Source organism: Legionella hackeliae (assembly GCF_000953655.1).
GTDB classification, from domain to species: Bacteria; Pseudomonadota; Gammaproteobacteria; order Legionellales; family Legionellaceae; genus Tatlockia; species Tatlockia hackeliae.
In genome coordinates this window covers 2344042-2574727 of the sequence record NZ_LN681225.1, presented here as the reverse complement: position 1 = coordinate 2574727, position 230686 = coordinate 2344042, and the positions used below count along the sequence as shown (strand labels likewise).

Below are 230686 nucleotides of genomic sequence, written 5' to 3'. Positions count from 1 at the left end.
TTGCATTACCCATTACTATGAAAACTTTGCGGGCATTATAATGGATTTTCAATGCAGCATTGGCTTGGGTAGAAGTAATTTTATCGGCAGTTACTTGCCAGAATCCATCTAAAGCCCAGGCATTGCGAAGCAAGTCTTGGGGAAAATGATAGTGATTCGACGCATCACGTACTATATCGGGACTTAGACTTTTATCTGCTCTTGCATAACCTAGATAAGTTTCAGGCGTTTGCCCAAAAACATAACGTTCTTCTTTAAGCAGGGTAGGCATGTCAAAGGAGTCAAGATTAAGCAAATAACGAATATTATTTTCAGTGACATCATAATCTCCCTCACCAAAATACTGATAAACCACTTTACCGTTTTTATTGATCAAATAATGGGCGGGCCAATAGTGATTGTTATAATTACGCCAAGTTGCAAATTGATTATCCAGCGCTACGGGGTAGTGAATTCCATAACGTTTGACTGCATTTTGTACATTTGCCAAATTCTTTTCAAAATCAAATTCGGGAGAATGGATTCCAATAATTACCAAGCCTTGATTTTGATATTTGTTATACCAAGCTTTTAAGTAGGGGATTGTTCGAATGCAATTAATGCAGGAGTAGGTCCAAAAATCGATAAGAACTACCTTACCTTGTAAATCAGACAGTTTTAACGGTGGGGAATTTATCCACGCTTCGATTCCTTCAATCGGCGGGGCTTTATAGGGTAACCACAATCCATTTTGCAACATAGTAGCGGTTTTAATCGTGGTTTGCGCTGTGGAAGTAGATTGTGTTGTCTCCTGATAAATCATATAAGCCACTGCAGCAATAATGATCAAGCCTAATATTTTTCGAAAGAAAGTTGCTTTGGTTTTAAAGAAACGAAATGTTTCTATAATTTTTATGCCATACAACGAAATAATTAACATGGGTATAGCAGCACCCAAAGCAAAGCTCACTAGAATGAAAAAGCTGACTATAGTCGTTTTCTGCAATACAGTTTGTACAATTACAGCGGCTAAAATAGGCCCGGCACAAGGTGTCCAAATAATTGCAATTAAACTCCCTATAAAAATACCACTGACAAAGCCGCCTTGAGGATTGTTATTTATCAAACCAGTTACACCGACCATGCGCTGTAATAGGTTAGTAAATTTTTCACTTAAAAAAGATGACATCATGATAATCCCGAGCAGCAGAAGAATGCCATAAGAAATATGACGAATTAAATCAAGATCGATCCCGGAATATTGAACCAACTGTCGGGAGAAAAAGGCAACAAGACTAAAACTAATTACAAATCCGGTAATAATACCAAAAGGACGTTTTCTACTTCCACTTAAAGAGCCTGCCAATACAATGGGTAAAATGGGAAGAATGCAGGGAGAAATGATAAGGGCAAATCCCTCAAAGAAAGCCAAAATAATATCAAGAAAATTAACTGGCATAGCAATTAACCCTTAAAAGGCAGTGTAATAAACTGCCTTTTTGGAAGTAGTGAAATTAGGATTTCTTTTTAGCAACTATCTTAAAATTAACTTTAACCTCATCTTTGATCTCATTAGTACTTGACCATTCACCCTGACCAACACCAAAGGTATTGCGCTTTAACGTGGTTTCTCCCTCGACTAAAGCCATACCGGGAGATGTTTCATTGGCGGTGAACAGCAATTTTACCGGTGCAGATTTATCACGAATAGTGAGTGTTCCATTGGCTTCATAGGTTTTTTCCCCTGTCTTATTAAAATCAGACGATTTAAATTCAGCTGTGGGGAAAAGTTTGATATTAAACCAGTCAGAGGTAATGAGTGTATCTTTTAAGTCAGAATAGGATGCGGAAAGAGAAGTCATATCCACAATGATTTCAATGCTACTGGCTTTATAGTTTTCTGGATCCACCAAAATTTTGCCAGAAAATTTTTTAAACTCACCTTTTGCAGGGGCATTATTTTGTGTGGCGGTAAAACTTAGCTTACTCTCATTGGGGATAATTTCCCATTCACTGATAGCCGCATTGGCTAAGGCTGAGGACAGAGTAAAAAATAACCCTACTAATGTTTTAAAAGTATTTATTTTCATTAGATCATTCTCCGTAAAATATCATCTTTGTTGATAAAATGATGTTTTAAAGCCGCAGCAACATGTAATGCTATAAAGGCAATTAAGCCATACGCTAGCCACTCATGAATTTCTTCGAAAATAGGTCGTAAATCTTCATTAGGAGCAATTAAATCAGGCAAAGTGATGAGCCCAAAAAAAGAGGCGGGGAGACCCGCTGCAGAGGTAATGAGCCATCCTGTAATTGGCAGAGCAAACATAAAACCATAAAAAATCCAATGAACTGCGCGAGCAGCAAATTTTTCCCAAGCGGGTAATGGCAATTTGGGGGTAATATTAATCCACCGCCATGACACTCTTAAAATCGCAAGACCTAATACGAGAAAACCATATTCTTTATGTAAACCATAAAGTTTGAGTTTCTCTAGACTTATTGGGAGCTTTACCATGTAAAGCCCCAAAATTAAAAGCCCAATCATTAAAACTGCTAGCAGCCAATGAAAGAAAATACTTACAAAGCCGTAAGCATTTTCATTGTTTTTTAGACGCATTATTGGTTCCTTGACTGTCTTCCTTTGTTTTCGATGTATCATCAGCTTTATAGGCTTCTGCTTCGATAGTGATTTTAATGTCATCACCCACTTTAGGAAGAAAAGCATTAATACCAAAATCAGAACGTTTGATAGTGGTGGTAGCGCTAAAGCCTGCTGTCATCCGCTCAGTAACGGGATTTTGTCCGACATTATTTAAGGTAACATCCAAGGTAACTGGTTTGGAAATCCCGTGCAGAGTCAGTGTTCCATAGACTTTTGCAGAATTTTTGGAAAGAACCTCAACTTTATTGCTCACAAAAGTAGCTGTGGGGAAATGTTCGACATCAAAAAAAAGTTTGGCTTTTAAATGCTTGTCTAATTCTGGTATCCCGGTAATTATATCGGCAATTTTTATAGTGACATCTACTTTGCTGTTCTCTGGTTTATCCTTATCTAAAACAAGAGTGCCATTGACATACCATTTACCCGATTGCGTTGAAAATCCTAAATGGCTCACCTGCCAAAGTACATAACTATGTTGATTATCGAGAATCAGTGTTTCAGCTGAGGAGGCAGTGAATGAAGCTGACAATAATAAAATACTCGATAAAAATAAACGCTTAAAATTTCCTATCATAACGAACTCCCTGAGGTTTAATGCATTTAATTGGAAGATTTTGGTTTGTCTTGAGCTGTTAGCTGACCGCCAACAAGTCTCTCACATATTCCTTTAGGAAGAAAAATAAAAGCATCGGCTTGATTGTCTTTGCTGGATGAGCCTGCACAGGAGGCCGTGGCCGTTGCACAATCATTCATGCCTGCTTTGACTATGCCATAGCATTTTTCAGTAGCTTGTGTTGAGGATTGTTGACTGGCCATTACAGCATTGGTGGCCGCTAATGTTAAGAAAGCAGTAATGGCAGAGGCAACGAGTAATTCTTTTTGTTTCATGACGACTCCTGGTCAAGTTTAATTTCCGATAACAACTCTGATTGTATCCAACCTTTTAACAGGGAAGCGGCTTGCATCCCAACTTGTTCCTCATCATGCCATTCGCATAACCCAGCGCAGATTTCCCCAAAATTTGCTCCCTGAATCATTGCGTTAAGCGCCCAACTCTCGTCAGCAGCTAAAGAATAAAAGCGACTCATGTAATTGCTGCGCCATATTACCCAGGATACTGGTTGCAACTTTTTGTTTGGTTCTGGGGGTGTTTGTTGATTAGCAATGGCTTGCCATATAGGAACTATGTTCCAATAAAAACATTCTTGTTGCAAGGATGGATGAGGAAGGAAACGCATGTTGGCCCACGAAGAAGGAGAAACCCGAGTCATTTCTTCCATGGTGACAATTTTTGCATCTGCAGCATCGAATGCTACACTCAGACACCATTCAAATTGAGCTAATTCAGCCAAACAATCCTCAGCCAGCTCCTTTAAAAAAGAACTAAAATTATCACCAAACCAACGAATAGAACGATAAGATGAGGGATTTTTTTCAAGATAAGCATTCCCTATTGTTTGAAATACTTTAAAGCCAATATAAGTTTTTAGTGTTGGGTAATTGCTTGCAAGACACTCTATAAGCCGAATGCGATAAGCATCCCGGTAAATATCAAGACGTTTTGCAGCAGATATTTTCTCTGAATTGACAATATGCTGTTCGATAATTTTAGAATCAGAAAGCAAATAATTTTGAAACATTTCCTGCAGGCTGAATAAAGTATTCATATTGTTAACTCGACAATTGATGCTGCTATTTTTCTAGCATTTTCTAATTCAAGTACAAGCTCTGCTAACGGTGGAATATTGTCATCTCGTTCTATCATTGTGGATACTGGACCAAATCGTTTGATAGCTTGAGCATAGAGTTCCCAAACGGGTTGAATAACAGGGGCATCATGTGTATCTATAATATAGTCCCCAAAATTAGAATGTCCTGCAAGATGAATTTGGACAATCCGGTCAGTAGGAAGATGATTTAAATAATCCAAGGCATTAAATTCATGATTAATGGAGCTAACATAAATATTGTTAACATCACATAAAAGATAACAATCGGCACGTTGAGCGATTTCGGAAACAAATTCCCACTCCGTCATTTCGGAGTCTTTATAACTAAGATAGCTTGATACATTTTCAATGAGTATTTGACGGCCCAGATAATCCTGGACTTGCTGAATGCGTGAAACAATATATCCAATAGCATCCAGTGTATAGGGAATAGGGAGCAGATCGTGCAAATTTAAACCTTGAACTCCTGTCCAACATAAGTGATCTGAAATCCATTTCGGTTCAATGCGAGTCGCTAATTCTTTTAATTGTTTTAGATAATCCCAGTCAAGTGTGTCAGAACTTCCAATTGATAAAGAGACACCATGCATAACAAGAGGGTAACTTTGGCGAATTTTATCCAAAAAATAGAGTGGCTTGCCTCCAGGAATCAAATAATTCTCTGTTATGATTTCAAACCAATCAATTGCAGGAGGATGCTGCAAAATTTCTTCATAGTGTTCAGGTCTTAATCCAAGACCAAAACCAAGGTAGGGCAGCTTTCGTTGTATATTGGAACGCATAAAGTAAAAAGTTATGAGATAAACCAGGGAGGTCTGAGCCTACCCCTGGCTTACGATCAGTATTAATGAGAGGACTTGTCATCAGAGTTATTTGATGAATCAACAACAGTACCACCTGCTTTTTCACACTCATCTTTGGTCATCATAGTAATACCTTGACCTTTGCAAGAGTTCTCGCCTTTGCAAGAATTAGTAGCAGTCTTGCAAGCGCTTTGGCCTTTACAAGAATTGACGCCTTTACATTGAATTTGTGCATCAGAAGCAGTAGTTGCAGAAGAAGCGAATACTGGAGCCATAGAAAACATTGCTGCTGCGCCAACAGCTAACGCTGCACCGGTTAATTTGATTTTGCTCATAACAGTTCCTTCGTTAAATAAAATCGTATAACCATTAATTTTGAATTAATGGAGCCTATCAGCTGAAGTAGTGTAGAGAGTATAATTTAACGCTGTCAAGATTTTTCATGAAAAAATAATTTATTATCAATGGAGTTGAATAAATATTTAATCATTCGTTAACATCACGAAGTGATATTATTCAATAAACTGGATGTCAACAATGACACCCAGTTGTGTTTATTACTCATAAGCTGCAAGCGCTGCTTTAATTTGAGGGCGTTTACTGAGATGTTGATACCATTCCACTAGATGCGGAAATTTGTGCTCATCAAGAGGAGTTTGATAGAAATTTTCATAGCAATATATCCAAGGCCAAATTGCCATGTCCGCAATAGTATAGTCATTACTGCTGATGTATTCATGTTGTACTAACTCTTTATCCATGACCGCCATTAGACGCTGTACTTCCTCGAAATAGCGTTTTTGAGCATAAGGCACTTGTTCTGTTGCATAGCGATGAAAGTGACCATATTGTCCAAACATGGGTCCCACATGTGCTGCCTGGAAAAAGGACCATTTCATCACGTTAAATTTATGCTTAAGTTCCTGGGGTAAAAATTGTTGGTGCTTCTCAGCAAGATACTGAAGGATGGCAACACTTTCAAATAAATAAAAATCTTCTTCAGAGTCATAAATAGCGGGAATCTTATTATTAGGAGAAAAACGCAAAAATTCAGGTGCAAATTGTTCGCCTTCTTGAATGTTAATTAATTTTATTTCATAAGGTGCGCCTATTTCCTCAAGCATAATTGTAGGTTTAATGCCGTTGGGTGTTTTAAATGAATATAAGGTATACATAACGGTCCCTGTCTTGTTGATGTGTTTTTCGTTTAAAGAGAATGCGGCTGAATCCAACCCATGCTAAATGCTAAAAATAAAAATAAGAATAAAATCAATGATAATCCAATACGCCATGTTAATGCTTTAACTGTACGTTTGGTTTTGCCCTCATCCTTGACCAAGAAGATTAGGCTGCTTCCCAAAGCACCTAAAATAATTAGCATCACAATAAGGATGATAGCTTTAGTGAACATTTGTTATACTCCACGTTTTTGAGTTCAACTGAACGTCATTATTGATAGAAGATAAAAATGCTGAGTTTAACCTGTTTTAATCGGCGTTTCACGCCTAACTGGAAAATGACTGTATTAGCTTGTATTGTGATATTGCTTTTTATCCGTCTGGGGTTATGGCAATTGCATCGTGCTGAGGAAAAAAAACAGATACTTGCGACAGACGCTGAATTTGCCACAAAGTCCATAATTTCCTGGGATTCTGATTTAACATTACCCAAACAATATCAACGCATTAAAGTAAAGGGACAGTTTTTAAAAGAAACAATCCTATTGGATAATCAGCATTATCAACATCAGTTTGGCTATGATGTACTTAGCCCATTATTATTACCATCTGGGAAAGTAGTGTTGATTGATAGAGGTTGGATTGCGGGAGAACTATCGAGACAACAATTTCCCACTCCCAAAATACCCAATGAGGTTTTGGAAATGATGGGGAGTGTTTATTATCCTTCAGAGAAGAGCTGGGTTTTAGGACCTGCTCTTGAAAAAAAGGAGAAGGTAACCTTGGTAGAGCGGGTTGATACTGAATTAATCAGCCAATTTTTGCATAAACCGGTCTATCCGTTTATCATTCGCCTGGACAAAACTGAACATCATGGTTATGTGCGAGAGTGGGCTATCGTTGCAATGCCACCTGCGCGCCATTATGGCTATGCATTGCAATGGTTTTCTATGGCTTTGGTAATCTTGATTTTATTTATTTCACTAAATTTTAAGAAATTGAATCACAATGGCAACACGTAAATCACTTGTTTTAATAGTATTGATGATGGTATTTGCAGCACCGGGCCTGGTTGCTTATCTTTTTTTTACGCATCCACAGTGGCTTGGAGCCGCAACAACCAATCGAGGAGTGCTCCTAAACCCCTCTATTCGATTTGTCAAAATTAATGACAAAGAGAAGTGGCGTCTTATACTTTGGAATCCAGGAGCTTGTGATAAGAACTGTCTTGAGCAACTTGATAAGCTGGCGCGAATTCGCCTCGCTCTGGGACGACATTTGTATGAAGTAGATCAGTGGCTAATTACCGATGAAACTGTAGAATTACCTGCTTCTTTGCTTCATTTATTCAAGGAGGAGGATATTCAAGTTCGTCGTTTGTCTCAGGAAGAGCATAGTCAGTTCAAAATTCTAAATGCAAAATCCCAGGTGTTTATTGCTAATCCTGATGATTATCTCATCCTGACCTATGCTCAGGATGCGAAACCTGATGCAATATTTCATGACATTAAACACTTATTAAGTGTGGATAAAAAGAATGGCTGAGCAAAAACAATTTAAATTGATACGTAGGGCAGCGACTATTGCTGTAATTTTGGCATTATTTGTCGTCATGTTGGGGGCTTATACCCGTTTAACCGATGCTGGATTAGGTTGTCCTGATTGGCCAGGATGCTATGGCCATATAGTTTTGCCAAATAGCCAACCAGCCCTTGAGTCGGCACAAAATCAGTACCCACAAATGCCTATAGAATCCAGAAAAGCCTGGACTGAGATGGCGCATCGTTATGCAGCAGGGACTTTGGGGATTTTGATTTTTTTCATAGGCACTGCGGTGCTGTTAAGACGTATTCAAGGGGCAAAATTACCTTGGCAATTGCCTTTAATTCTGGTGATTTTGGTTTTATTTCAGGCTGCTTTAGGCATGTGGACTGTGACATTAAAATTATTACCAGTCGTTGTCATGGGGCATTTGCTTGGTGGAATAGCTATTTTTTCTTGTTTAAGTCGCTTTCGCCTGCAACTAAGCCCCGTGGTTCCAGCCAAGTTACCCCAATGGCATTTTTGGGTGGGGCTTGGCGCTGTTATCGTGTTTCTGCAAATCGCCCTAGGGGGCTGGGTTAGCTCAAATTATGCCGGGATTGCTTGTATTGGTTTCCCACAATGCAATGGTCAATGGTTCCCTACACTACATTTTGCTGAAGGGTTTAATTTGTTTTCTCAAGTGGGTGAAAATTATCAGGGTGGTCTTCTTGATAATGATGTCAGAATGACAATTCAATATACTCACCGATTAGGGGCGATAATTACAGCGCTTTATGTCCTTGTATTGTCATTGCTTTGTCTGACAAAAACCTCAGAAAAAAGTCTTCGTCTCTGTGCGGTATTCGCCATTTTGCTGATAATCGTGCAATTTACCCTTGGTATTGTCAACGTCGTTTATTTGCTGCCTTTATGGGTTGCTGTAGCGCACAATGGTGTTGCTGCCATTTTACTGGCAACGATGCTGGTGATGCTTTATCTGACGGAGGGGAGATTGGCCAATGCGAGCTAAAGTGAATCCTGGATTAAGTGTAAATTGGCGTGATTATATAGAGCTTTGTAAGCCACGCGTGGTCGCACTAATGCTCCTTACTGTCATTGTAGGAATGTATTTAGCTTCTCCAGGCTGGGTATCTTTGTCTACCCTGCTAACCTCACTTTTGGGGATAGCTTGTTGTGCAGGTAGTGCTGCAGCGATTAACCATTTGGTGGATAAGCGAATTGATTCAATTATGACTCGTACAAGCAAAAGACCAGTTGCTCAAGGTCGTGTCTCGGTTAAACAAGCGATGTATTTTGCCTTTTTGCTAGGTATGTTCGGACTTGTGATTTTAGCCCTATTTGTTAATAGTCTGACAGCAATACTGACGTTTATTACACTAATTGGTTATGCTGGTATCTATACGGGTTATTTAAAACGAGCAACACCACAAAATATTGTCATTGGTGGCTTGGCTGGGGCTGCTCCCCCCTTATTAGGATGGACAGCGGTTACTAATCATTTAGATCCTCAGGCCTTGCTATTAGTTTTAATTATTTTTACCTGGACGCCCCCACACTTTTGGGCCCTGGCAATTTATCGTTTTGAAGAGTATAAAAATGCAGAAATCCCTATGCTCCCTGTGACTCATGGTGTTGCATTTACTAAATTAAACGTCCTTTTGTATACTATTTTATTACTGGTTGTTAGCATATTGCCCTTTATAGTAGGCATGAGTGGTTGGTTATACCTCACGGGTGCTGTTTTATTAGGTCTGCGGTTTTTGTATTGGTCTATTGTTTTATTCCGTAGCGAAAAACCGGTTATAGCTATGCGTACCTTTCGCTTTTCAATTGTTTATTTAATGATGTTGTTTGTTTTTTTATTAATTGATCATTATATCTAAGGGGATAAGATGTCTGCCAATATTAATCCTAAGACCTTGATAGGGGTGATTGCGCTTGCCTTGGTCGCTATTCTAGGTGGTGTATTAGTTGCCCAGCATGTAAACGCAGGAAAGAAAATTGATCCGGAACAATTTAATGGCACTTTCCTTGAAACACCGCGAGAGATTAATCAATTTGCATTAACTGGAATTGATAACCAACCGTTTAATAATCAAAGCTTAAAGGGTCAATGGACAATGGTCTTTTTTGGTTTTACCAATTGCGGCTATTTGTGCCCAACGACTATGTCAGAGTTGGCTAAGATGTACCGAACTCTTGAAGAGGAAGGCATTCAACCCTTGCCCAGGGTGGTTATGATCTCTATTGATCCAGAAAGAGATAATTTGGAGAAGCTGGACCATTATGTAAAAGCCTTTAATCCCCATTTTTATGGTGCCAGGGGAACGGATGAAATTGTTAAACAAATGACGCATGAGATGGGTGTGGCCTATGCCAAAATAGCAATACCAAATTCTAATGATCCTAATAATTATGATGTACAACATAGCGGGGCAGTGATGTTATTTAATCCCCAGGGTGAGCTTAACGCGTTCTTTACCACTCCTCATCAAGCCAATCTTTTAGCAAAAGATTATCAACTATTAGTGTCATAACTCGTTATTAAATTTTAATTGAATAGGTTATACCCGAAACACTGTTCGGGTATAACAACCCATATTGAGAAAAAAGTATAAAAAACTCTTGGGTTTACATGCCAAGGTTCAAAATTTGAGCTAGGCTTTTCTTATCACCACAAAAAATAATAATTTAAGGAAGTTTTGATCCATGAAAATTGCGATTTTATCTACTAATCCTCAGCTTTATTCACACCGGCGACTAAAGGAAGCTGGCGAGGAGGCAGGTCATGAGATCAGTATAATTAATCCCCTTTATTGCTACATGAATGTCGCCACTTCAAATCCTCAGGTTCACTATCGTGGAGGCGAGGCTTTGCCAAAATATGATGCGGTTATACCTAGGATAGGAGCTTCACTCACGTTTTATGGCACTGCCTTATTACGGCATATGGAAACCATGGGAATGTATACTTTGAATGAATCGATTGCTATTTCACGTTCGCGAGACAAATTTCGAGCATTGCAACTTTTAGCCCGAAAGGGTATTCCAATGCCTCGTACAACCTTTGCGCTATCTCCAGATGATACCGATGATTTGATTGATATGGTTGGTGGAGCCCCAGTAGTCATTAAACTATTAGAAGGAACACAAGGCAAAGGGGTTATCCTTGCTGATAGTCATCAATCAGCCGTAAGTATCATTAATGCCTTTAAGGAAATGTCGACTAATATCCTTATTCAGGAATTTATTGTGGAGTCCAGAGGGACTGATATTCGTTGTTTTGTTATAGGCGATAAAGTTGTGGCAGCGATAAAGCGCCAAGCCAAAGAAGGGGAGTTTCGCGCAAATGTTCACCAGGGTGGCAAAGCATTAAAAATAAAACTTTCGCCTCAAGAACGTGCTATTGCTGTTGCTGCAGCCAAGACAATGGGATTAAAAGTAGCGGGTGTTGATTTAATTCGTTCAAATCATGGGCCTTTGGTCCTGGAAATAAATTCATCTCCGGGGCTGGAGGGGATTGAAAAGGCGACGCACGTCAATATCGCTGGCAAAATTATTCAGTATATTGAGAAAAATGCGAAGCCTAAGAGCATCAATCAAAGGTTCCAAGGATGAAAAAAAGAGCGTCTATCGTCATTGCCAATGAAACCATCAAGGCAGGACAATCACGATGCGTTAAACTCTCACTGGCGATGTTATACACGTCAACTCCAATTGAAATTCCCGTGTATGTCTTTCACGGGAAAAAAGAAGGTCCTGTGTTGTTTGTGACCGCGGCTATCCATGGTGACGAAATCAATGGCGTTGAGATTATTCGACGCGTTCATCATGCGCCACAACTTAAACGTTTGCGCGGTACATTGATTACTATTCCTATCGTAAATGTTTACGGTTTCTTTCTTCATTCACGTTATTTACCCGATAGACGTGATTTAAATCGTCAATTCCCTGGACGAGAGAAAGGTTCAATGGCCTCGAAACTTGCTAATCTGATAATGACTGAGATTGTTGAACACTCTACGCATGGTATAGATTTGCATACAGGAGCCATCCATCGTTCCAATTACCCACAAACGCGTTTTAGTCACCAATGCGAGCAATCTGCTGTCTTGGCGGAAGCGTTTGGTGCTCCTATTATGGTTGCTGCGAATATGCGCGATGGATCTCTACGAGAGGCTACCGATAATATGGATATTCCCATGATTATCTATGAAGGAGGAGAGGCGCTACGTTTTGATGAGTTAGCGATTAGAATAGGTGTCAGAGGGGTATTAAATGTAATGACCTTTCTCCAAATGTTTTCTCCTTCACAAAGTAAAATGAGAAAACGAAGGAAGAGGAAGGATGAAATTTCTACAATTGCGGAATCAACATTTTGGGTCAGAGCCTCAGAGAGTGGTGTTTTGATCAATTGTAAATCTCTTGGTGAGAAGGTATCCAAGGGAGAGTTGCTTTGCACGATTGTTGATCCATTGGGGGATAATGAGATTAAAGTCAAAAGCCCCTGTGCTGGAGTTATTATTGGTAAAACAAATATTCCTTTAGTGAACGAGGGTGATGCTATTTTTCATATTGCATTATTTGAGGATTTGCGCAATCTTCAGTTACCTGATGACGATCTTGACGATTGGGATTGAGTTCTTTTGTTACGCGCGGGTTTTCTTCTGTTTCTGGTCACTTTTGCCAATTAGCCATTCTGCATTGACCTCTAATTCCTCTGCGATACTATTTAAAAGCTTTTGATCAGGAATAACGACTCCATTTAAGAACGCCTCTGCCTTAAATTTGGGAATTTTTACCAGTTTGGCGAAAGCTTCTATCCTCTCTTCACTGCGGGGTGGAACGCCAATAGTATCAAGTTCTTTGTTAAGACGCTCTGCAAATTGTCTGTAGTGCATAGATAACCTCGAATTGAAGAGATCGATAGTGATTATGTAACTCTATAGCATAAAAAAAGGCTTTTGCAACTATTTTCAAAATCAATTACTTAACCATTCTGACAGAGAAGCAACCCAAAGATCACTGTCATTAATACAAGGAATTACTGTGAAATGCTCTCCGCCTAACTCTTGCCATTGCTCTTTCGCACGAATTCCAATTTCTTCAAGAGTTTCAAGACAATCGGCGACAAAAGAAGGGCATGCGACAGCAAGACGCTTTATGCCCTTTTGGGCTAATTCAGGCAGTATATTATCGGTATAGGGTTGTATCCATGGTGTTTTCCCTAACCGCGATTGAAATGCTGTGGTGTATCGTTCATTGCTTAATCCCAACTGTTTAGCTAACTCATAACTGGTTGCATAGCATTGTGCTTTGTAGCAGGTTCGGTTAGTTTCATTGATTTTTGGACAGGGAGTATCACAAACAGACTTGCAATGGCCTTGTGTGAGGTGACGCTCGGGTATCCCATGATAGCTGAATAAAATAAAATCATGAGTTTCCAGGTGAGGTTGAATAAGGGCTGCTTGTGATTTAATGAATGCAGGATGTTTGTAGAAATCTCGAATGATTGTTAATGATGGGAAAACTTTATTAGGACTCAATAATTGTAGAACTTTTTCAATAGAAGAACCCGATGCGGCAGAAGAAAATTGTGGGTATAAGGGTAAAACCGTAATATGGTCACAATTGCTTAACTCTTTAAGAGCGCTTTCTAAGGAAGGATTCCCATAGCGCATACCTAAAGCAACTGTCCATTGTTCACCAAGATGTTGTTGTAATTTGCTTTGCAAATTGCGGCTGTGAATCAGTAAAGGAGAGCCATCCTTTGTCCAAATCGCTTGATAAGCGTGTGCAGATTGCTTCGGCCTAAATGGTAAGATAATCAGGTAGAGTATTAAATATCGAAGTGGTGCCGGTAAATCAATAACACGTTTGTCGGCAAGAAATTCGCGTAAATAGCGCCTTACAGCTAAAGGCTCAGGATTATCAGGGGTACCTAGATTAATGAGTAGCAGACCATTTTTTGTCATAAAGCATCAGCAAAACAGAATTAAATAAATTTAACACAGCAGCAAATGCTGCTGTATTTCTTAAGAAAACTTAAGCGCTAGTTTCTTCGGCGACTAGAGCTATTACATTAGAAGCATGTAAACCACGTTCTCCTTTTTCAAGATCATAGCTTACTTGTTGTCCTGGAACTAGTGTTTTATAACCAGTACCATGAATTGCAGAGAAATGTACAAATACGTCTTCACCACCACCTTCCGGTACAATAAAACCCCATCCTTTGGCATTATTGAACCACTTGACTTCGCCTGTAGCCATAAATCCTCCTTTTGCTAAAGCTATCAATCGTCAACAGTATAAGCAGTTGAGCAATTGCATTCATCCTTAAATGACAATTGTTATGAAGCCCATCTTTACGTGGGTTATCTCACCATAGCTTAAAATAGGACTAAGTCTCAATAGTTTTTAAAAAAAATTGAGTAATTTACACTATAAACGGGTAATTACTTACCAAGTATGGCTATATAATAACCAATTGCATACCAAAATAGGCATTTACGTGACGGGCCTCATTGAGAATGTAGTGAAGCAACCTATACTGGCTAACTAAAGATTGTATTGGATTGCTTCGGGTTGCTGGTAAAGACGGAACTGAGTAATCATTCACTTCATCTAGATAAGAGTTGTTTTCTCCTAGCGATCAAAAAAAATGTGTTTCTCGTAATGTCGCTATAAATCGCTGAGCATCATCGCTGAGTTTATGTGCTTTACGATAAATAATAAAATAATGAACATTAAAGGCGTCATGCTCGTAAATAGTGACTAAGTCTTTGTCAACAATGTTTTTAGGAAGAAAACACCAACCTAAACCTAATTTAGCCAACTTCAATAAAGCAAAAATAGGCTCTGCTTCATGTTGAGCCTCTAATACCAAATTTTTCCTAAATAAATATTCCTCCAAAATCTGCCGCGGGGGCGCATATTTAGGCATCACTATCCCAGGATATTCCAAAATTTTACGCAGGTTTAAATTTTTTTCTTGATATAACGCATGATATCGAGAAACTTTAATGACATAGGGCAAGGAGAATATGGGGATTAACTCAAATTCATGGGAAATTTTGCTGCTAATACAATTAAGACAAATTTCTATTTCCCGGTTTCGCAAAGCCCTGAAACTCATCAAGGGAGAAAGGTAGCTCACAGAAAAATCTAAATTCGCATGTTCTCTGTCAAAATAGGCCAATAAATCTGGAAGCATAAAACTTCCTATCAAAAAATCCACCCCGATTCTTAGTGGTTTTTTTTCTTTATCAAGAAACTGACGAACGGCAGATATCCCTGATTGAATAGTTTGTAACGCTTCAATTACATGGGGAAGAAAAATTTTTCCGGCCTCAGTTAATATCAAACGATTATGTTCTCTAATAAATAATGGTGTTTTAATTTCAGCTTCTAATGTAGCAATTCGCTTACTAATCGCTGATTGAGTAATGTAAAGATAATCTGCAGCAAGTGTGAAGGATTGAAAATCAGCTGCAGCAATGAATGCCCTTATTTGATTAATATCCATTTTTTAAGAGAAAAGGGTGAGAGTACTTTAAGTATATGCAAGCTTTTTCAAGAAAGGGTAGGACGAGTGAATAGGCTATAATTTATCCATCAATACATACTATGGATAGGTTATGTATAAATTGACAAGTCAACATCGCATCACAATTTATAATATTCCCGGTAGAGATATCACTGTCGTTCAAGGGAATAGCGGAATTGTTTATCCATTTTACAAATCAACAGGTCACAATAGCCAAAGTCAAGAGACATGGTTTCCCTGGATGGGGTATTTTGCACCACACCCATTAGGACAGACTCTAGTGCAGTTTAAAAATGAAATTTACATGGTTAAACCCGGACCGTGTTCTGTGTCAGAAAAAGTCCAGGAAATAATAAAAAAACATTTAGGCAATAAAGCAAACAGCTTTATTCATCGTTTTGGAAATGATGAAGCATTGGCAATTTCTTGCTCTTTTGGAGGTGGAGAATGGGAAAAAAATCCTGGTTTGAAAGATGAAATTATCAATTCCTCACCGCTGAATAAATATGTGAAAAAACTGAAGATAGAAGCTGTTAACCAAGTGCAAGTGCAAATACCACAAAAAAGAAAACTCATTCGATTCGTCGGAAAAAATTGTTCATGCACGGCGTATAATATCCAGGCTATTGTGGCTGAAAAGATGGAAACTATTACCGCTGAAGAATCCAAAAAGTATGTTTCGGAGTTTTTAGTACAGGATAGACAAAATTTTCCTTCTGCAGATGACTTATTTAGTATCGAATGTTCTTCTCACGCAAGACGAATCAGATTTAATTATTTAGATAAGCTTGGTCATAAAAGTCCCGCGAGGGAAAACACTCATGAATTGAATAGTATTACTCCGCCCAAAGATCCCTAGAGATAAAATTAGATAATGTAGCTTTGTCTTTTCTATGTGAAAATACGTTGAGTTATTAGTCCATTTGTAGAGGGCATAATGAGTTTTGAAGTTGATAGTCGAATAAAGATGAGTTCATTCTGGTTAGGCGACTGGCCATTATCATCTGTTTATTTAAAAAATGAGGTTCATTTCCCTTGGGCAATCTTAGTTCCACGAGAACAAGACGCACAAGAAATTTATCAATTATCGCCAAACAATCGCACGCAACTAATGCATGAAATTTCTGCCTTGTCACAAGTTATGAATGATTGTTTTAAACCTGATAAATTAAATATTGGTGCTTTAGGAAATATTGTGCCGCAACTTCATATCCATGTAGTGGCACGATTTCACAATGATAAACATTGGCCTCATAGCATTTGGCAACCCAATTCATCGACCTCTACTTATAGTTCTGAACATGCCGCTGAGTTAGTTCAAACACTACGTAAGCAACTAGCGGATATTTTCATATTCAGGTAGTGGTTTTTGATTAGGAAATATTTCCTCCAGAGACACTGAAAAACCATCCTCTCTAACTATTCGTGCATGCTTGCGTTGTAATTGTCTTGGCTCCTCAACGCCGCAGGAATGACAGAGAATGGCAACTTCATGAGCCATGTTGTTAGCATAATGGTATACGCGCTCTGCTTTATCGGTCACGACAAGTCCGCGCTGTAAACGAGTATTATGGGTAGTAATTCCTGTGGGGCATGTATTTTTGTGACATTGCATTGCTTGTATACAGCCTAAAGCAAACATGAAACCGCGAGCTGAGTTTACAAAATCAGCACCAGCACAAAGAGCCCAGGTAACACTGGAAGGCGTTATAAGTTTACCACTAGCGATAACTTTTATGCGCTCACGTAAATTATAAAGAATGAGAATATCTACTAATCGTGGTAAAGATTCCTGAATTGGAATACCCATGTAATCCATTAAACCCTGAGGTGATGCGCCAGTACCACCATCAGCACTGTCAAGGGTAATAAAATCGGGAGCGAATTTGATGCCTCTCTTGTGAATGGTTTTACATAAGTCGTGCACCCATTCGTAACTACCTAACACAAATTTGCAGCCAACAGGTTTGCCTGTTACCTCGCGCACATGCTCTATGTTATCCAACAATTCATCAACACTGCTAATATCAATGTGACGGTTTGGACTAATGGAATCCACATAGGGTAATATTCCTCGAATTTGAGCAACTTCTTCAGTCACTTTCACAGCAGGAAGAATTCCACCTTTGCCTGGTTTGGCACCTTGGCTAAGTTTAATTTCAAACATCTTAATGCAATCAATTGCTGCAAGTTCTTTCAAGCGTTGATCAGATAAATTTCCGTCTGCATCCCGGACACCATACTTGGCTGTTCCTATTTGTGCAACCACATCGCAACCAGACTCCAAATGATAAGGAGAAACGCCGCCTTCGCCTGTGTTGAGCCAGCAGCCAGCCTTCTTAGCGCCTTTAGCCAATGCCTGAATAGCTGGTTTTGAAATAGAGCCATAACTCATCGCAGAAATATTAAAAATATGATTGGAGGTGTAAGGCTGTCGACAATAAGGTCCGATAGTTAATGGTCGAATCGTTGCCATATCCGTTGCAAGGGGAGGGAATGGTGCGCTAACAAAATAAACTGTGCCCGTATTATGTAAAGGTCTTGTTGAGCCAAAACCAATAGTTGTATCCACATTTTTTGCTGCACGATATACCCAGGAACGTTCGGCGCGATTAAATGGCATTTCTTCTCTGTCGTTCGCAAAAAAATATTGGCGGAAAAATTCCCCCAGAAACTCAAAAAAATAACGGAAATGGCCAAGCACAGGATAGTTACGTAAAATCGCATGATGTTTCTGACGCCTATCCCATAGGTAAACAAAAATGAGTACAGTAATTAAGCCCACTACAAGTAAAAGTAGAATTAACTCATTTAATTCCAAGGCACGCAGGAAAAAAACATCTTTCTTTTTAAGTTGAAGAGTTTCCACGATCAATACTTCCTTACTAACTTCTCTACAATAACCTCATAGCCAAAGTTTCATTTAAAACTTAATTACTCTAAGTGGTAATGCGATGATAGTCTATATAAAAATTTTAAAGATCTGTCTTGTTAATTTTTAGTACATAATGGAAAAATAGTAAAATTTATTCCCCATCCTTTCAAAGTGAATTTATTTATTTAGTGTATACTTATAGTAATTCAATTGGGATTCGGGGGTGTGCCATGAAAATTAATTCTTCATTGGCTAATCACCTGCTGATTGCCATGCCTGCGTTGACGGATCCTAATTTTGAACATGCAGTAATTTACATTTGCGAACACCACGTACAAGGTACGGTAGGGCTAATTATTAATCGACCTATGCAATATCCACTAGGCATGGTTTTTGAGCAAATGCAAATTGAGCCTGCTAAAGGCGAACATACTCAGAAGCCCTTGTTATTCGGTGGACCAGTGCAACCTGAACGAGGTTTTGTTATTCATCGTCCTATTGGTGGATGGCGTTCAAGTTTGTCATTACGCGATGACGTGACCGTCACTACTTCGAATGATATTATTCGTGCTATTGCTGAAAACAAAGGTCCAAAAGATGCGCTGGTCACTTTAGGGTACTCTGGCTGGGGGGGAAACCAGCTTGAAGCTGAAGTGATGAATAATACCTGGTTAGTATGTCCCTTTGCACCAGAACTTCTTTATGAAGTCCCCTTTTCTGAGCGTTGGGAATATGCAGGAGCGCTTATTGGTGTCAAAATGAATCAGTTAACTTCAATTGTTGGTCATGCATAATCGTTTAATAAATTTTGTTGGAGTGCTTAATGCCTGCAGGTGTTTTTTTGGGGTTTGATTTTGGCTATAAGCGAATTGGTGTGGCTGTTGGACAACAAGTTACTTCCACTGCTCGGCCACTGACAACCTTGGATGCAAAATTGGGTGTTCCTAATTGGGATGCTGTGCAAAAAATTGTTGTGGAATGGCGCCCTGAAGCCTTAATTGTGGGATTACCCACCCGCATTGACGACAGCGAACAATATACAACTGCAGCAGCTCGTAATTTTGCGCAAGAATTGCAACAGCGATTTTCCTTACCCGTTCATTTAGTTGATGAACGACTTTCTACGGTAGAAGCTCGTGCACAGTTGTTTGCTGAGGGGGGATACCGTAAAATTAAACAATCCAAAGTCGATAGCTTTGCTGCATGTATTATTCTTCAGCAATGGCTACAGTTTCCCAAATAAAGAAGATGAAACATTTTTTAGAGATCAGTCAATTATCACGCCAGGAAATTGAGGCATTACTAGCACGTGCAATTTCTTTTAAAAACGATCACGCATACCCGAATTACCCGCAGCATACAATGGCGACTCTGTTTTATGAAAACAGTACTCGCACTCGAGTAAGTTTTGAATTAGCAGCAAAAAAACTGGGTATGACTGTCGTTAATTTAAACCTTGAAACTTCTTCGGAAGCGAAAGGGGAGATCATTGAAGATACTATAACGACCCTGGCTGCCATGGGTATTGATTTATTTGTAATTCGACATAGTCAAAATGGTTTGCAACAAGCGTTGGCCAACATCCTAAAAGGCCATGTTAAAATTATTAATGCGGGTGATGGCCAGCATGCTCATCCAAGTCAGGCTTTGTTGGATCTGATGACTATTTATGAGAACAAACCTAATCTACACGAACTTAAGATTGCAATCGTAGGCAACATACGTCATTCGCGTGTCGCTAATTCCTTACAATGTCTTTGTGCAACGTTAGGGATTAAAGAGTTAGCACTGGTAGCCCCTGACATTTGGCAACCGCAACATGTTCATTTTGGCTATGTGACTACTTCGTTAGCTGAAGGACTGAACAATGCTGATGTTGTAATTTGTTTACGGGTACAAAATGAACGGTTGCAAGACAATGAACATATGGATTTTAAAGCCTTTCGCCAAAATTTTGCCCTAACTACGGATACACTAAATTATGCAAAGCCCAATGCAATGATTATGCATCCAGGTCCTATAAATCGGGGTGTCGAAATTGACAGTGATGTTGCAGATGGTCCTCAATCATTTATTCTGCAACAAGTCACCAACGGTGTTTTTATGCGCATGGCTATTTTGGAGTCTCTGGTTAAGCAAAAAACCTAATTTAGATTCAAAAAAGGACTAATTCATGAAAAAAGAAACGAGTTCTAAAAAAGGTCTTATAGTGATTACTGGTGCGAGTGCGGGCATTGGGCGGGCACTGGCTAAGAAATTTGCTGAAGCGAATCATCCTTGTTTATTAATCAGTCGGCATATGGGAACGTTACCTGAATTAAAAGGACATGAGGTGCTTTATGCGCAATTGGATGTGACTGATTATGAGCGGTTCGAAGTGGAAGTTCGTAAAGCGGAACAACAATATGGGAAAACCGAGTGTCTCATTAACAACGCAGGTCTTGTTACAGTGGGAGAATTCAGAGATCTTCCCCTTGATAAAATTAATTATGAATTTGAAGTGTTGATAAATGGTGTTGTAAATGGCATTAAAATTGTTCTCTCCGATATGTCTGCCAGAAAATCAGGCACCATTATAAATATAAGCTCTATTGGCGATCGCAAACCCTATCCTTCAGCTGTGGCTTATCATGCCAGTAAACACGCTGTCCGCTGTATTAGCGAAAGTTTGCAAATGGCGGAAGCAAAAAATAATGTGAGAATCATGAACGTTGCTCCTGGGCTAATTAAAACAAACATTCACGCGAATATGGGCGTTAGTTTTGAAACCTACTGCGATATGCTTGGGAATCCCACATTCATTGAAGCTGATGAATTAGCAGAAATCATTATGTTTTGCTGGCGATTACCTCAAAGAATATGCATTAGAGATCTCGTCGTGATGCCTACAGATTGTGCTATTTGATTAACAATGAGTTTATTCTAGTACGGGGGATGAGATTTCTTGTTCCTCAATTTCTTCTCTATAGGTTGTTTTGTTTTTAAACGGTGCAAAAGTTGTTTTGATTAGTTCAAAGGCACTAGGAGCACTTAATCGCTCTAATTGTGGTGCCAGATTAGCGTCAAAATTTAGTGTGATTGTTTGAGTTAAAATTTTTCGCAGTGGTGATGCAGCATCTGGAGCATTATCAAAAAATTCACAGGGCCTAGCTAATGTTTCCCGATAGAACGCGGTTAAATCATGCAGTTCTACTTTAAATTTATTAACTTCATCGATCATTTGTGTCATTTCCGTTTTAAAAACGGGTAATAAGCTGGCCAATAAATTACATAGTTTGACCCAAAGGGTATTATGTTCAGCGATGAATGCATCAATGCTCTTATTTAAACCAATTACGGTGTTAATTTCGGGTTGTTTTTTTTGTACGAGCTGTACTAACTGTCGATATTCAATAACAGCATTTTTAATGACATCAATGACATTACACACTTCATTGAGTTCTTTCTCTGATGCTCTTGAAATCAGTGTTTTTAGCTGATTCTGTTCAGCTGCAAGAACATCCTTGGCTATATTTAGAGTTTCTGTGGCAGAGTTTAGGGTTTCAGTTAAATGGACAAGATAATTCTTCGCTGAGATTTTAAGTAAATTTTTACACTCGCTATCACGGGTTGCAAATAAAGTGACAATATTCTCTTGTACATTTTTAGGTGTCATTAATCGGTAAAGAGCTGTAGTAGCACTGGTTGCCCAGCTTATACCGTATTGGATAGCGTCGTATAGTTGCTCCCATTCATTGGGATTACTTAATGAATTTGCTTTTTGTAATAATTCTTTACCTTGGGGGGAGGCTACCAAAAAATCATATCCGGATTTTTGTAAGGCAATTAATTCTAGAAAATATTTCTGACCAGTGATTTGCTGCTCATTGGCAATGGCCGCATCTAATAATTTTTTAACAGCCGTTTCCTTCTCTTCAAGATCACGTTTTGCTTTTTTTGCCTGGAGAAGATTAGTCGTATCAGTTTTGACTTGTTCTAATTTAAGTTCTAAAGCAGCCAATTTATTCTCTAAGGGCTCGGTCGAGGAGAGAATACTTAAAAACTCTCTATTAAAATACTCAGTAACATTTTTTGGTGCTGAAGAATCACTAGGAGGAACAAGAACTTGATCTATTTCCTGGTTTACCTTCTCTGTTTTAACAAGAAGAGAGTGAATTTTGATTTTACAGCTATCAATATTAACTTTATGGCAGTTTGCAAAGAATGTTGCTGCGCCTGGAAGGCCCTCAAGAGCGATTGCCACTGTTTTGAGTACTATATACAACGAAGGAAGTAATGTTTTTGCTCTTTGCGGATTTCGCATTGCATAATTATCTAGCCATGACTCCATATTCGTGGTTAAAAGGTTAAAATTTTCAGCTGTCGCTTGTGTTGGGGCAGTATAAAGATTACTTAAAGCCGTCATTACAGTAGAGAGTAATTCCCTTTCCTGTCTCTCTTCTTCAGAGTCTAATGTTCCCAGATAGGATTGAACTGCAAGCCTACCGTACAATGCAACGCCAAATGATCGTCCCTTGTAGGTATCAAAATTTTTAAAAAGGTTTGAATTACTGTCTACTAAATCGGTTTTAATAGTATCAATACTATTAACCCTCTCGATGTAACTAAGGATTAAAAGAGCGGTAAATAGATATTTTTGTTCTGTTGGAGCCTCTTTGCGCCATTCAGTAAAAAATTGTTTAAATTGTTCTTCTTTCATTTTGAAGAAATTATAATCTATAGAGACAGAACATCTCGGAATTATACTAATAAAATCTTAAGGTTTTATTAGTTAAAGTTATAATATATCAACAGCTAAACTACCTGTCGCAATTAAATTTTATTACGTGAAACAGTAGTAATTATTTAGGCAAGTGCAACATTTGTCTAAAGGACAGCGCTTGCTGCAATGCGATTAAGTCTACCTTATTGCACGCCTTCATGTCAGCAATTGTTCTTGCTACTTTTAGAAGTCGATGATAGGCGCGTGCTGATAATTTAAGGCGGTTCATCGCTTCACTCAAAAAATTCTGCTCACTATGTCCTAATTGACAAATGTCTTCACAATCTCTAGCGCTCAGTTGAGCGTTCATACACTGTTGCCGTTGTAATTGCAGGGATCTTACTTGTATTACTATTTGTCTGATACGGCTACTTTCGTTGGGCGTTGTTGAATTAGGTTTAATCAATTCTTCTTGAGTTAGGGCTTGCACGGTTATTTGCATGTCAATTCGGTCAAGTAGCGGAGCTGATAACTTTGCCAGATAGCGAGTAATGCGATCTGGGCTGCATAAACAATTTGCCTGAGGATTTCCCCATTGTCCACAAGGACAAGGGTTCATTGCGGCAAGCAGTTGGAACTGTGCTGGAAATTCAATTTGAGTAGCTGCACGAGAAATCCAGATATTGCCGGTTTCTAAGGGTTCACGCAATGTCTCTAAAACTTGTTTATGAAATTCAGGTAGTTCATCAAGAAATAAAACACCATGATGGGCTAATGAAATTTCTCCCGGTTTAGGCGGATTACCACCACCCACCAACGCAACTTGAGACGCTGTATGATGGGGCGAGCGAAAAGGAGGAGAGCGCCAGTCATTAAAATCAGGAAAGCGTCCTCGCACAGAGTTTATTGCGGCACACTCGAGTGCTTGTGTTTCAGTAAGTTCGGGTAAAAGAGTACTGAATCGTTTCGCAAGCATGGTTTTACCACTACCAGGAGGGCCGCTTAATAAAATACTGTGGCCGCCACAAGCAGCAATTTCCATTGCTCGTTTCGCATGGACTTGACCTTTAACATCAGACCAGTCAATTTTAGAATGCGCATTACTTGTTTCTGGTCGATTGGGAAGAGACTTAAGTGGTGTATCTTGGCACAAAAAGCTGCAGACTTCGCGTAAACTTGTTGCACTCAGAACGTCACTATACCCTGCCAATGACGCTTCTTCTGCGTTGGCTGTCGCAATAATTAATCGTTGATTATCTCGCCGGACAGCCAGGACGGCTGGAATAATTGCTGATATACCACGTAGTTGACCACTTAAAGCCAATTCACCGATGAATTCATAAGATGCTAGTTTTTCTACTGGCAGTTGACCTGAGGCAGCAAGAATGCCTAAGGCAATAGGTAAATCAAAACCACTTCCTGATTTAGGTAAATTTGCTGGAGCCAGATTAACGGTGATTTTGCGACATGGAAATTCAAATTGACTATTGATGATCGCGCTGCGCACTCTGTCTTTACTTTCTTTAATGGCTGTTTCGGCAAGTCCAACGATGGTGAAGCCGGGTAAGCCATTTGATAAATGGACTTCGACAGAAACGGGTTGCGCGATAATACCCACGGTACTACGCGTTTTGCTGAAAGCGAGATTCATTTTTTATCTTCCTGATTTTAAAGCTGGACGTGCTAACGCGCTAATTCTATCTCGTTCTTGCTTCAGTTGGCGAGAAAAATTTTATTGTTCAATCTTTTTGTCACTAGCGATTAACGTTTCAATTTGTTGTTGTAAATCATCAAGCTTTTCTCGCGTTCTTGCTAGCACTTTGGTTTGAATATCAAATTCTTCTCTTGTTACTAAATCCAGGCGTGCAAAAGTCGCTTGCAAGACATCTTTGAATTTTTGTTGAATATCTTTTTCAAAGTTTTGTAGACTTGTGGGTAAGGTGGCAAAAAGTTTTTTTGATAAATCATCAAGATTTTTTGAGTCAAACATGCAAATCTCCTGCGTGTTTATTTTTATTGACGACAGTCTAACAAAACTTAGGGCTGTCAGTCATGTATTTATCGATGTTGTCATAAGGAATGATTATGAAAATGCTTACCGCAATTATCAAACCGTTTAAACTTGATGATGTGCATGAAGCCTTAATGGAAATTGGTGTGCCAGGTATAACCATTTCTGAAACAAGAGGCTTTGGTCGACAGAAAGGACATACTGAACTTTATAGAGGTGCAGAGTATGTCGTTGATTTCTTGCCAAAGATTAAAATCGAATTAGCACTACCAGATGAGATGGTTGAGCCGGCCATTGATGCTATCTGCAAAGCAGCCTATACAGGTAAAATTGGTGATGGAAAAATTTTCGTTTATGAGTTGCAGCAAGTTGTACGTATTCGTACAGGCGAAGTAGGCAATGATGCACTCTAGTGTAATGATAGCTGTATTGTTGATCGTTTAGTGGGAGAAACATTGAAAATTAATTAGACAGAGTCCCAACTTATCAGCACTCCCTAATTGTTCAAGTTTTCAAATTTTCAACAATAAAATTCCATTCTTCTTTCTGTACTGGTAGAACGGATAACCGATTTCCTTTGCGAAGTAGAAGCATTTTTTCAAGTTCTGGGTATTGTCGTAAACTATCTAGAGCAATAAGTTGCTTAAATTTTTCTTTAAAACGGATGTCAACCATATACCATCGTGGATTATCCGGCGTACTCTTAGGATCTGGATGTTCGCTTTCCGGATCAAGGGCAGTATGATCGGGATAGGCTTTACTAGTCACTTCGGCAATACCTATAATGCCGGGCGGATTGCAATTTGAATGATAGAAAAAAACTTTATCTCCGATAGACATATCATTCCGCATAAAATTACGTGCTTGATAGTTGCGCACTCCATCCCAATGTGTAGTTTGATTCGGGGCATTACTTAAATCATCAATACTAAAACAATCAGGCTCTGATTTCATTAACCAGTAACGAGTCATCGTTTACTCCAATAAATTGAACGAGGTGTGACTATTGCCGCTAAGGGAATGTCCCAGGAATGCGCTTCAATATGGATTTGACGTTGAAACTCATAGGCTACACCTATCAGTAAAGGGTATATTTCATTCGCAAATGTGCGATCATAATAACCCGCTCCCATACCTAAGCGGGTTCCTTTCTCATCGAAAGCGACCAAAGGCATAAAAATAATATCTAATTCTCGCGGTAAGATAGCCGTTTTTCTGTCAACATCAGGTTCAAGAATACCGTATTGGTTCTCAACAAAGGAAGTGGCAGGTGTTGCTGGTAAAAAAGAAAGTGTTTTATCATTGTTTAGAGCCGGATAATAACAGAATTTTCCTTGTAGAGGGGCTGAGTCCCACAATGCTTTTAAACTGATTTCCCCATTGACAGGTTTATAAAGAGCAATTCGTTTTGCGTAGCGATAGCGTTCAATTGTCCGAATACGCGCGCAAACCTGATTGGAGGCAGCTTCCTGGTAGGAGGCGGATAAACTTTCACGAATTTCTCGACAGCTGCGTCTTAAGGCAAGTTTAAAGCGATCGGCCATGTATAGATGTCTCTTTATATTTTATCGCGCAAAATGACTATACTATTCCAAGTTTAAGGCTTAATGAAGAAAAATTTTAAAAAAACTCTAGGCATGGTTAAAAAAATAAGGTATATAGCTGTCAAATTTACTGGTGCTAGTAAGAAGATACTATGCAAATAACGAGTAAACTTTGAGAGAGTGGCATGAGTGATATATTTGAAGATGACGATTTAGAGGAAGTTGAGTCTTTCGAAAATCCTGAAGAAGAACTAATTGATATCGACGCACCTAAAACCCCAACTTTGGATGCCCGTAGACGTTTGGAAAATATGCTTGAAGAAAAACGCCTGCGTGATGAACTTGATGATTTCGTTGATTATTAGTTATCAATGTCTACGCTCATTTTTATAAACAAAAATGGGCAAAACGCCCCATTTCCTACGGATGATCGACTATTTTTGGGCGAGGGACTTTTCGAAACACTACGCGTGGTCCACGGGAAACCATGCTATGCAAAACTTCATTGGCAACGCCTTCAATATGCAGCGGCATCGCTTGGTATCCCTTTCGATATTTCTTTTGAACTGTGGCTAAAAACATTGCTACAGTGCATTCAAATGACTTCAATTCAAAATGGCGGTATCAAAGTTACGCTTGGTGGGGGAAGTGCCCCCAGAGGACTAACAAAAAAGGCGTCTCAGTCACGTTTAATTTTTGATGCATTCAGTTACATCAAAACTTCCCAAGCACTCAAGCTGATTAGCGCATCCTGGGTACGAGCTAGTAATAACCCCATTTATCAGCTGAAATCCATCAGCTACCTTGAGGCGATTATTGCTCGGCGTCAGGCTGAGGATGTAGGTGCAGATGATGTGTTGTTTTTTAATGAAAAACATCACGCTACAGAAACCTCCATTGCTAATGTTTTTATCATTAAAAATAATGAATTATTTACTCCGAGCTTAAATAGTGGGATTTTGGCAGGAATTATCCGCCAACGCTTGATAGCATTAAGTAGAGCAAATGCTATCGCTTGTTTTGAGCACGAGCTTGAGAAAAAGATGCTTGTAGATGCTGATGCAATGTTTGTATGCAATGCTTTGCAAGGAATACGTCCAGTCTCAACCTTGGATGCTATTCCGTTTTCAATCAATCATCCCTTGATGAACTTGCTACAAGATCTGTTGGCGAGAGACAGTTATCTCTAACACGTTGTCTGTAACGTTGATAGTATCTGACAGCTTTTATCGAAATAAATAATAGTCCTAAAATAACTAACAAAAAGACACTGGAGTTTTTGTAAAAGGGGGCCTGTTGAGTTAAGACGCCCATGCCAGCATAGCCGCAGTAAGTGTAAACAATTTCAGCCGGCATTAGAAAAATAAAAGTAGTGATTACATAATGACTGAATTTAATTTGCGTAAGCCCTAAACCATAGTTAACAAGGCTAAAAGGTATGATAGGAACTAAACGAAGTAACGCAACAAACTGCCAACCACTCTTTTCTACTCCTGTAATCAATTTATGAATACGAGGACTTCTTTTTTTAGCAAGCCAGTCGATAGCCCAATACCTACTTATATAGAAAGCACAAGCAGCTCCTAATGTGGCGGCCAGAAGATTAAGCAGAGTACCAAACAGAGGGCCAAACAATGCCCCACCAGCAAGGGTGAGTACCATTGTCGGCAGCAGTAATACTGTAGCAATACAATAGATCAACAAAAACAAAACAGGGGCAAGCCAACCTAAGTTTTTGATGCTATGAAGGATAATTGGCGCATTCTGCTGGAAAAAATAGGCACTCGCAATAAACGCCATTAATGCCAATACTGTGCAGAATACTCTCATTCGTAATTATATCTATACCGCATAGTAGTCACTTTATTACAGAGTTCTTGTTTGAGCAAGTTTAGTTTAGCTTGGCAAATTGCTAACTACTTAGGATTTCAGAGAGCTTCCTTGAAGCTTCGGTGAGTTATCAATGTGTTGATTTGGAGTTGAATTGAAGAAAGCAATTGGAGTTTTTTCCATGTGAGGATTCTCAACATCTAATAATTTTTTATACCATGAAGAATATAATTCTTCGGATAAATAGGGTTGGAGTTCCGTTTTTAAAAGGTCCATTATCTGTTCTGCATTTTCTTTGGTTATCGTATCCATTAGTGCTGCAAAATTGTTCGCAGCCAGGCGAGTATAGTTTCTAGTAGCTAAAGAAAAATTAATGGGTTCTTCGTTACATGTTGCACGCACGTACTCACAAAGGGTTTTAATACGCATAAAAGGAGATTTTTCAGTTAAAATATTAGCTATACTAAGATCTTCTTTGCGTAATTCTTCGAGTTCAGGTTCTGTAATAGCAATTTCATTCTCGCTCACGCGCAGAAGCTCATTCCGACGGTCTTTAATTTTTTCTTTCCAATGCTGAAATAGTGTTTCGCTAATACAATAGTTGTGGAAGTTATTTAGCAGGAATTCATTGTAGATGAGGTTGAGTTGTTGTGTGTTCAGGGGGCAATCATTGAGTAATTTATTTATCGCGCATAATGCGGTTTCATTAAAGGAATTTTCAGACTTAATACCAGCATTTTTTCGTGCTGTAAGCGCTGAGGCAATGTCATCGATAAGATCGTCAGTTTGTATTTTGGTTGGAATTTTGGTCAAGTGTTGACTTTCAAAAAAAACTACATCTTGTAAAATGGATTGCAGTTTAGGTATCAAATCAGGATATATAGCTCCAACACGACCTAGAATCCACTCTACTTCCATCCGTTCCAGCTTGTATCTACAGCAAATTTTTCGCATTGTTGTCAGTGCTAAATCTTCAAATATAAAAGCATGGAGAAGAATATCAACAGTAAATTTTTCAGCACGACGATAGTTAGCCTCGACTCCAGAACCATACATGTAAGGATTTAATAAATCACTATTCTTTTCAAAATCGCCTAGTTCATAGGTAGCTGGCCAAGAGTTCAAAATTTGCTTAGCAAAGAATTTTAAGGTCTGGTAATTTTGATTGGGATATAACCATTCCTTTTTAGTTTCTTCTGATGCAGTGTAGGTGGCTTGAATAAACATCTCACAGAGCATTCGGGTCACTACAACCAGAAGAGGGTGAGATTTCGGTTTGGCGTATTCGTAAAGGTCTTCGACAACTTTTATTTGAGTATTATAATCAGTCCATTTGAACCTGTGGGATTCGATACGTTCAGCCAATAGGGCTAAAATTTTTTCTTTTACCTCAAGATAAACAGTCTCTCGTTTCTCATAACAACTATTTTCTTGTTTATTAAGGCCAATGGAAAAAAGTAATTTTTCCATTGGTTTAACGTTAAAGTCTGATGCGCTTAAAATAATGATCAGTTCCTGAGCCGCAAAGATATAAGGATGTGTTGTTTCCTTTGCGGTAATGACTTTATTAGGTGACACAAAGTATTTAATTAATGCGTCAGCAATTAAATAATATTCAATAAATTCATGCTGAGTGGGTGAGTCGTTTTTATTATAAAGAGTATAATAAAAAGTAAGGCACTCTGGAGATGCTAGCGCAAAAAGTTTTTTTAAATAGGAATGATAGACTTGTGACGGTAACCGAAGTTTAATAGCCTCCAAGCGTGTAATGACATCGATTTTTTGCTCTGAACTTGAATCAATTTTTAATTCTTGAACTCGAAATTGAACATCTTGAAATGCCTGGCTGGGATTGGAAAAAAGAGCCTCTTCAAATTCTTTTTCATTCAAAGAGAGGGAAGATGCCGTTTCTTCAAATTGAGTGAGCACTTGAGTATCTGGTTTTGGGGTATCAAATAATGCCTCACGTAATCTAGAACCGGTCTGAAGGTTGGTTTTAAATAGTCCAAAGGATACGACGAAAAGAAAATTCCATAACCAATTAAAATTGGCTGTCCAATTCCATCCTTGCTGGTGATTTTCACCTAATAATTCCCTTCTTCTTGTTTGAAATTCTGTTAGGCGAAGATTTGCACTGGTATCTTTTGCGAGTATCTCCAGTAACTCAATTTTTAAATGTTTTCTATTGGTTTCAGTCTCCTTAAGCTTTTTTTGCCAGGCAAAAATTAAGGCTTCTTCGGAGTTATATTTACGCATGGTTAATACATTTAGGTTGGAATTTATACTTATATAATACCGCAAATAGTCATTGAGAAATGTTAAGTTATTGTAAGTTTTTGCATCAATTCTTAATTCCTTTTAATTTTATAATAGCCTAGTTATTGAAATTTTCTCTTGTCATTCTGCATTAATTCGGGCAAGTTATAAGAAGAGGTTATAAATTTTGCCATTCTGTTAGCTTTAAAGCATTCTGGTAAAAAGATTAAATGACTTAATAAAGCCTTAATCTTCGTTTGTTATGATGATATCATGAATTTTCACGGAGGCTGTGATGGCTAATAGCACAAACTTTATGTTGAGTAAGATGCCCAAGGCAACAACAGCATCTGCTAAACCCGAAACTTTGGAAAAGGATACTCCGTCATCCTCAAAAGAAACTTCAATGCAAAAATTAGTGCAAGAGTGTTTGATTAAAAAAGATCAATACAGTAATACCCCTAATTCCTAATTCAATTTTTATTTCTAACTTTGCTGCAATTGTGTTTACTGCTTGAATTCTCGTTAACGAACGATATACTGTTAATATATAAGTCAAGTAGTAAGAGGTTTATATGGCGGCTGGCGGTTTTGCTGAAACAGCCCATTGGCGTGACTCAGCACGAAGTACTCGTTTCTTCATGGTAGATGCAAGAGCGGCATTTCCAATTTTTCTCTTTTTAATGCATATCCGAATTTGGACTGGTGTTTTAGTGCTGGTATCTGCTATTTTTTTCGGAATTATTGAGCATTATGGGTTTACTGTTCCTGTATTCTTACGTTGGTTAAGACAAGTTTTGGCAGGCTCGGTTAAAAGTTCACAACCATGGTGGCGCCACTAAATGGAAGCAGATATAAAAAAAAGTATGGCATTAATTGCCGGAAGCATGAACGCCAAATTTTATCTTAATGATCGTTTTGTAAGTTTTGAGGAAGTTTTCTCTGAAACTGGGTTACTCCCGGCCATCGCACGAAGGGCAGATCAATTGTGTTCTCTTTGTTTAGGATATGGCTTAGGCGTTACGTTTGATGAAGCAGAGAATGCATTGCTGGGCATACGGGTTGTTTTTGACGAAGTGACTCCGAATGCGCTACGTTTGCTTTGCATGACTGATGTTTTGAATGAGTTAATTCAGGGAGGTCCAAGCAGAGATTACACTCCCTTAGATGAATTAATGTATGATTAAAGTCAAGAAAAAAATTATTTGTAAAAAAAGTGAAAGTTTAGAAACTCTTAAGTTTACCTTAAGGAATTTAGTGATAATCTAAACTTATTCAAGCAGTAGGAGTAATTAATATGGCAAATGAAAGCAGCAACAAGACAGTAGTGGAAGCACTAAGAAGCCACAGTTTTCTTGCAAGGCCTGCTACGCCACAATCTTCTATTGAAAAGACTATTGAAATTGACCTGCAGGGCGTACTTACAGGTCCATTACGTCAAAAAGCTGAAACTCCACTTAATACTGTGACCGCTATTAAATCTGATGAAAAAAATGACCGGGCTAAAGATATGGTGAGTGACTTAATGAAAGCGATAAGAGCAATTGTCCTCACTCCCTCTGCTACAATCAATGAGAAGAGAGCAGTGGAACCTGAGGTCGAAGAACTCAATTCTTCAACGTACCGTCCCTCTTAAATTGACACAATAGTATGCAGCGTTTTTGCAGAATGCTGTTATACTGTTCATATCCCTTTAAATCACCAGCAGCACTAGCCGCTATAATTATTTTTTCATGAAAGATAAATTAACATCAGAACAAGCTCAAGCTATTTTACAAGCATTAGATGACACAATTGAAAAAGGTCCTTGGGAGGAATCTAATTTTTTACGTGTAATCGGCAAAAATCTACGTGAAATACGCCAGAATTTTGCAAATAGCATTGGAAATGCTACCGAGGCACCTAAAAGTAAAGTCTCTGGTTCTGCAGAGCGCTCTGCTTTATCTGGTCAACAGGAAGTTTTTATTGGGCTCTACTCTACTGAAGGTAATAACATACAGGCTTGGGAGCGTATTCTTGCTAACTTGCCCCGTCAAATGATCTCAAGACCCATTTATATAAACGAGCAAGATGTTAAAAATCTAATTAAATCTAAAGAAAATAAAATTAATGAAGCTTATGTAGCAGCTTATATCAATCAAAGTGATATTCTGCAAGTAGCTCCTGACAAAGCTCCCATGGATCGATTCGGAAGACCATTACTAGCTCTAAAGGATCGCTCCCTAAGCCTGGATAATGTGCTGCGGTTTGTCCATTTATCCGGGGTTTATCGATATACAAAAGGGCGGTTAGTAAAAAATTCCTCTCAGGAATAGACCGGATGGTCGCACCGCAGTTAAAGAGAGTATATACTTTCTTTTAATTAACATTTTTATTTGAAAAGCGGATGGCTCAACAACCACAGCAACAAGGCGGCGGCGACAATTCGATGGCACCAGTGTGGGTTATGGTACTGGTGTTTTTCTCTCTCTTTTTTGTTTGGAAATTAGGGCATCAACATATTGTTGCCTTCGTTTTCTACCTCAATATCTTGCAAGCAAAATTGGTTAGCTTTTTTGTGAGTAATGCTCAACTCGAGAATGATATTTACTTAATGCAAACCATTGATCCCGCCACAGTGGGTTGGGAACAATTTGTTGATTTAACAAAAAGTGTCGGTGATTATATTCGCTATCCCGTGGTAGCTATGCTTGTTATCTTGGCTATTTTTCTCTACAAATCTGATATCACGTTAAAATTCCGCAGAGCACATAATATGAAAACACTGCGGGCACAGGAGCAGCATAATTGGATGGCAATTATGCCAGTAGTTAAGGAAGACCTCGCCAGTGTCGATATTAATAAAGGGCCTTGGTCAATGGCTCTTACCCCCATGGAATTTGCCCGAAAATATAAGCTATTAAAAAAAGATGATGCGCTTTTGGATAATCCAGTTCCTGGGCAGGAAATGACTGCCGGAGTTCGTAAAGGAGACGCCAAGCGGGTATTTACACTACAATTGGGACCTTATTGGGATGGCTTTGATCGTTGTCCTCCTCAAGTTTGGGCTTTGGCTGCAGTGTTCATGGCACGTATGAATAGAGACAGGAATTCTGCGAGTGCTATATTAGAATCGATAGATAAATCGTATTCTACCGGTAAAATTGATTTTTCTGTGGCAAAAACAATTTTAAAGAAATATCAGGGCGCTCCAAACGTTCAGGAGATTTTAGCAAGGCATGCCTATATGCTCACAGTGATGGCTTCCTTATTAGAAGCCGCTCGAGAGGATGGAGTAGTACCAAGTTCGGAATTTTTGTGGCTAAAACCCATTGATCGTCGATTATGGTATATGCTTAATTGTGTAGGGCGACAAACACCTTTTGCAGAAGTGGCTGGAGCTTTTGCTCATTGGCGTGCTGAAAAAGTAATGGGGCGACGTTCGCTTGTACCAATGATTGATGAGGCTATTAAAGCGTTGGAAATTGCAGTGAAAGAAGTTAAATTAACACCAAAAGAGTTGCAGGAGTTAGAGCCATGATGCGAGGTATTGATTCACGTCATGAAATAGACCCAACTCAGCTATTGCGTGATACCCGCACTCTTGGACAGCGAATTGGTGATTTTTTCTCAGATCCCACGAATGTATCAATTGTCCTGGTGTGCTTAGGTGCGGTTGCTTATTATATCTCGCAAGTTTCTAGTCTGATGCTTCTTATTGGAGTTGGCTTTTTCTTATTTGCCTTTTCTCGCAAGCAAATACTACCCTTTCGCTTACCTAAAATTGCAAGAGTAAAAGATTACAATGATTTGAAACCGGGTATTGGCACTCCAAATATTGCAAGAGGTATTGCTTTTTTTGGCAATGATCGCAAGACCAAAGAAGAATTATGGTTTGCAAACGATGACCTAAGAACGCATGCCCTTATTTTTGGCTCTACCGGTAGTGGTAAAACCGAAACCTTGGTTTCCCTTGCCTATAACGCGTTGGTACAAGCAAGTGGCTTTATCTATGTGGATGGTAAAGGGGATAACTCACTCTATGCAAAGGTTTTCTCGATGGTTCGCAGCATGGGACGAGAAGATGATTTGCTACTAATTAACTTTATGACGGGTGCCCGGGATATTGTCGGACCTCAGGAGCGACGCCTCTCTAATACACTTAACCCGTTTTGCCAAGGTTCTTCAAGTATGTTAACTCAGCTTGTTGTTAGCTTAATGGGTTCTTCAGGTCAATCTTCTGATGGCGATATGTGGAAAGGTCGTGCTATCAGTTTCGTAGAAGCCTTAATGAAACTACTCGTATACATGCGGGATGAAGGCGCATTACTGCTTGATGCCAATACGATTCGTAACTATTTTGACTTGGGACGAATAGAATCTATCGTTCTTGATAAAGTTTTCCCACGTGATGAGCAGGAGAGCATTAGTATTGAGTCTGTGCCTAAATTGATTACCGACCCAATACGAAACTATCTATTTAACTTGCCTGGTTACAATAAAGAGAAAAAAGGGAAACAGGTTTCACAGGTATTGGAACAACACGGTTTTATTACCATGCAGTTAGTTCGTGTGTTTTCTTCATTGGCAGATACCTATGGTCATATTATTAGAACTAACCTGGCAGAGGTAGATTTTAAAGACGTTGTTCTTAATCGACGCATTCTTGTTGTACTGCTTCCTGCTTTGGAGAAATCACCCGATGAATTATCTAACTTGGGTAAAGTCATTGTTTCTTCATTAAAGGCAATGATGGCAGCAGGTTTGGGTGACCAGGTGGAGGGTGATTACCGCGATGTGATTGAAAGAAAACCCACTAATTCGCCTACACCTTATATGTGTATTTTGGATGAGTATGGTTATTATGCCGTTCAAGGATTTGCTGTGGTACCAGCACAGGCTCGTTCACTTGGGTTCTCTGCAATTTTTGCTGGACAAGATTTACCTGCTTTCCAAAAAGCATCTAAAGAAGAGGCGGCGTCCATCGGAGCTAACACAAACATTAAAATTTGTATGAAGCTCGAAGATCCTACTGAAACCTGGGACTTTTTTACAAAAACAGCGGGTGAGGCCTATGTTACTAAAGTAGATTCTTTCCAAACAAAAGAAACAAGCATGGCGAACAGCTATCTTGATACAAAAAGTTCTTCTTTTGAAAAACGAGCCCGTATCGATTTGCTAGATTTGAAAGAGCAAACCGAGGGTGAAGCCCATATCTTCTTTAAATCAAAAATTGTTCGCGCACGTATGTTTTACGCCAATCCTAAGCCAGTAAAACAGTTGAAACTTAATCAGTTCTTAAAAGTTGAGCCGCCTCCTGACGAATATTTAATGAAGCTACAAAAACAGTTGTCTGGCTTTCAAAAAATACTTGAGAGCGGAGACTTAAGTATCAATAAAGTGGTTGAAACTGAAGAGATTACATTAATTACTAAAGCTTTACATGAATCTAATGTCAGCGAACCCATTGAACGTGGAGTAGCCGCATTACTCGCTTTTCATGGCCATAATGAACCTGCTCCAATTGAGGAAATTGTTGAAGAAGAGGAAGACGGAATACTAACAATCTTTAGCAAACTTCGCCGTCAAGCGAATGCCTTACCTCTTCTTGCTAAAGATATCGAACAGTTTTCACAACCTTTGTTGGCAATAAATGAAACAAGAAATTATCTTTCTGTTATTGAGCGTATTAGTGGTGCTAAAGATAAATATGCAGGTACCGTGGCGAATGAGTTAATTAAAGACTTCCAAATGGCTACAAACTATCCTCCTCAAGAGCGAGATGAAATTAGTGCTTCAGACTTGTCACAATTAGTGAACATGCTTTCTGACAAAATTGTTAGTGAACGTGAAAAAGCAAATGCCAAAGCTTCAGAAGAAATCTAAAGACTCCCTTCTTATATCAATATATACAGTGAAGAATGTCCTTTTCTTACTCACTTCCCACTTAATTTTCAACAACTGCTTGTAACGCAATGATTTGTATGTTTTTATTTGATGGAATGGGAAATCTAATAATTAAGAGGGTATGAAGTGAGACGATTGCATGTTGGTTTAAGAAAATTTACAACATGGCATGCCACTTTGCTTGCGTCTCTATTATTATTTGGTTGCCATAGAGGCGGTGTTATGGTTATGGAAGGACCAAAATTACCAAGGAAAGTAGAAGGCACTTCTGATAAAGAAGTGATACGCATGCAAAAAAATCTTGCTAAATGTGGTGTTAAAGTTATAACAATCGGCTCTGATTATTTAATTAGTATTCCTTCGGCAGCTTTATTTGCGGATCAATCTCCGCGACTGACTTGGCAGTCCTACGGTTTACTGAATAATGTGGCAGGCTTTTTAAAACAGTTTCGCAAGGTAGCGATTACGGTTACCAGTTTTAGCAGTAAATATGTTTCTGCTAAACGTGAACATGCCTTAACTTTGGCAAGATCAAGAGCAGTGGCTGATTATTTATGGTCTCAAGGAGTTGATAGCCGGTTACTATTTACAGTGGGAGAGGGGAGTGATAAACCTATTATGGCTTACACTCAAGGTGGTGATAAATCACCCAATTCACGCATTGAAATTACTTTCCGAGATGCAATTATTTAGATGAGGGTAGAATGGGCCGAGAAACGTGGGATACGATAAAGCGTTCCAAAGCATTTTATATTCGTACCTACCGAAAGGCTGGAACATTTGTTATTGTATCGTTGATGTTAAATATAGTATTAAGTCTTTTAATTTATTATATTCATTTTAATCAGCCGGAGCCTGATTTTTATGCAACGAGTGGGATTACGCCGCCTGTGCAATTAAACCCACTAAATACTCCGAATTATTCGGGCACACCTATGCTTGAACCTGATCCTGTTAACGAGGATGAAACGAGGATCATACCGCAGTAATCGAGGATAATATGGCTGAAGATGCTTTAACAACTGTTGCAATGAGAAATGCGTTTTATCGTGACGGCCAACGTAAAATAATGGTCGCCCTTTTAATTTCTATTCTTGTAAATTGTATTTTGGGCTCATTGACGTTCTATTTACTGACGCATCCGCCTGCCCCAAAATATTTTGCAACGAGTATTAATGGGCGAATAACACCTTTATATCCTTTAAGTGAACCTAACCAATCAGATTCCGCTGTTTTACAATGGGCAAACCAGGCAGCTATTGCCGCGTTTACCTACAATTTCGTAAATTACAGGGAAGAACTTCAGGCTTCATCAGGCTTCTTTACGGCAGATGGGTGGACCCAATTTTTAAGTGCATTACAAGAGTCTAATAACTTGGATGCAGTCAAAGCCAAGAAATTGATTGTTTCCGCTGTGGCGACTCGTGCTCCAATTATCCTACAGAAAGGTTTATTAAATGGAAGATATTCCTGGCGTGTACAAATGCCAATTCTCGTCACTTATCAGAGTGCCAGCGAGTTCTCTCAACAAAATAATGTGGTAACTATGTTAATAACAAGAGTATCAACATTAAACTCTCCACGTGGTATTGGTATATCTCAGTTTGTTGTAGGACCTGCTAGTGGTGGAATATCGCAATGAAAAAGAAAAAAGTGATGCGGTATTTCGGTATAGCTACTGTCCTTATCCTTGAGTCAATGCATTTAAGCTATGGATCTGAGTCTGATTCTGCTCAACAAGCTTTACAGCAGCTTCGTCTTTTGCAACAAAAGCTTTCTCAAAGCAGTAACGCTTTGTCACCAATAGTTCAACCAAATCAAGGACAGCAGCAGGCACCAGTGACCACTGCAGCAACACCTGCAGCATCTGCCGCAACAGCACAAACCCCTGCAAATCAGCCACCACCTCCACCGCCACAACAGCAGCAACAACAAGCACAGAATCAAGGTCCAACTGTAGCTGATAATGAGCTCATTGATAGCCAGGCGTTTGATGGGGTTACTCGCCAGTTATTTCCTCTGACACCTGAACAAATTGTCAGATTAAAACAAATCTATAATGCCTCTGAATATGCAAATGCTGCGACAGCAGGTACACCACCAAAGCCAACAGCAACATCACAATTTGTGAATTTATCACCAGGTTCTACACCGCCTGTTATTCGTTTATCTCAGGGATTTGTCTCCTCACTTGTTTTTCTTGATTCGACTGGAGCACCTTGGCCCATTAGTGCATATGATTTAGGAGATCCTGCCTCTTTTAATATCCAATGGGATAAAACGGGTAATACATTGATGATTCAATCAATGAAACTCTATACCTACGGCAATTTGGCTGTGCGTTTGCGAGGGCTGAATACACCCGTTATGCTGACTCTCATTCCAGGGCAAAAGGCAGTGGACTATCGGGTTGATTTACGAGTGCAAGGCATTGGCCCTAATGCAAAGGCAATGCCGATGGAAGAAGGTATCCCGCCTAGCGCTAATGATTTGCTTCTTCATGTTCTGGATGGAGTCCCTCCTCCAGGAAGTCAACGTTTAACAATAAGCGGTGGCGATGCTCGTGGTTGGCTTTTAAATGAAAAAATGTATGTAAGAACCAATCTCACAATCTTGTCTCCTGGTTGGATAGCCAGTATGACTAGTGCAGATGGGATGCACGCTTATGAAATGCAGAAATCTCCTGTATTACTTGTTTCCTGGCACGGAAAAGTCATGCAACTAAAGGTAGAAGGGTTATAATAAATGGCAGGTAAAAAAGAAAATCTAAAAGCACTGTTTACCAACACCCGAACACGAGTAATTATTATTTTCACTGCACTCTTATTGATTATTGCTGTTGCTATCGGAATCATAAGATTAAGGAGTGGTGCTGATATTAACGGGGGCCCATCCACAGTAGCCACTGTACCAGGCATTCAATCAATTCCAGGGGCTCTTGACCCAACTGTTCAATATGCCAAATTACAACAAGAGCAAAATGTTACTCAAGCTGCGCAAGCTATGCAGACCGGTGGTAGCGCTATTCCTACTATTATTCGATCTCAAGCAATGGGGGAGGGCATTCAAGCCATAGGTCCACAGCAGGGAGAGGGTGGGGTTGGATTTGCCACACTTGCCCGTGAAGATGAATCTGGGCCACAACGTAGTTTATGGATTCAATCGCTGCAAAACAGCAGTTGTAGCAAGGCTGCGGTAACCGATGTCGTTAATCAGGGTGCAACACTTACTGATTTAAAAGCAGGGTGTAATTGTACGCAATTAAAAGATATTGGATATCAAATCAAAGATTTACAGCAGGTTTGCCCCTGTAAAGAATTAAGGGCAGCAGGTTTTAATGCCCGGCAATTGAAGGATGCAGGATTTGATGCAGGAAGGCTCCGACTTTGTGGTTTTGATGCTTGCGAATTAAGGAATGCTGGCTTTACTGCCCAGGAAATGAAAGATGGTGGTTTTACGGATGGTGAGTTAAAGGGAGCAGGATTCTCTGATAATGATATTGCAAAAGCGAGCGGTTTACCCAATGGAATGACTGCTGCGGATGTTCGTAGTGCTGGTTGTCAAGTTGATAATTTAAAACGTTTGCGCGCTGCAGGCGTGACTGCTGCAGCCATTCGTCGAATTAGTGGTTGTAGTGCGGCTCAATTAAAAGCAGCAGGTTACACTGCGGCAGATTTAAGAAACGCAGGCTTTAGTGCAGCTGATTTAAAAAATGCAGGATTTACTCCTAGCGAGTTGAGACAAGCTGGATTCGGAGCTAGAGATTTACTGAATGCAGGTTTTACCCCTGATGATTTACGAAATGCCGGCTTTACGCCCGGGGAAATAGCTGCTGCGGAAGCTGAGTTACCTCCCGGTATTACACCTGCAGATATTAAAAGTGCTGGCTGTGATGTTGAAATACTAAGAAAAGAACGCCTTGCCGGGGTGAGTGCCAAACTTATCAGACAATATGCAGGCTGTAGTGCTGATGCGCTAAAAGCAGCAGGTTTTACAGATGCTGATTTAGCCAATGCTGGTTTTACACCTGCGCAAATTGCTGCTGCAGGTACGACCAGTGATGAAGCTATTAAGGCTGCAGGTTGTGATCCAGACAAATTAAGAGTGCTTTTGTCTAAAGGTGTATCTGCTAAAAGAATACGCGCATTAAATGGTTGCAGTGCTTCAGCCCTCAAAGCGGCTGGTTATGGTGCACAAGCATTAAAAGATGCAGGATTTACAGATGCCGACTTAGCCAATGCTGGTTTCACACCGGCTCAAATTGCAGCAGCAAGTCCTGTGAGTGATGCAGCTGTTCGAGCGGCTGGTTGTGATCCAAATAAATTAAGAGCCTTACTGGTCCAAGGAGTCTCTGCTAAAAGAATTCGCGATTTAAATGGTTGTAGCATCGATGCCTTAAAGGCGGCCGGCTTTGATGCCAATGATTTGGCGGCAGCAGGATTTACGCCACAGCAACTAGTGGCAGCGGGTTTTACACCGGATCAAATTCAAGCTGCAACAGGACTTTCTGATGCTACAATTCGTGCAGCAGGTTGTGATCCAGCGAAATTAAAATATTTATTTAGTCAGGGTGTTTCTGCTAAGCGAATTCGTGAGTTAAATGGTTGTAGCGCTGAAGCATTGAAGAATGCTGGATATGACGCTAAAGCTTTGTCGGCAGCAGGTTTTACCCCTGCAGAACTTCTTGCTGCGGGCTTTACACCCGAACAATTACGGCGTGCAGGAGTAGGGACTGCAGCAGCAATTGCTGCTGGAAGAAATGCTGATTGCAGTGTGGCTTCATTACAAGCAGCTAGAGCTGCAGGTGTATCCGCTACTACAATAAGACAAACATTAGGATGTAGTGCTGCAGCGATGAAAGCGGCAGGTTATACTGCAGCAGAACTAAGAGCCGCGGGCTTTACCGCTGCTGAATTAAAAAATGCCGGCTTCAGTGCGGCTGACTTGAAAAATGCAGGCTTCTCTGCCAGAGAATTACGTGCAGCTGGTTTTAGTGCTGCTGAGCTTAAGAATGCTGGTTTTTCTGCAAGTGAATTAAAAGATGCTGGTTTTAGTGCTGCTGATCTTAAAAACGCTGGTTTTTCTGCAAGTCAACTTAAAGCCGCCGGTTATAGTGCGAAAGATTTGAAAGATGCTGGTTTTAGTGCCGCCGATCTTAAGAATGCAGGCTATAGTGCCAAAGATTTGCAGGATGCCGGCTTTACTAATGCAGAGTTACAAGAAGCAGGTTTTCCAGGCTCGGAGGTTGCTGGTTTAACAGCAGTTACTCAAGAGGGGGCACCGTCCACAGTTGCCGGTATTCCAGGTTCAATACCTAGTCTTACTGGAGCTGGGGGGCCTGCTGCGGCTGCACAAGAAGAAGCTAGCAATGCTAAACAATTACAAGCTATTTTAAATAGACAAAATCAACAACTCGCTGATCAACGTTTTCAGCAAAGAATCCAACAACGTATGGCGCAAATGCTGGGTACTGCAAATCAATCGCTCCAGTCTTGGCAGAAAGTGAATGCTCAGGCTTATAACGCGACTTCAGAACCCGAGGCAGCAAAAGAAGCAGCCGCAATAACTACTGCTGGAGCCTCAGGACAAGTTGCCAATCAGGATCAAGCCCAAGTGCCTGGTGGTGGTATAAATACCAATCAAAAAGCCATCATTAAAACAGGGGATATTCTCTTTGCAGTTCTAGATACTTCCGTAAATAGCGATGAACCTGGGCCAATTTTAGCGACTATTGTTTCAGGCAGGTTTAAAGGTGCCAAACTCATAGGAAGCTTCAATTTACCAAGCAATGCAGACAAGATGGTCATCAGTTTTAACACAATGTCTGTTCCCGGGGCTGGACGAACCATCTCCATTAGTGCTTATGCAATTGATCCAAATACAGCAAGAACGGCCATTTCTAGTAAGGTTAACCATCACTATCTTTTACGCTATGGCTCTTTGTTCGCATCCTCATTTATTGAAGGATTCGGTAATGCATTTCAGTCAGCCAATACCACAGTAACAATTGGTGGTACAGGCGGTGGCGACAATATCACCGTGCAGAATGGTATTGGCCGTTCTGCCTTGGAAAATGCCATTATTGGCTTGGCAACTGTGGGTAAAAGTTGGGGACAGGTTGCTCAACAGCAATTTAGTACTCCTACAACAGTGGAAGTTTATTCAGGTACTGGCTTGGGTATATTGTTTACTCAAGATGTAACGTCACTTTAACTTAATGAGTAGGTAAGACATGGTAGATGACGATAAAAATGAATACAGTGATGAGTATCAATTTTCTGATTTGGATGTAATTAGTCCTGATTCAGATGAAGAGAAAGAGACTACTTCAGCGCCTATAGAAAAAAAAGAGTCTAATGCAAATATAAGACGTAATGCTCTTGTCGCAATAGTTGTCATTGTTGTAGCAATGCTTGCTTATAAATTTTTAGGGCCACTTTTTACAAAGAAACCAAAGCCTGCAGACGCTGTTCCAACAATTGCAACCCCTGCACCGGTACAACAGCCAATAACTCCTCCACAGCCGATTGTGACACCGACAGAACCTCCTCCAACTGCGCAGACAATGCCTGTCACCCAACCAACTGTTGATAATTCTGAGGTGATGCAACGGCTATCAGCGCTTGAGGCTAGCCAGCAAAATCTTCGTTCAGATCTGGATTCATTAACTAGCCAAGTTGCCACAATTAATACGAATATTAATGCTCTGGCCACCAAAATAGCTCAGTTGAATCAAACTCTAACTGTTATTGTTTCCAGAGTGGAGCAACAGTCAAAAGAAATCTCTGTTTTAACAGTGCATGTTAAGCCAAAACCGGTGGCTCGAGTAATTATAAAGCGACCACCACCGCCCTCTTATTTTATTCAGGCTATAATACCTGGAAGAGCGTGGTTAATTGCTCAAAATGGGTCTACAATTACCGTAAGAGAGGGAACTCAAGTAGCTGGTTATGGTGTGATTAAGCTGATTGACTCAAGGCAAGGGAGAGTACTCACAAGTTCTGGTAGAGTAATAAGGTTTAGTCAGCAAGATAGTTGAGGCATTCTATGTCTACTGGAAATAATACTGGCAGTTCCGTTATCAATTGGCTGAATAATCAAGCTGATATACTGAATAATATTGCTAATAACTTGCTACCGGTAGAGCGTTTGGTTACTGGTGCTGCCTATTTGTTAGGTCTGGCATTTGCATTTAAAGCAATATATAGTTTAAAAGCTTATGGTGAAGCACGAACAATGATGTCCAGCAATACAAGTATAAAAGAACCCCTTGCGTATTTGCTAGTTGCTGGAATGTTAATTTATTTTCCGACGGGCTTAGCGATTTTACTGCAGACTTCTTTTGGTTCATCCAGTATTCTACAATATGCACCGGTAAACAGTAATAACCAGGCAATATCGGCAGTATTTGGTAGCGGCAGTACAATAGGAAGACCGATAGCAATAATAATTCAGACTCTCGGCGTCATTGCTTTTGTTAGAGGATGGGTTCTTATAGCCCGTTCCGCCTCTCAAGGACAACCACCAGGCGGAACAGGAAAGGGACTAATTCATGTGTTTGGTGGAATGTTAGCAATGAACATTGTAGCGACGTTGCAAATCATTAATAATACGATTTATGGTACGAGTTAATAGTTTTTTACAAAGGAGAAATTAAGTGAAAAAGCCATTAAATTTAAAGCACAACTTAAAACAGCTGCTTATATTTACTGCTTGCGTCGGTTTAATGGTGCTGGCAGGAGAAGCTGTTGCCAGTAGTAAAACTTTGGGTAATATGGCATCCAGTATTACAAGTTCTTTTACTAGCGTAGCTAAGCTGATTACCGCAGGTTCTTATTTGGCGGGTCTTGGTTTCTCTATTGGTGCGATTATGAAGTTTAAACAGCATAAAGATAATCCAACCCAAATCCCAATTGGTACCCCAATCGCTCTAGTGTTTATTGCAGCTGCTTTGCTGTTCCTGCCATCAATCCTAGGTGTTACTGGTCAAACCATGTTTGGTGAAGCTGGTTCTGTAGCTGGTCCTACTGGAACAATCTTCACAGGTTCTGGCGGTTAATATCTATGCAAAAATCAGGAAGGCATTCATTCGCTTCCTGATTTTTTATTATCTTTAATATTGTGAGTATTAAATGGCGGGTACCCAAGAACGTTGTAATTTAAAACTGGTAGCGAGTGCTGGTTCTTGGCGTTTTTATTCAGCCAGGAAAGCTGACGAGCGTTTTAAAGCTTATGAATTAAAAGTTTTCCAACGTGACCGCTACACTTGCCAATTTTGTGGGTTTCAGGCAAAACTTTTTCAAGAAGTAGTTAATCTCGATTATGATTTTACAAATAATCGTTTATCTAATTTGGTGACAGCTTGTTGCTTTTGTGCTCAGTGTTTTTTTATTGAATCTGTTGGAGTTGGTGGATATGGAGGCGGGACTCTGGTTTATCTTCCTGAGCTCAGCCAGCCTGAACTAAATAGTTTATGTCATGTGTTATTTTGTGCAATTACCAATGACACAGGTTATAAGAGCAGTGCCCAAAACATATATCGAAGCTTTAAGTTTCGCTCTCAAGTGGTTGAGGAAAAGTACGGTGAGGGTACGAGTGACCCTGCTATTTTTGGTCAATTAATAATTGACTCAGGAGTTACTGCGGATGTTGCGGATAATCTATTTAAAAATATTCGTTTATTACCGTCGCGTGCCAAATTCCGTAAACAAATTGAGCGATGGGCAGCGAGTGCCTTGGAAGAAATTACTGAAAGCAAATAATCTTCCATATTTTTACAAGTTTTTAATTCTCAATTGAGAATGTGAGTTTAATAAATAGGGAACAACATGGGGAAATGGGCAGAGTCATTTTTTGAGGGTGTTGATACCTTTTTTTCCTGGTTAAGTACATCATTAAAGCAAACAACTGAGTCCTATTGTGATTTGGAGACAGCCGATAGTCCAACTGTTTTAGTGAATCATGATGGCAGCTTGTTATCGATTTTAAAAATTGAAGGTATCACGGCTCTTGCTGGGGCTGAAGAATTTGAGCGTTTAGTAGAAGGTCTAAGCAATGCATTCCAGGCTGCTATGGGGCGCCCTGGCCATGCGTTGCAAGTTTATTTTAGCCATGATAAGCAAAATATCCGCAAAGTCATTCAGGACATCTTCGAACCTGCTGAAGCAACAGCCAAACGTTTAGAATTAAGTTTAGATGATCTATTTACAGAGCGAGTGAGTTTTTTAGCGCAATATTGTGCTGAAGAAAGAGTGTATTTTGTTTTATATACTCGTCCTTATAACTTAGCCCAGGAACAACTAAAGGCAGCAAGCAAGGCTAAGCTAAAAATGCTTAAGGACATGAAAGCACCCCCATTTAAAAATACTCAAACTGTCTATGCGGCAATTCCTGAATTACGTGATACGCATGAGGCTTATGTACGAGCTATTATCAATGATTTAGATGCATTAAATATCTTTGCCCGCTTAATGGATGTTCATGATGCCATCCATGCTATCCGCTTGACTGCTGATCCAGATTTTACGGCGGATGATTGGAAGGCGACTTTGCCTGGCGATAAGATAATGCCGCGAGAGATTAATGGTTTCAATGGTGATCCCTCGGATTTATTATGGCCTTCTTTAGCAAAACAAGTGATTCCTCGCGATGCTGAGAACCTCGATTTGCGTACTGTTAAAGTGGGTAATAAGTTATATTCTTCTGTTTTTATCGATCTTTTTCCAAAAGACATACGTCCTTTTATTAATTTATTTTCTCGGATTTTGCCTGCGCATATCCCTTGGCGAATTTCATTTTTAATTGAAAGTGAAGGATTAAATACTCTTAAGCTCAAAGGATTATTAGCAGCAATTTTAAGCTTTTCTTCAGCACAAAATCGCTTGATTAGTGATTCTGTAAACCTATTAAAATATTTACAATTGAACACAGACGATACTATCGTTCGTTTGCGAGTAGTGGCTACAACCTGGGCGCCAGAAGATCAGGCACCTTTATTAAGGCGACGCAGCTCTGAATTGGTTAAAGCACTTCAGGGATGGGGTTCAACAGATGTATCAGAAATTTGTGGGGATCCATTTGCAGGTTTTGTATCCAGTATGTTAGCGACCACTTTAAAAAGTGCTGCCGTGCCTTCCGTGGCTCCATTGTCCCATGTAATCACCATGTTACCGATTACCCGACCTGCGTCTCCTTGGGAAACGGGTGCTCTGTTATTCCGTACACCTGATGGTAAGCCTTGGCCATTTCAACCGGGTTCTACACAACAAACAACCTGGATTGATTTGGTGTATGCGCGACCTGGTTCTGGTAAATCAGTGTTATCAAACGCGTTAAATTTGGCATTGTGTTTATCCGGCGGATTAACACGATTGCCTCGTATTGCTATTATTGATATTGGTCCTTCCAGTAGTGGATTAATTTCCTTGCTGAAAGAAGCTCTTCCGGCATCACAACGCCACTTGGTTGCTTACCATCGTTTGCGTATGACTCCAGAGTATTCTATCAATCCTTTTGATACCCAGTTAGGCTGTCGTTATCCTACAGCGTTAGAACGCTCTTTCCTCGTCAATTTTTTAACGTTGTTAACCACGCCCTTAGGTGCCGTAAAGCCTTATGACGGTATGGCTGACTTGGCGGGCATGATCGTGGATGAATTGTATAAGAGCCTTGCTGATGAATTTAACCCTACACCTTATGCGCCTGGTGTTGAAGAATTTATTGATAGTATTCTTGAGGAAATTGGATTTGTAAGAGATTCTAAATCAACCTGGTGGGAAGTTACGGATTCATTGTATTCTGCAGGATTTGTTCATGAGGCTATGTTAGCCCAGCGTTATGCAATGCCTTTATTAGCGGATGCGGCATCTATCTGCCGTACCCCTTCTATTGAAGATCTCTACGAAAAGGTAACAGCACCCACAGGTGAATCACTAATTAATGCGTTTGCGCGAATGATTTCTGGTGCTGTACGTGAATATCCAATTTTGTCGAGGGTAACCAGTTTCGATATAGGTGATGCTCGTGTTGTTTCCCTTGACCTTGACGAGGTTGCTAAAAGTGGAGGCGATGCTGCTGATAGACAGACAGCCGTAATGTATATGCTTGCTCGTTATGTACTTGCGCGTCATTACTATTTAACAGAAGAAAGTTTAAATAATATTCCTGAACAATATCAGGAATATCATAAAGAACGAGTGATGGAAATTCGAGAAGATCCTAAGCGAATTGTTTATGACGAATTCCACCGTACCTCAAAATCAGCTGCTGTGCGTGATCAGGTGATTATTGATATGCGGGAAGGGCGTAAATGGAAAGTACAAATTGCGTTATTATCCCAGGCCGTCGAGGATTTTGATCCAATTATGATTGATTTTAGTACAGCAATCTATGTCATGGATGCTGGACCTTCTCAAGCAGTGGAAAAAACAAGTCAAATTTTTGGACTGTCCAATACTGCAAAAACGGCACTGCGCACTCGAGTCCATGGGCCACGTCAAGGCGGGGCAACATTTCTTGTGCAATATGCGACAAAAAGTGGTGTTAACGTGCAATTGTTAACCCTCACGCTAGGTCCTGTGGAGTTATGGGCATTTAGTACCACCGCTGAGGATGCGAGCGTACGTAATCAACTGTACCGTCATTTAGGTCCAGCAGAAGCGAGAAGGTTATTAGCAGCATTATTCCCCAATGGCTCTGTTGCCAGAGAAATTGAAGTGCGTTTGGCTTCCATGAGAGAACAAACAGGACTTATTGAGGAAGACGCCAAAGCCAGTGTGGTTGAGCAACTGGTGTCAGATATTCTTAATGCCTATGCTAAAGATCCGAATGTAAAAAGCTTACCTAAAACTCATTAAGTTCAATGTGCAATGAATATCTCAGTTGCAGGCAACTGGGATATTTCACATAATCTCATTTAATACAATTAATTTAAATTTTGACCAGAAAGAAGTGTAATTGTCAAAATTTGCTAATATTGCCTTCATATTACAGAGTTATACTAGTCGCGCACTGCAATTTTAGAAACCCCGTAACCTTCATCGTAAGGTTTAGAGCAACACTTGGGATGAAAGATACTAGCATGTAAATTACAGCAGAGGAAAAAGCAGAGATGAAAGCGAGAAATGAAACTTCGCAAAAGCAGAAAGAAAAAAAGGTCCAAGATACAAACCAGCATATTCAAGTCCTTTTTAAGAATAAGCAACTAATTGAGGGCCAGGAAGTTCAGGTTCTTGCAGATTTTTCAGATTTTATTACCTCTCACTACAATCCCGCTATTCATAAAATTTATGATGGTTATCAGTGTCAGTTAGAAAATATTGCAAAAATAGAGGATATAAATGCTGACATATGTCTAAGTGTATTGGAATCGAAGGCAAAAGCTCGCATTAGTTTCCTCAAGGCTGCTGAGGATGCGTTAAAGACTTATAAAGATATTCTTACATCGAGTAAGAGTATTTATATTCCCAAAGACAAAATTCCACAAGATAACCTGAAAAAGTATTTAGAAACTGATGCTCGATGGATAGATTCACTCTACAATCAAGTGCAAGATGCAAGTGGTGTTGGTGGTATCACTACCAATTTAGCGAATTATTGGAACCACTATACTGCCCTGTTTGGGCCCAGCAGTTTTGATTTCGATCTCGGTGAACTGGTTAATCAGATTAACCAAAAGCTTCAACAAATTGCAGATGAGCTAAAGATAGAGATTCAAAAGCAAACTGTGGTATCTGAACTACACAAGGACAAAATAGACCTATACGCACTGCATCAAAGATATCAAGAAGTTAAAAGGTTACAGGCTGCTGAAGCAGAGTTAAAGAGCACGAAAGATGACTTTGAACAAAGAAAAGCGGAGGCAATTCTTTGTAGCAGATTAATTTCTATTTTTCATGAGCAAGCTATCCTTGAAGCTAACTTCTCGAATTTTGATTGCAAGCTTCTTGAAATTGAAGAAATGGCAACACAAACGTTGGATGAAATTACTCAGTCGCTAGTGACTATGAACGGTAAAGATGCTTTAGAGTATTTGCAGCTTGAGCAAGATAGACTTGCAAGTATTGATGTCAAAAAATTACTTGAGGTATCCACAGATTACAGAGATCCTAGTGGTGCCCAACTAAAGACAATAAGTACCTATCAATTAGAGGCTATAATAAAAAAGTGGAATGACCTTCCTGGCTTCTTTGCGCCGATTAAAGTTATACCCGAAGTAATAAACAGCCTAAATTTGCAAGCAACTGAACATCTGAACATTATTCAAAAGCAAAATTTAACATTGCGACAAGCAGAGCAAACCCTTATTGATTCTATTGCCGCTCGCAAGACAATTATATTGAGCTTACAAAAATTGGCTGAAATACAATTTAATGTGACGCAGTTACTAAAACGCAGCCCAACGACTCAGGAAGAGAAGAAAGTACTTGTTTTAGAGATAGAACTTACACAAGCTAAAATAACAGATTTAATGGGGCAGCTTGAATCTAACAAAAATGACGCTGTTAAAGCAAAAATTGAGGCGACTGAGCCACTGATTAAAGAACTTGCTCGCGTTAAGACTGCGTTACAAATTGAGCTCTTAACACATACTGAATCAGAGTACTCAAGGTTATTCGCATCAATTGACTTAGAAAATGCTAATCGATCAAGTAGGACTCAAATATCCCAGCAAATGAGAATTTTTGAAAATTATTTAGAGGAAACGATTGAGATTTGTGTTCACACTCAAGATAAAGTTGTTCTCGAAAAACTTATTTTAGCGAACAAAAGACTTGATGCAATTAGACACAAAATGCAAGTCGTCATCCCCCTGCTTGACCAAGTTGACGATATTTCTGAGCGTTATGCAATGTTATTAAATGAGGCAGGCAATCTTCCTCCTGATTCTTTAAAACCCGCGCTTGAACTGTTTAAAAAAGCAGCCATGTTAGAGGCAAGTTCCTCAGAAGTATTAGGAAAGGCCAAACTTCTTTTATCTAAAGAGAAATTAATAAGCATTGAAGAGGCCCAGGTTAATCTAAATGGTTTAAAAGAAAAATATGTAAAACTTTATACGGATAATCCTTTAGTATTGTTAAATGAAGTTGATGTAAACTTCAAATTGCTGGTAGAACGTTTAAAACTCCTTGAGAAGCCACAATATCGGTATCATGAAAAAAGCAAACAACAACTCTATCGTGAAATAGTAGCACTTGAAAAAAGTGAGTTATTTTCTGCATGGCAACGTCTTGATAAGAGTACTTTAGGTGCGATCGAACAAGAAAAATCACAGTCTATTCAAAAACTTCAGGGAAACCTTGCTTTTTTTAAGACACTTCACGAGCCACAATCCCCACTGTCTATTGGGCTCTTCGGACAAGAAAATAGACCGGCAGAACAAAAGGAAAAGTTTTCCCATATACGCCATAGCTTGATGAGTAAATATTTTGGCGCTGATGATCAATTATCAGGCTTTTTCGGTAGTTATTTAAAAGAACGAGCGAAAGAATTCTGGTTTCAAGATCTGATAAGCTCATACATTGCGTTAGGACTTAAATGCTTTCATTGGAAAACTGATGCACAACAAAGACAGGAGTATCTACAAAATTTAAAAACTGCTTTTCAAAATTATAAAAATGATTCATCACACTACGAGCAATTGCTTGAGGTTGTTGATGAAGGAAAAAAATTTATGCCGAGAGGCAGAATTAGAGGAAGTCATGATAAAACTCTGCAATTTCATCTGAACGCCTTTAAAGAAGAAATAAGAACGATTCATGAAGAAAATACCGATGTTTACACTGCTGAGGAAATAAGCGCAGTTAAATAATCGTCTTTTCTTTATCCTTTTTAGGGAAGCTCCTTTAACAAGCTGTAGTAAATTTTTACTATAATGCCAATAAACACTTAATTCTATAACTGGTTTAAATTGCCGCAGCGGAGAGCTATCCATGATGGGGGCAGATAACCAACGACCTGATCCCGACGTTTTATTGGCTCAAGTGCAAAGTCAGGAAAAGCAAGCTTCTAAGGGTAAGCTAAGAATTTATTTCGGAGCCTCAGCAGGGGTCGGAAAAACTTACGCGATGCTGGTTGAGGCTAGAAAGCTTAAGGAAGATGGTTGCGATGTTATCGTTGGTCTTGTTGAAACGCATGGGCGTAAAGAGACTGAAGCACTCCTGTCGGGGCTACCCCTTTTGCCCCGAAAATCGATTCTATACCGCAATAAAGAACTCTATGACTTTGATATTGATGCAGCACTTGAAAAACATCCCCAATTAATTCTTGTTGACGAATTAGCACATTCTAACATTCCGGGTATGCGCCATCCCAAGCGTTGGCAGGATGTTGAAGAATTGCTAGAAGCTGGTATTGATGTTTTTACAACTCTTAATGTTCAGCATTTAGAAAGCTTAAATGATGCGATCGGTGGAATTACTAATATTCATATTGCTGAAACTGTTCCTGACACAATTTTTGATAAGGCCGATGAAGTAGTCATGGTTGATATTACCGCGGATGATTTGCTTCTCCGCTTAAAAGCAGGCAAAGTCTATCAGGGACCTCAAGGCGAATTAGCCGCTCAAAATTTTTTTCGCAAGGGAAACTTGATTGCTCTTCGTGAACTTGCATTAAGACGTACAGCTGAACGTCTTGAAGACGATGTGCAGGCTTACCGTATTGAACAATCTATTGATAAAATTTGGAAAACAGATACTGCTTTATTGGCCTGTGTAGGAGAACGCCCTGGAGCAGAATATGTTATAAGAAATACAGCAAGATTGGCCTGTCAATTAAATGCGGAATGGCATGTCATTTATGTTGAAACCCCTGCATTAATGCGTCTGCCGTTTTCCAAAAAGCAATATGCTTTAAATGCATTAAAATTGGCTGAAGAATTAGGGGCAACCACATCGATTGTTACCGGAGATGATGTAGCATTAGCCATTGCTGATTACGCCCGAAATCAAAATTTTTCAAAAATTGTATTAGGACGAAGACGACCATCGCTACGATTTTGGCATAGCTCAATTTTATCCCGCCTTGCAGCCTATGCTCCAGACTTTGATTTACTTGTCATTGGTGATTTAGATAAAGCGGGTAACTCTCTTGATGTACAAGATATCAGTAAACCGGTGAAGGAGAAGAAGGAGTATGCCCATTATTTAGTAGCAGTAGGGGCTATTTTTTTTACGGTACTAATTTCGAAGATTCTGGAGCCCTATTTTAGTCTTATTAATATAAGTCTTCTTTTATTACTAACCTCACTATTAATTGCGATTCGATTTGGTCGTGGACCTGCGTTGGTTGCCTCATTAATCGCTGCAGGATCCCTGGATTTCTTTTTTATCGAGCCGCGCTACTCTTTTTTAATTGCCGATTGGCAGCAAGGGATTATGATGTGTTTGATAGTTGCTATTGCTCTAATTACTGGGCATTTAACTGCAAATTTACGTTATCAAGTATTTATAAAGGGACAGCGGGAATCGCGAACGCATGTGCTTTATAAATTTGCTTATGAGTTATCGAGTGCACTTTTAACAGAACCTATCTTAGAAACAACAAGAACGTATATACAGCATGCATTTAGTGCACGAGCCTGGCTTTTATTACCCGATGACGATGGACAATTACAGCTTCCAACAGATGAAGAAACGTTTCAAGCTTCAGAGATGCAAAATTTGGATATGGGCATTGCACAATGGGCATTCGATCATAAAGAATCGGCAGGACTCGGTACGGATACACTCCCCGGAAATAGTTTTTTTTATTTACCTCTTGTAGCCCCTATGCGAACGCGAGGTTTGTTGGTTATTCAGCCTAAAATATCTCAGTGGCTTCAGAGACCCGAAGAGCGACAACAGCTTGATACTTTTGCTGCTTTAGCAGCAATAGCATTGGAGCGCGTTCATTTTATCCAGGTGGCTCAAGAGGCGCTCGTGCATATGGAATCTGAACGAATGCGAAATAAAGTGTTAGCAAATCTATCTTATGATTTACAAACTCCGTTAGCATCGCTAATCAATTTGTCAGAGTCTTTGGTGAAGTCTGATTCCTTGTTAACCCCACTACAACAAGAATTAGCCAACTCACTAAAAAATGAAATATTACACATGGACTCATTAATCAAAAACTTGTTTGAAATAGCTCGTATTAAAACTGGTGAGTTGAAATTAAACTTGCAATGGCACCATTTTGATACAATTTTGATAAATGTTAGTCATGCGATGAATGCGAAAATGACGACACACCATATAGAAACCCTGTTAGAGGGAAATCTACCCTTAGTCTATTTAGATAACCTGCTTATCGAACGAGTCCTTATAGCGTTGCTAGATAGCACATGTAAATATACTCCAAAAGGCACAAGTATAATTTTATCAGCAACAAGCCATGATAATAATTTAAAGATTGCTATTTATGATAAAGGCTCCATTCTATCCAGTGGGCGTGCTAAAGCGCTTTGGAAGAAGTTAAAACGGGGCTTTCGTATTGATCTTGAAATTGCTATTTGTGGAGCAATTATCGAAGCTCACGGAGGAAATATTCAACTTGGTCATTCTCCCGAGGGTGGCACCTCTATTATTTGTTCCCTTCCGATTAAACCTGTCCCCGAATTAATCATTGAAGAATAAATGAGTGTATTTTGAGATTTAATTATGGTTGTTGTCTGTACTGATTAATCTTTACACAGGGATGCACTATTGTTATTATGATGCTTATGAAATCAATGACTCGCTTATTTCATTACATCGTTGTCTTTAGCTTGGTTTTATTTGCTATAAAGCCATTGCTGCGCTATGAATCAGCAAAGCAAACCCTTCCTACAACACAATATAGTGCGGTAAGTAAGTGCTCAGGTGGGACTACTACGTCAGTATCGTCTTGCCCAGCGGGAGCTTGTTACACACTTACTGAGGAAAGTAGAGTTGCTCACTTATATGTTCTTATTCTGGCAGGACTACTTTTTTTTATTTATAGACAATTAAGTTCTTCTTCACCTTACTCTAGATTATTCAAACCGCCAATTTTTACCTGCTAATCAATACATTAATTTTGGATATTTTTTAATTAGTCATTGATTAATAGGAATCAATTATGAAGAATTTAAAACGTTATATAAGCGTTTTGACGCTTATGCTTATTTCTCACGCGGTATGGTCTTTTACTCCTGCATTTGAAAGTTCGAACCCCATAACCGTAATGCATTTTATCCAAGACAATAGTGCATTCGTTTATTTAACTATGTTTTTTGGTCTTGGAATTTTGCTTGCCTTTACACCCTGTGTCCTACCCATGGTACCGATATTATCGGGGATTATAGTGGGACAGGGCTCCTTATCCACTGTAAGAGCAGTCAAGCTCTCCTTGAGTTATGTTTTAGGCATGGCAATAACTTATGCCGCTGCAGGTGTTTTAGCTGGGTTTATGGGAAGTACGTTACAAACCTTAATGCAAAGACCATCAGTTATCATTGCCTTCAGTTTAATTTTTGTCCTCATGGCATTGTCTATGTTTGGTCTGTTTGAGTTAAAAATGCCAAGCAAGATCAGCACAAGATTGACTTTATTAAGTCAAAAAGACAGTGGAGCAACGTTTATGTCGGTGGCTCTAATGGGAATCATTTCCACATTGGTTGTCTCTCCTTGTGTGACTGCCCCGTTAATTGGGGTATTAACCTACATTGGTCAGAGTGGACAGGCGTGGATGGGTGGTATCATTCTTTTCTTTATGGCTTTAGGCATGGGGGTTCCTTTAATCCTAGTAGGAGCAGGTCAAGGGGCTTTATTACCGAAGACCGGACCATGGATGTTAAAAATAAAGCAGTTATTTGGTGTGATGATGATGGCAATGGCCATATGGATGTTAGGGCGAATATTACCTGAGGGATGGGTCAAATTATCATGGGCTCTTTTATTAATCATAAGCAGTGTAAGCTTGGGAAGTTTGCGCACACAATCCACTAAATTGGGGAAATTGTTTCAGGGAGTGGGTGTTTTAATTCTCATGATAGGTGGAATTATGATTTACTCCACTGTCTCAACGGTTGCTGCAATGAAGCAGACAAAGGAGGTCTATACCACAAAAGCACCTTTTGTCCATGCAGATAATTTGGCGGCCATTGAAGAGCAGTTAAGCGCCGCTAAAAAAGCACACAAGGCAGTTTTTGTTGAGTTTTATGCATCCTGGTGCAGTGATTGTCAGGAAATGGATAGCAAGGTGTTTAATGAACCTGAAGTTTTCAAAGCAATGGCAGGTCTTGTTAACTTGAAGGTAAATCTAAGTGACAGTGACAGTCCTGAGGTGCTTAAAATTAAGAAGCATTTCGCCATCTATGGTACGCCACAAATGCTATTTTTTAATGCTAATGGTGAACTATTACCGCAACTAAGTGCTGTAGGGACTATTGATAAGCACGCTTTGATTGCTTTGCTCGAGAAAACCCTTAAGGCATAGGTAGAATAAGAGTTGGGTCAAATGAGCCAAATGACCCAACCTGGACTCAACATCTTTCTGGATGCCTCGGACAAGCCGAGGCACGTAGGATAGTTATGTTCTTTGCATTTTTTCTACGTGCCTCGGCTTGTCCGAGGCATCCAGTTAAGGGAATTGATTGACGTATTTGTGTGCATTTCTGAGGAATAGTAGCAACTGTCTATTACTTTCTAGGCGACATCTCTTTTTAAAATAAATCCTGTTAAAATTCCCGGACTGAAGGGATTAATTTGATTTTGGGTTTTTAATAAGTATCTTCCTGAGTTTCCATTGACTTCAAATAGAATCTGTAAACTAGCACTGTCCTCACTATCTACTAATACATTGACTTTTTGCAACATTTTGAAGAATGCCCATGGTCCGATTTCTTCAAGTTCATAATGATTACCTTCAATGGAATCCAGACTTAATTTGGCATCATTTTGTGGCCAACTGAATTGAATGTAAGAGTCACTGCCCTGATTATCGGTTAGCGTTGTTTTACCAATCGTTAACTGCAGATTGGCAACAACAGGATCAAGACTAATTTTTTGCAAGCTAAATTCAATCTTACTAGCTTCAGTATCCGGTGAGAAAAACATATTAGTAATCACATTGGCACGAATTAATTCGTTCGTAATGTCACTTGAAATTGGCATAACATAGCCATTGACTTCTTTGGGTTGCCATTGTGGCGATGATGTATCAAGGAAAGGTTTTAAATAGTTGTTTACAAAGTTATTTAAGGTCCCATGAGGAGAGAAGAAATGATCGAAATCAGTAAGTGATACCTCTTCTTGCCGCGTGGGATCAAGGGGGTAGCGGTTTGCGATGGTCAATTGATATTCATTGAAAACTTGCTGCTCCCACAAACGATTCAGATAGGTCTTACTTTCACTAATAAAAATAAACCAGGTATCGTCAGCAATTTGTTTAGTCCATGTGGCAACGGGTTCGGGCAATTGTCTAGTCTTATTATACAAGTTACTTAACGGATCAGCAGATGCTCCACCTAAAAAACGAGCCTTCGTTAAATCAAACGCAGTGCGGCCGTTATCATTCACTAACGAGAGTGTAGTAAGAAACTTTTCTAATTCATTAATGCTGAGTGTTAAATCATTTATTGCAGAACCACTCATTAGATTCAAGTTTGTAAATTCGTTGGCAATTTTTTGATTAAAAAGAGCGGCATTTTCATTGGGATCGGGAGCGGTTTGTTGTTGTATCAATTTAATCAATTTAGCCAATGCATTATTGCGATATAATGTTTGGGTGAGTTGTCTTGCCTGCTGGTAATCTTGATAATGCAAGGGTTTTGTACGGCGGATAAAGTTCTGCCACCAGGTTACATATTCAAAGCAATAAGCTTGCTCAAGTTGAGCGGGTAAGTTATTTAAATCTTGTCGCTCAAGAACCCAATTTTCATGTTGTAATTGTCCCGAAATTTTAGGCAAGGCAACGATGATTTCCTTGAATCCAGCTTTAGTATAATAATACGGTAATTCTTTATTCGCCAAGTCAAATCCTTCCACTGCAATTGTTTGCGTGGAAGCAGGGAAATTATTTTTTGCTAATGTGTGATAAAGATAAGTGGCTGGTAATGCATTAAGATAATTGCGGACATCACTCACTAGCTGTCTGTTGATGGCAATTGGCTGCAAAGGTTTTCTTAGCGCATGTTGTAATAGAGTTAATTTTTTATGCATTGTGGCTTGCTGGTTCGTCGATTTCCAATAATCGCTAAACCATTTAGTAACCTCGGCTTCGGAATAATGTTCTGGTTCGCCAAGCATTAAATATATTTTTAATGCTTGGTAACGAGCATTTTGCGTCTGAGCTGGATCCAGCATAATTCGTTCTATGCCTGCTAAAAGCTCAGGAAGAAAATCATCATGCAAGCGGTGTTTGGCATTGCTGTGGAGCTGATTTTTTAGCTGTTCAATTGCAGAGACAGGCAGGATATTGGTTGGTATTTGCTGCAGTTTTGCCGCAGCTAATGATAAATGGTAGAGGGCAGAAGTTTTATCATTGGCTTGACCAAGAAAGGTTTCGTAAGTAATCAGCTCTTTACTCGCCTCATCTAACAATCGGGACGTTTTGAAATGTTGTTGTACCACCCAGATTAAAGACAAACTCACGATACTTGTTGCAAGACCAATCAGGCATTTTTGTGTACCACTCATTTGGGCACTATAACGTTTTGTTTGCTCTTGAAATGCTCTAATTGCGCCTTCAATAAAATAAGCGCGGAAGTTATTCGATTGAGGATATTTGTCTTGAACCGTGAGAGCATACTCATGTTGAATTTTTCGATTTAACTTATCAACACTCAAACCACCTTGTTCAGCACTCGTAAAATAGATGGATTGCAAACGAAAAAGTTGTGTCGGCAAATGTTGCATTAAACACTGAAGCGGCATTCGCAAGCTTGCAAGTTGCAATGGAAATTCACGAATTAATGTACGTTTTACACTAGAGCGTGCAGGGTGTAATTTATTAATAATTTGATGACTTAACACCTCAATCATTTGATCAAACTGCAGACGATAGTATTCTAATAAGCTACTACGTTGTTTAATAGCGTTTAATGAAAAACCGAGAGGCTTACTCAATTCATTTGCATGATCGGATTGAAAGAAATCACAAAAACCGGCCAAAGCGTCCAGTTTAGTAAGGATAATTGCTGTATCCACACAATACCCTAATCCATTGCCAAATCGCTCAAGAAGTTGGGTGTGGGCTTTGCATTGTTCCGCAAGTTGTACAGGTTCTGTAAGTAGTAATTCACTACTATCGACACATAAAATAATACCACTTACTCTAACACTGCTATGACAGCGATTTAATTGCTTTAATGTATAAGCGAGCAAATTTTCGCTCTGGTTAAGCCATGATTCACCTAATTCCAGAATGATACCGTATTGGTTATAGAAGAAATTCGCATTACTGTTTGTAGCAACTGGATAATGAGTAAGCCCACTTTGGCGCAGCAAGGTAGTTTTACCCTGATTAGATCTTCCCGTAAGAATTAGAAATGAAATAGCCGTAGTTTGTGGTTTTAAAAAACTTAGAATTTTTTTTAGAGCGTCACAGAGTTCAGTTAATGATTTATCCATCAGTCATCCAGTTTAGCTGCCACGGTATGTCCAAACTGGACAAATTTAGCCTGATTTTCAAGTAAAAAATGACTCGCTAAATAACCACCTATCAATACACTTAGGGCAAGAATCGAGCTGATTATTAGTGGTTTATAATTCTTGGGGAAGTTATCAACAAGTCTTTGTTCCTTAAAAAGTTGATGTGACTTGTTAACGCGATGTTGTTTGATCAATTGATACAGTTCTTCGATTAAATTATCTAAAACCTGTCTTCCATCTGTGCGTCCATGTTGTTCCCCCTCAAAGCCTGTAATTAAACAATAATAAGCAAGTTCAATTAAATCCAGGTATTGATTTGGTCTTTCCTTAATGTAACGCACAATATCGAAAAATCGTTGTTGGGGACCCACATCATCATGAGAAGAGGGGGTGAATGCTTTAAACTCAGCAATTTTTCCATAAAGACGTAAATAATTCTTTCCTAGTAATTCATCGATGGTTGCACATAATAAGTAGTGTGCTATTGCATCAAATTCTTCAGTATAGGTTTTCCCACTCAAACGACTATGAAAAGCACGTAATTCATGTTCAATATTGTCGCGAATGTTATTTATAGGTGGCAGTGTAGGTGTTATGTACAAGCGTTCAAGCAGAGAAAGCAAAGGGCCTGCTGCTGCAACCAACGGGTTGGTCGTAAAAGGCGCAATAAATAATTTAGAGCGATAATAGCCTTGAGGCATTTGTTGGGCGCCAGGTAATGACAGTCGGTTCACAATAGAGGCCGAAAAGCGTTCGGCTGTCATGGCTTTACTCCAAAAATAATCATTTAACGTCACTTGCCAGCGTTAAGAGCACTGACAAAATTGTTCAAATTGATACTTACGCGAATTGTTGAGTTAAAGATAATACGTTATATAGACTCGGTTGACAATTGCTTTCATGCAGGAGAAAAGAGGGGGTAAAAAACTCGTGTCAAATTTCCTGAAGAAGCGCACTAAAATGGCGTTCAATCCATTCTTTGCCAAGTAATTCAAAAGCGTCATTAAGAAAATCAGCAAGCTCTTCAGGGTTAAGTTTATGCTCTAAACCGATAGGCTCGATGTGATGATGAAAATAACTCCCGAAATAATGATTGCAAAAACTGATATAGTCTTCTGTGTGCAAAATAAAAACATGCCAAATTTTATCTAGAGTCAGCAAAGGACCGAATAAATAGGTGGGTTTGTCGTCAATTTTACGAGAGGCGTTTAACCACATCCAGGCCAGGAGATCACTAAACAGCTGTTGGCTTTCTTCATAAGAAAAATCTGGATAATGATGACAAAAATAACGAACTACTTGCTCATTTTGATAAGTAAGTAGTTCGGAAAGTAATAATTTCACCGGCAACACGTTTTTTGCAAAGATTGCTTTGTGATTTGTTGAACAATACGACAGATCATTTCTTCTTTAGACATACAAAGTCTCCACAATAACAGAATAGGATATTTGAACACCAAAATAGTCAGAAATCAATCAAACTAGATCCAACATTCATGTTGGATCTAGTTTTGTATTTAAGCAAAAGAAGGCTGGTTGGTACGAAGCGCTTCTAGTTTTTCATCGATCTGTCTAACAGCGGTGGTTCTACCCCAAGCACCTGTAAAAATTGAATTATTACGATGCTCATTAAATAAAGATAGTCCCCTCGCCTGCTCTAACATAGCGATTTGTACGCTGCGATCACTTTCAGTGCTTACTTCGTCAAACAAGGCTTTCAATGCAGTCTGTCTGAAAGTCTCCAAAGTATTTCGCCATGTTGTTGTATTCTTTATTCCAAAGAAACTATCCAGACGAGGGTTTCGATGTTCATTTAACTCATCAATACCCTGAATCTCTTGATAAAGTGCATGATATTGAATCGTGGATAGAGTTTTTGGTGCGATTTGATCAAGCAGAGCCTTTTGCTTTTCAGCTTTTGTAGTCGCTTTATTAATTAAGATGACAATTTGCGACACGTCAGGATCCAGGGTTGTCTTGGGCACAGCCGTGATTGTTGGTTGTTTCTTTTCATCAGTAGTTGATTCTCCATCAGCTGTAAGTCCTGTAACTTTGGGTGGTATTGAAGTATGAGTAGAGCCATCAAGCGAGACTGGTTTCTCAACTTTTTTATCTTCTTCAACCACAGCTTTGGGCGGTGTGACAACTTTTTCAGAAGTCTCTGTTGATTTTGCATCAGCTTTAAGAACTTCTTCTTTGACGGGTGTTGAAGTATGAGTAGAGCCTTCAATTGTAGCTTGTTTTTCTGTGGTGCTCTGCTCTTCGCTGGCTGTTGTTGGGGGTACAACAGTTTCTTCATGAGTCTTGGTTTCAGCCTTTTGAGTCTTTGCTACCAAGCCTGCTTCAGACACTTCAAAAGGTGTATCAAGAGTGGCAAGAACCTCTTTAACCTTCGCTAATTGTGTCTCCTTATCGGCTAGTAAATTAGTTTTACCAAGCTTATCCAGGAACGTTTGGGTTAAACCTTTTTGCTGTAGGAAGAACAACAGATCGGCAAAATTATTTTTTTGTTCGGCTGAAGCAGCTTGATACCACAGGGGAAGCGCTTGAGTAATGAGAGCTAGATTTTTGACATCAATAACTCCATAAACTGCATTATGCGCCTGTGTATTGAAGGCTTGATGCTCATATAATTTGATGTAGAGATTTAACATCGGTGTCAAGCGCTCAGCAATAACTTGCTTATCAGTTGGATCAATCCCTCCATATTCAGCACCGGCTATTGCGGTTAATAGTAGTTTAGGACCGTACATGACCATAATAGCAGGGTTTTCAAGGTTACCTGCGTTTCTGTTAAGAAGAGCAATCAGTGTATCCTGCGCTGGTTTGGCTAGCTGACCCACAGCTATTTCCATCGCTTCAACAAATAACTGTGTTCTCTTTTCATAAGCGCCTTGCTCGGAAATCACCAGTTGCTTGGTGTCGGGATGAGTTTGAGTTTTGAATAAATGACAACGTAGCATTTGTGCAATACGTGTTTTAGCAAGAATCACGCTCTCTTGTGATTTATCTTGAGGAGTGATTTCTGGAATCGAAATAGCTAATTTTTGACGATAGCGATGATAAGCTTCACTGCTGGCTTTTTCGCCTAACGATTCTTGTGCAACTTGTAAAAGTGTTTCATAAAGCAAATTTATCTTTATATGAATTTCGGGATCTTTACCGGCAGTACTGGTAAACACGTCTGCGCCAGAGGAGCCTAAAATATCATAGCAATGGTGTACAAATATAAGTTCAGCCTTCATTGGGTCTTGCTGATAGGCTTTAAAAAATAAGTCCAACCCTTTTTTAACACCTTCAAAAGGAATTTCCCCTTGAATAATTTGCGCGATGTTTGTTTCATTACACAAGGTAATTAATTCATCGCTGATAGCGATTTTTTCTTTATCTTTAATCTCTGTATTTGGTCCACCCCAAATTAAAAACTCTGTCAGCGAACAGCTTTTTTCATGCGCTCCTGTTATTGCATATACTTCAAGAGCTGCATCATGATCAACATGTGCTGTAGCTTGATCAAACTCTTCTTTGCTTGCTTTTTGAGGCTTACGAGTGTGAAGCTCTAATCGATAAAAATTATTTTCAAGCTCGATGAAGTAAATACCTTCTTCATTCATCCTGACCGCTTTTTTAATAATATCCCCTTTGCCAGCATCGTGTATTATCAAATGGTAAAAAAATGCTTTTCCGTAAGAAGGTTTTTGATTTTTTAAGCTTAGCATGTCCTTATAGGACTCAGTCATACCATGGATACCTACAGGAAATGCAAACGCTAAATTACCATGAAGTGCTGCGCGAGCATGCAACAAACTGTTTCCGGTTCTTTTGAATTCTACAGCTAGCTTGCCATCTTCTTTGAGTAAATCATTCACTCTTTGCGTCATCAGTGCAGCTTGTCTTAAATCGCTAAAGAGAGTGGTTGTTAATGCCGTAAATTTCTTGTCAACAGAAACTTGTTGCAGTGCTTTTTGCAGATTTGAAATTATGGGATCAGTTAAATCAAAATCCATGGCCTGCAAGGCTTCAGCTAAATCTTTAATGAATTTTAGCAAGTCATTATTGAGCAGTGTTTTGTCTTCTAATTGTTCACCCCACGCAATTAATTCCCCAACAAAACGACTGAGAGCTTTAGCCTGATCATTCGTTAATTTTGCTAAGGAATAACCGAAGCTTGCTTTCCCGAGTATGTACTGGACATCTTCGTTTGAGATATGTGCAGCTAGTTGGCTTTGCAATTCTTTTAAACTAATTAGTGTCCAGGTTGCATTGATTTGTTTTTCAATAGATTGTATTTCTGTTGGCTCAATTTTTTCAGCATGCTTTAAGTCAAAACTCTGTGCTTTCAAATTTAAAATGTTCCTATAGCCAGCTTGTAACGAATCAAATTCTTTCTTTTGTTCTGCCGGGAGTGCTTCTATCGCCGTAAAATGAAGAAGGGCGGTAAAGAAAATCGCATCCACTTCTTTTCCAAAAGTAAATGATTGAGCTTCTGTACCAATGCTAATATCATTTTCTTCTATAGCAACGTTGGCATCTATTAATACGCCTGTTTTGCCTACCATACGTAAATTAACAGTTTGACCCTTAACAGTTTCAACGCCGGTAAACAACATTTCTTTTTTGAGTTTAGGTAACTGAAGTTTCTCCCATTGACCCTGCTCAATTAACGCAGCCAGCGAGGCAACAACATCGTGAGGCCAAAATGCGTGGTATTTGGAGTGTTTCATAAACTCGACGATCGCTGATAAGGAAGACTCAGCATAACGTCCAGCATATAAAGGATAAGCACGACCCATGATTTCTGAATAACTGTTTAACCAGCTATTTTGATCATATTTTGGTACGGCACGTGTTGATTCAGAAACAACATGAAAACTATTTAATTTTGTAATATTGCTTATAGCCTGAGAAGCTTTATGTGGATCTGTACTGCGTGCATTATAAGGAAGAGCATTTGGCTTCGTTATTTTTTGTGCATATTCATCTTGTGAATAGGGTTTGTTATAACCCATGGTTGTTAGGCTGAAATTTTGCTGCTTTTCACCTGGAATTGCAGAAATAAAGTCGCTAACCGCATCAAAAGCGGCAATACTTACAAGCGTTGCACCATCTGGGGTTGCTTGTTGCAATTTCTCTATCCATCCAGCATTTAATGCAACAGTCGATTTATCGCTTTCAGTTTTTGCATAATATTCCTGAACTTCTTCAGTTGGATAAAAAGGAACGCTGTCTGTTTCTACATTATAAAATGCTTTCTTTTCAGGATTAAATTGATAATAGGTTGTTTTAGGACCGACTAGTATTATCGGGAATGCCTCGGGCGGTAAAGAGGGTAACTGTTGTTTAAATTTGGTAAGCTGCATATTCAAATAAAGTGCTCGCAAACCATACTGTCCGTCTAGATCTTGTATTCCTTTTTCAGTACTAGGTACCTCATCAGTTGTCACCATATAGATAGGTGTGTCCATTGGAATAACGCCTGCTGATTTTGCCTGTAGAACACTGATTAATGCTGCTAAATCATCACCGTCTTTGCCTGCATCCGTAAAAAAAACAATTGGCTTCACCTATCTTCTCCTAAGTTTTAAAAAATAAAAAAGTGAGCATTTTTACCATATTAAAAATTTTAAATAAACATAAAGTTTTAATAGTTAACAGTTTTTTTAATTGATTTTATCAATCAAAATCATAAATATATTCAATTTTACTTATTAATGTGCGCGGTCTACATTAAAGATGAAACAAATTATTAGGAGGACAATAATGATTACTGTAGGGGATAAATTTCCTGAATTTAACTTAAAAGCAACAGTCAGTAGTGATGTTCATGGGGCGTTTAAAACGATTTCGAACGAAACCTATCAGGGGAAATGGTTGGTTGTCTTCTTCTGGCCAAAAGACTTTACTTTTGTTTGCCCAACGGAAATTGCTGAGTTTGGAAAATTAAATGGTGAATTTAATGATCGTGATACGCAAGTGTTAGGGGTTAGTATAGATAGTGAGTTTGTCCATTTAGCCTGGAGAAAGCAACATCCCGATTTACATGATCTACCATTTCCAATGTTAGCCGATATAAAGCGAAATTTAAGCCAGTCGCTGGGTATTCTTGACCTTGAGGAAGGCGTAGCACAACGAGCTACATTTATTGTTGATCCTCAGGGTATAACTCGTTTCGTAATGGTTACTGATTTAAACGTAGGGCGTAATCCACAAGAGGTATTACGAGTATTGGATGCATTGCAAACCGATGAACTTTGTCCTTGCAATTGGAAAAAAGGGGAAGAAACTATTCATATCGAATAAATTTGATAATTAATCAACAAGCCTTGGCACAATTTTGTCAAGGCAACTAGGTAGGGGGACAAAATTATGCTTGAAAATATTAAAGAGCAATTACCTGAATTTGCTAAAGATGTACGGATCAATTTAGGCAAGGTGCTTGATTTAACTCAGACGGATGGTTTAAGTGAACAACAAATTGTAGGTAGTGCGCTTGCTGTTGCTTACCATTTAGGAAATCAATCGTTAATTCGCGAGTTATTGGCTTTACCTCATGCAGAGAATATCAGCGAGTCGGCCAAACTTGCGGCCAGCTTGATGGCCATGACTAATGTTTATTATCGCTTCATTCATTTAAGTGAACAACCAGAGTTAGCACAAATTCCTGCAGGTCTTCGCATGCAAGGGATGATGAGTCCAGGAGTGGATCGGGTTAGCTTTGAAGTTTTTTCTCTCGCAGTATCGATATTAAACGGATGTGGTGCTTGTATGAGTGCTCATACTCGTCAACTTAAAGAACATGGGCTTTCAGCACAAGCACTTGCGCGTATTGGACGTATTAGTGCTGTTATTCACAGCACTGCTGTTACTCTTGGATTATAAAATGGTATTGCCCATCGTAAGATGGGCAATAGAATTATTTAATGGGGCCACAGGCGATTCGATCGCCGCCACCGCCCAATGGTGGATTATCGCTATAGTTATCTCCGCCAGCATGGATCATCACAGCTAATCCTTTAAGATCATGGGTTTTTAAACGTGGTGCTAACGTGGGTGTTGTGGCACTGCCATCAGCAGCCACATACAGGATGGGCAAATCACCTAAATGTCCTTCCCCATAAGGGCCTTGGTGACTATTTGTATTCTTAGGATCATAATGAGCCCCGGCGTGCTTACCTTTATCCCCGCAATCGGCATGCTGATGTAAATGAAACCCACGTAAGCCGGGTGGGAGTGCAGACAGGCTGGGTACAATTAGCAACCCATAGTCGGTATCGGTAAAAAGAACCTTACCAATTTCTTTATTGTCGCTTGTGGTAGTAATAATTGCTTGAACTTGAGTAGCATAGCTGTATAAGCTAACAAGAGAAAATAACGTTAAAGTGGCTAGTTTATTCATAATGCTTCCTGCAGTAAAATTTTTAAGATAGTAAACAATTAAGAATCTTGGGTAAATATCTTGTTGTTTTAACATGTGCAATAAGTTTGTGTGCGATTGACAAACTCACTGCAAAAAATTACATCCCTAATTGGTCTTGTTCATCAGGTGTAGTAATAAATGGATTAGTAATTTGAGTGAGTTTTAATTCCTGAACTACCTTTTGAAAAATCTCTGTTTGACTCTTGGAAGAGAACATAGGGACAGGAGTTGGTGTTCGTAGTTGAATTAAATCAGCTGCTCTTAGTATATCTGGATGGAGGAGGAGTCCTGACTGATTTTGTCCTAAAAGTGATCTAACAAATTGATTGGCTTCTTTATTGAAATTAAGGAAGCGTAAAAGTCTGGTAATTATATGATTTTCTGGATTCATAGTGATTCTTAAATGGTTAGTTTGGTCACATTTTATAATTTTAGAGGACAAAGTCAATTCAAATAATTATGATTATCTATTATGGACTGGAACAAATCAGTGTATGTGTTACTGGGTCCTCCTCGAGTAAAGAAGGCATTGGCACTAACTCTAACTGGGTATTAAGCAATACAACTGTCTTGGACGCATCCTCTGGTATTAGAAATTCTCCATTGGATTTAAAATGAATAGTTAAACTGGTCTCTGCAAAGTGATCTGCTTTTTTTGCACTAATAAAACGATTGGTTGGTAATGACGTTTGTTGGATGCTTGCTTGAAGGTTGGGATTGTTATCGTGATAATCTGATTTACTCAGGGAGTAACATCGGCTTTTAAAATTCCAAAATACAATTTCTCCTTCGAAGAGAAGGAACTCACCACCAAACTTGGGTTGGTCTTTAATAAAATGACTTAGACGATAATGATGTTTAGGTTCAACAAAAAAATTAAGGCGTTCGATAGTTTTGTGGGGTTGAAGCATTAATGAAATGCCTGAGTGATTGGTTTGATAGTTTATTGCCCGGCGCAATACAAATAGAAATTCCCCAGCATTTTCATAGGCAACAAAAGCAAAGAAGCCACTTAATTCTTTAGAGTTTACTGGAGAAAAATTTTTCGAGTAAAAAAAAGGGTGGTTTTGTTCGTAAGTTAGGTAATAACAAGTTTGAGTCATGTGCTTTACTTATTTTTTAGACAGACAGTTGAGAGTAATATAAAAAGTAGCTAAAAACAAAACCTCCTCAAGAGAAACCATAAGGTGTGCTAATAATCAATAAAAAGCATTATACTTAAAATTTAATTATCTTTATTGTGAGTAACTCAATGGAATTGAAGATTGATAATACCCCTTTTAAAGCCTTATTTCAGCCACTTGATTTAGGATTTACTCAATTAAAAAATCGTCTGCTGATGGGGTCGATGCATACCGGCTTGGAGGAAGATAAAGAAAGCTTGTTGCGTCTTGCCACTTTTTATAAAGAGCGAGCATTAGGCGGCGCTGGTTTAATAGTGACAGGAGGATTTGCGCCAAATCGTGCGGGTCGCTTGGCCCCGTTTGCTGCTAAATTGACCTCAACCAAAGAGCGACAACGCCATGAATTGATTACGCAAACAGTGCAGGATGCTGGGGGTAAGATTGCCTTGCAAATCTTGCATGCAGGACGCTATGGTTATCATCCTTTTGTTGTTGCCCCAAGTAATTTGAAATCGCCAATTAGCCCTTTCAAACCCTGGGTAATGAGTAAGCGTCGTATTGTGAAAACAATACAACATTTTGCTCGCTGTGCGCGCCTTGCGAAAGAAGCCGGTTATGATGGTGTGGAAATTATGGGAAGTGAAGGCTATCTCATCAATCAATTTATTGTTGCCCATACCAATCAGCGTACGGATGAATGGGGTGGAAGTTTTAGCAATCGCATGCGTTTTCCTGTTGAGATCGTGCGCAGCGTTCGTGCCGCCGTGGGCGATAACTTTATTATTATTTATCGTTTATCCATGCTTGATTTAATTAATGAGGGAAGTAGTTGGGAAGAAGTGGTGCAATTGGCAAAAGCAATTGAAGCAGCAGGGGCGACACTGATTAATACAGGGATAGGCTGGCATGAGGCACGCATTCCAACAATTGCGACCATGGTACCTCCTGCGGCATTTACTCAGATTACTAAAAAACTTAAACCCGAAATCACCATCCCAGTGATTACTTCAAACCGCATTAATACGCCAGAACTTGCAAATAGTTTGCTTGAGGAAGGGGTTGCCGATATGGTTTCAATGGCAAGACCTTTCCTGGCAGATGCTCAATTTCCTCAAAAAGCAAAAATGGGTGATACAAAAGCCATTAATGTCTGTATTGCTTGTAATCAGGCATGTCTTGATCGTGTGTTTGTTAATAAAATTGCTTCTTGTATGGTCAATCCGCGTGCTTGTAATGAAACAGAACTGGTTTATGGAAATGTTAATCAACCCAAACGTATTGCTGTAGTGGGGGCAGGGCCTGCCGGTTTGGCATTCGCTGCTGTTGCCGCTGAGCGAGGACATAAAGTGACCTTGTTTGAAAAAAGTGATGCTTTGGGTGGTCAGTTTAACTTGGCTAAGAAAATTCCAGGCAAAGAAGAATTTCAACATACGATTAATTATTTTTCTCATCAGTTAGAAAATTTTCAAGTTGATATCCGTTTGAAAACCCAAGCGAACAAAGACATCTTGAAAGATTTCGATGAAATTGTTCTGGCAACTGGTATTACCCCTCGAATTCCTAATATTGATGGTATTAAACATGAGAAAGTAATGAGTTATATCGAGTTGATCCAGGGACGGAAAGCACCAGGACAACGGGTAGCAGTTATTGGGGCAGGTGGAATTGGCTTTGATGTGGCTGAATTATTAATGCACAATACGAAAGAAGATGAAGAGCAATTTTATAATGAATGGGGTATTGATATTAAAATGGAACATCGTGGTGGACTAAAAACACCAACAAGAGAACCTCATTCTCGTCAGGTTTATTTATTGCAGCGCAAAAAAGAAAAGCATGGCAAAAATCTTGGTAAAACAACGGGATGGATTCATCGATTAAGTTTAAAACATCGCCATGTCAAAATGCTGTCCGGGGTGCAATACGAACGAATAGACGATGAAGGATTACATTTAAATATCGACGATAAGAAGGAATTGCTCCATGTTGACTCTGTCATAATCTGTGCAGGGCAAAAGGAATTGCGTGAGCTTTATGAGCCTTTGAAGGAAGAGGGTAAATCTGTACATTTAATTGGTGGCGCATTTAAAGCCTTGGAATTAGATGCAAGGCACGCTATCAATCAGGCATGTCGTTTGGCAGCAATTTTATAGTAGTTTGGATCTCGCGGACTAGCCGAGAGATGTAGGGATCGGGAAGCGAATATCAAGTGGCAAGTAGCTTGGTTGACACATTAGTGGCAACCGGGATCCACGACATCCGGATGTTTGCTAAAGCAATCATCCAGGCTACTTTCTTCAAGCTCTCAAACTATTAATGGAGTAGATCTAGATTGCTTTTATTGAATAAGGCTTCTTAATCTCTTACTATTTGCGGATTATTTAACTAAACTAGAAAAATGGAATTTTCATGCTGCGCCTCCCACAACTGTCTTTTTTAACGCTTTCCTTGTTAGCTGCCAGCACGAGCAGTTATGCTGAATTTCACCCGAGTTTATTTCCTTTTATGCCGCGTGTAATAGGCGAGGGTTTTTTTGGTGATGAGACTTTAGGCGAAGCGGATGCGCTGGTGCCAATTTATGGCAATCATGGCGGAATTTTTTACATTGATGGGATGGGTAAGACGGGTGATGACGATGGTTATTTAGGTAGCATTGGTGGAGGCTATCGGGGAATTTATAATGACCGATTTTTATTGGGCGGTTATGTTTTTGGTGATTTTAACCGAGTGGCCCGAGGGCCTCATTTTCCGGTAGTGAATCCAGGTTTGGAGCTTATGACTAGTCTTTGGGACATTCATGTGAATGGATATTTCCCCACCTCCCCGAAACAAAAGGTGCAAGGAGTATTTTTAGGGGAACAATTAGGTACGACGCAATATGTGAGTTTTGCGGGTCATAATCAATTTGATAACTTAATTAATCTGGTTGAAGAAGTAGGGAATGGGGTTGATGGTGAAGTGGGATTAACCTTGCCCATGGCGAGAAACCTTCGTTTTTACACAGGTGGTTATCATTTTTCGTTTAAAGAGTCGCAAGATATCAATGGGGTGATTGGTGGTGTAGAAATGCCGCTGAACAACTATTTCACGGTATCGATACGAGATAGTTATGACAAGGTCCAAAAAAATACGGCGCAATTAACGATTCGTTTAACCTTAGGCGGCATGGACAAAAGTGGCCCCCCAAATGTAGAGAATCGCTTATTAGACCCATTCCGAAGACATTTAGGCACTTGGAATACTGGTTCTGGGATTCCCAGTCAAGAAGCCTATGTGAATACAGGTGTGCGAGTGCTGACACGAGACAACATCTGGTTTTTTAGCAGTGCAGGAACACCTTTTGTCGCGGCAAATGGTTTTAGCAACTGTACTTATGAAAATAATTGTCTGGATACTTCATTTAGTCAAACGACCGTGAACTCGATTGACACTATCTCCCCGAATGCTAATTTTTACTTAGGCTCAGGGAGTTACGGCACATTTAGCGGGACCTCTACCTTTGTCGCACCGCAAGCGGATTTCCTCACAATATTAACTTTAAATCGCGGACAATCACTTTACGGGCGTAGTAATAATTTTACTACTCGAGGTTTACGTATTATAAGGGGTAGTCTTGAGCTTGCAGGAGATAACAATTATGACTCATTACAATTAATTAATAACGATAACGAGTTTGGCGCGGGTTTAATCATCATGGACAGTAGTGATGTCAGAGTTTCTAATTCAATAATCGGCGAAGCTAGTAGAAAGTTAGGTTATAGAGAACCTGTCCTGATTGATAGGGCTCGTGATGTAGTTATTGACAATAGTCGCATAGTGGCTTTTGTAGATAATACAACTGACTCAGATATTAGTGTTAATGGTGTAAGAATTACTGATTCGAATAGAGTAGCATTAAATAATGATGTAATCGTTGTCAGTGCAACTCAGCATGGAGCCGCCGCAGTACAATGTCAAGGTATCTTTGTTATTGATTCACGTTTGATAAATATTATAAATTCGCAATTAAATGTAAAGGTGCAAAATTTGGCGGGCCAAGATGTTACTGCCAGAGGGCTTGTTCTTACTCGTCCATTAAGCGAACCCTTGACCATAAAGAACTCAACATTAAACATCGATGCTATAAGCACAGGGATCGGAACAAGCAGTGCAGTAATGGCAGAGGGCATTTCTAATGCTTCGAGAGTCTCGGTTTTTGATTCGGTAATAACAGTAAATAGCTTAAATGAAACATCAAATGGAAGTAGTAACGCAAAAATCTTTAATTCGGAGGAAAGTTCAACGCTTTTGACTATTACCAGAACTTCAGCTACGGCAAGTGCGAAAGCCACCGGGGAAAATGCCACTGCCAGTGCGTTAGGATTGAGTGTGGGAAGAGAAGCAATAGCGAACCTTGAGAGAGCTAAAATTACTGCCTCAGCTGAAGCTTCATCCACTGCCACTGCAATTGGTATCAATGAAACAGGCTTTTCCATAGAAAAAAGAGCTACTTTGAATTTTGCAGGCATGGATATCAGGAGTGTTGCTGTTGCAAACAATTCGGCAACAGCTAAGGCACTAGTAGCTGAATGGGGTTTAACTGAAGAAGTCGTCAGCTCTAATGGAACTTTTTTACCGTCGACGATTAATGCAGAGGCTAATAGCTCCTTCATTGCTATTGCCGAAGGAGTGGAGTTAGATAACAGTATTTTTACAAATAATGTCAAAGACAATAGAAGTTTTGATACACAAGTTACTTACAATGTGGCAGCTAATGGAAACTTGAGTTCAGCTATTGGTGTTTTGGCATTTAATAATAGCCAGGCCACATTATTTAATTCAGTCCTGAATGTAACAACTAACAATAAACCTGGCATCGATTTCATAAGCTCTCAAAATAGTGTGATTCGAAACTGTAGCTTTTCTGGATTGATCCTCACAGGTACTTGCCCTGTGGTAGGAAAGTAAGGGATGGATGATTACATTGCTGCTTTTAATAGAAACAGTAACTAAAAGTTAGATTTGAATTGTATGCTCTCTTGAGGGGTCACAAATCAATTCATTAATTTGAGTGCGGTCATCATCGCTCAAGGTTGGTAACGCTTGTTTAATTTTATCAGGAGTATCTATTTTTAACGCATCAAATAGAAACAAAAGGCACCGTTTAGACTCCTCATCTTCGGCAGATATGTAGGCTGAGGCTAGATGGTCTAATGGCGTGATCCCAACACCTGGATGATCAATATCATCAATTGCATTTGCAGAGAAGTCAGCTCCATAATCAATTAATTTTTGTAGGAAATCATTAGAAGGATACTTATCTGGGAAGGTTTGTTCATCACCAAATAACAAATGTATGGGTGTGGTACCGTTTTCTGTGGGAGCATTAAGAGCGGCTCCCGCTTCTATCAAAATCAACATAGCCGTATGATGTGACTGCGCAGCAAAAAAATGTAAAAGAGTTTGTCCAAAATCTCCCTTTTGAGATAATTTATTGGCTGCAGAGAGGGTTTTCATTTTATTTATAAAGTCGAGGGAACTGGCCAGCTCTGCTTCTAAACCTGCTTTTTTGGCTATTGGTCGTAAATTTTCGATATAGGAAGAAATCTGTATAATTTGTTGAGAATCCTCCGAGTGTTGTTGAATATGGGTCACGATCAGATCGGCAATAATGGCAGGATTTTGTCCTTCTAATATGTCTTTAAAATTGGATATTCGGCCATCGTTGAGTAGAAAATTTTCAGTTTTATAGACGTCAAGAAAAGAGAAGCTAGGAACTTCCTCTTCCGTTAATTTTCCTTCAACAACTAATTTATAGGTATTTTCTGCAATCTTTTCTAATTCCGTATAACGCTTTTCAAAAAAAGAGCCAAAAGTATCCAAACCCTCGGTTTTTGCTCGTTTTTCAATTTGCTGTGAGGTTTCTGGACCCTCTTCCATTCTTTGATGTGTTTTTTTCGGTTGTTTATTTTCTTCATCCTTAGCCATAATTTCTCCAATATAATTTTGCAAGAAATTCTCTAATAATTAATAGTTCCACCTGGTTGTTTTTTCAAATGAGGTTAACTAAGCGATTTAATAGACCAATCATTGAATAACACATGTTAATCTCATACTATTTGCGGATTATTTAACTAAACTAGAAAAATGGAATTTTCATGCTGCGCCTCCCACAACTGTCTTTTTTAACGCTTTCCTTGTTAGCTGCCAGCACGAGCAGTTATGCTGAATTTCACCCGAGTTTATTTCCTTTTATGCCGCGCGTAATAGGCGAGGGTTTTTTTGGTGATGAGACTTTAGGCGAGGCGGATGCGCTGGTGCCAATTTATGGCAATCATGGCGGAATTTTTTACATTGATGGGATGGGTAAGACGGGTGATGACGATGGTTATTTAGGTAGCATTGGTGGAGGCTATCGGGGAATTTATAATGACCGATTTTTATTGGGCGGTTATGTTTTTGGTGATTTTAACCGAGTGGCTCGAGGCCCTCATTTTCCGGTAGTGAATCCAGGTTTGGAGCTTATGACTAGTCTTTGGGACATTCATGTGAATGGATATTTCCCCACCTCCCCGAAACAAAAGGTGCAAGGAGTATTTTTAGGGGAACAATTAGGTACGACGCAATATGTGAGTTTTGCGGGTCATAATCAATTTGATAACTTAATTAATCTGGTTGAAGAAGTAGGGAATGGGGTTGATGGTGAAGTGGGATTAACCTTGCCCATGGCGAGAAACCTTCGTTTTTACACAGGTGGTTATCATTTTTCGTTTAAAGAGTCGCAAGATATCAATGGGGTGATTGGTGGTGTAGAAATGCCGCTGAACAACTATTTCACGGTATCGATACGAGATAGTTATGACAAGGTCCAAAAAAATACGGCGCAATTAACGATTCGTTTAACCTTAGGCGGCATGGACAAAAGTGGCCCCCCAAATGTAGAGAATCGCTTATTAGACCCATTCCGAAGACATTTAGGCACTTGGAATACTGGTTCTGGGATTCCCAGTCAAGAAGCCTATGTGAATACAGGTGTGCGAGTGCTGACACGAGACAACATCTGGTTTTTTAGCAGTGCAGGAACACCTTTTGTCGCGGCAAATGGTTTTAGCAACTGTACTTATGAAAATAATTGTCTGGATACTTCATTTAGTCAAACGACCGTGAACTCGATTGACACTATCTCCCCGAATGCTAATTTTTACTTAAGCTCAGGAAGTTATGGCACATTTAGCGGTGCTTCTACCTTTGTTGCCCCAGAAGCGGATTTTCTCACAGTATTGACTTTAAATCGCGGACAATCACTTTACGGGCGTAGTATTGGTTTTGCTACAAGCCAACTACGTATTGTAGAAGGCAGCATGGAGCTTACCGGAGGTAATACGTATGATTCACTTTTTCTTATCAATAATAATAGTGAATTTTTTAATGGATTAATCATTACAGGTTCTAACGTCAGAATTGCTAATTCTGTGATTGGGGGGACCAGTAATTTCCGTGGTTATAAAAGAGCAGTATTTGTGAATGAGGCACAAGATGTCGTTATCGAGAACAGCCGGCTTGAGGCGTTTGTAGATAATGTCGTGAATACAAACATTATTGCAACAGGTATCTCAATAGTAGATTCAAAAGGGGTACAACTGATTAATGACACCATAAACGTCAATGCAACCCAACGCGCTGCCAACACTATCAGCGGTCGAGGAATAATAATAGATGGTGATGATACAGGCAGTATAAAAGTACTGAACTCGCAGGCAAATGTGCAAGTAACAAACGCTGCAGGTGTCGATGCGATAGCCCAAGGAATCGTTATTGACGATTTAGATTTTAATATTAAACCGAATATCCTTAACTCCACAATAAATGTTAATGCTACTAGTACTGGTAATGGCATAGGAAGTACAAGTGTAGCTCAAGGAATCCTTGTCCAGAGTGGTCAAGTAAATGTGGAAGACTCTCTGGTACGTGTGAATAGTTTAAATGAAACTGCAAATGGGGTTAGTCATGCACTTGGATATAATGTTGTAAATGTCTTTACAACGTTAAGGCTCTTTAGAACAAATGCAAATGTGACTGCTGAATCCCGAGGAGACAATTCGTCGGCGAATTCTATAGGATTGACAGTTAACGAGCGGGCAATAGCAAGTCTAGAGCAGACACAAATTAACGCATCATCTCAAGCAAGACTCCTTGCAATAACAACTGGAATAAACGCTGTCGGCATTTCAACTTTTAATAAGGCTACTGTGAGTTTTGCGGGAGTAGATATAACCAGCGAAGCCTCGGCAAATGTGGCAAGAGCTATAGCGATTAGAGGAAGCAATGGTTTGATTAGTGAAACTGCAAGTATCAATGGTTCTGTCCTAGCTTCGAATTTTACAGCAACAGCCAATGGTTTATCGTCAGCTTTTGCTGAAGGTTTGAACTTAAATCAAAGTGAGTTTAAGAATTTAATCGTTGCGCTGAAATTTTTTCGTGCAGACACGTATACGGTAGCTGCTACAGGAGCGGATGCAACTGCTGTAGGGATTGAAGCTGCAAATAGTAGTATAGCGATATTAGCGTTTCCTAACCTTGAGGTGAATAATAATGCTGTAGAGGGAGTCGATTTTCTAAGCTCCACAGGGAGTGAAATTAGGCTCTGTAGTTTCTTAGGATTTGCATTGTCAGGGGAATGTCCATTAGTAGGTAACTGATTTTAAAATGCCCTAAAAGTGATTAATTTTTATGAGCGCTTTGCTCAGCAGGAAAAATAGAAAAGTATAATTTAAGGAAAGGTAATGACTAAAGTTGTTTTGTATCAAGATGGTTCTGTAGATGATTACATTGCGTTATGCTATCTTGCAGCGCTGTCTCGTCAGTCAAAGATAAAATTAGTCGGTGTAATGACAGCGGGTACTGGCGAGGTTGATGCCAAATGTGGCCTGCAAAATGTCGCTGCTGTTTGTAATGCATTGAATCTTCAAGGGATCGCTCTGGGGCAGGGCGAAGACAAACGAATTAATCCTGACTACGGTCAAAGCTTTCCCGACTACATCCGTTCATTTATAGATACCTTGCCTTCTCTTGTTGGGCTCAATGGAAAAACTATAAATGAACAGGTTCCAGATGTGGTTGAAAGTCTCCATCAAATTATATCTCAAAGTGAAGATCCTATTCTTATTATTGCTACAGGACCATTAACTGATTTAGATCGATTGTTCAAGACATATCCTGAGGATAAAAAGAAGGTAAAAATTAGTCTTATGGGTGGTGCAATTCATATTGCTGGAAATATTAAGGATCTTGATCCTAAAATCCCTAATGATGTTGCAGAATGGAATATTTTTGCCGATATTGCTGCTGCTAGAAACGTTATTGCATCAGGAGTTCCTCTGCTGATGGTGCCTCTTGATGTCACAAAATATATCCGTGTGACGCAAGAGTTCTACAATCAATTGGCCGAAATGGCTGGAAAAGATTCTGAAGGTGCTGTGGGATTAATGTATGAGTTAATCACAGCGTTAAAAAATGCGTTTGAAAAAGAACATCCAGAAATTAGTTTCTTTGAAGTGTATTATCTTTGGGATCCCTTTGCGGCTATGGTGGCATTAGATTCTCAATTTGCAAAAATCGAGGAAAAATATATTCAAGTCAACCTTGCAACGGGAAAAACAGAGGAAGTTGCAGAGCTAAGTGAGGGTGTTGGACGTATACGCGTGGCGATGGATATTGCTAAGCCTGCTACGGAAATTTTGAAGCATTTGTTAGACGTGGTTGCTTCTTTAGCACCTCCGGAAATACAGGCTAAAAAATCAAATGTACCCTCGTTTACGCTTTTCGGTAAGACTGGAAGCTCTGAGGATTCTCTAGAGAAAGGTCATATTCCCAGTCTCCAATAATCCAAACATCCATGATTGGTACACTACTTCAATCCGAGGTTAAAAGATGAAATTTGATGTCTTGGTACTTGGTGGTGGCATTATCGGTGTATCCGTTGCCACGCATTTGCAAATGCGTGGCCGTTCGGTGGCTCTCATCGATTTAAAATTGCCAGGCAGTGAAACGTCGTTTGGTAATGCCGGTCTAATCCAACGAGAAGGCGTTTATCCTTATGGATTTCCAAGGGATTGGTCTTCTTTAATCAGGTACGCATTTAATCGTTCGCCCGAAGTTAGGTATCACCCAGGAACAATACTCAAGCTTGCTCCTTTTTTGTGGAAATATTGGTTTAATTCCCATCCTTCGCGTCATGCCGAGATTGCTCGCTCCTATGCCACTTTAATTGAGCATAGCGTTACAGAGCATCATCAAATGGCAAATGCCGCTGGAGCAAGCCATCTATTACGCTCTGAGGGATGGCTTAAAGTATTTAGAACCGCAAAAGTTCAAGAGACAGAAACCAAGTTTGCGCAGAAGTGCCAAACGGAGTATGGAATTCGATTTGAATATGTGGATGCTGCTTCACTGCGTCATCTTGAACCCAATCTCGATCATTCATTGATAGGCGCTTTGCGATACATTGAATCTGAGAGTGTGAGTGATCCAGGCGCGTTGGTGAAAAGCTATGCAAATTATTTTGAACAGATAGGCGGTCGCTTTTTCTTTGGGAATGCAAATAATTTATCTGAGCAATGGACACTCAAAACAAATGAAGGACAAATACAGGCCGATTCTGCTGTCATCACTCTTGGACCCTGGTCAGACACACTGCTTTCACGTTTTGGCTACAGGTTTCCGCTGGCAGTCAAACGAGGATATCATATGCATTATGAGGCGAAACCGGAAACTAAACTCATTCATCCTGTGTTGGATATTGAGAATGGTTATTTAATAACCCCTATGGCAAAAGGTATTCGTCTCACTACAGGGGCTGAGTTTGCAAAACGTGATTCAAAAAAAACACCGGTGCAATTGAATATAGTAGAGCCTATTGCGCGCCAGCTTTTTCCCATTACAAAACGTCTCGATGAAATCCCTTGGATGGGATGTCGCCCGTGTACGCCTGATATGCTGCCAGTTATTGGACCCGCACCCAAACATCCCAAACTCTGGTTTGCTTTTGGACATGCTCATCATGGCCTAACCTTAGGACCTGTCACTGGGCGATTGTTGGCACAGATGATCACGGGTGAAGAGTTGATAACTAATCCTTCACCATTTTGTGCGAGTCGTTTTAAACATTATAGAAATCGTAAAAGATCCTAGATATATATTGCTCCAACTGGATGCCTCGGACAAGCCGAGGCAGGTAGAAAATATTCCAAACAGTTTGAGCATGTCTAAAGTTTCTTACAGCATACCTTTTATGCAAAGTCTCTTAAATGGAGTTGCCACCCTACGTGCCTCGGCTTGTCCGAGGCATCCACAAGATGGACTAGCACGGTGAGTGCATAGCCCGACATGCTATTCCAAACAGTTTTGAGCGATGCCCAAAGTTTCTTGCAACATACCTTCTATATTAAGTCTTCCTTAATGCAAAGACGTTAATATTGTCTCACTTTGATAAAAAATTAATCAATACGCAAAACTTAATTTTGGAGTTTACTATGTTAGCTGTTAACCAAATTCAAGACACTTTAACTGAACATAAAGCCATTCAAGAAATGCTAGATACTGAGAAAAATTATAACGATGCATTAGACAGACTGCTTATGGTTCCCTCTGAACTCATGCCTGATAATGTGCTTTTTGCCCAATTAAAAAATTATCTTCCTCAGTTAAAAAATATTTCTGATATGTTATTGAAGAATGTCACAATGTCTTTGGGTAATGACATAGATCCTTCAGCGCTCAATCAGTTAAAAGCACAACGTACACAATTACTAAAAGCTTTTTTTACTCTCTATCAAGATTATGCAAGATGGTATGAGACTTATGCCAAAGAGGTGGCAATAAATCCTCGAAAATTCATGGGCTTGGATCTCTATCTTTCTGAAAGCCATGCAAGCAAATTAGGTCTTTCAGATTATCTTATTCAACCTTTTCAACGCGGTCCCCGCTATAATCTCCTCGTTATAGCTGCAATTGAATATAACAATAAATTACCCAGTGATGACTCGACAAAACTTTCTGATGAAAGTATTGCTGATCTTGTAAAGATAAGAGACGTTATTAGAGACTATTTAAAGGCTGCTAATTCCTCAATGTCTACTCCACAAGCAACAGCCAAAGCCTATCAATTTGGCGATTACACTTGGGCAGCACTTAATTTTCTCAGCGAGTATGTAAAAAGCCAAGAAAGTCAGACTATGAATGTCAAAACTTCTCCTGCTTCAGGACATAAAAGTGGGTACAAATTTGGTAATGTTTCACGAGCAATATGGACTTCTATATGGAGTAAACCTGAAGTGGAAAAAACTTCTGAAACAGAAGAAGTAGAGAGCACAGCCTCATCTGAGGAAGAGTTAGAAAGTGAAGGGTTTGTTATGCTAAATCCTACAAAGCAAGGCTAGCTTGTGAATAAGCTGCTGAGTATCTCACCCAGCAGCTTTAAATTTACATTGTTTGAGGTGAAAATCGGGTGACATCAAAGGCAAGTAATTTAAAATAGTCGTAAGACATATAAAACTCCCCATCATCACCGACTGAAGTTCCCCAAGAGTTGCGTAGAGTTAATAATCCTTTATGTTTTTTTCCTTTGTCATCAACAGCTACCGCATTATCATCATAGCCTGTTATGATCATTTCATGGGCATCTTCTACATTGTCTACAGCTTTTAATATTTCAGGTGTTAAAACCCAGCTGTCTTTATAGAAATAGGTATTGTGTTTACCCACGGCACCAGCTGTACCCAAATCGGTGCGAGGGAGTAGAACAGCAAAAACCAATCTATCTTTTGACTGAAGCGCTTGTTTGACTTCTTCTAAAGTTTTCACTGGATTCTTTTGTTGGTATACATCAGACCAATTAGCTAGTTTTCCAAAAATAAACTCACTCATAGCCCGGAATTTCTCAGGTTCGATAAATGATCCTGGATTATGAGAGGAATGAGTTGGATATTCTTTGAAACCACCACATCCTTTAGATTTTTGATTTTGTCGATTAACAGCGCCATACTGTTCAATTTGATTGATGACATTAATTGCATAACTGCCATCCCAACCACTGAGGCCATAGCCATGCTTTTCAAGATAACTACCTAATTGGAGGTTACAAACTTGGCTGATGTAATCACCTTTACTGATAATAGCATCCAAAGCACCTGTTACAGCGAAAGTTACACAAGTCCCATGCATTCCTTGATCGAGTACAGGAACCTTGTTCATCCCAAGTTCTACTTTGTTTGGTAATTCTAAAGCTAAAGAATTTTTTAGGTTAGTTGAGAACTGTCGGGTATGTTCACTAGCGTCTTTTGCACGGCTTTTCAAGAGCGCTTTGGCTTCATCAGATAATTGAACTCGCAATAGCTGAATTACTTTTCCATGATTGCTACTACCAGACGCATCCCTTCTAGAAGATGTTGCCCTTGTTTGTTTTAAAGTAAATTTTTTTGAACCGATAATACTAATTTCTTCTGCAAAGGCACCGTTCATTAAAACGCATGCTACTAATGCAGTTGTAATACTTTTAAACCTCATAGAGTCCTCAATAGTCAGTATTTGGGTGAAAAATTATTAACCATTTTGCTTATCTATGTCAAAATAGATCGCTAGTTTTTGAAATAAATTTACTTAATCTGCTCTATAAAAATGAGAACTTTCTATAAATTCAGGTAGTTATAATGTTAAAGATGTTGTATTGGTCATTGTTGATAAGCCTTCCTACCGTTTGTATGTCTGCTGAAACCCCGAGAGTGCAAGGAGCTCATGAAGCAATCTTTAAAAGTAAGATTTCATCCATTCCAACCGATGTTCAACAACAGATGAAAAGATATACCTGGCACAAAGGATGCCCTGTATCACTTAATGATTTGCGCTATGTTAGCCTGACTCATTGGGGATTTGACAAGAAACCTCACCAGGGAGTGTTAATTGTCGATAAAGCGCTTGCAAAAGAAGTGACTCAGATTTTTAAATTGCCTTTACAGACATCATTTTCCAATTGAGCGTATAGAGCCTATGGATGCATTCAAAGGGGATGATCTTGCAGCAATGATGGCAAACTCAACGAGCGTCTTTAATTGCCGTGAGGTCACAAACCACCCTGGTATTTTCTCACAGCACAGTTATGGGCGAGCTATTGATATTAATCCAAAAATTAATCCTTACGTAGCAAGAAAGCTGATAATACCGCATTCTAGTGGGCAATTTATGTTAAAAAAGACCTCTTCTCCGGGAAAAATTAAAAAAAATAGTTACATTTATAAAGTCTTCTTGCGCTATGGTTGGGATTGGGGTGGGAATTGGTACGATGTGCAGGATTACCAACATTTTGAGAAAAGATCGCATAGTGAAAAGCGCAATCCCTACGGTTATCCTAAAGCAAAGATAACATCTTGAAATTAACTGACTCGGTTATATTTTATTGCTTCTTCCAAGTCCGAAGCTAATTTTTTTTTGTAAGATGCTATTATTAAATTAGATTTTCTTTTAAACCCAACTAGTTGTTGTACTTTGAACCTGAGAATTTAATGCAAAAAATACTATTTACAGCTATTTTTCTTGTTTTATCATTCTTTGCCAAAGGTATTTGGGCTTCCACTACTCTGCAAATTTACAATGGTTTTGATATCCATAATGCCACTATAGAGTTAGAAAATATTGAACAGGAATTATCAAAAAAAAATCTTAACTACGAACAACTTTATTCTACCGTAAAACTAATTAATGATTTGCAAGACCAAGCTAGCAATTGTGTTGATGACGGAAAAGAGCAATTAAAAAAGCTCAATGAATTACTTAATAATAATGAAATTGCGTCCACACTTTCTCACCAAAATGATGCACGCTACCATGAGTTAATTGCGGATAAACAACTGCATGTTAAAGCTATTGCTGACTGTGTTTTTTTTAATTATCAAGCTCAGGAGATATTAAATAAAATTAATGCCATGATGGGTAATACACCCATGTTTAATTTATTAAACCGTTCTCCACCAGTTTGGGAGGATTTTAATCCAAAATTATTTTTCCGAATTGCTTTCAGTCGAGATAAATTTACCCACATGAGTGGTTTTAATAAATTAAGTAGCGCTCAGAAAGCAACTACAGTCATGATTCTTTTTATCTGCTTTTTTATGGCTCTGATTGTTCAAAAAATAATTTCCACATTTAAAGGTAGTTTCCATAATAAATTAGTTAATAATTTACTAACATCCCTAACTAAGAGTGGCTTATTTTTTCTTTTGGTTCTAATAGGACCTATTATTTACCTGTATAGTTTATTAGGTAATGAAACTCCAAAACCGACTTTGCTCTTAGCGTCTAATGCGATTTTATATTATGCATTCACCCTTATCTTAATTCGATTTTTTGTAATTCTTTTTCGTCAGTATGCTAATGATTCTGATAAACGCTTGTTATCAGATATCTATTTACGGGGTATTGTGTTTGTAACCTTCTTGCTTTGGGGAAGACTCGCTACAATTGCGCTGCAAGATCAATGGATCCCGCCAGCCTTATTAAGATTTCGATTTGTTGTATTTTGTACTCTACTCATCCTGTCGTTTGGCTGGTTTAGTTGGCTAATCTTTCGACTTCCTTTTTTTAAAGAAAAAATGTCGCCTTCGTCGTTAAGAAATATTAAATTTTCTTTGGCAGGGATTTACTTTTTTACGATAGTTACAGCTTGGATAGGTTATAGCAATTTTGCAATTTATTTTATCCCCAACGTGGTGACTACTCTGGTTATTTTATTCATTGTGTGGAAAGTCAGTTATTATTTTGGATATTTATTTGCATTACTCAATAATCCGGGGCAGCCGGCATCGGAAAAAATCCATCGCTGGTTAGGCATTAAATCCACACAAACCTTAACGGAATTGTTAGTGATAAGGATTATATTGAATACTGGATTTATAGTATTTTCACTGTTTCTTTTGATGAAGGTATGGGGGATTTCTCAGTACCATATGGATTATTTGAAAACATGGTATTTTCAAGGCGGCTATGTCTATGGTATTTATTTGTGGCCAGTGAGATTTGTCAGGGCAGCCATCGCTTTTTGTCTTCTGCTTATGGTAGGAAGAGCACTTTCAACCTTTGTCGCACGTCATAGTGCATTTAAACGAGAAAAATATCGTCAGGATAATATTGCTACATTAATTAATTACTCAGCCTTTAGTATTGCCGCTATTATTGCTTTGTTAATTGCCGGTATTAATTTTACCAGTCTTGCAGTTATAGCTGGTGCTTTATCAATTGGTATTGGTTTTGGATTGCAATATCTTGCTAGCGACTTTGTCAGTGGCATTATTTTATTAATTCATAAACCAGTAGCCCCTGGAGATAGAGTGATTATTGATGGTACCGAGGGCTATATTAAAAAAATTCGATTACTATCGACTCAAATAACTACCCTCACAAATGCAGATGTCATTATTCCCAATTCTCATCTAATCAATAAATCAGTGACCAACTATACCTATCGTGAAAATAAGATTTGTCGTGTAAACAGTCAGGTTATTTTAGACAGTAATGGGGATCTGGGGCTCGCCGAGAAGGTTTTGTTGGGTGTTGTTAAAGATCATCCCTCTGTCGTTCAGGAAATGCCCTATACACCAACCGTCTCTTATGAACTAGTCCCTTCAAAAGATAATTTACATGTGACAATGGAGCTGTGGTATTACATTAAAAATATTGATTTGAAACAGGATGTTTCCAGTGAGGTGAATTTCAATATTGTTAAAGCGCTCAAAGAGCATAATCTTTGCCCTGGACATTATACTGAATGAGGTAATATTCCCGGGCTAGGGGAGGTCATAGCCCGGGATGATGAATTACTGCTTAAACAGAGGACCTATTCTACAGTTCGCACTGACTGTGGAATTAAATGGCTCATAACTACCATAATTCGGGCCATAAAAGCCTAAATATCCTGGGATTGTTTTCGAAACCCAATCTGGTTTGGTATTAATCAGTAATTTGTCCTTGTCTAAAACGCTAATATTGCTAAAGACCCCGTGTTCAATGATAATTTTTGTTAAATCAATACCTGTTTCATTGAAGTTCAAAACGATAGGGGTACTGTCAGCATAAACATCGTAGCCTAACCAGTAGCTATTCGAACCTTGTTTGCGTAATGATTGGCAGGTAGTGACTGGGTTATCCTGCTTTTCAATTTTAATGAAAGAGTTTGTAATTTCACTTTGAACAGGAACATAAATTTTATTCTCAGTCGATGACTTAACGGGTTCAATGCTTTGATTGTCAGAACCTAAAACACCTATCTTGGCTGAATACTGGTTACCTGAATTAACCACCTGCGCTAAGGCAAAAGCCCAATTTTCGGCTTTTGCTGTTTCCTCAGTTAATACAAGTGGATTTTGAGGAAGTAGATAATCTTGTCCAACACTATCAATCAGACGCAGTTGTAACTTATCTCCCGCATTTAAAGTATTTGTGGAAGTGACTGTTCCTACAATTTTCCAAGTTGCAGTTACTGCTGGCATGTGAGTGAATTGGATGCTTGTACGACTAGCGGCATCGCCTTGCTTGACTTCAAGATTCACCGTAACAGTTTGTTGAGCACTCACATTACTGATTGTTAAACGGGCTTTAGAGTTTTGACTATCTGTTAACTGATAAGCGGTTAAGTCTTGAGCATTAAGAGACCATGAGTAGCTTAAATTCGCTCCTTCAGATTCTGTTCCATCTAGCTCTACCTCTGCAGCTCCACTTACTTGACTAGGTAATGGTTTAATAACAGCCTTGATGGCAGGGATAGGATTTTCATCTGAGAATACGACGTCAATGCATGAATGGAATCGTTCATAGGTGTGACTATTTCGTCCCCACTCCCCATAGATTACAGCTCTGTTATTACGCGCTGGAACTGTACAGGTCGTTATAAAACGATTGTTTGTTTTATCAGGAGTGACATTGGGATTGGCGTTTGGAGTTTGATCGTTGTAGTTGAGTTTACAAAACGGACTTGGTTCAAAATCATTCCAACTTAACTCTTTATTCGGGTCATATTGAAAATCGGGTTTTGTAATCCAGTAAACAAACTCTTCTGTATCACCAAAATGATTTCCCCACGAAATATTCCATATGAATTTTTGTGAACCTGAGCTTAATAAGTTAGTCGGCCAGTCAATTGCTTTGTCCCACGGTGTTTTACCACCACCCCATGACTCAGAGCCAAATCCACAAACATGAGCAGGTAATTGATCCAAAGGTTTATTTGAACGGCCAATCGTGTGGGTTAATACTGCCATGAAATTATAAACACTGTTGTCCATGGTACCGTCACCCTTCGTCATGATCGGTCGACATTTTTCGTGAGTCATTTTTTCTTTAAAAATTTCGTCAGGCTTGCTTTCAACACCGCAAAATTGTTCTCGAGAGGCGGGACTTTCGATGACCCCATGAGAGAACGTTGCTACAGAAAACAAGAATAAAACTAGCCAGGAAAAGAAATTAATAAGGTATCCAGAGTGATTCATTCTATTGTTAAATCCTTTTAATGTATTAAGGGGGATTTCAGGTTATAAAGTAAATTATTATTATTTTCAATAAATTAGATGATTTATGAACGATATAGCGATTCGAGAAGCAGAGATGTCAAAAAGGAGTGATATTTACCACTCCTTTGCACTGTAATTAAAAACTTAGATGTTATATTGATAAGTAACATCTGTTTGTTTAGGTTTAGTATCAGTGTACGAAAAGACACCAATTTGAGTTGCAACTTTTGCACTACCTGGCAAAACTGTTTCTACTGGTTTTTCGGCGAGTGACTTATTGTCCTCAAGCAGCGTTTTACCATTGCCATCGATAATCGTTACACTTAACGATTCATTATTTTTACATAATTTTGGTTCCAATGGAGTAAATTGTCCAGACATATCACAAGATAGGACATATTCTTCTAGCTGCATGTTTGAGTTTGAATTACCAACCACCCCTATACGGCAGGTCAACAACTCTCTAACTGCTGCCAGTGTCTGTAATTCACCCTTGGAAAGGGCATTAGTAAAATCAACCGTTTGAGTTTTAACAATTGAGGAATGAAATAATTCAGCAACTTCATGCATGATATCTGGTTGATTCACATCGTAACTGACAACACAAACTTTATTCCGAGCTAAAGGCAAAGGGGATCCTTTTTTTAATGATGAAATCGCCAGCTTCAACGCTTCAATTTGCTCTTCTGATTTTCCTACAGTATTCTCTCCATCAGTAAATAATAAAACATTATTGTGTTGATTGGATTTTGCGAGATAAGATAGGAGTTTCAGAGTAGTGTCATAAAGGCATGTTAGTCCGGTTGCCCGGAGTTTATTAACATCATCACACAGCTGGTCGATATCTTTTTTGCGGTATACGCCTACATTTTTAGTCGTATCATTGAATTGACTGAGATTAATGACGGCATCGGGTTGAAATTCAAACAAGGCTTTAGCGAATTGGATAACGCTACGCTTTAATGTTTTCAGTCGGGTACCTTCCATGCTATCAGTTGTACCCATACTATCACTTGTATCTAAATTAAAATGATAAACAGGTGGAGTAAGTGAGGAAGGTACGAAAAAAAAGGGTGTTACTTCAACTGTATCATCGCTCACCTTTTTTTCTGCATAAAAAATCTTTTTACTTTCAAATGACTCTGAGTGAGCAAATAAGTAAGGTTTTTTACTGTCAATTAAAATAAGCTCTTCTTTATGGTCCTTTAAGTACTCTTTGATATTGAATATTATTTTTTCATCTTGAATGCTTATATATTTGTAAGTGAGAGAACTAAATAGTGGGGCATAAACAGGCGATGGAAATTTGATTTCAAAATATTCTTGCTCTTTATCGAGAGTCTCTTCCAATCCTATCGTTTCTAGAACACCAAGTATCGCTAAACAGGATTTTTTGTGTGTTTCAGCTGTTGCATTATCAGAAGAGGTAGCCACAGCAATATCTTCAGCAATTAAATTCGCAAGGGTTACTCGTTTAAAGGGAGGCTTTTTTGTATCTTTTTGCAGGAGCTTTTGCAAGGCTGAACCTAGGATCTCGCCATCTTTTACAGTCTCTGGATTAAAAATGACACGCTCATTATTGCAAACCATTTCGGTACCTTCCAAATTAATACCCATCGCCTGCAATAACTCAATCATATTCTTTGTACGCAAAACATCATTAACAAGATGCATTTTAAAACTCTCCTTTTATTAAAATAAATACAAATTTGGCGGGAATAATACACAGAAACAAACAGGTAAAATAGACAATTTGTTATAAAAATTTTTAATATGAGGCGTAGAAGTACAAAATGATTGTTAAGCCGCAAGGAACTAAGCCGTTTTAAATATTTTCAATAAAATCAATGCATTAGGAAATAAGTGATAAAGTTCAGTGTCTACTTAAAAAAACATAAGCCATATTGTAAATAACGCCGTCGACCTTGGTCGGATGAGTACCACCAACAATATTGATTTTATATTTAACAGCTAGAGACGACATGAGCTCTAAAAAAGGTTCGGTATATTCAGTGAGTTGTAAGATAGACTCTTCAGGGGTTAAATTGACATTCTGAATCTAAAGCAATTGCATGGTAAACAATTCAGGGAAAAGAACGAAATCTGCATAATAATCAGCAACAACATCAATAAAATATTCCGTTGGGTAAATTCCTCAAAAGACTCTACCCGACGCTGCATATATTGCACAACACTTAACCGAATTTTATCAACCATCTGTTCAGGTGCTTTTGAGCCCACTTGTTCTGTTACCATAGCAATAGGGGTATACCAAACTAAATGGGCGGCATAGCCCAGCGATTGCCTATCAAAAGGGATATAATTCGGCAGTATACCTATCAATTGGAAATCATTACTAATTGAAAGGATAAGACGGGATCTCTGACTTCTTTATTGATAACCGCGCTAACATAATCATTCACATTAGGAAATTTTTTGTGTTGCTTATGATAACGAGGGATGCCACCACCAAAAACAATGCCTTTTAAGCCTTCAACTTGACATAACTTCTTGCGAGCAGTATATAGTCTGTTGCCAATACGTAATCCGCGGTATTCGGGATGAACACAAACTTACATGCCGTAGAGGAAATCACCATTAGGGTCATGACGCGAAGCATAACCTCCCTCGGTTATTTCGTTCCAAGTATGAGGTTGTAGTGCAATATCTCCGCTAATTTTAAATGTTGCACAATAACCCACAATTTGTTCCTCGTATTCGACAACAAATTGACCTTTGGGAAAGTGATGAATTTGTCCACGTAGTGCATCAGGCGTATAAGTATCCATATCGTGGTCAGAATAGGCCCGAGCAACTAACTCGCGAATACTTGAATATCGCTAATTTTGGCATTACGGACAACGACAATTGGCCGTTTGGTTACATGCTCTGTCATTAGTTACTGTACATCCTGAAGATAGCTATGTAAGAAAATCCTCTATGTAAATTATATACAATAATTGAGCTAAAATTTTACAAAAAGGTTGAATAATTTTCTTTGAGGATTTATAATGTGCAATTACTAATTGTCTATCAGTCATTGCTTGAGAGAGCTAAAACCATAGCCGCAACTAATTGAAGAAGAATAATTTCGTGCATCACCTTGTTTATTTTGTTATTATACTGCGCCAATTTTTTGCATTAATTTAATACATTGCATTTTACATTTTTTTGGATTTTTCTATGACTCAAGAATCATTAAACTTTACTGACCTCAATTTATCCGATGCGCTATTAAAAGCGCTTGAGGACTTGAAGTTTAAAACACCATCACCAGTTCAAGCACAGACGATTCCTTTGATTTTGCAAGGAAGAGATTTGATTGCTCAAGCCCAGACAGGAACAGGTAAAACTGCAGCTTTTGCTTTACCTATTCTACAACGTTTGTCTGTTAAATCGCAGGCTACTCAAGCGTTGATTTTGGCACCGACACGCGAGTTAGCCATTCAGGTTGCCGAGCAATTTGAATTATTAAGCACTCATCTTCACCACGTCACTGTTGCTGTTCTTTGCGGTGGACAGGATTATCGACGCCAATTAAAGCAATTACGCGACGGTGCTCAAGTTGTGGTTGGAACCCCCGGACGTATATTGGATCATATCGATCGCGGCACCTTGCAACTCGGCAATTTAACGACTTTCGTACTTGATGAAGCCGATGAGATGTTGCGTATGGGCTTTATCGAAGATGTCGAAACAATTCTTGCTAAATTACCTCTTGAGAAGCAAATTGCTTTATTTTCAGCAACAATGCCAGCACCGATTCGCAAAATAGCCAATAGTTATTTAAATAATCCGGCTTCTGTGGAAATTCGTGCAGAAACGGCTACGGTAAAAGCAATTGAACAACGGTTTCTTTTTGCATCAATGGCGCAAAAGCCTGATGCATTATTAAGAGTTTTGGCTGTTGAAGATTACCAGGGGGTTATTGTTTTTGTTCGTACCAAGAGCAGTACGGAGGACGTGGCTCAACAGTTACAACAGCAAGGTCATCGCGCGATGGCAATTCATGGGGATATAACCCAGGCTTTACGAGAAAAGATCATTGCACAATTTAGACAGGGTAGCATCGATATCTTGGTAGCTACTGATGTTGCTGCTCGTGGATTAGACGTGGAACGTGTTACTCATGTGATCAATTATGATGTCCCTTATGACTGTGAAACCTACGTTCATCGTATTGGACGGACGGGACGTGCGGGGCGTAGTGGGGTAACCGTTTTATTTGTAACTCCCAAAGAAGGTCGCATACTCAATACCATCGAGCGTCATACACGCCAGCGTATTGAGAAAATTATTGTTCCGAATGATTACATGATTCAAACCGCCAAGCGAGAGCGCTTTATGGCAAGTATCGCCGCGCGTTTGGAGCATGAAAATTTACCCTCTTATAAGCATATTATTGAGGAATTTCTTAAAACTAATCAAACGTCTGCAGTGGATGTTGCCGCGGCTTTGGCACTTCTCCTTAACCAGGATAAGCCTTGGAAATCTGAATTGCCCAAACCTGTTCAGGCAGCAAAAGAGCCTCGTCATTATGAAAGAGACAGAGACAGAGACTTCAAATCCAATCGTGCTGGAAACAAACCGGAAAGGCGAAAAAAGCAATTTCGTGATGATTATCCACAAGAGCTATTTCGTTTGGATGTAGGTCGTGTGCATGGGGTGAAGCCAGGTAATATCGTTGGTGCTATTGCCAATGAGGCTGGATTAGAAAGCCGTTATATCACGGGTCTGAAAATTCATGAAGACCATTCTACTGTACGCTTGCCACAAGGTATGACGAAAAAAGCCTTTCAAGACTTAAATAGCGCCTGGGTTTGTGGACGTCAACTCAAACTCACTTCATTAGGGAATGCCTAATTTAGGGTTTAGCCATACTTAAAGTTACTGCGGCAATCGCTGCAGTAACTACAACACCTCCAAATAAGACATATGGATTTTTAAAAAGAGAGTTCTCTTCCAGTATGAGTTGACTCAATTCTTGTTCTATTTTCGCTAGAAGCTGTGCTAAGGGATTATCTGTAGCTACCGTTTTGACTAATTGAGGAATCACTTCTTGCTTTAATTTATCAGCATAAGTCTGGATTAATTTTAATTGCGTCTCGGTACAGTGAAAAAAGGAGTAGTTAGTTTCTATTATAGCCTCCGCAACTGCTGCACTAAATTTAAGCGCATTGTCACGGTGCCATTCACCAAGTCCCAAAGATAGACAGCGATAACGGTCTTGATTACTATCCCTTTGTTGAAAATTAATTTGCGCTTTGAGCAAACGCTCTGGATTTTTTAAAATTTCAGCTAAGTTTTTATAGAAAGTAATAAAAAATTTTCGTTCGAATGGCGTCATAAAATTCCTTTTAAATGAAAGTTCAAGCCACAGAAAATTGCATAAATGTTAATCTTTATTGCCTACTGCCCTTACAGGGAGCTCCTTGTAGAAAAAATTGATCATTTACTCGTTTCTCTATATAATCTGACATTTTTCCATGGAAAATCAACTGATTAGGTGGCAGATGAAAACCTTATTTACCCTTGTTATCCTTCTTTTTTCAGGATTGGTTGCTGCGAAATCTGTAAATAATATAGTTGTATTTGGTGATAGTTTATCGGATAACGGTAATCTCTACGAATACATGAAACAAAAGATACCTCAATCTCCCCCCTATTATAAAGGACGGTTTACTAATGGCCCTGTTTGGGTTGAGCACTTGGCATCTTCTTATTTTCCCAATCCTGCGGGTCATTTCTTTGACTATGCATTTGGTGGCGCAGGTATTTCTGAAGATGCTGAAGATGACGTATTATTTACTCTGAAAAAAGAAATAGATACGTATTTTCTTGCCCATCAAGACAAGGCTGATGAAAATAGTTTATTTGTTATCTGGATAGGCGCAAATAATTACCTCGGTATTCCCGATGAGATGGACAAAACCGTAGCTGAAGTGAATCGAGGTATTACTAATGGGCTGCAGCGCTTGGCAAATGCAGGTGCCAAACACTTTTTAATTGTGAATCTGCCTGATTTAGGGAAAACGCCGATTGCTCATGCTTTTGAGTCGGAAGATAAATTATCCTACCTGGCTAATCGGCATAATGAACAATTACTGGCAAGCATTAATAATCTCAAACAGAGTTATCCGGATGCCCAATGGTTACTTTTCGATGTTAATCAAACCCTCAATGACTTAGTGGTTTACCCTGAGAAATATGGGTTTAACAATATTACGGACACCTGCTACGAAGCAATGGTAGATAAACCCTCTCACCGTGCTGTTCTTCACATGGCTGCTCAAATTAAACCAAAAAATGAAGCAGATGTATGCGAGGGATTCCTGTTTTTTGATCCTGTGCATCCAACAGCACCTGCTCATAAAATTATGGCTGAACATGCCAAAGCATTTCTCGATGCTGAAAATGTAGAGTTTTCTGAGTAACTATCAAAATTAGCTAGCCTGTAATCCAGACTAGTTCATACCATACCTGCATAGAGACTGGATGCCTCGGACAAGCCGAGGCACGTCATTATTGGGGAGCACTATTAGTTTGAGCATTATTAGTAATGCATTCCATTTGTATATCTTCAAATTTCTCTCATAATGGGCAGGGAAATTGCTTAAATTACCAAACCTCAAACAATGAGATAAGAGCTATGCAACTACTCCTTGGCTTTTGTTTGTTGTTTTTTCTAAATTTTGCCGAGGTGAAGGCGGCAAGTTTAGACATCCTTGTTAACCAGCAAAAAATTGCTTTACCTTACTTGCTTTATAAAGGAAAAAAACAACGTGGAGCGGTTGTAATCATCAATGGTGACGAAAGCGATGAAGGTTCAGAACTGGTGGATAATTTAAGTAAAGAGTTGGTTAAGCATGGATGGTCAGTGGCATTGCTTAATACTAGCTTGCAAATTAATACAGTACCTTGGATTGAGCAATTACCAGAAGCACTCTCTTCTTTGCGCAAGAAAGATAATAAACGAATGATCGTAGTCCATTATGGTTCTCAATTGGAAAGCTCGGTCAGCTACTTTACTAAACTCCAATCCAAGCGAGTCAATGGTATGATTTTCATTTCTGCATTTGATTATCCCGAAAACAAAAATATCGTGGATTTAATTAAAAAAATACCTTTTCCTTTGTTTGACATAACAGGACAATTTGATTACATACCTGTTTTGGAGCAAGCGTCCATTAGACAAGCCACAATAAGGAATGGTAAATATCGTTATCGACAATTGCCAGGTGCATGCCATGACTATGCCTATAATAAAAAAATCTTGGTGGCCAATATGAATGGCTGGATGAAAAAGTTAAAAACTATAAGTCCGGTACAACCGCCAATTATTCTCTCTAGACCTACTCAAAATTCACTGCATTGAAACATCTGAGCATCATGATGATGCTCTGGCGAAAATTTATTGGGGTTAGGCTTGAAGCTTCAGTCTAAGCTCAAATACATCGGCGTTAATGCGGACTCGCCCTGTGGTAAAGGGCAATTGCTGACCACCAATAATTATTGAATTACCAATTGTCGTTTTAGAGAAAACATGACCATAGAGTAACTCCAGGGTTGTAAGTTTGGATAGTTGATAATCGCTCGCTAAGCCTAAGAAATATTGAGTGTCGGAAGGAAAGTTAAGCGTACGCAAATGATCTCGCTCCGGACCATCGTCAATAAGGCCTATCAATGTCAATCCCAAGTTTTCATTGTATTGCTGGCGAACAAATCCAGAGTATGCCCAGGACGCGCTATATTTCATAGTAAATGTAAAATTAGGACCTGCAGGAGGTGGAGCTGCGGTATTTCTAATGCGAGCATATTGGTTTGCATTCCACTCAGAACGAAAAGTCTGGAAACCTGCCAGCCATTTTTGATTAAAGAGATGAGTATATGTAAGGATGGTTGTAGCTGGCATACTAAAGTTAAAGCTTAGATTGGTATTAACGTTGCCATTAAAAATACTTTCTCCTCGAGTCTTTTGCTTAATGGATGAATAATATGTCGCGCCAAAAAAGTTACTGGGGTTGGCTATAAAATAAACGCCAGCATTATAACCAACACCAAATCCCGAAGTACGATTAATGAACATTGCATAACTTGTAGGACCAGTAGGCAAGGCCCAGTTAGTTTCATTGTCTTTCAGGAAATTAAAATTTAAGCCGGCACCAAAATTAAGCCTGGGAACAATGTTATAAGAAAATCGAGGGCTGACATCGACATCAGTCATTAAAGTTTCGGTCACTGCATAACGTGTGAAAGAATTAAGACCATATATTAAATTTGAGTGGAAAGGTTGAGTAACATCAACACCCCATACAAACTTTTCATCAACACGCGATGCAATACGTCCATAAGGCAAAAAACTAAAACGTCTTGAAGAACTGACACCGCTATCATACTGAAAGCTGTTTAAATTTAAAACACTTCCTGAGAATCGAACATCGCCATAAAATCCAGTGCCACCTATGATTAACTGATTTTTTTTTATTTTAAACAGTTCGGCAGGATTGCTGTAGCTTATACCTGCAAAATATTGTAAGACATTCGCGTAACTGCCAATGCTTGATAAACTTAAAATTACAGCCAATGGATAGCGCATAATTATTCTACTTAAGAGGGGATGCAGATCTCAGTGATTTGCATCCCGTTATCCTCAACATTACTGTGGTTGTGCAACAGGGTTCGACGAAGGCCCAGTACTTGTTGGTGTCGGTTGGGGAGTGGTCGTGGTCGTGGCAGTGCGCGGTATCGCAATCATTTGCATGATTCCCAAATCACCGGAAACTTTGCGACCAACGACTAAATTAATGGTAAGTGGTTGTGTTAACTTTTCTTTATTATTCTGATAAACCACTTGTAAAGGGATTGTAACTTTCCATTGATTTTCTTTAACTTCTGTAATTTGCCCTGGGCCACTAATCATGCTATTTACCATAAGTTGCTGGGATTTTATCGCATTAAGGTTGCCTGACTTTTGCAATGCGTCATTAAAGCCTTGCCAACCTAAATCGGTATAGCATGCTTTAAGGGCTGCGAGCTGTGTATCCATTGTTGTATAGTCGAAATCAAATGATTGGGCAGTGGCTTTTTCTGCCCATTTCATTACCATTGCTTGATCAATATTGGTCGTTGATGCAGGAATATGATAATTACAATCCAGAGAACCTTGAGATTGAGTGGCGGTTGGCTGAGTCACAGTTGTAGTTGTTGTTGTCGGTGTTTGTGTGCTCGCTGGCTCTTGTTTAACACCAGTTGTTGTGGTCTGTCCCGTTGTGCTTTGAGTTTGAGTCGTCGTAGTACCTTGGGAGGTAGACGTATTTGTTGATGGTGTTTGTACCTGAGTAGGTGTTGGAGGCGTGTTTTGTGGGGTAGGTAGGCCTTGAGGACCAGGAATCTCGGGGCCTTGTGGATTAGGTACTGGAGTGCCGGGTGGCACAGATGTTTGTGAAGCCAGCATCTGTTCGTGTTGGAGCATAACTCGCTGAGTGGCTGCAGCACCTAGTTGTGCATTCGCTTGAATTGCGGCCGCAACATTATCACGAATTTGATCAGTACTTTCCGCGTAACCTGATGTGCATAAGATACTCATTAATCCTGCATACAGCATGGATTTGTTCATTGAAACACTCCTTGCATTAATAGTAATCCAGTAGTTCTGCCACCAAACTTGCAGCGAGACGTGTAGTTTTTTGCTCGTTGTCCAGTGGAGGTGAAAGTTCCGCTATATCAAAACTTACAACTTTGCCAGTTTGTAAGATGTATTTCAACAGGGGAAGTGCTTGCCAAGGGGTGAGACCCATGGGCTGGGGTGCACTAACGCCTGGTGCAAAACACTCGGCAAATACATCAAGGCATATTGTTAAATAAATCGCATCGTGGCTTAGTAAAAAAGAATCAAGAAATGCCAATTGCCAAGCGATGCTTTCTGTATGCATCTGTTCAGCTGTAAGATAAGAAACATTGAGTTCATCTGCGGCTATAAAAAGACTCTTGGTATTGCCCAATGCCTGAATACCAAGGCAGCAGTAGCTAAAAGGCAATTGATTTTGAATGCAATATTGGGAAATCTGACGAAAAGGGGTTCCAGATGTCCCATAATTTTCTTTGATTAGTGGCCGCAAATCAAAATGAGCATCAAAATTTATGATACCTAGTTTGGGGTATTTGGAAGTCAATCCGTAAAAATGTCCCCAAGCTATTTCATGGCCACCCCCGAAAACCATGGTTTTAAAATTTTTCTTTTGAAGATAATCAACAAGCTTTGCAAGCTGTTGCTGAGCTACCTCTAATTGATCACCATTACAAATGATATTACCCACATCAAATAGATGTTTTAGAGTATGACAAGGAAGCTTGGCAAATTGTTCGCGCAGTTTTAATGGCCCTTCTTTTGCTCCAATGCGTCCTTCATTACGTCTTATTCCTGCGTCACTACAGAATCCAAGAATAGCAATATCTTGCTGCGCTGGACTTAATGTTTGAGAACGTAAATCAATAAAATTGATTCGTTGAAAAAAACGCTCGCCGGGCAAACTGTCTTTTCGTCCTTGCCAAAGTGAAGCATCTGGTGCGTCATAATCCAAAAGGTCAGATATCATGAATCTTCCCATAGAGAAACATATACTCTAAAAGCGAGAGGCTTTTAATTAATTAGATGATTCTATATAAAAAAAATACAAAAAAACAGAGGATTATCAGGGCTCTAGGCATAAAAAAACTTTTGACTTCTATGTCCCGCGTTTTATCTAGGAATCTGGCGATATTGCTCTGTTCTAGATCCCGCGAACAAGTCATGGTCGAAAAAAATAGGATTAGATTGATTCATTAAATTAGTAACCGGTTTAAGAGTAAGTGACTTTGACCCAGCAAAAAACAATCCGTATCATTTGTAAATTAATCTGCAGTATCTCGTTGGGGAAAATTTGTGGCTATTAGCGATGTTGTATCTCAACTTCAAATTCTTAAAGCAACTCTGGATGATTATCCCACTATTCAAAATATGGCGCGATTTTACGTCTATGATATGTCACGATACTGTGGCTTTATGAATGACGAATGGGCTTGTCCATCGGATGGGCTTTATGAAAGCTATGATTTTAAAATTTATTTTGAGGATGCTAAAAGACAGGCGTTTTTAATTAAAGTTGGAGACGAATTAGCCGGTTTTGCTCTCCTCAATAAAGAAGGGACACAGCTACATACGGATTGGAATATGGGAGAGTTTTTTATCCTTGCCAAATTTCAGCGAGCAGGAATTGGTAGTCATGTGGCTCAAGAATTATGGAAAACATATCCGGGAGTTTGGGAAATATCGGTTATTCCTGAAAATACTTCTGCATTAGCATTTTGGCGTAGGGTAGTCTCAACATTTACAGCGGGCCATTATACAGAAGCGTTGAAAACCGTAGATTACGATAGGCATCAATCGAAGCGTTATATTCTAAGTTTCGATACTCATCGCCGTTTTTCTGGCGAAAGGAAAAATAGAGATATAAAAATTACCTTTGTTGACAGTTTAAGCAAAGAACTTGAACAACGTATGACCGAGGGGTTTATAGCCTATGAAACAAGTCATGGTATCGATGTTAATTACAAGCGCTTCTCTGTCATACTGTCCAATGGCGATACTGTCTGCGGTGTAATCAATGCCTTTACTGCATTTTCCGAGATCTATGTTGATGATATATGGGTCGACAGTGCTTATCGAGGCAAAGGGTATGGACGTCAATTATTACAAGCTCTTGAAGATCAATTTAAAGGGCAAGGATTTAATAATATTAACCTGGTAACTAGCGCTTTTCAGGCTCCTGATTTTTATAAGAAATGCGGATATACAGCGGAGTTTACTCGAATAAACAAGATAAACCCGCAGTTATCAAAAACATTTTTCGTGAAGTTTTTTGAGGATAAGCAACAAACCCAAGGCATACTTTTCACTCAGCATAAAAAGGATTAATTTAACTTTTAGATGAGAGAGCCACTCAATAAATTATCGCGTAGCTAGCTTGTGAATAACTTGAGGTAGAAAAAGTTAATCAAACGAGCAGTTATTTATCTAAATTATGCCAATTCAATAGAATGTCTGCTATTATCGGCGCACAAAAATAATCAGATCTCTAAATAATTGCATTAATGGATAATTACAAAGCTGGCTTGCTATTAGGAGAGTTAATGTGTTTGTAGTCACTGGTGGTGGCAGTGGAATCGGACGAGCATTGGCTCGAACCTTGGCTATCAAAGGGAAAAAAGTTTTAATCATTGGACGACGTGAGAAAGCACTGGCTGAAACTGCTTCCTTTTCTCCCCTAATTTCTTCTCTTTGTGCGGATGTGGCAACCCGAAAAGGTCGAGATGACATTGCAACAGCCCTTCAAACCAATATTTCCATCGAAGGATTGATCCATAATGCCGCAACTATTGAGCCCATTGCACCAATAGCAAATATTGATGAATCAACCTGGCAACAAGCTATAGCAACTAATCTAAATGCCCCTTTATTTTTAACCCAATTGTTGTTGCCTAAATTAAAGCATGGTCGTGTTTTGCACATAGGCTCAGCCGTTGCTTATTTCCCTGTCATGGGGTGGGCTGCGTATTGCGTTACGAAAGCCGGCCTGTCAATGCTCACCCGCTGCTGGCAATTGGAATCTCGCCAAGTAGCATTTGCTTCGGTGATGCCTGGAATTATTGATACGGATATGCAAGCATTAATTCGTCATGCGCGATTTATGGACGAAGAAAAACGCAATTTTTTCCAAAAACTAAAAGATGAAAAGCGGTTGTTAACTACTGACACCGTCGCTCTATTTTTAAGCTGGTTGCTCAATCTCAGTAAAGAAGAGTTTGTGTCCAGGGAATGGGATATTTATGACAAAAATCATCACCCATCTTGGCTTGTTGCACCCCATAAAGTTCCCGAATGGGAGGAGTAATGACACATTGTGAACGTTTGCTGTTAAATGCAACGACAATTAATACTGCGGGAGAGCAATGTCAGCATCAGGCTATAGCTATTGCCGATGGTCAAATCGTCTGGTGTGGTGATATGGACAAGCTGCCTCATGATTATAGACAGCATGCAATAGCGATTCATGAATGCGATGAGCAATTAATTACACCGGGTCTCATTGATTGCCACACCCATTTAGTCTATGCAGGTAACCGTGCGGATGAATTTAAGCAACGTCTCCTGGGAAAAACGTATGCAGAGATAGCGAAAGCAGGTGGTGGTATTCTATCGACTGTAAAATTAACTCGCGCAGCATCGGAAGAAGACCTAGTAGAACAATCGTTACCAAGAATTCTAGCCATGCGGGCTGAGGGCGTTACTACTGTTGAAATTAAATCAGGTTATGGTCTTGATTTAAAAAATGAAATGAAAATGCTTAGCGTTGCAAGGCAGTTAGGCACAATGAGTGGCGTGCGAGTAAAAACAACATTTTTAGGCGCTCATGCGGTGCCGCCCGAATTTCAAAATAATGCACAAGCTTACGTTGATTTTTTATGTTCAGAGGTATTACCCACCGTAGCTGATACAGGCTTGGCGGATGCGGTTGATGTCTTTTGTGAATCCATTGGTTTTACTCTGAGACATACAGAGCAACTTTTTATGAAAGCACAAGAATTGGGATTACCCATAAAATGTCATGCTGAACAATTATCAAATCTTGGTGCCACGCAATTAGCAGCAAATTTTGGTGCTCTCTCTTGTGATCACTTAGAATATTTGGATAATTCAGGGGCTGCTGCAATGGCCAAAAGTGGTACAGTGGCCGTTTTGTTGCCCGGTGCATATTATTTTCTGCGGGAGAAAATCAAACCTCCTATGGAAATTTTACGCAAGATGAAAGTAGGTATGGCGATAGCCACGGATTCAAACCCTGGTTCATCACCAACGACGTCATTAACATTAATGCTCAATATGGCATGCCAGTTATTTGGTCTCACTGTGTCTGAAGCTTTGGCCGGAGTAACGTATTATGCGGCAAAGGCACTAGGGCTGGAGAAAGAAATAGGTTCAATTGCCGTAGGATTAAAAGCGGATTTGGTGCGTTGGTCAATGAATGATAGTTCAGCTCTTTGTTACCATTTTGGTTATCCATTAGAGCATAACACCATGATAGCGGGGAATTGGTTAAGCAACTAATTTAAGGAGCGGAATCATGCAAAAATTAATAAGTGGATTGGTATTACTCACTGCTTTCGCAATAAACACTGTTTGGGCAGAATCGCCAACAACAGTAACTCTAAAAAAAGAAAGTGCTACATTTGATCTGGATCTTAAGTATCCACAAGGTTTTGCTAATAAAAATATCGATAATATTGTAAAGACCTTTATTGATGAAACTCAACGTGCTGATTTTAACCCGGACTCTGATGCAGCAAGCGATGCGCCAGGAAAAAATAGTTTGCATATTGATTACAAACTTCAATTCCAAAACAAAAATGCGGTCAGTTTGTTATTCAACATTTCTGTTTATAACCGAGGAGCGGCTCATCCAAACAATACGGTAAGAACATTCAATTTTATCGATGGTAAAGAAGTGTTGTTAGCTGATCTGTTTATGCCAGAAAGTAACTACTTAGCTGCAATCTCTAAAATTAGTCAGGCTGCAATTATTGAGAAAAAAATTTCCGATGACAACGATTGGATAACAAAGGGGACAGAACCTACCAAAGAAAATTATCGCAATTGGTATTTCACGAATGATGGATTGGCAATTGTATTTGATACTTACCAAGTTGCAGCTTATGTCTATGGTCCACAAACGGTGACAATTCCAAAATCAAAACTTGCTAATTGGTTACGCCCTGAAGTAGCCAAAACGTTATGGGGTAATCAATGAGTAAAACTATTCCGTTTATTACAGCGGATAAAAAAGTTGCAGAATTAACAGTTCGTGTTGTAGTTCTAGCCATTATTCTTACTGTGTTATTGGCATTATCCAATGCTTATTTGGCATTAAAATTAGGTATTTTAACTTCTGCATCAATTCCTGCAGCCATTATTTCTATGGGGATTCTGCGATTCTTTAAAGATGCTACCATTCTTGAAAATAATGCGGTACAAACCGCGGCTTCTGCGGGTGAAGCCGTTGCTGGAGGAATTGTCTATACCATTCCGGCTTTAATTATCATCCAATACTGGGATGGCTTTGATTATCTAACCAATTTTTTCATCGCAGCAACGGGTGGAATTTTGGGAGTATTATTTTCTATTCCTTTGCGTCGAGTCTTGGTGAATGAGCCTGCCTTAAAATTCCCTGAAGGACGTGCAATTGCTGAAGTGCTAAAGTCTTCTGCAGAAAAAGCAGGAATACGCGATATTTTCTTAGGTGGTGCAGTAGGTGGGCTTCTTGAGCTTTTACAAACTGGATTTAAAGTTGTTGCAAACAGTTGGAGTTATTGGTTTGTTGCCAATCGCTCTTTATTTGGATTTGGGGCGGGGTTTTCAGCAACGATGATAGGTGCTGGTTATTTAGTAGGGCATGAGATGGCTATAAGCATATTTTTAGGTGCCATCATTTCCTGGTTAATCGCTATGCCCATTGTTAGTCAATTTTACCCTCAATTCATTGAACAATATCCTGCGGATCAAGCTGCTGGATTTTTATGGAATAGTGAAATGCGGTATTTGGGTATAGGTGCTATGCTTTTTGCCGGAACCTGGACTTTTTTAAAATTAATAAAACCTCTAATAAAAAGTATGCAAGTTTCGTTTCGTGCTTTTATGGCAAAAAGTCATTTGGATGCTCAATTGCCGCGCACTGATAAAGATATACCTATGCCATTTATCGTCATTGGCGTGTTAATCATGGCGGCAATACTATTTTTGTTCTTTCAATTTATTTTTCCATTAGAAGAAGTCGGACTCGATGGTAATTTTGCCCCAAGTTTAGTTTTTGGAGCTGTTCTATATATCTTGATTATTGGATTTTTGTTTTCAGTGATAACAGGTTATTTTTCAGGAATGGTGGGTGTTACTGCAAGTCCTGGGAGTTCTGTCGTTATTGCAGGGATGTTATTTGCAGCCTGGATATTATTAACAGCGATGAACCATTTCTTCCCTTTACCTCTGACAAACAATCAAATTAGAGCGGCTGAGGCGATTACTATAATAATTGGATCAGTAGTGACAGGAATTGCTGCAATTGCAAATGATAATACGCAGGATTTAAAAGTCGGCCAATTGGTTGGTGCAACGCCCTGGAAGCAACAAGTGATGTTACTCGTTGGGGTTGTTATCTCTTCGTTGGTGATTCCACCGGTTATGCAGCTTTTATTTGACGTGTATGGAATAGCGGGAGTTATGCCGCATGAAGGAATGGATCCCAGCCAATCCTTACCGGCACCTACGGCAGCATTAATGGCTGCAATTACAGAAGCCGTCTTCCGTAATACCTTGCCTTGGACCATGATGTTTATTGGAGCAGGGATTATATTAGCGATTATTGTTTTTAATCGTGTATTTAAATTAACGCGTGTTGTACGGTTATCTATTTTGGGCGTTGCGATAGGAATGTATTTGCCTCTGGCTTCTTCGTTTCCTTTATTTCTAGGAGGCATGATAGCTATGGTTGTGCAATGGCGCCTTAATAAACGCTCTTTAGAAGCGGATGAACAGCGCCAACGCAAGCAAAAAGGAGTTTTAATTGCGTGCGGTCTTGTTGCGGGTTCTGCATTAGTCGATGTGATATTAGCCATTCCATTTTCTATATTTCATACACCAGATGCCTTAACTCTCGTTGGTCGGGATTGGCATACCTATGGTATTGTCTTAGGTGTTTTATCCACACTGATCCTGGCAGGTTGGATTGGTCATCGCGTTTGTGGTAAGGTCTAAAATAGGGATATAGTAATGATCGTTTATGAAGTTAATTTAGAAGTTAATGAGACAATTTTTAAAGAGTACATTAATTGGCTAAAACCGCATATTAACGAATTACTAGCTATAGAGGGTTTTATAAAAGCGGATTTATTGTTCGATCGCTTTAATGAAACTAAAGAAGTCAGAAAAATTACTGTTGCTTATTATTTAACGGATTACGCGGCTTATGATAATTACGTAAATAACTATGCGGCAAAATTGCGTGAAGATGCTCTCAGACGTTTTAACGGACAATTTAATTCTTCCAGGCGAGTATTAGAACTGGAAGGCACTTATTCCCTGTGAGGGGAATTCAAATTGCTAGACTGCCTGGCAACTAGCATTTAGTTTTAATCGAAAATAGCCTGCTCGGTATAAGGTTTTTATACAACCATGTAATTCATTATGTGGTTTGTTTGTTTTTTTCAAATCATCGTAACAAGGAGGTGAAAGTCTATTTAATACCAGCGTCATAACATTAATACTAAGGAGAGGATCGATGTTAGAGAAAAAAAATAAGTTACTTACTGTAAAAAATATTTTGTCACTTACAACAATTATTTTTCTGTCCCAAAGTCATGTAGCTCATAGTGCAACGCAATTAGGCCAAGGCATTTATTATGATGATCAGCAGATTGCCAAACTTGCACAAAAATATCCCGGCCGTGTTTCAAAAGATGCAGGCTACCCACTGATAGATAATTATTCCACGCTAAAATCAATATTTCGTGGTAGCCAATTTGGCCTTGGTAACAAACCTGTCACATCAGGAGTATGGTGGACACCTCTATTAGCTGTTGATAAACCCGCGGGGCAAATTCAGGATAGCGATTATCTTTCACCCCTATTATTAATTCCTAATCCACTGACTGTTAGACTAACAGAGGGTGGGGTGTCTCTTGGTATCCCCTTGCAAAGCGCAAAGATTGACAATGTCCATGTTGACAGAGGGTATTATAATACACTGGATATTACGGTTACGACTGGCGATTTAGCAGGTACTGCTCCCTTAGTTGAGGAGTATTCAGACTGGATGGTGAAAGCAGCATGGGCCCGTAATAATTCTCCATTACTGAGTGCTAATATTGTTGAAGGCTCACCATTTATTTTTGTTGAAAAGAAAAACAATCAGGCAACATCTTATCTTCGTTTCAACAATTCGCAAGATGCAAAACTATTAAGTCAGGAAAGTGGCTTAAGCGTTTTTAAAACCAAAAATGCATCAGATTCTGGCTATCGTTACTATGGCTATTTTACCAATCCCGATGGACAAACTAATTCCTGGAAAACCAGTTCTGGTTCAGTTATTGTGCCGATAAATCAGGGAGGAAGTGGAAATATTGTACCGGGAACTACTATCAATATTTCAGAGTCTAATCGTTATTTTTCATTGGCAGTGATTCCCGCTTCCTCCGATACAACTGCAATTGAAATGGCTAATCAATTTAAGCCTTATGCTTACACATTCATTAATAATACGTTTATTAGCTATGAATATGATAAAAATAATGCTCAAGTTGTTACTCATTTTAATTTTGATTCAAAGACGGTGTATGCCAATGCTTCACTAAAGAAAGAGCCATTGGTGATGCTTTATCCCTGGCAAATTAAAAATATGAATAGCAGCGAGAAAAATAGCTGCTTATTCCAGGATAATTGTGCTAGTAATAAAGGCTCTATACAGACATTGAAAGGAACTATGCATGCTTATGTGGTTCCAGGGGAAGTAGGGCAAGAAGGTAAATCATCGTTTTCCACAGAGGTTGCGTTTCATGGAATATTGCCTGCCTTACCAAATCGTTTGAGCCAAACTGAATTGGATAAAATTGCGAGTTACTCATTTAGCTTGCCCCCTGATCCTCATTTGGATTCAAAAAATCCCTGGACTGACACCTATGCAACAGGAAAGTTATTAAGCCGAGAAGCACAGCTTATAAAGATCGCGAATGTATTAATGGGGTCAACAACAACTCCTAATCCGCAGTATAAAAAAATTCGTGATGATTTATTAGCAAATTTGAAAAAACAAGTCACAAGCTTTCTAACGGGTTTGAATTATACAGATCCTTGTTCTGATGGTTCTTCCAATTGTTCTCGCCCAGAGGGAAGTTGGTTTTATGGCTACAATAACAAGTGGTACACCATGATGGGATTCCCAAGTGGTTTCTTCACGGCTACCACATTGACTGATCACCCTTTCCATTGGGGTTATTTGGTTGACGGGGCTGCAACCATTGCTCAATTCGATAAAGCTTGGGCTAAGCAATATGGAGCCATGGTGAATTTACTGATTCGAGATATTTGTAATTACAGATATCAAGATCAAAGTACTGAGTTAACCCAGTTTCCTCATTTTCGCAGTTTTGACCCCTATGCTGGTTTGTCTTCAGCTTTAGGTATGCCTTACAGTCCTGACAATATCAATGAGGAAGATAGTGCTGAGTTTATGAACCTTGCACAAGCTATTATTCTTTGGGGGCTAAATACTGATGGAGTCAGCTATGATGGAGATAACACTTTACCTCAAACGATAGTTGATACTGGTCTGTATTTATACACCACAGAGGAACAAGGCTTGAATCATTATCATTTTAATCAAAATCCTGATTCGGGTGTTTTCCCCACTGGGTGGTCAAACAGTGCAACCGGCCAAAATTATCTGTTAGTGGGTAATGTCTGGGGGGGGAAACTGGATAGGTCAACCTACTTCTGTGCAGGACAACCTTGCTATTATCAAAATCTTGCATCGAATACTTTGCCTATCAGTGCAGGTTCTTTGTATCTCGGGTATGAGCCAAGTTTTGTGACTAGAGCTTATAATGAAGATGCTAAAAATCCTTGCTCGGGAGACGCATCAAATTCAGCGTATTGTGGCACATTGTTGAAATATTTAGCATTGGGTGATCCCGTTAAAGCATCACAATACTATACGACCTATTTTGATGCGCAAGCTAATACTCCAGATCCGGGAGAGTCTAAGCCTAGTATTTATTACTGGATTGAAAATTTGAAAGCTCTGGGAAATCTAAATAAAACACTTAACGCCGATACTCCTGCCTTTGCTGCTTTTGGTTCGGGTGATAGGGTTTATGTTGTTGCTTATAATAATGAAGCATCTCCTGCCTCAGTAAATTTTTACCGAGAGGGTAGTTTTGTTTGTCGATTAGAGAATATCCCGCCAGGAGAGATTAAAGGAGGTTTTTGTGGGGAAGATGTGCCTGAACCACCGGTGGTAAAATACGCCTACACGGTTTATTTAGGATATCCTTTTAAAACGGTACTCATAAATAACAGTATAAGTTGTCCTGATCCAGTCACAAAGAATCCAGCGTGTTTAGTTAAAAATATCGCGGGTCCTTCTGTGATGACTATTTCGGGTAGTAACAGCAATCTCTGTACTTTAGCAATTAGCAAAGAAGGTGCTGTCTCTGTAACTAGTGACAAATCTAAGGGGTGTTATATCAATTCTACGCCTGCTACACCGGATAAAGCTGGAACTATTAACCTCCCCGGTGGTTTCTAATTCTATTCCTACTCGTCTACGTACTGCGCTTTATGCGCAGTATCCATTTGATTAAAACTCAGTTTGCTAAACTTAAAGGTATAGCGAAAAGAAAAGAGGGGAGTTCGATGAAAACAAAGGATGGAACCACCAGTTCGAAGAGTAAGGATATTGCGCAATCCTATAATAAATTTAAAGAGTTTGAAGGAAAGCAGTATACTGGTATGAAGGTAGGCCGTAGTCAATGAACCTTTTCATGAAGGGATAAAATCCAAAAGGAGTCGTTAAGCCGAGGCACGGATCGGGATAAATCTATGCCCCTCTTAGGATTAATTCATTTTAAGGGTAATCCTTAATAATCGTATCTAAACTCAAGATACAATCCTCTTCGACAGATTGATTTTTACCAAAAGAAGCAGGGAAAAAAGAAATACGCTTGGGGATGGTCGTCTTCTTCTCTGCTCCTTCTTCAAATTGTGAAGATAATTCCTTTACTTTATTTACCTGAGATGTACAGGCGGCAATGTTGGGATGATTTTTATCCATACCTACTTGCAAAAATTTCTTCCTTGTTTCCTCGAAATAAAAATAAGAAGTCAACAATTTTTCCTGGCGTAAAACTTTGTCATCACAGGACAACGCGGACAAATAGTAAAGTACACCGAAATCATAATCACTAAATGCGTAATTAACAGTACCAAGAGGGAGAGTATCTTGAGGTAAAGCACAATAAAAACTTTCTTTAAGTTCACGGGCCTTACGAAGAATGCTCAGGCATTCATCAAAGTTCTGATAATTATGGTGAACAAATAATTCTATCCCGTACTGGCTTAATAGACCTGCCACATCAAATTTATTATCCGGACTAAGAACCTGATCCGCTGTTTCAAATTTCAATCCAGGAATAAAATGACCAATTGTTTCTTCTAATTGCTTAATTGTTACTTCAGGTTTTTTTTGATATTGAGCCAAGCGAATAGTGACTTGTGCAAGACGAATGAAAACAGGATTTTTTTTATCTTCAATGGATTGTAACTGAGATTTAAAATCCGTGATTTCAGATTCCGCTTCTGTGAGATTGCCTGCAGCAAGTTGTAAAATAATACTGTAGAAATAATGACGAAATAAATCAGGTTGCTGTTCTGTAGCAAAATGTTCGGTGTGTTTTGCATAAATACCATAAGCCTGCTGCAAATTATCTCTGGATTTATCAAATTGACTGCTTTTGATATAAAGCAATGCACGGCATTGATAGAGAAGGGCAATATTGGTGTGATCTTCTGTTTTAAAATAACGCTTCTTTTTCTCTAAAGACGATTTAAATAACTGTTCTGCTTCTTCATAGTACCCCAACGCTATCAGAACATCTGCGTGATCATGTTCAAGATAGGCAAATTCAATATCATCTTTGTCCAGATACTCTGAGCGTATTTTTCTAGCTTCGGCAAAAGCATCTAAAGCTTTTGCATAAGCGCCGATATTGTAATGGGCATTACCGCTTGCATGAAGCACAAAAGCGCGCTCCAGATCACAGGCTTTAATACCTTTTTTATGCTTATAAGCCTCATTCGCCAGATTAAAATGATTAATTGCCAATACGTAATCTCCATTACGATAAGCACAATCGGCTAAATGAGCATGAGATAAAGCAATTGATTCAGGACACGTAGATTTTGTGGTTGTTTTAGTCTTCACAGCTAACGAGAGAAGCTCGAGAGCTAATGGATAATTTTCAACGACATGGGTATGAAAGACACCAAGGTTATGTGCCAAATTACCTAAAAGCTCGACAGATACGGTATCCTTTCTATCTTTTAATATTTTAAGGCATTCAAGTGCAAGAGGTAATTTCTCCTTCAAGCCATGCCACTTGGATTTTCTTGCATGCATTTCCGCATAATCGCGAGGATACATACTAATTAATTCTGAAATTAACTCTTCATTGAAAGTGGTCTCTTCCTTAAGTTCCGTTTTTTCTTGCATTTTGATCGATCCTTTATTTTCCCTTGTAACTTCGAGGGCTGCCTAAGCCTGTGACAAAATCATAACCGACTAAAGCGGGAAAGCCATTATTACCTTCTAAAATATCATGCCAGTAGGCGTGATAATTTTTGATTGCGCTATTATAGATATAAGTGAGTTCCTCTTGAGTTGTTTTTGCACGTCGGTTAGCTGAGTTGATTATTCCTGCCAAGGCGGGTGCAGACACACTTGTGCCCCCGTCTTTTAACCATCCACCATGAACTGTTGAGTAAACGCAAACGCCAGTTTTGGGATCTGCATTAAAGGAAATATCGGGAGTTCCTCGAGCTTTTCCTACTATGCGCATCACAGAATTTTGAAAAGCGGGGCGAGACTCATATAAACTTGGTCCACCGCTACCCCCGGATTTCTCCCCAACAGGGGTATCAGGGTTAGTACTCCAAGCTGTTTCCATCAAGAAATTACCTTGCACATCACGAATGACACTCGTTCCACCTGCAGAAATAACATAGGGAGAACTGCTGGGGTAGCGAGCGGGAGCAGAATAATCACCACTACTCGCAATGTAAACTATGCCTGGTGTTTGGAAAAAAGCATCATAATTTTTTTCTTCCGGGAATTCAGAAATACTCCAACTAATTGAGACTAAACCTCCACCTGAGGCAGCCACTTGTTGGCTTGCTAAATGAATAGCTTTTATGTGCTCTTCAAAAGACTCATTCTGGGCTTCAACCATGATAATTTTAGCGTTAGGGGCCATAGCATGAGCCCATTCAATATCAAGAACATGTTCATCTGCTGATGCAGCATTAAATGGTGGAATATGATTGCCAGTATGTACTACCGAAAAACATCCATTCGCTTTGGTGCATAAGGGTAAACCAAATTCCTCTGAAAAAACCTTCAAATCTTTTTCTGCATAAGGATTATGATAAGCCTCCACCACTGCAATCGCTCCCCAACCTCCTTTAGGTACGGCTGTTGTGCCTTTAATAGGGCAACCAGGCACTTGTTTCGTTAAACTATACAGGCAGGCTAATGAAGCAGGGGTTTCGCAAGTTTTTGGTGGTTTCTTACGATTACCAATGGATTGAAATAAAATTAAATTATTATGCATAATTTTAGGATCATTCGTCCTACCCCAGCTTTTATTCGAGTCCGGGATAATATAAGTCCCTTCACTAGTGATATATCGTTCCTCTGCATAACTGGGTTTTAGGCAAAGAAGCAGCAATGGAAGTATTTTGTAGTTCATGCCATTTACCTCCATTTAGATATTAATAGCGTATGAGGCGCCAACAACGAGTCCATAGGTGTATAGGTGGGCAGAGTGGCTGTAATTAGCCGAGAAATTTTGGAAGTTACTAAATGTTATATTGCCATAATCATGGTAATTTGCTTCGGCAAATACACCTAAATGTTCATTAACAGGATGTTTCACCCCTAAAGCGGCAGCAAAACCATAGACATTTTTATTACTTTGGTATTGGGTCATCACTGGATTGTAACCCACAGGGGAAATTAATTTATCACGCAGGGAAGCATAGGAGACGCCTAATTTTAAATAAGGGAAAAAAGAGCCTAAGGTCATTATCCCTGGGATCACTGTTAGGTCGACATGATGGCGTATTTTGATGTTATCAGAAAACGCTGTAGTTGCAGCCCCACTTTGGTATAGAGCAGAGTTGCTATCGATATTTCCTGTAAGCTCTATTCCTAGAAAAGCAGAAGCATTGAAAGTATGAGTTGATCCTATCCCTAATCCACCCGTATAACCATTTTGTAAAGATGAATTACTGATATTTTGGGGAATTATGTCCGTTTGATCCAAATAGTCACTATTAAAATTAGCTTGAAAAATTCCACCATTAATGGCGGCATATACTTGATTTAGAGAGCTTGCATGAAGTAAAGAAGGACTCACTAAAGACAAGGCAATTATTAATTTCATCAATTTGTTCATAAACATCCTGTAGGGTAATGCTGATATTGCAGCTGGATATTGTTAATTAGTTAAGTATTTTTTTCAACTTGATAGGTTGTTAAAAAATTTGCCATCTTTAATATTTCATTAAGGAAAATCAAGTATCATTGCGATAATTCAAATAAACATTCGAGTTTTTTATGCCTATAAGGGCCATGACGGAAGAGGATTGTGCAGCCTTTCTCAAACTCGATCCAATTGTATTTCGCAATTTAGATGATCCATGGAAGAAAGAGGATTTTGATTATTATTTTTCTTCTGATCTCTGTTTTGTTTCCTATGATGAGCAAACCAATGCCTTGAATGGCTATATCTTTGCTAAGAAACAAGGGAATAAAATTCATATTAGTAATATTGGTGTACATCCTGACCACCAAAGACATAAGATTGGTTCAACATTAATGGCGTGGGTAATCAGTGCCGCGCAAAAAAAATACAGGGATCTGGAGCTTATTACCTTGCAAGTAAAAGAAACCAATCTTAATGCAAAAGAGTTTTATGAGAAAAAGTTCAAATTTGTTGAATATAAGGGAGCTGTACCTAAAGGCTATGTACCAATGGCGCGTATGTTAAATTTAGCACTTGATCTTGTTCAAGAACCTAGCAAAGTTGAAGTCACTCAAGTATCGAAAGAAGCGCCATTACTACCAATCATACGTTTGGAAGAGGGCAATGGTGAAAAGCCAACTGTACGTTTGGATGTGGACGCTGTTAACAGAGAAGTAGTGCGTTTGCGAAATAATGCTCGTTCATTCTTTAGTATTGGCAATAATGCTAAGGCTGATTTAATTGAAAGGAAGCTCAAGATTGCATTAGAAAAAGATGTTAGTGATGTTAGAAAGGATCAAGAAGTTATAAACGCTTTAGCAAAACATCGCATTTTTAGCTTTTTCGGAACTAAGACAGCTGACGCGTTAGTCAATGTCAATAATAGCTATCTGCCGATTTCATAATAAGAAATTTTACCGATTGCTAAGTCTCTTGGGATGGAAGTAAATAGAGCGACAAGAACGTGAGTAGTTGGAAGCCCCCCTGTACCATATGATTTTCTTCAAGGTCAAATTTCATCACCAATTGATCAGCAATAAAAAATGCCATCCAGTAACCTAGTGAAATAATAAATGCGATATCTGCTCGGCGCAGCCAATAACGTTCTTCACGATGCAAACAAGCACTTGCCCAACAAAATGCAACACTAGAAAGAAAGGACCAAAAAATAATCCCTAAAAAGGCCAATTGCGCCACCCATTCCGGGGTATTGTACATTTTTAAAGAGGCAGCCAAAAATGGATAATTGAGATCTGGTGCCCAACTTTTTTTTAAAACACCGTAGTGAGCCAAGAGGCCCACAATGTCGGTCCATAAAGCAATCAACCACCATAACGTCCAAAAAAGGATAATGAACTTTTTAAACCTCAATTTGGTAATTGCTATAGGCATGGTGACCCTATGAATGGTTAGTCTTATTCAATACTACCAAAATTTATTAAAATTTGGAGTGCTCTTTACTGATTGTTTGCACTCTATTGGGAGTAAAGCACCATTGAAAAAAATAGAACTTGTAGGAATGTTTCGATTCAGTTAAAAACCATGGGGTACCTTTACCCATGAATTTACTATCGAAGATGACTATTTATATTGAAAAGTGATGGGTTGCTGCAAGAAATTCGCAGCAACTCTTCATAGAGAAGGACTTAGAGAGACTCAACCGTTTTTTTATGGTGTAACAACTTATCTTTGGTGAGTAAAGCTTGGGCGAGTTTTTCTTGCTCTTTGGCGATGATATCGGCAGGGGCATTATCGGTAAATTTAGGATTTCCCAGTTTACCTTCAGCAAGCGAAATATCTTTGTCCAATTTGGCAAGCTCTTTGTGTAGTCGAGATAACTCAGCATCTTTATCAATTAACCCTGCCATAGGAATTAATAATTCTAATTCACCGACTACAGCTGATGCAGAGACGGGTGTCGTTTCATCTTCTTCCATGCAGTGGATGTGGGTTAATTTGCTTAAAGTGAGTAATGTGGTTTGATATTTCTCCACACGGTCCTTAATAGTCGGTGTTACATTTTTTAGATACAAAGGAATGAGTTTCGCAGGTGAAATAGTCATTTCACTACGAATCGTGCGTATGGATTGAATTACTGCTTTAAGCCAATCAATTTCTTCTTCTACTTCAGAATTAATGAAATCTTTATCAACCTCTGGGTAAGCACTTAACATGATGGTTTCACCATTCATGCTCGTTAATTTGCTAGTGCGTTGCCAAATTTCTTCGGTAATAAATGGCATGATCGGATGCAGTAATTTCAAAATCTGATCGAGAACATGAATTAAAGTGCGGCGTGTACCACGTTTCATAGCGCCCAGTGCTTGTTGATCATAAAGAACAGATTTAGATAACTCGAGATACCAATCACAGTATTCATGCCAGACAAACTCATAGAGTGTACTGGCTAATAAATCAAAACGATAGGTTTCAAAATAATGATGGCTTTGGGCAATGGTATGCTGTAAACGCGACAGGATCCATTCATCGGCAGGGCTATATTGGAAAGCACCGTCACCGAAATCAATTTGCTCCTCATCCGTGTTAAGTAAAACATAGCGGGAAGCATTCCACAGTTTGTTACAGAAATTGCGGTAACCTTCCACACGTCCTAAATCAAAACGCACATTGCGACCCGTTGATGCTAAAGAGCAAAATGTAAAGCGCAAGGCATCTGTACCAAAAGCAGCTATCCCTTCCGGAAATTCTTTTCGCGTTGCTTTGGCAATTTTGTTACGAACAGAGTTGAGCATTAAATTAGAGGTTCGTTTTTCAACCAAAGTTTCTAAATCAATACCGTCGATAATGTCGATTGGATCAAGTACATTCCCTTTGGATTTGGACATTTTATGCCCTTCGCTATCGCGAATTAGACCGGTGATAATGACTTCTTTAAAGGGAACTTTCCCAGTAAATTTAAGACCCATCATAATCATACGGGCAACCCAGAAGAAAATAATATCGAAGCCTGTTACCAAGACTGAAGTTGGATAAAATTGTTCGAATTCAGGTGTGCGCTCTGGCCAACCTAGCGTTGAAAAAGGCCATAGAGCGGAAGAAAACCAGGTATCAAGAACATCTTCGTCTTGTTTTAAGGGAATAGCTTCATCAAGTTTGTATTTAAAGCGAACATCATTCTCACTATAACCAACATAAACATGTCCATGACTATCATACCAGGCTGGGATTCGATGTCCCCACCATAATTGTCTACTGATACACCAGTCTTCAATATTTTCCATCCATTGAAAATAGGTTTTAGTCCAGTTTTCAGGAACAAAACGAATGTCACCTTTTTTAACCGCCTCAATAGCAGGTTCTGCTAAAGGTTTAATTTTGACATACCATTGATCAGTCAAAAGAGGCTCAATAATTACTCCGGATTTTTCACCGCGAGGAACTTTTAATTTGTGGGGTTCTGTCTTAACAAGCAAGCCTGCTTTATCCAGATCTTGAATAATTTGCTCACGAGCTACAAAGCGATCCATGCCTTGATAATTAAGGGGTGCATTCTTATTGATAGTTGCTTTCTTGGTTAGGATATTAATCAATGGTAGATTATGACGTTTACCAATCTCATGGTCATTGAAATCATGGGCGGGAGTAATTTTTACGCAACCACTTCCAAAATCTTGCTCAACATATTCATCAGCGATAATAGGGATACTACGATCACTAAGTGGAAGTTTAATGTGTTTTCCAATGAGATGTTTGTATCGCTCGTCCTCAGGATGAACAGCAACAGCTGTATCACCAAGCATCGTTTCCGGCCGAGTGGTAGCAATCACCAAAGATTCGTTAGAATCAACAATAGGGTAACGAATATGCCACAGAAACCCATCTTCTTCTTCTGAAAGGACTTCGAGATCTGAAACTGCGGTTCCTAACTTAGGATCCCAGTTTACAAGGCGGGTACCACGATAGATTAATCCTTCATCATGCAATTGAACAAATACTTTTTGCACGGCGGCTGATAAACCTTCATCCATTGTGAAGCGCTCACGAGACCAATCTACAGAAGAGCCAATGCGACGCATTTGTCGAGTAATCTGACTACCTGATTCTTCTTTCCATTGCCAAACGCGATCTAAAAATTGCTCGCGGGTCATGTCGCGGCGAGACAGACCCTCTGCTTCCAGCTGTCGTTCAACAACTAATTGTGTAGAGATACCCGCATGATCGGTACCGGGTTGCCATAATGTTTTGTTGCCTTGCATGCGATGGTAACGAGTTAAAGCGTCCATCAAAGTATGTTGAAAGCCGTGACCCATATGCAAACTGCCAGTCACGTTGGGAGGGGGTAGCATGATGCAGTAACTCTTACCATCACCATGCGGTGCAAAATAATGGTGATTTTCCCATTTTTCATAACAAGCTTGTTCAATCGCATATGGAGAGTAAGTCTTATCCATCTTTTAACCTGTACAAATGAAAGTTGCGAATATTAACATATACCACATACATAAATCATCGTTAATAAGGAAGAGACTCAAACAACAAAGAAAGTTCTGCAATTTGAGTCTTACTCTTTTTACCAGAATTATTGAGACTTAGGCGGATTCACCACCTCTTCATTTAAACTGGCTTCTTTTTCTTTGGCGAAATCATGACGATGATCAGCGGCAAGGTATGTATACATTGTAGGTACAACGAAAAGGGTAAATCCAGTACCCACCAATAAACCCATGGCAATTACAAGACCTATATCAAATCGACTGACAGCACCTGCACCTGTCGCCATCAACAAAGGGATAACCCCAAATACCATTGCTGCAGTCGTCATTAAAATGGGTCGTAAACGAATACCTGCTGCTTCTTCAACCGCTGCTCGACGGTCCAGTTGTTTTTCGCGTTGTAATTGATTGGCAAAATCTACAATTAAAATTCCATGTTTACTAATTAAACCAATCAAGGTAATTAATCCAACCTGGGTGTAAATATTAATACTTGCTGCACCTAAGTTTAGAGGAATAAGGGCACCGCAAATGGACATTGGTACACTGATGAGAATAATTAAAGGGTCTTTAAAACTTTCATACTGCGCGGAAAGTACCAGGAAAATAACAATAATTGCCATAAAGAAAGCAAGGATTAGTGCATTACCTTCCTGAATAAATTGTCTCGATTGACCGCCATAATCATAGGTAAATCCTTTCGGTAAAATCTCTTTCGCCGCTTCAGCAAGGAAAGATAAACCTTGGCCTAAAGTTTGGCCGGGCATCATTACTCCTTGAATTGTAGCTGAGTTAAGTTGTTGGAAATGACTTACCGCATTAGGTTGTACTTTTTCTTTTGCAGTAACAACCGTGGATAAAGGAACCATAGTGTTATTGGCCGTGCGAACATAAATCTTGCCTAATTGTTCAGGTGTTAGACGGTATTTTCTATCTAATTGTGGGATAACCTGATAGCTTCGACCCTGAAGATTGAAATAGTTGACATAATTACCTGATAACGCACTAGTCAGGCTGCTACCCAGGGATTGCATATCCAAACCTAAATCAGAGGCTTTGGAACGATTGATTTGAAATTCCATTTCGGGTTGGTTGAATTTGAGACTGTTGTCCAAATAAATGAAAAGCCCACTTTTTTGTGCTTTGTCCAATAATTTGTTGGAGACATCAAATAACGTTTGGAAATCATTGGTTGTTTTAATAACAAATTGAATAGGTGTACCGCTACCACCGCCTGGTAACGGTGGCGGAATAACAGCAAATGTTTTTAATCCGGCAACTTCATCCAATTTTTTTTGCAAAGGCTCTTTTAGTTGGAATTGAGTTTTATCGCGTCTATCCCAAGCCTTTAAAACCATTCCTGAAATAGGCGCACTCATATTCACTGTAAAATAGTGTTCAGCCTCGGGGAAGCTCTTATAGATTTCATCAAAGGGCTTGGTAAAGGCTTCGATGTAGTTAATGGTGGCATATTGAGGGGCTGTACCCACAACAAAGAAAAATCCCTGATCTTCTTCAGGTGCGGTTTCTTCGGGTGTATGGCTATAAAGATAAGGAAGCATGACTAATACTACTGCCGCGAAGATGAGCATAATTGATCGGGTATTTAATAAACTGTGCAGCATGCGTTGATAGCGAACTTTTAAGCGGTTAAATTTATCATCGAGAAAGTGCACAAAACGTCCGCTACTAATATCGGCGGAAAGAATTTTGGAACACATCATAGGTGTTAAGGTAAGAGCAATGATTCCTGAAATAACAACTGCGCTAGCCAAAGTAAATGCGAACTCTTTGAATAAAGCACCTGTTAATCCGCCCATAAAACCAATGGGCGCATAAACGGCAGCCAAAGTAATGGTCATGGCAATAACTGGCGTTGCAATTTCACGAGCGCCAATGATAGCTGCTTGTAGTGGTGTTTGACCTTCTTCAATATGACGATGCACATTCTCCACAACGACAATGGCATCATCAACCACAAGTCCAATAGCTAGAACGAAGGCCAGTAGCGTCAGTAAATTAATGGAGTAGCCTAAAAAAAGCATGAATGTACAAACGCCAATAAGTGACAATGGTATAGTCACTACAGGAATGAGGACTGAACGTATGGAACCTAAAAACAAATAAATAACGACAATGACGATTAAGGCAGCCTCTAGAATGGTTTGTATTACTTCTTCGATGGACGCACGAATAAAGTCTGTTGCATCGTAAACAATAGTTCCTTTTAATGACGGTGGAAATTCGCGCTGAATTGAAGGCATAATTTTGCGCGCATCATTGATAACAGTGAGTGGGTTTGCAGTTGGGGTCGGCGTAATTGCAAGAAACACTGCTTTTTTCCCGTCGAAACGGACGGAGGTATTGTAATCTTGCGAACCTAGTTCAATCTTGGCAATGTCTCGAAGGCGAATGATTGAATTATTGTTAGATCGTACAATTAATTGACTAAATTCTTCAGCATTATTTAAATCCGTTTTTGCTGTCATGTTAATGGCGACATATTCACCCTTCGTGCTACCTGCAGCAGTCAGAAAGTTATTGCGAGCTAGCACATTTGAAACATCAGAAGGAGAAACATTCAATGCTGCCATCTTGATAGGGTCAAGAAAAATTCGCATGGAATAAGTAGCACCGCCAAGAATCTCTGCTTTAGCCACACCATCAACCGTTTCAAGTTGGGGCTGCACAACACGTGTCGCATAGTCAGTAATTTGTTGCGGGGTCATGTCAGTACTGTCAAGACTAATGTACATCAGAGGAGTAGACGTATCAGAGCTTTTGACAATAACAGGTTGTTGGGATTCTGGTGGTAATTGGTTTAAGGTTTGCTGAACCTTACTCATGACATCGGTAAAAGCAACCTGAGGATCAAAGTTCAACTTGATGGTTAAGGTAATTGTGCTAACGCCTTGAGTACTGGAGGAGGTCATGTAATCAATACCTTCAGCACTTGCTACAGCGGCCTCAAGGGGAGTAGTAATAAATCCGGCAATCAGGTTCGCGTCTGCACCAGGGTAGGCGGTTGTTATGGTGATTACGGTATTATCCATCCGTGGATATTGACGTATTTGCATCGTCAGAATTGAAGTTAAACCGAATAAAAAAATGAGAAGGCTTATTACACAAGCCAAAACAGGGCGTTTAATAAATATATCTGTGAATTTCATGATTATCCTGACAAAACAAAATTTCCAATAAACAACATAAGCCTGTATTTGCTTTTCTTAAAAATGAGTAATGGCAATCTTTGGTAATTGCCATTCACTCAAAAAGCATGACGAATTATTGACCTAATTGATCTGGATTAGCGACATCTTGCAGTTTTACGCTGTTATTGATAACTACACGAGTACCATTCTGCAATTTCAACTCACCAGAACTTACCACTTGTTGACCTGGTTTAATCCCTTTTTTAATGACGGTATAATTGCCATCTTGTTCGCCAGTACTAACAAACACGCGTCGCACGCGTAAAATCTCCTGGCCTTGACTATCTTTTTTACCGTGTTCATCTTTTTCGATAACGAATACAGAGTTGCCGTATAAGCTGTAAGAAATTGCTGTTGATGGTAAAACAACGGTGTCAGGGATAGGGGGCTGCTCAACAGAAATTGAAGCAAACATACCCGGGATAAAAGTAAACTTCGTCACGTGGTTTTTTGCATTCAAGTTGCTGTCACATTTAATCAGAATTGGCTGATTATCTTTGGATTTCTTCGTATTGTTTTTTGATAGTTCGGATGCTGAACAATTGGGAACAGTCGCTTGCACTAAAACATTGTGCGTATTGGTATCAACCTTAGCATTGATAGCGGTTATTTTTCCAGTAAATACTTTATCTGGTGCTCCCTCAACATTAAATTGAATCTGCTGATTAATATGTAAACGTTTTAGCATCTGCTCAGGTAAATAAAACTCAAGAAATAAAGGGTCCATAGACTGTAATGTGACAACCGACGTTTGTCCTGGAGTTATATATTGACCCAAGTTAACCTGGCGAATACCGAGTTGGCCTGAAAAAGGAGCTGTAATATGTTTCTGTTTAATTTCGGCTTCTGTTCGTTCAACGTTGGCTTGCGCTTGTTGTAAATTGGCGAGTGCTTCGTCAACGTTTGAACTTGGGGTAGCCCCGCGCTTAAACAAATCGGCTTGGCGCTTATAATTAAGTTCTTTTAATGCTAAATCCGCTTTATTAAATTTTAAAGTAGCTTGATCGACACTGTCATCAATATCAACAAGAGGCTGATCTTTTTCAAGATATTGGCCTGATTCGAAATGAATTTTTACAATATTGCCGGCTATTTGAGCGTTCACATCAACGCCGTTAATTGCCACGAAATTACCAACAGCAGCAATGCGCGGTTCCCAATTTTTCTTTATTGCCGTGACGGATGAGACACTTACAGCAGGAGGCTCGTAGCTGGCAAAAAATCGCTTGATCATAAAGCTCTTGAAGAGATTAAACGCGACAATTCCTCCAAATACAACGCCAAGAGCAATTAACATGATGGTCATGCGTTTTTTCATTTTAAGTCCTCAAAACAGATGGGCGCTATCAATTTAGGCGGCAACTACTATAGCATAAATACTTGATGTAGAAAGCCTAAATAGGTTGAAGGGAGCGAACTTTCTTATTGTAAGAAATTGGACAGCCATCGGTTTTTAAGAATCCTGTCAAACACAATGATTAGAATTATCGTGAGCACAAAAAAAACCTGTTGACTAAATTAAAAGCTTTGTTAACATTTGGCTTCCACTGATTTTAGGGGTTAAATAAGAATGAAACTTAAGTCACTGCTTTTTGTGTGCTGTCTTGGTTTGTTAACATCAGCGTTTGCTGAAAATCGCCATTTCCACCCTCAGGCAAACAATCCTACTGCAAAGGCTGCAGATGCGAAATCCGCTGCTAAAAGTGCTAAGTTACCTGGTTATTGTGAAATCGAAATTATCAATAGCAGCTATGACAACGTACGCGTTTATGGCATTTTTGATGATGGCACAACTTTGACTCCATTTAACATTTATCGCTATGAAGGTCCGCATTATGTTGATCTATTCTATTACGGTTACTGCCATGCAGGTATGAACTTGTACATTGATACATTCAGTGGTTACCGCATTTACTCTGGCTACACGTATGTGAACCATACTGTACAAATCGTTCCTTACCTGACTAACAAAGCCAAAGTAGAAATTACCGCAAAATAATTATCAACTCTCTTAGTCCAAGGCACGATTATTCGTGCCTTTCTTTTATGCAGCATTATTTCCTTGAGGTTTATATGAAACGTATTCTTGCAGTATTCGCTTTTTTACCGTTAATAAGCTCATGTATTGAGAATGAATATTATGATAATGGTTACAATTATCATTCTCATCCCAGTACGCATTACCATTCTCATCCAGGTGCTCGTGTTGAAGTACCTTACGGTTATTCTTATCAAGAGCCTAATAGACATCATCATTACAGTGAAAGTCCTGTGGCTTATAGAAGCTCTAGTCAACATGGTCATAGAAATGTGGCGCCATACAATAAACGCTATTCACACCGTAACAATACAAATACCCATGGTCATAACAATGCCGGAACAAGCAGTCATGGCCACACTAATAATGGAAGTATAAACAAAGGTACAAATTCCAATACCCATGGCCATAATAGCAATACTCCCTCAATACAGGGGCATGGTACAACACCCGGTCATGAAATTGAGGTAAAGAATAGTGTTCATGGTCATGACTCGTAAATAACAGTGTGATATCTTTCCTTTGATTTTTAATTGAAGGAAATAACACATGTTAAGAATGATCAAGTTATTTGCTACGGCATTATTGTTATCAATCATTACTGCTTGCGCTGCCACTCCTACCAGTGAAAGTACTGGCCAATATCTTGATAGCGCTGCAGTTACTGCAAAGGTTAAAGCTGAATTGGTTGATAAGTTGGGTGCTAAAGGATTCACAATTAAAGTGAAAACTTACAAAGATCAAGTTCAACTAAGTGGTTTTGTTAATAGTGCAGTGATTAAGCAACGTGCTGGTATTATTGCTGGTAATGTTGAAGGCGTAAGACATGTACGCAATGATTTGATTGTTAAATAATTGTCTAAGTGATTAAGGGTTGTTGATAGCTCTGTTTTGCGAATGTTGCTCTATGAGAGAAATTATCTTAAACGTTTGCGTGACAGTACCTGGGGAGCAGTACTATAATTGTTCAATTATTAAAAGGGTTAAGGATTGCAAATGTTTGATAAAAGCTACACTATCTCAAATTTTGATGAAGAGCTTTGGAAAGCCATCGAAGCTGAACGTAAGCGTCAGGAAGATCACATTGAACTCATTGCCTCTGAAAACTATGTAAGTCCTCGGGTGCTTGAAGCTCAAGGTTCCGTTCTGACTAACAAATATGCTGAAGGGTACCCTGGTAAACGCTATTATGGTGGTTGCGAAAACGTTGATGTTGCTGAATCATTAGCAATCGAAAGAGCCAAAAAACTGTTTGCTGCTTATTATGTCAATGTCCAACCGCACTCCGGTTCTCAAGCCAATGCTGCGGTCATGATGGCTCTCCTTTCTCCAGGCGATTTGATTCTTGGTATGGCGTTGCCTCATGGTGGCCACTTAACACATGGTTCAAAAGTCAATTTTTCAGGGAAGCTTTATCATTCTGTTGAGTATGGTGTAAATCCCGATACCGGTTTGATTGATTATGATGTATTGGAGGACTTGGCAATTCAGCATCGACCAAAGATGATTATTGCCGGATTTTCTGCCTACTCACAAATCCTTGATTGGCAACGCTTTAGGACAATTGCTGATAAAGTAGGGGCCTATTTGATGGCAGATGTTGCTCATGTGGCAGGATTGATTGCTACAGGTTTATATCCATCACCAGTTCCTTATGCCGATGTAGTGACGTCAACGACCCATAAAACTTTACGTGGTCCACGAGGGGGATTAATTCTTGCTCGTGCTAATGAAGAAATAGAAAAAAAATTAAATTCTTCTGTGTTTCCCGGCATGCAGGGCGGGCCACTTATGCATGTAATTGCAGCTAAAGCAGTCGCTTTTGCTGAAGCGTTGCAACCTGAATTTAAACAATATCAGCAACAAGTTTTATTAAATGCCAAGGTAATGGCTGAAACACTGAAAGGGCGGGGTTATCCTATTGTTTCTGGTGGTACCGAAAATCATCTAATGTTGGTAAATCTGATTGCAAAAAATATCACAGGTAAAGAAGCGGATGCGGCTTTAGGGAAAGCACATATCACCGTCAATAAAAATACAGTGCCGAATGATCCACGCTCTCCTTTTGTTACCAGTGGTCTTCGCTTGGGAACACCTGCAATTACGACCCGTGGTTTTAAGGAGAAAGAGGTAACATTATTGAGCGCATGGATAGCCGATGTACTTGATGACATCCATGATGAGGCAACGATTTCAAGAGTTAAAGCTCAGGTGCTGCAATTGTGTCGTGAATTTCCGGTATATCGTTAATCATGCATTGTCCATTTTGCCATGCTGAAGATACCAAGGTAGTTGATTCTCGCCTTGTTGCAGAGGGAGCTCAAGTTCGTAGACGAAGACAATGCCTTATTTGTCATGAACGTTTCACGACCTTTGAGACTGCTGAGTTAATTATGCCATCGATTATAAAACGCGATGGACGGCGGGAGCCGTTTAATATCCAAAATCTACGAGCAGGCATGTTGCGGGCTTTAGAAAAAAGACCTGTGAGTGTTGACGCCCTGGAGGAAGCTATTGTAACCATCATGCAGGAAATTCGTCGAGGCGGGGAACGAGAGATTGATTCGCGCGAAGTAGGCGAGCTGGTGATGAAGCAATTATATCGCCTTGATCATGTTGCTTATGTCCGTTTTGCCTCTGTGTATAAGCGATTTAAAGACGTGAGTGATTTCAGGCAAGCTATTGATGAAATGAAAGATGATAGAAATTCATGAGGTAATTTGTGGAAAAACAAGGCATTAGTGGCAAAAGACGAGCTAGAAAATTAGCGTTGCAAGCGCTTTATCAATGGCATATGTCAGGTCAAGAATTATACGAAATTGAAGCCCAGTTTCGAGTAAACAATAACATGGAAAAAGTAGATGGGGATTATTTTTGTAGACTCCTCCATGGCGTTCCAGCACAAGTGAATACATTGGAAGAAAATCTCAAACCCTTTTTGGATAGACCTGTAGAAGGACTAAATCCTATTGAGTTAACAGTATTACGATTGGGCGCTTTTGAATTACTGAATTGTCTTGAAATACCTTATCGTGTTGTTTTAGATGAGGCAATTTCATTAACCAAGGAATTTGGTTCACAGGATGGTTATCGTTACGTAAATGGGGTATTAAATAATTTAGCGCAGCAAGCTAGAAAAATTGAAATTAACCATGGATGAATTTTCTCTAATCGATACCTTCTTTAAATACCCAGCTCAACTTCGTGATGATGTCATTTATGGAATTGGTGACGATGCTGCCTGCGTGAGCATTCCTTCTGGTCAGCAGTTACTCATTAGCACGGATACGCTCGTGTCTGAGGTGCATTTCTTAAGTTCCTGGGATGCCTACGACATTGCTTGCAAAGCAGTTATGGTCAATGTAAGTGATATGGCTGCCATGGGGGCGACGCCTTGCTGGCTTAGTCTTGCATTGACTCTACCAGAATTAAATACTAGCTGGTTACAGCGCTTTTCCCAAGGACTCCATGATTCGTTAAATCAATTTAATATTGCATTAATAGGTGGGGATACAACACGCGGTCCTCTAAGCATGACATTGACAATTCATGGTTTGGCCCCTACAGGCAAGGCAGTGCGTCGTAATGGTGCGCATACCGGCGATAAAATTTATGTGAGTGGTGAGTTAGGAGCTGCAGCACTCGCCGTGTATTTCTTGCAACGCAATGATATTAATGTGGAAGATAGACAAGTGCTAATGCAAAAATTGCAGCACCCTAAACCGCGTATCGATTTAGGGGAAGTTCTTCGAGAATATGCTTCTGCCGCGATTGATATTTCAGATGGCTTAAGCGCCGATTTAAATCATATTTGTACATCCAGCGAGGTAGGGGCTTGCTTAATTAGCGAAAGGATTCCAGTTCATCCGTTGGTGAAAAAATACCAGCAAGAAAATGCGACCTCGTTTTCTCTAACAGGCGGAGATGACTATGAAATTTGTTTTACAGTGGCACCAGAAAATGAGCAAAGGTTTATAACTTCGTTAAATCATTTAAACTTAAACTGTTATCGCATAGGCACCATAGAGTCAAAATTAGGATTAAGAATAATAACGCGTGGTGAGGAAGAAGTTTTTGTCCCGCGAGGGTATAGTCATTTTTGATGGGACTGGTTCTACCGACAATGAAGGGAAATGACAAAGAATAGTTATTCGAAATAATTAGCACGACAAAATCCATTACAGGTTTTGGAGTAACTCAGAGGATTTGAGAAATACGATGAACGCCGTGAAAATAGAAAAAAGAGTCTGGCAAGATCCTGCTTATTTTATCGCCTTTGGTTTTGGTAGTGGATTAATGCCTTTTGCTCCAGGAACTTGGGGAACACTTGCCGCCATTCCTATTTATTTCTTAATTGCGGGATTTCCTCTGGGATTCTATCTGGCGATCACTGTTTTAGCATTTCTACTAGGAGTTTGGGTTAGTGAAAAAGTGTCGCGAGCTCTAGGTGTTCATGATTATTCTGGCATTGTTTGGGATGAGGTTGTGGGTTTTTTGTTGACTATGATTATGGCACCTCCAGGTATATTATGGTTAGTTATCGGTTTCTTACTGTTTCGTGTTTTTGATATATGGAAGCCACAACCCATTCGGTTAATTGATCACCATGTCCAAGGTGGGATAGGAATTATGCTCGATGATGTCCTGGCTGCTGTTCCTGCCTGGTTAATACTACAGTTGTTGGCTTGGGGTTTTGCATGATGAATGAAAATCACAAAGAATTAATTAGTATCGGTGTCACTATTGGGATTGTTGCTTTAGCCTTATTTATTGTGCATCGTTTTATACCCTCAATGATTTGGGCAACAATTATAGGAATTGCTACTTATCCTTTATATCTACGTTGGCGTCATTTTTTTGGCAACCGTCATAATCTTTCAGCATTATTATTTACTTCAATTCTGGCCTTATTATTCCTCTTGCCTTTAAGTTGGTTGGTTACTATTTTAATTAAAGAATTACAATTATTTATTAACTATTTACAGACAATAAATCGCCAGGGCGGTCAAGCACCTTCGTTATTGCAGCAATTTCCTGTCATAGGAAGTGATTTGGTGAATTATTGGGACAGTAATATCGGGCAACCAGGTAAAGTGCGCCATTTATTGTCCAATTTGCATTTATCGTTAACACCCGCAAGTTATTACATAAAGCAAATAGGAATTAATCTTGCCCACCGAGGCTTTCAATTAGGATTTACTCTTTTAACCTTGTTTTTCTTTTTCCGTGATGGCGATAAATTAATTCAGCAAGTCAATCATATTGGCCAATTTTGCTTGGGCCAACGATGGTTCCGCTACGCAGATAGATTGCCTTCGGCATTGCGGGCGACTGTGAACGGTACTATCGTTGTTGGTTTAGGTGTCGGATTTCTAATGGGAGTTTGTTATGTGCTTGTCGGTTTTCCTGCTCCGACTTTAACTGGTTTTATCACTGCTTGCGCCGCAATGATTCCATTTGTTGTGCCTCTCATTTTTGCTATTGTAGCTATGATTTTGTTGTCTACAGGTTCCTTGGTTAGTGCAATTGTTGTTGTCATTTGGGGAACACTGGTAATGTTTGTAGCTGATCATTTCATTAAACCGGTTTTAATTGGTGGGGCCATTAAATTACCCTTTCTTGCTGTGCTTTTTGGTATTTTGGGAGGCGTAGAAACCTTAGGTTTACTCGGATTATTTGTAGGGCCAATGATTATGGTTTTATTCATTACTCTTTGGCAGGAACCTCAGGGGGCTGTAAAGCCTTGTGTTGATTGCTGAAAAATTGTAACTGCAAAAAAATATTTTTTTAAACCTTGGAATTTTACTCTTTGACCCAATCTGGATATTATAGTTTCAGCAGGCCTAGAGAAGTAGGGGGTAGAATGAATAAAGATTGGCCAACAAGAGAAAAGGATATGTCTACTGCCAGACGCATCATGGAAGAGTATGCAAAAGAGCAGAATACAGATTCTTTAGGCTTATACGAACTTGTTGTTAATCAGGAAGAAAAAAGAATGGATTTTCGCTTATCCTCTTGGGTCACGCTCTTGGCAGACCATTTCAAATCTTTGTATGGGGCGAGTCAGGGCGAGTTTATAACTAGACAAGTAATTAGCCGCTGCATTACTAAAGACGAAACAGTACATTAGACTTTGCCCATAGCTTTTTGAGCTATGGGAATTAAGTACCCTGTGATTTTTTTCGCACTACGCCATGAAACCATGGCTCTTTACACTTTATTTGCACAAATATTGATCTACTTCTCTTTCAAACCAGTTATTTTTGGGTTTAAAATCGTGAACATCAGGATTTTTTTGAGGGTTGGGTGATGGTTCACGTTTTAAAAGATGAGGAAGCACTGGAGGCATATAATAAGCTTCTGAAGACCAATTTATCGAAATCAGAACAAGATGAATTGAATAAAATAATTCAGCAAATTGCCTCTCAATTGCAATTAGTTGCGGAAAAGTGCGACCTAAATACACTTCCTGATTTTGTCCAACAATCAAATTCAAGACTTTATTCTTATGAAATAGAAAAAGCAGCGGCTTCCTCTGCCAGGCAAAAAATTGCTACTAAACCCCATAATTTTTTTAAAGAAATTCATAAACTTACAGCCGAAAACGGATCGTCTTTCTATTTAATGGCGGGTGGTTTTGGCTATCGCATTGTTTCTTCACATTGGACAAAAGAAAGTATCGATAAGTGTGCTGCTTTGGTAGCAAAATTAGGTGGAGACTGGAAAATGCTTCCTCTAGGCGAGCCCGGGGCATTTCCTGCGCATTTGCGTGCCTATGCTACTCAAGCCTACGCTAAACATGGTATTCATCTACCCGATCCAACACCACCAACAGCAGAGGACATAGAACGCTCAAGAAAACAATATGAAGCATCTGATTCATCAAAATCAAAGCCATCTCAAAAAGCCATGAAACAAGAGTTAGCAACACTTAGGCAACAAACACCAAAGGAACTTGATTCTTCACAGGACAACACGCAGAGTAATGAAACCAGAATCCCTCCATTCTCTATTGTACCAAAACCGCGCTATACTCCATCGCATTAAAAATGAGCAATGTATTTGCTAAACTCTCGTTTAAATTCAGGACTATTTTGAAATTTTAGCAAAGCCTTATTAATTGCATTTAACAATTCAACATTGTTACGGTTCACTGCAATACCAAGGCCAAAACCATAATTTAAAGGTTCTCCAAGGACACTTAGTCGCCCAGAAGATTGAGATTGCCAATACATTGCAGATGGGTCATCCATCAGAACTACATCGACTTTTCCTGTTTGTAGGGCATCAATGAGGGCAGGGGCATCACTAAAGGTAACAATTTTAGGATCTCTAACTCCTAAGGAATTGATCAATTGAGGGAAGATGGTACCTTCTTCTATGCCTATACTTCTATTATTCAAGAGTCCTAAGCCAAAAGACTTTTGAGCTAATTCCCTGGGGCCTAGGAAACGAGCATGACTGAGTAAATAGGGTAATGAAAATAGAACTCGATTAGCGCGTTCTGCAGTAATGGTTAAAGCACTCACCGCAGCATCGACTTTGTTTGTTTCAATTGATGTAAAAATATTATCAAATTCTGTAGGAACAAAAACGCATGTGCGCCCAATTTCCTGACAAATGTATTTCATCATAGAAATATCAAAACCGAAAAGCTGTGAATTAGCGCCTTCCAGAATAAAAGGAGGCGTAAACGTATCTACTGCAATACGCAGCGGCTTATCTTGAGCTGCGTGTAAAAAAGAGGTGAAGAAAAGAAAAAAAGTTAAAATCAATGTATAGATACGTTTCATAAAAAGCGCAATTAAAATCGATGATAGTTATAGCATATAACTTGCTCATCGTTTTTAAAAGCTAAGAACAGAATTTACTGCACCAGCAGCATCATTTTTACATAGATCTAAAATTTTAGTGTAAAAAGCGCTTGTCTCTTTTTGTCTACGATTAAATAAAGTATGACCTTTGTAGGCATTAGATGCTATTGCCTGGTAAACAACAGACTCTAAGGTTTCAAATGCTGATAATGTAGGCGTAGTTTTACGCATGCATAGATCCAAAATCGCCGCAGCACCATTGGCTAATTTAATCTTTTTGCCATCAACTTCGCGGTATTTCCCACCAAAGATACCTAACTTTCCATCCAAATGTTTAATATCTTTAATAAGATCATCTAAAATTTGTTGTGCTCTAACTTCTCTACTTTGGTTAGGGTCTATATCTGCTGCGAGGTTCGTAAACCACTGTTGTTTGCTAGCCCAGTTAAAAATTTTTTCTGCCTGGGTTTGAGTAGTATCAAATCTCTTTATAATTTGATCTATTACGGTTTTCTTGCGTTTAGCGGAGATCTCATTGTGATCTTCAAAAAGAGAATAAGAGTCTGGGGCATAAGTCTTCTGAACTATAGAAAGTAGCTCCGACTCCCAATGTTGAAGTAACTCTTTATGTATCACATCAAATTTGTTTGCTATTTGCTCAAGATCCAAACGTAGAGGATTGGTTTCGTTTTTATAATCTTTATTATATTCCTGAAATTCGCTAATGATGTCTGTTTTTAACCCGGGATTGTTCACGTAAAAAGCAAAAAACTTGGGGTTTTTTAAAAGCTCCGCTTTTAGTAATTCAGTTCTTCTCGCCTTATGGTCTACTAGTTGCTGACGTAATTTAGCGCTGCCAATAGTTGCCTCACCAATCTTACGGTAAACGTCTTTGTCAATTAAAATTCGTTGTAGAAACATTGAGTAAGCATCTTTAATAAACGTTTCGTCATTCTCTATGTCTTTTAAATCGAGTAATTGACAATCTGTTTCATCCGAGAATGCACAGGGCTTGGCGTCTTTAAGATGAGGAAAAGAAGTAATATCCCGTTGAGTAATGGGAAAACTATCAACGGGTTTAACCCCGTATGCCCTATGACCATAAACATCTATCTTCTGCTGAGGATCATAGTCCACATACTTGGCAGTGAGAGGCCACGTCGCTTGATCGTGATCGATTTTGCCACTTTTTAAATTAATCGGATCAAACCAAACATTCCCGCCATGTAGATCATTTTCTTCCTCGGCGTAACATGCAGCCAAAACACCACCAATGCCAGCTTTAACTAAATCTCGTTGAGGTGGTGATTGAAGTCCTGTAAGGGGGTCTTTATGCTCAAGATAATAGTCATGTAATGATTTAAAATTGGGTATTTCTGTTGCAAGGACACCGAGTCCATATCCTTGACCGTCATGCACACTTCTAACTTTAGGAACCCGCTTATTCAATAAGAGGCGATAACAAAAGCCATTGAATGCTTCAATTTCTAAAATTCGACGAGAGGGTCCTTTTTTAAGAATACTCACAGTGCTTGTATTTATTTTTTGAACTTTTGTAACGGCATGAGAACTTTGAGGAGCGTTGGGATGTCTGCTTAAGGGAGTATTGAGTGTCACATAATTTCTAATATCTTTACTTTTTGGCGGAATAGGTTTTTTGGGTATAGAGCTTTCGAGTTTTTCTTGCAAAGATTTTAAGGTAGTAAGAACTTGTGTATTAGCAGTATCAGCATAAATATTATCTGAGCAAATGAGTTGAAGTGCAGCAGCAACTTTTCGTGGACTGGTAATTGTCAAAATATTTCTCTTAAAATAACCTAAATTTGCTAATTTAGACGAACTGTCTATAAGAGAAGATCTCAAAATAATGTAGGGTTTTTTAGAAGGGATTGTTAAGCCTTCTGTAGGTGACGGGGGATCTTCATCAGTATAAATATAAACATGATAACCAGTACTCGACAAAAGCTTCATAATAATCTGCTGCTAATGAATATTTCTTTGGCATATTGTATATTTCAAATATTAATGAAATCTTAAGCGGCATATAAGATTAATAATGAATAACGACGTGGGAGAAAACTCGTGATATCTACAGCATTGACTGGAAGGGGGCGTGGGGATTTCCGTGTTCATCATCACGGCCAATCTATTGATGATTTAATTATTAGCTACATGGAACACCATCAAATTCCTGGTATGTCCTTAGCCATTGTCCAAGCGCCTTACATTACTCGAGTGGTTGGATATGGTATTGCGAATACTGAAAGTCGGCAATTAGTTAGTATGAATTCTGCTTTCAATATTGGTCAACTTACCAATGCCTTTACTGCAGTTGCCCTTATGCAGTTAAAAGAGGCGAAGCAATTGACACTTCAAGATAAAATTTCACAATATTTGCCTGATATTCCTTCTAACTGGCAATCAATTACTATCCATGATTTATTAACCCATAGCTCAGGAATACCAAGTTACGCAGCAGAGGCAGGTTTTGACTACAGTAAGCATTATTCATCCAAAGAATTAATCGCTTTGGTCAGTGAAAAACCCTTGCTATTTGCTCCGGGAACTCAAATGAATAATAGTGCAACGGATTATTATTTACTGGGTTTAGTGATTGAAAAAGTAAGTGGTATGTCCTATGAGGCCTTCGTCACCATTAATCAAATTGAGAGAATTGGTCTGAAAAATACTTTTTTTATCTCAACGAAGGATAAGGATCAAAACGAAGTAGCCAATGCTTCTTCCACGTTTAAACATAGCAAATTTTTACAAGAGTCTAGCTATATTAATCCCACAGAGCAGGCGCAAGGATACACTGAGGTTGATGGTCAATTGAAACCAAGTGTTTCATTAGATTGGAGTACCACATTTGCTGATAGTGGTATTGTCTCTAGTGCAGGAGATATTAGCTTCTGGGATATTGCCCTTGCAGGGAATATTTTGGTAAGTGATCCTGCGAATCGGCAATTTTTATATAATCCTGTGTTACTAGGGAATAAAACCACGCCAGGAAATGCAAATTGGTTTTTCCCAGGACATCCAGGATTAATGGAAATTAAAGGACAATTGCCTGGTTATTCAGCATTTTTGAGTCGATTTACAGCACCAACAGAATTATTGTGTGTGACCTTGTTAGCAAATAAAGACAATCTTTCTGATCTGGACATTTTGGCTCGCAAAATTGCTGCGGCATTTGACGGCAAACTAGGTGTGCCTTATGGTTCTTCCTGGTCTGAAACTATGGAGAGTCCTTACTCGGTTGAAACAACGCTTGATAGAATTTCAAAATTGGTGAGCCATCAGGGTGGAACCATTTTTGGCCGAGTTGATCACAGTGAAGCCGCTGAGAAGGTGGGGTTGGCTTTAAATCCAACGCAGGTATTGATTATAGGAAATCCTGCAAAAGGCACAGCATTAATGCAAGCTAATCCGGCATTTGCACTTGATTTACCCTTGCGGATCATGGCCACAAAGGGGGCTGCTGGAGAAGTATGGCTAAGTTACACCGATCCTCTAAAACTAAGTAAAGAATACAATCTCGATAAAGAGCAGGCCAGTTTGGTTAAACAAATGAGTAATGGATTAAGTCGGCTTTGTCATAAGGCTATTTCCCCTGACGATATTGGATAAAGATATTTGAATTTCGCTGTAATTGAGTTTTCTTCCACTCTTCGCTAGGCTTAAGTATTCTTATTCGATAAGTTGATGCGATGGAAGTTCCATCTCTTTTACAGCCAAAAATTGCATTTTATCAAAAAAATTTTGCTGATTTTAACTCTGATAGGGCATTGGAAAAACTATTGCTCGTCAGTGATTATGCTTTTCGTCATGTTGATCTTTTAAAACAAATCATGAGCGAAGGTTACCACGTACCCTTCTCCTTAGAAAATTATATGGATAAACTCAATCATATAAAAAATCAGCCCTTTAATCTTTTTGCATGTGCGTTACGTCTATTTAGACATACTCAGTTATTGCGCTTATTACTACGCGAGTTCTGTGGACTAGCGACGACGACAGAAAGTATGACTCAGTGGTCGGATTGTGCAGATGCTATTGTATTAAGGGCAATGCATTTTTGTGAAGGTGAGATCGGAAAACGCCATGGAAAACCGTGTAATGCAGAAGGAAATCCCACCAAACTGTATATTCTGGCTATGGGTAAATTAGGGGGACGTGAACTCAATTATTCTTCGGATATCGATTTAATTTGTGCTTTCTCTGAGGCAGGTCATACCAATGGTGATGAGTCAATTACCAATCAACAGTTCTATACCAAAGTAGTGCAATTATTTATTCAGCTACTACAAACCATCACTCCTGAAGGCTTTGTATTTCGAGTTGATTTTCGTTTGCGCCCTAATGGTGATAGTGGTGCTTTAGTCTCCAGTTTAGCCGCTATAGAAACCTATTATCAAGAGCAAGGGCGAGACTGGGAGCGCTACGCTATGGTCAAAGCTCGTCTTATCGGGGAGGATACTGATGTGCCAAACCATTGGTTTCATCGTTTGATAACCCCGTTTGTGTACAGGCGTTATGTTGATTTTAGTGTGATTGAATCGCTACGTAGTATGAAAGCAATGATCGAGCGTGAAGTGCAATTAAATCCTATGTTGGACGATATAAAACGCGGCTTGGGAGGAATTCGTGAAGTTGAATTTATTATCCAAAATATGCAATTAATTCGTGGGGGACGACTCCCTAAATTACAAACACAAAATACGATCGCCGCCTTAAATGTTTTGAAACAAGAAAATTTATTGTCGCATACAGCTGCTTTAAAACAGGCCTATCTATTTTTACGAAAATTAGAAAATATCCTCCAGATTCACGATGATCAGCAAACACATTCTTTGCCTCAGCATGAAGTGAAGCAAATGCAGGTTGCTTATGCTATGGGCTATAACAATTGGCATACTTTTATAAAAAAACTTCATCAATATCAACGTATTATCAGCAGTATTTTTCGCTCAGTATTGGCAAAACCAGATCCTTATGAGGATGAAAAACGGCTATTAGTAAATCAGTTAATGAGTATATGGCAGGGTCATGTTGAAACAACAATGGCTATCAATTTATTGACAAGTTTAGGCTTTCAGCAAGCAGAACGCTGCTATCAAATGCTTTATACGTTTCGTCACGCTCCTCGCTGCCGAAGGTTAACGCAGGCTGCAAGAATGAGGCTCGATCGCTTTGTTGTGCTATTACTTGGCGAATTGGTCAATACAGCTGATACAGATGCCGTGCTAGCCCAAGTGTTACAGTTACTTGATAATATAGTGGGCCGCAGTTCTTATTTGGCATTAATTACAGAAAACCCGCAAGTCCTGAAAGAGTTATTATATTGGTTTGCACATAGTCCATTTATAACCAATCTCATTGTCAATCAACCTTTTTTGCTTGAGGTATTATTGAGTCAACCCCAAAATTGGCGCCTGCTTACCAAAAAAGAATTGGAACAGCTATTAGAGAGTCAACTGCTTATTTACTCAGAAAGCGAACAACAAGATGAGGTTTTGCGACAATTTAAACTCACCAATTGGTTGTCAGCCGCCCGCGCTGAAATTTATGGGCATTATCATGCGATACGTATTAGTAATTTCTTAGCTGACGTGGCCGAAGTCATTGTCAAAAATGTGTTTAATTTAGCATGTGAGCGATTAAGCCTGCGTTATTCACAAATGGAACAAATTAAATCGCGTTTTGCCATTATTGCCTATGGAAAATTAGGTAGCCGCGAGATGAATTATAATTCAGACCTGGATTTAGTGTTCATCCATGCTGCTGCTTCCGATGAGGAGGCTCTGGTTACACGCTTAACACAGAAAATTTTACATATGCTCACCACTCGCTCACAATCCGGGATTTTGTATGCCGTTGATACGCGTCTGCGGCCTTCTGGTGAAGCAGGGTTATTAGTAAGCCATATTGAGGCTTTCATTGAGTACCAGTTGCACCATGCCTGGACCTGGGAGCATCAGGCTTTAATCAGAACGAGAGTTCTTGTGAGCGATAAACGTCTAACGCAAGCATTCAGACAGTTAAAAAAATCAGTGTTTCAAATTGCACGCAATCCACGTCTTATTCGTGATGAAATTATTATGATGCGTGAAAAAATTTATAAGCATGTAAAAGGGGAGGAAATCAAATATGAATCTGGCGGATTAATTGATATAGAATTTATCGTGCAGTTTTTGATATTGACTAATCCTCACTTAAATTTTTACTCGTATACTAATACTCTTAGTTTATTACGAAAGTTGTATGCAGAACAAATTCTTACACGGCAACAATTCGAGAAGCTCGTCAAAGCTTATAAATATTATCATCAAACATTACATCAGAATTTACTTAACTCTGAGACAAAGAGCATCCATGTACAACAGCAAAATGTATTGGAGGTATGCCAGCAAATCTATGGCTTGTCTGTACCTATTTTGCAGTAATATGAGGGAGTATTATTGTTTGTGTAACCAGTCAATAATGGCTTGTTTCGTATCTTCTAAAACTTGTATCAACTGATGATAAAGTTTTTCTAAAAGAGAATTGGGAGCCGTTTTTTGATAACCTTCCAAGTACTGGCAAGCATATCGTAGTCTGCTTGTTCCGCAATAAAGGGCGCTACTTTTCATTTTAAGTGCAAGCTTCTCAACAGAGGGCCAATCTCTTATTGCAAAAGCTTGTTCAATTTTAGTTTTATCCACGGGAATATCTTCATTGGCCATTAAGGTGAGCAATTCTTTCAATAAATCAATGCTGCCCAGATTATTTAATCCCTGCTCAAAGTCCAATAGAGGATAATGCGTCAGATCAAAAAGTTTATCCTCCTCTCGAGGTATTTCTTCATCAAATAAGCTAGCTACTGGTTCAAGTTTGTTCACGGGGATAAGTGCTGAAACAATATCTTGCATCGTAAGCAGGTTAATAGGCTTTGCAAACACCTTATTCATACCTGCTTCTAAACATTCATCAACAGAACTACCCAGTGAATGTGCTGTTAAGCCGACAATTGGAGTTGGATTTTTGTTTAAGGCTTGCTCCCAATGACGTATATAGATTGTCAGTTCAATTCCAGACATGCCTGGTAAGCCGATATCTGTAATGATTAAATCATATTTGTTTTTTTTGACCAATTCAAACGCTTCCTCAGCATCCATTGTCGAAGTAAATTGACACCCTACTTGTTTGCTGACAGATTCGAGTAGGCGCAAGGCAATAGTATTATCTTCGATTAAAAGAAGATGAGGTAGTTGAGCGGTTCCTTGCTTTAGCATATTAATATTAAAAGGCTTTTTCTCATGGATAGAATTATCTTTATTAAGAGCCTCTTCTCCTTCTAACTGGTTAAAATCGAAATGAGTGTTTGATGAGCGTTCAGTACTGGTTTTAACAGATAATCTGAAAGAGAAAATGCTGCCTTTGCCAACCATGCTTTCTAATCCTATCTCACCGCCTAATAAGGCGACATATTTCTTAACGATATGTAAACCCAGTCCGTATCCTTTATATACCCCCTTATAAGAAGGCATTATACGAAAGAAACGCTCAAAAACTCGTTCTTGCTGTTCTTTGGCAATTCCAACCCCTGTATCTTCCACTTTAAACTCAAGTGTGCTCGTATCCTCAGTAGAAGAAAGACGTCTAATTGCTAAAATTATATGCCCTTTTTCAGTAAATTTGATCGCATTTCCTAACAAATTTAATAAAATTTGGTGGATTTTGGTGCGATCACTTAATATTAAATCGGGAACTGACTCATCTATATCAACAGTAAAACCGAGATTTTTAACTTTAATTGCTGGTAATTCAAGCTTGCAAATTGTTAAAAGTTCCTCTCTAAGAGAGAACCATTCTTTAGCAGCCTCTAATTGTTCCAGATTTTCCAAAGAAATCAATTCTAAAACATTGTTCAATAAGTCAAGTAATTGCTCACCACTTTGATTAATCCAATGGGCGTAGTCCTGCTCCATCTTAGTTTGAGCCTCAACTTCTAATAGTTTGGAAAGACCGACAATACCACTTAATGGCGTTCGTATGTCATGACTCATGTTGGCAATGAACTCGGATTTTGCTTTATTCGCTATATCAGCTGCTTCTTTGGCTTTTTTTAAATCTTCGGTTTGCTTCAATTCATCGGTGACATCGGTAGCTACACCAGTTACACCATAGCAGATACCTCGATTATCAATAAGTGGAAATCCCTTATCAATTATCCACCGTATTTCTCCATCAGGTCTAATGATGCGGTATTGTTCTGAGTAGCGCGCTTTTTCACCAAGACGCTTAATCTGTTCAGCCATATGATGAATAGGGTGATGATGGACAACATCATCAGGATGTAAAAAAGTAATCCAAATCTCTGGATTGGCATAAAGCTCCTCCCGAGAGCGACCCCAGATGCGTTCATAAGAAGGACTAACATATTGAATTTTGGAGAAATCAGCACTACTTATCCAGTAAACCTGATCGCTATGCTCCGAAAGTTTAGCTAAAAAATCGCCCACTTCGTCAAGTGTAAGTCTTAATGTAGTTTTTTTTTCTTGCATTGTCATGCTTTCAATAACAAAGGTATAATTAAAATATTAGCAAACAACAAAATATTTGTTCAGTATACAAGGAAATTAACCATGTTTACTCCAGAAGGTCAACCTGCTGAAAAAATTGACAAAATCATGCTGCTCTCCATGTGGGCTAAGGCTTTAAAGAATGAACGAGCCCAAATTGAAAACTCTTTGCAAGCAGTAAAAAAAATAATTACTGCTGGCATGGGTAAGCCAACTTTGCCTATAAGTATGCATACAATAACCTTTTTATTATTTTATTGGAAATACATGGAAGAAATAGTCAAGAAAGCAATGACTAATCTTGAAAAATTAGAAGATGAGGTAGCAATCGATTATGGTCATCCACAAGGAGATATAAAAGCCAGAGAAACAATGGCTAAAGCCATGACCGACTGGTATGGAGTTAAGATTAATCCAGAAGAAATTTTATTTACATCTGGCGGCGCTGGTGGTTTACGAGTGGTTTTTGATACGTTGTATGGGCGTTATAAACAGATTCCTAATTATCGAATTATCACTCCATTTCCACATTACACGCTATATAGTGATTACCCTCATCATCGCCTTCACCCTGTAGATGTCATGAAGGAGCCTGGTTATAGACTGACTGCAGAAGCACTCGAGAAGAGTATCCAAGAGGCCTATGAATTGGCCCAAAAAGATGGCGGTCTTCCAAAAGCTGTATTGATTTGTAACCCAAACAATCCTTTAGGGACAGTGATTAGTGAAGAAGAGTTTAAAAAAATAGCTCAGGTACTGAGAAAATATCCTGATTTGCACATCATTTTAGATGAAGCATATACAGAAATGACTTATGTTGATGTCCCTTCATTTTATAAAATTGCGCCTGATCTTAAAAACAGAACAACGGTGATGCGTTCTGGAACAAAAGGTTTGTCTATGGCTGGAGAGCGAGTGGCAATGCTTTTGAATTCAGATAAAAAATTTATGAGCGAGCTTTTGGCAACCAATATTAGTTTATGTGGCCATGCTCCACGCTCTTTGCAAATGGCTTATGCTTATACTATGGATAAGCTGGACCTAGACGAAAAAAATAAATTACGAACATTTTATAAGAGTAAGGTGGATTATGTCTCTGAACGTGTCAGAGAAATGGGTGCGACGATGCCTGATGCTGGTTATAAGGTTGAAGGAACATTTTATGTACTCGCTGACTTTAGTGACATGTTAGGTTTGGAAATAGATGCAGAAGCCAAACGTGCCTTGGGTGAAACTGGAGTAATTAGTACGGATGAAGAGTTAGCTTATAATCTTTTATTTAAAGACTCTGTAATGATTGCTCCTCTTTCTTATTATGGAACTTCTGCAGAAGCAGGTATTATGCGCATAACCTGTAGCGATAATAAAGAACAACTATGTGAATTAATGGATAGATTAGAGTCTACTTTATTGGCAGCACGAACGAAGAAACAAGCTAATTTATTGACACGTATTAAGACAAGACTCCCTCAAATTGAGAAGATTCAACCTCATGAGTTCAAGAAAATAAGTGTAGATCTCGATACAATTATTAACACACTGACCGACTGTGCAGGCTTAAGGCTACAAATTAAGAAATTAACGGACATAGATTCTTTAATAGATAAAATATTAGAGACTCATTTGACCAACTCACCATCTGTTGAGAAAAATGGAATCAAACCAGGATTCTTCAATAAAAAATTAGAAGAAAAGGAAGAGCAGAAAGAAGAAATAAGTGAGAATGATTCTAATTACATTCAATCCGAGGAGCAGCAAGAATTAGAAACACTATTCATTCAATTTCTGGATACAAACTTTGAAGAAGGAAGTCTCTTAAGGAAAATCTTTGAAGCTGCGTCAAAAGAGGAACGTTTGAAATTTAAACCTTGGAAAGAGCATTTAGAAGCTAACCATAGTCAGACAATGAAAGTGTTTTGATATCCGAACGAAAAACAAATGTGGTGCTGCAACTAGAGTATTGCAGCACGAAGGGATTATTAATTAGTTATTATAATTTCACCATATAAATCATAATCATCACTGTCAGTGACTGATGCTGTCACTAAATCGCCTGTTTTTATCCCTTGAGCCGGGGATAGGTAGACCAAACCATCGATTTCAGGAGCATCACTTTTACTACGGGCAACAATTTGCTCTTCATTGATATAATCAACCAAAACTGTTTGTAGTGAGCCAACTTTTTGCTGGAGTTTGTTGCGACTAATTTCGGCTTGTACTTGCATAAATTGATGATAACGTTCCTCTTTAACCTCTTCAGGAACAGGATTAGGAAGCTCATTTGCTTTGGCGCCTTCAACAGGCGAGTATTGGAAACAACCCACTCTATCTAGCTGGGCGGCTTCTAAAAAGTCTAATAACTCCTCAAACTCAGCGTCTGTTTCACCAGGAAAACCAACAATAAATGTGGAGCGTAATGTGATATCTGGGCAAATATCTCGCCATTGAGCGATTCTTTCCAAGGTGTTTTCGCTGCTTGCAGGTCGTTTCATCGCTTTCAGCACACGTGTGCTTGCATGTTGAAGAGGGATATCCAGATAAGGCAAAATTAAACCGTCGCGCATTAAAGGAATAATATCATCCACATGAGGATAGGGATATACGTAGTGTAGGCGGACCCATATACCTAATTCGCCTAATTGTTCGCATAAATCATAGAATTTAGTGTTAACCGTTTTGCCATTCCAGTCAACAGTTTGATAGCGAGTGTCCACACCATAAGCACTCGTGTCTTGAGAAATAACTAATAATTCGTTGACACCAGCATCTTTTAGACGTTTTGCCTCTGAGAGCACTTGGGTAAGGGGATAACTTTGTAGTTTTCCGCGCATAGTGGGAATAATGCAAAATGTACATTTTTGATTACATCCCTCAGAAATTTTTAAATAAGCATAGTGTCGCGGCGTTAATTTAATCCCTTGAGGAGGAACAAGTTGGGTAAAAGGATCAGCTGGTGGAGGAAGATGTCGATGCACAGCGCGAACTACCTCTTCATACGCATGTGCTCCACTAATATGAAGAACATCAGGACATGCTTCCCGGATAACATCGGCCTTGGCACCTAAACATCCTGTGACAATCACACGACCATTTTCAGCCATGGCTTCTTTAATGGTATCCAGAGACTCAGTCACTGCCGCATCAATAAATCCGCAGGTATTTACAACAACAACACCTGCATCTTGAAACGTGGAAACCAAGTCATACCCTTGTGCACGCAGTTGAGTAATGATACGTTCTGAATCTACCAATGCCTTAGGACAACCTAAGCTAACAAAGCCTACCTTATGGTTCATAATTTAAAAACTTTAATCTGTAAAAAAAATGGGCGAATTATAGCTCTTCTAGGATGATTTTGTCTAATTATCTGATTAATCAAGCGCTGAGGCTTGCGTTAATTGTTCTAAAAATTTACTTGCAGAAGCCTCACCGATAAGACGCAGGTTACTTTGTTCATTGCCTTGTTTATTAAAAAATAAAAAAGTGGGAGGAGCCACAACCCCATAGTGCTGAAGTAAGGCTTTATCTTGAGCATTATTGGCAGTGATATCGACTTTCAAAACAATAAAGTTTTTTAAAGCGGCTTCAACTTGCGGATCTTTAAAGGTGGTCGCTTCCATAATTTGACAAGAAGTACACCAATCAGCATAGAAATCTAACATTACCGGTTTCCCCTGGGCTTTGGCAATGTCTATTGCATGTTGTATTTCACTTGGGGTGCTAACAGTTTCAACAGAAAAGTTGGGTTTTGCATTGGCTGTGGCTTGCATTCCAGCCAGGGGTTGTAGGGGATTACTATTTCCCATACTGGCGCCAATGAGTATTAATAAACCATAAACCAAACTAATAAGACCAACACCTTGTTGAAACTTTCCTAAATTGGAGGCAGGTCTGCTAAGAGCACCACAATACAGGCCGACAAAAATTAGCAGACCTGACCATAACAGCATGACTGCTGCTCCAGGTAGAATTCGACCTACCAGGAAAATGGCCACAGCCAAAAGCAATATTCCAAAAAATATCTTAACACCGTTCATCCATTGGCCGGCTTTAGGAAGCCATTTCCCAGCGGAAGTACCGATTAATAAGAGTGGTGTGCCCATGCCAAGGCCTAAAAAAAATAAAGCCAGGCTGCCAAATGCAATATTATTGCTGTGGGCGATATAACTTAATGCACCAATTAAAGGGGCTGTAACGCAAGGTGATAAGATTAATGTTGAGAAGCAACCCATAAGAGCAGCCCCTAAGTAATGGCCACTGGCCTGATGATTTCTAACGCCAGCCAATTTAGCTTGCCAGGAAAGTGGCAAACGTAATTCGTAATAGCCAAACATTGAGAGGGCTAATAAAACAAAGACTAGGCTAAAGGTGCCAATAGCCCAGGGTGATTGCATAACTATTTGTAAATTGCTTCCTAGTAACGCAACGACAGCACCTACTACTGCATAGGTGACAGACATACTAAGAACATAACTTAGAGATAAGAAAAAGGCTTTACGGGTGGAAATCTTGTTACCATGCCCCACAATAATCCCTGAAAGTACAGGAACCATGGGTAAGATACATGGAGTAAACGACAACAGTAAACCAAACCCAAAAAAAGTTAAGATGACAACACCCCAATGTTGTTGGGTGAGGACTCTTTCAATTTCATCCGTATCTGACGCGCTGGCAGGTAAAGAATTTTCCTCTTGAGGAGAAATATTTTCCATACTTACATGAGTAAGAGCCAAGCTATTGTCAATTGTTAATTTAATCTGCCGAGTTTCTGGAGGATAGCAAAAACCATCATCGGCACAGCCTTGAAAACTTAGATTAATTAATGTTTCACCAGGACTTTCCCCTAAGACTGGGACTGGAAGTGATAATTCATTGCGATAAACCGAGTAGTTATGCCCTTGTTTATCGATTTTCGTTAACGGGGCAGGGAAGAGTAAAGTACCCATATGGACATTGCTATTGGGCTGCATCGTTAATTTGATACGATCAGCATAGAGAAAATAACCTGGCTTTACTTGCCAATTAATCGATAGGGTATTAGGGTCAACCTGTTTTGCATCAACCTGAAATACTTCGGTCGCAGGCAATGGACTTGCATGGTTAATGAAAGGGACAAAACAAAGGAATGAAAATAATAACCACTTTCTCATTGATAATTTACAATTAGCCAAATAGTAGTTCATTGTAGTAGCAGTATTAAAAAAAACCAAAAAAAATTTTCAAATTACCCCTTGAAAGCCAGTGGAATGCCCCCATATGGCTGTCATCAGCGAAGTACAATGAAAAGAAACATCATGTATCTGGCATTGTGTAACGCTAAAAAATCAGAGCTTACTCTGAAAATTATAGGTGATAATTAAAAAAACCAGGAGAAAACAAGTATGAAAATTCGTCCTTTACACGATCGTGTTGTTGTTCGTCGTATGGAAGAAGAACGCACCACAGCCGGCGGTATCGTTATTCCAGATAGCGCTACTGAAAAACCTATGCGTGGTGAAGTTATCGCTGTCGGTGCTGGTAAAGTATTAGATAACGGCGATGTTCGTGCCTTGGCTGTGAAAATTGGAGACGTCGTTCTCTTTGGCAAATACTCTGGTACAGAAGTTAAAGTAGCAGGTCAAGAGCTAGTTGTGATGCGTGAAGACGACATCATGGGCGTGATTGAGAAGTAAATCGAATATCTAAAGATTGAAAGGAGATTTTATAATGGCTAAAGAAGTACGTTCAGGTGATGATGCACGTCAACAGTTGATTGCTGGTGTAAACATTTTGGCAAATGCTGTACGTGTTACAATGGGTCCTCGTGGACGAAATGTTGTATTAGAAAAATCGTTCGGTGCTCCTACAGTAACTAAAGACGGTGTGTCTGTTGCTAAAGAAATTGAATTGGAAGATCGCTTCCAAAACATGGGCGCACAAATGGTTAAAGAAGTTGCTTCTAAAACCTCTGATGCTGCTGGTGATGGTACGACCACTGCTACTGTATTAGCTCGCGCTATTATGGTTGAAGGCAACAAAGCAGTTGCTGCAGGCATGAATCCAATGGATCTAAAACGCGGTATTGATAAGGCAGTTGCAGCAGTTACCAAAAAACTGCAAGAAATGTCTAAGCCTTGCAAAGACGGTAAAGCAATTGCTCAGGTTGGAACAATTTCTGCAAACTCTGATCAATCTATCGGTGCTATCATTGCTGAAGCAATGGAAAAAGTAGGTAAAGAAGGGGTTATTACTGTTGAAGATGGTAACAGCCTTGAAAATGAATTATCTGTGGTTGAAGGTATGCAGTTTGACCGCGGTTACATTTCTCCTTACTTCATCAACAACCAACAAAACATGAGTGCTGAGCTTGAGCATCCATTCATTCTTCTGGTTGACAAAAAGATAGCAAACATTCGCGATATGCTTTCTGTATTGGAAGGGGTTGCCAAGTCTGGCCGTCCTTTACTAATCGTTGCAGAAGATGTTGAAGGCGAAGCGTTGGCAACATTGGTTGTTAACAACATGCGTGGTATCGTTAAAGTATGTGCTGTAAAAGCACCTGGTTTTGGCGATCGTCGTAAAGCAATGTTACAAGATATTGCTATCCTAACTAACGGCCAAGTCATTTCTGAAGAAGTTGGTAAGAGCCTTGAAGGTGCTTCATTAGATGATTTAGGAACTGCAAAACGTGTTGTAGTGACTAAAGAAAACACAACTATCATTGATGGCGAAGGTAAAGAAGCTGAAATCAACGCTCGTATTACTCAAATCCGTGCTCAGATGGAAGAAACTTCTTCTGACTATGATCGTGAGAAGTTACAAGAGCGTGTTGCTAAACTAGCTGGTGGTGTGGCAGTTATTAAAGTTGGTGCAGCTACTGAAGTGGAAATGAAAGAGAAGAAAGCGCGCGTTGAAGATGCATTGCATGCAACTCGTGCTGCGGTAGAAGAAGGTATTGTTGCCGGTGGTGGTGTTGCCTTGATTCGTGCACAAAAAGCATTGGATGGTTTAAAAGGTGATAACGCTGACCAAGATATGGGCATCAACATTCTTCGTCGTGCTATTGAATCTCCACTGCGTCAAATCGTAGCTAATGCTGGTTACGAGTCTTCAGTAATTGTTAATAAAGTTGCTGAAAACAAAGATAACTTTGGTTTCAACGCTGCAACTGGTGAATACGGTGATATGGTTGAAATGGGTATTCTTGATCCAACCAAAGTAACTCGTACTGCTCTACAAAATGCAGCTTCTGTAGCTAGCTTAATGTTAACTACTGAGTGCATGATTGCTGATCTTCCTAAGAAAGATGAGGCTGTAGGCGCCGGTGATATGGGCGGCATGGGTGGAATGGGCGGCATGGGCATGATGTAAGCCAAGCTTGCTTTCTTTCCAATAAAAAACCCGCTTTTTAGCGGGTTTTTTTATTGTGATAGGAAGTGGTCTAAACTAATAACAAAGGTAAAGCAATTTTACTTTTTCCCTTTTACAAGGAGGCTCACATGGTAAGCCAACGCAGTGTGGTCAAGGCCAGTGAAGTTACCGGTGCCGATGTAAAAAATATGGATGGAGAGAGCCTGGGAACCATCAATGAAGTGGTTATTGATAAAGCATTCGGTAAAGTGAATTATTTAGTATTAGAGTTTGGCGGTATTTTAGGGTTTGGTAATAAATTCTTTGCGCTTCCATGGCATTTATTTAAATATGATAAAACTGACGACTGTTTTTTGATTGATATAGACAAAGAAAGGCTTCAACATGCGCCAGGTTTTGATAAGGATCATTGGCCTGATTTTGCTGCACCCGAGTTTGCTACAAAAATTCATAAATACTATGAATAAGTAATGATAACCATCAAATATAAGGAAATATGATGACTAAAAATACCGAAAAATCCAACGGTGGAAAACAAAGTTCGAAGACGTCGCATGAAAAACTTACTGCAGACGCCAAATCCACAGCGAATAAAAATAGAGCTCGAGATACTCAAAAAGACAAAATCGAAGAGCATTATCAGCAACTGAAAAATGAAGCCCATGAGTGGCTGAACGAAGGCAAGAAAAAAATTGAAGAAACTCAGGATACTTTAAATGAGTATCAAGAGACTTTAAAAGAATATAAGGATGAGCTTGCTGAAAATGTAAAGAAAAATCCACTTAAAGCCATCCTCATTGCTGGAGGTATCGGATTTATTTTGTCTTCACTTTTAAGAAAGTGAAAATGATGAACTTTATTGAACATTTGGAAGGATTCTTTGCCAGTAAAATAGCTGCTACCAAGGGTATGTATACTTTATTCAAAATGGAAGCTCAGCTGGCAGGATTAAATATTGTACCTTTGTTATTAAGCCTGGGGGCGCTAATAGCACTTTGCTTCTCAGGTTGGTTAACATTCATGGTATTAATAGCCTATTTACTGATGTTTTTAATGAATCCTTTATTGGCCATCATTGTGGTCTTACTGCTGAATATAATTGCTTTATTTTTTGTAATCAGGAGTTTGGCTTCCTGTATCAAACAGATGAGTTTTGAAAAAACAAGGGCGCTGCTAGCGAATCAGCCTAGGGATAGTTATGAGCTCACGAAAAAAACTACGCGACTCGATAAATCAATTAGAGACTAAATTGCTAATGGAGAATGCTAGGTTAAAAAAGCATAAGCAATACTTTAGTCAGCTGCTACATGAACATAGATACCTGTTTTTAGGACTATTAATCCCAGCTTTTTTGGCAGGATGGCAAGAAGGCAAGCGGGTTTCGACTGGGAGAAGTAGTGGACTGAAGCGTTTTGCCAAGTATATGATGAGTACTTCATTGGCGACATTGAATACTAAAAATTTGTTTAAATAAAGTGATACCATCCATTAGATGGCATCACTTTTATATTATTTTCTATGATCACGTGGATTTTCTGAAGTTCGATGGCTCCCGATTGGCTTGCTCTCAGAGAAGTGCTTATCAGTTTTGTTACGAGGATTGCGTTCATCTCTATCAGAGCGATGGGCGCTGGAATCTGAGCTATGATGGCGATTCGAAGCATCATTAGGACGACGTCCTTGTTGGTCATGGTGGCCAGGTCTGCTGTTTTCGTTTTTATGACTCATAATGAATATCCTTATTGTTAATGAATTTTAAAATGCAGCAAATTTAATAGTAGAAGCTGTTTTTAAAAAATTCCAATAACCAAGGTTATTTTTATTTCTAATATCTTTTAAATTTATTTTCCTGTTTTCTTATCACATATTTTTTATATTCGCACTCAAGCATGGCTAATTCTTCATCGCTTAATTTGCTTAAATCAATGGATTGATTATCAGCTGAGCGATTTGCTTTAATTAATTCATCCAGCTTTAAATTTAAAATGATAGTATCGCGGTTTTGGGTGTGTTGAATTAAAAAAACCATTAAGAAAGTAACAATAGTGGTGCCAGTATTAATAACTAACTGCCAGGTATCAGAAAATTTAAATAAGGGACCGGCAATACTCCAAATAATTATAGTCGCTAAGGCAAGTAGAAAACTCCAGACTGTACCTACAGCATCACTAATAACTTTGGCAAAGCGAGCAAAATAATTATTCGCAGGGTCTTTTTTTGATTTTTTACTCATAGAATTGTCCTTATAATTTTTAATCCCTTCCTTTTAATTCACTACTACTTAGCTATAATTAGCTAGAAGTCCTATTTTGCAAAATTATATGAGTACAATAGAAGTTCTCGATGTCTCGCTAAGAGACGGTGGACATAGAACTAATTTTCATTTCAGTGACCAGGAATTACAACGTATTCTAAAGGCGCTTGATAAGTCAGGAATTGAGTACATTGAAGTTGGTTATAGAAATGGCGTAGTCAATCCAATGAACAATATTGGAAGAGCTGGTATGTGCCAAAAAGATTATCTGAACCTTTGTCAATCCTTCGTTAAGCATGCAAAAATTGCTGTGATGGTTCATCCTAAAAATGTTTCAGAATTTGATCTGCTTGAATTAAAAAAATTGGGTGTCCAATTAGTTCGCGTGTGCATGCTTAAAGATAAATTTAGTGAAGCGACTACTATTCTTAAACAAATCAAAGACTTGTCGTTTGAATTATCTCTTAATATCACCAATATGTCTCATTACGAGGAAGCTGAATTAGATCATCTAATGCAAGAGACCGTTCAATACGAGCCGGATATGATTTATTTTGCAGACTCAAATGGAAGTATTTTCCCTGAAAAAGTTGAGTCCATTTATCAAAAATATACACGTCAATATCTAATTCCATTTGGCTTTCATGCCCATGATAACCTTGGCTTGGCACAGGCTAATGCTATCGCTGCAATTCATTCCGGAGCAAAGTATATTGACACCTCTTTGGCAGGTATGGGAAAAGGAATTGGCAATTTAAAGACAGAGTTTTTTGCGGCATATCTTCGGGCAATCAAGGTAAAAGATTACGATCTTAAACAGCTGCTATTAGCTTCAAATTATATTCGCCAGGATTTAGGGGTAGGCTATGAGCCAATTTCTTTGGATGAATTTCATCGTGGTATTTCTGATCCTGCTTATTAGGTAATCCCTTTTTATCAGTTCGTCACGTTTAGGCTATTCAGCCCTTTACTGGATGCCTCGGACAAGCCGAGGCACGTAGGGAAAGTACAGTAGATCAAACACTGTCTAGGTACCACGGCCGGGGCACGTAGGGGAAGTGCAGTAGGTCAAACACTGTCTAAGTACCTCGGCCGGGGCACGTAGGGGAAGTGCAGTAGGTCAAACACTGTCTAAGTACCTCGGCCGGGGCACGTAGGGGACGTGCAGCAGGTCAAACACTGTCTAAGTACCTCGGCCGGGGCACGTAGGGGACGTGCAGCAGGTCAAACACTGTTTAAGTCCCTCGGCCGGGGCACGTAGGGGAAGTGCAGTAGGTCAAACTCTGTCTAAGTACCTCGGCCGGGGCACGTAGGGGAAGTGCAGCAGGTCAAACACTGTCTACGTACCTCGGCTTGTCCGAGGTATCCAGTAAATTTTCAACTTAGAAAGTTTAATTGGAGATTATTGGATAAGTCGCCTATGATTAAGTTAGCCAGGATTTTTCCTATAGATAATAACTATTATTTCAATTTAAATAATTGATTTTATAAAATATTATTTTTCAGCTATGGTTAGATTATAAACAATAAAATTAAATAAGGAGTTTAAAGATGGAAGACATTATCAAAAAATTATCAGTTCTTATGGCCGATACCTATGCTTTATATTTGAAAACACAAAATTACCATTGGCATGTGACAGGACCTCAGTTTAAAGCCATGCACGAATTGTTTGAAATGCAATATCAGGAACTAGCCGACGCTGTTGATAACGTTGCTGAGCGTATTCGTACTTTGGGTTATAACACGCCTGCAACGTTTAAAGAATTCGAGACTTTAAAACGAATAAAAGATGGTGATGCTAACAAAAATGCAAATGAGATGGTTATTGATCTTGCAAATGATCACGATACGCTAGTAAAAGATATTAACCAGGCACTTTTACTGGCTCAAGAACATCGAGATGAAGGAACTGCAACGTTGTTAGGAGATAGAATTGCAGCTCATGAGAAAGCACGCTGGATGCTAAATGCCTCGCGAGAAAAACACTAGACAGTTCGGCGAACATCACTGAAGGCATTCCAGGTTACTCAGGGATGTTCGCAAGAATTACCCTGTAACCACTGATTAATTACAGCGAGTAACTAGAATTACTCATCTGCTCTTATTAATGGACCCACAGTTCCTCTATCAGGTCTTTCATCTTTAGCTGGAGGTGGGGTAGAAGGTCGTCGTTTTTTACCCCCTGAAACTTGTTTTAATGTATCTTTTTGAAGCTCTCGCTTTGTTTTCTCTTTTTTCATCATTTTACTCACATTTAGTCCTAACGCTTTAAGTATAGATATAAAACCTAAAAATAAGTTATCAAGGGGAGTAGCAAATCTTTTATAATTTGAGAGAGTCTACTTAACAGATAACCGCATGGGGTAGTTATGACCACGATTAATGAAGAGGAAGCATTTCAAGTTATTAAAAAATTTAATGTTTTAAATGCGTCTCGCGCTCCTATCTCTGATTTTGTCGGAATTATTGATCTTGAAAATTTTGAACTTCGTTTACGTGGCAGTGATATTTTTTTCAAAGGGATTGCGGGATTTGCTGATCATCAAATAGGAAAACTTATTTATTTTGACCAATCTTTTGATTGTGAATTACAAAGTAGTCAACAGGAAGGGAATAAAATTACGGTGGCCACCAAGGGTGTCTGGTATGCTAAAACCTGGCAATCACCAGCAGCCTATAGTCAGCAGCTTATCGCTGATTTAACCCACACTTGGGAGTTAGAAAAAAAGACTAACGGTGCCTTGCTTATTGTGGTACACATCTGTGAAACATTTGCTTATCGAAAAGGCCATGCTCCAGGTGATATAGCAAAAGACTTTCATTTGGAACTAAAGTAAACCAAGTCATAGCATTCTTATAAAATTTGTATTTAACTTGGTCAATTGCATTTGAAATTAGAGTGTTCTATAATTTCAAATGAAATATGAGGGCTTTGCTATGAGAACTTCTGAAAACAAACAACATCAGAGAGAACTTGTTCTGACCAAAGCAATTTACAATTTATCGAAATTGTATTCTTTTACTGGTAAGGACCTTAGTGAAATAATCGGTATCAGCGAATCGACTGCTTCGCGCCTAAATCAAGGGAAAAAATTAATTTCTCCGAAAACGAAAGAAGGAGAGATGGCGTTATTGCTTGTTAGAATTTATAGAAGCTTAAATGCTATGGTTGGTAATAATCATGAAAAAGCTAAATTGTGGCTAAATAGCTATAACAAATATTTTCAAAAAAAACCCCTTGAGGCGATGAAAACTATTCCCGGTCTTATTTTAGTCCTTAATTATTTAGATGCTATGCGCGGCAAATTATGAGTCTTTGGGAAATTTGTGAGGGAGAAAAATATAAGAGAACTCTTAAAATTTCTCCATGCCGGGTAGTTGAAGCTCAACATGTTTCTAGTTCCAGAGATTTAGTAGATAGTAGGGAAGAGCATGATCTTCTTGAGGAAATGCTGGAGGAATCAAAACCAGCTATCACTAATAACAGGCACTATTTAATTTTTACCCCCTTTAGGTATCCTCCACTAAAATATGGTTCTCGATTTGGTAGAGAATTTGAACCATCCTTGTGGTATGGCTCTTTTAATCTCCAAACAGCGTTAGCTGAAGTAGCTTATTATCGATTAAAATTTTTTGAGCATAGCTCAACAGATCTGGGTGATATTGAAATTCCAATGACAACTTTTGAAGCTTATATAAAGACTGCACAGGGTATAGATTTAACGAAGCTTCCATTCAAAAAACACAAAAATAAAATTTCTAATAAAAATACCTATGAGTACAGTCAGCCATTAGGTACGGACATGAGACAAGTGGGTATTGAAGCTTTCATCTTTACATCGGCAAGATCAAAAGAATTTGGTAAAAATGTAGCAGCATTTACACCGGATGTATTTTTTGAAAAAGAAGGTCGGTTTATCTTTAATATGCAAAATTGGCGCTGCTGGGCAAATGAGAACGATATTGAATTTACTCGCGATGGAATTTTGAATAAAGAGAGATTATCTTTCTCTAGAAGTGATTTTTAAGTACTAAGCGTTAATCTACTTTTATGCCACTCGGTTTCACACTGATTTTTGCCGGAGTAAGGTTATTGGTTATACGGGTGACCGTCCTATCTACTCGTCGCTGAAGCATGATTTCAACCATAACGGTTTCATTCGGATGAAGAATTTTATTAATGTCAGCCAGGGAGGAATGAAAATCAAGTAATCGGTAATAAGCAAGAGCTTGGTCACTCGCTTCGGGACGCGCTTTAATACGAAATCCCAAATTACCTTGCATTTTTGGCGTATTTATTCCTGCTTCCATGATATCGTAGTCAAGATAATAAGTCAGTTTTCCTCGATTATGCTGGTTTCGCTGGCGATCTCCGAAGAAACCCGTGGGAAGGGCGTGCTCGCTAAATTTCGGACCGGCCGTTAGATAAAGATCATAATCGTCCAGATGATTGCCGCGGTCATCAATCAGTCGAAATATAATCATAGTGTAGCGATTGGTGATGTACTCGCGTTTATAGAGAAGTGTGTTCACAAATTCTATATGCTCATTTTTCTGGGTTTCTTGAGTAAGCTTATCTAACTCTTTTGTCAAGGTATCATAACTGTCACGGGTTTTTACTTTAAGGCATTTCAAAATCCAGATAGCCGTAGGATGAGTGGCGGCATTGGCCAGGGTAATACTGCGAATAATACCCATTTTTTTACCGGAATGTGCACACCCGGGAAGAACCCCAAATGCCATGGGTTGTGTCCGCGTCATTTTGGCGACAATAAGGTTTTCGCCGTTACTACCTTCTTGATGTAATTTTAATAGGCTGTAATTCATGTTTGCAGCAGCTACGCGTACCACCCCATCAGATCCCGCTTCACCGGTGTAGGAGTTAAGAGCATCATAAAGTTGCCGATCAATTTTCTGGCCTGTCAGTACAAAGGAATAAATACCATTCGCGGTGCAATCATAATCAAGCCAACTTTCATTAAGTTCCCAGCTCTTATCGCTTCCAAGCTCAAGCCAATCAAGTACATGCTCGCCTGGTTCGATACCTTCAAAGAAGCTTTTTATACGACCTAATCGAGATTTACCTAATTGAGCAAGCGCAGACCCATGATTGGCAGGAGCCAGCATAATAAGATGACTCAATGGGCATTTTGCAAGATTATCCTTAAAATATAAATCCATCCATTTACGAACAATGGGGCCACCGGCAGAGTGGGTGATACAAGCAAAACGCTCTCCCTTGCCTAGCTTATCCGCAATTTCATCACGCACAGCCTGATTAAATGCACGCGCTATATCGTCGACGGTTACAGTATCGTCAAAGCTGATATAGTGCCCGAGGTAGATATTACCAACCTGAATATCCAACTTTCCGTCCTGACTCTGATTTTCAAGCCATTGTGGAAGCTCTCCATAAGTATTGGTATGTGTGACACTCCAGCCATGAACGAAGATAACAATCATAACTTCTCTTAACCCATTGACATTACAAAGGATTGTTGAATAAATCGATGATATTGGATTATTTTACATGAAGATAGCGAAGTCAAATAGCAAATATAATCAGTGCAGCAAGTAATGTTCACAAAGCAATCTTTCACCTATAAAAGCTATATGCCTTACAAGCACTAGAGAATAGTCTGGGGATTTAATGTGTCCTTAAGTTAGTGGAGTTCAGATCTAATTAAACTAATTAGGAGGTGTGATTGAGATTTCCTGACTATTTGACAGCGGAGCTGTTTTATAGCTAACGCATCGCTTTACTACAATTTTCTTATGGGCTGATAAGGCACAATTTATTGTAGCACCTGCTTGATTGTATATAACTAACTTGAAGTTGCCAGGAACATCCCCACTCAGATTTATTCTGTAGTGTTCTGGATTAGGAATACTCTTAAAAACATCAATCATACAATGGGCTAATTCGCTCCGATGTTTATGTTTCACCTCATAACATTGTCGCATTACCTGAAGAGCAACATCTAAAATAAGGTTAGAGGTAGTATTAGCAATGGCACTATAAATTAATGGCAAGTAAAAACTCTATTTTATTCATATGGATAGGCTAAGTTGTATCTTTATTCTTTCTCATTGTTTTCTAACTTATGGCCATCTAGATATCGTTCACTACGTGTATTTTCTTGTGTTTCTAACTGTTTTTCTTTTTTTGTCCTTCCGAATCTAACACGATTTTCAGAGGCCTTTTTTTCTTTTTTCAAACGAATTTTAGCCTTTCTTTTTTTACTAAGATTAATGATGTCTGCCATAGTGCCCTCTAAATCAATATAAACATTTGAAATGGCTGAAAATCCCAAAGGAATCCGACATTTAAAATTTGGATTTAAAATTTCAATTAAATAAACTATCTTAGTTTTTAATTATCGGCCACAATTCGATTGATTATTTTACTCTAAAAAGGATTTAGGATTTCATCAATGCAATTTCTTTTTTCTGTTGGCCTTTTTCTAAGTGCAAGTTTATTATTTGTAATTCAACCGATGGTGGCAAAGGTTTTGCTCCCTGTTTACGGTGGAACGCCGGCAGTCTGGACAATATGCATGCTATTTTTTCAGTCTCTGCTATTAGCGGCCTATGGTTATGCCTGGGTTCTTAGCAAGCTAAAGACAGTCTGGGAGTGGCGTTTATTGCATACTATTGTTCTCTTGGTGAGTCTGTTGAGTTTACCCTTTTTGTTTATTGTTTCTGCAGAGAAAGGGATTCCTGAATTTGTTATTTTACGTCATTTAATTTATCAGTTGGGTCTACCTTTACTCGTCATTGCTGCATCAGCCCCTCTTTTACAATTTGCTTATAGTCAAACACAAGACAAGAAAGCCAATGATCCTTATTTTTTATATGTAGCAAGCAATGGAGGCAGTTTTTTAGCGTTGTTAGCTTACCCTTGGCTGGTTGAGCGTTATTGGGGTTTGAAGGAGCAGTTTCATTATTGGATGATCGGTTATTGTATTTACCTTATTATTTTATGCGTCATTTTGTTTGGAGTATCTTATAAATCGACATTGAAGCAAGAGGTGAAAAATAAGCCTCAATTTTCCCTACTACAACTCCAATGGATTGGTTATAGCTTTATTCCGTGCAGCATACTGCTTGGGGTAACATTTTATATTTCGACAGATATTGCGGCAACGCCAATATTTTGGATTCTTCCTTTAGCGCTTTATTTACTCTCGTTCATAATCACGTTTGCCAAGCATCCTGTTATTTCTTTTTCCTGGGTAGAGCGTAATTGTCTATTTTTTTTCATTTTTCCAATGATCAGTTTTATTGTGGGTAACGCACTCTCAGCAGGGCAAATGATTCTATTTCATCTGATTAATTTTTTTATAATGGCCCTGCTATGCCATGGTCGATTAATTCAAACTCGTCCACCGGCAAATCAATTAACCAGTTTTTATTTTTGCCTGGCGTTAGGGGGCGTGTTGGCAGGATTTTTTAATAGTTTAATAGCCCCAAGAATTTTTAACGACTCTTACGAATATCCTTTTATTTTAGCCTTGGCCATATTGTGTATTCCAGCGAATAAAAAAGGCATGAGTCTAATACCGGGTATTATTTTTTTGATATTGTTAATTAATTATTTCTTACCCAATATTTCCTGGTTAGCCACATTGAAGAATTATCATGTCGCTGAGTTTTTGTCATTGTGCTTAATTGTGTGTTGTGCAGGCAATAAATTCAGCCTGTTTGTCAGTGTCAGTATTTTATTTGTTTTCCTATTTTCCCCCGGGTTAAAACCTAACACCATTCTTGCCCAGCAGAGAAATTTTTACGGAATTAAAACAGTATCTGCGATACCTGGATCACATGTCTTAATCAGCCAAAATACATTACACGGTTTTCAATTAACTAATCCTAATAAAAACGACATCGGCGCTTTGGGCTATTATGGGCCGCCTGCACAGGTCGTAAAGCTGCTACGACAGCAGAAAAAGCCACTAAATGCCATTATTTTGGGATTGGGAACGGGAATGATGGCATGCCAGTATGAGCGGGATGAAACATTACAAATGGTGGATATAGATAGACAAGTTATAAACATTGCTAAAAATCCACAATTATTTACTTACCTGAAGGATTGTTCGCCAAACATTACCCTTGAGGAAGGGGATGGGCGCCTGGTACTCCAGAATGCTCCTGATAAGCGTGTAGACGTATTAGTTATTGACGCATTCACCTCGGATTCAATACCGATTCATTTGTTAACGCTGGAAGCATTTCAATTGTATTTAAAGAAAATTACATCTGATGGAGTAATTATGGTGCATATTAGTAATCGTCATTTGCGGTTGTTGCCTGTACTTACTGCTGTAGGACGTCAGCTTGATTTAATTGTTTTACATAAATTTCAATCTGAGAATACAAAGGAAGGCCAGCTTGCATCTGAATGGGGGTTGCTCACCAGCAATCAAGCCTTCGCTGTTTCTCTGATGCGCTCTGCAAATTGGCAGTTTGTCGCAGAAAATGACGCTCGTTTATGGACAGATGATTATTCCAATCTAATACCATTGTTAAAGTGGTAAGTCTGTTTAGGCAGATGATTTAGAAGATTTGTTAATGCTCTGCTCAAAATCTTCCACTGTATTTTCACTATCTGTACCAGGACGATACCAAAATGAATCTCTTTTTCCAGCGGTAGCAGCTAAAGCAAATAAACCTATCCCGCTTAATACTAGTAGAAAGTTAATGATTATTTGTTTCGCTCCACGGTGTGTTTTTAGTTCGGGTGAGTTTCTGGCTTCAGTGAGGGTGTCTGAAATGCGTTTTAGTTGGTTTTGCGTCAATGGTTTGGTAGCTAGATTAGTTTCAGCACAGATAGCTATTATGTTCTGATGGGCTCTTTCTAATACTCCAGCAACTGTTGATTCACCACGCGCTGTCAGCTCCTTAATCTTTAACCCTAAAAGTGTAGTATGACGATGAATAACTTCTTCAGCATTATCGCAATATTGAAATTTGGACTTCCCCTCTCTGAATATATACTTGCCGCTAATAGTAGTTAGGGCAAGGGGCATCAATTTAGTGATGCCAGCCTCACCTACAAGCGTGTCGATCAAGGTTTGCAATTGATTGGCTTGTTCTTTACGCACCCTAACTATGAATTTGTCATCGAAGGGCCATGATTTCTTACTGACTGATTGATCAGGGGTTTGAATCCCTGGATTCGTAACCACACGAGTCGACAGGGTACATGCAACTTCTGCTTGTTGTTCTAAAATTTTATCCAATTCCTTTGGTACATCTTCTCTTGCCATAGTATTAATTTTTACTATGAAAGCATGCTTTTCTTTAGTCAGGTCAGTAAGGCGCATGCTTGCAAGTTGACCAAGATGCTCAACAATCCTCATCCCATACTGAGAATTTGTAAGATCTTCTAAATCAGTAATATTGGCATGGGCTACTAATTCTTCGCCTATAAGCCCTTTAATTGCTTTTCGATACTCTTTAGAATCGTTATCTGTAGGAATACTCTTTATTTTTTGAGCTAACTCAAGGAGTTTGTCACTTGTCGCTTTGTTAAAGGCATCATTCTGTAAATCACGGCATACTTGTCTAATATTGTTAAGTCTTAATGTATCTGGCTTTACAAGATATTCTTCAACAAGTAAAAAAATATTATCGGTCATAATAAAAGCCTACGTAAGGAGCATAACGGTATTATAAAACATAATTATTAAGATTATGTTAACGTGTAGCCGACTGCCTGGTAATGGCAGTGGGTTATGCAATTCTTGTATGCATTCGAAGAAAACCCTGTTGTCGGAGGCGCCAGCGAGGCTGCATCAGAGGGGTATTTTAATGGGGAGGTTTCTATACTTCTGCCAAATTCCCTTCAGTATCCACGCAGATTCGTAGCCTGGTTGACGTGTAACGGCAACCGGGTTATCAAGTTTTTTAATCATGTTGAAAACCCGGTTGTCGCAGGCGCCAACCAGGCTACGAAGGTGCAGTTTTAAGGGATGCTCTATTATACTTCTGCTAGATTTCCTTTAGTTTCCAACCAGACTTTGCGATCAGCTGCTCGTTTCTTAGCGAGCATCATGTCCATGAGCGCTAAAGTAGCTTCTTCATCGTCTAGAGTTAGCTGGATCAAACGTCGAGTATTAGGATCCATGGTCGTTTCTCTCAATTGCATGGGGTTCATTTCACCAAGACCTTTAAAACGTTGAACATTGATCTTCGCTTTCGAGGTTTTACTAAACTTCTCTACTATTTTTTGTTTTTCTTCATCATCCAGGGCGTACTGTACCTCTTTTCCAGCATCAATACGGTAAAGTGGGGGCATGGCAACAAAAACATGGCCTGCCTGAACTAAAGGCTTGAAATGACGTAAAAATAGAGCACATAGCAAAGTAGCGATGTGAGCACCATCTGAGTCCGCATCAGCCAGAATACAAAGTTTGCCATAACGAAGACCAGAAAGATCCTGAGAGCCCGGATCGACACCAATAGCAACAGAGATATCGTGAATCTCTTGAGAAGCAAGCACTTCAGAGGAGTCAACTTCCCAGGAGTTTAGAATCTTTCCACGTAAAGGCAGGATTGCCTGATAATCTTTATTACGTGCTTGTTTGGCTGAGCCTCCTGCTGAATCTCCTTCCACTAAAAATAATTCTGCCTGACTTAAATCCTGTTGCAGGCAATCTGCTAATTTTCCGGGAAGAGCAGGGCCTTGGCTAATACGTTTACGTGCTACCTGTTTTGCTTGTCTAAGACGTTTTTGTGCGCGTTCAATCGCAAAGGCTGCAATGATTTCACCTTGGCTTCGATGTTGATTGAGCCAGAGTGCGAAGGCATCTTTGACGACATTGCCCACGAAACTTGCCATTTGGCGAGAACTAAGGCGTTCTTTGGTTTGTCCTGCAAATTGAGGCTCTTTCATTTTTACAGACAGAACATATTGGCAAGGTTCCCAGAGGTCGTCTGCTGTTAATTTCACGCCTCTTGGTAATAAATTTCGTAATTCACAAAATTCAGACAAGGCATCATACAGTCCTGAACGTAGTCCATTGACATGTGTACCGCCTTGAGCCGTGGGAATTAAATTAACATAACTTTCGCTTAACCCGCTGTTGGTAGTGGCTGACCATGCAAGGGCCCAATCCGCTGTTGCCTCTTCACTGGCAAATTCCCCAACAAAAGGCTCATCAGGAAAATAATCTGAAGGCAAGGATTGTTTTAAGTAATCCGCCAATCCTTTTTCGTAACACCAATGAGTTTCTTCGTTAGTGGCCTTGTTAATGAAGGTCATCGACAAACCAGGGCATAAAACCGCTTTAGCACGAAGAACATGACCCAGGTGTTTTACAGAAATTTTGGTGGTATCAAAATATTTCGCGTTTGGCCAAAAACGAATAATAGTGCCGGTATCGCGTTTTTTGGTTACGCCAATTTCATTTAACTCTTGAATTTTATCGCCATTGGCAAAGACCATACTATACATGATACCATTGCGCTTGATGGTCACATCCACGCGTTCTGATAATGCGTTCACTACAGAAACGCCCACGCCGTGCAAGCCGCCAGAGAAACTGTAATTTTTGTCTGAAAATTTACCGCCCGCATGAAGACGGGTCATAATCACTTCGACACCACTTAAACCGAGTTGAGGGTGAAGATCAACTGGCATACCGCGACCATTATCTTCCACTTCGACGGAACCATCTTCATGAAGAATAACGATGATTTGACTGGCAAAGCCGGCAATCACTTCATCAACACTATTGTCAATTACTTCCTGGGCCAAGTGGTTAGGTCGTGTCGTGTCAGTATACATACCTGGGCGGCGTTGAACAGGTTCAAGACCACTTAACACCTCTATCGCGTCAGCTGTGTAGTTTTCAGACATTGATTCGCATAACTCGTGTAAAATAAGCAATAGTGTAGCATGAAAATAGCGTTGTAGGGCTAAGAGCCAGACTAAAACCAATCAGTCTATCATTTACTCAACAACAATCTCTCCAAATCGATCTGCGTAATTTAGAGGCTTTTTGGCTAAGGCTATTGCTGTTTGTAATGCGGTATTCATAAATATTTTCGCTAATTCATCATTGCGTGTTGCTGTTGGATTGCCTTCATCACACTGCATTTGAATACGTTTGTCTAAAGGAAGTTGGCCTAATAGGGGGATTGTAAACGTCTGGCTTAATATTTCTCCCCCGCCATGGCCAAAAATGGCTTCCTGGTGGCCGCACTGGCTGCAAACATGAAGAGACATATTTTCGACTAATCCAAGAACATCAATATTGGTGCGGGCAAACATCTTAATGGCTTTCTGAGCATCCAGGGTTGCTACGTTCTGGGGCGTTGTTACGACGACTGCTCCGGCCAATGGAATTTTTTGCACAAGACTTAATTGGATATCCCCTGTACCCGGAGGTAAATCAATCAGTAGATAATCCAACTCATCCCATCGTGTGATATCAAGCATCTGGATCAGTGATTTTGCAAGCATAGGACCTCGCCAAATTAAAGCTTCCTGACTATTCGTGAGATAGCCAATTGACATGGCTTGAACCCCATGAGCGGTAATAGGTAAGTAGTGATCATCACTGACTTCTACTGATTTCGTATTGCCTAGCATCAATGGAATACTTGGGCCATAAATATCAGCATCTAGAATACCCACTTTGGCGCCTGATCGTGCCAAAGCAATGGCTAAGTTAATGGCTACCGTTGATTTCCCCACCCCTCCCTTACCTGAGGCGATGGCAATTAAATTTTTTGCGCCTTTTAACCCTTTTCCAGGGAGTTGGGTGCGATGTGCTTTAATAAAAAAATTAAAGGTAATTGTAATTTGGTAATCAGGTAAGGCTTGTTGCAAGCGTTCTCGAAGAGGAGGCAGTAAACTCTCTTCTAAAGGTAGGGTAGGGAAGCCCGCATGGAGTGTGATGTCGATGCAGTTACCGTCTGCGGTAATGACAGGTTTTAAGCCCATTTGCTGTGGGGTGAGATTAAGTGACTTATCTTTGACAGTATTCAGCAATTCAGTAATAGTATTTTCAAATTTCATACAACAATCCACAGAGCTAATCTAATTGGAGATAATACCAGATAAAGGAAGTAATTTAATGTGTCGTTGTATTTTAAATTAAACTGTAATTACGTGGTGAATATCAATTAAATGATGGGTCATCGGACCCATCAATTTAGCTCGATGGAGTTTTAAAATCTTTAACGTCAAAATCGTCAAAAAGACTGGTAACATTATCACTATCATGAGTACTATCCATGTGATGAATTTTTTCCATAGCCTTAATTAAGGCAGGGTTTTTGGAAATTAACTTATTTTGCTTATCAATCCAACCCAACTCAATAATAATATCTCGAGTACGATTTCCTTTTTCATGTAAAGCATGCCTTAAAATAGCTTCTACGGTCAGAGTAGGTGCTTTATAAGCAATATTTGAGCTTCTAAAAAATCCAAACCACCCGTCCATATCATCTTTCCATTTTTGCCCATAATTCTCACGAAATTGGGTTAAAAGTGATTCATGAGGGGCAGAAAAGTGATATTTTTTACCAAATTCGTCATAAAATTTTTCAGCTAATATTTTATGAACATGGGCACTTGGATGCTTGTCATCCCAAAACATGTAACCCGGAGCTGGAGAGGTTTTATTTGCATTTAACTTAAAATCTTCTGATTCAATGTAAGGAGAATGTTTTTTCTTAGGATCTAGGCCATATTGTTGAGGGTTGTTATAAGCATCCGTAAAAACTTTATTCACGTCAAAAATATCAACGGAACAGTCAGGGTATTTTTTGGCGAGTTCTTCAACTTTTTCTTTTAACAAGTTATTAAAATACTCACATACCTCGTGTGCACTTGTCTGCTTTTCTCCACCCAACTTAACAAATTGTGGTGTCAGTGATAAATCAGGTAAGTTAAATAATGCAAAATGAGAATAGCCAGCTTTGATTAGTTCTTCGACATTCTCAATTCTTGCCATAACAGCCTTTTTTGCTTCCTCTTTCGTAGGAGCACTATTGGCTGTTATCAGGTCATTCGCACCTGACCATTCCGTGATTAAAGTTCGTTTTTTATGCTCAGGCGAAATGACACGAGCTTTGTCGTCGGCTAAGAAGAGTTCACGCTTTGCTTTGAGATTAGAGACGATATGTTCTGTGGCCAGGAGTTTGATGTTTGCAGTGAGTCGTCCTGTGTAATCGTATGACGTTAAACCCCCTTCATCGTAATAGCGAAGGAAATCTTGTCCTTGAAGAGTGAGTCGTTTGTAATTCTCAAACTGTAAATCTTTAAGTTCTTTTTCTATACCAGGGTCATGTTCAATAATGTCATCGGCAATCTCTGTTGCGCTTTCACCATGATGCTTACGTCGGTCAATGATACTTTCTTCAACAAGATCAGTTCCTAAATCTGTGTCCCAAACATAGCCATTGGTAAAAGCACCATCGGGAGATTTACCTTTTAAGCCACTTAGACCATCCATTGGAATAACACCACCTAGTTTTTTATGGTCCATAAAGCCTGGATCAGAAAGACTATCGCCGAAAGTTACGAGATGTTCTATTAATATTTCAGACATGGTTACCCCAATGATTATTTTTAGAAATGAAGAGAGTATAAAATGACATTCTTAAAGTAATATTAAATACCATAAAGTCAAGGAATTAATCTAATAGGTTATTTAATTTTTAGAACAATTGCTGATTTGGGTTCATACTCATAGATACAAGGTGTAAAAAATAACTGTCAAAAAAAAGGATTTAGCAAGGAAGTCGTTTATGAAAGCATTAGTACAACAATTTAAAATTCTGGTTTTGTTGTTTATTTGTAGTTTTCTTGCCACATCTATTTTCGCTGCCTCCAACACCTTTCCAACTGTGGCTCGCCTTAGTTACATGAAGGGTGTAGTTAGTTTTTCGCCTGCTGGTATTAATAAATGGATTAAAGTCAGTTTAAATCGTCCACTAGTCATTGGTGATAGGCTTTGGTCTGATATTGATGGGCTTGTTGAGTTGCAGCTCGGTGCTGCGGTGATTCGGTTAGGTAACCAAACCAGTCTTAAAATTTCCAATCTAAACAATACCATTGCTCAATTCCAACAAACAAACGGCAAACTTGCTTTAAGCATTAGATCAGAAAACAGAGATAGACGCTATGAAATTGATACCCCCAACTTGGCATTTACCACCACGAAGTCAGGGTATTATCGTATCGATGTTGATAGTAAAAAAGGCATAACAGTTGTTACTGTGCTTAAAGGACGAGGTGATATTTATGGAAAAAATGCCTCATTCAAAATCAAGGAAGGGGAAACCTGTCGCTTTACAGGGAATGATTTAAAAGGACATCAATGCAGTGCTGTCGGTCCAATAGATGATTTCGATCGTTTCAATCAAGAAAGAGACCGTCGTTCAGTAAAATCGGTTGTTAAATATGTTTCGCCTGAAATGATCGGGTATGAAGACTTAGAACACTACGGCACGTGGAAAGTCAATAAGACTTACGGCCGCGTATGGGTCCCCCATGTTACTGTTTCAAATTGGGCACCTTACAGAATGGGACACTGGGTATGGCTTAATCGCTGGGGTTGGACATGGATTGATGATCAACCTTGGGGTTTTGCACCGTTTCACTACGGTCGTTGGCTTCGATGGCAAAATCAATGGACATGGGTTCCAGGACCTCGTCATATCGAACCAGTTTATGCGCCTGCGTTAGTTGTTTTCGTTGGAGGAAGACAGTTTAATTTACAAGTGAATGGTTCGCGGGGAATCGCGTGGTTTCCTCTTGCTCCCGGGGAAGTTTATATTCCTCCTTATCAGGTAAATCGTAATTATTTTGTTCAAATCAACATAAGCAATACGGTAATTAATCAAACCTATATTAATCAAGTTTTTAATGCGCCAAAGATTAATATTGTTTATCAGAACATCAATGTACCTAATGGTATTACTGCGGTGCCCACTGCAGCATTTGTACAATCAGCCCCGGTTAATACTGCAGTAGTACAAATTTCACCAAAAGCGCTATCGAATGCTCCAAAATCACCGGTGGCAACAGTAGTGCCTGGGCCTGCCAGTGTACAAGGTGGGCATGACTCTACGAACGTTGCACCGAGCAAAGAGATAGTGAGTGAACAAGCAATCACAAAAAATGAACCACCCCCTGCGCCGGTACCATTTACACAAGAACAACCATTACTGGAAAATAATCCTGGCAAACCATTAACTAATGAACAGTCTGAACAACTCTCTCAACCTTCACAAGAACAACAAAATCCAGAGGCGAAACAAACTCCTGATGTTCAACAAAATCCAGAAGTACAACAAGCGCCTGATGTTCAACAAAATCCAGAAGTACAACAAGCGCCTGATGTTCAACAAAATCCAGAAGTACAACAAGCACCTGATGTTCAACAAAATCCAGAAGTACAACAAGCACCTGATGTTCAACAAAATCCAGAAGTACAACAAGCGCCTGATGTTCAACAAAATCCAGAAGTACAACAAGCGCCTGATGTTCAACAAAATCCAGAGGTACAACAAGCGCCTGATGTTCAACAAAATCCAGAGGTACAACAAGCGCCTGATGTTCAACAAAATCCAGAGGTACAACAAGCGCCTGATGTTCAACAAAATCCAGAAGTACAACAAGCGCCTGATGTTCAGCAAAATCCAGAGGTACAGCAAGCGCCCGAAGTTCAGCAGAACCCCAATGTTCAACAAACACCTCAGTTACAGGAAGCACCTCCAGTGCAGCCTGCCCCTGAAATGCAGCAAACACCTCATTTACAGCAAGCTCCTGAGTTGCAAAAAGCACCTCAAGTACAGTCAACACCTGAAATTCAGCAAAATGCTACGCCCCCACCTCAGTAAATAGGGTAGGGTGTAGCAATCTACAAAAGATTTTTTCTAATTGTTTGGTATCGCTGCAGAGGTTAGCTTTTCACTATAAGACCATTCCAGCCAAGTCCCTTTTGCAAGATAATAAACTCCGCAACGAATAGGATGGTCAGATTGATGTGCCAAGAGGCGAGCATATTCATTAACTTGCAATCGATGTTCTTCCTGGGTCCCTTCTTCGTCACTACCTGTTTTGAAATCAATAACCCAGCGTTGGCCTTCATGGATGAATGTCCTATCAATAATGCGGGTCATTGGTGTTTCTTCGGTGACAAATAAGGCATATTCATTGGCTTCTTCTTCATGAACTTGAATTAACCAGTTCCCAATAGGCTCTTCAAATAATCTTGTAATTTGCTGTTTTAAATTTTCACAAGCCTCATTAAGTTCTTTTTCGTCAAAACCCACAGATTTAAAACGATTAACGACTAAGTTCCATGGTACCTGCTCAAGGGTTAAGGGATGATTATTACAAATCCATTGTAATAACTCATGAGCAACTATCCCGATTTGACGTGCATTACTTGGATAGGTCATCAGAGTTGCTCGTTCTTCTTGTCCATTAAAAACAGGTAATTGATGATAAAAGCGATTTGGCAAATAGGAACGTAAAGGAAGAGTAGTGGGCAGTTGTTCTTCTGGCAACTCTGTTTGATAGCTAACAAAATCTTGATTTCTTAATAAATTACGAAAGGTGTTTTTCGTATCTTTCTCGCGATTATCAAAAAGGTAAAGACGTTTTTTAGCGCGAGTGACTGCAACATAAAGCAAGCGTTGCAATTCATAATTTTCTTTTTCTGCATCGTATCGGGCAAGATAATTATAAACTAAACATTCCTCTCGATGAGCTGCCTTTATTGGTGATACAAGGAGTAAATCATTTTTTTCGCTACTGGGTAATTTCAACCAACGAAATAAGGGTTGATCATAATTTTGAGCCTTGGAACTTAAACCGGGTAAAATCACACTATCAAACTCTAAGCCTTTTGACTTATGAATGGTCATGACTTGTAAACGCGAGGAAATAGTACGTTGGGAATATAATTTATTAAATTCAATAGTAAACTGCTCTAGGTTGGGATATTGACCCTTAAACGTAAAGCGTTCAAGTAATTGCCAGAATTGTTCAAGGTCGTCTTGTTCTTGTGCATTTAAAATATGTTGACCTTGTAGCTGCTTAAAGGTTAGGGCAATCCAGTCAACCAATGATTCCTGGTGGCGATAATTCAGGGCATTTTTTATGGTTTGATAGACGAATTGTAATCGGGTACGGTGCTCGTCTTGTAGTGGAAATTCATTAATCCTTTCCAAGGCTTCATAAATGGATTTCTTTTTATCCCAATTAGCAATCAAAAGCAGTTCATCAAGCGGTAGTCCACAGAAAGGACTTCTTAATAATGCGAGCCAAGCTAAACGATTGGCAGGCATCAGTAAAACTTGGGTTAGGGTCCACAAATCACGAAGATGAGGAAGCTGGGACAGGCATTCAATTTCAACGCCCTGGAAAGGGATTTGCTGTTCTCGAAGCAAACGGGTAATTTCCATGAGTTGATTGCGAGAGCGAACAAGAATAGCAATATCCTCTTCAGGATGGGTTTCTAGCTCTTTGATGGCACAACTTACAATAGCTTCTGCTTCTTTGGTGCGATTGGGGAACTGATAAGCTTCAATAACACTGGCTTCATTCTCAGGAAGGACTGTGACTGCATGATGAAATGAAATTGCCCCAGATTCAATATCATCGAGTTTTGGAAAAATGGTTTGAAATTGTTGATTGACCCAATTTACGATTGTTGGTGTGGAACGAAAGTTACAACATAATTCCAGCGACTCTAACTTAACGGAACCGATACCTTCTTGTTTTGCTTTTAAAAAAAGTCCAACTTCTGCTTGACGAAAACGATAGATGGACTGCATCGGATCACCTACGATAAAAAGTGTTTTACCATCACCAGATTGCCAGCCGTGCAGCAACTTGGTGAGCAGTTCAAATTGCTGAATAGAGGTATCCTGAAATTCGTCAACTAAAAGATGGTGGATTGTATTATCCAGGTATAATGCCAAATCAGTCGGCTGTTCTTCATGACCTAAAGCAACCAATGCCTGTTGGGAAATTCCGGTAAAATCCACCTCATTATTCTCAGTAAATACCAAATGCAAATGCCCAACCAATAAAGGCAATAATGTGAATAATGATTGCAGAACTTGCCATTGTTCAGGATCGTAATGAGGTGACGGCAAATCTTTGACACGCAGAAGCGTTTCCAGAAATTCTGATTCTGCACTGAGGGAGGTCATAAGTTCTTTACTTGCAGTTTTTAATTCGTCATAGAGTGTATCGTCACAAACTCCTCGTTTAAGACCGACGTGATGATCAAAGCTTTGTCTCAAACTATTTTGAGACGTTAGCAGCAAAGTCGAAAGACTTGTAACAAGCTGACGATTGAGCTCCTCATAATTATGCCAGTCACGTAATGGATAACGAGGAGAGGAGGGATTATTTTCGACGGATGCCAGCATACGAGCAAGAGAACATAACTGCGTTTGGAATTCCTTTGGAATAGAACGTTTAAAGCGCATGAGCTCATGCTGTTCAATGATTCTCAGCATATTTTCAAAACTCGCCTGATTTTGTTCGCGAGCAATATACAAAGCGGATAACCATTGATCGCGACTCGCAAGCAAATCGCTAAACAAAGTTAATAGTTTATCCTGGCGATTATCAAGATGCTTCAATAGCTGTTTAAGAGGATGGTGTAACTCATTAGTAGCCAGAGCATGAGCAAGGCAAGCACGCGCCGCTGTTTGATAATGGGTTTGCGCATTGTCTGTGATTTGAGCATAAGGAATTTGTTTATCTAACAACGGAATAGCTTGGCAAATTGACTGACACAATGCATCAATAGTCATGATGCGTAAACGACTGGACTGTTTCAATAACTGCCAGTTTAATTGCTGGCTCCGTTTCAAAGCATCTTTAGCATAATAAAACGTTTGTTGCTGATGCGAAGAAGAGGGCAGTTTCCCTTCTGCTGCTTGTTTTAAAGCCAATAAAATTCGTTCCCGCATTTCATTAGCTGCCTTACGTGTAAAGGTGAGGGCAACAATTTGTTCGGGTGAAGAGACTACACTCAATAGCCTCAGATATCGTTGGGTTAGTATTTCTGTTTTACCAGACCCTGCTGGTGCTTGTACAATAAACGAGTTGCGAGGGTCTGTGGCTTTTATACGCTGTGGGCTATCCTTGAGCATTTTTCAATTAGTCCATAATAATTTCTTGCGCGGGCGCTCTGAGATTGTAGTGAGAACTCATACAATGTCCATAGGCACCTGTATTAGCAATTAAAATGACATCATTTTCAAAAGTCTCTGGGAATAAACGATCATAACCCAGGGTGTCTCCGGATTCACAAATTGGACCTACCACATGGGCAAAGCCTGTTTTCTCATTGTTGAGTCGGCTTAAATTAACTATTTCATGATAGGCACCGTAAAGGGCCGGGCGAACTAAAGAATTCATGCCGGTCTCAATACCAATAAAACGAACCTTGCCTTTTTCTTTGCACTGAGTAACTTTGGCAAGAATCACACCACTTTCAGCCACAAAAAAGCGGCCTGGTTCAATCCAAAATGACAATTGAGCATGTCCTGACTTGACTGCCATTAGAGAGTCGTCAAGAGCGCTGAGATCGAGAGATTGTTGGCCAGGTTTTTCAACAATGCCTAAACCACCTCCTAGATTGATAATACGTACATCAGGGAATTGGCTCGTAATTGCAGTCAGCATTAAAGCGGTTTGTTGCCACAATTCGGGGGTTAAGATGCCACTTCCAGAGTGAGCATGTAAACCTATCACTTTAATTTGATATTTTTCAATTAATTGTCTGACATGGGATAAATCATTTTGTGGAATACCGAATTTTGATTCATTACCCCCAGTACATACGTATTTATGATGTCCGGCACCACAGCCTGAATCAATACGCAATAGGATTGATTGGTTTTTGAAAAGCTCAGGCCAATTTTCTAAAGGATAGAGATTATCAATGGTAATATGACATCCAGTTGATAGCGCAAATTCGTACTCTGTTCGCGCTGCAAAATTAGGTGTAAAGAGTACACGTTGTCTATCAATCTCAGGGAACAATGTTAAAACCTGCTGTAATTCCTCAATAGAAACACATTCAAATCCTATCCCTTTGCGATATAAGTTTTTTAAGATAGCCGGATGAGGGTTTGCTTTCATCGCATAATAAACTTGATCAATGGCTTTTAGCGCCAGTAATTCGTCGGCCTTACGCGACTGAGTTTTCATATCATAGACATAGCAAGGAGATTGAGTAGATGCCAGATCTAGTAGCTTCTCTTTTTCCTGTTCCCACCAGGGGGCATTTTTTAATCCAGGATTACCGAATTCTTCTTGCCAGCTTTTGGAGTAATAGAAGCTTTGTGGATTATTATCAATCAATAGATTATGAAGCTTCTGACACAGTTTGTCGGCTTGAGATTCATCAACGACAAACGTCAAATTTAAATCATTGGATGCAAGAGACATTAAGTAAACTTGTTGGGCATCAAATACTTCGAGGGTAGGGCCCAATTGCGGCAAAACTGTACGAATATGATGACCAACCAAACTGACAGCACTACAAGGTTCAATCAATTTTGCTCGACCAAAGCGATTTAAATCAGCAAGCAATCCTTCAAGCGCGCGACGATCACGTAATTTGGCATTGCTGTCTAGAGAAAGTGTGATGTTTGCTTCTGAAGAGGACAATAAATCGACCGAAAAGCCATGTAATTTAAAAGTAGTGAAAACGTCGGCCAAAAAACCTACCTGTTGCCACATGTTGATGGTATCAATTGAAATTAAAATAATACTGTGTTTAACCTGAATCGATTTGATAGGGGGGGCTTTATCATCGCTTTCTTTTGAGATGCGAGTTCCGGAATGTTCAGGCATGCGCGTAAATTTAACCACCATCGGAATTCCTGCTTTACGAACCGGAGGTAAGCAGTTTGGATGCAATACTTTAGCCCCCATGGATGCGATTTCCTGAGCCTCATCATAGTTAAGTTGTTTTAGTAATCGAGCATGGGGTAGTAAATGCGGGTTTGCTGTATAAATACCGGGGACATCTGTCCATATCTCACAAACTCTCGCTTGTAGAATCGCTGCTAACAATGCTGCGGAGGTATCAGAGCCACCGCGGCCTAACAAAACTGTTTCACCCTGAGGATTGGCCGCAAAAAAACCTTGAGTAATAATTGCTTGAGCACCACTGTTTGCTAATTTCTGACTAAGTTCAGGATTAGGCTCACTATTACAACGAGCTGCTAAATAATTAACTGCATCCCCATTCCCTGTAATGGGTGTAGAAACCAGGGCCTCTCGGACATCAAACCAAAGACAATCAATACCTTGTTGAGATAAAAATGCATGCCCCAGGCGGGTCATCATTAGTTCACCCAAACTTAGTATTTGAGCACGAGTTTTTGAAGGTGCTTCTTTTAGAAGAGCAATCCCTGTAAGCCATTGCTGCAATTGTGCAAATTCGACATCAATTAAATCAGAGGAAACCTGCAAATCGTTTGCTAATGCTTGATAGCTCTCGCGGATATCAAGTTCAATATTCTGATGCTGATTAATAAGGGCTGCTTCAATTGCTTTTTCTAATTTATTGGAGATTTGAGTTAATGCTGAACATACAAGAACGGGTTGCACATTATTGGTGATATGCTGTTTAGTAATTGCGGCAATATTTTCCCATGTTTGCAAAGAAGAAACGCTAGTTCCACCAAATTTGGTAATGACTTGTTGCATAATCCTAATCCGCGCAAAAAAAGAACACGTTATCATGGGTAGTTGGCATTGACAAGCCAAGACTAGACAAAAGAGTTCGGTAATAATTTTTCATCATGATTCATTTGTACACACGTTGAATTTCTTGTGGCTAGTTTTTGATTATATAGAGAATTTTTTTGCCGTAAGCGTTTGAAATCGTTTCTAATTCATTTATTATCTCTTAGTTTGCAATATCTTTGGGATGCATTTTAACGTAAGGAGTGTCAAGAGTATGCAAAAACCCATGAAAACATTAGTCAGCGCAGCCGTTGTTGCGTTGATGGCGGGCACCGCCAATGCAGGGGGCTTTTCCCTTTATACAGAAAGCAATGGATCTGCCGTGGGCAACTTTGCTGCTGGTATCGCTGCCGAAGCTGCGGATGCATCAACTGGTTGGTATAACCCAGCAGGGCTTTCATTAATTCGTGAGCAACAAGTTTCATTTGGTGGTGTAGGTGTATTCCCTAAATCGGAATTAAGTGGAACTAGTACATTCTCAACAACAGGGATTCCTTTCCCTTATGTACAAACGTTTAATGATTTGGACGGTGCAAAAAATGCTCTTGTACCTTCCGTACACTATGCATTGCCATTGGGCGAGAGTGCAACTTTCGGTTTAAGCATTGTCTCTCCTTTTGGATTAAAAACCTTATGGAGTGAAAGAAGTGCGCTTCGTTATGCAGCTACTTTAAGTGAGCTTCAAACTATTAACGTTTCTCCCGAGATCGGTGGCAAGTTAACCGATAATTTTGCAGTTGGTGCCGGTATTGATCTTCAATACGCACGAGTTAAATTTAACCGTATGCTAGGTGCTCCTGCTTTATTGCAATTTTATAACCTTTTGGGTGTCCCTGTAACGCCTAACTTTTTGGACACAGAAAGCTATAACAAAGGGGATTCATTCGGAGTCGGTTTCCATGCCGGCGTAATGGCAATGTTTAATGATAACCATACACGCCTTGGTTTAAACTACCAATCTGAAATGAGACAAAAATTCCATGGCTTTAGCCGATTAAATGGACGATTAGCAACGCCTGGTCTTGATGTTACAGATCCGTTTTCTGTGCTTGCTGCTGACCCCAATGCACTGTTAAAGACCAATACTTTATCAAGTAACAATATCAGTTTCCCTGATATACTTACTTTAAGTGGTTATCACGATGTTAATGAAAAGCTTGCTCTTCTAGCCTCTGTAGTTTGGACTGGTTGGTCAACTATTCAGACTATCGAATTGGAAAATGCCGTTGCTTACGCACCACCATCAGCTACATTTGCCGGTGGTCAAGTGTTGGTAAATTCTATTTCAACTGAAAATTACAGTGATGCTTGGCGTTTTGCAATTGGTGCTAACTATCGTTTCAATGAGCAATGGATGCTACGTGTTGGTGGTGGTTATGATGAGACCCCAACTAACGACACCTATAGAAGTGTACGTATCCCTGATGCAAACCGTTGGGCTCTTTCTATCGGAGGTCATTATCAGTGGAGACCCAATATTGGTGTCGATGCAGGATATACTCATCTGTTTACAGCTGAAGATCCAGTTATCAATCGAACCGAAGTTGCTGGTACCAGTACTCTTCATGTTAGAGCTCGTGGTAATGCTTATGCTGACCTGGTGGGTGTTCAACTTAACTGGATTATCGATCAACCTGTTCCCGTTCCAACGAAGTAAATTAAAAAGCCACGCTACGCGTGGCTTTTTTTTCCCTAATTTTTGGTCAGCGTCGCTTCGCCTGGACCATTTACTGTCAAAGTATAGCCATTTCCACTGAGTCTGGTAGGGCTAATTTCACCAGTGTCAATATTCAAAGACACTGTCCCTAAATCGACTGGATTTGCAGTATCAGTAGCCATTTTTACAACAGCTTTACATATGTTTTTGTCAGTGTGACCGTAACAAGCCATTCTAACGACATACCAGGAAACTTTTCCATCACTGTTTGCTGCAGTTGGGTGTGGAGAGGGTTTACCCGCTACGTATGCATTAGACTCTACATCAGTCTTATTGTGTGTGACTAAATAGCTTGGGCTTGCTAAGGCTGTTGTTGCAGCTAAAGCCAAAGCAGAAATAGTCAAGCGTTTAAGTATTTGTTTCATATAAGTTTCACTCCATAATTATAAAAAGTTGGGATGAAGCCAGCAAAAAACGGAGTCCATTCCAACCGGCATTTACTATAGGGGAATGCCTGTTAAGAGACAACAGTTTCTACCTATTCTTCAATAATTTAGCGATATCTTTTGCAAAATAGGAAATAATTAAATCCGCTCCTGCGCGTTTAATGGCGAGTAAGCTCTCAAACATTCCTTGCTCTTCATTGATCAAACCTTGAGCTGCAGCATTTTTAAGCATCGAATATTCTCCGCTGACTTGGTAAGCACCTAATGGTATTTCAGGAAACTGTCGTTTAACTCTGAAGATAATATCCAGATAATTCATTGCCGGTTTAACCATCAGCATATCTGCACCTTCTGCTAAATCAAGTGCTGCCTCTCTTAATGCTTCATTACCATTAGCAGGGTTCATTTGATAGGTTTTTCTATCGCCAAACTGTGGGGCACCTTGAGCCGCTTCTCGAAAAGGCCCATAAAAACTTGAACTGTATTTTACAGCATAACTTAAAATAGCGGTGTCGGTAAAACCTGCTTCATCCAGGGCTTCACGAATTGCTTTTACCATTCCGTCGGTCATGCTACTGGGAGCTACCCAATTTGCGCCAGCTTCGGCATGGCTGACCGCTTGTTGAGCCAGAGATGCTAATGTTTTGTCATTATCAATTTGCTCGCCTTTCAAGATACCACAATGTCCGTGATCCGTATATTCGCAAAAGCAAACATCACTAATAATCAACATATCAGGATTCACGGCGCGTATTTTACGTATGGCTTGTTGAATGATGCCGTCGTTGTGCAAGGAGGCGCTGCCATGAGTATCTTTATGAGCAGGAATACCAAAGAGTAAAACTGCCGATATACCTAATTCAGAAAGTTCTTCTATCTCACCAGGTAAATTGTTTAAACTTAATTGAAACTGTCCCGGCATACTTTTAATTTCTTGCTTCTCGGTGAGACTCTCATTAATAAATAAAGGGGCGATAAATTGCGCTGTATGCAAATGTGTCTCTTGTACCATATTGCGTACGGTAGCTGTTTGACGTAATCGTTTTAGTCGTAAAGGGAGAGAATAGTTAGCCATAATTATTCCTTGCGATGTGTATAGAGTAAGTCGATACCACTACCAGTAAGACTGGAATTAACTTGAAGACTGAAAAATTTGTTAAGTAAATAAGTAAGGGTGACAACATTACTGTCAGTTTTTGCCAAACCGTAGTTATAACTGACATACAAGCGTTTGGATAGTGACTTGCCAACAACAACCGATGTTTTTTCAGTCATTTGATTACTTTTAACATCAAATTGTTGATTGCTTTCAACGTTAACATCCACGCCGAGTGTTTGCTTTAATTGTTCAACTAATTGCGTGCCATTTGCCCCGGAGCCTAAATTCATTGATGACATGGCTGCTAATAACAATTGACCTCCTGCTTTGTTAGCTTGGCTGACTGGTCTATCAAGTAAAATCATGGATAAAATGTCTGCTTGAGAGAGAGTGCTGGGGATAGAAAATAATTCAATTTTAGGGGATGTCAAACGACCTGTAACATCAATACCAACAGTGGTTTTTCTGCCAAAATTTGTATTTTGCAAATTAGACGGGTTGAAATCTAATAGTTGGTTTGAGCCTGAAAACATGGAGCCCGTATTCTTGACCCGCCGAATTGCACGAACTTGAATGCCTGGATTCAATCCGGAGCCCCGCGTAAAAATAAGTTGCCCTTGTTCAATCGTCAAATCTTGACCATAAGCTTGGTATTTTCCATCTTTAATAGCAAGTTCCCCTGTTGCATTCAGAGGCTCTTGAGGCAGTTGGTGTAAATGAATTGCCCCGGTTAAAAAACCTTTCAATCCTTTTACACTCAAAGAGACATCATCACCCATTTCCAAGCGCACATCTGTATTAATGTGTAAAGGATTGGCGGATTTTTCATTTCCTTCAAACACGACATCCTCCGAGAGACTAACGGAGTTTGTAAAGGATTGTGGCTTAATTTGCGCTTTAGGGATAACGACCGTACCTTTCACAGTAAGGGCATTAGGTGTCAACTCAAGAGTCAATTTAGGTGATATATTAACCAAATATTCAGGGGTATTAATTAATGTTAAATCATCGCCATCAAGATGAATCGCACCAGTGATGCGAGGATCGAAAGTACCTTGTCCATGCATGGTCAATTGCGTGTTATTGGTAATCAAAGAACCTTCTGTTTTCCAATGTTGATTTTGACTTTGGAGATTCATTTGAATGGTATGAAAATCAAGTCCAAAATTCGGTAAAGAAAGCTGACCTTTTTTTAAGTTAATTTTACCTTCAATGAATGGCTTAGTTAATGTGCCGGATGCCTTCAGTACTGCATTTAATTGTCCTTCAGATTTACTTATTTCTGAGCTTAAATTTTGAAGAAAACTCAAAGAATTTACATTTAATTGCAAATTGCCCGCGATTGCTTGCTTTGTTAGTCCATTTCTCTCAAATTGCAAATTGGGTAATTGAAATGCCATTGTTAAATTTTTGTCTTTATCAATGGTTAGCTTGCCATTTAGAACTAACTTTTTAGGCGTTAAATTAGCATTTATTTGTCCGCCTAAAAATTGCAAATTAGACGTGGTTTCCTCATCAAATCGATAATGTCCTGGTTGAATTGTTAAATGCATTTGTCCTGTCATAAAGTTAGACATAGATGCATTAACGACAATAGTAGTATCGAGTCCGGCTAAAGAAGGTGATAATAATTGAGGTTTAGGTAAAATGGCTTTCGCATCCCATTGATAAGGATAGTTGCCGTCAACCTCAAGTCGATTAGTGTCTAAATGAATTTGACCCTGCAGATGTTGATTTTTGTAGAGAAGGCTAGCCTGAAGAGGAGTATTAAAATAGCGTGCAGTTAAATGGGAATTTAGAGTGAGATTTATGAGGGAATCACCTTTAAAGTCTGCATTAAGATTAAAATCTTTTATTGCATAATCCGCGCTGTCTGAAAGGATAGATATCGCTTGCACATTCCCTTTAATTCTTGGATTAATGGATTCATCATAATTCAGATTAAAGTTGATGTTACCTTGAGCCATTTTGGCTTTTCCTGTTGCATTAATGCCTTTTGCCGAGGTACGAGCATGAAGAACAATTTCAGATTGCACTGGCGCGTCTAATGTTGAATCTAATTCAATATTTAGTTCGGGAACATGTCCTGCGATTTTAATTTGCCCGCTACTACTTTGAACTAAGGGTTGTTTGTCGAAAGGCCAAATAAAATTTTCCCATTGAGCTTGAGTATTTAATTCTTGTCCGTTTATAAAAGTACCATGCAAGGTCATGATCAAAGGTTTAAGCCCCTTACTTTGGGGCTTATCGGTTGGATTCAGAGGATAATTTCCTGAAGCGGAAAAGTTATGAATCGTTGATGCTAGAGCGGGATTTTTTAGTTCTCCTTCCCAGTGATAAAGAGAAAAGTCGCCTCCCATTTTTATAACGCCTTCTACAGGCTGGTTTTTAAATGTGTTTTTCAATTTGAATTCAGCTTTGAGGGCGTAAGGCATCATGACCTGATTCGTCCAATTCCCTTCGACATTAAGACCCAAGAAATCTAATTTTAATTGTGTAATTTGCCATTGCTTATTAGTAAATTGAGCGCGAAGTTTAAAATTCTTAACTTCATGATTTGTTTTAGCATGAATAAATTGCGCCTTGCCAATAAAGACATTCTGCAGAGATATAGCAAAGGGTAACTGTGGAAAAGCAAAAGTGCGGGGATGATTCTCTGTTTTTTGGGTGTGAATTGCGACTTGAGCTTGTTCACTAGTGAGTGTTTGGATGTCGAGCTTATGTTGCAAAAATTCAAAAATTCGCCATTTCAAATTAACATTTTTCAAGGTGATGTCAATTTCTGAGTCTTGATAATTTAGATAACCCACGGTGCAATTAGAAAGATATCCTTGTACGTGTTCAATTTTTAAGTTACCAGGTAAAAAATAATTGGCTAATTTGAAGGTTAAAGAAAGACCTGGCGTAGTTGTGATTAGGAATAGCAATATGCTCGCTAATAGTAAAAAGACCATGAGCAACTTAGAAACTACTGATTTAAATAATTTAACAAGGACACGCATTTATAAATCAGGACCCATATTAATGACGAGTCTTGGCTTCTGGTCGTTTCGATTAAAGTGACTATCCATTGGTTGAGCAACCCCTACTTTAATCGGTCCTACTGGAGATACCCACATTAAACCGATACCCGCATCATTTTTTAAAACCTTGGATATTGGCATGTAAACATCACCACTGTCAAAAAAAGCAACAAAATACCAATGATCGGCCGTTTCTTTTTGAATTTCAATTCCATTGAAGGTCAGAATTTTTCCTGGGCCAAGTGAATTGTAACTATAGCCTTTGAGATTGTCCGAGCCACCGAGTAAAAATGCTAAAGATAAAGGCATTTGATTGATGTCATTAATTTCAGTAATACCTTGAATAGAGTGGAAGTAAAAACGAGTTCGAATAGGTTCCAGGGTTAATGCTGCTTTGACATTGATAGAGGCTTGAGCAAAGCTCACATCGGATAAAATAGTTTTGCTGGCGCCTAATCCATTTATAGTGATGCTATATCCTGAAGGTGAAAAAAGTTTATCTTTCACATTCAACCAAGTAAAACTTGCTTTTGGGAATAAGGTATTTTTTTCTTCTCTGGGTTGATCAGTATAAGTGTAGCGTTCGTATAAACCATTTAAAGACAAGCCACGCTGAAATCGAGAGGTTGTATGTTGCTGGGCAATCGATGTTAAGACTGAATTACTCGCTCCACTATCGTAATCTAAATGCGCAAGATTGGCTGTAATGTTGTATTGGTCGGTAACGGGATTAGTACCTGGGATGACATATTGAGCCTGTAGTGCATTTTCTTTAAATGAACCAAGGGCGGCGGCATTAAATTTATGCCCTGCTGGATTAACGGGTACCACATTATAACCAAGTCGACCGCGTATGCCTGTATCTGTTCCAAAGCCAAGACCTAGTGAATAACTAAATCTTTCAACGGCTTGTAAGTGAACATCCACGGGAATATGACGGGAATTATCCAATTGCGGTTTAATGGATACATTTTTGAAATAACTACTAAATGCCAATTGATTATTTAACGCGAGAATCTGATCAGTCGAGTAGGGTTGGCCATAGTCAAAGGGTATATAACGTTTTAATAAGTCAGGTGAAATATAGGTGGGGTCGAACCGAACCTGGCCAAAATAAAATTGAGGACCGGTATCGAGAATTAAATTTATGGAGGCTGTATTATCATGATGAATAAGAATTTCCGATTTTTCGAAGGTTGCTCGCATGAATCCCTGATGCTCAGCAGCATTTAACAAATTCTGTTTGAGTTCCTCATATTTGACTGTATTTAGCGCATCACCCTGCTTGAGCGGTAAGGGTTCCAGTACATGTTTAATTACACTATTGTTTGAACCTTCGCCTTTAATTTCAATGTGTACACTGGTAATTACAATTGGCTCTCCAGGTAGAATGGCAATTCGTAATGGGTGGCGACTTAAAATAGTAATTTGCGGTTTAAAATAGCCGTAAGGTTCCATGGCTTTAGTAATTTGTAGACTCAGCTCTTCATCGGATAAGTTGTTGAGTGGTTTGTCTTTTAATAATTCTGTAAGTCTGGCCTCGATATTTGCTGCAATTTTTTTCTTTACCCCAGTGATTTGAATAGTTGTTGTTGCCGCCAGTAATAAAAATAAGCTAACTATGACCACAAAAAAGCGCAGAGTCCTTTTGATGCTTACTCTTAAGTTACTTCGATTCATACAACTACCCGTCAACCTGACTGGTTTCTAATTCTTTCAGACGATAAATCAGATCCAATGCTTCTCTGGGTGATAAATTGTCAACGTCAACAGCAGCCAATTTTTTAAGAGCTGGAGAGAGTGACTGGCTTTTTGCGATTGGCTCTGCTAAAGAGGGATGTTGTTGCTGTAAGCGATTTAATTGTTCCGATGCAATTAATAAAACTTCTTTGGGAATACCAGCAAGTTGAGCAACTTCCAAGCCATAGCTACGATTCGTTGCGCCCTCTTCGACTCGATATAAAAATACAATCTTGCCGCCAGTGAGTGTGGCTTGCAAATGAATATTCTTTATACAATTAAATTGTGCCGGTAAATTGGTCAGTTCAAAATAATGTGTGGAAAATAGAGTATAGGCTTTAATGGTATTCGCTAGATAAGCACAAGTTGCATAAGCTAGGGACATTCCATCATAGGTACTCGTACCTCGACCTATCTCATCGATTAAGACTAAACTTTTCTCCGTAGCTTGACGCAAAATTTGAGCCGTTTCTGTCATTTCTACCATAAATGTAGAGCGACCAGATGCAAGATCATCGCTCGCACCTATGCGGGTAAATATTTTATCAATCGGACCTATGCGGGCCTGTGTGGCTGGAACATAACTTCCAATATGTGCCAACAATACTATCAAAGCACTCTGGCGCATGTAAGTTGATTTGCCGCCCATGTTCGGGCCGGTAATTAAAAGTATATTTTGTGTTCTATCCAGGTGGAGATCATTGGCAATAAATTGTTCTTGCAAGACCTGCTCTACCACGGGATGACGTCCTGCTTCAATATAAATACCTGGTGTTGATAGCAACTGTGGGCAAGTCCAATTTAACGCTTGAGCGCGCCTTGCAAAGGTTGATAATACATCCAATTCAGCAATTGCATGCGCCAAGTGAGTAAGAGGGGTAATCACCTGTAAAAGCTCTTCGAGTAAATTGTCATAAAGCCATTTTTCTCGTGCTAAGGCCTTCACTTGTGCGGACAGAACTTTTTCTTCAAACACTTTTAATTCGGGGGTAATGTAGCGCTCTACATTTTTTAATGTTTGTTTGCGTTGATAATTGGCAGGCGCTTTTTCGGCTTGAGCACGAGATAATTCAATGTAGTAACCTTGTACACGATTATAGCCAAATTTTAGCGAAGATAACCCTGAGCGTTGTTTTTCAAAAGTTTCGAGTTCAATAAGTTTATCAGTCGCATTATTATTAAGAGCTCTTAACTCATCCAGCTCTTCATCGAAGCCAGAGGCTATAACACCACCGTCGCGAATTAGCATCGGTGGATTATCAATGAGTGCATCAACCAATAATGCATGCAAAGTAGGCTGAGGGACAAGCTTATGGGTGATATCTTTAATAAGAACGGAATGATTGGCATGAAGTATCGTATGAAATTCAGGCAAGAGTGCTAAGGTTTCCCGAAGTTGTACTAAATCACGTGGTCTGGCAGACTTTAAGGCAATACGTGAGACGATACGCTCAATATCGCAGATTTGCCGTAATAAAGAGTATAGTTGTTCATCCTGTTTTTTCTTGATGAGCTCGGAAACAGCGTGTTGTCTTTGTTCAATTCGCTCATATTGACTCAAAGGTCTGCCTAACCATCGCTTTAACAGCCGACTTCCCATAACGCATGCGGTGTTATCAAGTACAGCGAGAAGACTATTTTCACGGCCTCCCTGATAATTTTCAAACAACTCTAAATGTCTTTGAGTCGCTGCATCAAGCTGTAGATAATCCGCACTTTGTTCCAAAGTAATTTGGTTTAAATGAGGCAGTGCTTGTTTCTGAGTGGTTTGCAGATAGGTTAACAAACAACCTGCTGCTGAAAAGGCTACACCGTAATTTTTTTCGCCCAAACCACCCAAGTCACCAACCTCAAATTGCTGACGCAGCAGTTGTCGAGATTGTTGTGCTTCAAACTCCCAATCAGGGCGAATTTTAATCGTATATTTTTCACGAAGACCAGGGGGAGAAAAAGAAGACGCTAATAAGATTTCTGCAGGTTGTAAACGATTAATTTCGGCAATTAATTGTGCCTCATCATGAACTTGCAATATATGAAATCGCCCACCACTTAAGTCTACCCAAGCTAAACCGTAATGCTGTTTTTCTTTATGAATGGCCAATAGAATAGTATCGCGTTTGGCATCAAGTAGGGCGTCATCTGTCACTGTCCCAGGTGTAAGAATACGAGTAACTTGTCGTTCAACTGGGCCTTTGCTGGTAGCAGGATCACCTATTTGCTCGCAGATGGCAACCGACTCGCCTTTTTTTAAAAGTCGCGCCAGATAATTTTCAACCGCATGGTAAGGAACACCTGCCATGGGGATTGGTTTATCTGCGGATTGCCCACGATGTGTTAAGGTTAAATCAAGCAGAAGTGCTGCTCGCTTGGCATCTTCATAAAATAATTCATAAAAATCGCCCATTCGATAGAAGAGCAGCATCTCCGGATATTCTGATTTAATGCGCAAATATTGCTGCATCATAGGCGTATGTGTTACGGACATGGACATTCAAAAGCGATAAATTTGAAGAATTTTAGCAAATGCCATGAACCAAGTCAGTAAACTGCATATTTTAAAGTTGCCCCTAAAATTTTTCAGCGTGTTGCTTTTTAAAAAAAGCATGTCCACTTAACTAGAACTAACTTTACCGATGTTCATTTCAATGGGGTTGCAAACCGCCTTAAAGTGCGAAAAAAATAGTTTTAGCGAGTTAAAATTGAACGAATGAGAAATTTATTTGCATCAATATTTCGTAAGTCCTTCACTTAAGGCAAATTTTTGCTAGACTAATGAAGGGAGTTTAATAACCTAATGATCAACTACGGAGAATGATTATGAAACGTCTGGCTCTTCTAGCTGTAACCGCATTTCTAGCAGTAATACTGTCTGCTTGTGGTGAAAATGCGGAGAAAAAAGCTGAGAATAACGCTACAACTACTGTAGAGCACCAGGATCAAAACAAACCTGCAGATACTACTGGAACTACTGATACTTCTAAACCTGCTGATCAAACATCAGGTCAATAATTCCATGTCCTCCAACCCCGCAAATCGCGGGGTTTTTTTTTTACCTAACACAATAAAAAGGCATGCGTGATTTAAGAAAATTAGTCAGTAAACTAGCTAGTCATTTGCGAGCCTCGCATATGCAAATAGCTACTGCTGAATCATGTACGGGTGGGTTAATTGCAGGATTATTGACAGAATTGCCTGGCAGTTCTTATTGGTTCGAACGTGGTTTTGTGACCTATAGTAATCTGGCAAAAGAAGAGATGTTAGGTGTCAAATCAGAATTAATTCAATTACATGGTGCAGTGAGCGAATCGGTTGCAGAAGCCATGGCACTAGGTGCTCTGAAATATAGTATGGCCGATGTTTCCCTGGCAGTAACAGGTATTGCAGGTCCCGATGGGGGAACAGACAAAAAGCCTGTGGGTACAGTTTGCTTTGCATGGGCAATGCGTGAGTTACCTGCTATTTCAATACGATGCCATTTTGCTGATGAATCTCGAAAAAACGTAAGAAAATTAGCTTGCAAACGTGCTCTTGAGGGGATGTTGTCTTTATTAGAATCTCAGGCATCAGGAAAACCATAAACACTTCCTAAAAGTAATTCTTAATTTGGGTGCCGCTAAGTTTGCTGCAGGCCCATATCTGTGTGATAATTTGCCCTTTGCAAAAACGTGGGTGAAAAATGGAAGACAATAAACAAAAAGCATTAAGTGCGGCCCTCGCGCAAATTGAACGTCAATTTGGCAAGGGATCTGTGATGCGTATGGGCGATAATCAGGTGCGCGATATTGAAGCAATCTCAACAGGTTCTTTAGGTCTTGATATTGCCTTAGGTATCGGTGGCTTACCTCGAGGAAGAATTGTTGAAATTTATGGTCCTGAATCTTCAGGTAAAACAACGCTTACCTTGCAAGTTATTGCGGAATGTCAGAAAAAAGGCGGCACAGCTGCGTTTGTTGATGCTGAACACGCACTGGATCCAAGCTATGCTGCCAAACTCGGCGTTAATGTGGATGAATTACTGGTTTCCCAACCAGACACCGGCGAACAAGCTCTTGAAATTACCGATATGCTTGTTCGTTCTGCTGCGGTAGATGTCATTATCGTTGACTCTGTTGCTGCATTAACACCCAAAGCTGAGATTGAAGGCGAAATGGGTGATGCTCATGTGGGTCTCCAGGCGCGATTAATGTCTCAAGCCTTACGCAAATTAACTGCAAACATTAAGCGCTCCAATACATTAGTAATATTTATTAACCAAATTCGTATGAAAATTGGAGTGATGTTTGGGAACCCAGAAACGACTACTGGTGGTAATGCACTTAAATTCTATGCTTCTGTCCGCCTAGATATACGACGTGTAGGTTCAATTAAGAAAGGTGAAGAGATTTTAGGTAACGAAACTCGTGTTAAAGTCGTTAAAAATAAAGTTGCACCGCCCTTTAAAACAACCGACTTTGATATCCTCTATAATGAAGGTATCTCAAGGGAAAGTGAAATTATCAACTTAGGCACTCAGTTGGGTCTCATTGAGAAGTCAGGTGCCTGGTACAGCTATAATCAAGAGAAAATAGGACAAGGTAAAGACAATGTCCGTGTATACCTGAAAGAAAATCCACAAATTGCGCAAGTATTAGAGCAGAAAATTCGTGCTGAATTACTGGTAAAGAAATTGCCCGTTAATGCCGATATGGAAGAGGCAGTAGAGGGCATGGATGACTAAAGCCTTTGACTGTGCTGTGCGCCTGCTAGCCAGGCGCGAGCATGGTGCGCATGAGCTGGCTGGGAAATTGGCGCAAAAAGGGTATAGTCAGGAAGAAATTGATGAGGCAATAACTAAATGCCAGAATCTTGGTTTTCAAAATGATGGACGTTTTGTTGAGGTCGTCTGCGCTATACGTATTCGTCAAGGTTATGGGCCTTTGAAAATCCTGCAAGAGTTGCAAGCAAAACAAATTGCTCGTGAATTAATCGATAGCGCCCTTAAGCAGGAGCAAAATAATTGGCTTTGCCATGCGCAAGCTGTTTGGGATAAAAAATACAAAAAGCAACTTGAATTATCCTATGCAGAATTACAGAAAGGACAGCGTTTTCTATTATACCGCGGGTTTCCAGCTGAGATTATTGCAAGAGTTGTGAAAGAAATTGATGTTTACTAAAAGATAAGTGATGAATAATAAATCATGAAAAGTTCCGAAATTAGACAAGCATTTATTGATTATTTTGCTGAAAAAAATCACGAAGTTGTTGATTCAAGCTCCTTAATACCCGGAAATGATCCAACGTTGTTGTTTACCAATGCCGGTATGGTTCAATTTAAGGAGATTTTTCTTGGCTTGGAGACTCGTCCCTATACACGTGCAGTGAGTTCACAACGTTGTGTGCGAGCGGGTGGCAAACATAATGATTTGGAAAATGTTGGCTACACGGCAAGGCATCATACATTTTTTGAAATGCTTGGTAATTTCAGTTTTGGTGATTATTTCAAACGTGAAGCAATTCAATACGCCTGGGAATTTTTAACCAAAATCTTAAAATTACCCGCTGAGCGTCTCTGGGTTACAGTATATACCGATGATGATGAGGCTGCGGATATTTGGTTAAATGACATTGGCGTTTCTGATAAACGCTTTTCGCGTTGTGGTGAAAAAGATAATTTCTGGTCTATGGGAGATACAGGACCTTGTGGTCCATGTACGGAAATTTTTTATGATCACGGACCAGATATTGCCGGCGGACCTCCCGGTAGTCCAGATGCGGATGGTGATCGTTATATTGAAATTTGGAATTTGGTATTTATGCAATTTAACCGTGATAAAAATGGTCAATTGCATCCTTTACCCAAGCCCTCTGTTGATACAGGCATGGGACTTGAACGTATTGCAGCTGTTGTTCAGGGTGTACACAATAACTACGACATAGATAGTTTCCAACACCTAATCAATGCGCTTGTTAAACTTGCCCCAAGTATTGATCGAGGCCATGCTTCTTTAAAAGTAATTGCCGATCATATCCGTGCTTGTTCTTTTTTAATTGCTGATGGAGTAATACCAGGTAATGAAGGACGTGGTTATGTTTTACGTCGTATTATCCGTCGTGCTGTACGTCACGGTAACAAGCTTGGTTTACCTTCACCCTTCTTCTATAAATTGGTTCAACCCTTAATAGACGTAATGGGCGATGCCTATGCTGAACTCATTACTAATCGAGCGCAGATAGAGCGTATTCTAACGCAAGAAGAGAATCAATTTGCACGCACTCTTGAGCAGGGATTACGTCTATTACAAGAGCAAATTCAGAATTTAACGACGAATGAAATCCCAGGTGATATTGCTTTTAAGCTTTATGATACCTACGGATTCCCGTTAGATTTAACGGCTGACATTGCACGCGAACAAAAGCTCTCTGTTGATATGGATGGCTTTAATCAATGCATGCAACAACAGCGTCAACTGTCACAATCGGCAAGTCAATTTACTACAGATTATTCAACCTCTACTCAACTTACAGAATCTTCTGTGTTTCATGGTTATGAAACTATACAGCTTAAAGCCAATATAACAGGGATTATTCGTGACAACGTAAGAACTGAAAGTTTATCTGCCGGCGATAAAGGGGCAATCATTCTCGACAATACACCTTTTTATGCTGAAAGTGGGGGCCAGGTGGGCGATCGTGGCCAGTTGGTTGGTAAGCATGCAGTATTTCGTGTCGATGATACTCAACGTGTAGGACAAGCTATCATTCATTACGGTGAAATGTTAACGGGGGAATTGCATGTTGATTCAACAATTGATGCGCAAGTAGATGCGGTAAGACGACAGGCAATTCGATTAAATCATACAGCAACGCATTTATTACATGCTGCATTAAAAGCTATTGTTGGATCTCATGTTCAGCAAAAAGGTTCATTGGTGGATGCTGAAAGAGCACGTTTCGACTTCTCTCATTTTGAAGCATTGACCTCATACCAAATACGTCAGATAGAAACGCTAGTTAATGATAGAGTTCGCGCTAATGATCAAGTAGTTACTCAATTAATGGATATTGAGGCGGCAAAGAAGAGCGGGGCTGTCGCATTATTCGGTGAAAAATATAGCGATTCTGTGCGTGTACTCTCTATGGGCGAATTTTCAAAAGAATTATGTGGGGGTACTCATGCTTCCCATACGGGTGACATTGGCCTTTTTAAAATTATTGCCGAATATGGTATTGCCAGTGGCGTTAGACGTATTGAGCTTGTAACAGGAGCTTATGCGCTAGATTGGGTAAATCAACAATTAGACAACTTAGACGGGGTTGCAGCTAAGCTTAAAACTTCCGTAGCAAATGTGTCTGAAAAATTGTCACAATTTTTGCATGATGCTAAACAACAAGAAAAAGAATTGGTGCGGTTACAAGCAAAATTAACGGCACAATCAAGTTCTGACCTACTGTCGCAAGTAGAATCAGTAAATGGTATTAATTTGCTTGTTAAGCAATTGGATAGTAAGGATAGTCAAGCACTGAGGACAACTTTAGATCAGCTGAAATCTAGCTTGGATAATGCAGTCGTTGTGTTATTTGCTATTGATGAAGACAAGATGAATGTTGTTGCTGGGGTGAGTAAAAGTCTTTTAGGTCGAGTACCCAATGCGGCTGAATACATTAAGCTTTTGTGCGGCAAAGGTGGCGGCAGAGAAGATATGGCTCAAGGTGGGGGACGTGTTCCTGAAGATCTGGAAAAAAGGATTTCACAAATAAGAACAATGATCGTTGAGCACGCGGGTTAACAAGAATAAGACGGGGCGCTGAAATGGCATTATTAGTGCAAAAATTCGGGGGAACGTCACTAGCTACGCTCGAACACATCAATCATGCGGCTGATATAGTGGCAAAAGCAAAGCAGGCAGGACATAGCATAGTCGTTATTGTTTCTGCCATGAGTGGTGAAACAGATAAACTCATAGGGTTTGCCAATAATATCAGTGAATACCCTGATGAACGAGAATATGCGGCACTGGTATCGACTGGTGAGCAAGTATCGATGGCATTAATGGCTATGGCATTGATTAATCGAGGTGTTAGGGCGCGCTCTTATACAGGCAGCCAAGCCAGAATTCAAACCTGCAATCAGTTTAAAAAAGCACGCATCCAGGCAATTGATACCCAACCAATATTGAAAGATATTGAACAGGGGACCGTTGTGGTAATCGCTGGATTTCAGGGGGTTGATAAAGATGGCAATATTACCACATTAGGTCGCGGTGGTTCTGATACTACGGCAGTAGCCATTGCGGCTGCGTTAAATGCCGATGAGTGTCAAATTTATACCGATGTGGATGGGGTTTATACGACCGATCCTAGAGTTGTTCCAGATGCGAAGCGCCTAGAGCAGATTACTTTTGAAGAAATGCTTGAGTTATCCAGTTTGGGTGCAAAAGTGTTGCAAATTCGAGCTGTGGAGTTTGCTGGAAAATACAACATACCTCTGCGTGTACTGTCTTCCTCTCAGGAAGGACCAGGTACATTAATTACTTATCAACAAAAAAATAGTATGGAAGCTCCCCTGGTAACAGGCATTGCTTTTAGCCGTAATGAAGCGAAAGTTACCTTGTCAGGCGTTCCAGATGCTCCAGGCGTTGCTTCAGGTATTTTAGCGGAAATTAGTGCTATTGGTGTTAATGTCGACATGATTGTTCAACATTTATCGGCTCATGATAAAACCGATTTTACCTTTACTGTTCATCGTGATGAATATCAGAAAACATTAAAACAATTTCATCAAGTCGCTAAAAATTTAGGTGCTGATGATGTGATCGGTGTGACAAACATGGCTAAATTGTCATTAGTAGGTGCTGGGCTTAAAAGTCATCCTGAAATTGCGTCAATTATGTTTAAAACATTGGCAGCAAAAGGGATTAACATTCAGCTAATTGCTACATCAGAAATTAAAATCTCCGTGCTGATTGACACCATTCTTCTAGATGAAGGTGTAAGAGCACTTCATAGTGTTTTCCGTTTAGAAGGTGATGGTCGTGATGAATCCCGGGTAATTCCCATGACTGCAGAAACTGAAGTGGTCGCTGCCTTGGGGAATGTAAATACCTAACGGATTTCATACTGGGCATTCAAAATTCTTGCCGTTCTCTTAAATGCGAAAATGGCAAGAAATATACAATTCCTCAGAATATTCACAAGTGTAGGGTAAGAATGGTTAAGGAGAAACCATGAGTTTTCTAAGTGAGTTTAAACAATTTGCGATGCGAGGTAATGTGATGGACCTTGCTGTAGCAGTGGTTATTGGCGCTGCTTTTGGTAAAATTGTTTCCTCTTTAGTCGATGGAATTGTTATGCCTCTGATCGGTTTGCTGATGGGAGGGGTGGATATTACGGACAAAGCTATCAAAATTGGTGCTGCAGTTGTGAAATGGGGGGCCTTCTTACAAGCGATTATTGATTTTACTATCATTTCTTTTGCTATTTTTATTGCTATTAAATTTATTAATATGTTACAAAGCAAACGTGAAGAGGCTGCTGAAAAACTCACAAAAGAAGAAATGATTTTGATAGAAATCAGAGATTTATTGCGTGCAAGAGTAGATGACAAAAAAACAGAGATTTAAATAGTTCTTCTTATTTTCTAGCGCGTTAGTGACATGGGTTAGAGTTTTTGTCAAACACAACAGGAGTGTTCAAAATTTATACTGGGTAATTTTTGTTAAATATGATATTATTTGCGCAAAATTTAATTCTTGCTTTAGTTTTGCCATTAAATAAGTAAGTTTCAACCTGTAACATCCGATGAGAATTCCATTGATTAAAAGACCATTTATATTTGCATTACTTTTCTTAACTGCATTTTCTTGCTTTGCACAAAAAAGGGAAATTGCCATTACTATTGATGACTTGCCTTTTGTGGGGGAGAGCAAGAATTTTCATTTGAATATGATTATTGATACGCTCAAAGCCAATGAAGTCCCTGCGACAGGGTTTGTGATTGCTAAAGAAGTCACACCAGAAAATTTAAAAATGCTGCAAAAATTTCATGATGCTGGCTTGGGATTGGGCAATCATACTTATTCACACATCAATTTAAATCGTGTGAAAACAGAAGCGTATATTCATGAAATTGATGCCGCAGATAAAATTCTCTCCCCAGTTTTAACGGAACCTAAGTATTTTCGTTATCCTTATTTGGCGATGAGCCAGGGTGAAAAAAAAGAAAGAGTTCTTCATTTTCTGGGTGCTAAAAATTACCAAATCGCGCCTATTACTGTGGATAGTAAAGATTTTCTATTTAATCAAATTCTTTATGCAGTTCCTGAAAAAGAGCGACGTGGTTTCTTAAGTGCACTAAAAAAATGCTATATCGATTTTATTTGGCAGCAAACGCTAAAAGCTGAAGAACATAGTCGTCTGGCTCATAAACCAGAGCAAGCACAAATTTTATTAATCCATGCGAATTTGCTTAATGCTTATGTTTTACCCGATATCATTGAGCTTTATAAACAAAATGGTTTTAGCTTCATAAGCTTAGAAGAAGCATTAAAAACTTCGGGTGAAAATCCAGTAAAAGAATTAGCAGAAAACTCAAAGCCGGTGATTAAAAAGCCAAAACCTAGATTTTTTCATCAAAACCCTCAGCTTCATTCACAAGTAAAACCAAAACGAGAATGGGTTAATCCTGACAACATAGAAAATTACATGGAATGGGATTAAGACTACTCTATCTCTCCTCTGCCATGTTCGGGTTGTCATGAGTAGCAGGCAACCTGAATGATAAATCGCTCAAATACCACTTCCTATTCAAAAAGTCAGGCTATTTTCTACACACTGTTGGAATTTATTTTTGTTTTCTGATAAAACATTAAAGTTAAAAATAGTGCAATTTGGAAGGTTTTATGTTTCGTCCAACTATTCATGCAGAGGCTGGAGTAGAACAACAAAAGAATCCAACCGGCAATTTAGCCAATCTTAAAGTATTTGTTTTTCAGCCTGATAAAGAGTTTTATTCTTATCCTTTTGAAAAGAAATTACAAATCTTAGAGGAGAGAATTTATCTCGCAAAAAAGAGTTTGGGAGTAAATTGCGTAAAAACGGGAAAAACTGAAGCGACAACTACAGACAAGTCTGAATCTTTCTGGGCAAAGAAGAAAGCAGGGTTTTTTAAGAAAAAAACGCCCACCAAAGACATGTCTGGTCAATGGCAAGAGTCTTCTGCGCCCACGGCAATTTTTATAGCACCGGAATATTTGTTTAAAGATTTCTCGAAAATTTGTTTTGACCGCTACTATAGCCAGGAACAAAAAAAAGAATTTAAAAAAAAATTAGCTGAACTTTCGCTGGATACTAATATGCTGTTAGTTCCTGGAACAATTTGTTGGTTTAAAAAAACCGAGGATGAAAATTATTACCGCAATACCGCTTATTTTTTTTATCGAGGAGATATTCAAAAGTATAAGAAAAAATATCCTCATACCTGTTACGATTTTGATTATGCAAATGAGGGTTTTTTAAATCTAATGGATTTGCGTCGTCTTTACTTTAAAGCAAATATTAGCGATCCCTCGGTTAAAGATTTTGGTCTAAAAATCGGTGTTGAAATTTGCTATGACAGTGTACAGGGCTCCTTAGCGAGTTATATTCACGAAAATAATTCGCCGATTGATATGCAACTTATTATTGCTGATGGGGCAAAAGACCCTATTGTGGTACAACAAGATGGCATGTTTTTTATTAAAGTAGAGAGAAAAGCTTCAGACACCGAAATAGGTACTATTAAACTCCATGAGTCGGATAACAAATCTGTAAAACTTGAACCCGCGCTATCATTAGGCAGTATAGAAACAAGCGACTTAACCTGTTTTCAATTTAAATAGCTTTGACTTCTTCTTAACCATTTCGTTATTATGTGCAAAAAAAATAAAGAGATAACCTATATTATGTACGTAATGGCTATTTGTGCTCCTTTAGAATCTAATGTCAGTGAATTTGTTGAATTATTAAAAGAAAGACTAAAGAAACCGATAACTATTTTCAATGAGTCAGATTATCTAAAGAGTAAAATCATTGAACAGCCTAAGAAGGATATTGAAGAATCAGGTCCACAGGATGTTGAAATTAATTTTCAACAGCTTAAAAAGGATATTGAAGAAGAGGAAGGGGTTGTTCTGTTGATTGGTCATAATTTTTATAAAAAGGATGCTCTAAAAGAAAATTTAGGTAGTTGCTTAAGCTCGAAAATATTCTTTGAAGTGTCTCCTGAAAGTTGTCTTGCTAACTTTATGAGAAAGCAAAATCCCGAAGATGTAGATAAAGCTATTACTCATTACACCCAACAAATAAAGCCTGCCAACGATACAATTAATATCACTAAAAAATTCGCCAATCTAATAATTCCGGAACTAACAGATTATTCTGCAGTACTTGATATGATATGCTCAACGTTAGTAAAACATGTCGTAGAAAAGAATTATACGAGCCAGCGGCTTTTTTTTAGAGCCTCCTCCTATTAAATAATTGTGTTGGGTCATTATTTGACCCAACAGCTGATTAATCATTGTTTAGAAAGAATTACATTCCGTAAGAATCGACCCACTCTTCAATATCTTCATCTATTTTTTTAATATATTGACTCGTCTGCGATTGAACTAACTTTGAAAAAAATACAGTACTGGCTCGATTGTGTGATTCTGAATAAGTACTTCTCTCAAGAGTAGTTAGTTGCGTTTTTAGTTCTTTTAAACCGTTTTTTAGATAACTTAAAGATAAATTTCCGTCTGTAAAATGCTTATCCAGATCAACGATAGTATTTTTTACAATGTCTTGCCCCATCGATAAGCTAGTTAAAGAAGATTTTATACGGTTGTATTCCTCACAAATCTCGAGGTTTGCGTAAGTTTCGATAATATTTTGGTAATAAGGTTCATCTTCTTCAGGTTGCAATGTAATAGAGCAAATTCCTGGGGGCGGTTTAATTTCTTTCTGGGCAGTTATGCAAAAATATCTATGTTGCTTACTCTTTTTATCCTTACAAAAGGAATTAAAAATAGAAGGAAGAGACAGGCTTAAATCTTCATTATCGGATAGAAAACCGCGTTGCCCAACTATAATTCTTTGTTCTTCTAGTTCCCGACGTAATTGAATGTATTCTTTTTTGGTTCTCTTGGAAGTATCAATTAACCACACCTCGTCAAATAATTTTAAAGAGGTTATAAAAGAGCGATCATATCTTTTTTTTATTTCCTTTGGTGGTCGTAGTTCACTTTTACCTTCCTTGGATTTATCAACAACGTCTTGGGGTTGTGTTGTATTCGTTGAATAAAAATAATTGCTAATGAGTGCAAAAGTAGAGGTTATAAAACTAGTAAAGTAATTCTCTTGCTTGGGCAGTGTAACGTTCTCTTCTTTTAAAGGAGGGCTATTCGATGTTTCTACAATAGGTACTTGATTTTCGTCTAAGGTTTTCGCCTCATCCCTATAATGCAAATACTCACTGACAGGCAATAAAGCAATTTTTCGAAATGGTTTCGGCAAAAGATTAGACAATGAGTGTTGAACCTCTTCGAAAAAAGTAATGGTTTCTTCAGTCGATGGTCTATTCTCTGCATTAGGATTCGCCATGGTAGAAAAACAATAAGAATAAAGTTTTTGAAAAAGTGTGGGATCATTAATCGGCGATTTCTTGGGATCATTTAAATACAATAAGTAAAAAAAAGTTGCTCCAAGCGCATAAATATCTGATGCTTCGCTATATTTTCCTTTCTTTACGATTTCAGGCGCAGTGTATCCTTCTGTATATATTATTTTTTCTTTTGTAGTGTTTAAAAAAAATCGTTTTCTTCTAGATGCACCATAATCAATAATGGTTGCTTTATTTTCAGCAAAACTATAGAAAATATTCGATAGTTTAAGATCTTTATGTACTATGCCGTTTTTTTTGATTTGTTCATATTCTTTGAGGACCTGTAGAATGATTTCAATCCATTTATTAACAGACAAAACGTAATTACCAGTAAATAGGTCAGCTAATGAAGTACCTTCAGCAAGTGTCATTAAGAGATTGGCTTGTTGAGGCACCCACCAGGAAGAATTTCGATTGATCTGAAACTCGATAAAACTATTCTTTTTAGAAACATTGCGCTCAAGATAGCCTATCGCTAATTTTGCTTGTTGCAATATAAGGTATTCTCTCTGTTTTGGATCAGGGACTGTCAATTTCAATACAACCCAAATTCCAGTTTTAATATTTTGTGCTAGTTTCACATAACCGAATCCTCCTATGCCCAGATGCGCATCACGTTTAGCGCCATAATAGATGACGTAATAATCGTCATCTATAGCGATAATGTCGTAAGGGATGTTTAATTCACTTTTTTTAAATCTTTGGGCGAAGGGTGCTTTCTTTAAGGCTTTCCCTGAGGACTTTCTTTTGTGTTCAATATGTTGAATAGTTTGATTGGTTTGTTCGTCGGTTAATAATTTACCATCAGGCGTGAGGTCGTCTAGCTTAACTTTTCGTGGAGCAGAAGGAAGATCAATTTCATAGATTGAAAGTGTCATACAAAAAACTCCTGTATATTATTGGGTTAATTAAAGACACAACAAATGCAAATGAGTTCCTGGGGGAACATCAGTGCATAATTGTATTAGTCAGAGTACAGGATTTTTTGATGGCGGTGTGGGTTGCTTAGTTCTTAGTCTGTGCGAATGAAATTAGGATGATATATTTGAATGTTCTAGCCTTGTTGAAGACTAGAACAGATTGTCATCGCGTTAAATTGCTTACTCCTGTACCAACGGTTTTAACCACCGTAGTGCCTGTTCTAACAACATAACCAGTACCCGTTGCTACTCCTGTTCCAACTGTTTTTACTACTTTTGTACCGGTTGTTCCGACATAATTGACACCCGATCCTACGACTTCAGTTCCTGTATTGACTGCACTGCAACTGATTAGTCCTAAGGTCAGGAGGCTAAGCGCAAATACCATTAAAAGTTGCTTTCTCATTTCGTTCCCTCCCATTAAATCCTTAAAGCATGGTAGTAAAAATATAGTACAAAAAATGACCAATAGCCTTTGGTCAATACCAAACCCTCTTTTAATTGCTTCAGAATAAGCATCGATAATAAGGTTATTTTTACGGGGGAACTCAATAAATTTTGTTAATAGTAAGACCAGACATTCTGTCTTTATTCCTGCGGAATTACTTTTTGTTTAGTTCTTTTTTCTGAGAGAAAAATCGCAAAAAATATCAATAAAGCGCCAATGAAAAACTGGATAGTTAATTGCTCATGTAAATAAATTGCGGCAGTTATTGTGGCAAATACAGGTTCAAGAGAAAAAATAATTGCTGCCTTAGTAGAGCTAACATACTTTTGAAATTGAAGTTGCAGCAAAAAAGCAAAAATTGAAGCAAAAATACTGCAAAATAAAATGGCAACCCACACATTAATTTTTGTAGGAATAGAAAGCTTTGTAGAAAATAAGCTGGCGATTCCAGCTAGAATACAAACAAAAATTGATTGAATGAACGTTAAAGAGAGTGGTTGGTGAAGCTGAGAAGCTTTACCTGCATTTATAATATAACCGGCAAAACAAAATGCACATAATAAAACCCAGAGATCACCTTGATTAACCGTAAATCCTTCTGAAAGCGTAATAAAACCAACACCAACCAAGGCAATTAAAGCGGCACTAATTACATAAATGGAGGGCCACTGTTTCTTAAGGAAGGACTCGAAAAGGGCAACTAATATTACTGATAGTCCCGTGATAAAACTGGCAGTCGAGGCAGAGGTGTAGCGTAGGCCGATAGTTTGGAATATCACTGTACCGGCCAGGAAAAGACCTAAAAAGGTGCCATGATATAGCGTTTGCGGATTGAATTGTATTTTTTTCCAAAAAATAAGAAATAATAAGAAGCTAGCGATACCGAAACGCCAAAATAAAAAATTAAATGGTGCTAATGTTGCAACCGCATCCTTAATAAATGCAAAGGTCATTCCCCAGAACATGGTGGCTAACAAAATTGCTCCAGCCCCCACAATAGATTTATTTTTATTCATTATATTTAATACTCTTTTGTATGCCCTGAAAGAGCTAATCGTTATAAAAAATCCGTTTAAATTCCATTTTTATATTCTTCAATTAAACATAGAAGAATACTTTAGCCAATCACATATGCACAAATAATCTGCGCGTTAAAAATTTAAATAAGTTAATTATACCATCAGCCTTTTAAGAACTAGTACACTTGCCTCTTCTCAATTTCAACTGACATAATCAAAGGAGTCGAGCAATAAGGCATTGTTATTATTTAACAAATTGGATGATAACTCATTCCCTCTGAATGTTTAAATTTGTACTACACTAATAAGGAAGCTACTGTTAGGGAATATCATGAGCGACCTATTAAATTTGTTGGCCCTTATTATTGTCTTTGGGATAGCTTTATGGCTGGTCAATGTACTAATACCGATGCCTTCAGCCATTAAGACGCTGCTCAATCTTGTAGTTTTAATTATTTTAATTATTTATGTTCTGCAATTTTTTGGCATAATCCATCCCGTGCTGCCGCCTATAAGGCTTTTCCGTTAAGCAGCTAAAATCTCATCCTTTTGTAGATAAAAAAGGGTAAGTGCTTGATGATTGCCATAATAAAACGCCAGAAAAACGGATGGTAAATTAGGCGCTTACCTGCTTTTGTCGCACGCCAACAAGCTTTTGCACATACTTTTGGTGGGGAAGCATAAAAAATTCCTGGGCTGCCATAGGTTTGAGCGGTATCAATAAAACCCAATCTTGCAACAGTGATGCTCATGTTTTTAGGGGCGGATTGTTGCAGTCCTTCTAGATAAACTTCAATAGCTGCTTTGGTGCCGCCGTAGGCGCTATTTTTACTTCTTCCGCGACAAGCGGCTACAGAGCTTAAAAACAATAGATGGTAATTGGATTGTGTTCGTTGTAAATAGGTATGAATCAATTGAAAGGTGCTTAAAACATTGGTGTGTATCAAGTCTTCAATTGCGATTAAATTAAGTTCATGATTTTGCAGCATAGCACTATGTGCGATAAACAAATCCAACTCGGTAGCGGATTTGGATTGCAACAATTCAAGTACATTACGCAAATCTTTAGAAAAATCGATAAGCAATAACTCACATTTCACCTGATAACGTAAACGGATATTGGCAGCTATAATTTCGAGTTGTTGCAAATGACGGCCCACCAGAATCAAATTCTGTTTTGCTTGTGCTGCTAATTGAGCAAATTCTTCAGCAATAATGGATGTTGCACCTAAAATGACCCAGGTTCTTGCTTTCATGATGTAATTCCTAAACGTCTACTTAAGTCAGAGCGCATAGGACTTTTGTAATGGGATAGCACGTCAATAAATTCCTCATAATGTGGATATTGATGACGAAATTGATCAGGCGTTAAAAATAAATCTTTTGCCAAATAACACTTTCCGCCTATTTGAGTAATCTGTTCATTCATGGCTCGCATTGCTATTTGCGCTTGATGATTATTAATAAAATCAGCAGCTAAAGTAAATCCTGGCTGAGTAAATGATAAAAGGCCACTGCCGTATTGGGTAAAATATTTCAATACAGCAAGAGTTGGTGTGGCTTCGGTCTTATTTATAATCTGTAACAATTGCTCAATAGTATTTTGTGCCGTATCTGCAGCGAAAACGGCCTGGAATTGTAGTAAACCTTTCTTTCCGTATAGCCGATTCCAATGTTGAACAGCATCCAGAGGGTTATTAAAATGATACAGGGGTAGGTTTCGTTTTTTAGTATGAGAGTATTTGAAGTACCAACGATTAAATAATTTCATATTCCATGCCGTCACGACACGGAAGGGCAATTTAGGAATAGCTAAATGATAACGTCCCTTTTTGATGGTTTTCTCGGTATGATTTGCCCCTGACAACAGAGCACAACGCTCCTGATTAAGTAAATCAAGCCAAGCAACCTGATAGTCATACTGAGTTCCCTGAGATTGCATCCGCTTAAGTAGTGGCTTTAATTCGGTATATTTTTCGGTTTCTACCTCAACAAAGGAGGAAGCCTTGCGCATATTAAGAGCTACTCGTTTAATGATTCCTGTTAAACCCAAGCCGCCAATGGTAGCATAAAAAAGGTCACGATTCTTTTGGGGACTACAGGTAAAAGACTTGTTGTTTAACTGCAATTCCAGCCATGCCACGTGTTGTCCAAAACTGCCGGCTTGATGGTTATTTTTGCCATGCACATCATTGGCAACACCACCGGCAAGAGTTGCTCGCAGGGTTCCAGGAATAACTGGAGGAACGTACTGCGGGTTAATGGAGAAAAGGTCAGCAAAACTGACACCTCCTTGAGCGATTAAAATACCTGTTGATGTGTCGAATGATATTAGATGATTCAAACGAGAGGTTTCAACAATAACTCCCTCACTATTGAAACAGCAGTCTCCATAACTTGAACCGTTGCCACGTGCTAATAAGGTTTGAGAGTCAGTAAAAGCTTCGGCAACTTGAGTTTCATTATCAGGACGTAAACAGGTAGCATTAGTTAATATTGAATGACTGAAATTTGACAGTTTTTTAGTTCGACCGAGCATGTCTTTATCCTTATTTAACCTAAGTGTGGCATGTTTTTTTCACAAGCGAAATGGTTCTACACCAAGAACTTTGTAAATATATCGTTGATCCTATTGACTAAACGCATCGGTTGTTCGACAGTAAAGAATAGCTTATTGATAAAATACAGGATTTTGGCACGTCATTTGCTTATGCCATGCGTGCAATTATAAGTATAGCTAAAGTAGCAAACCAGAGCTCTTACAGGAAAGTTATGGCGGAAAAAGAAGTTTTATCACAGGAAGAAATTGATGCGTTACTAACCACGGTAAATGAGGATAATTCATCCAATCAGGATGAGAAAGAGCCTTTAGATACCGATGAACGCGCAACAAATTCACCAAGAGAAGAGCATGTTGAAGTACTCAATTTTTCGAGTCAAGAACGGGTAGTTCGAGGTGAGTTACCTGTTCTTGATAAGATTCATGACAGGGCAGCCCGATTTTTTGCCAATGATATCTATCAGCTCATGGCGAAAGATTTGCAAATTAAGCAAGAGGCTTTAGCTATATTTAAGCATCGCGAGTTCATGAGCAGCCTGCCAAACCCTACCTTGATGACTATTCGTCGCTTTAAGCCCTTAAGAGGCAAGGCCTTAATCCTGTTTGACAGTGTTTTTGTTTATGGTTTGGTGGACTACTATTTTGGTGGAAGCTCCCAGTTTCTATCGCAAAAGGCTCGGACCGATTTCACTGCCACTGAGCTTCGTGTCATGGAAATTATTATTGAAAAATTAGTTCATAACATTGAGCAAGCCTGGGCTCCAATTATTAAACTGGAAGCATTAAAGGTAGGAGATGAGACAAACCCCCAACTTGTTCATATTGGTGAGCCCAATGAATTATTATTAGTCAGTCGTTTTAACCTGGATTTTGGCAAAGAAACAGGTTCTTTTTCTTTCGTGATTCCTTATTCCATGGTAGAGCCAATAAAACAGCAATTGGAACTAGGTGCTGCCCGACCTGATGATGAAATTGATCCCAACTGGGTGATGTCGTTAAAAGATGAATTAATGGATGTGGAATTAACTGTAAGTTCTGTTATGGCACAAACCAGTAGTACGCTAGGGAAAGTCATGGAATGGCAAGTGGGTGATTTTATTCCAATGGAAAGAAATGAAGAAGTCACTTTGGATATAGAGGGTACGCCAGGTTTTACAGCAACAATGGGTAGTGCCAATGATAAACGGGCGATAAAGATTATAAAAAGGATAAGTTACTAGGGGAGTTGAATGAGCAATCAAGCGGAACCAGCAGCAAGCACAAGCAAGGAAAATGAAACAGTGCCGCCTGTGAATACATCGCAGGATGCGGATGTTGAAAAAATGGAATTAATTTTGGATATCCCTGTCGCGATAACAGTGGAGATTGGACGCACTAAAATGACTATCCGTAATCTCCTGCAGCTCAACCAGGGAGGGATTGTTGCCTTAGATAGGCTAGCAGGGGAGCCTTTGGACGTTTTAGTGAATAATACCTTGGTAGCACATGGTGAAGTTGTTGTTGTGAATGACAAGTTTGGCGTGCGATTAACAGACATTGTCAGTAAAGCAGAAAGGATTAAACGTTTACGATGAGGAAATGGTTATGTTGGGGATTATTCCCAGTGACTGCATGGGCAAACACTACTAACACGGGTAGCGGATCGGCAATCAGTAACGGTGAGCTCTTACGAGTTATGCTAGGTCTACTTCTCGTAGTGGGTGTCATCGTTTTTTTATCCTGGTTGTTGCGGCGTCTTAACAGTGCTGGTTTAGGCAATACGAATGGATTTAGAGTTATTGCGAGTATGAGTTTAGGGACAAGAGAAAAGATAATGCTAATAAATACTGGAAATCGTTTTTTACTGTTAGGGGTTACCACAGGAAGTATCAATACGTTACATGATTTTGGTGAAGAATTACCGGCGGGCTTTTTATCGGATAACAAAACATCATTTACCGAATTTCTTAAAACGGCTCTCGGAAAGTCTTAAAAAAATGAAAAAATTTACAATTATCGCACTTCTTTTGCTCAGCTCTCCCTGGTTTGCTCATGCGGCAACAACTTCCTTACCTGCAGTAACGGTGTCGGGAGCTCCGGATGGAGGGCAAACCTATAGTGTTAATTTACAAATTCTGATTTTTATGACATTGCTCAGTGTTCTGCCAGGTTTGCTGATGGCAATGACTGCGTTTACTCGAATTATTATTGTGTTGTCAATTTTGCGACAAGCAATTGGTATGGCACAGACACCAACCAATCAAATATTAATTGGCATCGCGCTTTTTCTAACGTTCTTTGTGATGTCTCCTATTTTTACCCAGATCAATCAACAAGCGTTGCAGCCTTATTTGTCCGATCAAATTGAATTTCCGCAAGCAGTGCAAAATGCACAAACTCCTTTGCGAAATTTCATGTTGAATCAGACACGAAAAAATGATTTGTCCTTGTTTGAAAAATTTAGCAGTACCACTTCTAGTAATCTGAGTGATGTTCCTATGAGTGTGTTAATTCCTGCGTTTCTTACCAGTGAATTAAAAACGGCATTTCAAATTGGTTTTATTCTATTCTTGCCATTTTTAATTATTGATTTAGTGGTGGCTAGCGTGCTCATGGCGATGGGGATGATGATGTTATCACCCTTGATTATTTCATTACCGTTTAAAATTATGTTGTTTGTGATGGTTGATGGATGGACCCTGGTATTAGGATCATTGGCGTCAAGTTTTGCTACCTAAGGAGAGGTAAATGACACCAGAAACGGTTTTGTCAATATTTAGCGAAGGAGTCTATGTCCTGATTCTTATGCTGGCTGTGCTCATTATTCCCGGACTAATTGTGGGTTTATTAGTCGCCATGTTTCAAGCTGCGACACAAATTAACGAGATGAGCTTAAGTTTCATACCCAAATTGTTGGTTACTTTCTTAGTGATGGTGATTGCAGGACCATGGTTATTGAAAACCATTATAAATTATACCGATTCATTAATCAGTAACATCCCTTATTTAATAGGTTAATGATGAACATCAATTACCCGGAGATGATTAACCTGTTTAGTAAAGTTGTTTGGCCTTTACCACGAATCAGCAGTTTATTTCTAACGATGCCTTTAATTTCTTCGATCATGGTTCCTGCCCGAATTCGGGTTATCTTTGCTATGGTGTTGGCTTTTTTGTGCGCTCCGACTATTGCAGATAATTTGTCTTTTCTTCAATTTGATGGTCGTTATATAGGATTTGTGAGCTATGAAATATTACTTGGCATTTTAATGGGTTTTATTTTGCAAATAGTATTTCAAATTTTTATCCTCGGTGGACAAATTATTGCCATGCAAGCAGGTTTGGGATTTGCAGTGATGGTTGATCCTGCAAGCAAAGCGAGCGTTCCTTTAATTAGTCAATTTTATTTGATGATGATCAGCTTAATATTCCTAAGCTTAAACGGTCATCTGGCAATTCTAAATGCTTTGCTGAGCAGTTTTCGTGAAATGCCAATAGGACACGTTGAAATTAGTCAGTCTATGTTGGGCAGTATTTTGAATTTTTCGGGGTGGATGTTTAAAGAAGCGGTATTAGTGGCCTTACCAGCTATTTTAGCGCTACTTATCGTAAACCTCGCATTTGGTGTTATGACACGTGTAGCACCACAACTTAATATTTTTTCAATGGGGTTTCCTCTAACGCTTTTAATGGGTATGGTAATAATTCATTTCAGTTTGCCAGGTGTTTCTGCACAGATAGCAGACAGTCTTGAACAAGGCATGCAAGTTATTATAGGACTCTTACATTAATGGCTGACGAAGAACAATCACAGGAAAAAACCGAACAGCCCTCGCCCAAGCGAATTAAAGAGGCCAGAGAAAAAGGGCAGGTAGCGCGTTCAAAAGATTTTAATGCAACATTGCTCTTATTATTTTCAGGAGGCGGCATTTTTATTTTTGGTCACTATGTTGCAGAACAACTCATGCAAATGATGCGTCAAGCTTTTGACTTTGACAGTCTTGTTTTAAGAACACCTGTAGTTTTATTAGAGCGGCTTTATACCGTTATTGGTGAAGGATTTTGGGCTATTTTGCCTTTGTTACTGGTGATTTTAGTTCTATCAATCTGTGCTCCGTTGTTGATGGGTGGATGGGTTTTTAGCTTAGAAGTTTTGCAGCCTAAACTCTCACGTTTAAGCCCATTAAAAGGTGTAAAGCGTATGTTTTCACTGAAAGGTTTCGTGGAAATGGCCAAAGCACTCCTCAAATTTCTCTTGGTTGCAATTGTTGCCATCGCTGTTTTACGATGGAAGATTCCTTTCCTGTTAAGCCTTGCCGATTTTTCATTGAGCAATGCCATTGCAAGTGGTTTGAGCACTGTTGCTCAATGTTTTTTGATTATTAGTGCCAGTTTAATTGTAATTGCTGCAGTGGATGTGCCTTTTCAATGGCATGAACACAATAAGCAATTAAAGATGACCAAACAAGAATTAAAAGATGAATACAAGGAAACTGAGGGGAAACCTGAGGTTAAGAGTCATATTCGCAAAATGCAGCAGGAGATAGCCAGAAAACGGATGATGAGTGAGGTACCGAAAGCGGATGTAGTCCTTACGAACCCCACTCATTATGCTGTAGCAATTAATTATAAGCAGCAAGGTAATCGAGCACCGATGGTCGTTGCCAAAGGAAAAGATTTAATTGCGTTACAAATTAATCGAGTCGCTCAGGCAAGTAACGTTCCTTTATTAACTGTTCCAGCTTTAACAAGAGCAATTTATTTTTCAACCGAACTTAACGCTGAGATTCCGAGAGGACTTTATGTCGCGGTAGCTCAAGTGCTAGCGTATATTTTTCAACTTAGGGATAAGCAACATTACGATAAAAGTCCAGAGTTCTTACAAAACTTACCCATACCTGATGAGTTAAAACGAGATGCACAGGAGAACGCATAATGAATGCGATATTACAATTCCTACGTCAATGGATACAGCAAGGCTTAGGCACGCCTTTAATGCTTATTATCATGCTAAGTATGATGATTTTGCCCTTACCTGCGTTTTTCCTGGATATTTTCTTCACGTTTAATATCGCTTTATCTCTCATTGTACTCCTGGCAGTCATTTATAGTGACAGACCCCTGGATTTTGCTGTATTCCCTACTGTGATTTTAATTGCCACCTTATTACGACTGGCTTTGAACGTCGCCTCTACGCGTGTCGTTTTACTCCATGGTCATACGGGTACAGATGCTGCAGGACAAGTTATCCAATCGTTTGGAGAGGTGGTCATTGGGGGTAACTACACGGTAGGTTTGGTTGTTTTTATTATCCTCGTGGTTATCAACTTTGTGGTCGTGACCAAAGGTGCCGGACGAGTGTCAGAAGTAAGTGCGCGTTTTACTCTGGACTCTTTGCCTGGGAAACAAATGGCAATTGATGCGGATTTAAATGCTGGTCTCATTTCGCAAGAGCAAGCGATTAAAAGACGAGAGGAAGTGGCTCAGGAAGCTGATTTCTATGGCTCGATGGATGGTGCTAGTAAATTTGTCCGCGGAGATGCTATTGCTGGAATTTTGATCTTACTCATTAACATCATTGGTGGCTTGATTATAGGTGTCGTTCAACATGGAATGAGCATAAGTGATGCATTGCATAACTACATTTTGCTAACTATTGGGGATGGCTTGGTAGCCCAAGTTCCTTCTTTAGTTTTATCAACAGCCGCAGCCATTATGGTCACCCGTGTATCAAGCTCGCAAAATATGGGCAATGCTGTAGTTAATCAAGTATTTGGCAATCCGCGCTCACTTATCATTGCAGCTGCAATTATTGGCATTATAGGACTCATTCCAGGGATGCCACATATTGCTTTTTTAATCTTGGCAGCAGGCTTGGGTGGGATGGCTTATTTGTTAATTAAGCAAGAGAAGCAGAAAAAGAAAGCAGAGAAAATTGCCGAATCCACGGCCAATAGCGCCAATGAACCGACAGGAGGCGAGCTTTCTTGGGATGATGTGAATCCAGTAGATGTGATTGGTTTGGAGGTGGGTTATCGACTTATACCACTGGTTGATAGTGCGCAAGGTGGTGTTTTATTGTCTCGCATTAAAGGGGTACGTAAGAAAATATCACAGGAATTAGGATTTCTAATTCCGACAGTTCATATTCGCGATAATCTTGATTTAAAACCTAACCACTATCGTATTAGCCTTGCTGGGGTTGTCATGGGAGAGTCAGCAATTCTTAATGACAAATGGTTGGCAATAAATCCTGGACAGGTTTTTGGTGAATTGGATGGACAACCCACCAAAGATCCAGCATTTGGCTTGGATGCAGTATGGATCAATGAAAACCAAAAAGAGCATGCACATACCGTTGGCTATACAGTAGTAGATGCCTCTACTGTAGTTGCAACACATCTAAGTCAAATTCTTGAAGAGAACAGCTACCAGTTACTTGGTTATGAAGAGACCCAACAACTGCTAGATAAGTTGGCAAGTAACTCGCCAAAACTGGTTAAAGAACTTGTGCCTGACGCATTATCATTAGGAGCAGTTAGCAAAGTCTTACAAGGTTTGTTGGTTGAGCATATTCCTCTAACTGATATTAGGACCATTGTGGAAAGCTTGGCAGAGGCTTCCTCTAAATCAAAAGATACTGACTATTTAATTAGTCAAGTTCGTGTGGCTTTGTCCCGCTTGATCACTCAAAAAATTAGTGGCTTGAATCAAGAGTTACCCATTATTACGCTAAAACCTGAGTTGGAACAGTTATTGCAAAATACAATTCAAAATAACGCAGGACAGGGAGTCAGTTTCGAACCGGGGATGGCTGACAAGATACAACAATCGTTAGTTCAGCTGGCAGCTCAGCAGCAGGCCAAACAAGAATTGGCAGTTTTAGTTGTGCAACCTGGGATACGATCGGTTCTGGCACGTTTTGTGCGTAATATTTCAAGTAACTTACACGTTTTGTCTTACCAGGAAATTCCTGATAACAAACAAATACGGATTATTGGAACAGTTGGTTAATTAAGGTGGAGGCTTATGAAATTAAAACGCTTTGTTGCACCCGATACCCGAAGTGCAATGCAACAAATCAAAGCGACTTTCGGCCCTGATGCAGTAATTTTATCAAGTAGCCGTGTTGATAATGGCGTGGAAATTGTGGCCGCAGTAGATTTTGATGAGACGGTATTAACTGCTTCTGCAGCTATTGCCAGTGCTGAGCCTGCTAGTCCGGTTAGCGAAAAACAACCACCTGCCGCATCTCCACTAGATGACATGCGTCAAGAAATCCAAACCTTGCGTGGTATGTTGGAAGCTCAGATGCGTGGTCAGGTAGGGCAAGGCAAACAGCCTCTACATGCCTTGCTAACCCAAAAATTATTAGACTTAAGCGTCAGTCAGACAACAGCGTCAAGTTTAGTCAGACAAATTAATCCAGGTCTTAATTTGCAACGGGCATGGCAACAAATCGTGAGTCATTTTTCTGACATTTTGCCCATTCGTAATCTGCCACAGATAGAGGAAGGTGGGATTTATGCCTTTGTTGGCCCTACTGGGGTAGGGAAAACAACAACCCTGGCAAAAATTGCTGCACGTTTTGCCTTGCGTTTTGGCGCAGACAAACTAGGTTTAGTCACGATGGATACTTATCGTATAGCAGCGCAAGAACAGCTGATGCTTTATGGTAAGATTCTCGGGGTTCAGGTGTGTGTAGCACAGGATGAAGTATCGTTGGGTCGAGTGATTAGACAACTGAATGAAAAGAAATTAATCCTTATTGACACGGCAGGTATGAATCCAGCCGATATTAGAGTCGCCACTCAAATGGATTTATTGAATTCACGATTACATTCTATCTCTACCGTTTTAGTGCTGCCAGCGACTAGTCATTATCATGTGTTGATGAATGCAATCAAACATTATGGTATCAGTCGCCTTGAACAATGCATTATTACAAAACTGGATGAGTCTTTAACCTTGGGTGGTGTGTTAAGTGCAGTGGTTGAAACTGGATTGGAAGTGAGTTACTTAACTCACGGTCAGAGGGTTCCTGAAGATATTAAAATGGCTACCCGTCACCAACTAATTGAACAATTTACTCAACAAGAAAAATTACTGCATGGTAATGAGAGCAATCCCCATTTGGAGATTGCAAGGGGGCAGTATGTCGAAGAGTAGACGTGTCACTGATCAGGCATCAGGCCTTCGTAACCTATCTCGTTCAAAACCAGTGAAAGTGATTGCTATTGCAGCAGGTAAAGGAGGCGTGGGTAAAAGCAATATTTCTGTGAATCTGGCAGTTGCCTTGGGTCAAAGAAATAAAAAGGTACTACTCCTTGATGCTGATTTAGGTTTGGCAAATGTAGATATCATGATAGGTTTGCATGCGAAGTATAATCTTTCCCACGTTGTACAAGGGCTTTGTCACTTAAGCGATATTATATTGCAAGGGCCTGAAGGAGTTCGAATAATCCCTGCTTCCTCAGGAACGGATTATATGACCCAATTAAGTGCAGCGGAGCATGCAGGAATTATTGATGCATTCAATGAAATTACTGACGATGTCGATTATATGATTATTGATACTGCAGCAGGGATTTCTGATACCGTGCTTAGTTTTGCGCGTTCAGCTCAGGAATTAATTGTCATTGTTTGTGATGAGCCTACCTCACTGACTGATGCTTATGCTCTAATCAAGGTAATGGCCAAGCGTTACGAGTGGAGTCATTTTCATGTATTGACCAACATGGTGCGCAGCACGAAAGAAGGGCGAGAATTATTCAATAAGTTATATCGAGTTGCTGAGCATTTCCTAAATGTCCGCTTGGACTATATTGGCGCCATCCCTTTTGATGAGCACGTACACGAGGCTGTAAAAAAGCAAAAACCTGTTTTACTGGCGTATCCTGATTCGCAAGCAGCCAAAGCAGTTTTACAACTGGCAGAGAGAGTGGAGGATTGGCCACATAAACATGCGTTAGGAGGTAATACTAGTTTTTTTCTTGAGCGTCTAGTAACTGGTGAACACTAAGGGAGTTATAAACTTGTCTTGGTAAGAACTTAATATAAAAAATTAAGCGCTTAGCCGGAAAAGACTAAGGAGAAATCGTGGATGCTTTGGCTGCGTACAGCAAAGTGAATCAACAGACACAGGAAATGCTGGTGAAGACCCATGCATTGATGGTAAAACGAATAGCGCATCATTTATTAGGACGTTTGCCACACACCGTGCAGCTGGATGATTTAGTACAGGCGGGCATGCTTGGTTTATTGGAAGCAGTGAGACATTATGATGCAACAAAAGGAGCATCTTTTGAGACGTATGCAGGCATTCGTATTCGCGGACATATGCTTGATGAAGTTCGACGCAATGATTGGGTGCCACGCTCAGTTTATCGGAATGCACGTATGATTTCAGAAGCGGTGAAAATTGTAGAAAATCGCTTGGGTCGCGATGCTAAAGATCATGAAGTGGCCAGCGAACTTAAGTTGAGTCTTGATGAATACTACGAAATGTTAAAAGATTCAGCGGGAAGTCAGCTCTATGGGTTTGATGATTTGGGAGTTACTGACGATATTTTAAAAATTGATAGCGAAAATGCTTCTACCGAACCTCATATCAATGTCTTGCAGGAAGATATGAGCAACCAGTTGTCGCAAATTATAGACAGCTTACCTGAAAAAGAGCGCTTGGTATTATCATTATATTATGAGCAAGATCTCAATTTAAAAGAAATTGGTGAAGTACTCGGCGTAAGTGAATCACGCGTTTCGCAGATTCACAGTCAAGCAACTCTTCGTATAAAATCGCGCTTACCGGAGTGATATCACTATGGATGGTTTGACATTACTTGGGTTAATTATTGCTTTCTCTTCAATTATCGTAGGTCAAATGTTTGAGGGTGGAGAAATCCATTCGCTCCTTAATTTACCTGCCTTGTTTATTGTACTCGGAGGTACTGTGGGGGCGGTTATGATACAAACCCCGTTTCAGACATTTCGACGAGCTTTCCGCATTTTACCCTGGATTTTTCGTCCGCCAGAATTACCTTTTGATCGAAGTCGCGAGCAATTAATAGATTTAGCTCGAAGAGCCAGACAGTTTGGTTTACTTTCTTTAGAAGAGCATCTTGAGCGAGAAAAAAATTTATTAATGCGGCAAGGGTTGGAACTGCTGGTGGTTGGCGTTGACAAACAAACAATTAGACAAGTACTTGAAACAGAGATTGTTCGTACTGAAGATCAAGATATGCGCGCAGCCCACGTATTTGAAAGTATGGGGGGGTACAGTCCGACAATTGGAATTTTAGGTGCTGTGCTAGGTCTTATACAGGTGATGCGTAATTTGGCCGATCCAAGCGAATTAGGGGTTGGTATCGCAGTTGCGTTCGTTGCTACCATTTATGGGGTGGGTTTTGCAAATTTAATTTTTCTGCCGGTAGCCAATAAAATAAAGACCTGTATTGCTAATCAGATTCACCATGATGAGATGATTGTAGAAGGATTAGTTTCTATGGCAAGTGGAGAGAGCCCTAATATGCTAAACTTGAAATTAAATAACTACGGACAGCACCATCAGCATGCACGGAAGAAAAAAGAAAGCGGACAACCATGAAGATGCCCACCGTTGGGTGGTATCTTATGCAGACTTCATCACACTACTATTTGCTTTTTTTGTAGTAATGTATGCGATATCGTCAGTTAATGTCTCAAAATACAAATCTCTTGCTCAGGGGATGCACTCAGCTTTTGCAAAAAAAGGAGACAAAAAACCTGTCGATGAACCTCCCAAGCTCAAAGACCCTAATAGTCCAGAAGCAACTTCAAACCCTAAAGATCCATTTGGCGATCTTGTTAAATCTTTAGCCGAGCTTCAAGATTCCGATTATCAAATGAATCCTCAAGACGGGTGGGTAGAGTTAGATATAAAGGCAGGAGCTTTGTTTGAAAGTGGCAGCGCAGAATTAAGGCCCATTGCTTTTGTTAAATTGATGCAAATTGCCGACGTTGTTAAAAAACTGCCTTACCCAATTGCTTTAGAGGGCTACACGGATGATGTGCCTATTAGTACTAATCAATATCCTTCAAATTGGGAGTTGTCTGCAGCCAGAGCTGCATCAGTTGCTCGTATGTTAACAATGTTTGGTGTAGGGCAATCACGAATTACAGTCACAGGTTTTGGTGATCAATATCCTATAGCAGATAATGCTACCGAAGAGGGGCGTGCTAAAAATAGACGCGTGAATATGATTATTGCCAAGGATAAAACCATTCCCCGCTTATTAAACCCAGCGATTGTTATGAAGACACCAAAACTAGTAACAGATGAGGATGACTATGAAAAAATATCACCTAAAAAGGTCGATAAAGTTGATAAAACTAAAAAAACTGAACTGAAAACTAAGGAACCATCATGATTATTGCTTTAATTGCTGCTGTCTGCTTAAGTCTATTTTTTTTTAGGGCAATGCGTAATTCGCAGAAAATGACAGAAGGTTTAAAAGAAAATATTCGAGGGATAAGGCAAGAATTAAAGCAACTCCAGCGTAGCCATATGGTCCTAGTGAACGCTGACTTGGGATTTTCTAAACAAATTGCAGAAATTAATCGTCAGCTCGTTAGTATGGATAATCAGCTGCAGGCCTTGGAAAATAAACGAGACAATGATGGTGGTTACCAACATGCCTTGCGTATTTTAGAAATGGGTGGGGATAAAGAGGAAATTATGAATAGTTGTCATCTATCCAATGCGGAAGCAGAGTTGCTCATGAATTTGCATGCTTATCGCGCTGTTATCAAAACGCATCCACATATGAATAATAGTTAGTAGTAGATTAAGAACAATAAAGCTTCGTTTTGTTTTGCTAAACTTAATCTAAAAATGACTAATTATTGCAGAAGGAGAAAATTATGGCCGTTTTCCTTAACCATACCATTGTAGCGGCACATGATAATCAAGCTTCGGCAGATTTTTTAGCGGAAATACTTAATCTTCCAACACCGAAACATTGGGGACCTTTCGTAATGGTACATACGAATAACGATGTTAGCCTTGATTATAAAAATATGTCAGGCACGATTCATCCGCAACATTATGCTTTTTTAGTGACTGAAGCTGAGTTTGATGAAAGTTTTAAGCGAATTCAAAATAAAAAGCTCACTTATTGGGCTGATCCAGAACAAGCAAAGCCAGGGGAGATTAACCATTGGGATGGTGGTCGAGGGGTTTATTTCGAGGATCCCGATGGTCATCTTATGGAGCTAATTACACGACCCTACGGCGATAGAAAAGAGAGAGACAAATAACTAACAGTTATAAAGATGATCTTTTCGGTGAATAAGAATACAATAAAATTTTTAATGTGTGGTAGTTTTATGCAAAAAATAAACATAGCTGAGAAATTTGCGTTATTCCATGATTATTGGTCGCCTAAAATCGTGGGAGAGCTAAATGATGCACACATAAAACTTGCCAAATTTAAAGGCGAGTTTGTATGGCACAAACATGATAATGAAGATGAATTGTTTTTGGTTGTAAAAGGTCAATTATTAATAAAACTTCGTGATAAAGATATTCATCTTAATGAAGGCGAATTTGTCATCATTCCTAAAGGGATTGAACATATGCCTGTAGCTCAAGAAGAAGTTCATGTTATATTGATGGAACCGAAAACCACATTAAATACCGGTGATGCAACTTCTGAGTTAACAAAAAGTCAATTGGATAGAATATAGCCTATTGTGCAACTCTTAATTTCTCTATTTCACTAAAATATAACTGAGGCCGTAAATGGATCAATTGCTTCATACTTTAGATGTCGACGATTTAGATTCTTTAACTTTGGATGCTAAGCATCAGGCGCTTATTTCCCTGGAAGCTGGAAAAGTGCTTTATTTACCGTTTTATTCTTTTCATTTAGATGCTTCTGAGCAAAATCAGTTACTTTCCGATCAAATTCTGGACGGTAAGCACAAGAACTTCAGTTTTAATTATCAAACCAAAAATTTGGGAGGGAAGGATTCCCAACCTCATAATTTAACAATGGCTACGCTTCTGAAAGTATTTATGCAGCGTTATGCTGAGTTTACTAAAAAATTGATCACCACAATCTTACCAAGCTATACCGAAGAAATTATTTGGGGACGAACCAGTTATAGTCCAGCGGAAATTAAAGGACGTAGTAGTTCAAGACGAAAAGATGACACACGATTACATATTGATTCTTCTTCTGCGACACCCGTGAATGGAAAACGAATCCTACGCGTTTTCACGAATGTAAATCCTTATGGGGAGCCTCGTATTTGGCATCTGGGTGAACCCTTTATAAATGTATTGGCCCGTTTTTCAGCGAGTATTCCACCTTATAGCTATTCCATTGCCAAATTATTATATTTAATTAAAGCAACCAAGACTCTACGTTCGGCTTATGATCACTATCAATTAAATTTACATGACAGCATGAAATTGGACGATGGCTACCAACTAAAAGTCAGCAAAGAACGTGTGGAATTTCAAGCACAAAGTACATGGATAGCTTTCACTGATCACGTGTCTCATGCCGCCTTAAGTGGCCAATTTTTGCTGGAACAGACATTTTATTTACCAGTGAATGCTATGAAAAATCCAGAGCTGTCACCGCTTAAACATTGGGAAAGAGAAAAAAATATAGCTATTTTGGCCTAGATTGATAAATGACATTCCTATGGTCAGAAATTAGCTTTAGTTGTACAATAATGCCCTTATTTTTAAACCTAAAGGACACTCATGTTGGAAGTAAATCAAATCAATCTTACTTTGGCTGATTTGGATAAGCGAATAACAGCGCTTCGGGGGTATCTTTGACTTTGATCACAAGCGTGAGCGTTTGGAAGAGGTAACTCGAGAGTTAGAGTCCTCAGAAATTTGGAATAATCCTGAGCATGCACAAGCCTTAGGTCGCGAGCGAGCGCAACTGGAAGCAGTAGTCCATCAATTAGAGCAGTTAAGCCAATCGGTTACTGATTTAACGGAACTCTTTGAGTTAGCACGCGTTGAAGAAGATGACTCAATGATTCATGATGTCGCCAATGAAATGGCTAGCGTTGAACAACGGGTTGCTGGTCTTGAATTTAGACGTATGTTTTCTGGTGAAATGGATAGTTCCAATGCTTACTTGGATATTCAGTCTGGTTCTGGGGGAACTGAAGCACAAGATTGGGCTGAAATGTTACTTCGCATGTATTTGCGTTGGGGAGAGCAACACGGTTTTACAACCGAACTCATTGAATGTTCAGCGGGTGAAGTAGCAGGCATTAAAAGTGCGACTATTTATTTTACCGGTGAATATGCTTATGGCTGGTTGCGTACAGAAACTGGAGTTCATCGTTTAGTACGAAAATCACCGTTTGATTCTGGAAATCGCCGCCATACTTCATTTGCAGCTGTTTTCGTTTCTCCCGAAATCGATGATGATATAGATATTGAGATTAACCCTGCTGATTTGCGTATTGATACTTATCGCGCTTCAGGTGCTGGGGGACAGCACGTTAACCGAACTGATTCTGCAGTACGTATCACTCACGAACCCAGTGGTATTGTGGTGCAATGTCAAACAGATAGAAGCCAGCACAAGAACAAAGATCAAGCGATGAAGCAATTGCGTGCCAAGCTCTATGAAATGGAAATACAGAAGAAAAATGCAGCGCAGCAAGCTTTGGAAGCGACCAAATCTGATATTGGATGGGGATCTCAAATTCGTTCGTATGTCCTTGATCAATCTCGAATAAAGGACTTACGTACAGGTGTGGAGACGAGTAATACACAAGCAGTTCTAGATGGTGATCTAGATCAATTTATTGAAGCCAGCTTAAAAGCGGGAGTAGGGGAACAATGACAGAAGAACATTTAGACGAAAGTGAAGTTTATCAGATTCGTAAGCAAAAACTGGCTGATTTACGTGAAAGTGGATTTAATTTTCCCAATAAATTTCGTCGTCATGATTTAGCGCTTGATTTATTAAGAAAATACACCGAAATTGAAAAAGAACCATTAGCTGAACAACACGTTAAGGCTGTGGTTGCTGGACGGATTGTACTTCGCCGTATTATGGGAAAAGCCAGCTTTTTTCACATTCAGGATGTCTCTGGACGCATTCAAATTTATGTCCGTCAAAATGACTTACCCGAACTGTATGAGCAATTTAAGCATTGGGATTTAGGAGACATCGTTGGGGTAAGCGGTGAGTTATTTAAAACCAATACCGGCGAATTGACTGTAAATGCTGAACAAATGGAATTGTTGACAAAATCATTACGTCCCTTACCCGATAAATTTCATGGCTTGGCTGATCAGGAAATGCGTTATCGTAAACGCTATGTGGATTTAATTGCGAATGAAGAAAGTCGCAAAACCTTTTTGGTACGCTCGAAAATGATTCAGGCATTCCGACAATTCATGGATAGTCATCAGTTTCTCGAAGTAGAAACGCCGATGATGCATCCGATTCCCGGGGGAGCAATAGCACGTCCTTTTATCACGCATCATAATACTTTGGATATGCAAATGTTTTTACGCATTGCGCCTGAATTGTATCTGAAGCGATTAATTGTTGGTGGTTTTGAACGTGTTTATGAAATAAATCGTAATTTCCGTAACGAAGGCATTTCTACGCGCCACAATCCTGAGTTTACAATGGTTGAATTCTACCAGGCTTATGCTGATTACAATGACTTGATGGATTTCACCGAAAAACTACTCCGTTATTTGTGTGATGCGGTATTGGAAAAGCAACAAGTTGACTACCAGGGGCATGTGATTGATTTTGCAAAACCGTTTGCAAGAATGAGTGTTAAAGAAGCAATCTTATACTATCACAAAGAATTAGCACAAGGTCAATTGGATTCAATTGAAGGTTGTCGTACGCTCTTGGAGCAGCTAAGTATTACTTATAAACCTACGGATGGCTTGGGCAAACTTCAAATGTTAGTCTTTGAAGAAACTGTCGAACATTTACTCATTCAACCCACATTTATCACCGCATATCCGACCGAGGTATCACCCTTAGCAAGACGTAATGATGTCAATCCAGAAGTAACCGATCGCTTTGAGTTTTTCATTGCCGGTCGAGAAATTGCTAATGGCTTTTCTGAATTGAATGATGCTCAAGATCAGGCTGAGCGCTTTCAAAAACAAGTGGAAGAGAAAGATGCAGGTGATTTGGAAGCCATGCATTTTGACAGTGATTATATTGAAGCCTTAGAGTATGGTATGCCACCTACTGCGGGAGAGGGGATAGGGATTGATCGTCTGGTCATGTTATTTACGAACTCCCCCTCTATTCGTGACGTTATTTTATTCCCTCACATGCGGCAAAATTAATTCTTTATAAAGGCAGCCTGGGCTGCCTTTATTTTTTTCTTGAAACGCATTTTCTCTCCTACTTCTTATCTATACTAAATTTATAAATGGAGAAATAAAATGGACACTAATAAAAGATTAGAGGAGATAGAAAAACTCCTGCGAAGTATAGAATTCAAGATGGATGAATTCATGTCGCAGCTTGATAATATTGAAAATTTATTAGATGAGCGCTTTGATGAATTGTTAAATCGATCTGAAAGTAGGAGAAGTGATAAGTAATTTAACAAATTTCATCAACCTATCTCGTCTATTTGCTTTTTCTACCCGTAGAAGTGCATGAGCCTGACCTACGTCATTGATGAAGGTAGTGAAGCAATCCCGCCTGGTGACGCAAAGCGGCAATCAGCTACTTAAACTTCAAGTGTACTGTCGAATAAGACGAAAAACTCACCTCTTAGCTAAAACCAGAAAGCAAGCGCCAAGAATTCTATCAATACCACCACACCTTGTGTATTTGTCACAAACAAAAAGTTGTTTGGTTTGTATTTCCTTGAAATATCAAAAAAAAATTCGCTCAATACACATGAAACAGCAGTTAATTGAAAAATTAGTTAATGAAAATTGAAAAAAATTTTATTACTTAAACTAGCAATAATCCTTGAATTTTCGTTTGATTTCTAAAAAAAAAAGATTTTAACGACAGAATAAATTTAGTTTAAAAAAATTAGGTTTTATTTGTTTTTTATTTGAAGAGATTCTATTCTGTAAAATACCTGATAAAAAAATAATCAAAAGTAACATTATATTACTACTAAGCAGATGTAAAAAGAAGAAGAATTAAGGATGCATTTGGCTTGGATGCCGTAAAGAAGAGTAATATTAATTGGCATAGGAGTCTATATGTTAGAGTTATTAGTGATTAGAGAAATTAACTCTAAAGGCGTTTCGGTTTGTCTCAAGCCCAGCTTAGCAGAAGTAATAACACCAACATTAGCCAGAGAAATTAGGAATTTACAAAACTCTATTGTAGAGAAGTACTTAACCACTCCTTGGGAAGGTTATTTTTATGTAATTTGGTATTCACACAGAGGGCATGGTAATTGTGGAAGAGGTTTGGATTTCAATTATATTTTGAATACCATTTTGAACGGTAAAGAAGTTGCTTTTGAATCGTATATTAAGGATTTATTTGAGTTATTATTTTTAAATTATATTGGATTAGGACTTCCTGTTGTTAATTGTTCGATAATAGATAGAGATATCAGCGGAATTTCTCAAGAATTTTTCTTCCTAAATCAAATAAATTTTATAAAAAAATCATCTGAAAGCACATTGGAAAATCAAGTTATTTCTGTAGACTTACATGAGATTTCAACCCATCAAGTTTTTCCAAAATTTTTATATCAGAATAATCAATTTTATAAATTTTCTAATATTAATTTAAAAGAGATGCGAAAATTAATAGCGGGTACAGAAATGCGCTCTTTAGACGAGGCTTCAATTGAAGAGATAAGACGCATTTTTGATGCTTTACAACATGAAACAATTAGTGAAATTTATAATATGGCCTCCAATAAGTTAAAACTATTAAAACGACTAGCAAAGATGCAGATGAGCCACTTGTCAACGGTGACAAGCTAGTCAAATTTTTAGATAAGTTTGGGCACTTTTCGCCTCAACTTTTCAATGCTTAGGTTGCTGTTGATAATTGTTCACACACTTTTGCTTGCTCAAAAATCAACTTTTGCTGCGAAAAAGGGAATAAGTGGCCTTGATTTTCCAATGGGTGCAGATAGCAATTTTTTATCAGAGACGCGTTACGTTGTGCAAAAGCAAAGGGCACAATCTTGTCATTGGTGCCGTGAAAAATATCAATTCGAGTCTTAATATCCCGTATATCATAGTTCCATGGCTGGTAAGTCAAACGCGCATCCAATGCGGTGCCTTGATAGCCCTTTGTAAAACAACGGAGTTGATCCAGCATAAAAAGTTGTTGATTGACAGGGGCCGTAAGGATAGTAAGATCTGATTTGTTGACAGCTTTTTTGATAACCTCGTAATATCTGCCTGGAGTCAATTTAACCATATATTGCATTAACCAGAACATACTGTTAAATAACCAAGGTCTATCGAGTAACCTATAACCGAATTGATCGGCTTTGGGAAGTAACGTGACCAGTTCAGGAGTATCAAGGGCTGTATATCCCGCCAGTATGATACAAAAATCAAGGAGATCCGGAATAACATATCCGCAGGCCATAGTCGGCGCCCCACCGCCAGACCAGCCCATGACACCAAAGCGTTTTAGACCCAGCAGTTCTGCTAGTGCTTTAACATCCAATGGATAATCCAGCATGGTTTGCGCAGGGTCAAAATCAGAGTACCCCATTCCAGGTCGATCAAGCACAATAAAACGAAAACCAAAGTTTTTTGCTTCTGCATCGAAAAGAGAGCCTTCTACATGACACCCAGGAGAGCCATGAGCAAAAATAATCGGATATCCTTGACGATCGCCAAATTCAGTGTAGGACAACTGCCCCTTTTTGTGTCGAGAAAAAAAACATGTAGAATTTTCCATAAAATCCATTTGAAAATAGTTTAAGCGAGTTATTCGTTAATAATATAGCTCATTGGGATTAATTATTACTGATCGTGTTATTAAGTGCCTCTACTCAGAGCCTCAAGTGATGGGGAAACGGCCCATGAAAGATTCACGCCTGTATCATTTTTCTTTCCTCTTAATCTTGACTTAATTATTATGTATTAAAATTAGATTATTTCTATTCCCTCAGTGAAGACATTGTTTTTTCTGATCTCATTGGTTTGATTATTATGGCAAAAGAACAATTTGAAGTAGGGACTAAAGCTTCTGCCCCCACAGCAGATGTAACTAAAGCCCAAGAGAATTTTACAACTCGCAAGAGCGAAGAGGGTGATAAAATCGAAAATGGTACCGATTTTAAAACTTGGTATCATAATGAGGATGTTATCCGAATGCTATGGGCGTTGTATCAAGCACTGCCCAAGGAAAAGAAAGAGGATTTTCTTGCGCCTTATGTGTTTTTTGATACTGGAGGATTCGTTTCTTTTGATAAGTTAATGACGATTGCCAAACGCAAGTTTCTACTATCCAATAAACTGTACTTTCCTTTTATTATTAAGCCAGAATTAGGCGGCGCGCATTATACAGCCGGAATTTTTCGTAGAGAAGCTGATTCTAAAGTAACCTTATTTTTCTTTAATCCGGTAGGATATCCTGATGAAGAGGCAAAACAACGTGCAAAAAAACGCCTCCAGTTACCAGAAGTGAATCGTGTGGGTGGAATGGATTTAGTTCTCTGTCCTTATGAGGTCCAAACTTCGGATAAAGATGGAGGGGTTCTTGTTTCATGTGGCCCAATAAGTGTTGAATTTGTTAATTATGCATTGAACAACCCTGATTGGATTGCTTCGTTAGACGACAAATTTCAACTTCCACCACATTTGGTCGAATATAAGTCATGCTCCACTGAAGTGTATAAACTTCAAGTTCTGCAACTAAGAAAGGAGCACTATACCTTACTCCAACAAGTACCGGATAGTGAGCTTACCAACATTGAAGATGATTGGGCTGCAATTAATCAATATTTCCTGGATTCTTTAGATTCTGGAAGTGATAAAGACGTTGAGCTTTATCAAGAGAATGGAAAACGTGGAGATCTATTTGAAGATGATTCCTATGTGGATGATTCCTATGTGAATGAGGACAATGAAGATGATCTGCAGAGCGATTATGAGGATGATCCACTGAGTGATGAAGAGGATGGTGTTGCTATACAATCCACCAAAACATCACAGGCATCGTCTGCTTCTGAGAAAGCCTCTCATGCTGTCTCTGTTATAGGCTCTAAGAAGGATAGCGACGTTTCTTGTGTCGCGACCTCGATTGCATCTTCTAATAAGGATAATGATGCTCCTTTGATTCCTGTTGATGATCATGTGAAGGGAACTTCTCCAAGTGGAGTTGCAAAGGAAGATACTGTTTCAGGTCATCAAAGCAAACTCATAAATGATGGTACAAGTACTCCTTCCTATTTAAGGAATGTAAAGGGTGTTGCCGCTATTGAGCAAGAAATATTACGTTTAAGAAATGCGACTGGTTTCTTCAGTTTGGGTGCTAAAAGTAAGGCAACTAAAATTGAACAGGCTTTAGAACAAGCCAAAGTTAAATCTTCAGATGTGCGTCTTGATACTGGGGTGCGTACTGCTTTATCAGAACATCGTATTTTTAGCTTTTTCGGATTAAAGACAACTCAAGCTTTGCAGAATGTTGATCGTTCTTTAGAGGAAGAAAACAATCAATTACCGACTAAATCTTCCTAAAATTTAAAGTTAATGATAGTCCAGCCCTTAACACCTAATTAGTTTATACTAATAGCTGTGGCCATTTATTGGAAAGGGCATGTCAATATTTCAACGATTAAAAAAATTTTATAATGCTTCTCCAGAAAATAGAACACAGATCCTTGTATTTCTTGGGTTTGTTATTGTTCCTGTAGTAGGGATGTCGTTGTTGTATCTTTATGTGAATATTTTTTGGTTGTAGACGGTTCTTGAATGAATATATACCGCGGACGGCGCCGCGGTATAAGTTTTACTATTAATCTTCATCTTCCCAGCTTAATGTGCCCCCAGCTTGATATTCAATCACACGGGTTTCAAAGAAATTTTTCTCTTTTTTCAGGTCCATCATTTCACTCATCCAGGGGAAGGGATTTTCCGCACCAGGGTATTGCTCAGGTAGACCGATCTGGGTAAGACGGCGGTTTGCGATGAAATGGAGATATTCTTCGAACATCTCGGCGTTCATACCCAAAATACCATGAGGCATTGTATCGTGGGCATATTGATATTCTAATGCTACCCCTTCTTTAACAAGCTGAATGATTTCTTCTTTAAATTCAGGAGTCCACAATTGTGGATTCTCAATTTTAATTTGGTTAATCACGTCAATACCAAAGTTCATATGCATAGACTCATCCCGCAAGATGTACTGGAATTGTTCAGATGTACCAACCATTTTGTTGCGTCTACCCATGGATAAAATTTGGGTAAAGCCAACATAGAAGAAAATACCTTCAAAAACTACATAGAAAGCAATTAAATCACGCAATAAGCGCTGATCGTCCTCTAAAGTTCCAGTATGGAAATTCGGATCTCCCAAACTTTGAGTGAAAGGTAAGGCCCAAGATGCTTTTCTTGCAACAGAGGGGATCTCTCGGTACATATTAAATACAGCAGCCTCATCCAAACCTAAACTTTCAATAATATATTGATAGGCATGCGTATGTAAGGCCTCTTCGAAAGCCTGACGTAATAGGTACTGACGACATTCTGGATTGGTGATATGACGATAAACAGCTAATACTAGATTATTCGCAACCAAGGAATCTGCTGTTGAAAAAAAGCCCAAATTACGCAAGACGATCAAACGTTCATCAGCAGTCAATCCGTTGGGATCTTTCCATAGAGCCACATCGGCACTCATATTAATTTCGTTGGGCATCCAATGGTTCGCACAAGCGGCTAAATATTTGTCCCAAGCCCATTTGTATTTAAAAGGAACCAGCTGGTTTAAATCGGCACGACAGTTAATAATTTGCTTATCATCAACATGAATGCGTCCGGCTCCCATTTCTAATAACTCTAGGCCAGTAGCACCCATATGTTTGGGTGCTGTTGCAACTGATTCTACATTATTTGACATTCAATTCTCCTCTTATTGGCATGCTTCGCAGTCAGGGTCCAAAATGGAACAGACTTTGGGTTCGTCTTCTAGTTTGACTGCATTAAGTGCCCCATCAGTAATCGTTGATTTTTCAGCATTAGTAGCTCCCATACTACGCAGGTAATAAGTGGTTTTAAGACCACGTATCCATGCAAGCTTGTAGAGCTGATCAAGTTTTTTCCCTGATGGTTTTGCCATATAAATATTCAATGACTGTGCTTGATCAATCCATTTCTGCCGTCTTGACGCGGCTTCAACTAACCAGACTGGATCAAGTTCAAACGCTGTGGCGTATCGCGCTTTTAATTCGTTAGGGATACGACTAATAGGTTGCACACTACCATTGAAGTATTTCAAATCATTAACCATGACCTCATCCCAAAGGTTCATTGCTTTCAAATCAGCAACGAGATAAGGATTGATAACCGTGAATTCACCGGACAAGTTTGATTTCACATAGAGGTTTTGGTAGGTAGGTTCGATAGATTGTGAAACACCACATATGTTGGAAATTGTTGCAGTAGGAGCAATTGCCATCACATTGGAGTTACGCATGCCTTGTGTACGTACCTTAACACGCAGGCTTTCCCAATCAAGACGTTGTGAACGATCTTGCTCAAGGTATTTATTACGAGATTGCTGCAATAAATTGATAGAATCAATGGGTAGAATCCCTTTGCTCCATAATGAACCTTCGTAGCTGGAATAGTTACCGCGTTCCTTCGCTAATTCACAAGACGCTTCAATGGCAAAGTAACTGATTAATTCCATTGAGGTATCAGCAAAGTCAACTGCCTCCTGAGATGCATAATTAATTTTTAATTCATAAAGTGCATCTTGAAAGCCCATTAAACCTAAGCCAATTGGACGATGTTGCAAGTTGGAATGACGTGCTTGAGGCACAGAGTAATAGTTAATATCAATGACGTTATCCAACATACGTACCGCAGTAGTAATAGTACGTTTTAGTTTTTGAGTGTCTAATTGACCGTTAATAATGTGCGCAGGAAGATTAACACTACCCAGGTTACAAACAGCAATTTCTTCTTCGGATGTATTCAAAGTAATTTCTGTACATAAGTTAGAGCTATGAATAACACCTGCATGTTGCTGTGGCGAGCGCAAGTTACATGGATCTTTAAATGTTAACCAGGGATGTCCAGTTTCAAACAGCATAGAGAGCATTTTACGCCACAATTTAACTGCTTGAACTGTTTTAACATTCTTAATTTCGCCATGACGTGCTTTTTCTTCACATCTGGCGTACATCAATTCAAAGGTTTTACCGTATTCATCATGTAATTCTGGTACTTCATCAGGAGAAAATAAGGTCCATTCACCATCTTCATGTACTCTCTTCATGAATAAATCAGGAATCCAAAGTGCTGTATTCATGTCGTGAGTACGACGTCTGTCATCACCGGTATTCTTACGTAACTCCAGAAATTCTTCTACATCACGGTGCCAACATTCGAGGTAGGCGCAAACAGCCCCTTTACGTTTACCTCCTTGATTTACTGCTACTGCTGTTGCATCGGCTACATTCAAGAAGGGAACAACACCTTGTGATTTACCATTGGTACCTTGAATGTGTGCACCCATTGCTCTTACAGGTGTCCAGTCATTACCCAGACCTCCTGCAAATTTTGACAGTAAAGCATTATCTTTAATTGCACTGTAAATACCATCCAAATCATCAGGGACTGTTGTTAAATAACAACTGGATAATTGAGGTCTTACGGTACCTGAGTTAAAGAGCGTTGGTGTGGAAGACATGTAATCAAACGAGGACAATAGCAGATAGAATTCAATTGCCTTCTCAGTTTTATATTCCTCGCGAATAGCGAGCCCCATAGCCACACGCATGAAAAATGCTTGAGGTAATTCATAGCGAATTCCATTTTCATGAAGGAAATACCGATCATAAAGTGTTTGCAAACTCAGGTAAGTGAATTGCATGTCACGTTGGGGGAGCAAGGCTTTACCGAGTGCATCCAAATCAAATTCACTGAGTTTATGATCTAGAAGCCCCTGGTTGATACCTTGGGCAATGTAAGCTTTGAAATAAACTGGATAAAGGGCTGCCATTTCGTCAAATGTAGCTTCAGCTTGCATGTCCAACTTATTAAGTGCTTCTGAGCGTAAGCTGTCGAGTAGTAAGCGGGCACTAACAGAAGTATAGTTAGGTTCTCTTTCTACCAAAGTTCGAGCTGCCATAATCAAGGCTTTGTGAACATCCTCCAACTTGGCTTGGTTGTAAAGATTCCGCAGAGCATCCTTAATAACAGGCTCCGCTTTAACATTTTCAAGCTCTCGGCAAGCTTCTTCAACAATGGTGGTTACTCGCGCCATGTCTAAGGGTTTGACATCCCCATTGGGCATAGTAATTAATGGAACTTTAGCATCACGTGCCTGTTCTTTAAGAGCAACTTCACGGGCCTTACGATGTTCTTCACGATAAAGTACATAAGCGCGTGCAACTTCATAATGACTGCTACGCATTAAGGCAAGTTCAACTTGGTCTTGAATATCTTCGATATGAACAGCGCCACCACTGGGTAAACGGCGTTTAAATGCTTGTGTAACCTGTTGCGTGATGTCATTAACTTGCTGATGAATACGATTAGAGGCAGCAGCATTACTACCTTCAACAGCAATAAATGCCTTGGTGATGGCAACTTTAATTTTATTGTCGTCATATTGAACGACCTTACCGTTACGCTTGATAGTTTTTAGTAAACCTGGAGCATTAGCGGTCAATTCAACTTGACTTATTTGCGGCACATCTCTTACCGGCTCAAGAATTTCAGACATGTTTTCTCCACAGAAGGTATTGTGTATGAGAACTCTATTAGTTTCCAATCCATGAAACTAACGTTAGCCCATAACTAAAATATAGAATAAATTACCCTAAAGCACAACCCTAAAAACACAATATCTGGTTATTTTGAAAAGCACAATAACTATATATTGTGTTTTTTTTAAAAATCAAGAGAATAATATGGGTATAAGCTGTGGATAAAATGTTAACGATTTAATTCTTGCTAACTAAAAGCGTGGTTGCGTCGTACCAAAAGAGGTGGGCTAAAATTAAATTAAATTTATAAATGAAAGTAATATCTAAGGCAAGCTAATTATAAGGAGAGGGGGCATGTATCATTTTTTGCGTACTGTCTTATTAATTTTAGTTTGGTTATCGTTGTTGGTTATCCCCTATGCATTTATTTCTTATGTTTGCTACGAGGGATTGTGTGGTGGAGGTGCTGCAGGTGAGGTGAGGAGTAGCCCGTTTTATCTAAAAATCTGGGGTTACTATATGTGGCTATACCCGTTTATCGTTTTCGGGGCACTTTATTTGTCCAGACGAGCGCGCCTTAGCGGTGATTTCACGAGTTCATTATCCATTTTATTGATTCCATTACTAGGTTTGCTACCTCTTTTATATGTAAGTTTTCAAATAGGGAAAATAAATAAAAAATATACTGATCAAGAAACTGCTTATTATACCGCTCAGGCTAATGATTTTGTGTGTGCTCCTGGAAAGTTTATTCGAACCAATAAGAATCAATTTTATTATTTCGCAACGGCACCAGGTCAATATGGGAAATCAAGAACGGTAACTTATTTTAATGATTATGCAGAAATAGAATCATTTCTTAAAAACAATGAAATTGATAGTTCACAGTGTAAAAACCAACAAGGAGCATCATTTTATTCTCTGAAAAACAAACATTAGGACGAAGAGGTTATGCGATTTAAGCTCGTTTCAAACTCATCAAGTTTTTTAGTCGAATCTGTTTTAACTTTGAAAAAAACAAACTCCCGGTTCTGGGACATCTCATACAGTCCAAAGCAAAGATAACCAATACCTAATAGGCCAATTGCGAGTCCTACATTAGCAAGAATTTGAACCCATCCTCGATGTTCTTTAAATACGTGGCGTGCCTTTGTTAGTGCTCCCCTACAGTTCTTTAGAAAGGTTTCTTGATCAATGGCCTGAGGATAGGAGAAAAATTGTTCAATATTCTGCTGTAAAGTGCATTGAATCGATAAAGCCGCTTCAGCTGCTTTACTCTCAGGAAAGCGTGTGCATAAATCTACTACTTTGGTTTTAATCGTTTTTAAATGTGTCTCTAAATACTCCTCTTGCTTTAATTGTTAGGGATACTTTTGTAACCTATTACATTAAATGAATTGGAGAACACATGTTAGAACACGAAGATGGAAAAATGTTTGTCAATTTACCCGTAAATGATTTACATAAAACGATTGAGTTTTTTACTAAACTAGGATTTTCTTTCAATCCACAATTTACTGATGAAAATGCGACTTGCATGATCGTAGGTAAAAATAATTTTGTGATGTTATTGGTTGAAAGTTTCTTTAAAAATTTTATTCCTCATCATGAAATAAATGATGCGATGAGAACTAAAGAGGTTTTAGTGGCATTGTTACTTGAAAGTCGTGCCCAGGTCGATGAAATGATGGAAAAAGCTATAGCAGCAGGAGGTAAAGAGTACCGTCCTACGCAAGATTATCGATGGATGTATGGGCGAGCATTTCAAGATATTAATGGTCATATTTGGGAGCCTTTTTTCATGAACATGGCTGATATGCCTGCAGAAATGAAAGATAAGTAGCTACTACTTAATGACGTGGCTTTACAATAATGGCATCGCTTACATTAGAAAAGCCATGTACTTCGAGTTGGAAGGAAGCCAATTGAGCTTTCAACTGACTCGAGCTACCCCCATCGAGATTCAGAGCATTTTGACAATTTAATGGAGGAGCTTTCATCAATTGCGCCAATTCGGTTGTTGAAAGAGGAAGATTATCCGTGACCAGAATAATAACCCGACCATCGTGGGTGATTCCTAAGGCAGAACGTTCAGCTCTACCCGGCTTTAACGGGGGAATACGACTGTTGACAAGTAATCTTGGACCACTCTGGACCGCAAAATCAATTTGACTGTTAGATCGCAACTGGCTTACGTTGGTAAGATAGGGTTTTTGATTCTTGATATAGAAAATACCCCACCAACTAATGTTTTTAAGAGGCGCCTTTTGCCGCTTATTTCCAATTCTTAATCCTAAAGGTTTATAGTTATTATCAAAAAAACCGCCATTAATGGTAATTAATGCTTGTGAGTGTTGCGCATACTCATCCACAGAGGCATGTTCTTTTGATAAATCAGAGGCAGTAATTACTGATAATCGATTCTCTTTTAAATTGATGCGAAAGGCATGAATATGTGACCAGGGCGTTAAAAGATTGCCATCAAGATCTTGATAGTCAATACCTGGCGCTAATTTGCGCCACCCGCCAGCATTTAAAACATGATTGATGAAAACTAACGCGATTAACAAGACAAAAAATTGAATGATTCGAGCCGGCGATTTTGTAGAAGTAATGGTTTGCCTGGACATATTAATCTTGTATCCTTGTTAACATCTTTTTATAGCGGCGAAATCACCATGCGAACATTACCGGAAAATAACAATAGAGTAGAGGGTAAGTCAACCAGCAATTTATCAAAATTAATGCATGAGGTTCTTGACATGGCCAAAGCACAGGGCGCTACTGATGCAATGGTTTCGGTAAATAATGACAGTGGATTTTCTGTCGATGTTCGCATGGGAGAAGTAGAAACAGTCGCCTTTAATGAAGATAAAGGGATAAGTCTTGTTGTCTATATTGGCAATCGAAAAGGGGCTGCGAGCAGCACAGATACTTCGCCTGCAGCATTGAGTTCTCTAGTAACAGCGGCATGTGAAATTGCCAAAGTCAGTGCAGAAGATCCTTGTTTTGGGTTAGCTGATCGGGAATTAATGACTACCCAATACCCAGATCTTGATTTATACCATCCTTGGACCATCACCCCTCAAGAAGCAATTGAAATGGCGCTCTCCTGTGAGAGTCATGCATTGTCTCTGGATAAGCGCATAAGCAATTCAGATGGCGTAAATTTATCAACGCATGCCTTTTGTAATGGCTTCGCCAATACCTATGGTGGAGAGGGCATTATACAAAGTACACGTCACGGTATCAGTTGCTCTTTGATTGCGAAAGAGGGCGAAACAATGCAACGTGATTATGAATACACAACAGCAAGGCATGCTAATGCCCTGCAACCCTTAGAGCAAATTGCTAAAACGGCAGCTGAAAGAGCGACAAGTCGATTAGGGGCAAGGCAATTAAAAACACAAAAAGTGCCCGTGTTGTTCTCTTCTCGTATTTCGAGCGGTTTGCTCTCAAGTTTTATCAATGCAGTGAGCGGCGGTAATCTGTATCGAAAAAATTCATTTTTATTGGATTCAATTGGCAAGGCAATCTTTCCCAAAGGTTTTAAAATTTATGAACAACCGCATCTTCTAAGAGGGTTGGGTAGTTCTCCTTTTGACAGTGAAGGAGTACCCACAAGAAATAATATTTTTATTGAAGACGGCATATTGCAGCAATATGTATTAGGAAGTTATTCAGCGCGTCGCATGGGGTTAAAGACCACTGCTAACGGTGGGGGGGTGCATAATCTTACTATTGATGCTACCGCAGGTGGTTTGCAAGAGCTGTTAAAAGAAATTGATAGAGGACTCCTGGTTACCGAGCTTATGGGACAGGGTGTTAATGGTTTAACCGGTGATTACTCACGCGGAGCTTCAGGTTTTTGGGTGGAAAATGGTGAGCTTCAATACCCGGTTGAGGAAATCACTATTGCGAGTAATCTGAAGGACATGTTTAAGGCAATCGTAGCGGTTGGAACGGACATCAATCCTAACTACTCTACTCGCTGTGGTTCTGTATTAATAAAAGAAATGATGGTTGCTGGGGAATAAGGGTACCTGTCTTTGCTTTGCAATTACATACAGGCTCGCATACTCTCAGATTCATAAAACCTAAGACAGTATTGCGAGCACATGAATATCCTATGAAGCAGTCGGATTACTAAATTGTAAAACTGCCTTCCATTAAAATGGCAATGAGGGATTAGTTTTTATCGCGGAAGATAATTCGGCCTTTTGTCAGATCATAAGGTGTCAGTTCTACTTTTACCTTGTCACCGGTTAATATCCGTATGTAATTTTTACGCATACGTCCTGAAATATGAGCGGTTACAATGTGGCCATTCTCAAGCTCTACCCGAAACATTGTGTTTGGTAGAGTATCAATGACGGTACCAAGCATCTCAATATGATCTTCTTTTGCCATGGGGCTCCCATTATATAAACAAATAAGACGCAAATAGTGCACTAAATTAAGAAAAATGGCAATGAGTTTACCAAATTCCGCGTCCATACAGCAAATGATTGTCTGCTTATTGCGGGAATCCTGGTTTTACCCATCAACATTATGAGTCCATAGACCTTGATGAGTGGGATATTCTAATGATTTTCGCAACAAACCAAGAAACTCCCTACGACTAATTACTACTGCCCCCAAACTTTGCAAATGCTCAGTGGGTAGCTGACAATCAATAAAATCAAATTGCCAATTCTTTAAGGTTTTACAAAGATAATACATGGCTAATTTTGAGCTGTCACGTGTTCGATGAAACATGGATTCACCAAAAAATGCTCGACCAAGGCTAATACCATATAAGCCGCCAACCAAGTGGCTATCTTGCCATATTTCAAAAGAATGAGCATAACCCATGAGATGTAACGTAGTATAGGCTTCTTGCATTTCATTAGTAATCCAGGTCTTATTAATCCGACCTTCACTAGAGGCGCAAGCCTGGATGACTTTAGGAAACACTGTGTCAACGGTAAATCGATGAGGCTTTTTGATAGATTGTTTTAAACTGCGTGATATTTTAAAAGAATTTGGTTTTAAGATTAACCGAGGATCAGGGGACCACCAAAGCGGGAGATACCCTGGCTCAAACCAGGGAAAGATGCCCCGACGATAAGCTTCTAACAAACGTTCTGGTGACAAATCACCACCTACCGCAAGTAACCCTTGTGGATCACTATTTTCAGGATCTGGAAACTCCAGATTATCATTTGTTAGAAGCGTTACACGAGCAATCGCTATTTCTCCAGCATGTCCAAATATTTTTCTGCATCTAAAGCGGCCATACACCCAAAGCCGGCAGAAGTAATGGCTTGGCGATAGACATGATCAGCTACATCGCCGCATGCAAAGACTCCAGGAATTGTAGTGGCAGTTGCCATCCCTTCCAAGCCTGAGCGAATAGTAATGTACCCATCTTTCATGGTTAATTGATCTTTAAAAATTCCTGTATTGGGATCATGACCAATAGCAATAAACACACCGTCAAACTTTAATTCCTGTTCACTGCCATCAAGAACATTATGGACACGAACACCAGTAACCTTCATATCATCACCAAGTACTTCTTCCAAAGTGTGATGCCATAACAGCTTAATATTGCCTGTGCGCGCTTTTTCAAATAATTTGTCTTGTAATATTTTTTCAGAACGCAATGTATCGCGACGATGAATAAGCGTTACTGAGGATGCAATATTTGATAAATAAAGAGCTTCTTCAACCGCGGTGTTACCTCCACCAACAACACAAACCGCTTTGTTACGATAGAAAAACCCATCACAGGTAGCGCAGGCTGAAACACCACGACCCTGGTAGGATTTTTCTGACTCAAGCCCTAAATAACGCGCTGAAGCCCCTGTTGCAATAATCAAAGCATCGCAAGTATAAGTCTCACTATCACCTTTTAATACAAAAGGACGTTGTTGTAAGTCTGCTTTTACAATATGATCGAATACGATTTTGGTTTCGAAACGTTCAGCATGTTTTTGCATGCGTTCCATAAGTGCAGGACCTTGTAAACCTTCGATGTCACCTGGCCAGTTGTCGACTTCAGTCGTTGTAGTTAACTGACCTCCAGGTTGCATACCGGTGATTAGAACAGGGTTTAAATTTGCACGGGCAGCATAAACTGCAGCAGTATAACCAGCAGGACCCGAACCAAGAATTATGAGGCGATGGTGATTGCTATTGCCTATCATATCTGCCTTCCTTATTAATTATGTTAAGATGGCAAATAGTATGACAAAATAACTAACAATAAAATACCTATGGCAAAACAACAAGCAAATAATCAGACTGGTAATCGTAAGCAAGCCTTACCGAATTTTTTAGTTAAAAGACTAAGCGAAGGTGGCTTTATTTTAGTGACAACCTTGGCACTCTACGTCTTACTTTCGTTAATCACCTATGATTTGAGTGATCCAAATTGGACACATGTCAGTAAGAGTAATACTGAAATTACCAATGCGGGTGGACAGGTTGGGGCTTATATAGCAGATGCTCTTTATTTTGTATTCGGCTATCTTTCGTTCTGCATTCCACTTGTATTTGCCTATATTGCCTGGATAGTTTTAAAAGATTATCGAGCATTACAATCCATTAATAAACCCGCTATGTTATTACGAGGTAGTGGCTTTGTATTCATGGTATTGGGCGGATGTTCGCTTTTAAGCCTGGATTCTGAGTTAGCACTTGATGCACAACATAGTGCAGGAGGAGTGCTCGGTAGCTTCATCGCTGATGGATTCAATGGCGCGCTCAGTACACAAGGTGCCGCATTACTGTTATCCGCTATATTTTTAGTGGGGGTTACTCTGCTAACAGGTCTTTCCTGGATTCATTTGATTGAATTAATTGGTGAATATACTACTGTTGCTATGCATCGAGTCATTCGCAGTGCCTTGGCAGGGACACGTTTAATAAGAGCGCGATTAAAACAGATTAATGAAAGACAGGAAAAAAACCAACCCGTTGTTAAACCGGAGCGCAATTTACTTTCCAGAAAGAAAGAAAAAATGGAGTCTGCACCGGTTGTGATACCCTCTTTAGAACCATTACCTGCTGTAAGTAGCGTTGCTCCTCCTGCAATATCACTACCCACACCTCAACTGATAGCACCTCCTCCAGCGCCTGCCCCAGTTAAAATTAAAGAACCGGCCCGTCCTGCCAGCAAACCTAATCCGGCCGTTCAAATGGGTGGTAGCCTGCCTTCCCTCAATTTGCTTGATAAGGGGATGCAAGGTAAACATATGGGGGGCTACACACACCAGGAATTGGAAAATGTGTCCCGTGAAGTAGAACAGCATCTTTTGGATTTTGGTATTCAAGCTGATGTTGTTGCAGTTCATCCTGGTCCTGTAATCACTCGTTTTGAGTTACAGCTTGCAGCAGGAATTAAGGTGAGTAAATTGTCTGCGCTTGCTAAAGATCTAGCACGCTCTTTATCAGTTACTAGTGTACGTGTTGTTGAGGTTATTCCCGGGAAAACAGTCGTAGGACTTGAATTGCCAAATCAACATCGGGATATGGTGCGTTTATCAGAGGTTTTATCTGCCGATGTATACCAGCAAGCACATTCTCCTATAGCCCTGGCTTTGGGGGTTGATATTGCAGGCCACCCTATGGTCGTTGATCTTGCAAAAATGCCTCATTTACTGGTCGCAGGAACAACAGGGTCAGGTAAATCAGTAGGTATTAATGCCATGATTTTGAGTCTCTTATTTAAATCAACGCCTGAAGAAGTACGTTTAATCATGGTTGATCCCAAGATGCTCGAGTTATCCATTTATGATGGGATCCCTCACTTGCTAACCCCTGTTGTTACTGATATGAAAGAAGCTGCCAGTGCTTTGCGCTGGTGTGTCGGAGAAATGGAGCGTCGATATCGTCTGATGGCGGCTTTAGGGGTTCGGAACCTGGCAGGTTTTAATGCCAAATTAGCCGAAGCACAGGCAAAAGGTGAGTCATTGACAGATCCTCTTTGGAAACCAGGAAATTCAATGGAAGAAACAGCGCCAGTGCTACAGAAATTACCTTACATCGTTGTCATCATTGATGAGTTGGCAGATATGATGATGGTAGTGGGTAAAAAAGTAGAACAATTGATTGCTCGTATTGCACAAAAAGCACGCGCTGCAGGTATTCATTTAATACTCGCTACCCAAAGGCCATCTGTTGATGTGTTGACTGGATTAATTAAGTCAAATATTCCAACCCGTATGTCTTTCCAGGTTTCTTCAAAAATAGATTCACGTACTATTCTTGACCAACAGGGAGCCGAGCAATTATTAGGACATGGAGATATGCTATATTTAGCACCGGGTAGCGGAGCACCTCTACGTGTTCATGGTGCTTTTGTTGACGACAAAGAAGTGCATCGCGTCGCCGATGATTGGCGTGCACGGGGCGAGCCTGAATACATTGATGAAATTACTCAAATCAATGAAATTTCAGAGGGTGGGAGTTTTGGTGAAGAGGGTCAAGAGACTGAAGAGGCAGACCCACTTTATGATCAAGCCGTTGAATTTGTAATTCAGACAAGAAAGGCTAGTATTTCAGCGGTACAACGCCGTTTAAAAATTGGCTATAACCGTGCAGCACGGTTGGTAGAGGAAATGGAGCGTACTGGAATTGTAGGACCATTGGATGGTGGTTTTAGAGATGTCTTGGTCTCCACAGTCACTGAGGATTAATTATGAAAAAAATAGGTTTATTGGGGGTTCTTTTGTTGTTAAGTACCACTGTATTTAGTGATTCAGCAGCAGATTTACAGACCAAATTAAATTCAATTCGCAGTATGAGTGCTAATTTTAGTCAAGTTGTAAAAGCGAAGGAAAGAGAGCTTTCCAGCTCTTCTGGGAAAATGGCACTTGAACGTCCAGGGCGATTTCGTTGGGAAACTAAGGATCCAATGGAGCAATTAGTCATTGCTGATGGTGAAAAATTATGGGTTTATGATGTCGATTTAGAGCAAGTTACTGTTAAAAAGCAAGAAAAGGGTGTCGGCGGCACTGCGGCTTTATTCTTGAGTGGTTATGATGATACGGTGGCTCGTGATTTTGATGTGACTGCAACAACAAAAGGAAAAACACAACTCTATGATTTGCGATCCAAATCAAATAAAGCGAATTTCCAACGGGTTAAGTTAATTTTTACTGGTGAGATTTTAAGTGGTATTGAAATGTATGACCAACTCGGTCAACACACCATTGTTAATTTAAAAAATGTAAAAACAAATCCTAAGCTTGCTACAACCTTATTTAAATTTAAGCCACCAAAGGGAACTGATGTGGTGCAACAATGAGTTATAAACTATGCAACCCAAAGCTCCACTTGCTGAATTATTAAGACCTACACATTGGGATGATGTAATCGGCCAGGAGCATTTATTGGGGGCAGGCAAGCCGCTACGAGTTGCTTTCGATTCAGGTATCCCTCATTCGATGATTTTATGGGGGCCACCTGGGGTCGGTAAAACAACACTAGCCAGATTAAGTGCAAAAGCTTTTGATTGCGAATGGATAGCACTTTCGGCGGTTTTATCTGGAGTCAAAGATATTCGTGCTGCCATTGATGAGGCTGAACATTATTTGGAACAAAATCGTCGTACGGTGCTGTTTATCGACGAAATTCATCGCTTTAATAAATCACAACAAGATGCTTTATTGCCCTTTACTGAATCAGGATTGATTACAATTATTGGAGCGACGACTGAAAATCCATCCTTTGAAGTAATATCGGCTCTTTTGTCGCGTGCGCAGGTGTATGTATTAAAGCCATTAACTGCGGTAAATTTACGGGAATTATTGCAACGTGCTGAAAATCAAGTTTTCCCCGAACTTAAGTTCACTGAAGACGCAATTTCCAATTTGATTGATTATGCTGACGGTGATGCCCGCAGGCTTTTGAATTTAGTTGAACAGGCCAATACAGCTGCTCAAAATCAAGACGTTACTGAAGTCACTGTAGAACTTATCCAGAATGCATTAAGCCCTGCAAACCGTCGTTTTGATAAAGGTGGAGAGAATTTTTATGATCAAATTTCTGCCTTGCACAAATCTGTTCGTGGTTCTCATCCTGATGCAGCCCTTTATTGGTTATGCCGTATGCTTGATGGTGGGGTCGATCCCCTCTATTTGGTACGTCGCATTATTCGAATGGCATGGGAAGATATCGGTTTAGCGGATCCTCGTGCAATGCAATTAGCAAATGAT

At 39.3% G+C, this 230686-nt stretch carries 204 protein-coding genes (2 of these 204 running past the window's edge); 125 read left to right on the top strand and 79 right to left on the bottom strand.

Translation table 11 applies throughout. The annotated features are described in order from the left end of the window. The 10 genes from LHA_RS11380 to LHA_RS11335 all read right to left on the bottom strand — a co-directional run. Positions 1-1438: the 5' portion of a cytochrome c biogenesis protein DipZ gene (locus tag LHA_RS11380; protein ID WP_045106655.1), read on the bottom strand. 206 nt of this gene lie to the left of the window's left edge; the window shows 1438 of its 1644 coding nt (coding positions 1-1438); it begins with the start codon at positions 1436-1438; the stop codon falls past the left edge of the window. Positions 1439-1493: 55 nt separating this feature from the next. Beyond that, positions 1494-2069 carry a YceI family protein gene (locus LHA_RS11375; protein ID WP_045106654.1) on the bottom strand — a complete coding sequence of 192 codons (576 nt, stop codon included), beginning with the start codon at positions 2067-2069 and terminating at the stop codon, positions 1494-1496. Beyond that, on the bottom strand, positions 2069-2599 hold the full coding sequence (locus LHA_RS11370; protein ID WP_045106653.1) for a cytochrome b: 531 nt from the start codon (positions 2597-2599) through the stop codon (positions 2069-2071). The genes LHA_RS11375 and LHA_RS11370 overlap by 1 nt, the downstream gene beginning before the upstream one ends. Then, positions 2580-3218 carry a YceI family protein gene (locus LHA_RS11365; protein WP_065238321.1) on the bottom strand — a complete coding sequence of 213 codons (639 nt, stop codon included), beginning with the start codon at positions 3216-3218 and terminating at the stop codon, positions 2580-2582. The genes LHA_RS11370 and LHA_RS11365 overlap by 20 nt, the downstream gene beginning before the upstream one ends. A 26-nt stretch (positions 3219-3244) precedes the next feature. Then, the gene (locus LHA_RS11360; RefSeq protein ID WP_045106652.1) at positions 3245-3532 is read right to left on the bottom strand and encodes a BufA1 family periplasmic bufferin-type metallophore; all 288 of its coding nucleotides are present in this window, start codon (positions 3530-3532) and stop codon (positions 3245-3247) included. Beyond that, positions 3529-4311: an HvfC/BufC N-terminal domain-containing protein gene (locus LHA_RS11355; protein ID WP_045106651.1), complete on the bottom strand. Its 783-nt coding sequence runs from the start codon at positions 4309-4311 to the stop codon at positions 3529-3531. Before LHA_RS11355 ends, LHA_RS11360 begins: the two co-directional genes overlap by 4 nt. Then, positions 4308-5156 (bottom strand): MNIO family bufferin maturase, encoded by an 849-nt coding sequence (bufB, locus tag LHA_RS11350; RefSeq protein WP_045106650.1) that lies wholly within the window; start codon positions 5154-5156, stop codon positions 4308-4310. Before bufB ends, LHA_RS11355 begins: the two co-directional genes overlap by 4 nt. A 62-nt stretch (positions 5157-5218) precedes the next feature. Further along, the gene (bufA2, locus tag LHA_RS11345; RefSeq protein ID WP_045106649.1) at positions 5219-5512 is read right to left on the bottom strand and encodes a BufA2 family periplasmic bufferin-type metallophore; all 294 of its coding nucleotides are present in this window, start codon (positions 5510-5512) and stop codon (positions 5219-5221) included. A gap of 222 nt (positions 5513-5734) precedes the next feature. Then, positions 5735-6352: a glutathione binding-like protein gene (locus LHA_RS11340; RefSeq protein WP_045106648.1), complete on the bottom strand. Its 618-nt coding sequence runs from the start codon at positions 6350-6352 to the stop codon at positions 5735-5737. Between the two features lie 32 nt (positions 6353-6384). Continuing rightward, on the bottom strand, positions 6385-6588 hold the full coding sequence (locus tag LHA_RS11335; protein WP_045106647.1) for a twin transmembrane helix small protein: 204 nt from the start codon (positions 6586-6588) through the stop codon (positions 6385-6387). A gap of 57 nt (positions 6589-6645) precedes the next feature. Between LHA_RS11335 and LHA_RS11330 the strand changes: the two genes are divergently transcribed. The 7 genes from LHA_RS11330 to LHA_RS11300 all read left to right on the top strand — a co-directional run bounded on the left by LHA_RS11330 (position 6646) and on the right by LHA_RS11300 (position 12540). Next, entirely contained in the window at positions 6646-7377 is a 732-nt protein-coding gene (locus tag LHA_RS11330) for an SURF1 family protein (protein WP_045106646.1), read from the top strand. After that, on the top strand, positions 7364-7900 hold the full coding sequence (locus tag LHA_RS11325; RefSeq protein ID WP_045106645.1) for a hypothetical protein: 537 nt from the start codon (positions 7364-7366) through the stop codon (positions 7898-7900). Before LHA_RS11330 ends, LHA_RS11325 begins: the two co-directional genes overlap by 14 nt. Further along, entirely contained in the window at positions 7893-8909 is a 1017-nt protein-coding gene (locus tag LHA_RS11320) for a COX15/CtaA family protein (RefSeq protein WP_045106644.1), read from the top strand. Before LHA_RS11325 ends, LHA_RS11320 begins: the two co-directional genes overlap by 8 nt. Further along, the gene (gene cyoE, locus LHA_RS11315; protein WP_045106643.1) at positions 8899-9783 is read left to right on the top strand and encodes a heme o synthase; all 885 of its coding nucleotides are present in this window, start codon (positions 8899-8901) and stop codon (positions 9781-9783) included. Before LHA_RS11320 ends, cyoE begins: the two co-directional genes overlap by 11 nt. Positions 9784-9792: 9 nt before the next feature. Beyond that, positions 9793-10437, top strand: a complete 645-nt coding sequence (locus LHA_RS11310) for an SCO family protein (protein ID WP_045106642.1) — start codon at positions 9793-9795, stop codon at positions 10435-10437. Between the two features lie 172 nt (positions 10438-10609). Further along, positions 10610-11518 (top strand): 30S ribosomal protein S6--L-glutamate ligase, encoded by a 909-nt coding sequence (rimK, locus tag LHA_RS11305; RefSeq protein ID WP_045106641.1) that lies wholly within the window; start codon positions 10610-10612, stop codon positions 11516-11518. Then, a complete protein-coding gene (locus tag LHA_RS11300; RefSeq protein ID WP_045106640.1) occupies positions 11515-12540 on the top strand; it encodes a succinylglutamate desuccinylase/aspartoacylase family protein in 1026 nt (341 codons plus the stop codon). Before rimK ends, LHA_RS11300 begins: the two co-directional genes overlap by 4 nt. A 9-nt stretch (positions 12541-12549) precedes the next feature. On the opposite strand, the gene LHA_RS11295 is transcribed toward LHA_RS11300, so the two are convergent. The 4 genes from LHA_RS11295 to LHA_RS11280 all read right to left on the bottom strand — a co-directional run bounded on the left by LHA_RS11295 (position 12550) and on the right by LHA_RS11280 (position 15425). Further along, the gene (locus LHA_RS11295; RefSeq protein ID WP_045106639.1) at positions 12550-12801 is read right to left on the bottom strand and encodes a hypothetical protein; all 252 of its coding nucleotides are present in this window, start codon (positions 12799-12801) and stop codon (positions 12550-12552) included. Positions 12802-12882: 81 nt separating this feature from the next. Then, a complete protein-coding gene (gene hemH, locus LHA_RS11290; protein ID WP_045106638.1) occupies positions 12883-13875 on the bottom strand; it encodes a ferrochelatase in 993 nt (330 codons plus the stop codon). Positions 13876-13945: 70 nt separating this feature from the next. Beyond that, positions 13946-14170 carry a cold-shock protein gene (locus LHA_RS11285; RefSeq protein ID WP_045106637.1) on the bottom strand — a complete coding sequence of 75 codons (225 nt, stop codon included), beginning with the start codon at positions 14168-14170 and terminating at the stop codon, positions 13946-13948. 382 nt (positions 14171-14552) lie between these two features. After that, complete coding sequence (locus LHA_RS11280) at positions 14553-15425, bottom strand: LysR family transcriptional regulator (protein WP_045106636.1); 873 nt, start codon at positions 15423-15425, stop codon at positions 14553-14555. 112 nt (positions 15426-15537) lie between these two features. Between LHA_RS11280 and LHA_RS11275 the strand changes: the two genes are divergently transcribed. Then, entirely contained in the window at positions 15538-16305 is a 768-nt protein-coding gene (locus LHA_RS11275) for a hypothetical protein (protein ID WP_045106635.1), read from the top strand. 78 nt (positions 16306-16383) lie between these two features. Then, the gene (locus LHA_RS11270) at positions 16384-16809 is read left to right on the top strand and encodes an HIT family protein (protein ID WP_045106634.1); all 426 of its coding nucleotides are present in this window, start codon (positions 16384-16386) and stop codon (positions 16807-16809) included. On the opposite strand, the gene LHA_RS11265 is transcribed toward LHA_RS11270, so the two are convergent. After that, entirely contained in the window at positions 16783-18315 is a 1533-nt protein-coding gene (locus LHA_RS11265) for an FMN-binding glutamate synthase family protein (RefSeq protein ID WP_197541142.1), read from the bottom strand. The two genes, LHA_RS11270 and LHA_RS11265, sit on opposite strands and share 27 nt — an antisense overlap. Positions 18316-18551: 236 nt before the next feature. Between LHA_RS11265 and LHA_RS11260 the strand changes: the two genes are divergently transcribed. From LHA_RS11260 to LHA_RS11245, 4 genes are read left to right on the top strand one after another with little or no spacing between them, the layout of a single operon-like run. Further along, a complete protein-coding gene (locus LHA_RS11260) occupies positions 18552-19115 on the top strand; it encodes a YqgE/AlgH family protein (RefSeq protein WP_045106633.1) in 564 nt (187 codons plus the stop codon). A gap of 29 nt (positions 19116-19144) precedes the next feature. Next, on the top strand, positions 19145-19564 hold the full coding sequence (gene ruvX, locus LHA_RS11255) for a Holliday junction resolvase RuvX (RefSeq protein ID WP_045106632.1): 420 nt from the start codon (positions 19145-19147) through the stop codon (positions 19562-19564). Between the two features lie 5 nt (positions 19565-19569). Continuing rightward, on the top strand, positions 19570-20469 hold the full coding sequence (locus tag LHA_RS11250; RefSeq protein WP_045106631.1) for an aspartate carbamoyltransferase catalytic subunit: 900 nt from the start codon (positions 19570-19572) through the stop codon (positions 20467-20469). 25 nt (positions 20470-20494) lie between these two features. After that, positions 20495-21226, top strand: coding sequence for an SDR family oxidoreductase (locus LHA_RS11245; RefSeq protein WP_045106630.1), 732 nt, complete (start codon positions 20495-20497; stop codon positions 21224-21226). Positions 21227-21238: 12 nt separating this feature from the next. Here LHA_RS11245 and LHA_RS11240 read toward each other — a convergent pair whose 3' ends face one another. The 3 genes from LHA_RS11240 to ubiK all read right to left on the bottom strand — a co-directional run bounded on the left by LHA_RS11240 (position 21239) and on the right by ubiK (position 25013). After that, a complete protein-coding gene (locus LHA_RS11240) occupies positions 21239-23020 on the bottom strand; it encodes a hypothetical protein (protein WP_045106629.1) in 1782 nt (593 codons plus the stop codon). A 142-nt stretch (positions 23021-23162) separates the two neighbouring features. Beyond that, positions 23163-24674, bottom strand: coding sequence for a YifB family Mg chelatase-like AAA ATPase (locus tag LHA_RS11235; protein WP_045106628.1), 1512 nt, complete (start codon positions 24672-24674; stop codon positions 23163-23165). 81 nt (positions 24675-24755) lie between these two features. After that, on the bottom strand, positions 24756-25013 hold the full coding sequence (gene ubiK, locus LHA_RS11230) for a ubiquinone biosynthesis accessory factor UbiK (protein WP_045106627.1): 258 nt from the start codon (positions 25011-25013) through the stop codon (positions 24756-24758). A 95-nt stretch (positions 25014-25108) separates the two neighbouring features. Here ubiK and LHA_RS11225 point away from each other — a divergent pair, with 95 nt between their 5' ends. Next, positions 25109-25447, top strand: a complete 339-nt coding sequence (locus tag LHA_RS11225; protein ID WP_045106626.1) for a P-II family nitrogen regulator — start codon at positions 25109-25111, stop codon at positions 25445-25447. A 91-nt stretch (positions 25448-25538) separates the two neighbouring features. Here the strand turns inward: LHA_RS11225 and LHA_RS11220 are convergent, their stop codons facing one another. Both LHA_RS11220 and LHA_RS11215 read right to left on the bottom strand, forming a co-directional pair. Then, the gene (locus LHA_RS11220) at positions 25539-26006 is read right to left on the bottom strand and encodes an EVE domain-containing protein (RefSeq protein WP_045106625.1); all 468 of its coding nucleotides are present in this window, start codon (positions 26004-26006) and stop codon (positions 25539-25541) included. Further along, positions 26003-26578 (bottom strand): 5-formyltetrahydrofolate cyclo-ligase, encoded by a 576-nt coding sequence (locus tag LHA_RS11215; RefSeq protein ID WP_045106624.1) that lies wholly within the window; start codon positions 26576-26578, stop codon positions 26003-26005. The genes LHA_RS11220 and LHA_RS11215 overlap by 4 nt, the downstream gene beginning before the upstream one ends. Before the next feature lie 185 nt (positions 26579-26763). Here LHA_RS11215 and LHA_RS11210 point away from each other — a divergent pair, with 185 nt between their 5' ends. Together LHA_RS11210 and LHA_RS11205 are read left to right on the top strand one after the other, a co-directional pair. Beyond that, complete coding sequence (locus LHA_RS11210) at positions 26764-26943, top strand: PA3496 family putative envelope integrity protein (protein ID WP_045106623.1); 180 nt, start codon at positions 26764-26766, stop codon at positions 26941-26943. Positions 26944-26949: 6 nt separating this feature from the next. Then, entirely contained in the window at positions 26950-27768 is an 819-nt protein-coding gene (locus tag LHA_RS11205) for an aminotransferase class IV (RefSeq protein WP_045106622.1), read from the top strand. On the opposite strand, the gene LHA_RS11200 is transcribed toward LHA_RS11205, so the two are convergent. After that, entirely contained in the window at positions 27710-28408 is a 699-nt protein-coding gene (locus LHA_RS11200; protein WP_045106621.1) for a TVP38/TMEM64 family protein, read from the bottom strand. The two genes, LHA_RS11205 and LHA_RS11200, sit on opposite strands and share 59 nt — an antisense overlap. Positions 28409-28498: 90 nt before the next feature. Beyond that, positions 28499-30664, bottom strand: coding sequence for a hypothetical protein (locus LHA_RS11195; RefSeq protein WP_045106620.1), 2166 nt, complete (start codon positions 30662-30664; stop codon positions 28499-28501). Positions 30665-30959: 295 nt separating this feature from the next. Here LHA_RS11195 and LHA_RS16980 point away from each other — a divergent pair, with 295 nt between their 5' ends. From LHA_RS16980 to dsbD (LHA_RS11100), 20 genes are all read left to right on the top strand, one after another. After that, positions 30960-31136, top strand: coding sequence for a hypothetical protein (locus LHA_RS16980; RefSeq protein ID WP_156413530.1), 177 nt, complete (start codon positions 30960-30962; stop codon positions 31134-31136). Positions 31137-31239: 103 nt separating this feature from the next. Continuing rightward, the gene (gene icmT, locus LHA_RS11190) at positions 31240-31506 is read left to right on the top strand and encodes an IcmT/TraK family protein (RefSeq protein WP_045106619.1); all 267 of its coding nucleotides are present in this window, start codon (positions 31240-31242) and stop codon (positions 31504-31506) included. Then, complete coding sequence (locus LHA_RS11185; protein WP_045106618.1) at positions 31507-31851, top strand: type IV secretion IcmS family protein; 345 nt, start codon at positions 31507-31509, stop codon at positions 31849-31851. A gap of 110 nt (positions 31852-31961) precedes the next feature. Then, on the top strand, positions 31962-32300 hold the full coding sequence (locus LHA_RS11180) for a hypothetical protein (protein WP_045106617.1): 339 nt from the start codon (positions 31962-31964) through the stop codon (positions 32298-32300). Between the two features lie 97 nt (positions 32301-32397). Further along, positions 32398-32979: a Dot/Icm secretion system protein IcmQ gene (gene icmQ / locus LHA_RS11175; RefSeq protein WP_045106616.1), complete on the top strand. Its 582-nt coding sequence runs from the start codon at positions 32398-32400 to the stop codon at positions 32977-32979. A 71-nt stretch (positions 32980-33050) separates the two neighbouring features. Then, on the top strand, positions 33051-34184 hold the full coding sequence (icmP, locus tag LHA_RS11170) for a type IVB secretion system coupling complex protein DotM/IcmP (protein ID WP_045106615.1): 1134 nt from the start codon (positions 33051-33053) through the stop codon (positions 34182-34184). Beyond that, positions 34181-36529: a TraM recognition domain-containing protein gene (locus LHA_RS11165; protein ID WP_045106614.1), complete on the top strand. Its 2349-nt coding sequence runs from the start codon at positions 34181-34183 to the stop codon at positions 36527-36529. The genes icmP and LHA_RS11165 overlap by 4 nt, the downstream gene beginning before the upstream one ends. Positions 36530-36676: 147 nt before the next feature. Continuing rightward, a complete protein-coding gene (gene icmN, locus LHA_RS11160; protein WP_231861905.1) occupies positions 36677-37243 on the top strand; it encodes a type IVB secretion system protein IcmN/DotK in 567 nt (188 codons plus the stop codon). Between the two features lie 11 nt (positions 37244-37254). Continuing rightward, the gene (gene icmM / locus LHA_RS11155) at positions 37255-37539 is read left to right on the top strand and encodes a type IVB secretion system protein IcmM/DotJ (RefSeq protein ID WP_045106613.1); all 285 of its coding nucleotides are present in this window, start codon (positions 37255-37257) and stop codon (positions 37537-37539) included. Between the two features lie 11 nt (positions 37540-37550). Next, on the top strand, positions 37551-38192 hold the full coding sequence (locus LHA_RS11150; protein ID WP_045106612.1) for a type IVB secretion system apparatus protein IcmL/DotI: 642 nt from the start codon (positions 37551-37553) through the stop codon (positions 38190-38192). Then, on the top strand, positions 38189-39292 hold the full coding sequence (locus tag LHA_RS11145; RefSeq protein WP_045106611.1) for a DotH/IcmK family type IV secretion protein: 1104 nt from the start codon (positions 38189-38191) through the stop codon (positions 39290-39292). Before LHA_RS11150 ends, LHA_RS11145 begins: the two co-directional genes overlap by 4 nt. 3 nt (positions 39293-39295) lie before the next feature. Continuing rightward, on the top strand, positions 39296-42763 hold the full coding sequence (gene dotG, locus LHA_RS11140) for a type IVB secretion system protein DotG/IcmE (RefSeq protein ID WP_045106610.1): 3468 nt from the start codon (positions 39296-39298) through the stop codon (positions 42761-42763). Positions 42764-42782: 19 nt separating this feature from the next. After that, a complete protein-coding gene (icmG, locus tag LHA_RS11135; RefSeq protein WP_045106609.1) occupies positions 42783-43589 on the top strand; it encodes a type IVB secretion system protein IcmG/DotF in 807 nt (268 codons plus the stop codon). An 8-nt stretch (positions 43590-43597) separates the two neighbouring features. Continuing rightward, positions 43598-44182: a hypothetical protein gene (locus LHA_RS11130; protein WP_045106608.1), complete on the top strand. Its 585-nt coding sequence runs from the start codon at positions 43598-43600 to the stop codon at positions 44180-44182. Between the two features lie 94 nt (positions 44183-44276). Then, positions 44277-44609 (top strand): type IV secretion protein IcmD, encoded by a 333-nt coding sequence (locus LHA_RS11125; RefSeq protein ID WP_231862008.1) that lies wholly within the window; start codon positions 44277-44279, stop codon positions 44607-44609. 73 nt (positions 44610-44682) lie between these two features. Continuing rightward, positions 44683-45312, top strand: a complete 630-nt coding sequence (icmJ, locus tag LHA_RS11120; RefSeq protein ID WP_045106606.1) for a type IVB secretion system protein IcmJDotN — start codon at positions 44683-44685, stop codon at positions 45310-45312. Between the two features lie 66 nt (positions 45313-45378). Continuing rightward, entirely contained in the window at positions 45379-48405 is a 3027-nt protein-coding gene (locus tag LHA_RS11115) for a type IV secretion protein IcmB (RefSeq protein ID WP_045106605.1), read from the top strand. Positions 48406-48659: 254 nt separating this feature from the next. After that, a complete protein-coding gene (locus tag LHA_RS11110; protein WP_045106604.1) occupies positions 48660-51359 on the top strand; it encodes a hypothetical protein in 2700 nt (899 codons plus the stop codon). A gap of 121 nt (positions 51360-51480) precedes the next feature. Then, positions 51481-54165 carry a DUF4118 domain-containing protein gene (locus tag LHA_RS11105; protein ID WP_045106603.1) on the top strand — a complete coding sequence of 895 codons (2685 nt, stop codon included), beginning with the start codon at positions 51481-51483 and terminating at the stop codon, positions 54163-54165. Positions 54166-54628: 463 nt separating this feature from the next. After that, the gene (gene dsbD / locus LHA_RS11100) at positions 54629-55987 is read left to right on the top strand and encodes a protein-disulfide reductase DsbD (RefSeq protein WP_045106602.1); all 1359 of its coding nucleotides are present in this window, start codon (positions 54629-54631) and stop codon (positions 55985-55987) included. A 209-nt stretch (positions 55988-56196) separates the two neighbouring features. Here dsbD (LHA_RS11100) and icmF read toward each other — a convergent pair whose 3' ends face one another. From icmF to LHA_RS11080, 4 genes are all read right to left on the bottom strand, one after another. After that, a complete protein-coding gene (gene icmF, locus LHA_RS11095; protein ID WP_045106601.1) occupies positions 56197-59121 on the bottom strand; it encodes a type IVB secretion system protein IcmF in 2925 nt (974 codons plus the stop codon). Beyond that, positions 59121-59906, bottom strand: coding sequence for a type IVB secretion system protein IcmH/DotU (icmH, locus tag LHA_RS11090; RefSeq protein ID WP_045106600.1), 786 nt, complete (start codon positions 59904-59906; stop codon positions 59121-59123). The genes icmF and icmH overlap by 1 nt, the downstream gene beginning before the upstream one ends. Positions 59907-60075: 169 nt before the next feature. Next, on the bottom strand, positions 60076-60486 hold the full coding sequence (locus tag LHA_RS11085; protein ID WP_045107555.1) for a glycine-rich domain-containing protein: 411 nt from the start codon (positions 60484-60486) through the stop codon (positions 60076-60078). Between the two features lie 173 nt (positions 60487-60659). Next, on the bottom strand, positions 60660-64706 hold the full coding sequence (locus LHA_RS11080) for a hypothetical protein (protein WP_052673699.1): 4047 nt from the start codon (positions 64704-64706) through the stop codon (positions 60660-60662). A gap of 196 nt (positions 64707-64902) precedes the next feature. Between LHA_RS11080 and LHA_RS11075 the strand changes: the two genes are divergently transcribed. Then, positions 64903-65442 carry a peroxiredoxin gene (locus LHA_RS11075; RefSeq protein WP_045106599.1) on the top strand — a complete coding sequence of 180 codons (540 nt, stop codon included), beginning with the start codon at positions 64903-64905 and terminating at the stop codon, positions 65440-65442. Between the two features lie 66 nt (positions 65443-65508). Then, entirely contained in the window at positions 65509-66021 is a 513-nt protein-coding gene (locus LHA_RS11070; RefSeq protein WP_052673698.1) for a carboxymuconolactone decarboxylase family protein, read from the top strand. A 34-nt stretch (positions 66022-66055) separates the two neighbouring features. On the opposite strand, the gene LHA_RS11065 is transcribed toward LHA_RS11070, so the two are convergent. The 3 genes from LHA_RS11065 to LHA_RS11055 all read right to left on the bottom strand — a co-directional run bounded on the left by LHA_RS11065 (position 66056) and on the right by LHA_RS11055 (position 67662). Further along, positions 66056-66538: a superoxide dismutase family protein gene (locus LHA_RS11065; protein ID WP_045107553.1), complete on the bottom strand. Its 483-nt coding sequence runs from the start codon at positions 66536-66538 to the stop codon at positions 66056-66058. 118 nt (positions 66539-66656) lie between these two features. Continuing rightward, positions 66657-66950 carry a hypothetical protein gene (locus LHA_RS11060; protein WP_045106597.1) on the bottom strand — a complete coding sequence of 98 codons (294 nt, stop codon included), beginning with the start codon at positions 66948-66950 and terminating at the stop codon, positions 66657-66659. A gap of 79 nt (positions 66951-67029) precedes the next feature. Continuing rightward, positions 67030-67662, bottom strand: a complete 633-nt coding sequence (locus tag LHA_RS11055; RefSeq protein ID WP_045106596.1) for a hypothetical protein — start codon at positions 67660-67662, stop codon at positions 67030-67032. A gap of 149 nt (positions 67663-67811) precedes the next feature. Between LHA_RS11055 and LHA_RS11050 the strand changes: the two genes are divergently transcribed. Further along, on the top strand, positions 67812-69836 hold the full coding sequence (locus LHA_RS11050; protein WP_045106595.1) for an NADPH-dependent 2,4-dienoyl-CoA reductase: 2025 nt from the start codon (positions 67812-67814) through the stop codon (positions 69834-69836). A 256-nt stretch (positions 69837-70092) separates the two neighbouring features. After that, positions 70093-72630 carry an inverse autotransporter beta-barrel domain-containing protein gene (locus LHA_RS11045; RefSeq protein WP_045106594.1) on the top strand — a complete coding sequence of 846 codons (2538 nt, stop codon included), beginning with the start codon at positions 70093-70095 and terminating at the stop codon, positions 72628-72630. Between the two features lie 48 nt (positions 72631-72678). On the opposite strand, the gene LHA_RS11040 is transcribed toward LHA_RS11045, so the two are convergent. Then, complete coding sequence (locus tag LHA_RS11040; protein WP_045106593.1) at positions 72679-73650, bottom strand: ankyrin repeat domain-containing protein; 972 nt, start codon at positions 73648-73650, stop codon at positions 72679-72681. A 170-nt stretch (positions 73651-73820) separates the two neighbouring features. Here LHA_RS11040 and LHA_RS11035 point away from each other — a divergent pair, with 170 nt between their 5' ends. The 4 genes from LHA_RS11035 (at position 73821) to LHA_RS11020 (ending at position 80099) form a co-directional block, all read left to right on the top strand. Next, positions 73821-76361: an inverse autotransporter beta-barrel domain-containing protein gene (locus tag LHA_RS11035; protein WP_045106592.1), complete on the top strand. Its 2541-nt coding sequence runs from the start codon at positions 73821-73823 to the stop codon at positions 76359-76361. A gap of 84 nt (positions 76362-76445) precedes the next feature. Then, positions 76446-77546 carry a nucleoside hydrolase gene (locus tag LHA_RS11030; protein WP_045106591.1) on the top strand — a complete coding sequence of 367 codons (1101 nt, stop codon included), beginning with the start codon at positions 76446-76448 and terminating at the stop codon, positions 77544-77546. A 46-nt stretch (positions 77547-77592) separates the two neighbouring features. Next, positions 77593-78852 (top strand): NAD(P)/FAD-dependent oxidoreductase, encoded by a 1260-nt coding sequence (locus tag LHA_RS11025; protein WP_045106590.1) that lies wholly within the window; start codon positions 77593-77595, stop codon positions 78850-78852. A 341-nt stretch (positions 78853-79193) separates the two neighbouring features. After that, positions 79194-80099: a RhoGEF domain-containing protein gene (locus LHA_RS11020; protein ID WP_045106589.1), complete on the top strand. Its 906-nt coding sequence runs from the start codon at positions 79194-79196 to the stop codon at positions 80097-80099. A 43-nt stretch (positions 80100-80142) separates the two neighbouring features. Here LHA_RS11020 and LHA_RS11015 read toward each other — a convergent pair whose 3' ends face one another. Next, positions 80143-81225: a C1 family peptidase gene (locus LHA_RS11015; RefSeq protein WP_045106588.1), complete on the bottom strand. Its 1083-nt coding sequence runs from the start codon at positions 81223-81225 to the stop codon at positions 80143-80145. 143 nt (positions 81226-81368) lie between these two features. Between LHA_RS11015 and LHA_RS16160 the strand changes: the two genes are divergently transcribed. The 3 genes from LHA_RS16160 (at position 81369) to LHA_RS16150 (ending at position 84479) form a co-directional block, all read left to right on the top strand. Then, a complete protein-coding gene (locus tag LHA_RS16160; protein WP_052673697.1) occupies positions 81369-81692 on the top strand; it encodes a hypothetical protein in 324 nt (107 codons plus the stop codon). Between the two features lie 13 nt (positions 81693-81705). Beyond that, the gene (locus tag LHA_RS16155; protein WP_052673696.1) at positions 81706-82086 is read left to right on the top strand and encodes a M15 family metallopeptidase; all 381 of its coding nucleotides are present in this window, start codon (positions 81706-81708) and stop codon (positions 82084-82086) included. Between the two features lie 131 nt (positions 82087-82217). Next, positions 82218-84479 (top strand): mechanosensitive ion channel family protein, encoded by a 2262-nt coding sequence (locus LHA_RS16150; RefSeq protein WP_052673695.1) that lies wholly within the window; start codon positions 82218-82220, stop codon positions 84477-84479. A gap of 45 nt (positions 84480-84524) precedes the next feature. Here the strand turns inward: LHA_RS16150 and LHA_RS16145 are convergent, their stop codons facing one another. From LHA_RS16145 to LHA_RS16135, 3 genes are all read right to left on the bottom strand, one after another. Beyond that, a complete protein-coding gene (locus LHA_RS16145) occupies positions 84525-86192 on the bottom strand; it encodes a lytic polysaccharide monooxygenase (RefSeq protein ID WP_052673694.1) in 1668 nt (555 codons plus the stop codon). Between the two features lie 165 nt (positions 86193-86357). After that, positions 86358-87887 carry a VWA domain-containing protein gene (locus tag LHA_RS10995; RefSeq protein ID WP_045106587.1) on the bottom strand — a complete coding sequence of 510 codons (1530 nt, stop codon included), beginning with the start codon at positions 87885-87887 and terminating at the stop codon, positions 86358-86360. 899 nt (positions 87888-88786) lie between these two features. Beyond that, positions 88787-89002 (bottom strand): hypothetical protein, encoded by a 216-nt coding sequence (locus LHA_RS16135; protein ID WP_052673692.1) that lies wholly within the window; start codon positions 89000-89002, stop codon positions 88787-88789. A gap of 394 nt (positions 89003-89396) precedes the next feature. Between LHA_RS16135 and LHA_RS10985 the strand changes: the two genes are divergently transcribed. Beyond that, the gene (locus tag LHA_RS10985; RefSeq protein ID WP_045106586.1) at positions 89397-91076 is read left to right on the top strand and encodes a DEAD/DEAH box helicase; all 1680 of its coding nucleotides are present in this window, start codon (positions 89397-89399) and stop codon (positions 91074-91076) included. Position 91077: 1 nt separating this feature from the next. Here LHA_RS10985 and LHA_RS10980 read toward each other — a convergent pair whose 3' ends face one another. Further along, positions 91078-91560, bottom strand: a complete 483-nt coding sequence (locus LHA_RS10980) for a hypothetical protein (RefSeq protein ID WP_045106585.1) — start codon at positions 91558-91560, stop codon at positions 91078-91080. 166 nt (positions 91561-91726) lie between these two features. Here LHA_RS10980 and plaA point away from each other — a divergent pair, with 166 nt between their 5' ends. After that, positions 91727-92647, top strand: coding sequence for a GDSL family lysophospholipase PlaA (plaA, locus tag LHA_RS10975; RefSeq protein WP_045106584.1), 921 nt, complete (start codon positions 91727-91729; stop codon positions 92645-92647). 215 nt (positions 92648-92862) lie between these two features. Then, positions 92863-93588: a type 1 periplasmic-binding domain-containing protein gene (locus LHA_RS10970; RefSeq protein WP_052673691.1), complete on the top strand. Its 726-nt coding sequence runs from the start codon at positions 92863-92865 to the stop codon at positions 93586-93588. A 45-nt stretch (positions 93589-93633) separates the two neighbouring features. Here LHA_RS10970 and LHA_RS10965 read toward each other — a convergent pair whose 3' ends face one another. The 3 genes from LHA_RS10965 to hutG are packed head-to-tail and all read right to left on the bottom strand — an operon-like array spanning position 93634 to position 96808. After that, positions 93634-94809 carry an OmpP1/FadL family transporter gene (locus LHA_RS10965; RefSeq protein ID WP_045106583.1) on the bottom strand — a complete coding sequence of 392 codons (1176 nt, stop codon included), beginning with the start codon at positions 94807-94809 and terminating at the stop codon, positions 93634-93636. Between the two features lie 60 nt (positions 94810-94869). Then, the gene (locus LHA_RS16975) at positions 94870-95829 is read right to left on the bottom strand and encodes a DotI/IcmL family type IV secretion protein (protein ID WP_052673690.1); all 960 of its coding nucleotides are present in this window, start codon (positions 95827-95829) and stop codon (positions 94870-94872) included. 16 nt (positions 95830-95845) lie between these two features. Continuing rightward, positions 95846-96808: a formimidoylglutamase gene (hutG, locus tag LHA_RS10955; RefSeq protein WP_045106582.1), complete on the bottom strand. Its 963-nt coding sequence runs from the start codon at positions 96806-96808 to the stop codon at positions 95846-95848. Between the two features lie 326 nt (positions 96809-97134). Between hutG and LHA_RS10950 the strand changes: the two genes are divergently transcribed. From LHA_RS10950 to LHA_RS10920, 7 genes are all read left to right on the top strand, one after another. Beyond that, positions 97135-98166 carry a GNAT family N-acetyltransferase gene (locus tag LHA_RS10950; protein WP_045106581.1) on the top strand — a complete coding sequence of 344 codons (1032 nt, stop codon included), beginning with the start codon at positions 97135-97137 and terminating at the stop codon, positions 98164-98166. 217 nt (positions 98167-98383) lie between these two features. After that, the gene (locus LHA_RS10945) at positions 98384-99142 is read left to right on the top strand and encodes an SDR family NAD(P)-dependent oxidoreductase (RefSeq protein WP_045106580.1); all 759 of its coding nucleotides are present in this window, start codon (positions 98384-98386) and stop codon (positions 99140-99142) included. Then, entirely contained in the window at positions 99142-100356 is a 1215-nt protein-coding gene (gene hutI / locus LHA_RS10940; protein ID WP_045106579.1) for an imidazolonepropionase, read from the top strand. Before LHA_RS10945 ends, hutI begins: the two co-directional genes overlap by 1 nt. A 16-nt stretch (positions 100357-100372) precedes the next feature. Next, a complete protein-coding gene (locus LHA_RS10935; RefSeq protein WP_045106578.1) occupies positions 100373-101056 on the top strand; it encodes a DUF3298 and DUF4163 domain-containing protein in 684 nt (227 codons plus the stop codon). Next, positions 101053-103053 (top strand): OPT family oligopeptide transporter, encoded by a 2001-nt coding sequence (locus tag LHA_RS10930; RefSeq protein WP_045106577.1) that lies wholly within the window; start codon positions 101053-101055, stop codon positions 103051-103053. Before LHA_RS10935 ends, LHA_RS10930 begins: the two co-directional genes overlap by 4 nt. Before the next feature lie 15 nt (positions 103054-103068). Then, on the top strand, positions 103069-103383 hold the full coding sequence (locus tag LHA_RS10925; RefSeq protein ID WP_045106576.1) for a DUF4286 family protein: 315 nt from the start codon (positions 103069-103071) through the stop codon (positions 103381-103383). Between the two features lie 193 nt (positions 103384-103576). Continuing rightward, on the top strand, positions 103577-106600 hold the full coding sequence (locus LHA_RS10920; RefSeq protein ID WP_045106575.1) for a glycosyl hydrolase: 3024 nt from the start codon (positions 103577-103579) through the stop codon (positions 106598-106600). A gap of 318 nt (positions 106601-106918) precedes the next feature. On the opposite strand, the gene LHA_RS10910 is transcribed toward LHA_RS10920, so the two are convergent. Genes LHA_RS10910 through LHA_RS10900 form a run of 3 tightly spaced genes read right to left on the bottom strand, consistent with a single transcriptional unit; the run spans position 106919 to position 110513 of the window. Then, a complete protein-coding gene (locus tag LHA_RS10910) occupies positions 106919-108562 on the bottom strand; it encodes a tetratricopeptide repeat protein (RefSeq protein ID WP_045106573.1) in 1644 nt (547 codons plus the stop codon). 13 nt (positions 108563-108575) lie between these two features. Further along, positions 108576-109817, bottom strand: coding sequence for a S53 family peptidase (locus tag LHA_RS10905; protein WP_052673689.1), 1242 nt, complete (start codon positions 109815-109817; stop codon positions 108576-108578). Between the two features lie 15 nt (positions 109818-109832). Then, entirely contained in the window at positions 109833-110513 is a 681-nt protein-coding gene (locus LHA_RS10900; protein WP_231861904.1) for an outer membrane protein, read from the bottom strand. A 173-nt stretch (positions 110514-110686) separates the two neighbouring features. Between LHA_RS10900 and LHA_RS16130 the strand changes: the two genes are divergently transcribed. Continuing rightward, on the top strand, positions 110687-111499 hold the full coding sequence (locus LHA_RS16130; RefSeq protein ID WP_058393133.1) for a GNAT family N-acetyltransferase: 813 nt from the start codon (positions 110687-110689) through the stop codon (positions 111497-111499). Between the two features lie 19 nt (positions 111500-111518). Here the strand turns inward: LHA_RS16130 and LHA_RS10890 are convergent, their stop codons facing one another. From LHA_RS10890 to LHA_RS10875, 4 genes are all read right to left on the bottom strand, one after another. Next, the gene (locus LHA_RS10890) at positions 111519-111986 is read right to left on the bottom strand and encodes a hypothetical protein (RefSeq protein ID WP_045106571.1); all 468 of its coding nucleotides are present in this window, start codon (positions 111984-111986) and stop codon (positions 111519-111521) included. A gap of 254 nt (positions 111987-112240) precedes the next feature. Then, positions 112241-115006, bottom strand: a complete 2766-nt coding sequence (locus LHA_RS10885) for a valine--tRNA ligase (protein WP_045106570.1) — start codon at positions 115004-115006, stop codon at positions 112241-112243. A 128-nt stretch (positions 115007-115134) separates the two neighbouring features. Then, positions 115135-118218 (bottom strand): efflux RND transporter permease subunit, encoded by a 3084-nt coding sequence (locus LHA_RS10880; RefSeq protein WP_045106569.1) that lies wholly within the window; start codon positions 118216-118218, stop codon positions 115135-115137. A gap of 115 nt (positions 118219-118333) precedes the next feature. Then, a complete protein-coding gene (locus LHA_RS10875; protein ID WP_045106568.1) occupies positions 118334-119578 on the bottom strand; it encodes an efflux RND transporter periplasmic adaptor subunit in 1245 nt (414 codons plus the stop codon). Between the two features lie 252 nt (positions 119579-119830). Between LHA_RS10875 and LHA_RS10870 the strand changes: the two genes are divergently transcribed. From LHA_RS10870 to LHA_RS10820, 11 genes are all read left to right on the top strand, one after another. After that, entirely contained in the window at positions 119831-120259 is a 429-nt protein-coding gene (locus LHA_RS10870) for a hypothetical protein (RefSeq protein WP_045106567.1), read from the top strand. A 74-nt stretch (positions 120260-120333) separates the two neighbouring features. Then, positions 120334-120798 carry a hypothetical protein gene (locus tag LHA_RS10865; RefSeq protein ID WP_045106566.1) on the top strand — a complete coding sequence of 155 codons (465 nt, stop codon included), beginning with the start codon at positions 120334-120336 and terminating at the stop codon, positions 120796-120798. Between the two features lie 49 nt (positions 120799-120847). Next, the gene (locus LHA_RS10860) at positions 120848-121153 is read left to right on the top strand and encodes a BON domain-containing protein (protein ID WP_045106565.1); all 306 of its coding nucleotides are present in this window, start codon (positions 120848-120850) and stop codon (positions 121151-121153) included. A 141-nt stretch (positions 121154-121294) separates the two neighbouring features. Beyond that, a complete protein-coding gene (gene glyA / locus LHA_RS10855) occupies positions 121295-122548 on the top strand; it encodes a serine hydroxymethyltransferase (RefSeq protein ID WP_045106564.1) in 1254 nt (417 codons plus the stop codon). Between the two features lie 2 nt (positions 122549-122550). Next, the gene (nrdR, locus tag LHA_RS10850; RefSeq protein WP_045106563.1) at positions 122551-123012 is read left to right on the top strand and encodes a transcriptional regulator NrdR; all 462 of its coding nucleotides are present in this window, start codon (positions 122551-122553) and stop codon (positions 123010-123012) included. An 8-nt stretch (positions 123013-123020) separates the two neighbouring features. Next, a complete protein-coding gene (gene nusB, locus LHA_RS10845) occupies positions 123021-123458 on the top strand; it encodes a transcription antitermination factor NusB (protein WP_045106562.1) in 438 nt (145 codons plus the stop codon). Continuing rightward, positions 123451-124401, top strand: coding sequence for a thiamine-phosphate kinase (gene thiL / locus LHA_RS10840; protein ID WP_045106561.1), 951 nt, complete (start codon positions 123451-123453; stop codon positions 124399-124401). The genes nusB and thiL overlap by 8 nt, the downstream gene beginning before the upstream one ends. Before the next feature lie 115 nt (positions 124402-124516). Next, on the top strand, positions 124517-124999 hold the full coding sequence (locus tag LHA_RS10835; protein ID WP_045106560.1) for a phosphatidylglycerophosphatase A family protein: 483 nt from the start codon (positions 124517-124519) through the stop codon (positions 124997-124999). After that, complete coding sequence (locus LHA_RS10830) at positions 124999-126057, top strand: AI-2E family transporter (protein WP_045107546.1); 1059 nt, start codon at positions 124999-125001, stop codon at positions 126055-126057. The genes LHA_RS10835 and LHA_RS10830 overlap by 1 nt, the downstream gene beginning before the upstream one ends. 104 nt (positions 126058-126161) lie before the next feature. Further along, entirely contained in the window at positions 126162-126428 is a 267-nt protein-coding gene (locus LHA_RS10825; protein ID WP_045106559.1) for a hypothetical protein, read from the top strand. A gap of 179 nt (positions 126429-126607) precedes the next feature. After that, positions 126608-127345, top strand: coding sequence for a hypothetical protein (locus tag LHA_RS10820; protein WP_045106558.1), 738 nt, complete (start codon positions 126608-126610; stop codon positions 127343-127345). Here LHA_RS10820 and LHA_RS10815 read toward each other — a convergent pair. Next, entirely contained in the window at positions 127342-128091 is a 750-nt protein-coding gene (locus tag LHA_RS10815) for a transporter substrate-binding domain-containing protein (protein ID WP_045106557.1), read from the bottom strand. The genes LHA_RS10820 and LHA_RS10815 overlap by 4 nt on opposite strands. Positions 128092-128145: 54 nt before the next feature. Continuing rightward, complete coding sequence (locus tag LHA_RS10810) at positions 128146-130083, bottom strand: hypothetical protein (RefSeq protein ID WP_045106556.1); 1938 nt, start codon at positions 130081-130083, stop codon at positions 128146-128148. Between the two features lie 111 nt (positions 130084-130194). On the opposite strand from LHA_RS10810, the gene LHA_RS10805 reads away from it, so the two are divergent. Both LHA_RS10805 and glnE read left to right on the top strand, forming a co-directional pair. Continuing rightward, entirely contained in the window at positions 130195-131742 is a 1548-nt protein-coding gene (locus LHA_RS10805; RefSeq protein ID WP_045106555.1) for a serine hydrolase, read from the top strand. Between the two features lie 80 nt (positions 131743-131822). Further along, positions 131823-134558, top strand: a complete 2736-nt coding sequence (glnE, locus tag LHA_RS10800) for a bifunctional [glutamate--ammonia ligase]-adenylyl-L-tyrosine phosphorylase/[glutamate--ammonia-ligase] adenylyltransferase (RefSeq protein WP_045106554.1) — start codon at positions 131823-131825, stop codon at positions 134556-134558. Between the two features lie 12 nt (positions 134559-134570). On the opposite strand, the gene LHA_RS10795 is transcribed toward glnE, so the two are convergent. Further along, positions 134571-136664, bottom strand: a complete 2094-nt coding sequence (locus LHA_RS10795; RefSeq protein ID WP_082060337.1) for a PAS domain-containing hybrid sensor histidine kinase/response regulator — start codon at positions 136662-136664, stop codon at positions 134571-134573. A gap of 75 nt (positions 136665-136739) precedes the next feature. On the opposite strand from LHA_RS10795, the gene LHA_RS10790 reads away from it, so the two are divergent. After that, positions 136740-138596, top strand: coding sequence for a pyridoxal phosphate-dependent aminotransferase (locus LHA_RS10790; protein ID WP_065238322.1), 1857 nt, complete (start codon positions 136740-136742; stop codon positions 138594-138596). Between the two features lie 59 nt (positions 138597-138655). Here LHA_RS10790 and rimO read toward each other — a convergent pair whose 3' ends face one another. Next, on the bottom strand, positions 138656-139972 hold the full coding sequence (gene rimO / locus LHA_RS10785; RefSeq protein ID WP_045106553.1) for a 30S ribosomal protein S12 methylthiotransferase RimO: 1317 nt from the start codon (positions 139970-139972) through the stop codon (positions 138656-138658). Between the two features lie 75 nt (positions 139973-140047). Then, positions 140048-141826, bottom strand: coding sequence for a protein-disulfide reductase DsbD (dsbD, locus tag LHA_RS10780; RefSeq protein WP_045106552.1), 1779 nt, complete (start codon positions 141824-141826; stop codon positions 140048-140050). A gap of 231 nt (positions 141827-142057) precedes the next feature. Between dsbD (LHA_RS10780) and groES the strand changes: the two genes are divergently transcribed. The 5 genes from groES to LHA_RS10755 all read left to right on the top strand — a co-directional run bounded on the left by groES (position 142058) and on the right by LHA_RS10755 (position 145274). Next, the gene (gene groES, locus LHA_RS10775; RefSeq protein WP_045106551.1) at positions 142058-142348 is read left to right on the top strand and encodes a co-chaperone GroES; all 291 of its coding nucleotides are present in this window, start codon (positions 142058-142060) and stop codon (positions 142346-142348) included. Positions 142349-142382: 34 nt separating this feature from the next. After that, on the top strand, positions 142383-144026 hold the full coding sequence (gene groL / locus LHA_RS10770; protein WP_045106550.1) for a chaperonin GroEL: 1644 nt from the start codon (positions 142383-142385) through the stop codon (positions 144024-144026). 128 nt (positions 144027-144154) lie between these two features. After that, positions 144155-144493, top strand: coding sequence for a PRC-barrel domain-containing protein (locus tag LHA_RS10765; RefSeq protein WP_045106549.1), 339 nt, complete (start codon positions 144155-144157; stop codon positions 144491-144493). Positions 144494-144525: 32 nt separating this feature from the next. Beyond that, complete coding sequence (locus tag LHA_RS16970) at positions 144526-144870, top strand: DUF883 family protein (protein WP_052673686.1); 345 nt, start codon at positions 144526-144528, stop codon at positions 144868-144870. Positions 144871-144872: 2 nt separating this feature from the next. After that, positions 144873-145274: a hypothetical protein gene (locus LHA_RS10755; protein WP_045106548.1), complete on the top strand. Its 402-nt coding sequence runs from the start codon at positions 144873-144875 to the stop codon at positions 145272-145274. Positions 145275-145535: 261 nt separating this feature from the next. On the opposite strand, the gene LHA_RS10745 is transcribed toward LHA_RS10755, so the two are convergent. Then, on the bottom strand, positions 145536-145754 hold the full coding sequence (locus LHA_RS10745; RefSeq protein WP_147292348.1) for a hypothetical protein: 219 nt from the start codon (positions 145752-145754) through the stop codon (positions 145536-145538). Positions 145755-145851: 97 nt separating this feature from the next. Then, a complete protein-coding gene (locus LHA_RS10740; RefSeq protein ID WP_045106545.1) occupies positions 145852-146259 on the bottom strand; it encodes a low affinity iron permease family protein in 408 nt (135 codons plus the stop codon). 88 nt (positions 146260-146347) lie between these two features. Between LHA_RS10740 and LHA_RS10735 the strand changes: the two genes are divergently transcribed. Together LHA_RS10735 and LHA_RS10730 are read left to right on the top strand one after the other, a co-directional pair. Next, the gene (locus LHA_RS10735; protein ID WP_045106544.1) at positions 146348-147202 is read left to right on the top strand and encodes a beta/alpha barrel domain-containing protein; all 855 of its coding nucleotides are present in this window, start codon (positions 146348-146350) and stop codon (positions 147200-147202) included. Positions 147203-147831: 629 nt separating this feature from the next. Further along, a complete protein-coding gene (locus LHA_RS10730; RefSeq protein ID WP_045106543.1) occupies positions 147832-148272 on the top strand; it encodes a Dps family protein in 441 nt (146 codons plus the stop codon). 98 nt (positions 148273-148370) lie between these two features. Here the strand turns inward: LHA_RS10730 and LHA_RS16965 are convergent, their stop codons facing one another. Then, positions 148371-148526 carry a hypothetical protein gene (locus LHA_RS16965; protein ID WP_156413531.1) on the bottom strand — a complete coding sequence of 52 codons (156 nt, stop codon included), beginning with the start codon at positions 148524-148526 and terminating at the stop codon, positions 148371-148373. A 126-nt stretch (positions 148527-148652) separates the two neighbouring features. Here LHA_RS16965 and LHA_RS10725 point away from each other — a divergent pair, with 126 nt between their 5' ends. From LHA_RS10725 to LHA_RS10715, 3 genes are all read left to right on the top strand, one after another. Continuing rightward, positions 148653-149120, top strand: coding sequence for a hypothetical protein (locus tag LHA_RS10725; RefSeq protein ID WP_045106542.1), 468 nt, complete (start codon positions 148653-148655; stop codon positions 149118-149120). A 100-nt stretch (positions 149121-149220) separates the two neighbouring features. After that, a complete protein-coding gene (locus LHA_RS10720; protein WP_045106541.1) occupies positions 149221-149595 on the top strand; it encodes an antitoxin Xre/MbcA/ParS toxin-binding domain-containing protein in 375 nt (124 codons plus the stop codon). Continuing rightward, positions 149592-150311 carry an RES family NAD+ phosphorylase gene (locus LHA_RS10715; RefSeq protein ID WP_045106540.1) on the top strand — a complete coding sequence of 240 codons (720 nt, stop codon included), beginning with the start codon at positions 149592-149594 and terminating at the stop codon, positions 150309-150311. The genes LHA_RS10720 and LHA_RS10715 overlap by 4 nt, the downstream gene beginning before the upstream one ends. 10 nt (positions 150312-150321) lie before the next feature. Here LHA_RS10715 and plaB read toward each other — a convergent pair whose 3' ends face one another. The 3 genes from plaB to LHA_RS10700 all read right to left on the bottom strand — a co-directional run bounded on the left by plaB (position 150322) and on the right by LHA_RS10700 (position 152549). Next, a complete protein-coding gene (gene plaB / locus LHA_RS10710) occupies positions 150322-151746 on the bottom strand; it encodes a phospholipase PlaB (protein ID WP_045106539.1) in 1425 nt (474 codons plus the stop codon). A gap of 225 nt (positions 151747-151971) precedes the next feature. Next, on the bottom strand, positions 151972-152316 hold the full coding sequence (locus LHA_RS17350) for a hypothetical protein (RefSeq protein ID WP_045106538.1): 345 nt from the start codon (positions 152314-152316) through the stop codon (positions 151972-151974). Between the two features lie 44 nt (positions 152317-152360). After that, entirely contained in the window at positions 152361-152549 is a 189-nt protein-coding gene (locus tag LHA_RS10700; protein ID WP_045106537.1) for a DUF4169 family protein, read from the bottom strand. Positions 152550-152717: 168 nt separating this feature from the next. On the opposite strand from LHA_RS10700, the gene LHA_RS10695 reads away from it, so the two are divergent. Continuing rightward, on the top strand, positions 152718-154823 hold the full coding sequence (locus LHA_RS10695; protein ID WP_045106536.1) for a spermidine synthase: 2106 nt from the start codon (positions 152718-152720) through the stop codon (positions 154821-154823). A gap of 6 nt (positions 154824-154829) precedes the next feature. On the opposite strand, the gene LHA_RS10690 is transcribed toward LHA_RS10695, so the two are convergent. The 4 genes from LHA_RS10690 to LHA_RS10670 all read right to left on the bottom strand — a co-directional run bounded on the left by LHA_RS10690 (position 154830) and on the right by LHA_RS10670 (position 160850). Beyond that, positions 154830-155927 carry a hypothetical protein gene (locus LHA_RS10690; RefSeq protein ID WP_045106535.1) on the bottom strand — a complete coding sequence of 366 codons (1098 nt, stop codon included), beginning with the start codon at positions 155925-155927 and terminating at the stop codon, positions 154830-154832. Between the two features lie 341 nt (positions 155928-156268). Then, positions 156269-158149 (bottom strand): DNA topoisomerase IV subunit B, encoded by a 1881-nt coding sequence (gene parE / locus LHA_RS10680; protein WP_045106533.1) that lies wholly within the window; start codon positions 158147-158149, stop codon positions 156269-156271. 93 nt (positions 158150-158242) lie between these two features. Further along, positions 158243-159313, bottom strand: coding sequence for an iron-sulfur cluster carrier protein ApbC (gene apbC, locus LHA_RS10675; RefSeq protein ID WP_045106532.1), 1071 nt, complete (start codon positions 159311-159313; stop codon positions 158243-158245). Between the two features lie 136 nt (positions 159314-159449). Next, positions 159450-160850, bottom strand: coding sequence for an SGNH/GDSL hydrolase family protein (locus LHA_RS10670; RefSeq protein ID WP_052673685.1), 1401 nt, complete (start codon positions 160848-160850; stop codon positions 159450-159452). Between the two features lie 199 nt (positions 160851-161049). Here LHA_RS10670 and LHA_RS16120 point away from each other — a divergent pair, with 199 nt between their 5' ends. Then, positions 161050-163146 (top strand): DUF6600 domain-containing protein, encoded by a 2097-nt coding sequence (locus LHA_RS16120; RefSeq protein WP_052673684.1) that lies wholly within the window; start codon positions 161050-161052, stop codon positions 163144-163146. Between the two features lie 36 nt (positions 163147-163182). Here LHA_RS16120 and LHA_RS10660 read toward each other — a convergent pair whose 3' ends face one another. Then, positions 163183-166425 carry a UvrD-helicase domain-containing protein gene (locus tag LHA_RS10660; RefSeq protein WP_045106531.1) on the bottom strand — a complete coding sequence of 1081 codons (3243 nt, stop codon included), beginning with the start codon at positions 166423-166425 and terminating at the stop codon, positions 163183-163185. Positions 166426-166432: 7 nt separating this feature from the next. Next, positions 166433-168997 carry a bifunctional aspartate kinase/diaminopimelate decarboxylase gene (locus LHA_RS10655; RefSeq protein WP_045106530.1) on the bottom strand — a complete coding sequence of 855 codons (2565 nt, stop codon included), beginning with the start codon at positions 168995-168997 and terminating at the stop codon, positions 166433-166435. 253 nt (positions 168998-169250) lie between these two features. Between LHA_RS10655 and LHA_RS10650 the strand changes: the two genes are divergently transcribed. After that, positions 169251-170693 (top strand): OmpP1/FadL family transporter, encoded by a 1443-nt coding sequence (locus LHA_RS10650; RefSeq protein ID WP_082060336.1) that lies wholly within the window; start codon positions 169251-169253, stop codon positions 170691-170693. Between the two features lie 35 nt (positions 170694-170728). Here LHA_RS10650 and LHA_RS10645 read toward each other — a convergent pair whose 3' ends face one another. The 5 genes from LHA_RS10645 to mutS all read right to left on the bottom strand — a co-directional run bounded on the left by LHA_RS10645 (position 170729) and on the right by mutS (position 179486). Next, positions 170729-171118, bottom strand: a complete 390-nt coding sequence (locus LHA_RS10645) for a hypothetical protein (RefSeq protein ID WP_045106528.1) — start codon at positions 171116-171118, stop codon at positions 170729-170731. A 109-nt stretch (positions 171119-171227) separates the two neighbouring features. After that, complete coding sequence (gene hemB / locus LHA_RS10640) at positions 171228-172214, bottom strand: porphobilinogen synthase (protein ID WP_045106527.1); 987 nt, start codon at positions 172212-172214, stop codon at positions 171228-171230. A 2-nt stretch (positions 172215-172216) separates the two neighbouring features. Further along, positions 172217-175165: a translocation/assembly module TamB domain-containing protein gene (locus LHA_RS16115; RefSeq protein WP_231861903.1), complete on the bottom strand. Its 2949-nt coding sequence runs from the start codon at positions 175163-175165 to the stop codon at positions 172217-172219. Positions 175166-175240: 75 nt separating this feature from the next. Next, complete coding sequence (locus LHA_RS10630; RefSeq protein WP_045106526.1) at positions 175241-176941, bottom strand: autotransporter assembly complex protein TamA; 1701 nt, start codon at positions 176939-176941, stop codon at positions 175241-175243. A 4-nt stretch (positions 176942-176945) separates the two neighbouring features. Continuing rightward, the gene (mutS, locus tag LHA_RS10625) at positions 176946-179486 is read right to left on the bottom strand and encodes a DNA mismatch repair protein MutS (protein WP_045106525.1); all 2541 of its coding nucleotides are present in this window, start codon (positions 179484-179486) and stop codon (positions 176946-176948) included. Between the two features lie 332 nt (positions 179487-179818). Here mutS and LHA_RS10620 point away from each other — a divergent pair, with 332 nt between their 5' ends. The 10 genes from LHA_RS10620 (at position 179819) to LHA_RS10575 (ending at position 189492) form a co-directional block, all read left to right on the top strand. Beyond that, a complete protein-coding gene (locus LHA_RS10620; protein ID WP_058393135.1) occupies positions 179819-180010 on the top strand; it encodes a hypothetical protein in 192 nt (63 codons plus the stop codon). A 62-nt stretch (positions 180011-180072) separates the two neighbouring features. After that, complete coding sequence (locus tag LHA_RS10615) at positions 180073-180579, top strand: CinA family protein (protein ID WP_045106523.1); 507 nt, start codon at positions 180073-180075, stop codon at positions 180577-180579. Positions 180580-180677: 98 nt separating this feature from the next. Further along, positions 180678-181718, top strand: a complete 1041-nt coding sequence (gene recA, locus LHA_RS10610) for a recombinase RecA (RefSeq protein ID WP_045106522.1) — start codon at positions 180678-180680, stop codon at positions 181716-181718. Further along, the gene (gene recX, locus LHA_RS10605; protein ID WP_045106521.1) at positions 181711-182154 is read left to right on the top strand and encodes a recombination regulator RecX; all 444 of its coding nucleotides are present in this window, start codon (positions 181711-181713) and stop codon (positions 182152-182154) included. Before recA ends, recX begins: the two co-directional genes overlap by 8 nt. Positions 182155-182178: 24 nt before the next feature. After that, positions 182179-184767, top strand: coding sequence for an alanine--tRNA ligase (gene alaS / locus LHA_RS10600; RefSeq protein ID WP_045106520.1), 2589 nt, complete (start codon positions 182179-182181; stop codon positions 184765-184767). 23 nt (positions 184768-184790) lie between these two features. Further along, on the top strand, positions 184791-186086 hold the full coding sequence (locus tag LHA_RS10595; RefSeq protein ID WP_065238323.1) for an aspartate kinase: 1296 nt from the start codon (positions 184791-184793) through the stop codon (positions 186084-186086). Positions 186087-186204: 118 nt separating this feature from the next. Further along, complete coding sequence (gene mscL, locus LHA_RS10590; protein ID WP_045106519.1) at positions 186205-186600, top strand: large-conductance mechanosensitive channel protein MscL; 396 nt, start codon at positions 186205-186207, stop codon at positions 186598-186600. Between the two features lie 178 nt (positions 186601-186778). After that, positions 186779-187696: a polysaccharide deacetylase family protein gene (locus LHA_RS10585; RefSeq protein ID WP_045106518.1), complete on the top strand. Its 918-nt coding sequence runs from the start codon at positions 186779-186781 to the stop codon at positions 187694-187696. A 182-nt stretch (positions 187697-187878) separates the two neighbouring features. Beyond that, the gene (locus LHA_RS10580; RefSeq protein ID WP_045106517.1) at positions 187879-188856 is read left to right on the top strand and encodes a carbon-nitrogen hydrolase family protein; all 978 of its coding nucleotides are present in this window, start codon (positions 187879-187881) and stop codon (positions 188854-188856) included. A gap of 30 nt (positions 188857-188886) precedes the next feature. Continuing rightward, positions 188887-189492 carry a nucleoside/nucleotide kinase family protein gene (locus LHA_RS10575; protein WP_193392395.1) on the top strand — a complete coding sequence of 202 codons (606 nt, stop codon included), beginning with the start codon at positions 188887-188889 and terminating at the stop codon, positions 189490-189492. A 58-nt stretch (positions 189493-189550) separates the two neighbouring features. Here LHA_RS10575 and LHA_RS10570 read toward each other — a convergent pair whose 3' ends face one another. From LHA_RS10570 to LHA_RS10560, 3 genes are all read right to left on the bottom strand, one after another. Beyond that, on the bottom strand, positions 189551-191539 hold the full coding sequence (locus tag LHA_RS10570) for a protein kinase family protein (protein ID WP_045106515.1): 1989 nt from the start codon (positions 191537-191539) through the stop codon (positions 189551-189553). A 205-nt stretch (positions 191540-191744) separates the two neighbouring features. After that, positions 191745-191987, bottom strand: coding sequence for a hypothetical protein (locus tag LHA_RS10565; RefSeq protein WP_147292347.1), 243 nt, complete (start codon positions 191985-191987; stop codon positions 191745-191747). Between the two features lie 182 nt (positions 191988-192169). After that, positions 192170-193045 (bottom strand): DMT family transporter, encoded by an 876-nt coding sequence (locus LHA_RS10560; RefSeq protein WP_045106513.1) that lies wholly within the window; start codon positions 193043-193045, stop codon positions 192170-192172. Between the two features lie 334 nt (positions 193046-193379). Here LHA_RS10560 and LHA_RS10555 point away from each other — a divergent pair, with 334 nt between their 5' ends. Further along, entirely contained in the window at positions 193380-193577 is a 198-nt protein-coding gene (locus tag LHA_RS10555; RefSeq protein WP_045106512.1) for a Thivi_2564 family membrane protein, read from the top strand. A gap of 4 nt (positions 193578-193581) precedes the next feature. On the opposite strand, the gene LHA_RS10550 is transcribed toward LHA_RS10555, so the two are convergent. Together LHA_RS10550 and LHA_RS10545 are read right to left on the bottom strand one after the other, a co-directional pair. After that, positions 193582-194304 (bottom strand): SDR family NAD(P)-dependent oxidoreductase, encoded by a 723-nt coding sequence (locus LHA_RS10550; RefSeq protein ID WP_045106511.1) that lies wholly within the window; start codon positions 194302-194304, stop codon positions 193582-193584. Then, entirely contained in the window at positions 194301-195587 is a 1287-nt protein-coding gene (locus LHA_RS10545; RefSeq protein WP_045106510.1) for an FAD-binding oxidoreductase, read from the bottom strand. The genes LHA_RS10550 and LHA_RS10545 overlap by 4 nt, the downstream gene beginning before the upstream one ends. A 233-nt stretch (positions 195588-195820) precedes the next feature. Between LHA_RS10545 and fliM the strand changes: the two genes are divergently transcribed. The 21 genes from fliM to LHA_RS10445 all read left to right on the top strand — a co-directional run bounded on the left by fliM (position 195821) and on the right by LHA_RS10445 (position 213558). Further along, a complete protein-coding gene (gene fliM, locus LHA_RS10540; protein ID WP_045106509.1) occupies positions 195821-196828 on the top strand; it encodes a flagellar motor switch protein FliM in 1008 nt (335 codons plus the stop codon). A 9-nt stretch (positions 196829-196837) separates the two neighbouring features. Beyond that, a complete protein-coding gene (fliN, locus tag LHA_RS10535; protein ID WP_045106508.1) occupies positions 196838-197182 on the top strand; it encodes a flagellar motor switch protein FliN in 345 nt (114 codons plus the stop codon). Next, entirely contained in the window at positions 197179-197580 is a 402-nt protein-coding gene (gene fliO, locus LHA_RS10530) for a flagellar biosynthetic protein FliO (protein WP_045106507.1), read from the top strand. Before fliN ends, fliO begins: the two co-directional genes overlap by 4 nt. Before the next feature lie 4 nt (positions 197581-197584). Beyond that, complete coding sequence (gene fliP, locus LHA_RS10525) at positions 197585-198325, top strand: flagellar type III secretion system pore protein FliP (RefSeq protein ID WP_045106506.1); 741 nt, start codon at positions 197585-197587, stop codon at positions 198323-198325. Positions 198326-198335: 10 nt separating this feature from the next. Next, the gene (fliQ, locus tag LHA_RS10520; RefSeq protein WP_045106505.1) at positions 198336-198605 is read left to right on the top strand and encodes a flagellar biosynthesis protein FliQ; all 270 of its coding nucleotides are present in this window, start codon (positions 198336-198338) and stop codon (positions 198603-198605) included. Positions 198606-198607: 2 nt separating this feature from the next. After that, a complete protein-coding gene (gene fliR, locus LHA_RS10515) occupies positions 198608-199378 on the top strand; it encodes a flagellar biosynthetic protein FliR (RefSeq protein WP_045106504.1) in 771 nt (256 codons plus the stop codon). Continuing rightward, a complete protein-coding gene (gene flhB, locus LHA_RS10510; RefSeq protein WP_045106503.1) occupies positions 199378-200523 on the top strand; it encodes a flagellar biosynthesis protein FlhB in 1146 nt (381 codons plus the stop codon). Before fliR ends, flhB begins: the two co-directional genes overlap by 1 nt. Beyond that, a complete protein-coding gene (gene flhA, locus LHA_RS10505) occupies positions 200523-202601 on the top strand; it encodes a flagellar biosynthesis protein FlhA (RefSeq protein WP_045106502.1) in 2079 nt (692 codons plus the stop codon). Before flhB ends, flhA begins: the two co-directional genes overlap by 1 nt. A 15-nt stretch (positions 202602-202616) precedes the next feature. Then, complete coding sequence (flhF, locus tag LHA_RS10500) at positions 202617-203756, top strand: flagellar biosynthesis protein FlhF (protein WP_082060335.1); 1140 nt, start codon at positions 202617-202619, stop codon at positions 203754-203756. Beyond that, entirely contained in the window at positions 203743-204609 is an 867-nt protein-coding gene (locus LHA_RS10495; RefSeq protein WP_045106501.1) for a MinD/ParA family protein, read from the top strand. The genes flhF and LHA_RS10495 overlap by 14 nt, the downstream gene beginning before the upstream one ends. A 77-nt stretch (positions 204610-204686) precedes the next feature. After that, positions 204687-205403 carry an RNA polymerase sigma factor FliA gene (locus LHA_RS10490; RefSeq protein ID WP_045106500.1) on the top strand — a complete coding sequence of 239 codons (717 nt, stop codon included), beginning with the start codon at positions 204687-204689 and terminating at the stop codon, positions 205401-205403. A 7-nt stretch (positions 205404-205410) separates the two neighbouring features. Further along, positions 205411-206193, top strand: coding sequence for a flagellar motor protein (locus tag LHA_RS10485; protein WP_045106499.1), 783 nt, complete (start codon positions 205411-205413; stop codon positions 206191-206193). 16 nt (positions 206194-206209) lie between these two features. Then, positions 206210-206995, top strand: a complete 786-nt coding sequence (locus LHA_RS10480) for an OmpA family protein (RefSeq protein WP_231861901.1) — start codon at positions 206210-206212, stop codon at positions 206993-206995. Then, positions 206992-207405 carry a DUF2802 domain-containing protein gene (locus tag LHA_RS10475; protein ID WP_052673682.1) on the top strand — a complete coding sequence of 138 codons (414 nt, stop codon included), beginning with the start codon at positions 206992-206994 and terminating at the stop codon, positions 207403-207405. Before LHA_RS10480 ends, LHA_RS10475 begins: the two co-directional genes overlap by 4 nt. Positions 207406-207488: 83 nt before the next feature. After that, positions 207489-207884: a VOC family protein gene (locus LHA_RS10470; RefSeq protein ID WP_045106497.1), complete on the top strand. Its 396-nt coding sequence runs from the start codon at positions 207489-207491 to the stop codon at positions 207882-207884. A gap of 27 nt (positions 207885-207911) precedes the next feature. Further along, complete coding sequence (locus LHA_RS10465) at positions 207912-208313, top strand: cupin domain-containing protein (RefSeq protein ID WP_231861900.1); 402 nt, start codon at positions 207912-207914, stop codon at positions 208311-208313. A gap of 55 nt (positions 208314-208368) precedes the next feature. After that, the gene (locus tag LHA_RS10460) at positions 208369-209262 is read left to right on the top strand and encodes a Kdo hydroxylase family protein (RefSeq protein ID WP_045106496.1); all 894 of its coding nucleotides are present in this window, start codon (positions 208369-208371) and stop codon (positions 209260-209262) included. Between the two features lie 81 nt (positions 209263-209343). Next, positions 209344-210451, top strand: a protein-coding gene (prfB, locus tag LHA_RS10455; protein WP_102046649.1) for a peptide chain release factor 2 whose coding sequence is annotated in 2 segments (ribosomal slippage) — positions 209344-209418 and positions 209420-210451 — 1107 coding nt in all. Because the reading frame shifts where the segments join, the coding sequence is not laid out codon by codon here. Further along, positions 210448-211935 carry a lysine--tRNA ligase gene (lysS, locus tag LHA_RS10450; RefSeq protein ID WP_045106495.1) on the top strand — a complete coding sequence of 496 codons (1488 nt, stop codon included), beginning with the start codon at positions 210448-210450 and terminating at the stop codon, positions 211933-211935. Before prfB ends, lysS begins: the two co-directional genes overlap by 4 nt. A 99-nt stretch (positions 211936-212034) precedes the next feature. Further along, positions 212035-212196 (top strand): hypothetical protein, encoded by a 162-nt coding sequence (locus tag LHA_RS16960; protein WP_156413533.1) that lies wholly within the window; start codon positions 212035-212037, stop codon positions 212194-212196. 621 nt (positions 212197-212817) lie between these two features. After that, positions 212818-213558, top strand: coding sequence for a hypothetical protein (locus LHA_RS10445; protein ID WP_045106494.1), 741 nt, complete (start codon positions 212818-212820; stop codon positions 213556-213558). Positions 213559-213607: 49 nt separating this feature from the next. On the opposite strand, the gene LHA_RS10440 is transcribed toward LHA_RS10445, so the two are convergent. Then, a complete protein-coding gene (locus LHA_RS10440) occupies positions 213608-214504 on the bottom strand; it encodes an alpha/beta fold hydrolase (protein WP_045106493.1) in 897 nt (298 codons plus the stop codon). Positions 214505-214749: 245 nt separating this feature from the next. On the opposite strand from LHA_RS10440, the gene LHA_RS10435 reads away from it, so the two are divergent. Together LHA_RS10435 and LHA_RS17070 are read left to right on the top strand one after the other, a co-directional pair. Next, positions 214750-216279, top strand: coding sequence for a hypothetical protein (locus tag LHA_RS10435; protein WP_045106492.1), 1530 nt, complete (start codon positions 214750-214752; stop codon positions 216277-216279). A 79-nt stretch (positions 216280-216358) separates the two neighbouring features. Then, a complete protein-coding gene (locus tag LHA_RS17070) occupies positions 216359-216502 on the top strand; it encodes a hypothetical protein (protein ID WP_172480805.1) in 144 nt (47 codons plus the stop codon). A 54-nt stretch (positions 216503-216556) separates the two neighbouring features. Here the strand turns inward: LHA_RS17070 and LHA_RS10430 are convergent, their stop codons facing one another. Next, on the bottom strand, positions 216557-217663 hold the full coding sequence (locus LHA_RS10430) for a ribonucleotide-diphosphate reductase subunit beta (RefSeq protein WP_045106491.1): 1107 nt from the start codon (positions 217661-217663) through the stop codon (positions 216557-216559). Between the two features lie 12 nt (positions 217664-217675). After that, positions 217676-220498: a ribonucleoside-diphosphate reductase subunit alpha gene (locus tag LHA_RS10425; RefSeq protein WP_045106490.1), complete on the bottom strand. Its 2823-nt coding sequence runs from the start codon at positions 220496-220498 to the stop codon at positions 217676-217678. Between the two features lie 337 nt (positions 220499-220835). On the opposite strand from LHA_RS10425, the gene LHA_RS10420 reads away from it, so the two are divergent. Together LHA_RS10420 and LHA_RS10415 are read left to right on the top strand one after the other, a co-directional pair. Next, positions 220836-221420 (top strand): hypothetical protein, encoded by a 585-nt coding sequence (locus LHA_RS10420; protein ID WP_045106489.1) that lies wholly within the window; start codon positions 220836-220838, stop codon positions 221418-221420. 469 nt (positions 221421-221889) lie between these two features. Beyond that, the gene (locus LHA_RS10415; protein ID WP_045106488.1) at positions 221890-222324 is read left to right on the top strand and encodes a VOC family protein; all 435 of its coding nucleotides are present in this window, start codon (positions 221890-221892) and stop codon (positions 222322-222324) included. Positions 222325-222331: 7 nt separating this feature from the next. On the opposite strand, the gene LHA_RS10410 is transcribed toward LHA_RS10415, so the two are convergent. Then, a complete protein-coding gene (locus LHA_RS10410) occupies positions 222332-223111 on the bottom strand; it encodes a phosphodiester glycosidase family protein (RefSeq protein ID WP_045106487.1) in 780 nt (259 codons plus the stop codon). A gap of 48 nt (positions 223112-223159) precedes the next feature. Here LHA_RS10410 and pmbA point away from each other — a divergent pair, with 48 nt between their 5' ends. Further along, positions 223160-224518, top strand: a complete 1359-nt coding sequence (gene pmbA, locus LHA_RS10405) for a metalloprotease PmbA (RefSeq protein WP_045107534.1) — start codon at positions 223160-223162, stop codon at positions 224516-224518. 151 nt (positions 224519-224669) lie between these two features. Here pmbA and infA read toward each other — a convergent pair whose 3' ends face one another. The 3 genes from infA to trxB form a co-directional block, all read right to left on the bottom strand. Next, positions 224670-224891: a translation initiation factor IF-1 gene (gene infA, locus LHA_RS10400; protein ID WP_044011715.1), complete on the bottom strand. Its 222-nt coding sequence runs from the start codon at positions 224889-224891 to the stop codon at positions 224670-224672. A 126-nt stretch (positions 224892-225017) separates the two neighbouring features. Then, on the bottom strand, positions 225018-225710 hold the full coding sequence (aat, locus tag LHA_RS10395) for a leucyl/phenylalanyl-tRNA--protein transferase (protein WP_045107533.1): 693 nt from the start codon (positions 225708-225710) through the stop codon (positions 225018-225020). A 2-nt stretch (positions 225711-225712) separates the two neighbouring features. Continuing rightward, a complete protein-coding gene (trxB, locus tag LHA_RS10390; protein WP_045106486.1) occupies positions 225713-226672 on the bottom strand; it encodes a thioredoxin-disulfide reductase in 960 nt (319 codons plus the stop codon). Positions 226673-226741: 69 nt separating this feature from the next. Here trxB and LHA_RS10385 point away from each other — a divergent pair, with 69 nt between their 5' ends. The 3 genes in view from LHA_RS10385 to LHA_RS10375 are tightly spaced (at most 10 nt apart) and all read left to right on the top strand, a layout consistent with a single transcriptional unit that may run on beyond the window. Next, positions 226742-229165 (top strand): DNA translocase FtsK, encoded by a 2424-nt coding sequence (locus LHA_RS10385; RefSeq protein ID WP_045106485.1) that lies wholly within the window; start codon positions 226742-226744, stop codon positions 229163-229165. A 2-nt stretch (positions 229166-229167) separates the two neighbouring features. Further along, complete coding sequence (gene lolA, locus LHA_RS10380) at positions 229168-229776, top strand: outer membrane lipoprotein chaperone LolA (protein ID WP_045106484.1); 609 nt, start codon at positions 229168-229170, stop codon at positions 229774-229776. Between the two features lie 10 nt (positions 229777-229786). Then, positions 229787-230686 carry the 5' portion of a replication-associated recombination protein A gene (locus LHA_RS10375; protein WP_045106483.1) on the top strand. It continues 387 nt past the right edge of the window, so the window shows 900 of its 1287 coding nt (coding positions 1-900); the start codon lies at positions 229787-229789; its stop codon lies beyond the right edge, outside the window.

What these genes read in the sequence shown, in the direction of transcription:
- LHA_RS11200 (WP_045106621.1), bottom strand. Translation starts at nt 28,408, where the DNA reads ATGAGAGTATTCTGCACAGTATTGGCATTAATGGCGTTTATTGCGAGT.
- LHA_RS11240 (WP_045106629.1), bottom strand. Translation starts at nt 23,020, where the DNA reads ATGAAAGAAGAACAATTTAAACAATTTTTTACTGAATGGCGCAAAGAG.
- LHA_RS11275 (WP_045106635.1), top strand. Translation starts at nt 15,538, where the DNA reads ATGTATAAATTGACAAGTCAACATCGCATCACAATTTATAATATTCCC.
- LHA_RS11375 (WP_045106654.1), bottom strand. Translation starts at nt 2,069, where the DNA reads ATGAAAATAAATACTTTTAAAACATTAGTAGGGTTATTTTTTACTCTG.
- LHA_RS10420 (WP_045106489.1), top strand. Translation starts at nt 220,836, where the DNA reads ATGTATCATTTTTTGCGTACTGTCTTATTAATTTTAGTTTGGTTATCG.
- LHA_RS10425 (WP_045106490.1), bottom strand. Translation starts at nt 220,498, where the DNA reads ATGTCTGAAATTCTTGAGCCGGTAAGAGATGTGCCGCAAATAAGTCAA.
- LHA_RS11205 (WP_045106622.1), top strand. Translation starts at nt 26,950, where the DNA reads ATGTCTACGCTCATTTTTATAAACAAAAATGGGCAAAACGCCCCATTT.
- ruvX (WP_045106632.1), top strand. Translation starts at nt 19,145, where the DNA reads ATGCCTGCAGGTGTTTTTTTGGGGTTTGATTTTGGCTATAAGCGAATT.
- LHA_RS10765 (WP_045106549.1), top strand. Translation starts at nt 144,155, where the DNA reads ATGGTAAGCCAACGCAGTGTGGTCAAGGCCAGTGAAGTTACCGGTGCC.
- rimK (WP_045106641.1), top strand. Translation starts at nt 10,610, where the DNA reads ATGAAAATTGCGATTTTATCTACTAATCCTCAGCTTTATTCACACCGG.
- bufB (WP_045106650.1), bottom strand. Translation starts at nt 5,156, where the DNA reads ATGCGTTCCAATATACAACGAAAGCTGCCCTACCTTGGTTTTGGTCTT.
- LHA_RS10565 (WP_147292347.1), bottom strand. Translation starts at nt 191,987, where the DNA reads ATGAGAAAGCAACTTTTAATGGTATTTGCGCTTAGCCTCCTGACCTTA.
- LHA_RS11015 (WP_045106588.1), bottom strand. Translation starts at nt 81,225, where the DNA reads ATGAGGTTTAAAAGTATTACAACTGCATTAGTAGCATGCGTTTTAATG.
- mscL (WP_045106519.1), top strand. Translation starts at nt 186,205, where the DNA reads ATGAGTTTTCTAAGTGAGTTTAAACAATTTGCGATGCGAGGTAATGTG.
- LHA_RS10595 (WP_065238323.1), top strand. Translation starts at nt 184,791, where the DNA reads ATGGCATTATTAGTGCAAAAATTCGGGGGAACGTCACTAGCTACGCTC.
- LHA_RS10555 (WP_045106512.1), top strand. Translation starts at nt 193,380, where the DNA reads ATGAGCGACCTATTAAATTTGTTGGCCCTTATTATTGTCTTTGGGATA.
- LHA_RS11075 (WP_045106599.1), top strand. Translation starts at nt 64,903, where the DNA reads ATGATTACTGTAGGGGATAAATTTCCTGAATTTAACTTAAAAGCAACA.
- plaA (WP_045106584.1), top strand. Translation starts at nt 91,727, where the DNA reads ATGAAAACCTTATTTACCCTTGTTATCCTTCTTTTTTCAGGATTGGTT.
- LHA_RS10745 (WP_147292348.1), bottom strand. Translation starts at nt 145,754, where the DNA reads ATGAGTCATAAAAACGAAAACAGCAGACCTGGCCACCATGACCAACAA.
- LHA_RS10485 (WP_045106499.1), top strand. Translation starts at nt 205,411, where the DNA reads ATGGATGGTTTGACATTACTTGGGTTAATTATTGCTTTCTCTTCAATT.
- LHA_RS10830 (WP_045107546.1), top strand. Translation starts at nt 124,999, where the DNA reads ATGAATGAAAATCACAAAGAATTAATTAGTATCGGTGTCACTATTGGG.
- LHA_RS16960 (WP_156413533.1), top strand. Translation starts at nt 212,035, where the DNA reads ATGGACACTAATAAAAGATTAGAGGAGATAGAAAAACTCCTGCGAAGT.
- flhF (WP_082060335.1), top strand. Translation starts at nt 202,617, where the DNA reads ATGAAATTAAAACGCTTTGTTGCACCCGATACCCGAAGTGCAATGCAA.
- LHA_RS10835 (WP_045106560.1), top strand. Translation starts at nt 124,517, where the DNA reads ATGAACGCCGTGAAAATAGAAAAAAGAGTCTGGCAAGATCCTGCTTAT.
- LHA_RS11165 (WP_045106614.1), top strand. Translation starts at nt 34,181, where the DNA reads ATGATGCGAGGTATTGATTCACGTCATGAAATAGACCCAACTCAGCTA.
- LHA_RS10980 (WP_045106585.1), bottom strand. Translation starts at nt 91,560, where the DNA reads ATGACGCCATTCGAACGAAAATTTTTTATTACTTTCTATAAAAACTTA.
- mutS (WP_045106525.1), bottom strand. Translation starts at nt 179,486, where the DNA reads ATGTCCGTAACACATACGCCTATGATGCAGCAATATTTGCGCATTAAA.
- dsbD (WP_045106602.1), top strand. Translation starts at nt 54,629, where the DNA reads ATGAAGAATTTAAAACGTTATATAAGCGTTTTGACGCTTATGCTTATT.
- LHA_RS11330 (WP_045106646.1), top strand. Translation starts at nt 6,646, where the DNA reads ATGCTGAGTTTAACCTGTTTTAATCGGCGTTTCACGCCTAACTGGAAA.
- LHA_RS10935 (WP_045106578.1), top strand. Translation starts at nt 100,373, where the DNA reads ATGCAAAAATTAATAAGTGGATTGGTATTACTCACTGCTTTCGCAATA.
- icmG (WP_045106609.1), top strand. Translation starts at nt 42,783, where the DNA reads ATGGTAGATGACGATAAAAATGAATACAGTGATGAGTATCAATTTTCT.
- LHA_RS10715 (WP_045106540.1), top strand. Translation starts at nt 149,592, where the DNA reads ATGAGTCTTTGGGAAATTTGTGAGGGAGAAAAATATAAGAGAACTCTT.
- LHA_RS11270 (WP_045106634.1), top strand. Translation starts at nt 16,384, where the DNA reads ATGAGTTTTGAAGTTGATAGTCGAATAAAGATGAGTTCATTCTGGTTA.
- LHA_RS11025 (WP_045106590.1), top strand. Translation starts at nt 77,593, where the DNA reads ATGAAATTTGATGTCTTGGTACTTGGTGGTGGCATTATCGGTGTATCC.
- LHA_RS10815 (WP_045106557.1), bottom strand. Translation starts at nt 128,091, where the DNA reads ATGAAACGTATCTATACATTGATTTTAACTTTTTTTCTTTTCTTCACC.
- alaS (WP_045106520.1), top strand. Translation starts at nt 182,179, where the DNA reads ATGAAAAGTTCCGAAATTAGACAAGCATTTATTGATTATTTTGCTGAA.
- LHA_RS11070 (WP_052673698.1), top strand. Translation starts at nt 65,509, where the DNA reads ATGCTTGAAAATATTAAAGAGCAATTACCTGAATTTGCTAAAGATGTA.
- icmF (WP_045106601.1), bottom strand. Translation starts at nt 59,121, where the DNA reads ATGGATAAATCATTAACTGAACTCTGTGACGCTCTAAAAAAAATTCTA.
- LHA_RS10440 (WP_045106493.1), bottom strand. Translation starts at nt 214,504, where the DNA reads ATGGATTTTATGGAAAATTCTACATGTTTTTTTTCTCGACACAAAAAG.
- LHA_RS11060 (WP_045106597.1), bottom strand. Translation starts at nt 66,950, where the DNA reads ATGAATCCAGAAAATCATATAATTACCAGACTTTTACGCTTCCTTAAT.
- groES (WP_045106551.1), top strand. Translation starts at nt 142,058, where the DNA reads ATGAAAATTCGTCCTTTACACGATCGTGTTGTTGTTCGTCGTATGGAA.
- recA (WP_045106522.1), top strand. Translation starts at nt 180,678, where the DNA reads ATGGAAGACAATAAACAAAAAGCATTAAGTGCGGCCCTCGCGCAAATT.
- LHA_RS11150 (WP_045106612.1), top strand. Translation starts at nt 37,551, where the DNA reads ATGGCTGAAGATGCTTTAACAACTGTTGCAATGAGAAATGCGTTTTAT.
- LHA_RS10585 (WP_045106518.1), top strand. Translation starts at nt 186,779, where the DNA reads ATGAGAATTCCATTGATTAAAAGACCATTTATATTTGCATTACTTTTC.
- icmP (WP_045106615.1), top strand. Translation starts at nt 33,051, where the DNA reads ATGGCTCAACAACCACAGCAACAAGGCGGCGGCGACAATTCGATGGCA.
- hemH (WP_045106638.1), bottom strand. Translation starts at nt 13,875, where the DNA reads ATGACAAAAAATGGTCTGCTACTCATTAATCTAGGTACCCCTGATAAT.
- LHA_RS10550 (WP_045106511.1), bottom strand. Translation starts at nt 194,304, where the DNA reads ATGAAAGCAAGAACCTGGGTCATTTTAGGTGCAACATCCATTATTGCT.
- trxB (WP_045106486.1), bottom strand. Translation starts at nt 226,672, where the DNA reads ATGATAGGCAATAGCAATCACCATCGCCTCATAATTCTTGGTTCGGGT.
- LHA_RS17070 (WP_172480805.1), top strand. Translation starts at nt 216,359, where the DNA reads ATGTCAATATTTCAACGATTAAAAAAATTTTATAATGCTTCTCCAGAA.
- LHA_RS10385 (WP_045106485.1), top strand. Translation starts at nt 226,742, where the DNA reads ATGGCAAAACAACAAGCAAATAATCAGACTGGTAATCGTAAGCAAGCC.
- LHA_RS11340 (WP_045106648.1), bottom strand. Translation starts at nt 6,352, where the DNA reads ATGTATACCTTATATTCATTTAAAACACCCAACGGCATTAAACCTACA.
- LHA_RS11365 (WP_065238321.1), bottom strand. Translation starts at nt 3,218, where the DNA reads ATGATAGGAAATTTTAAGCGTTTATTTTTATCGAGTATTTTATTATTG.
- LHA_RS10965 (WP_045106583.1), bottom strand. Translation starts at nt 94,809, where the DNA reads ATGCGCTATCCATTGGCTGTAATTTTAAGTTTATCAAGCATTGGCAGT.
- LHA_RS16980 (WP_156413530.1), top strand. Translation starts at nt 30,960, where the DNA reads ATGGCTAATAGCACAAACTTTATGTTGAGTAAGATGCCCAAGGCAACA.
- fliO (WP_045106507.1), top strand. Translation starts at nt 197,179, where the DNA reads ATGAGGAAATGGTTATGTTGGGGATTATTCCCAGTGACTGCATGGGCA.
- fliR (WP_045106504.1), top strand. Translation starts at nt 198,608, where the DNA reads ATGAACATCAATTACCCGGAGATGATTAACCTGTTTAGTAAAGTTGTT.
- nrdR (WP_045106563.1), top strand. Translation starts at nt 122,551, where the DNA reads ATGCATTGTCCATTTTGCCATGCTGAAGATACCAAGGTAGTTGATTCT.
- glnE (WP_045106554.1), top strand. Translation starts at nt 131,823, where the DNA reads ATGGAAGTTCCATCTCTTTTACAGCCAAAAATTGCATTTTATCAAAAA.
- LHA_RS10725 (WP_045106542.1), top strand. Translation starts at nt 148,653, where the DNA reads ATGACCACGATTAATGAAGAGGAAGCATTTCAAGTTATTAAAAAATTT.
- LHA_RS16155 (WP_052673696.1), top strand. Translation starts at nt 81,706, where the DNA reads ATGGATGCATTCAAAGGGGATGATCTTGCAGCAATGATGGCAAACTCA.
- LHA_RS10860 (WP_045106565.1), top strand. Translation starts at nt 120,848, where the DNA reads ATGTTAAGAATGATCAAGTTATTTGCTACGGCATTATTGTTATCAATC.
- LHA_RS10655 (WP_045106530.1), bottom strand. Translation starts at nt 168,997, where the DNA reads ATGCAACAAGTCATTACCAAATTTGGTGGAACTAGCGTTTCTTCTTTG.
- LHA_RS11195 (WP_045106620.1), bottom strand. Translation starts at nt 30,664, where the DNA reads ATGCGTAAATATAACTCCGAAGAAGCCTTAATTTTTGCCTGGCAAAAA.
- rimO (WP_045106553.1), bottom strand. Translation starts at nt 139,972, where the DNA reads ATGAACCATAAGGTAGGCTTTGTTAGCTTAGGTTGTCCTAAGGCATTG.
- LHA_RS11235 (WP_045106628.1), bottom strand. Translation starts at nt 24,674, where the DNA reads ATGAATCTCGCTTTCAGCAAAACGCGTAGTACCGTGGGTATTATCGCG.
- LHA_RS10875 (WP_045106568.1), bottom strand. Translation starts at nt 119,578, where the DNA reads ATGAAAAAACGCATGACCATCATGTTAATTGCTCTTGGCGTTGTATTT.
- LHA_RS10495 (WP_045106501.1), top strand. Translation starts at nt 203,743, where the DNA reads ATGTCGAAGAGTAGACGTGTCACTGATCAGGCATCAGGCCTTCGTAAC.
- flhA (WP_045106502.1), top strand. Translation starts at nt 200,523, where the DNA reads ATGAATGCGATATTACAATTCCTACGTCAATGGATACAGCAAGGCTTA.
- LHA_RS16160 (WP_052673697.1), top strand. Translation starts at nt 81,369, where the DNA reads ATGTTAAAGATGTTGTATTGGTCATTGTTGATAAGCCTTCCTACCGTT.
- groL (WP_045106550.1), top strand. Translation starts at nt 142,383, where the DNA reads ATGGCTAAAGAAGTACGTTCAGGTGATGATGCACGTCAACAGTTGATT.
- parE (WP_045106533.1), bottom strand. Translation starts at nt 158,149, where the DNA reads ATGTCTGAAAACTACACAGCTGACGCGATAGAGGTGTTAAGTGGTCTT.
- LHA_RS10470 (WP_045106497.1), top strand. Translation starts at nt 207,489, where the DNA reads ATGGCCGTTTTCCTTAACCATACCATTGTAGCGGCACATGATAATCAA.
- LHA_RS11215 (WP_045106624.1), bottom strand. Translation starts at nt 26,578, where the DNA reads ATGGCCGATCGCTTTAAACTTGCCTTAAGACGCAGCTGTCGAGAAATT.
- LHA_RS10660 (WP_045106531.1), bottom strand. Translation starts at nt 166,425, where the DNA reads ATGCTCAAGGATAGCCCACAGCGTATAAAAGCCACAGACCCTCGCAAC.
- LHA_RS10885 (WP_045106570.1), bottom strand. Translation starts at nt 115,006, where the DNA reads ATGGATAAGACTTACTCTCCATATGCGATTGAACAAGCTTGTTATGAA.
- LHA_RS10435 (WP_045106492.1), top strand. Translation starts at nt 214,750, where the DNA reads ATGGCAAAAGAACAATTTGAAGTAGGGACTAAAGCTTCTGCCCCCACA.
- LHA_RS10570 (WP_045106515.1), bottom strand. Translation starts at nt 191,539, where the DNA reads ATGACACTTTCAATCTATGAAATTGATCTTCCTTCTGCTCCACGAAAA.
- thiL (WP_045106561.1), top strand. Translation starts at nt 123,451, where the DNA reads ATGGATGAATTTTCTCTAATCGATACCTTCTTTAAATACCCAGCTCAA.
- LHA_RS10865 (WP_045106566.1), top strand. Translation starts at nt 120,334, where the DNA reads ATGAAACGTATTCTTGCAGTATTCGCTTTTTTACCGTTAATAAGCTCA.
- LHA_RS11125 (WP_231862008.1), top strand. Translation starts at nt 44,277, where the DNA reads ATGGTGCTGGCAGGAGAAGCTGTTGCCAGTAGTAAAACTTTGGGTAAT.
- LHA_RS11225 (WP_045106626.1), top strand. Translation starts at nt 25,109, where the DNA reads ATGAAAATGCTTACCGCAATTATCAAACCGTTTAAACTTGATGATGTG.
- LHA_RS10475 (WP_052673682.1), top strand. Translation starts at nt 206,992, where the DNA reads ATGATTATTGCTTTAATTGCTGCTGTCTGCTTAAGTCTATTTTTTTTT.
- pmbA (WP_045107534.1), top strand. Translation starts at nt 223,160, where the DNA reads ATGCGAACATTACCGGAAAATAACAATAGAGTAGAGGGTAAGTCAACC.
- LHA_RS10560 (WP_045106513.1), bottom strand. Translation starts at nt 193,045, where the DNA reads ATGAATAAAAATAAATCTATTGTGGGGGCTGGAGCAATTTTGTTAGCC.
- LHA_RS11130 (WP_045106608.1), top strand. Translation starts at nt 43,598, where the DNA reads ATGTCTACTGGAAATAATACTGGCAGTTCCGTTATCAATTGGCTGAAT.
- LHA_RS11115 (WP_045106605.1), top strand. Translation starts at nt 45,379, where the DNA reads ATGGGGAAATGGGCAGAGTCATTTTTTGAGGGTGTTGATACCTTTTTT.
- LHA_RS10445 (WP_045106494.1), top strand. Translation starts at nt 212,818, where the DNA reads ATGTTAGAGTTATTAGTGATTAGAGAAATTAACTCTAAAGGCGTTTCG.
- icmT (WP_045106619.1), top strand. Translation starts at nt 31,240, where the DNA reads ATGGCGGCTGGCGGTTTTGCTGAAACAGCCCATTGGCGTGACTCAGCA.
- LHA_RS11050 (WP_045106595.1), top strand. Translation starts at nt 67,812, where the DNA reads ATGGAATTGAAGATTGATAATACCCCTTTTAAAGCCTTATTTCAGCCA.
- LHA_RS10790 (WP_065238322.1), top strand. Translation starts at nt 136,740, where the DNA reads ATGTTTACTCCAGAAGGTCAACCTGCTGAAAAAATTGACAAAATCATG.
- LHA_RS11105 (WP_045106603.1), top strand. Translation starts at nt 51,481, where the DNA reads ATGATGGGGGCAGATAACCAACGACCTGATCCCGACGTTTTATTGGCT.
- LHA_RS11220 (WP_045106625.1), bottom strand. Translation starts at nt 26,006, where the DNA reads ATGACTCGTTACTGGTTAATGAAATCAGAGCCTGATTGTTTTAGTATT.
- LHA_RS11310 (WP_045106642.1), top strand. Translation starts at nt 9,793, where the DNA reads ATGTCTGCCAATATTAATCCTAAGACCTTGATAGGGGTGATTGCGCTT.
- LHA_RS11185 (WP_045106618.1), top strand. Translation starts at nt 31,507, where the DNA reads ATGGAAGCAGATATAAAAAAAAGTATGGCATTAATTGCCGGAAGCATG.
- LHA_RS16965 (WP_156413531.1), bottom strand. Translation starts at nt 148,526, where the DNA reads ATGATGAAAAAAGAGAAAACAAAGCGAGAGCTTCAAAAAGATACATTA.
- infA (WP_044011715.1), bottom strand. Translation starts at nt 224,891, where the DNA reads ATGGCAAAAGAAGATCATATTGAGATGCTTGGTACCGTCATTGATACT.
- LHA_RS11295 (WP_045106639.1), bottom strand. Translation starts at nt 12,801, where the DNA reads ATGCACTACAGACAATTTGCAGAGCGTCTTAACAAAGAACTTGATACT.
- LHA_RS10620 (WP_058393135.1), top strand. Translation starts at nt 179,819, where the DNA reads ATGAAACGTCTGGCTCTTCTAGCTGTAACCGCATTTCTAGCAGTAATA.
- LHA_RS10695 (WP_045106536.1), top strand. Translation starts at nt 152,718, where the DNA reads ATGCAATTTCTTTTTTCTGTTGGCCTTTTTCTAAGTGCAAGTTTATTA.
- fliN (WP_045106508.1), top strand. Translation starts at nt 196,838, where the DNA reads ATGAGCAATCAAGCGGAACCAGCAGCAAGCACAAGCAAGGAAAATGAA.
- flhB (WP_045106503.1), top strand. Translation starts at nt 199,378, where the DNA reads ATGGCTGACGAAGAACAATCACAGGAAAAAACCGAACAGCCCTCGCCC.
- LHA_RS11145 (WP_045106611.1), top strand. Translation starts at nt 38,189, where the DNA reads ATGAAAAAGAAAAAAGTGATGCGGTATTTCGGTATAGCTACTGTCCTT.
- LHA_RS10755 (WP_045106548.1), top strand. Translation starts at nt 144,873, where the DNA reads ATGATGAACTTTATTGAACATTTGGAAGGATTCTTTGCCAGTAAAATA.
- LHA_RS10410 (WP_045106487.1), bottom strand. Translation starts at nt 223,111, where the DNA reads ATGTCCAGGCAAACCATTACTTCTACAAAATCGCCGGCTCGAATCATT.
- LHA_RS11260 (WP_045106633.1), top strand. Translation starts at nt 18,552, where the DNA reads ATGAAAATTAATTCTTCATTGGCTAATCACCTGCTGATTGCCATGCCT.
- LHA_RS10795 (WP_082060337.1), bottom strand. Translation starts at nt 136,664, where the DNA reads ATGACAATGCAAGAAAAAAAAACTACATTAAGACTTACACTTGACGAA.
- LHA_RS10720 (WP_045106541.1), top strand. Translation starts at nt 149,221, where the DNA reads ATGAGAACTTCTGAAAACAAACAACATCAGAGAGAACTTGTTCTGACC.
- LHA_RS11035 (WP_045106592.1), top strand. Translation starts at nt 73,821, where the DNA reads ATGCTGCGCCTCCCACAACTGTCTTTTTTAACGCTTTCCTTGTTAGCT.
- LHA_RS10930 (WP_045106577.1), top strand. Translation starts at nt 101,053, where the DNA reads ATGAGTAAAACTATTCCGTTTATTACAGCGGATAAAAAAGTTGCAGAA.
- hutG (WP_045106582.1), bottom strand. Translation starts at nt 96,808, where the DNA reads ATGATATCTGACCTTTTGGATTATGACGCACCAGATGCTTCACTTTGG.
- LHA_RS11360 (WP_045106652.1), bottom strand. Translation starts at nt 3,532, where the DNA reads ATGAAACAAAAAGAATTACTCGTTGCCTCTGCCATTACTGCTTTCTTA.
- LHA_RS11370 (WP_045106653.1), bottom strand. Translation starts at nt 2,599, where the DNA reads ATGCGTCTAAAAAACAATGAAAATGCTTACGGCTTTGTAAGTATTTTC.
- LHA_RS11040 (WP_045106593.1), bottom strand. Translation starts at nt 73,650, where the DNA reads ATGGCTAAGGATGAAGAAAATAAACAACCGAAAAAAACACATCAAAGA.
- LHA_RS10825 (WP_045106559.1), top strand. Translation starts at nt 126,162, where the DNA reads ATGAATAAAGATTGGCCAACAAGAGAAAAGGATATGTCTACTGCCAGA.
- cyoE (WP_045106643.1), top strand. Translation starts at nt 8,899, where the DNA reads ATGCGAGCTAAAGTGAATCCTGGATTAAGTGTAAATTGGCGTGATTAT.
- LHA_RS10970 (WP_052673691.1), top strand. Translation starts at nt 92,863, where the DNA reads ATGCAACTACTCCTTGGCTTTTGTTTGTTGTTTTTTCTAAATTTTGCC.
- LHA_RS10870 (WP_045106567.1), top strand. Translation starts at nt 119,831, where the DNA reads ATGAAACTTAAGTCACTGCTTTTTGTGTGCTGTCTTGGTTTGTTAACA.
- icmH (WP_045106600.1), bottom strand. Translation starts at nt 59,906, where the DNA reads ATGACAGCCGAACGCTTTTCGGCCTCTATTGTGAACCGACTGTCATTA.
- bufA2 (WP_045106649.1), bottom strand. Translation starts at nt 5,512, where the DNA reads ATGAGCAAAATCAAATTAACCGGTGCAGCGTTAGCTGTTGGCGCAGCA.
- icmJ (WP_045106606.1), top strand. Translation starts at nt 44,683, where the DNA reads ATGGCGGGTACCCAAGAACGTTGTAATTTAAAACTGGTAGCGAGTGCT.
- LHA_RS10460 (WP_045106496.1), top strand. Translation starts at nt 208,369, where the DNA reads ATGGATCAATTGCTTCATACTTTAGATGTCGACGATTTAGATTCTTTA.
- LHA_RS10910 (WP_045106573.1), bottom strand. Translation starts at nt 108,562, where the DNA reads ATGCAAGAAAAAACGGAACTTAAGGAAGAGACCACTTTCAATGAAGAG.
- apbC (WP_045106532.1), bottom strand. Translation starts at nt 159,313, where the DNA reads ATGAAATTTGAAAATACTATTACTGAATTGCTGAATACTGTCAAAGAT.
- LHA_RS10905 (WP_052673689.1), bottom strand. Translation starts at nt 109,817, where the DNA reads ATGAACTACAAAATACTTCCATTGCTGCTTCTTTGCCTAAAACCCAGT.
- LHA_RS10925 (WP_045106576.1), top strand. Translation starts at nt 103,069, where the DNA reads ATGATCGTTTATGAAGTTAATTTAGAAGTTAATGAGACAATTTTTAAA.
- LHA_RS11245 (WP_045106630.1), top strand. Translation starts at nt 20,495, where the DNA reads ATGAAAAAAGAAACGAGTTCTAAAAAAGGTCTTATAGTGATTACTGGT.
- LHA_RS10615 (WP_045106523.1), top strand. Translation starts at nt 180,073, where the DNA reads ATGCGTGATTTAAGAAAATTAGTCAGTAAACTAGCTAGTCATTTGCGA.
- fliQ (WP_045106505.1), top strand. Translation starts at nt 198,336, where the DNA reads ATGACACCAGAAACGGTTTTGTCAATATTTAGCGAAGGAGTCTATGTC.
- LHA_RS10700 (WP_045106537.1), bottom strand. Translation starts at nt 152,549, where the DNA reads ATGGCAGACATCATTAATCTTAGTAAAAAAAGAAAGGCTAAAATTCGT.
- LHA_RS10730 (WP_045106543.1), top strand. Translation starts at nt 147,832, where the DNA reads ATGGAAGACATTATCAAAAAATTATCAGTTCTTATGGCCGATACCTAT.
- LHA_RS10645 (WP_045106528.1), bottom strand. Translation starts at nt 171,118, where the DNA reads ATGAAACAAATACTTAAACGCTTGACTATTTCTGCTTTGGCTTTAGCT.
- LHA_RS11325 (WP_045106645.1), top strand. Translation starts at nt 7,364, where the DNA reads ATGGCAACACGTAAATCACTTGTTTTAATAGTATTGATGATGGTATTT.
- LHA_RS10575 (WP_193392395.1), top strand. Translation starts at nt 188,887, where the DNA reads ATGTGCAAAAAAAATAAAGAGATAACCTATATTATGTACGTAATGGCT.
- LHA_RS11280 (WP_045106636.1), bottom strand. Translation starts at nt 15,425, where the DNA reads ATGGATATTAATCAAATAAGGGCATTCATTGCTGCAGCTGATTTTCAA.
- LHA_RS16120 (WP_052673684.1), top strand. Translation starts at nt 161,050, where the DNA reads ATGAAAGCATTAGTACAACAATTTAAAATTCTGGTTTTGTTGTTTATT.
- icmM (WP_045106613.1), top strand. Translation starts at nt 37,255, where the DNA reads ATGGGCCGAGAAACGTGGGATACGATAAAGCGTTCCAAAGCATTTTAT.
- glyA (WP_045106564.1), top strand. Translation starts at nt 121,295, where the DNA reads ATGTTTGATAAAAGCTACACTATCTCAAATTTTGATGAAGAGCTTTGG.
- LHA_RS11285 (WP_045106637.1), bottom strand. Translation starts at nt 14,170, where the DNA reads ATGGCTACAGGCGAAGTCAAGTGGTTCAATAATGCCAAAGGATGGGGT.
- LHA_RS10735 (WP_045106544.1), top strand. Translation starts at nt 146,348, where the DNA reads ATGAGTACAATAGAAGTTCTCGATGTCTCGCTAAGAGACGGTGGACAT.
- LHA_RS10690 (WP_045106535.1), bottom strand. Translation starts at nt 155,927, where the DNA reads ATGACCGATAATATTTTTTTACTTGTTGAAGAATATCTTGTAAAGCCA.
- LHA_RS10580 (WP_045106517.1), top strand. Translation starts at nt 187,879, where the DNA reads ATGTTTCGTCCAACTATTCATGCAGAGGCTGGAGTAGAACAACAAAAG.
- LHA_RS11300 (WP_045106640.1), top strand. Translation starts at nt 11,515, where the DNA reads ATGAAAAAAAGAGCGTCTATCGTCATTGCCAATGAAACCATCAAGGCA.
- LHA_RS11335 (WP_045106647.1), bottom strand. Translation starts at nt 6,588, where the DNA reads ATGTTCACTAAAGCTATCATCCTTATTGTGATGCTAATTATTTTAGGT.
- plaB (WP_045106539.1), bottom strand. Translation starts at nt 151,746, where the DNA reads ATGATTGTTATCTTCGTTCATGGCTGGAGTGTCACACATACCAATACT.
- LHA_RS11030 (WP_045106591.1), top strand. Translation starts at nt 76,446, where the DNA reads ATGACTAAAGTTGTTTTGTATCAAGATGGTTCTGTAGATGATTACATT.
- lolA (WP_045106484.1), top strand. Translation starts at nt 229,168, where the DNA reads ATGAAAAAAATAGGTTTATTGGGGGTTCTTTTGTTGTTAAGTACCACT.
- LHA_RS11065 (WP_045107553.1), bottom strand. Translation starts at nt 66,538, where the DNA reads ATGAATAAACTAGCCACTTTAACGTTATTTTCTCTTGTTAGCTTATAC.
- LHA_RS16970 (WP_052673686.1), top strand. Translation starts at nt 144,526, where the DNA reads ATGACTAAAAATACCGAAAAATCCAACGGTGGAAAACAAAGTTCGAAG.
- LHA_RS11110 (WP_045106604.1), top strand. Translation starts at nt 48,660, where the DNA reads ATGAAAGCGAGAAATGAAACTTCGCAAAAGCAGAAAGAAAAAAAGGTC.
- LHA_RS10880 (WP_045106569.1), bottom strand. Translation starts at nt 118,218, where the DNA reads ATGAAATTCACAGATATATTTATTAAACGCCCTGTTTTGGCTTGTGTA.
- fliP (WP_045106506.1), top strand. Translation starts at nt 197,585, where the DNA reads ATGAAAAAATTTACAATTATCGCACTTCTTTTGCTCAGCTCTCCCTGG.
- LHA_RS16130 (WP_058393133.1), top strand. Translation starts at nt 110,687, where the DNA reads ATGCCTATAAGGGCCATGACGGAAGAGGATTGTGCAGCCTTTCTCAAA.
- LHA_RS10985 (WP_045106586.1), top strand. Translation starts at nt 89,397, where the DNA reads ATGACTCAAGAATCATTAAACTTTACTGACCTCAATTTATCCGATGCG.
- LHA_RS11355 (WP_045106651.1), bottom strand. Translation starts at nt 4,311, where the DNA reads ATGAATACTTTATTCAGCCTGCAGGAAATGTTTCAAAATTATTTGCTT.
- LHA_RS10920 (WP_045106575.1), top strand. Translation starts at nt 103,577, where the DNA reads ATGTTAGAGAAAAAAAATAAGTTACTTACTGTAAAAAATATTTTGTCA.
- LHA_RS11180 (WP_045106617.1), top strand. Translation starts at nt 31,962, where the DNA reads ATGGCAAATGAAAGCAGCAACAAGACAGTAGTGGAAGCACTAAGAAGC.
- icmQ (WP_045106616.1), top strand. Translation starts at nt 32,398, where the DNA reads ATGAAAGATAAATTAACATCAGAACAAGCTCAAGCTATTTTACAAGCA.
- dotG (WP_045106610.1), top strand. Translation starts at nt 39,296, where the DNA reads ATGGCAGGTAAAAAAGAAAATCTAAAAGCACTGTTTACCAACACCCGA.
- LHA_RS10430 (WP_045106491.1), bottom strand. Translation starts at nt 217,663, where the DNA reads ATGTCAAATAATGTAGAATCAGTTGCAACAGCACCCAAACATATGGGT.
- dsbD (WP_045106552.1), bottom strand. Translation starts at nt 141,826, where the DNA reads ATGAGAAAGTGGTTATTATTTTCATTCCTTTGTTTTGTCCCTTTCATT.
- ubiK (WP_045106627.1), bottom strand. Translation starts at nt 25,013, where the DNA reads ATGTTTGACTCAAAAAATCTTGATGATTTATCAAAAAAACTTTTTGCC.
- LHA_RS11250 (WP_045106631.1), top strand. Translation starts at nt 19,570, where the DNA reads ATGAAACATTTTTTAGAGATCAGTCAATTATCACGCCAGGAAATTGAG.
- LHA_RS10890 (WP_045106571.1), bottom strand. Translation starts at nt 111,986, where the DNA reads ATGCCTATAGCAATTACCAAATTGAGGTTTAAAAAGTTCATTATCCTT.
- LHA_RS10545 (WP_045106510.1), bottom strand. Translation starts at nt 195,587, where the DNA reads ATGCTCGGTCGAACTAAAAAACTGTCAAATTTCAGTCATTCAATATTA.
- LHA_RS10820 (WP_045106558.1), top strand. Translation starts at nt 126,608, where the DNA reads ATGGTTCACGTTTTAAAAGATGAGGAAGCACTGGAGGCATATAATAAG.
- LHA_RS10810 (WP_045106556.1), bottom strand. Translation starts at nt 130,083, where the DNA reads ATGAAGCTTTTGTCGAGTACTGGTTATCATGTTTATATTTATACTGAT.
- LHA_RS10650 (WP_082060336.1), top strand. Translation starts at nt 169,251, where the DNA reads ATGCAAAAACCCATGAAAACATTAGTCAGCGCAGCCGTTGTTGCGTTG.
- hutI (WP_045106579.1), top strand. Translation starts at nt 99,142, where the DNA reads ATGACACATTGTGAACGTTTGCTGTTAAATGCAACGACAATTAATACT.
- LHA_RS16975 (WP_052673690.1), bottom strand. Translation starts at nt 95,829, where the DNA reads ATGAACAAATCCATGCTGTATGCAGGATTAATGAGTATCTTATGCACA.
- LHA_RS10670 (WP_052673685.1), bottom strand. Translation starts at nt 160,850, where the DNA reads ATGTCTGAAATATTAATAGAACATCTCGTAACTTTCGGCGATAGTCTT.
- recX (WP_045106521.1), top strand. Translation starts at nt 181,711, where the DNA reads ATGACTAAAGCCTTTGACTGTGCTGTGCGCCTGCTAGCCAGGCGCGAG.
- LHA_RS16145 (WP_052673694.1), bottom strand. Translation starts at nt 86,192, where the DNA reads ATGAATCACTCTGGATACCTTATTAATTTCTTTTCCTGGCTAGTTTTA.
- LHA_RS11320 (WP_045106644.1), top strand. Translation starts at nt 7,893, where the DNA reads ATGGCTGAGCAAAAACAATTTAAATTGATACGTAGGGCAGCGACTATT.
- LHA_RS11020 (WP_045106589.1), top strand. Translation starts at nt 79,194, where the DNA reads ATGTTAGCTGTTAACCAAATTCAAGACACTTTAACTGAACATAAAGCC.
- LHA_RS10900 (WP_231861904.1), bottom strand. Translation starts at nt 110,513, where the DNA reads ATGAAATTAATAATTGCCTTGTCTTTAGTGAGTCCTTCTTTACTTCAT.
- LHA_RS11055 (WP_045106596.1), bottom strand. Translation starts at nt 67,662, where the DNA reads ATGACTCAAACTTGTTATTACCTAACTTACGAACAAAACCACCCTTTT.
- LHA_RS10630 (WP_045106526.1), bottom strand. Translation starts at nt 176,941, where the DNA reads ATGAATCGAAGTAACTTAAGAGTAAGCATCAAAAGGACTCTGCGCTTT.
- lysS (WP_045106495.1), top strand. Translation starts at nt 210,448, where the DNA reads ATGACAGAAGAACATTTAGACGAAAGTGAAGTTTATCAGATTCGTAAG.
- LHA_RS10740 (WP_045106545.1), bottom strand. Translation starts at nt 146,259, where the DNA reads ATGAGTAAAAAATCAAAAAAAGACCCTGCGAATAATTATTTTGCTCGC.
- LHA_RS11210 (WP_045106623.1), top strand. Translation starts at nt 26,764, where the DNA reads ATGAGTGATATATTTGAAGATGACGATTTAGAGGAAGTTGAGTCTTTC.
- LHA_RS10995 (WP_045106587.1), bottom strand. Translation starts at nt 87,887, where the DNA reads ATGCATCTTGTTAATGATGTTTTGCGTACAAAGAATATGATTGAGTTA.
- fliM (WP_045106509.1), top strand. Translation starts at nt 195,821, where the DNA reads ATGGCGGAAAAAGAAGTTTTATCACAGGAAGAAATTGATGCGTTACTA.
- LHA_RS16135 (WP_052673692.1), bottom strand. Translation starts at nt 89,002, where the DNA reads ATGGATACTTATACGCCTGATGCACTACGTGGACAAATTCATCACTTT.
- LHA_RS16150 (WP_052673695.1), top strand. Translation starts at nt 82,218, where the DNA reads ATGCAAAAAATACTATTTACAGCTATTTTTCTTGTTTTATCATTCTTT.
- hemB (WP_045106527.1), bottom strand. Translation starts at nt 172,214, where the DNA reads ATGGCTAACTATTCTCTCCCTTTACGACTAAAACGATTACGTCAAACA.
- LHA_RS11045 (WP_045106594.1), top strand. Translation starts at nt 70,093, where the DNA reads ATGCTGCGCCTCCCACAACTGTCTTTTTTAACGCTTTCCTTGTTAGCT.
- LHA_RS10415 (WP_045106488.1), top strand. Translation starts at nt 221,890, where the DNA reads ATGTTAGAACACGAAGATGGAAAAATGTTTGTCAATTTACCCGTAAAT.